At 67.5% G+C, this 225110-nt stretch carries 208 protein-coding genes, 4 tRNA genes and 2 pseudogenes (1 of these 214 running past the window's edge); 80 read left to right on the plus strand and 134 right to left on the minus strand.

Going from position 1 to position 225110, the window contains the following annotated elements; genetic code table 11:
- Window positions 1-453: 453 nt before the first annotated feature.
- From ACIA49_RS00005 to ACIA49_RS00020, 4 genes are all read right to left on the minus strand, one after another.
- Window positions 454-3321 (minus strand): DUF222 domain-containing protein, encoded by a 2868-nt coding sequence (locus ACIA49_RS00005; protein WP_396374831.1) that lies wholly within the window; start codon window positions 3319-3321, stop codon window positions 454-456.
- A 115-nt stretch (window positions 3322-3436) separates the two neighbouring features.
- The gene (locus ACIA49_RS00010) at window positions 3437-5881 is read right to left on the minus strand and encodes a ComEC/Rec2 family competence protein (protein ID WP_396374832.1); all 2445 of its coding nucleotides are present in this window, start codon (window positions 5879-5881) and stop codon (window positions 3437-3439) included.
- Complete coding sequence (locus ACIA49_RS00015; RefSeq protein ID WP_396374833.1) at window positions 5868-6515, minus strand: helix-hairpin-helix domain-containing protein; 648 nt, start codon at window positions 6513-6515, stop codon at window positions 5868-5870. The genes ACIA49_RS00010 and ACIA49_RS00015 overlap by 14 nt, the downstream gene beginning before the upstream one ends.
- A 120-nt stretch (window positions 6516-6635) precedes the next feature.
- Window positions 6636-7478: a DegV family protein gene (locus ACIA49_RS00020; RefSeq protein WP_396374834.1), complete on the minus strand. Its 843-nt coding sequence runs from the start codon at window positions 7476-7478 to the stop codon at window positions 6636-6638.
- Between the two features lie 53 nt (window positions 7479-7531).
- Here ACIA49_RS00020 and ACIA49_RS00025 point away from each other — a divergent pair, with 53 nt between their 5' ends.
- Entirely contained in the window at window positions 7532-8071 is a 540-nt protein-coding gene (locus ACIA49_RS00025) for a pyridoxamine 5'-phosphate oxidase family protein (protein WP_396374835.1), read from the plus strand.
- A gap of 582 nt (window positions 8072-8653) precedes the next feature.
- On the opposite strand, the gene ACIA49_RS00030 is transcribed toward ACIA49_RS00025, so the two are convergent.
- The 4 genes from ACIA49_RS00030 to leuS form a co-directional block, all read right to left on the minus strand.
- Window positions 8654-11209 (minus strand): ATP-binding protein, encoded by a 2556-nt coding sequence (locus ACIA49_RS00030; protein ID WP_396374836.1) that lies wholly within the window; start codon window positions 11207-11209, stop codon window positions 8654-8656.
- 139 nt (window positions 11210-11348) lie between these two features.
- Window positions 11349-11537 (minus strand): hypothetical protein, encoded by a 189-nt coding sequence (locus tag ACIA49_RS00035; protein WP_396374837.1) that lies wholly within the window; start codon window positions 11535-11537, stop codon window positions 11349-11351.
- 71 nt (window positions 11538-11608) lie between these two features.
- Window positions 11609-12013, minus strand: a complete 405-nt coding sequence (locus ACIA49_RS00040) for a YjbQ family protein (protein ID WP_396374838.1) — start codon at window positions 12011-12013, stop codon at window positions 11609-11611.
- Window positions 12013-14493 carry a leucine--tRNA ligase gene (gene leuS / locus ACIA49_RS00045; protein ID WP_396374839.1) on the minus strand — a complete coding sequence of 827 codons (2481 nt, stop codon included), beginning with the start codon at window positions 14491-14493 and terminating at the stop codon, window positions 12013-12015. Before leuS ends, ACIA49_RS00040 begins: the two co-directional genes overlap by 1 nt.
- Before the next feature lie 281 nt (window positions 14494-14774).
- Between leuS and ACIA49_RS00050 the strand changes: the two genes are divergently transcribed.
- Window positions 14775-14972: a DUF3574 domain-containing protein gene (locus ACIA49_RS00050; protein WP_396374840.1), complete on the plus strand. Its 198-nt coding sequence runs from the start codon at window positions 14775-14777 to the stop codon at window positions 14970-14972.
- On the opposite strand, the gene ACIA49_RS00055 is transcribed toward ACIA49_RS00050, so the two are convergent.
- The 6 genes from ACIA49_RS00055 to ACIA49_RS00080 all read right to left on the minus strand — a co-directional run bounded on the left by ACIA49_RS00055 (window position 14969) and on the right by ACIA49_RS00080 (window position 21421).
- Window positions 14969-15859: a helix-turn-helix domain-containing protein gene (locus ACIA49_RS00055; RefSeq protein ID WP_396374841.1), complete on the minus strand. Its 891-nt coding sequence runs from the start codon at window positions 15857-15859 to the stop codon at window positions 14969-14971. The genes ACIA49_RS00050 and ACIA49_RS00055 overlap by 4 nt on opposite strands.
- The gene (locus tag ACIA49_RS00060; RefSeq protein ID WP_396374842.1) at window positions 15856-16623 is read right to left on the minus strand and encodes a phytanoyl-CoA dioxygenase family protein; all 768 of its coding nucleotides are present in this window, start codon (window positions 16621-16623) and stop codon (window positions 15856-15858) included. The genes ACIA49_RS00055 and ACIA49_RS00060 overlap by 4 nt, the downstream gene beginning before the upstream one ends.
- Window positions 16624-16721: 98 nt before the next feature.
- Window positions 16722-18497 (minus strand): GMC family oxidoreductase N-terminal domain-containing protein, encoded by a 1776-nt coding sequence (locus ACIA49_RS00065; protein ID WP_396374843.1) that lies wholly within the window; start codon window positions 18495-18497, stop codon window positions 16722-16724.
- On the minus strand, window positions 18497-19390 hold the full coding sequence (locus tag ACIA49_RS00070) for a hypothetical protein (protein ID WP_396374844.1): 894 nt from the start codon (window positions 19388-19390) through the stop codon (window positions 18497-18499). Before ACIA49_RS00070 ends, ACIA49_RS00065 begins: the two co-directional genes overlap by 1 nt.
- A gap of 95 nt (window positions 19391-19485) precedes the next feature.
- Window positions 19486-19725, minus strand: a complete 240-nt coding sequence (locus ACIA49_RS00075) for a hypothetical protein (RefSeq protein ID WP_396374845.1) — start codon at window positions 19723-19725, stop codon at window positions 19486-19488.
- 16 nt (window positions 19726-19741) lie between these two features.
- Window positions 19742-21421 (minus strand): sodium:solute symporter family protein, encoded by a 1680-nt coding sequence (locus ACIA49_RS00080; protein WP_396376019.1) that lies wholly within the window; start codon window positions 21419-21421, stop codon window positions 19742-19744.
- A 157-nt stretch (window positions 21422-21578) separates the two neighbouring features.
- Here ACIA49_RS00080 and ACIA49_RS00085 point away from each other — a divergent pair, with 157 nt between their 5' ends.
- Genes ACIA49_RS00085 through ACIA49_RS00095 form a run of 3 tightly spaced genes read left to right on the plus strand, consistent with a single transcriptional unit; the run spans window position 21579 to window position 23816 of the window.
- Window positions 21579-22064, plus strand: coding sequence for a hypothetical protein (locus tag ACIA49_RS00085; RefSeq protein ID WP_396374846.1), 486 nt, complete (start codon window positions 21579-21581; stop codon window positions 22062-22064).
- A complete protein-coding gene (locus ACIA49_RS00090) occupies window positions 22061-23182 on the plus strand; it encodes a sensor histidine kinase (protein ID WP_396374847.1) in 1122 nt (373 codons plus the stop codon). Before ACIA49_RS00085 ends, ACIA49_RS00090 begins: the two co-directional genes overlap by 4 nt.
- The gene (locus ACIA49_RS00095) at window positions 23175-23816 is read left to right on the plus strand and encodes a response regulator (protein ID WP_396374848.1); all 642 of its coding nucleotides are present in this window, start codon (window positions 23175-23177) and stop codon (window positions 23814-23816) included. Before ACIA49_RS00090 ends, ACIA49_RS00095 begins: the two co-directional genes overlap by 8 nt.
- Here the strand turns inward: ACIA49_RS00095 and ACIA49_RS00100 are convergent.
- Complete coding sequence (locus ACIA49_RS00100; RefSeq protein ID WP_396374849.1) at window positions 23805-24800, minus strand: endonuclease/exonuclease/phosphatase family protein; 996 nt, start codon at window positions 24798-24800, stop codon at window positions 23805-23807. The two genes, ACIA49_RS00095 and ACIA49_RS00100, sit on opposite strands and share 12 nt — an antisense overlap.
- 152 nt (window positions 24801-24952) lie before the next feature.
- Between ACIA49_RS00100 and ACIA49_RS00105 the strand changes: the two genes are divergently transcribed.
- The gene (locus ACIA49_RS00105; RefSeq protein WP_396374850.1) at window positions 24953-25564 is read left to right on the plus strand and encodes a hypothetical protein; all 612 of its coding nucleotides are present in this window, start codon (window positions 24953-24955) and stop codon (window positions 25562-25564) included.
- 9 nt (window positions 25565-25573) lie between these two features.
- Window positions 25574-25993: a carboxymuconolactone decarboxylase family protein gene (locus tag ACIA49_RS00110; RefSeq protein WP_396374851.1), complete on the plus strand. Its 420-nt coding sequence runs from the start codon at window positions 25574-25576 to the stop codon at window positions 25991-25993.
- Window positions 25994-26097: 104 nt separating this feature from the next.
- On the opposite strand, the gene ACIA49_RS00115 is transcribed toward ACIA49_RS00110, so the two are convergent.
- Genes ACIA49_RS00115 through ACIA49_RS00135 form a run of 5 tightly spaced genes read right to left on the minus strand, consistent with a single transcriptional unit; the run spans window position 26098 to window position 33057 of the window.
- A complete protein-coding gene (locus tag ACIA49_RS00115; RefSeq protein ID WP_396374852.1) occupies window positions 26098-27111 on the minus strand; it encodes an ABC transporter substrate-binding protein in 1014 nt (337 codons plus the stop codon).
- A 32-nt stretch (window positions 27112-27143) separates the two neighbouring features.
- On the minus strand, window positions 27144-29405 hold the full coding sequence (locus ACIA49_RS00120; RefSeq protein WP_396374853.1) for a glycosyl hydrolase family 95 catalytic domain-containing protein: 2262 nt from the start codon (window positions 29403-29405) through the stop codon (window positions 27144-27146).
- Window positions 29406-29410: 5 nt separating this feature from the next.
- A complete protein-coding gene (locus ACIA49_RS00125; RefSeq protein ID WP_396374854.1) occupies window positions 29411-31078 on the minus strand; it encodes an ABC transporter substrate-binding protein in 1668 nt (555 codons plus the stop codon).
- 27 nt (window positions 31079-31105) lie between these two features.
- Window positions 31106-32050, minus strand: coding sequence for a carbohydrate ABC transporter permease (locus ACIA49_RS00130; protein WP_396374855.1), 945 nt, complete (start codon window positions 32048-32050; stop codon window positions 31106-31108).
- The gene (locus ACIA49_RS00135; protein WP_396374856.1) at window positions 32047-33057 is read right to left on the minus strand and encodes an ABC transporter permease; all 1011 of its coding nucleotides are present in this window, start codon (window positions 33055-33057) and stop codon (window positions 32047-32049) included. The genes ACIA49_RS00130 and ACIA49_RS00135 overlap by 4 nt, the downstream gene beginning before the upstream one ends.
- A gap of 894 nt (window positions 33058-33951) precedes the next feature.
- On the opposite strand from ACIA49_RS00135, the gene ACIA49_RS00140 reads away from it, so the two are divergent.
- Window positions 33952-35196: an MFS transporter gene (locus ACIA49_RS00140; protein ID WP_396374857.1), complete on the plus strand. Its 1245-nt coding sequence runs from the start codon at window positions 33952-33954 to the stop codon at window positions 35194-35196.
- A gap of 185 nt (window positions 35197-35381) precedes the next feature.
- Here the strand turns inward: ACIA49_RS00140 and ACIA49_RS00145 are convergent, their stop codons facing one another.
- Entirely contained in the window at window positions 35382-36368 is a 987-nt protein-coding gene (locus ACIA49_RS00145; protein WP_396374858.1) for a TerC/Alx family metal homeostasis membrane protein, read from the minus strand.
- 290 nt (window positions 36369-36658) lie between these two features.
- Between ACIA49_RS00145 and ACIA49_RS00150 the strand changes: the two genes are divergently transcribed.
- Window positions 36659-37276, plus strand: coding sequence for a hypothetical protein (locus ACIA49_RS00150; protein ID WP_396374859.1), 618 nt, complete (start codon window positions 36659-36661; stop codon window positions 37274-37276).
- Between the two features lie 44 nt (window positions 37277-37320).
- The gene (locus ACIA49_RS00155) at window positions 37321-37764 is read left to right on the plus strand and encodes a MarR family winged helix-turn-helix transcriptional regulator (RefSeq protein ID WP_396374860.1); all 444 of its coding nucleotides are present in this window, start codon (window positions 37321-37323) and stop codon (window positions 37762-37764) included.
- Here the strand turns inward: ACIA49_RS00155 and ACIA49_RS00160 are convergent.
- The 4 genes and pseudogenes from ACIA49_RS00160 to ACIA49_RS00175 form a co-directional block, all read right to left on the minus strand.
- Entirely contained in the window at window positions 37761-38261 is a 501-nt protein-coding gene (locus ACIA49_RS00160; protein ID WP_396374861.1) for a hypothetical protein, read from the minus strand. The genes ACIA49_RS00155 and ACIA49_RS00160 overlap by 4 nt on opposite strands.
- 76 nt (window positions 38262-38337) lie before the next feature.
- The gene (locus tag ACIA49_RS00165; protein WP_396376020.1) at window positions 38338-38589 is read right to left on the minus strand and encodes a hypothetical protein; all 252 of its coding nucleotides are present in this window, start codon (window positions 38587-38589) and stop codon (window positions 38338-38340) included.
- 30 nt (window positions 38590-38619) lie between these two features.
- Window positions 38620-38955 (minus strand): annotated as a pseudogene (locus tag ACIA49_RS00170) (hypothetical protein); the annotation flags it as partial.
- A gap of 310 nt (window positions 38956-39265) precedes the next feature.
- Complete coding sequence (locus ACIA49_RS00175; RefSeq protein ID WP_396374862.1) at window positions 39266-39526, minus strand: hypothetical protein; 261 nt, start codon at window positions 39524-39526, stop codon at window positions 39266-39268.
- A gap of 24 nt (window positions 39527-39550) precedes the next feature.
- Between ACIA49_RS00175 and ACIA49_RS00180 the strand changes: the two genes are divergently transcribed.
- The 3 genes from ACIA49_RS00180 (at window position 39551) to ACIA49_RS00190 (ending at window position 43257) form a co-directional block, all read left to right on the plus strand.
- Entirely contained in the window at window positions 39551-40153 is a 603-nt protein-coding gene (locus tag ACIA49_RS00180) for a cell wall protein (RefSeq protein WP_396374863.1), read from the plus strand.
- A 13-nt stretch (window positions 40154-40166) separates the two neighbouring features.
- Window positions 40167-40991, plus strand: a complete 825-nt coding sequence (locus ACIA49_RS00185; RefSeq protein WP_396374864.1) for a MauE/DoxX family redox-associated membrane protein — start codon at window positions 40167-40169, stop codon at window positions 40989-40991.
- A 202-nt stretch (window positions 40992-41193) separates the two neighbouring features.
- The gene (locus ACIA49_RS00190; RefSeq protein ID WP_396374865.1) at window positions 41194-43257 is read left to right on the plus strand and encodes a PQQ-dependent sugar dehydrogenase; all 2064 of its coding nucleotides are present in this window, start codon (window positions 41194-41196) and stop codon (window positions 43255-43257) included.
- A 73-nt stretch (window positions 43258-43330) separates the two neighbouring features.
- Here the strand turns inward: ACIA49_RS00190 and ACIA49_RS00195 are convergent, their stop codons facing one another.
- Window positions 43331-44281: a zinc-binding dehydrogenase gene (locus ACIA49_RS00195; RefSeq protein WP_396374866.1), complete on the minus strand. Its 951-nt coding sequence runs from the start codon at window positions 44279-44281 to the stop codon at window positions 43331-43333.
- A gap of 58 nt (window positions 44282-44339) precedes the next feature.
- The gene (locus ACIA49_RS00200; RefSeq protein ID WP_396374867.1) at window positions 44340-44852 is read right to left on the minus strand and encodes an NUDIX domain-containing protein; all 513 of its coding nucleotides are present in this window, start codon (window positions 44850-44852) and stop codon (window positions 44340-44342) included.
- Between the two features lie 125 nt (window positions 44853-44977).
- On the opposite strand from ACIA49_RS00200, the gene ACIA49_RS00205 reads away from it, so the two are divergent.
- Together ACIA49_RS00205 and ACIA49_RS00210 are read left to right on the plus strand one after the other, a co-directional pair.
- Window positions 44978-46084, plus strand: coding sequence for an NAD(P)/FAD-dependent oxidoreductase (locus ACIA49_RS00205; protein ID WP_396374868.1), 1107 nt, complete (start codon window positions 44978-44980; stop codon window positions 46082-46084).
- Window positions 46085-46280: 196 nt separating this feature from the next.
- Window positions 46281-47144 (plus strand): alpha/beta fold hydrolase, encoded by an 864-nt coding sequence (locus ACIA49_RS00210; RefSeq protein WP_396374869.1) that lies wholly within the window; start codon window positions 46281-46283, stop codon window positions 47142-47144.
- Here ACIA49_RS00210 and ACIA49_RS00215 read toward each other — a convergent pair.
- Entirely contained in the window at window positions 47123-47671 is a 549-nt protein-coding gene (locus ACIA49_RS00215; RefSeq protein ID WP_396374870.1) for an ester cyclase, read from the minus strand. The two genes, ACIA49_RS00210 and ACIA49_RS00215, sit on opposite strands and share 22 nt — an antisense overlap.
- A 28-nt stretch (window positions 47672-47699) precedes the next feature.
- Window positions 47700-48710 carry a medium chain dehydrogenase/reductase family protein gene (locus tag ACIA49_RS00220; protein WP_396374871.1) on the minus strand — a complete coding sequence of 337 codons (1011 nt, stop codon included), beginning with the start codon at window positions 48708-48710 and terminating at the stop codon, window positions 47700-47702.
- A 135-nt stretch (window positions 48711-48845) separates the two neighbouring features.
- On the opposite strand from ACIA49_RS00220, the gene ACIA49_RS00225 reads away from it, so the two are divergent.
- The 4 genes from ACIA49_RS00225 (at window position 48846) to ACIA49_RS00240 (ending at window position 60593) form a co-directional block, all read left to right on the plus strand.
- Entirely contained in the window at window positions 48846-51500 is a 2655-nt protein-coding gene (locus tag ACIA49_RS00225) for an AAA family ATPase (protein WP_396374872.1), read from the plus strand.
- A gap of 77 nt (window positions 51501-51577) precedes the next feature.
- On the plus strand, window positions 51578-52870 hold the full coding sequence (locus tag ACIA49_RS00230; RefSeq protein WP_396374873.1) for an acyltransferase domain-containing protein: 1293 nt from the start codon (window positions 51578-51580) through the stop codon (window positions 52868-52870).
- Window positions 52871-52971: 101 nt separating this feature from the next.
- The gene (locus tag ACIA49_RS00235) at window positions 52972-57468 is read left to right on the plus strand and encodes a glycoside hydrolase family 2 TIM barrel-domain containing protein (RefSeq protein WP_396374874.1); all 4497 of its coding nucleotides are present in this window, start codon (window positions 52972-52974) and stop codon (window positions 57466-57468) included.
- A 47-nt stretch (window positions 57469-57515) separates the two neighbouring features.
- Window positions 57516-60593 carry a BTAD domain-containing putative transcriptional regulator gene (locus ACIA49_RS00240; RefSeq protein WP_396374875.1) on the plus strand — a complete coding sequence of 1026 codons (3078 nt, stop codon included), beginning with the start codon at window positions 57516-57518 and terminating at the stop codon, window positions 60591-60593.
- On the opposite strand, the gene ACIA49_RS00245 is transcribed toward ACIA49_RS00240, so the two are convergent.
- The 6 genes from ACIA49_RS00245 to ACIA49_RS00270 all read right to left on the minus strand — a co-directional run bounded on the left by ACIA49_RS00245 (window position 60577) and on the right by ACIA49_RS00270 (window position 65628).
- Window positions 60577-61317 (minus strand): ABC transporter permease, encoded by a 741-nt coding sequence (locus tag ACIA49_RS00245; protein ID WP_396374876.1) that lies wholly within the window; start codon window positions 61315-61317, stop codon window positions 60577-60579. The genes ACIA49_RS00240 and ACIA49_RS00245 overlap by 17 nt on opposite strands.
- The gene (locus tag ACIA49_RS00250) at window positions 61314-62246 is read right to left on the minus strand and encodes an ATP-binding cassette domain-containing protein (protein WP_396374877.1); all 933 of its coding nucleotides are present in this window, start codon (window positions 62244-62246) and stop codon (window positions 61314-61316) included. The genes ACIA49_RS00245 and ACIA49_RS00250 overlap by 4 nt, the downstream gene beginning before the upstream one ends.
- A 64-nt stretch (window positions 62247-62310) precedes the next feature.
- Window positions 62311-62970: an SGNH/GDSL hydrolase family protein gene (locus tag ACIA49_RS00255; protein WP_396374878.1), complete on the minus strand. Its 660-nt coding sequence runs from the start codon at window positions 62968-62970 to the stop codon at window positions 62311-62313.
- Window positions 62967-64436, minus strand: coding sequence for an FAD-dependent monooxygenase (locus ACIA49_RS00260; RefSeq protein WP_396374879.1), 1470 nt, complete (start codon window positions 64434-64436; stop codon window positions 62967-62969). Before ACIA49_RS00260 ends, ACIA49_RS00255 begins: the two co-directional genes overlap by 4 nt.
- A 478-nt stretch (window positions 64437-64914) precedes the next feature.
- Window positions 64915-65280 carry a YciI family protein gene (locus ACIA49_RS00265; RefSeq protein WP_396374880.1) on the minus strand — a complete coding sequence of 122 codons (366 nt, stop codon included), beginning with the start codon at window positions 65278-65280 and terminating at the stop codon, window positions 64915-64917.
- A gap of 78 nt (window positions 65281-65358) precedes the next feature.
- The gene (locus ACIA49_RS00270; RefSeq protein WP_396374881.1) at window positions 65359-65628 is read right to left on the minus strand and encodes a hypothetical protein; all 270 of its coding nucleotides are present in this window, start codon (window positions 65626-65628) and stop codon (window positions 65359-65361) included.
- A gap of 109 nt (window positions 65629-65737) precedes the next feature.
- Here ACIA49_RS00270 and ACIA49_RS00275 point away from each other — a divergent pair, with 109 nt between their 5' ends.
- Window positions 65738-66340, plus strand: coding sequence for an NAD(P)-dependent oxidoreductase (locus ACIA49_RS00275; protein ID WP_396374882.1), 603 nt, complete (start codon window positions 65738-65740; stop codon window positions 66338-66340).
- Window positions 66341-66346: 6 nt separating this feature from the next.
- Here ACIA49_RS00275 and ACIA49_RS00280 read toward each other — a convergent pair whose 3' ends face one another.
- Complete coding sequence (locus ACIA49_RS00280; RefSeq protein ID WP_396374883.1) at window positions 66347-66715, minus strand: hypothetical protein; 369 nt, start codon at window positions 66713-66715, stop codon at window positions 66347-66349.
- Between the two features lie 123 nt (window positions 66716-66838).
- A complete protein-coding gene (locus ACIA49_RS00285; protein WP_396374884.1) occupies window positions 66839-67426 on the minus strand; it encodes a GNAT family N-acetyltransferase in 588 nt (195 codons plus the stop codon).
- An 84-nt stretch (window positions 67427-67510) separates the two neighbouring features.
- Between ACIA49_RS00285 and ACIA49_RS00290 the strand changes: the two genes are divergently transcribed.
- Together ACIA49_RS00290 and ACIA49_RS00295 are read left to right on the plus strand one after the other, a co-directional pair.
- Window positions 67511-68068, plus strand: a complete 558-nt coding sequence (locus tag ACIA49_RS00290) for a dihydrofolate reductase family protein (protein ID WP_396374885.1) — start codon at window positions 67511-67513, stop codon at window positions 68066-68068.
- A gap of 498 nt (window positions 68069-68566) precedes the next feature.
- On the plus strand, window positions 68567-69328 hold the full coding sequence (locus tag ACIA49_RS00295) for a hypothetical protein (RefSeq protein ID WP_396374886.1): 762 nt from the start codon (window positions 68567-68569) through the stop codon (window positions 69326-69328).
- A 69-nt stretch (window positions 69329-69397) separates the two neighbouring features.
- Here the strand turns inward: ACIA49_RS00295 and ACIA49_RS00300 are convergent, their stop codons facing one another.
- Both ACIA49_RS00300 and ACIA49_RS00305 read right to left on the minus strand, forming a co-directional pair.
- Entirely contained in the window at window positions 69398-69973 is a 576-nt protein-coding gene (locus ACIA49_RS00300; protein ID WP_396374887.1) for a hypothetical protein, read from the minus strand.
- Complete coding sequence (locus ACIA49_RS00305) at window positions 69966-71543, minus strand: hypothetical protein (RefSeq protein WP_396374888.1); 1578 nt, start codon at window positions 71541-71543, stop codon at window positions 69966-69968. Before ACIA49_RS00305 ends, ACIA49_RS00300 begins: the two co-directional genes overlap by 8 nt.
- Before the next feature lie 864 nt (window positions 71544-72407).
- Here ACIA49_RS00305 and ACIA49_RS00310 point away from each other — a divergent pair.
- The 3 genes from ACIA49_RS00310 (at window position 72408) to ACIA49_RS00320 (ending at window position 75779) form a co-directional block, all read left to right on the plus strand.
- Window positions 72408-72737: a tyrosine-type recombinase/integrase gene (locus tag ACIA49_RS00310; RefSeq protein WP_396374889.1), complete on the plus strand. Its 330-nt coding sequence runs from the start codon at window positions 72408-72410 to the stop codon at window positions 72735-72737.
- 539 nt (window positions 72738-73276) lie between these two features.
- Window positions 73277-74548 (plus strand): hypothetical protein, encoded by a 1272-nt coding sequence (locus ACIA49_RS00315; protein WP_396374890.1) that lies wholly within the window; start codon window positions 73277-73279, stop codon window positions 74546-74548.
- Between the two features lie 403 nt (window positions 74549-74951).
- Entirely contained in the window at window positions 74952-75779 is an 828-nt protein-coding gene (locus ACIA49_RS00320) for a hypothetical protein (RefSeq protein ID WP_396374891.1), read from the plus strand.
- Window positions 75780-75796: 17 nt separating this feature from the next.
- On the opposite strand, the gene ACIA49_RS00325 is transcribed toward ACIA49_RS00320, so the two are convergent.
- The 6 genes from ACIA49_RS00325 to ACIA49_RS00350 form a co-directional block, all read right to left on the minus strand.
- Window positions 75797-75869, minus strand: a tRNA-Ala gene (locus tag ACIA49_RS00325).
- Between the two features lie 600 nt (window positions 75870-76469).
- Window positions 76470-77120: a histidine phosphatase family protein gene (locus tag ACIA49_RS00330; RefSeq protein ID WP_396374892.1), complete on the minus strand. Its 651-nt coding sequence runs from the start codon at window positions 77118-77120 to the stop codon at window positions 76470-76472.
- Window positions 77117-77503: a ribosome silencing factor gene (rsfS, locus tag ACIA49_RS00335; RefSeq protein WP_391542755.1), complete on the minus strand. Its 387-nt coding sequence runs from the start codon at window positions 77501-77503 to the stop codon at window positions 77117-77119. Before rsfS ends, ACIA49_RS00330 begins: the two co-directional genes overlap by 4 nt.
- A 7-nt stretch (window positions 77504-77510) precedes the next feature.
- Complete coding sequence (gene nadD, locus ACIA49_RS00340) at window positions 77511-78122, minus strand: nicotinate-nucleotide adenylyltransferase (protein WP_396374893.1); 612 nt, start codon at window positions 78120-78122, stop codon at window positions 77511-77513.
- A gap of 1 nt (window position 78123) precedes the next feature.
- A complete protein-coding gene (locus tag ACIA49_RS00345) occupies window positions 78124-78279 on the minus strand; it encodes a hypothetical protein (RefSeq protein WP_396374894.1) in 156 nt (51 codons plus the stop codon).
- Window positions 78280-78359: 80 nt separating this feature from the next.
- Entirely contained in the window at window positions 78360-78488 is a 129-nt protein-coding gene (locus tag ACIA49_RS00350; RefSeq protein WP_396374895.1) for a hypothetical protein, read from the minus strand.
- A 148-nt stretch (window positions 78489-78636) separates the two neighbouring features.
- On the opposite strand from ACIA49_RS00350, the gene ACIA49_RS00355 reads away from it, so the two are divergent.
- Window positions 78637-79089: an Lrp/AsnC family transcriptional regulator gene (locus tag ACIA49_RS00355; RefSeq protein ID WP_396374896.1), complete on the plus strand. Its 453-nt coding sequence runs from the start codon at window positions 78637-78639 to the stop codon at window positions 79087-79089.
- Here the strand turns inward: ACIA49_RS00355 and ACIA49_RS00360 are convergent.
- Window positions 79019-80215 carry an MFS transporter gene (locus ACIA49_RS00360; protein ID WP_396374897.1) on the minus strand — a complete coding sequence of 399 codons (1197 nt, stop codon included), beginning with the start codon at window positions 80213-80215 and terminating at the stop codon, window positions 79019-79021. The two genes, ACIA49_RS00355 and ACIA49_RS00360, sit on opposite strands and share 71 nt — an antisense overlap.
- 85 nt (window positions 80216-80300) lie before the next feature.
- On the opposite strand from ACIA49_RS00360, the gene ACIA49_RS00365 reads away from it, so the two are divergent.
- Window positions 80301-81164, plus strand: coding sequence for a winged helix-turn-helix transcriptional regulator (locus ACIA49_RS00365; protein ID WP_396374898.1), 864 nt, complete (start codon window positions 80301-80303; stop codon window positions 81162-81164).
- Complete coding sequence (locus tag ACIA49_RS00370) at window positions 81161-81829, plus strand: 4'-phosphopantetheinyl transferase family protein (protein ID WP_396374899.1); 669 nt, start codon at window positions 81161-81163, stop codon at window positions 81827-81829. The genes ACIA49_RS00365 and ACIA49_RS00370 overlap by 4 nt, the downstream gene beginning before the upstream one ends.
- Here ACIA49_RS00370 and ACIA49_RS00375 read toward each other — a convergent pair.
- The 10 genes from ACIA49_RS00375 to ACIA49_RS00420 form a co-directional block, all read right to left on the minus strand.
- Window positions 81814-83058, minus strand: a complete 1245-nt coding sequence (locus tag ACIA49_RS00375) for a glutamate-5-semialdehyde dehydrogenase (protein WP_396374900.1) — start codon at window positions 83056-83058, stop codon at window positions 81814-81816. The two genes, ACIA49_RS00370 and ACIA49_RS00375, sit on opposite strands and share 16 nt — an antisense overlap.
- Window positions 83055-83648 carry an HXXEE domain-containing protein gene (locus tag ACIA49_RS00380; RefSeq protein ID WP_396374901.1) on the minus strand — a complete coding sequence of 198 codons (594 nt, stop codon included), beginning with the start codon at window positions 83646-83648 and terminating at the stop codon, window positions 83055-83057. Before ACIA49_RS00380 ends, ACIA49_RS00375 begins: the two co-directional genes overlap by 4 nt.
- Window positions 83645-84757 (minus strand): glutamate 5-kinase, encoded by a 1113-nt coding sequence (gene proB / locus ACIA49_RS00385; protein WP_396374902.1) that lies wholly within the window; start codon window positions 84755-84757, stop codon window positions 83645-83647. Before proB ends, ACIA49_RS00380 begins: the two co-directional genes overlap by 4 nt.
- Before the next feature lie 6 nt (window positions 84758-84763).
- Entirely contained in the window at window positions 84764-86347 is a 1584-nt protein-coding gene (obgE, locus tag ACIA49_RS00390; RefSeq protein WP_396374903.1) for a GTPase ObgE, read from the minus strand.
- 108 nt (window positions 86348-86455) lie between these two features.
- A complete protein-coding gene (gene rpmA, locus ACIA49_RS00395) occupies window positions 86456-86716 on the minus strand; it encodes a 50S ribosomal protein L27 (protein WP_132405181.1) in 261 nt (86 codons plus the stop codon).
- Window positions 86717-86728: 12 nt separating this feature from the next.
- The gene (gene rplU / locus ACIA49_RS00400) at window positions 86729-87043 is read right to left on the minus strand and encodes a 50S ribosomal protein L21 (protein ID WP_355465582.1); all 315 of its coding nucleotides are present in this window, start codon (window positions 87041-87043) and stop codon (window positions 86729-86731) included.
- A gap of 179 nt (window positions 87044-87222) precedes the next feature.
- On the minus strand, window positions 87223-90642 hold the full coding sequence (locus ACIA49_RS00405) for an Rne/Rng family ribonuclease (protein ID WP_396374904.1): 3420 nt from the start codon (window positions 90640-90642) through the stop codon (window positions 87223-87225).
- Window positions 90643-90798: 156 nt separating this feature from the next.
- The gene (locus ACIA49_RS00410) at window positions 90799-91626 is read right to left on the minus strand and encodes a TIGR03936 family radical SAM-associated protein (RefSeq protein WP_396374905.1); all 828 of its coding nucleotides are present in this window, start codon (window positions 91624-91626) and stop codon (window positions 90799-90801) included.
- A 39-nt stretch (window positions 91627-91665) separates the two neighbouring features.
- Window positions 91666-92166, minus strand: coding sequence for a DUF1772 domain-containing protein (locus ACIA49_RS00415; RefSeq protein ID WP_396374906.1), 501 nt, complete (start codon window positions 92164-92166; stop codon window positions 91666-91668).
- Between the two features lie 102 nt (window positions 92167-92268).
- On the minus strand, window positions 92269-94530 hold the full coding sequence (locus ACIA49_RS00420) for a M64 family metallopeptidase (protein WP_396374907.1): 2262 nt from the start codon (window positions 94528-94530) through the stop codon (window positions 92269-92271).
- 89 nt (window positions 94531-94619) lie between these two features.
- Between ACIA49_RS00420 and ACIA49_RS00425 the strand changes: the two genes are divergently transcribed.
- The 3 genes from ACIA49_RS00425 to ACIA49_RS00435 all read left to right on the plus strand — a co-directional run bounded on the left by ACIA49_RS00425 (window position 94620) and on the right by ACIA49_RS00435 (window position 96896).
- Window positions 94620-95114 carry a hypothetical protein gene (locus ACIA49_RS00425; RefSeq protein ID WP_396374908.1) on the plus strand — a complete coding sequence of 165 codons (495 nt, stop codon included), beginning with the start codon at window positions 94620-94622 and terminating at the stop codon, window positions 95112-95114.
- Window positions 95115-95175: 61 nt separating this feature from the next.
- Entirely contained in the window at window positions 95176-95979 is an 804-nt protein-coding gene (locus tag ACIA49_RS00430) for a lysophospholipid acyltransferase family protein (protein ID WP_396374909.1), read from the plus strand.
- Window positions 95980-96017: 38 nt separating this feature from the next.
- Complete coding sequence (locus tag ACIA49_RS00435; RefSeq protein WP_396374910.1) at window positions 96018-96896, plus strand: prephenate dehydratase; 879 nt, start codon at window positions 96018-96020, stop codon at window positions 96894-96896.
- On the opposite strand, the gene ACIA49_RS00440 is transcribed toward ACIA49_RS00435, so the two are convergent.
- Window positions 96893-97789 carry an NADP-dependent oxidoreductase gene (locus ACIA49_RS00440; RefSeq protein ID WP_396374911.1) on the minus strand — a complete coding sequence of 299 codons (897 nt, stop codon included), beginning with the start codon at window positions 97787-97789 and terminating at the stop codon, window positions 96893-96895. The genes ACIA49_RS00435 and ACIA49_RS00440 overlap by 4 nt on opposite strands.
- An 85-nt stretch (window positions 97790-97874) precedes the next feature.
- Between ACIA49_RS00440 and ACIA49_RS00445 the strand changes: the two genes are divergently transcribed.
- The 3 genes from ACIA49_RS00445 to ACIA49_RS00455 are packed head-to-tail and all read left to right on the plus strand — an operon-like array spanning window position 97875 to window position 100406.
- Complete coding sequence (locus ACIA49_RS00445) at window positions 97875-98465, plus strand: HD domain-containing protein (RefSeq protein WP_396374912.1); 591 nt, start codon at window positions 97875-97877, stop codon at window positions 98463-98465.
- A 44-nt stretch (window positions 98466-98509) separates the two neighbouring features.
- The gene (locus ACIA49_RS00450) at window positions 98510-99430 is read left to right on the plus strand and encodes an aminoglycoside phosphotransferase family protein (RefSeq protein ID WP_396374913.1); all 921 of its coding nucleotides are present in this window, start codon (window positions 98510-98512) and stop codon (window positions 99428-99430) included.
- A gap of 1 nt (window position 99431) precedes the next feature.
- Entirely contained in the window at window positions 99432-100406 is a 975-nt protein-coding gene (locus ACIA49_RS00455) for a GNAT family N-acetyltransferase (protein ID WP_396374914.1), read from the plus strand.
- Here the strand turns inward: ACIA49_RS00455 and ACIA49_RS00460 are convergent.
- A complete protein-coding gene (locus tag ACIA49_RS00460) occupies window positions 100403-100936 on the minus strand; it encodes a hypothetical protein (protein ID WP_396374915.1) in 534 nt (177 codons plus the stop codon). The genes ACIA49_RS00455 and ACIA49_RS00460 overlap by 4 nt on opposite strands.
- A gap of 22 nt (window positions 100937-100958) precedes the next feature.
- Here ACIA49_RS00460 and ACIA49_RS00465 point away from each other — a divergent pair, with 22 nt between their 5' ends.
- The 7 genes from ACIA49_RS00465 (at window position 100959) to ACIA49_RS00495 (ending at window position 107690) form a co-directional block, all read left to right on the plus strand.
- Entirely contained in the window at window positions 100959-101159 is a 201-nt protein-coding gene (locus ACIA49_RS00465; RefSeq protein WP_396374916.1) for a tyrosine-protein phosphatase, read from the plus strand.
- Between the two features lie 61 nt (window positions 101160-101220).
- Window positions 101221-101598, plus strand: coding sequence for a hypothetical protein (locus ACIA49_RS00470; protein WP_396374917.1), 378 nt, complete (start codon window positions 101221-101223; stop codon window positions 101596-101598).
- A gap of 103 nt (window positions 101599-101701) precedes the next feature.
- Complete coding sequence (locus tag ACIA49_RS00475) at window positions 101702-102826, plus strand: hypothetical protein (protein ID WP_396374918.1); 1125 nt, start codon at window positions 101702-101704, stop codon at window positions 102824-102826.
- Window positions 102823-103848 (plus strand): serine/threonine-protein kinase, encoded by a 1026-nt coding sequence (locus tag ACIA49_RS00480; protein WP_396374919.1) that lies wholly within the window; start codon window positions 102823-102825, stop codon window positions 103846-103848. The genes ACIA49_RS00475 and ACIA49_RS00480 overlap by 4 nt, the downstream gene beginning before the upstream one ends.
- Window positions 103845-104363, plus strand: coding sequence for a hypothetical protein (locus ACIA49_RS00485; RefSeq protein ID WP_396374920.1), 519 nt, complete (start codon window positions 103845-103847; stop codon window positions 104361-104363). The genes ACIA49_RS00480 and ACIA49_RS00485 overlap by 4 nt, the downstream gene beginning before the upstream one ends.
- A complete protein-coding gene (locus tag ACIA49_RS00490; protein ID WP_396374921.1) occupies window positions 104356-106839 on the plus strand; it encodes an Hsp70 family protein in 2484 nt (827 codons plus the stop codon). Before ACIA49_RS00485 ends, ACIA49_RS00490 begins: the two co-directional genes overlap by 8 nt.
- Window positions 106836-107690: a hypothetical protein gene (locus ACIA49_RS00495; RefSeq protein ID WP_396374922.1), complete on the plus strand. Its 855-nt coding sequence runs from the start codon at window positions 106836-106838 to the stop codon at window positions 107688-107690. Before ACIA49_RS00490 ends, ACIA49_RS00495 begins: the two co-directional genes overlap by 4 nt.
- 499 nt (window positions 107691-108189) lie before the next feature.
- Here the strand turns inward: ACIA49_RS00495 and ACIA49_RS00500 are convergent, their stop codons facing one another.
- The 12 genes from ACIA49_RS00500 to ACIA49_RS00555 all read right to left on the minus strand — a co-directional run bounded on the left by ACIA49_RS00500 (window position 108190) and on the right by ACIA49_RS00555 (window position 120977).
- Entirely contained in the window at window positions 108190-110121 is a 1932-nt protein-coding gene (locus tag ACIA49_RS00500) for a TIGR03960 family B12-binding radical SAM protein (protein ID WP_396374923.1), read from the minus strand.
- A 382-nt stretch (window positions 110122-110503) separates the two neighbouring features.
- Window positions 110504-110665 carry a hypothetical protein gene (locus ACIA49_RS00505; protein WP_396374924.1) on the minus strand — a complete coding sequence of 54 codons (162 nt, stop codon included), beginning with the start codon at window positions 110663-110665 and terminating at the stop codon, window positions 110504-110506.
- A 670-nt stretch (window positions 110666-111335) separates the two neighbouring features.
- Window positions 111336-111776 carry a carboxymuconolactone decarboxylase family protein gene (locus tag ACIA49_RS00510; RefSeq protein WP_396374925.1) on the minus strand — a complete coding sequence of 147 codons (441 nt, stop codon included), beginning with the start codon at window positions 111774-111776 and terminating at the stop codon, window positions 111336-111338.
- Between the two features lie 54 nt (window positions 111777-111830).
- Window positions 111831-112577: a hypothetical protein gene (locus tag ACIA49_RS00515; RefSeq protein ID WP_396374926.1), complete on the minus strand. Its 747-nt coding sequence runs from the start codon at window positions 112575-112577 to the stop codon at window positions 111831-111833.
- Between the two features lie 79 nt (window positions 112578-112656).
- Window positions 112657-113823 (minus strand): rod shape-determining protein RodA, encoded by a 1167-nt coding sequence (gene rodA / locus ACIA49_RS00520; RefSeq protein ID WP_396374927.1) that lies wholly within the window; start codon window positions 113821-113823, stop codon window positions 112657-112659.
- Window positions 113823-115874: a penicillin-binding protein 2 gene (mrdA, locus tag ACIA49_RS00525; protein ID WP_396374928.1), complete on the minus strand. Its 2052-nt coding sequence runs from the start codon at window positions 115872-115874 to the stop codon at window positions 113823-113825. Before mrdA ends, rodA begins: the two co-directional genes overlap by 1 nt.
- Before the next feature lie 70 nt (window positions 115875-115944).
- Window positions 115945-116478 (minus strand): rod shape-determining protein MreD, encoded by a 534-nt coding sequence (mreD, locus tag ACIA49_RS00530; protein WP_396374929.1) that lies wholly within the window; start codon window positions 116476-116478, stop codon window positions 115945-115947.
- 1 nt (window position 116479) lies between these two features.
- Window positions 116480-117412 carry a rod shape-determining protein MreC gene (mreC, locus tag ACIA49_RS00535; RefSeq protein WP_396374930.1) on the minus strand — a complete coding sequence of 311 codons (933 nt, stop codon included), beginning with the start codon at window positions 117410-117412 and terminating at the stop codon, window positions 116480-116482.
- Between the two features lie 2 nt (window positions 117413-117414).
- On the minus strand, window positions 117415-118443 hold the full coding sequence (locus tag ACIA49_RS00540; protein WP_132413477.1) for a rod shape-determining protein: 1029 nt from the start codon (window positions 118441-118443) through the stop codon (window positions 117415-117417).
- Window positions 118444-118812: 369 nt separating this feature from the next.
- Complete coding sequence (gene ndk / locus ACIA49_RS00545; RefSeq protein ID WP_391542791.1) at window positions 118813-119223, minus strand: nucleoside-diphosphate kinase; 411 nt, start codon at window positions 119221-119223, stop codon at window positions 118813-118815.
- 3 nt (window positions 119224-119226) lie between these two features.
- On the minus strand, window positions 119227-119586 hold the full coding sequence (locus ACIA49_RS00550; protein WP_396374931.1) for a DUF4233 domain-containing protein: 360 nt from the start codon (window positions 119584-119586) through the stop codon (window positions 119227-119229).
- A complete protein-coding gene (locus ACIA49_RS00555) occupies window positions 119583-120977 on the minus strand; it encodes a bifunctional folylpolyglutamate synthase/dihydrofolate synthase (protein WP_396374932.1) in 1395 nt (464 codons plus the stop codon). Before ACIA49_RS00555 ends, ACIA49_RS00550 begins: the two co-directional genes overlap by 4 nt.
- Before the next feature lie 72 nt (window positions 120978-121049).
- Between ACIA49_RS00555 and valS the strand changes: the two genes are divergently transcribed.
- Together valS and ACIA49_RS00565 are read left to right on the plus strand one after the other, a co-directional pair.
- The gene (gene valS, locus ACIA49_RS00560) at window positions 121050-123602 is read left to right on the plus strand and encodes a valine--tRNA ligase (RefSeq protein WP_396374933.1); all 2553 of its coding nucleotides are present in this window, start codon (window positions 121050-121052) and stop codon (window positions 123600-123602) included.
- A gap of 138 nt (window positions 123603-123740) precedes the next feature.
- Window positions 123741-124682 (plus strand): hypothetical protein, encoded by a 942-nt coding sequence (locus ACIA49_RS00565; protein WP_396374934.1) that lies wholly within the window; start codon window positions 123741-123743, stop codon window positions 124680-124682.
- A 105-nt stretch (window positions 124683-124787) separates the two neighbouring features.
- Here ACIA49_RS00565 and ACIA49_RS00570 read toward each other — a convergent pair whose 3' ends face one another.
- Entirely contained in the window at window positions 124788-125714 is a 927-nt protein-coding gene (locus tag ACIA49_RS00570) for an AEC family transporter (protein ID WP_396374935.1), read from the minus strand.
- A gap of 178 nt (window positions 125715-125892) precedes the next feature.
- Between ACIA49_RS00570 and ACIA49_RS00575 the strand changes: the two genes are divergently transcribed.
- Complete coding sequence (locus ACIA49_RS00575; RefSeq protein WP_396374936.1) at window positions 125893-127254, plus strand: phosphodiester glycosidase family protein; 1362 nt, start codon at window positions 125893-125895, stop codon at window positions 127252-127254.
- 69 nt (window positions 127255-127323) lie between these two features.
- Complete coding sequence (locus tag ACIA49_RS00580) at window positions 127324-128637, plus strand: phosphodiester glycosidase family protein (protein ID WP_396374937.1); 1314 nt, start codon at window positions 127324-127326, stop codon at window positions 128635-128637.
- A gap of 57 nt (window positions 128638-128694) precedes the next feature.
- Here ACIA49_RS00580 and ACIA49_RS00585 read toward each other — a convergent pair whose 3' ends face one another.
- Both ACIA49_RS00585 and ACIA49_RS00590 read right to left on the minus strand, forming a co-directional pair.
- The gene (locus ACIA49_RS00585; RefSeq protein ID WP_396374938.1) at window positions 128695-130350 is read right to left on the minus strand and encodes a glutamate--tRNA ligase; all 1656 of its coding nucleotides are present in this window, start codon (window positions 130348-130350) and stop codon (window positions 128695-128697) included.
- Window positions 130351-130422: 72 nt separating this feature from the next.
- Window positions 130423-130782 carry a MerR family transcriptional regulator gene (locus tag ACIA49_RS00590; protein ID WP_396374939.1) on the minus strand — a complete coding sequence of 120 codons (360 nt, stop codon included), beginning with the start codon at window positions 130780-130782 and terminating at the stop codon, window positions 130423-130425.
- A 62-nt stretch (window positions 130783-130844) separates the two neighbouring features.
- Between ACIA49_RS00590 and ACIA49_RS00595 the strand changes: the two genes are divergently transcribed.
- The gene (locus ACIA49_RS00595; RefSeq protein ID WP_396374940.1) at window positions 130845-131927 is read left to right on the plus strand and encodes an alkene reductase; all 1083 of its coding nucleotides are present in this window, start codon (window positions 130845-130847) and stop codon (window positions 131925-131927) included.
- Here ACIA49_RS00595 and ACIA49_RS00600 read toward each other — a convergent pair.
- The 5 genes from ACIA49_RS00600 to ACIA49_RS00620 form a co-directional block, all read right to left on the minus strand.
- Complete coding sequence (locus ACIA49_RS00600) at window positions 131924-132460, minus strand: GNAT family N-acetyltransferase (RefSeq protein WP_396374941.1); 537 nt, start codon at window positions 132458-132460, stop codon at window positions 131924-131926. The genes ACIA49_RS00595 and ACIA49_RS00600 overlap by 4 nt on opposite strands.
- A gap of 81 nt (window positions 132461-132541) precedes the next feature.
- Window positions 132542-133798: a hypothetical protein gene (locus tag ACIA49_RS00605; protein ID WP_396374942.1), complete on the minus strand. Its 1257-nt coding sequence runs from the start codon at window positions 133796-133798 to the stop codon at window positions 132542-132544.
- A gap of 2 nt (window positions 133799-133800) precedes the next feature.
- Complete coding sequence (locus tag ACIA49_RS00610; RefSeq protein WP_396374943.1) at window positions 133801-135339, minus strand: alkaline phosphatase D family protein; 1539 nt, start codon at window positions 135337-135339, stop codon at window positions 133801-133803.
- A gap of 148 nt (window positions 135340-135487) precedes the next feature.
- A complete protein-coding gene (locus ACIA49_RS00615) occupies window positions 135488-135859 on the minus strand; it encodes a DUF1304 family protein (protein WP_396374944.1) in 372 nt (123 codons plus the stop codon).
- A complete protein-coding gene (locus ACIA49_RS00620; protein ID WP_396374945.1) occupies window positions 135856-136191 on the minus strand; it encodes a cupin domain-containing protein in 336 nt (111 codons plus the stop codon). Before ACIA49_RS00620 ends, ACIA49_RS00615 begins: the two co-directional genes overlap by 4 nt.
- 123 nt (window positions 136192-136314) lie before the next feature.
- On the opposite strand from ACIA49_RS00620, the gene ACIA49_RS00625 reads away from it, so the two are divergent.
- The gene (locus ACIA49_RS00625; RefSeq protein WP_396374946.1) at window positions 136315-137367 is read left to right on the plus strand and encodes a helix-turn-helix transcriptional regulator; all 1053 of its coding nucleotides are present in this window, start codon (window positions 136315-136317) and stop codon (window positions 137365-137367) included.
- Here the strand turns inward: ACIA49_RS00625 and ACIA49_RS00630 are convergent.
- The 9 genes and pseudogenes from ACIA49_RS00630 to ACIA49_RS00670 form a co-directional block, all read right to left on the minus strand.
- Window positions 137364-138785, minus strand: a complete 1422-nt coding sequence (locus ACIA49_RS00630; RefSeq protein ID WP_396374947.1) for a glycoside hydrolase family 6 protein — start codon at window positions 138783-138785, stop codon at window positions 137364-137366. The genes ACIA49_RS00625 and ACIA49_RS00630 overlap by 4 nt on opposite strands.
- 94 nt (window positions 138786-138879) lie before the next feature.
- Complete coding sequence (locus ACIA49_RS00635) at window positions 138880-140472, minus strand: alpha/beta hydrolase (protein WP_396374948.1); 1593 nt, start codon at window positions 140470-140472, stop codon at window positions 138880-138882.
- 106 nt (window positions 140473-140578) lie between these two features.
- The gene (clpX, locus tag ACIA49_RS00640; protein ID WP_396374949.1) at window positions 140579-141874 is read right to left on the minus strand and encodes an ATP-dependent Clp protease ATP-binding subunit ClpX; all 1296 of its coding nucleotides are present in this window, start codon (window positions 141872-141874) and stop codon (window positions 140579-140581) included.
- Window positions 141875-142025: 151 nt separating this feature from the next.
- A pseudogene (locus tag ACIA49_RS00645) lies at window positions 142026-142640 on the minus strand (ATP-dependent Clp protease proteolytic subunit); the annotation flags it as partial.
- 27 nt (window positions 142641-142667) lie between these two features.
- Window positions 142668-143291 (minus strand): ClpP family protease, encoded by a 624-nt coding sequence (locus ACIA49_RS00650; RefSeq protein ID WP_391542810.1) that lies wholly within the window; start codon window positions 143289-143291, stop codon window positions 142668-142670.
- A 57-nt stretch (window positions 143292-143348) separates the two neighbouring features.
- Window positions 143349-144635: a hypothetical protein gene (locus tag ACIA49_RS00655; protein WP_396374950.1), complete on the minus strand. Its 1287-nt coding sequence runs from the start codon at window positions 144633-144635 to the stop codon at window positions 143349-143351.
- Window positions 144632-145666 carry a hypothetical protein gene (locus ACIA49_RS00660; RefSeq protein WP_396374951.1) on the minus strand — a complete coding sequence of 345 codons (1035 nt, stop codon included), beginning with the start codon at window positions 145664-145666 and terminating at the stop codon, window positions 144632-144634. The genes ACIA49_RS00655 and ACIA49_RS00660 overlap by 4 nt, the downstream gene beginning before the upstream one ends.
- A 92-nt stretch (window positions 145667-145758) precedes the next feature.
- A complete protein-coding gene (gene tig, locus ACIA49_RS00665) occupies window positions 145759-147141 on the minus strand; it encodes a trigger factor (RefSeq protein WP_396374953.1) in 1383 nt (460 codons plus the stop codon).
- 78 nt (window positions 147142-147219) lie between these two features.
- Window positions 147220-147292, minus strand: a tRNA-Pro gene (locus ACIA49_RS00670).
- 125 nt (window positions 147293-147417) lie between these two features.
- Here ACIA49_RS00670 and ACIA49_RS00675 point away from each other — a divergent pair.
- The 7 genes from ACIA49_RS00675 (at window position 147418) to ACIA49_RS00705 (ending at window position 152975) form a co-directional block, all read left to right on the plus strand.
- A tRNA-Gly gene (locus tag ACIA49_RS00675) sits at window positions 147418-147488 on the plus strand.
- 232 nt (window positions 147489-147720) lie between these two features.
- A complete protein-coding gene (locus tag ACIA49_RS00680) occupies window positions 147721-148230 on the plus strand; it encodes a DinB family protein (protein ID WP_396374954.1) in 510 nt (169 codons plus the stop codon).
- 19 nt (window positions 148231-148249) lie between these two features.
- Window positions 148250-148882, plus strand: coding sequence for a nucleotidyltransferase domain-containing protein (locus ACIA49_RS00685; protein WP_396374955.1), 633 nt, complete (start codon window positions 148250-148252; stop codon window positions 148880-148882).
- Window positions 148883-149011: 129 nt separating this feature from the next.
- Window positions 149012-150001 carry an ATP-binding protein gene (locus tag ACIA49_RS00690; RefSeq protein ID WP_396374956.1) on the plus strand — a complete coding sequence of 330 codons (990 nt, stop codon included), beginning with the start codon at window positions 149012-149014 and terminating at the stop codon, window positions 149999-150001.
- Between the two features lie 85 nt (window positions 150002-150086).
- A complete protein-coding gene (locus tag ACIA49_RS00695) occupies window positions 150087-151778 on the plus strand; it encodes a hypothetical protein (RefSeq protein WP_396374957.1) in 1692 nt (563 codons plus the stop codon).
- A 9-nt stretch (window positions 151779-151787) separates the two neighbouring features.
- Window positions 151788-152402, plus strand: a complete 615-nt coding sequence (locus tag ACIA49_RS00700; RefSeq protein ID WP_396374958.1) for a chloramphenicol phosphotransferase CPT family protein — start codon at window positions 151788-151790, stop codon at window positions 152400-152402.
- 9 nt (window positions 152403-152411) lie between these two features.
- The gene (locus ACIA49_RS00705; protein WP_396374959.1) at window positions 152412-152975 is read left to right on the plus strand and encodes a kinase; all 564 of its coding nucleotides are present in this window, start codon (window positions 152412-152414) and stop codon (window positions 152973-152975) included.
- 199 nt (window positions 152976-153174) lie between these two features.
- Here the strand turns inward: ACIA49_RS00705 and ACIA49_RS00710 are convergent, their stop codons facing one another.
- The 3 genes from ACIA49_RS00710 to ACIA49_RS00720 all read right to left on the minus strand — a co-directional run bounded on the left by ACIA49_RS00710 (window position 153175) and on the right by ACIA49_RS00720 (window position 155486).
- A complete protein-coding gene (locus tag ACIA49_RS00710) occupies window positions 153175-153642 on the minus strand; it encodes a DinB family protein (protein WP_396374960.1) in 468 nt (155 codons plus the stop codon).
- Window positions 153632-154147 (minus strand): AAA family ATPase, encoded by a 516-nt coding sequence (locus ACIA49_RS00715; RefSeq protein WP_396374961.1) that lies wholly within the window; start codon window positions 154145-154147, stop codon window positions 153632-153634. The genes ACIA49_RS00710 and ACIA49_RS00715 overlap by 11 nt, the downstream gene beginning before the upstream one ends.
- Window positions 154148-154214: 67 nt before the next feature.
- A complete protein-coding gene (locus ACIA49_RS00720; RefSeq protein WP_396374962.1) occupies window positions 154215-155486 on the minus strand; it encodes an MFS transporter in 1272 nt (423 codons plus the stop codon).
- A 465-nt stretch (window positions 155487-155951) separates the two neighbouring features.
- Between ACIA49_RS00720 and ACIA49_RS00725 the strand changes: the two genes are divergently transcribed.
- The 4 genes from ACIA49_RS00725 to ACIA49_RS00740 all read left to right on the plus strand — a co-directional run bounded on the left by ACIA49_RS00725 (window position 155952) and on the right by ACIA49_RS00740 (window position 161436).
- Entirely contained in the window at window positions 155952-157616 is a 1665-nt protein-coding gene (locus tag ACIA49_RS00725; protein WP_396374963.1) for an ABC transporter ATP-binding protein, read from the plus strand.
- Window positions 157613-159487, plus strand: a complete 1875-nt coding sequence (locus ACIA49_RS00730) for an ABC transporter ATP-binding protein (protein ID WP_396374964.1) — start codon at window positions 157613-157615, stop codon at window positions 159485-159487. Before ACIA49_RS00725 ends, ACIA49_RS00730 begins: the two co-directional genes overlap by 4 nt.
- 357 nt (window positions 159488-159844) lie before the next feature.
- On the plus strand, window positions 159845-160291 hold the full coding sequence (locus ACIA49_RS00735) for a hypothetical protein (protein ID WP_396374965.1): 447 nt from the start codon (window positions 159845-159847) through the stop codon (window positions 160289-160291).
- A complete protein-coding gene (locus tag ACIA49_RS00740) occupies window positions 160285-161436 on the plus strand; it encodes an AAA family ATPase (protein WP_396374966.1) in 1152 nt (383 codons plus the stop codon). Before ACIA49_RS00735 ends, ACIA49_RS00740 begins: the two co-directional genes overlap by 7 nt.
- A 16-nt stretch (window positions 161437-161452) precedes the next feature.
- On the opposite strand, the gene ACIA49_RS00745 is transcribed toward ACIA49_RS00740, so the two are convergent.
- From ACIA49_RS00745 to ACIA49_RS00775, 7 genes are all read right to left on the minus strand, one after another.
- Complete coding sequence (locus ACIA49_RS00745; protein WP_396374967.1) at window positions 161453-162025, minus strand: dihydrofolate reductase family protein; 573 nt, start codon at window positions 162023-162025, stop codon at window positions 161453-161455.
- A gap of 96 nt (window positions 162026-162121) precedes the next feature.
- On the minus strand, window positions 162122-162955 hold the full coding sequence (locus ACIA49_RS00750; protein WP_396374968.1) for a hypothetical protein: 834 nt from the start codon (window positions 162953-162955) through the stop codon (window positions 162122-162124).
- Between the two features lies 1 nt (window position 162956).
- Window positions 162957-163685, minus strand: a complete 729-nt coding sequence (locus tag ACIA49_RS00755; RefSeq protein ID WP_391542829.1) for a CDP-alcohol phosphatidyltransferase family protein — start codon at window positions 163683-163685, stop codon at window positions 162957-162959.
- A gap of 185 nt (window positions 163686-163870) precedes the next feature.
- On the minus strand, window positions 163871-164308 hold the full coding sequence (locus ACIA49_RS00760; RefSeq protein WP_396374969.1) for a nitroreductase family deazaflavin-dependent oxidoreductase: 438 nt from the start codon (window positions 164306-164308) through the stop codon (window positions 163871-163873).
- A 50-nt stretch (window positions 164309-164358) separates the two neighbouring features.
- Complete coding sequence (locus ACIA49_RS00765) at window positions 164359-164790, minus strand: hypothetical protein (RefSeq protein WP_396376021.1); 432 nt, start codon at window positions 164788-164790, stop codon at window positions 164359-164361.
- A gap of 30 nt (window positions 164791-164820) precedes the next feature.
- On the minus strand, window positions 164821-165915 hold the full coding sequence (locus ACIA49_RS00770; protein WP_396374970.1) for a PP2C family protein-serine/threonine phosphatase: 1095 nt from the start codon (window positions 165913-165915) through the stop codon (window positions 164821-164823).
- 63 nt (window positions 165916-165978) lie between these two features.
- Window positions 165979-166803: an Fpg/Nei family DNA glycosylase gene (locus tag ACIA49_RS00775; RefSeq protein ID WP_396374971.1), complete on the minus strand. Its 825-nt coding sequence runs from the start codon at window positions 166801-166803 to the stop codon at window positions 165979-165981.
- Between the two features lie 10 nt (window positions 166804-166813).
- On the opposite strand from ACIA49_RS00775, the gene ACIA49_RS00780 reads away from it, so the two are divergent.
- Window positions 166814-167002 (plus strand): hypothetical protein, encoded by a 189-nt coding sequence (locus ACIA49_RS00780; RefSeq protein ID WP_396374972.1) that lies wholly within the window; start codon window positions 166814-166816, stop codon window positions 167000-167002.
- On the opposite strand, the gene ACIA49_RS00785 is transcribed toward ACIA49_RS00780, so the two are convergent.
- The 3 genes from ACIA49_RS00785 to ACIA49_RS00795 all read right to left on the minus strand — a co-directional run bounded on the left by ACIA49_RS00785 (window position 166966) and on the right by ACIA49_RS00795 (window position 169189).
- Window positions 166966-167433 carry a ribose-5-phosphate isomerase gene (locus ACIA49_RS00785; protein WP_396374973.1) on the minus strand — a complete coding sequence of 156 codons (468 nt, stop codon included), beginning with the start codon at window positions 167431-167433 and terminating at the stop codon, window positions 166966-166968. The genes ACIA49_RS00780 and ACIA49_RS00785 overlap by 37 nt on opposite strands.
- Before the next feature lie 10 nt (window positions 167434-167443).
- A complete protein-coding gene (locus ACIA49_RS00790) occupies window positions 167444-168478 on the minus strand; it encodes a hypothetical protein (protein WP_396374974.1) in 1035 nt (344 codons plus the stop codon).
- A 114-nt stretch (window positions 168479-168592) separates the two neighbouring features.
- A complete protein-coding gene (locus ACIA49_RS00795; RefSeq protein WP_396374975.1) occupies window positions 168593-169189 on the minus strand; it encodes a DsbA family protein in 597 nt (198 codons plus the stop codon).
- A 122-nt stretch (window positions 169190-169311) separates the two neighbouring features.
- Here ACIA49_RS00795 and pepN point away from each other — a divergent pair, with 122 nt between their 5' ends.
- The 3 genes from pepN to ACIA49_RS00810 all read left to right on the plus strand — a co-directional run bounded on the left by pepN (window position 169312) and on the right by ACIA49_RS00810 (window position 173243).
- Complete coding sequence (pepN, locus tag ACIA49_RS00800) at window positions 169312-171882, plus strand: aminopeptidase N (RefSeq protein ID WP_396374976.1); 2571 nt, start codon at window positions 169312-169314, stop codon at window positions 171880-171882.
- A 40-nt stretch (window positions 171883-171922) separates the two neighbouring features.
- A complete protein-coding gene (locus ACIA49_RS00805; RefSeq protein WP_396374977.1) occupies window positions 171923-172453 on the plus strand; it encodes a hypothetical protein in 531 nt (176 codons plus the stop codon).
- A gap of 181 nt (window positions 172454-172634) precedes the next feature.
- Complete coding sequence (locus ACIA49_RS00810) at window positions 172635-173243, plus strand: hypothetical protein (protein WP_396374978.1); 609 nt, start codon at window positions 172635-172637, stop codon at window positions 173241-173243.
- On the opposite strand, the gene ACIA49_RS00815 is transcribed toward ACIA49_RS00810, so the two are convergent.
- The 7 genes from ACIA49_RS00815 to ACIA49_RS00845 all read right to left on the minus strand — a co-directional run bounded on the left by ACIA49_RS00815 (window position 173225) and on the right by ACIA49_RS00845 (window position 179011).
- A complete protein-coding gene (locus ACIA49_RS00815) occupies window positions 173225-173800 on the minus strand; it encodes a GNAT family N-acetyltransferase (RefSeq protein WP_396374979.1) in 576 nt (191 codons plus the stop codon). The two genes, ACIA49_RS00810 and ACIA49_RS00815, sit on opposite strands and share 19 nt — an antisense overlap.
- Window positions 173797-174195 (minus strand): DUF5130 family protein, encoded by a 399-nt coding sequence (locus ACIA49_RS00820; protein WP_396374980.1) that lies wholly within the window; start codon window positions 174193-174195, stop codon window positions 173797-173799. Before ACIA49_RS00820 ends, ACIA49_RS00815 begins: the two co-directional genes overlap by 4 nt.
- A complete protein-coding gene (locus ACIA49_RS00825) occupies window positions 174182-174463 on the minus strand; it encodes a hypothetical protein (RefSeq protein ID WP_391542844.1) in 282 nt (93 codons plus the stop codon). The genes ACIA49_RS00820 and ACIA49_RS00825 overlap by 14 nt, the downstream gene beginning before the upstream one ends.
- Window positions 174464-174538: 75 nt before the next feature.
- Complete coding sequence (locus ACIA49_RS00830) at window positions 174539-175027, minus strand: hypothetical protein (protein ID WP_396374981.1); 489 nt, start codon at window positions 175025-175027, stop codon at window positions 174539-174541.
- A gap of 80 nt (window positions 175028-175107) precedes the next feature.
- Complete coding sequence (locus ACIA49_RS00835) at window positions 175108-175713, minus strand: lytic polysaccharide monooxygenase (RefSeq protein WP_396374982.1); 606 nt, start codon at window positions 175711-175713, stop codon at window positions 175108-175110.
- A gap of 128 nt (window positions 175714-175841) precedes the next feature.
- A complete protein-coding gene (gene malQ / locus ACIA49_RS00840; protein WP_396374983.1) occupies window positions 175842-177959 on the minus strand; it encodes a 4-alpha-glucanotransferase in 2118 nt (705 codons plus the stop codon).
- A gap of 50 nt (window positions 177960-178009) precedes the next feature.
- Complete coding sequence (locus ACIA49_RS00845; protein ID WP_396374984.1) at window positions 178010-179011, minus strand: hypothetical protein; 1002 nt, start codon at window positions 179009-179011, stop codon at window positions 178010-178012.
- Between the two features lie 43 nt (window positions 179012-179054).
- Between ACIA49_RS00845 and ACIA49_RS00850 the strand changes: the two genes are divergently transcribed.
- The 3 genes from ACIA49_RS00850 to ACIA49_RS00860 all read left to right on the plus strand — a co-directional run bounded on the left by ACIA49_RS00850 (window position 179055) and on the right by ACIA49_RS00860 (window position 186782).
- The gene (locus ACIA49_RS00850) at window positions 179055-179804 is read left to right on the plus strand and encodes a mechanosensitive ion channel family protein (RefSeq protein ID WP_396374985.1); all 750 of its coding nucleotides are present in this window, start codon (window positions 179055-179057) and stop codon (window positions 179802-179804) included.
- Window positions 179805-179915: 111 nt separating this feature from the next.
- Window positions 179916-185726 (plus strand): glycoside hydrolase family 88 protein, encoded by a 5811-nt coding sequence (locus tag ACIA49_RS00855; protein WP_396374986.1) that lies wholly within the window; start codon window positions 179916-179918, stop codon window positions 185724-185726.
- A gap of 60 nt (window positions 185727-185786) precedes the next feature.
- The gene (locus ACIA49_RS00860) at window positions 185787-186782 is read left to right on the plus strand and encodes a chitinase (protein ID WP_396374987.1); all 996 of its coding nucleotides are present in this window, start codon (window positions 185787-185789) and stop codon (window positions 186780-186782) included.
- A gap of 118 nt (window positions 186783-186900) precedes the next feature.
- Here ACIA49_RS00860 and ACIA49_RS00865 read toward each other — a convergent pair whose 3' ends face one another.
- The 4 genes from ACIA49_RS00865 to ACIA49_RS00880 are packed head-to-tail and all read right to left on the minus strand — an operon-like array spanning window position 186901 to window position 188573.
- Window positions 186901-187329: an OsmC family peroxiredoxin gene (locus ACIA49_RS00865; protein WP_396374988.1), complete on the minus strand. Its 429-nt coding sequence runs from the start codon at window positions 187327-187329 to the stop codon at window positions 186901-186903.
- A 21-nt stretch (window positions 187330-187350) separates the two neighbouring features.
- Window positions 187351-187770, minus strand: a complete 420-nt coding sequence (locus tag ACIA49_RS00870; RefSeq protein WP_396374989.1) for a globin — start codon at window positions 187768-187770, stop codon at window positions 187351-187353.
- 15 nt (window positions 187771-187785) lie between these two features.
- The gene (locus ACIA49_RS00875) at window positions 187786-188202 is read right to left on the minus strand and encodes an acyl-CoA thioesterase (protein WP_396374990.1); all 417 of its coding nucleotides are present in this window, start codon (window positions 188200-188202) and stop codon (window positions 187786-187788) included.
- Complete coding sequence (locus ACIA49_RS00880) at window positions 188199-188573, minus strand: acyl-CoA thioesterase (protein ID WP_396374991.1); 375 nt, start codon at window positions 188571-188573, stop codon at window positions 188199-188201. The genes ACIA49_RS00875 and ACIA49_RS00880 overlap by 4 nt, the downstream gene beginning before the upstream one ends.
- 174 nt (window positions 188574-188747) lie before the next feature.
- On the opposite strand from ACIA49_RS00880, the gene ACIA49_RS00885 reads away from it, so the two are divergent.
- Both ACIA49_RS00885 and ACIA49_RS00890 read left to right on the plus strand, forming a co-directional pair.
- Entirely contained in the window at window positions 188748-189503 is a 756-nt protein-coding gene (locus ACIA49_RS00885; protein WP_396374992.1) for an SDR family oxidoreductase, read from the plus strand.
- Between the two features lie 22 nt (window positions 189504-189525).
- Window positions 189526-189981, plus strand: coding sequence for a MaoC family dehydratase (locus ACIA49_RS00890; RefSeq protein WP_396374993.1), 456 nt, complete (start codon window positions 189526-189528; stop codon window positions 189979-189981).
- Here the strand turns inward: ACIA49_RS00890 and ACIA49_RS00895 are convergent.
- The 3 genes from ACIA49_RS00895 to ACIA49_RS00905 all read right to left on the minus strand — a co-directional run bounded on the left by ACIA49_RS00895 (window position 189978) and on the right by ACIA49_RS00905 (window position 192740).
- A complete protein-coding gene (locus tag ACIA49_RS00895) occupies window positions 189978-190862 on the minus strand; it encodes a GNAT family N-acetyltransferase (protein ID WP_396374994.1) in 885 nt (294 codons plus the stop codon). The two genes, ACIA49_RS00890 and ACIA49_RS00895, sit on opposite strands and share 4 nt — an antisense overlap.
- Window positions 190863-190931: 69 nt before the next feature.
- The gene (locus ACIA49_RS00900) at window positions 190932-191834 is read right to left on the minus strand and encodes a GNAT family N-acetyltransferase (protein WP_396374995.1); all 903 of its coding nucleotides are present in this window, start codon (window positions 191832-191834) and stop codon (window positions 190932-190934) included.
- Window positions 191835-191837: 3 nt separating this feature from the next.
- Entirely contained in the window at window positions 191838-192740 is a 903-nt protein-coding gene (locus tag ACIA49_RS00905) for a GNAT family N-acetyltransferase (protein ID WP_396374996.1), read from the minus strand.
- Between the two features lie 255 nt (window positions 192741-192995).
- On the opposite strand from ACIA49_RS00905, the gene ACIA49_RS00910 reads away from it, so the two are divergent.
- Window positions 192996-193526 carry a hypothetical protein gene (locus ACIA49_RS00910; RefSeq protein ID WP_396374997.1) on the plus strand — a complete coding sequence of 177 codons (531 nt, stop codon included), beginning with the start codon at window positions 192996-192998 and terminating at the stop codon, window positions 193524-193526.
- On the opposite strand, the gene ACIA49_RS00915 is transcribed toward ACIA49_RS00910, so the two are convergent.
- Window positions 193517-194494 carry a helix-turn-helix transcriptional regulator gene (locus ACIA49_RS00915; protein ID WP_396374998.1) on the minus strand — a complete coding sequence of 326 codons (978 nt, stop codon included), beginning with the start codon at window positions 194492-194494 and terminating at the stop codon, window positions 193517-193519. The genes ACIA49_RS00910 and ACIA49_RS00915 overlap by 10 nt on opposite strands.
- 53 nt (window positions 194495-194547) lie before the next feature.
- Here ACIA49_RS00915 and ACIA49_RS00920 point away from each other — a divergent pair, with 53 nt between their 5' ends.
- Window positions 194548-195114: a TIGR03086 family metal-binding protein gene (locus ACIA49_RS00920; RefSeq protein WP_396374999.1), complete on the plus strand. Its 567-nt coding sequence runs from the start codon at window positions 194548-194550 to the stop codon at window positions 195112-195114.
- Here the strand turns inward: ACIA49_RS00920 and ACIA49_RS00925 are convergent.
- The 3 genes from ACIA49_RS00925 to ACIA49_RS00935 are packed head-to-tail and all read right to left on the minus strand — an operon-like array spanning window position 195111 to window position 198247.
- On the minus strand, window positions 195111-195866 hold the full coding sequence (locus ACIA49_RS00925; RefSeq protein WP_396375000.1) for an SDR family oxidoreductase: 756 nt from the start codon (window positions 195864-195866) through the stop codon (window positions 195111-195113). The genes ACIA49_RS00920 and ACIA49_RS00925 overlap by 4 nt on opposite strands.
- The gene (locus tag ACIA49_RS00930) at window positions 195866-197086 is read right to left on the minus strand and encodes an acetyl-CoA C-acetyltransferase (protein ID WP_396375001.1); all 1221 of its coding nucleotides are present in this window, start codon (window positions 197084-197086) and stop codon (window positions 195866-195868) included. Before ACIA49_RS00930 ends, ACIA49_RS00925 begins: the two co-directional genes overlap by 1 nt.
- A gap of 15 nt (window positions 197087-197101) precedes the next feature.
- Entirely contained in the window at window positions 197102-198247 is a 1146-nt protein-coding gene (locus ACIA49_RS00935) for an acyl-CoA dehydrogenase family protein (RefSeq protein ID WP_396375002.1), read from the minus strand.
- 75 nt (window positions 198248-198322) lie between these two features.
- On the opposite strand from ACIA49_RS00935, the gene ACIA49_RS00940 reads away from it, so the two are divergent.
- Window positions 198323-198922: a TetR/AcrR family transcriptional regulator gene (locus ACIA49_RS00940; protein WP_396375003.1), complete on the plus strand. Its 600-nt coding sequence runs from the start codon at window positions 198323-198325 to the stop codon at window positions 198920-198922.
- A 43-nt stretch (window positions 198923-198965) separates the two neighbouring features.
- Here ACIA49_RS00940 and ACIA49_RS00945 read toward each other — a convergent pair whose 3' ends face one another.
- Window positions 198966-199532: a YceI family protein gene (locus ACIA49_RS00945; protein ID WP_396375004.1), complete on the minus strand. Its 567-nt coding sequence runs from the start codon at window positions 199530-199532 to the stop codon at window positions 198966-198968.
- 136 nt (window positions 199533-199668) lie between these two features.
- Between ACIA49_RS00945 and ACIA49_RS00950 the strand changes: the two genes are divergently transcribed.
- Window positions 199669-200133, plus strand: coding sequence for a MarR family winged helix-turn-helix transcriptional regulator (locus tag ACIA49_RS00950; RefSeq protein WP_396375005.1), 465 nt, complete (start codon window positions 199669-199671; stop codon window positions 200131-200133).
- Here the strand turns inward: ACIA49_RS00950 and ACIA49_RS00955 are convergent, their stop codons facing one another.
- Window positions 200134-201480, minus strand: coding sequence for an FAD-dependent oxidoreductase (locus tag ACIA49_RS00955; protein ID WP_396375006.1), 1347 nt, complete (start codon window positions 201478-201480; stop codon window positions 200134-200136).
- A gap of 96 nt (window positions 201481-201576) precedes the next feature.
- On the opposite strand from ACIA49_RS00955, the gene ACIA49_RS00960 reads away from it, so the two are divergent.
- Window positions 201577-202011 (plus strand): MarR family winged helix-turn-helix transcriptional regulator, encoded by a 435-nt coding sequence (locus ACIA49_RS00960; RefSeq protein WP_396375007.1) that lies wholly within the window; start codon window positions 201577-201579, stop codon window positions 202009-202011.
- Window positions 202012-202052: 41 nt separating this feature from the next.
- On the plus strand, window positions 202053-202919 hold the full coding sequence (locus ACIA49_RS00965) for an aminoglycoside phosphotransferase family protein (RefSeq protein ID WP_396375008.1): 867 nt from the start codon (window positions 202053-202055) through the stop codon (window positions 202917-202919).
- Here ACIA49_RS00965 and ACIA49_RS00970 read toward each other — a convergent pair.
- The 4 genes from ACIA49_RS00970 to ettA form a co-directional block, all read right to left on the minus strand.
- On the minus strand, window positions 202903-203523 hold the full coding sequence (locus ACIA49_RS00970; RefSeq protein WP_396375009.1) for a dihydrofolate reductase family protein: 621 nt from the start codon (window positions 203521-203523) through the stop codon (window positions 202903-202905). The two genes, ACIA49_RS00965 and ACIA49_RS00970, sit on opposite strands and share 17 nt — an antisense overlap.
- Window positions 203520-203990, minus strand: a complete 471-nt coding sequence (locus ACIA49_RS00975; protein ID WP_396375010.1) for an SRPBCC domain-containing protein — start codon at window positions 203988-203990, stop codon at window positions 203520-203522. The genes ACIA49_RS00970 and ACIA49_RS00975 overlap by 4 nt, the downstream gene beginning before the upstream one ends.
- Entirely contained in the window at window positions 203987-204325 is a 339-nt protein-coding gene (locus ACIA49_RS00980) for an ArsR/SmtB family transcription factor (protein ID WP_396375011.1), read from the minus strand. Before ACIA49_RS00980 ends, ACIA49_RS00975 begins: the two co-directional genes overlap by 4 nt.
- Window positions 204326-204433: 108 nt before the next feature.
- Window positions 204434-206116, minus strand: a complete 1683-nt coding sequence (gene ettA / locus ACIA49_RS00985) for an energy-dependent translational throttle protein EttA (RefSeq protein ID WP_396375012.1) — start codon at window positions 206114-206116, stop codon at window positions 204434-204436.
- A 132-nt stretch (window positions 206117-206248) separates the two neighbouring features.
- Here ettA and ACIA49_RS00990 point away from each other — a divergent pair, with 132 nt between their 5' ends.
- Window positions 206249-206785 carry a single-stranded DNA-binding protein gene (locus ACIA49_RS00990; RefSeq protein ID WP_396375013.1) on the plus strand — a complete coding sequence of 179 codons (537 nt, stop codon included), beginning with the start codon at window positions 206249-206251 and terminating at the stop codon, window positions 206783-206785.
- Between the two features lie 48 nt (window positions 206786-206833).
- The gene (locus ACIA49_RS00995) at window positions 206834-207451 is read left to right on the plus strand and encodes an SRPBCC family protein (protein ID WP_396375015.1); all 618 of its coding nucleotides are present in this window, start codon (window positions 206834-206836) and stop codon (window positions 207449-207451) included.
- Between the two features lie 44 nt (window positions 207452-207495).
- On the opposite strand, the gene ACIA49_RS01000 is transcribed toward ACIA49_RS00995, so the two are convergent.
- From ACIA49_RS01000 to ACIA49_RS01010, 3 genes are all read right to left on the minus strand, one after another.
- A complete protein-coding gene (locus ACIA49_RS01000) occupies window positions 207496-209175 on the minus strand; it encodes an ABC transporter (protein ID WP_396375016.1) in 1680 nt (559 codons plus the stop codon).
- Window positions 209172-212372 (minus strand): AAA family ATPase, encoded by a 3201-nt coding sequence (locus ACIA49_RS01005; protein WP_396375017.1) that lies wholly within the window; start codon window positions 212370-212372, stop codon window positions 209172-209174. The genes ACIA49_RS01000 and ACIA49_RS01005 overlap by 4 nt, the downstream gene beginning before the upstream one ends.
- A gap of 90 nt (window positions 212373-212462) precedes the next feature.
- Entirely contained in the window at window positions 212463-214049 is a 1587-nt protein-coding gene (locus tag ACIA49_RS01010; protein ID WP_396375018.1) for a PrsW family glutamic-type intramembrane protease, read from the minus strand.
- A gap of 146 nt (window positions 214050-214195) precedes the next feature.
- Here ACIA49_RS01010 and ACIA49_RS01015 point away from each other — a divergent pair.
- A tRNA-Arg gene (locus tag ACIA49_RS01015) sits at window positions 214196-214269 on the plus strand.
- Window positions 214270-214415: 146 nt separating this feature from the next.
- Window positions 214416-215210 (plus strand): MBL fold metallo-hydrolase, encoded by a 795-nt coding sequence (locus ACIA49_RS01020; protein WP_396375020.1) that lies wholly within the window; start codon window positions 214416-214418, stop codon window positions 215208-215210.
- A 33-nt stretch (window positions 215211-215243) separates the two neighbouring features.
- On the opposite strand, the gene ACIA49_RS01025 is transcribed toward ACIA49_RS01020, so the two are convergent.
- On the minus strand, window positions 215244-215831 hold the full coding sequence (locus ACIA49_RS01025) for a hypothetical protein (RefSeq protein WP_396375021.1): 588 nt from the start codon (window positions 215829-215831) through the stop codon (window positions 215244-215246).
- Between the two features lie 39 nt (window positions 215832-215870).
- The gene (locus ACIA49_RS01030) at window positions 215871-216488 is read right to left on the minus strand and encodes a dihydrofolate reductase family protein (protein WP_396375022.1); all 618 of its coding nucleotides are present in this window, start codon (window positions 216486-216488) and stop codon (window positions 215871-215873) included.
- A 130-nt stretch (window positions 216489-216618) separates the two neighbouring features.
- Between ACIA49_RS01030 and ACIA49_RS01035 the strand changes: the two genes are divergently transcribed.
- Window positions 216619-217524: a LysR family transcriptional regulator gene (locus ACIA49_RS01035; RefSeq protein ID WP_396375023.1), complete on the plus strand. Its 906-nt coding sequence runs from the start codon at window positions 216619-216621 to the stop codon at window positions 217522-217524.
- 22 nt (window positions 217525-217546) lie between these two features.
- Here the strand turns inward: ACIA49_RS01035 and ACIA49_RS01040 are convergent, their stop codons facing one another.
- Both ACIA49_RS01040 and ACIA49_RS01045 read right to left on the minus strand, forming a co-directional pair.
- A complete protein-coding gene (locus ACIA49_RS01040; RefSeq protein WP_396375024.1) occupies window positions 217547-220444 on the minus strand; it encodes an AfsR/SARP family transcriptional regulator in 2898 nt (965 codons plus the stop codon).
- Window positions 220445-220661: 217 nt separating this feature from the next.
- Window positions 220662-221078, minus strand: coding sequence for a MerR family transcriptional regulator (locus ACIA49_RS01045; protein ID WP_396375025.1), 417 nt, complete (start codon window positions 221076-221078; stop codon window positions 220662-220664).
- 51 nt (window positions 221079-221129) lie between these two features.
- Between ACIA49_RS01045 and ACIA49_RS01050 the strand changes: the two genes are divergently transcribed.
- Window positions 221130-221963 carry an alpha/beta fold hydrolase gene (locus ACIA49_RS01050; protein ID WP_396375026.1) on the plus strand — a complete coding sequence of 278 codons (834 nt, stop codon included), beginning with the start codon at window positions 221130-221132 and terminating at the stop codon, window positions 221961-221963.
- Here ACIA49_RS01050 and ACIA49_RS01055 read toward each other — a convergent pair.
- From ACIA49_RS01055 to ACIA49_RS01065, 3 genes are read right to left on the minus strand one after another with little or no spacing between them, the layout of a single operon-like run.
- Window positions 221950-222612 (minus strand): TetR/AcrR family transcriptional regulator, encoded by a 663-nt coding sequence (locus ACIA49_RS01055; RefSeq protein WP_396375027.1) that lies wholly within the window; start codon window positions 222610-222612, stop codon window positions 221950-221952. The two genes, ACIA49_RS01050 and ACIA49_RS01055, sit on opposite strands and share 14 nt — an antisense overlap.
- A gap of 25 nt (window positions 222613-222637) precedes the next feature.
- Window positions 222638-223792 (minus strand): FAD-dependent oxidoreductase, encoded by a 1155-nt coding sequence (locus tag ACIA49_RS01060; protein WP_396375028.1) that lies wholly within the window; start codon window positions 223790-223792, stop codon window positions 222638-222640.
- 40 nt (window positions 223793-223832) lie between these two features.
- Window positions 223833-224462, minus strand: coding sequence for a class I SAM-dependent methyltransferase family protein (locus ACIA49_RS01065; protein ID WP_396375029.1), 630 nt, complete (start codon window positions 224460-224462; stop codon window positions 223833-223835).
- 120 nt (window positions 224463-224582) lie between these two features.
- Between ACIA49_RS01065 and ACIA49_RS01070 the strand changes: the two genes are divergently transcribed.
- A protein-coding gene (locus ACIA49_RS01070) for an AAA family ATPase (RefSeq protein WP_396375030.1) crosses the window boundary here: on the plus strand, window positions 224583-225110 show its 5' portion. Its footprint extends 48 nt past the window's final position; the window shows 528 of its 576 coding nt (coding positions 1-528); its start codon is at window positions 224583-224585; its stop codon lies beyond the right edge, outside the window.

A 225110-nucleotide genomic window follows, 5' to 3' on the forward strand; every position in this document is an offset into this window, starting at 1 on the left:
CGGCCGAAGCCGAAGCTGACTACTATTCACAAACCCGCGACGACCGACCAGTCGTCCACACATAACCGAGGGTGCATCAAACCCGGGACGGTTCATCCACCCCGCCGACGCACCTATCGCACGTCGGCTGGCAGGTGCACGGGTCCTCGCCTGCAGCGACCACACAGCTGACGACCACCTTCGCACTGACGCAACTCAACACCTGCCCGCACATCACCCCCACTTACTGACCTCCGCACCCACCACTCCGCCGGAACTAGAAGTGCCAACCGTGGGCGGGGCGACAGGTGCGAGTCCTCGTGCGCGAGGAACGGAGAGGCGACTGGCACGTTGGGACTGATGCAATTGGCAGTCAGCGTGCACGTGACCTACCCGCCTGCTCGCTTCTTACCTAGGGTGTTTGGCCGCATGCCGGTCTTTTAGCAAGCCGTCTGCGACGCTCATGGCGTCGGATCACCGGGGCACGCACGGCGGCGATGCAGACTCCTCATCCGCCTCACCCCACGGATCGAAGTCAGGCGTCTCGCTCAGCGTGAGGCGCCTGGGCGGATCTGGTGGCAGATCCTCTCCCCAGATAGCGCGCGTCGCCGCACGAATATCCGTTGCCGCCAGCACCGAACCCTCACCATCACCACCACCCTCGCCACTCCCAGCCCGGCTCCAACCGCTGCCGTCAGCCGCGCCCACTCCATTCACTCCACACTCATCCACGCCACGTTGATTCACGCCAGGCTGACTCACGCCGAGCTGCTGCATACCGGACCGATCCGTCCCGAGCTGATCTGTCCCGAGCTGATCCATGCTGGACCGATCCGTGCTGGGTTGACTGGAGCCGAGCTGAGCCGTGGTGGGCTGATCAGTGCTGGGTTGACTGGTGCCGAGCTGAGCCGTGGTGGGCTGATCGGTGCCGGGTCGAACCGTGCTGGACCGATCGGGGCTGAGGCGATGTGCGCTGGGCTGACCGGTGTTGGAGTCGCGTGTGGGGAGATCGTTGGTGCCAGACGCGCAGGCTGCGGCATCGGCACGTGCGGCGGCGGAGGGCGACCTGGGCGCGAACCCTGCAGATATTTGGCGTCGACGCGACGGTGCTTCCGCCCAGCTTGGTCTCGCAACCTGGGCTTGGCCGTTGGTGATGGTGACGGTCCATTTGCCGGCGTGGAGGTCTACGTGGTGGATGCGGCAGAGCAGGACGAGGTTGCTGACGGCTGTGATACCGCCGTCGATCCAGGAGATGAGGTGGCGTGCGTCGCACATGACCGGTGGAGCGCCACAGACGACACATCCACGGTCTCGGGTGTTCAGGGCGTGGCGCATTCCCTTGGTGACAAGGCGTTCGCATCGTCCTACGTCCAGCGGTTCGGATTGGGATCCGAGTACGACTGGGATGATCTTGGCGTCACAGGCCAGCATCCGCGCGGTCGAGGCTGACAGTCCTGCACCGAAGACAGTGTCGGCGATGGAGTTCGCGGTGGGGTTCTTCAGGTCTTGCCAGTCGATGGTCACCACCAGCGTGGCCTTCGCTCCGAAGCCAGGTACCCAGTTGTTCGCCATCACCGGCCCGACGGTGGACGTCGCGGCGACGGTCGCGCAACGCTCAGCTTGCACCGCAGCACCGCCACCGGTTTCAGAGCTCAAGCCGGTGTCCGCGTTGCAGCCAGTGATTGTGTCGAAGGCGGTGTCTGCGTCGAACAGGGCGCCGCCGTTGAACGGGGTGTCTGCGGGCAGGTCTTCACCCGGCGACGGTGCGGTGTGCGCGTGGGCCTCAGCCGTGTCCGCGTCCACGTCGGCGCGCGCGTTGGCGTCGGGCTTGCTAGCTGAACCGGCCGAGTCGGGCGGTAGTGCGGCCGGGTCCGACGTAGCAGTGGCACCGGTACGGGTCGTCATATCCGGCGTGGCCGATGTAGTCCCTGTGTCCGCCGCAGGCGATGCGGTCTGCGCATTCGGCGCGGCCGATGCAATCCTCGCGTCCAGCGCGGTTGGCGCGTCCAGCGCGGTCTGCACGTCCGGCGCGGCCGACGTCCTCGTGTCCGGTGCGGTCTGCACGTCCGGGGCTGCCCCTGCTGCAGTTCTCGTGTCCGCCGCAGCCGATGCGGTCTGCACATTCGGCGCGGCCGATGCAATCCTCGCGTCCGGCGCGGTTGGCGCGGCCGAGGTAGTCCTCGTGCCCGGTGCGGTCGATGCGGTCTGCACGTCCGGGGCCGCCGCTCCAGTCCTCGCGTCCGCCGCAGTCGGCGAGGTCGGTGCGGCCGATGCAATCCTCGCGTCCGGCGCGGTTGGCGCAGCCGATGTAGTCCTCGTGTCCGGTGCGGTCGATGCGGCCTGCACGTCCGGGGCCGCCACTGCAGTCCTCGCGTCCGGCTCAGTCGGCGAGGTCGGCGCGGCCGATTTAGTCCTCGCGTCTGCCGCGGTCGGCGAGGTCGATGTGGTCCTCGCGTCCGGAGCGGGCGATGCGTCCGGGGTGGTGGTGGCGTTTGGCGTGGGCGTTTCGTTGCGGGTGGTTGGTGTTGTTGTCGGTTGTGGTGCGGGTTTCGCGGTGGTGGTGGTCGGGTTGGGGGTGGGGTGGAGGGCGGCGGCGTCGGTGGTTGTGGTGGCTATGCGGACGGTGGTGGAGAGGGCGTCTGCTCGGCGTTTTTCGGCGGAGCGGGGGTCTCGTTGGCCGTCGGGGGTGCGGTGGGGGCGGGCGAGGGTGTGGATGGTGGAGGTGAGTAGTTCGGCGTTGTCGTTGGCTAGGTAGCCGTAGATGCGGACGCCGTGGTCGTCGGGGATGAGGGTGAGGCGTTCGCGGGCGTAGGCTTTTTGTTCGGCGGGTTCGGGGCCGTCTTGGTCGAGGATGTCGCGGGCGCGATGGGCGGCTTTGCGTAGTTCGGCGGGTGCCATGTCGCGGCCGATCTTCACGAGTTGTTGTTCGGCGACGCGCAGGTTGTCGAGCGGGACGGTGTCGGGGACTTTTTCGAGCATGGACACGATGACGGCGGCGCGCTCGGGTGAGAGTGGTACTTCGGGTGGGAGGGTGCCGTCGGGGATGGGCACGGGAGTGCTGGGGTTGGGTAAGGCGTCGAGGACGGCTGCGTATTTGGGGAGGGCGCGGGCGAAGCGGACCAGGCCGTGGGCTTTGTGGGGGTCCATGCGGTATCGGAGGGTGAGGAGTTCGGCGGTGGTGCGGGCGCCGAGTTCTTCGGCGTGGCCGGTCTCGTCGACTCGTGCGATGCGCGTTACGCGGGCGGTCTCCAGGCGGGCGATCTCGGCGTCGATCGAGTCGATGTCGGCCAGCGCTTCGCTGCCGCTCATCGACCAGGCCGGTCGCGCACCGAGAAGGTCCATACCGACAACTCTAGACACCGCCTCCGACAGTTTTCAAAGCCGGAACCCCTTATTTTCAAGGAAAATAGTTATCCACAGATCTACAACGTCGCACTAGTTGCCGGTAGCAATGACTCTAGTTGGGTGGGCGGGAGGTGAGTGAGAGATGGTTGTCGGGGTTGGTGAGGGCTAGGGCGCCGGCGGTGTTGGTGGTGGCGGTGCGGGTGGTTTGGTGGGCCAGGAGGTCGAGAGTTCTGGGAGCGGGGTGGCCGTAGTCGTTGTCGCGACCGGCGGAGATGAGGGCCAGGCGGGCTTGGGTGGCGGCGATGAAGGCCGGGTCTTGCTGGGCGGAACCGTGGTGCGGGACTTTGAGTACGTCGGCGCGGAGGTCGGCGCCGGTGGCGAGGATGGCCCGTTGAGACTCGGGTTCGAGGTCGCCAGTGAGCAGGAGCCGGAGGCCGGACACCTCGACCATCATGGCGATGCTTGCGTTGTTCTCCGGAGAGCCTTCGTCTGTTGGGGTTGCGGAGGATGTGCCAGGTGGCGGCAAGGCCGGGACGCGCGCGGGCCAGAGGGTTGTCCAGGTGAGCTGACCGACGACTCGATTCTCTTGGTAGGTGACGGTTCGGACTGGGACACGATGCTGGGCTGCCAGGTCGGTCACTCGGCGATACTCCGCGGGCGGGGAGTAGTACGGCGTCACCTCCACTTCGTCGACGCGACGATCACTCAGTACGCCGGCCAGCCCGCCGACGTGATCGGCATGGAAGTGCGTGAGCACGATGACAGGGATGTAATCGATCCTGAGGTCGCGGAGACAACGGTTCATCGCGGTCGGGTCGGGTCCGGTATCGATGACGACTGCGCTTCGCTCGCCGGCTCGCAGCACGAGGCCGTCGCCTTGGCCGACATCGCACATCACGAAGATCCAGTCCCGCGGTGGCCAACCGAATGAGCCGACAGGGCGCAGTACGGCGAGGGCCAGCACCAGTACGGCGAGCAGCATCGCGAGTGGACGGGCGAGGATGCGATGGAGGCTGAAGACGAGCGCAATGCAGAGCACCGTTAGTACGGCGACGCCTACTGCGGTGGCGGGCCAGGGATTGGCGGCGCCGGGGAGGTTGGCGCCTTGGCGGGCGATCAGGAGGATCCAGCGGGCGGGCCATCCTGCTGACCAGCCGATGAGTTGGGCGAGGTCGGTACTGATCAGGGCGACGCCGGCTGCGGCGAAGCCGAGGATCGTGGCTGGGCCGACGGCCGGTCCGGCGAGGAGATTGGCGCCTACGGCAACTAGTGATACCTCACCCGAGAGCCAGGCGACTACCGGCGTACAGGCGAGTTGGGCGGCTAGTGGGCAGGCGATGGCTTCGGCGAGCCAGGTGGGGAGCCAGTTGGCGAGAGCGTCACGCCAGCCGGGACCGAGTAGGACGATGCCGGCGGTGGCCAGGACCGAGAGGGCGAAGCCTGCGGATCGGGCTAGTGAGGTATCGATGAGGAGCAGGACGATGACCGCGACCGAGAGGCTGCGGACCGCCCGGCGACGGCCGCCGCCGCTGGTCATGGCGGCCAAGGCGATCAGGCCCATCGCGGCTGCGCGGAGGACGCTGGGTTGTGGGCGGGCGAGGATCACGAAGACGACGACGGTCATGACGCCGACCGCTGTCAGGCCGCGGGCGCGGACTCCAATCAGACGGGCGCAGGGCAGGACGAAGGCGAGAAGCAGGGTGAGATTCGTGCCGGAGACTGCTGAGAGGTGGGTGAGGCCAGTGGTTTTGAAGTCTTCGGTGAGTTCGTCGGACAGGGTGGACTCGTCGCCCATCACGAGAGCTGGGACCAGACCGCGGACGTCGGGTGGTTCGTCGGCGACTGCCGCGCGGAGGCCGGCGCGAACTCGCTCGGCGGCGCGGAGCCACCAGGCTGGTTCTGCCAACGGACGAGGTGGGGTGCGGATGGAGAGTGAGGCTGCTACGTCGTCGCCGTCCTGCACAGCGTCGAGACGACCCGTCGCTGCGATCCGCTGTCCGTAACGGACGTCGCGCCAACTCTCGCTCGCGATGACGAGCACGGGTGTCCGGACACGCGTGCGCTGGGTGCTGTTGTTGGGAGGGAGCTGGTCGCCTGGTCGGGAGTTGGCTGCGGGTGTCTTGGGACGGGAACGGACTTCTTCGACGGTTGCGTGCAGGACGACGTACGGCGGGCGGTGGGTGCCGGGGCTGCGGCGGACGATGGGATCGCTGTCCAGCTTGAGGTGTACGTCGACGGTGGTGGAGTGCGCCGCGAGCGCGCGGATCGGGCCGGTGCGGAGGCTGTGTGTCTGAAGCGCTGCCGCCATCGCCATGCCGGTCACCACCACGAGCACCCCAAGGAGCGCCCACCCACGCCGCGCGACCGGGGACATCAGACGGATTCGGACAGCGGTTAGGACGGCGAGGGTGAGGGTTATGGCGGCGGTGAGGAGGCTGATGGTGGGGCTGTGGGCGACTAGGAGGACGGCTGTTAGCCAGCCTGCTGCGGCTGGGGCGAGAAGGCGGGCGTCGAGCTGGATGTCCGAACCGGTGGGATCGGGGTCAGATGCGGACATGGGGTTTGAGGGAGTCGAACTTCTTGGGGCCCACGCCGGGGACTTCTTGGAGTTGGTCGACGGTGGTGAAGGGGCCGTTCTCGGTGCGGTAGTCGAGGATGCGTTGGGCCAGGACAGGGCCGACGCCGGGGAGGGCGTCCAGTTGGGCCGCGGTGGCGGTGTTGAGGTTGAGAGGTGAGTTGGCGGCTGAGGTGCCGGGTGAGGTGGCGGCTGGGGTGGTTGGTTGGGCGGGGAGGCCGACGAGGATCTGCTCGCCGTCGGTGAGTTGGCGGGCGAGGTTGAGGGAGCTGAGGTCGACGCCGCGGAGTGGGCCGCCGGCGAGGGTGAGCGCGTCAGCGACTCGGGAGCCGGTGGGCGCGCGGACGAGGCCCGGGCGGCGGACCTTGCCTGCGACATGAACCACGAGAGTGGTCTTGCTGGAGGGCGTGCCCGAAGCTGAGGGCTGGGCGACGGGTGAGCCAGAGCTGACTGCCGTGGGTGGACGGGCGTCGGGAATGGGACTTGGGCGGGCGCGGACCACCGAGCAGGCGGCCCAACCGAGGCCGATCAGGAGGACAGCGGCGAGGACCAGGACGTGGCGGGCAGAGAGTCTCCAGCGGGTGGAGCGGATGGTTTCGGGGATCCAGCCGGGCATCGGGCGTCACTCTCCTCCGGTCGAGGCGCCGCGGGGACGGCGTTGTCGACAGAGAAAGTACGAGTTTCCGCAACTGCCGGAACCAGCAATCAACCGCCTGTGGAAAACCCGGAGCCGGCGTTAGACCGGTGAGACCACCACAGCGAGCATTCCGGGGCCGACATGCGCGCCGATGACGGCACCTACTTCGCGGAGGACGATGTCGCCGGCCAGCGGAAGGCGGTCGGTGAGGCCGTCGGCGAGGGTGTGCGCCTTCTCGAGGCTGGCCAGGTGATGGACCGCGAGGTCGACGGCGGTTTCGCCCGCCCGCTGGACGGCGATGTCGGCCAGGCGAGCGATCGCGCGGCTCGACGTACGGACCTTCTCGAGCGGCACGATGCGACCGCCCTTGATGGTCAGCAACGGCTTCACGGCGAGCGCCGTACCGAGGAGGGCTTGGGCGGCGCCGATCCGGCCACCGCGGCGGAGGTATTCGAGCGTGTCGACGTAGAAGTACGACGAGATCGTCGCCATCCGGGCCCGCGCGGCGGCCTCGACCGCAGCCTGGTCCTCCCCCGCGGCTGCCGCGGCTGCGGCGGCGAGGACTGGGAAGCCGAGGCCCATGCCGAGCGAGCGCGAGTCGACCACGCGTACCGGGATCGGTGACTCCTTGGCGCCGATCATGGCCGCCTCGAAGGTGCCGGACATGTCGCCGGACAGATGGATCGACACGACTGACTCGGCCCCGGCCGCGGCACAGGCGGCGTACGTGTCGGCGAACGTCTGGGGCGCCGGCCGGCTGGTCGAGACCGGCGTGAAGGTCTTGAGCGCTTCCGCGACCGCGTCGGCCGAGGTGGCGCCGTCGTCGTACGACGTCCCGCCGATCACCACCTGGAGCGGTACGACGGTCAGCCCGTGCCGGATCACCTCGTGGGTCGACAGCCCGGCCGTGGAGTCGGTGACGACGTGCACGCGGGCTGACATGTGGCGAGGTTACCGGACAGTTTTTGTCGGCGCGCGGTGTCAGACTCGGGAAGATGAAGGAAACAACGGAGGAAGTCAGCGGGTTGCAGGCGCTTCTCGATGCCTCGATCGGGCGGTCGACACAGCACCTGCGCAACATCATCACGCCTGAGCGAGAGCTCAACGCCGAGGAGCTCATCCAGGTCCTGACCGGCATGTGCACGCTCAATCTGGCGACGGTCACCAAGAGCGGTGAGCCGCGGATCAGCGCTGTCGACGGACATTTCCTGCACGCGCGGTGGGTGTTCACCACGGCTGGGTCGGCGGCCAAGGCCAGACATCTGAAGGCCAGACCGGCGGCCAGTCTCGCGTACGTCGACGGCGAGCGGCTCGGCGTGTTCAGCCACGGTCAGGTGGAGTTCCTGACCGGCGAGCACCCCGACTTCGACGAGATCGAGGCACACCTGGTCGCGCATTACGACAGCTCACCGTCGAGCTGGGCACCCGACATCGTCTACGCGAGACTTCAGCCCACCTGGATGGTCGGGTACGCGTTCGACAAGGCGGCCGTCACAGACAAAGTCACAGACCAAGCGGCGTCACAGACCAAGTGAGGTGAAGGCCGACCCCTCCGGCGGCCTCCACCCCACTCTGTGCTGACTCCCCCTGGATGTCAGCCAAGTCCGTGCCTCGCCGGGCTACTCCCCGTGCCGGTTCCGAAGAACCGGATCGACCGCGAGCCCGTCGAGGTCCCGGGAGGCCCCAGCGGCCAACCCGCCGGCGGGTGACCAGACCCACCGGCTTCCCCGTGTCGACCGGACCGGCACTCGTCCCCTGTGTCGTGTGCCCGTCCGTTGCTGGGACCTCGCCCCGGGTGCGGTGCCCTGACGGTGCACGGCAACCGGTTCGAGCAGGACAGATCCGCACTCGTCAGCACTCCGGAGCTCTCGACAGCCGGTCGGCGCCCCCACCAACCGGCCACCGGATGCCCTCCGCGTCGCCTTCTCCGAACTCGACGGCAACCCGGCGTTCGTCCGTGGCCTCACACGGATCACCCGCCTTTCGCTGCCCTGTGCCGCTCGGTGTCGGACTCTGCTTCGTGGAACCTGCCCTACGGCTGTAATCCTCGTCCGGGCAGCTATGTTCGGACGAGGCAGAAAACCCGGCAGTTACCCGGCAGCTTTAGCGGTTCAGCGTCACGAAAGTGAAGCGAGTACGTCCGCGGCCAACTCCTGTACGGCGGCCGCGGGATCGGGCTTCGGCCACCCGGACGCCTGGGTGGCGCGCTCACAGGACTCCTGCAGGACCGCCCAGGCGGTCGGCAGCATCGGCGGGTCCATCGTGCGCTGCCAGGCCAGCAGCTGCCCGCACAGAGCGTCGCCGGCCTCGTTCCTACCGAGTGCATGCAGGACAGCGACCGCTTCCGGCAGGACCTGCAGCAGGTAGACGACCCGCCCCTCGGCCAGCAGCCGGCTGACCGCGTCCCGGATGCAGAGCCGGGCCTGCTCGGCCTCCCCCGCCGCACGGGCCAGCCTGCTGCGGTAGAGCATCACCAGGTAGTCGAAGTACCCACGGTGGCCACGGATGTCCGCGTCGGCCTGGTCGAGCAGCCGCCGCGCCTCGTCGTACCGGCCGTCGTGGAACTCGACCATGGCCAGGCAACCTGCCACCTTGGTTCGTTCCGGGTCATCTGAGGCTTGGACGGATCGGGCGAGCTCCGCCCAGCGCCGCGCCTCGGTCACGTTCCCCAGCTCGAGCTCGACCCGGCTGAGCGCCATGTAGGCGATCTCGTCCGGATAGACCCCCGGGTTGACCAGTGCGGCCTCCCACGCGAGCAGCAGCTCCTTGGCCTCGGGCAGACGCCCCCAGCGCAGCAGAGCGAGCCCGCAGATGGCCTGCACGGTCGCCGACCGCTGTACGTCGCCGTGCTTGCGGGCGTCTTCGACCAGCGCGGGGATCTCGGCCAGGCTCTGCGTGTCCAGCAGATGCGAGCCGGACGACACCCAGCCACCGCGGGCCACCAGGCCCATCTCCGTCTCGCCCGGGATCAGCTGCCGCGCCTCACCGTAGTGCCGCCGGGCCTCGTGCACGTCGCCGGTCAGGTTGGACAGCCGCCCGGCGATCGCCCGCAGCATGCCGCCGACTTCCTTGTCCGTGACGTTGTCCGCGCAGACAGTGGCCCAGCGGATCCCGCTCTCGGCCACACTCGCCTGGTACTGCCAGGCGATCCGGAACCCGAGCACGATCCGCGCCGCGACATCCCACTGCCCAAGCGCGGCCGCACGCTCGAGCGCCACCTCGAACAGCGCCGAGTTCGCGTTCGCCGCGCGATAGCGCCGGTCGCGATCGGGCGAGGACCAAGCACCCTCGAGCCCCGCGACGTACGTCGTACACCACTCAACAGCGCGGTCCTGGAACTCGGTCAGGTCGTCGCCCTGCGAGGACAGCCCGGCGTACGCGTGCTCCCGGATCGTCTCCAGCATCTTGTACCGAGCACCGTACAGCTGCTCGAACTCATGCACCGGCTGCAGCAGCGACTTGTCCACCAGTTCGGCCAACAGCATCGGTACGTCGGCCGCGTCGATCGGGAAGCCCGTGCACACCCCGACCACCGCGTCGAGCGTGAACGGCGACCCGAGCACCGAAGCGCGGTACAGCAACTGGCGAGCCGCATCCGAAAGCGCGTCGACGCTCCATGCGATCGTGTCGGCCAGCGTGCGCTGATGCGGCGCCCCGAACCGGCGCGGCCCCGACAGCAGCCGGAACCGGTCGTCCAGCGCCGCCAAGATCGTCTCCACCGACAGAGACCCGGCGCGGGCCGCTGCCAGCTCGAGCGCGAGGGGCAAGCCGTCCAGCCGCCGGCACAACCGCGCCACAGTCCGCGCATTCGCTGGAGTCAGCCGGAAGTCCGGCCGCACCCGCGCCACCCGGCGGCTGAACATCTCCACCGCCGGACTGGCCGCGATCTCGGCGAAGTCCTCGTCGTTCGACGGTACGCCGAGCACCTGTACTCGCCGGACCACCTCGTCGGGCAGCCCGAGCGGGATCCGCGACGTCACCAGCACACCGACACCCGGGAAGCTCCGAACCATCCGGTTCGCGACCGTGGCGACTCCGTCGAGCACATGCTCGGCGTTGTCCTCGACGATCACCAGGTCCCCCGGCTGCCGGCCGGACAGTACGTCGTCCAGGTCCGACGTACCCGGCGCAGTCCCGAACGCGTCCAGGATCGCGGAGGTGACAGCGGCGTCGCGCTGGACCGTGGTCAGGTCGACGACCACCACTGTCGTGTCGGCCCCGGAGAACCGGTCAGCCGCAGCAAGGGCCAGCTCGGTCTTGCCGACGCCGCCCGGGCCGACCAGAGTCACCAGCCGGTTCTGCTTCAGCAGCGTCTCCAGCTCCAGCAGCTCATCCTCGCGGCCGACGAGGCCGTCCGGGATCGGGCGCGTGCCGCGCCAGCGCAGACCGGTCGGAGCGGGGTCAGCAACCGAGACGACCGCTCGAGGTGCCGAGCCGCGCCCGGCAGCAGCCAGGAAGCGCTCCGCATCCTTCGCACCCAGGCCGAGACCTGCGCTGAGCAGCCGGACGGAGTCCTTGCGGGGGCGAGCCACCCGACCGGCCTCCAGCTCGCGGATCGTCCGCACACTCAGCCCCGCGCGCTCGGCCAGCTCCTCCTGCGACAGCCCCGCCTGAACCCGCAAGTCGAGCAAGAGGTCGGCAAAGCTCCGCCCTCGGCCATCCGTGTCCGACAAAGCCCGTCACCCCCAAACGTTCCCGACACAACATAGCTTGAGCGGGACGTTCGCGTCGGGCCGACCGGCGTGCGGGACGGCGACCTGGATCACACCAAGTCGTTGCGCCCAGCAACCATCTGCAAGAGAAAAGCGATCTTCAGGCGGAGGCGCGTGCCGGTACGTCGTCGGTCGCGTAGAGGGCGAACACGCTGTCCCAGTCGTCACGCCGGGCCAGCGCCTCGGCATGGCCGAGCTCGGCGTTCAGCCGGCTACCCCTGCAGATGCCCTGGGTCGCGCGGTTCAGAAGTTCGGCGCAGTGATCACGCAGGGTATCGAGGGCTGCCATGGCATTAGTGAAGCGGAGCCGTGTTTCGCCTACGTAACGGTGCGGGCAACGCCACGATAAGTCACTAAGTATTAACCTGCGAGGAAAGACAACCGCACCTGGCGCTCCGGGTTGTCGACGTTGGTGTCGACCAGACAGATCGACTGCCAGGTGCCCAAAGTCAGCTGTCCACCAAGCACCGGGACGGTCGCGTACGGCGGAATGATTGCCGGCAGCACGTGGTCGCGCCCATGGCCCGGCGTACCGTGCCGATGCCGCCACGCGAAGTCCCGGGGCAGCAACTCCTCGAGGACGCGGAGCAGGTCGGTGTCGCTGCCCGCGCCGGTTTCCAGGATCGCCACTCCGGCCGTCGCGTGCGGCACGAAGACGTGCAGCAACCCGTCGCCACGACCGGAGACGAACTCCTCGCACCGGCTCGTGAGGTCGAGGACGACCTCACGAGTTCCGGTCCGGACCGCAATCAGTTCAGAATCCATCAGGCAGGAACGATGTTGACCAGCTTGGGTGCCCGCACGATCACCTTGCGGGTCCCGCGGCCGTCCAGCGCCTTCTGCACCGCGTCCGAGGCCAGGGCCAGCTGCTCCAGCTCGGCATCGGTGATGTCCGGGGCGACCTCCAGCCGGTCCTTGACCTTGCCGGCGATCTGGACGACACACGTGACGGTGTCCTCGACCAGCAGCGCCGGGTCGACCTTCGGCCAGCCCGCCTTCGCGACGGTCGGCTCGTGGCCCAGCTCCTCCCACATCTCCTCGGCCGTGTACGGCGCCACCAGGCTCAGCAGGATCGCGGTCGTCTCGACCGCCTCCCGCACCGCCGGGTCGGCCGCACCGGGGCCGGAGTCGATCGCCTTGCGGGTCGCGTTCACCAGCTCCATGACGCGGGCGACCACGACGTTGAAGCGCATCGAGTCGATCAGCTCGGCCGCGTCCGCCACCGTCTTGTGGGTGACCCGGCGCAGCGCCACATCACCCGTCGACGGGTCGGTGCCCACGGGCGACTCGACCGCACCGGCCAGTCGCCAGGCCCGCTGCAGGAACTTCAGCGCGCCACCCGGCGACATGTCCGCCCAGTCGATGTCGTCGGCCGGCGGACCGGCGAACACCATCGTCAGCCGGACCGCGTCCACGCCGAACTCGTCCAGCTGGTCGCCCAGGTTGACACCGTTGCCCAGCGACTTGCTCATCGCCTTGCCCTGGTTGACGACCTGGCCCTGGTTCAGCAGCCGGGTGAACGGCTCGGTGACCTTCAGCAGGCCCATGTCGTGCAGCGCCTTGACGAAGAACCGCGCGTACAGCAGGTGCAGTACGGCGTGCTCCTTGCCGCCGACGTACTGGTAGACCGACATCCAGCGGTCGGCCATGCCCGGGTCGAACGGTCCCTCGGTGTACTCCGGCGACAGGTAGCGCAGGAAGTACCAGGAGGAGTCGACGAACGTGTCCATCGTGTCCGTGTCCCGCTCGGCCGCACCACCGCACTTCGGGCAGGCCACTTCCACCCAGTCGCGGGCAGCGGCCAGCGGGGAGACGCCCTTCGGCGACAGGTCCGCACCGCGCAGGTCGGGCAGCTCCACCGGCAGCTGGTCGTCCGGCACCGGCACCTCGCCACAGGCCGGGCAGTGAATGATCGGGATCGGCGCACCCCAGAAGCGCTGCCGGCTCAGCAGCCAGTCGCGCAGCCGGTAGTTGATCGTCCGCTCGCCCAGACCCTTGCTCTCCAGCCAGTCGATGGTCCGCGACTTGGCCTCGGCGACCTCCAGCCCGTCCAGGTTCAGCTCGGCGTTCGAGCTGTTGATGGCCGGTCCGTCACCGGTGAAGGCCTTGCCGTCGAAGTCCGCGGACGGCTGGACGGTCCGGATGATCGGCAGGTCGAACTTCTCGGCGAACTCCCAGTCCCGGCTGTCCTGACCGGGCACGGCCATGATCGCGCCGGTGCCGTAGTCGGCCAGCACGTAGTCGGCCGCCCAGATCGGGATCCGCTGCCCGGTGACCGGGTTGACGGCGTACGAGCCCAGGAAGACACCGGTCTTGTCCCGGTCGGTGCTCAGCCGCTCGATCTCGGTGGTGGCCTTGACCGCACGCAGGTACTCGTCGAAGGCGCCCTGCTGATCCGGAGTGACCAGCTCGGCGGCCAGGTGGGCGTCCGGCGCGACCACCAGGAAGGTGGCGCCGAACAGCGTGTCCGGACGGGTGGTGAAGACCCGAATCGGCTCGTCGCGCCCCTCCACCTGGAACTCGGCGAACGCACCCTCGGAGCGGCCGATCCAGTTGCGCTGCTGCAGCAGGATCTCTTCGGGCCACTGCAGCTGGTCCATGTCGTCCAGCAGCCGCTGCGCGTAGTCGGTGGTCTTGAAGTACCACTGGGTCAGCTCGCGCTTGGTGACCTCGAAGCCACAGCGCTCACACCGCCCCTGCACGACCTGCTCGTTGGCCAGCACGGTCTGGTCGTTCGGGCACCAGTTCACGTACGACGCCTTGCGGTACGCCAGCCCACGCTCGTAGAACCGGGTGAACAGCCACTGCGTCCACCGGTAGTACTCCGGGTCGGACGTGTGCAGCCGCTTGGACCAGTCGAAGCTCATCGCGTAGCGACGGATCGACTCGGCCTGCGTCTCGATGTTGGCGTAGGTGTAGGTCGCCGGGTGCTCGTTGCGCTTGATGGCCGCGTTCTCGGCCGGCAGCCCGAAGGAGTCCCAGCCGATCGGGTTCAGCACGTCGTAGCCCTGCTGGAACCAGTAGCGCGACAGCACGTCGTGCAGCGCGAACACCTCGGCGTGACCCATGTGCAGGTCGCCGGAGGGGTAGGAGAACATCGTGAGCGCGTAGCGCCGCTCGGCCGAGCCGTCGTCCTTCGCCTTGAAGGGGTCCAGCTTCTCCCACACCGGACGCCACTTGGCCTGCATCGCGTTGAAGTCGTAGCCACCCCGGTCGATGGGGGTGTCGTCCACCTGCTCGCTCACGGTCTTACTCTCCCGCTCGTGTCTGTGTTGAGCCCTATAAATGCAAAAACCCCTCGCTCAGGAGGGGACGCCGTACGGGCCGGCGCATGAAGCGCCTGAATGCCGGTACGGCTAACTAAGGAGCAGGCTCACTCGCATGGGACCACGATAGCACCACCGGCAGTGCCTATCGGGCACTCCGTACCGGACCCCCGGGCACAAGCATCAGGAGAACCGCCCAGATCGCCCGGAAGCGTGATTAGCGTCGAGCCAATCGCAACGACGTAGGGGGAACGCACCACATGAAGCACCTGGGCAAGACAGCCGCGACCGCCGCGCTCGTGCTGACCGCGCTGGCCACTCCGGCCGCGGTGGCACTGCAGGCCGACGGCGCCGAGGACAGCAGCAAGAAGATCGAGGAGATCCGGGGCCTCTACGAGAAGAAGTTCCAGCAGGAGTCCGTCCTCCGGGCCGACAGCACGGAGCACGTCTCGTTCTAGATGAACTCGGTTCCGCCTGAGCGCCGGTGCTCACCCGGTGTGCGGCCGTAGTGGCGTTTGAAGGCAGTGGAGAACGGACGGACGTCCGAATACCCACAGGCCCGAGCTACCTCGGTGACGGTGAGCGCCGGGTCCAGCAACAGCTGAGCGGCCAACTCGAGACGGAGCCGCCAGAGCGTGGACATGATCGACGCACCGGTCTGCTGCGTGAACAGCCGCTCCGCATGCCGCTCAGACAGATGTACGACGGCCGCTACGTCCCGGACCATGATCGGCCGGGACAGGTTGTCGCGCAGATGCCGCTGCATCGCCTCCACCACCAGCAGACCGCGGTCCCGCCGTACCGGCTCGACTGCCAAGTCATCGTCCAGTGCGAAGGCGCGGGCAGTCTCAAGCACCAGAGTGGAGCCAAGAGCGCTCAGAACAGCTGGATACCCAGAGACGGGCGCAGCGGCCTCCGAGGCGAGTGCTGTGATCAGAGCGGGCAGAGTGCCGACCCGCTGTGACAGCACCGGTCCGTCAGCGCGTGTGAGCCCCGACCACCAACCAGGTTCGTCAGAACCCGGGCGGAAGGTGAAGCCCCAGAAGGCGATGCCCAGTGGCTCACTGTGGCTCGACTCGATCTCATGGACGTCACCGGGCCGGGCGAGGAACAGCGACCCCGCCGCGACGTCGTACTGGACGGAGCCGTTGTTGAACCGGCCGGAGCCGGAGTAGGCCAGGCACACCTCGTGAAACGAGTGGCTGTGCCAGTAGTTGCGCCAGTACTCCGGCCGGTAGAACCCCCAGCTCAGGAAGTCCGCACGGAACCCGTCGACCTCGCAGGACTCCAGTAGTCCACCGAGGTCGACGAAACGGTCCGCATCAGCGACGTCCGCGAGGGTCAAACATTGCTCCTGCCGGTCGGGTCCACCCCACGCAGCATCATGCCCTGCCCGAGCGACCACTCGTGCGTCTTGACCGTCGGCGGGTCGGCCGGGTCGCGGTACTGGATCAGCCAGGTGGTGCGTGGCTGGTCGCTGACGTTCACCCCGGAGCCGTGCACGGTCAGGTAGGTGAAGAACAGCACGTCCCCCGCCTCGGCCGGCTGCGGCGTCGCGTCGTCGAACGGCACATCGGTGAGGTGGAACGAGCCCTCCGGGTCGTGCTCACGCGGACCGGACTTGTGACTGCCCGGGATGATCCGCACGCACCCCTTCTCGACCGGTGCGTCGTCGAAGTGGAAGATCGCCGCGCCGACCCGGTGGTACTGGTGCGGGAAGAACGGGTGGTCCTGGTGCAGCGGGAACGGCGAGCCGTTCTCCGGCGGCTTCACGAACAGCTTGGTGTGGTGCAGTTGGACGTTGTCCACGCCCATCACCGCAGCGGCCACGTCGGTGAACCGCGGGTCCACCAGCAGCTTCGCGAACTCCGCGTCGTAGAACTGTGCGTCGTGCAGGTGCTGCAGCCGGGTCGCGCCGTCGGCCAGTCCCATCGCGGACTGCCAGGTCGGGTCGTCCTTGCGGTTCAGCTGCGCCAGCAGGTCGTGGCTGCGGCCGCGATAGTACGCCGCTTCCTCCTTGCTGAGCAGGCCTTTCACCAGCACGAACCCCTGATCGGCGTACTGCGTCGCCAGGCTCGCCAACTCCGGCCTGGCCGGCGTGATCGTCATCTCGAAGCTCCTCGGTCTCGGGTACTTCGAGCGTAGAAAAACCGGCGCCCGGCCGGGAGGACCCGACCGGACGCCGATGTTCGTCAAACGGACACGGTTTACAAGCCGAGCTGCCCCAGCCGGACCGAGATCCGCGGGTCGGTGGAGATCACCGGAGCGCTCGTCCGCACCCACGGGTCGCCGCCGAAGTACGTCTTGAAGATGTTCTCGGCCGTCCGGGTGGCCAGCGCCTGCGACGTCAGGGTCGGGTTGGGCCCACCCAGACCGTTCGACAGCGCAGAGTTGTCGGCCACGAAGAGACCCTTCACCGCTCGGGTCTCGCCGGTCGGGTCCAGCACCGAGTTGTGCTCCGACGCCCCCATCCGCATCGACGACTGCACATGCAGGATGAGCGGCGCCCAGTCGATCCGATACACCTTGCGAGCACCGGCGCCCCGCAGCAGCTCGGCCGCCTTCCGCGCCATGAACTCGCGGTTCTTCAGCGTCCGCTTGGTCCGCTTGCGCTGCTGGAAGGTGACCTTCGGGATCGGCCCGTTCTCGTCGGCCGGCAGCGCCGAGGTGGTGACCCGGTTCTGCGCCTCGACGTCGTCGTCGGTGATCACCAGCACGGTCAGCAGCTTGTCGATGCCTCCGGCAAGGACCTCCTTGAGCTCCGGCCCCATCAACCGCCCGGCCGGCCCGTCCCACGGCCCGGTCTGGCCGCGCCCGTTCTTGTACTGCCCACGGATCCCGCTGTCCGACAGCGTGCCCGCGAACGCGTTCAGCGCCGGCGGCAGCCCGACGTTCTCCAGACCCCCGTACGGCGGGTAGTCCAGCCGCGCGCTTGACCCAACGCCCTTGGGGTTACCGGTGTAGTCGTCGAACGAACCGATCATCCAGTCGAAGAAGTGGTCGGTGTACCCACGCCCGACCCAGCCGTTCGGGTTCGGCAGTCCGCTGTTGAACCACAGCCGCGGGTTCTCGGTGCAACCACCCGACATCACCACAACACGGGCGTCCTCACGGTGCTCGTCACCGGTCACGTTGTCCCGCCACGTGACACCAGACGCAGTCAGTACGCCGTGCCGCGTCTCAGTGTGAATCCGCGTCACATATGCGTCGGCGATCAGCTCGGCCGGCTTGCCGTCGCGAGACCACACCTCGGCCGTCAGCGCCATCGGCACATAGCTGTTGTCCGTCGAGCGCTTCGCGAACTGGTTGCGCGGGGCCCCCTTCGGACGCATGCACCCTTGGAAGCAGTAACCACAGAACGTGCAGCCGGTCGCCTGCGGATAGTTCAGCAGGTTCTTGTCCGACGTCTTGCCCGCTGTCCCGCCGGGCTGCAGGATCGCGTTCTCCTGCGGCCGGTACGCCGGCCGATGGGTCGTCTTGGTGGTCTGCACCGGGAGCCCCATCGTCTCGGCGCCCTTGAAGAACATCTGCTCCTTGTGACCCATCGCCGCCGTCTGGACCGGCATCAGCGCCTCGACCCATTCGAAGTACGGAACCAGCTCCGAGTACGTGAACGGGAACCGGTGGTTCACGTCGTACTCGTTGCGGTCGGCACCTTCATAGCCGGCGAAGACCCCGGGATAAGCGCGCGGGTAGTTCCCGTAGAAGTGCTGCGTCGTCCCGCCCACGCCCGACAACTGCCAGACGAACGAGTTCTGCGGCCACTCCCGGTACCACGCCGGCTTGGAGCGGTCCGTCGGGCCGAGCCGGAAGTATCCGGTCAGCGGGTTGTTCGCGTCCTCCTCGAACGTCGACCACTCCTCGCGCGGCCTCGCATGCCGCGGTCCGGCCTCGAGCAGCAGGACATCCAGACCCTTGGCGGCCAACTCCTTGGCGACGACCGGTCCACCACCGCCGGCCCCGATCACGATCACGTCACGCATCAGTCGTGCACCTCCTTGCGTCCCTGGTAGTAACCGATGAAGTCGTCCCAGCCCTCGACCGGACCGTCCGGCTGATAACCGGTGAGCGTCCAGCCGACCGGTCGCTTCCGCAGCTTCTTCGCGTCGCGATCCAGTACGCCGTACTCGCTGTAGGCGCCGAAGGTGGCGAACTCGATCAGTGCGCCGCCGACGAACTTCAGCAGCCCCGACACCGATGCCTTCAACGGCTCGGGGAACTGCACGTCCAGCAACGCGACCAGGTCCGAGTCGGTCTTCTCGATCAGCTCGAAGGCGGAAGCCTTCTCGGCGTACGTCAGGCGCGCGAACGGCGACAGGTGCGGGCCGTTGACGGCGGCCGGGTTCACCTGGGTCGCCATCAGGTTCAGCAGGCCGGCGATCGGGAACGACAGCGGAATCGCCTCGTCGCTCTGCAGGAGCGCCGCGAACGCGTGGTCCAGATTGCGCAGCTCGGCCGGGAGCACCTCGAGCCCCGGCAGGTTGATACCGGTATCGGCCAGTCCCGTCACCAAGGCGGCACTGATCGGCTGGGCGAGCGCATCGGGGAACGGGACGAAGTTGTCCAGCGCGCTGATCATGAAGTCGGTCGCGCCGGCCTCCATCGCGCCGGGAGTCCGGCTGCTGGCGCGTTGCGTCCGGGAGTACTGGTCCGGGCCGGGTAGCGCGAAGGCGGTCAGACCGTTGAGAGTGTCGCGGGCGAGCGCCGCGAGGACGGGGCGGACGAGGTCCACCGCGGGCGGGAGAAGGGGGTTCGTGGCGGCGTCAGCGGGATTGAGCAGACTGCGTGTCAGCAGCCCGCCCCCTCCCAGCGCCGCGCCCAGAACCCCGATCCGGGCGAGGAACGCCCTTCGGGCAAGAGGAACTGCTGTAGGCATACGGGTCCTTCGGCAGATGGGGGCCACGCCGGAGTTCCCGCAGGGGTGGAACCACCGGCACCACTGGTCCTACAACGACCAGTGGTGCCGGGAGGTCACTCGTCCGCTGTGACCGGTACGGCGATCGGCCGCACCCGCGCCCAGAGCACGAACAGGGCGGCGAAGACCAGCATCCCGATCCCGCCCCACAGGTTGATGTTCACGCCGTCGGCTTTGGACACCTCGGCCGGGTCCGCGATCGCCCCGAGGATCGTCAGCACGATGCCGTAGATCCCGATCAGCGCTGCGATCACCACCCGGATGTCGAACGCTCCGGACTTCTTCTTCTCTGCCATCTCGAGCCTCTCCCGGTCAGCCGAAGACGATGTTCAGGACGATGACCATCGCCAGCGAGATCCCCGCCAGCACAGTCGGCTTGCGGTACCAGCCGTGATCGCCTTCCTGGGCGGTCTCGGTCCGGTCCTCCTTGGGCGTCAGCGAATACACCAGGCCCTTGAGCTCCTCGTCGGACTTGGCCTTGGTCCCCATGCTGACCAGGACACTGACCAGGATGTCGACCACGAAGGCCGCGCCGGCCCCGACGAAGCTCGCACCCTGACCCGGCAGGTTGATCACCCCGGTCTCGGACAGGATGAACACCAGGATGGCTGTCGACGTACCGGAGACCAGACCGACCCAGCCGGCCGCCGCGGTCATCCGCTTCCAGAACATACCGAGGATGAACGTGGCGAACAGCGGCGCGTTGAAGAACGAGAACAGCTGCTGCAGGTAGTCCATCAGGTTGCTGTAGCCGGACGCGATCGCCGCCGTACCGATCGCGACGATCGTGCCGCCGACGGTGAGCCAGCGCCCGGTCCGCAGGTAGAACGCGTCGTCGCGGTCCTTGATGATGTACCGCTCGATCAGGTCGTAGGTGACGACGGTGTTGAACGAGCTCAGGTTCGCCGCCATACCGGCCATGAACGAGGCCAGCAGACCGGTGATCGCCAGCCCCAGCATGCCGTTCGGCAGCAGGTCGCGCATCAGCAGCAGCAACGCGTCGTTGTAGGTCACCGAGCCGTTGCCGGTCGACTTCAGCTGCTGCAACTCCGGTACGGCGACCGCCGCGATGATGCCCGGGATGATCACGATGAACGGGATGAACATCTTCGGGAACGACCCGATGATCGGGGTCCGCCGGGCCGCGGACATGTTCTTCGACGCCAGCGCCCGTTGCACCTCGACGAAGTTCGTCGTCCAGTAGCCGAAGGACAGCACGAAGCCGAGTCCGAACACGAGCCCGATCACCGACAGGATGTCCGAGTTGAAACCGCTCAGCTCGGTGCCCGGCCAGGCGTGCAGCTGCTGCGCGCCGCCCTTCGGGGCCGCGGTGACCTTGTCGACCAGACCCTGCCAGCCGCCGACCTTGTGCAGCCCGATGATTGTCAACGGCAACAGTGCGGCCACGATCACGAAGAACTGCAGGACCTCGTTGTAGATCGCGGCGGACAGCCCGCCGAGCGTGATGTAGCTGAGCACGATCGCGGCGGCGATGATCAGCGACAGCCAGATCGGCCAGCCGAGCAGCACGTTGACGATGGTCGCCAGCAGGAACAGGTTCACGCCCGCGATCAGCACCTGCGCCACGGCGAAGCTGATCGCGTTCACCAGGTGCGCGGGTTTGCCGAACCGGCGCAGCATGAACTCGGGAACACTGCGGACCTTGGAGCCGTAGTAGAACGGCATCATCACGACGCCGAGGAACAGCATCGCGGGGATCGCGCCGATCCAGAAGTAGTGCACGGTCGGCATCCCGTACTGGGCGCCGTTCGCGGACATCCCCATGATCTCGATCGCGCCGAGGTTGGCCGAGATGAAGGCCAGGCCGGTCACCCAGGCGGGCAGCGAGCGGCCGGACAGGAAGAAGTCCAGACTGCTCGAGACCGCGCGTTTGGCCAGGTAGCCGATGCCCAGCACGAAGGCGAAGTACGTCGCGATGATGACGTAGTCGACGGCGTTCGCGTCGAGTCTCAGGACGGAGTCAAGTGGCAGCATCGGCCCTCCGGGTCGCTATCTAACGCATCGTGTTGTTACCGATTGGGAACGTTACTCCTACTTTCAACGACCAGCTTCGGCGACCCGCGTCTCCACCCGGATCTCCACCCGTGGACGGTCCTGCGAGACGACAGTGCCCATTTAGCGTCGGAGCATGTCCTTCGGAACCCTTCCCAACGCACTCGTCATGATCGCGATCGTGGTCGCGGTCCTCGTCCGCCGGCTGTCCTGGTCGGAACTCAAGAACTCCGACGCCGACGCCTGGCGCGGTCCGCTGATCATGTGCGGCGTCGGCGTCTACCAGCTCTACGGCAACCACCAGTACGGCGTCATCGACGTCACGCTCCTGGTCATCGGAGCCGTGGTCGCCCTGGTCGCCGGCTACGCCTCCGGCATGGTCGCGCAGGTCGAGCGGCGCGCCGGGAAGGTGTTCTACCGGCTCGGCCTCCCCGGACTCGGCATCATGGTGGCCTACCTGGTCATCCGCCTCGGGCTGGCCGGCGTCGGTCACCTGCTCGGCGCCGCCTCCACGATCGGTGGCGGTGCACTGATCCTGAGCCTGGGAGCGAACCTGCTCACCCAGTCGCTGGTGATCCAGGGCAAGGCACACCGCGAGGCAGAGGAGTACAGCGTCCGTTGAGGTCAAGACTCCCGGCTGGGATGCACGGCGACAGCGGCTGGCTCGGCCGGATCATGACCGCGGCCGTCGCCGTCGGCGTCCTGGCCACGGCGCGACCGGCCGACCACTGGGTCTGGTACGTCGTCGGTACCGGGCTGGCCGTCTTCCTGGCCGGCACCGTGCTGATGACGGTCCGCCCTCGCCTGGCGCTCGCACTGCTCGCGGCGGTCACGATCGGCACCTCGCTGGTCGCCGGCGTACCCAACTCCAACGCCTTGGTCCTGGTCCTGGTCTCGCTCACCACGATCGTGGTGGTCGACCTGACCCGCTCCGGGACCTGGCCGATCGTTGCCGTCGGCATCGGTGCCGCGCTCGGCCTCGCCGTCTCGGCCTGGTGGTTCGACCGCACCGACACCTGGTACCTGAGCCAGCTGATGTGGGAAGCGATCCTGATCGCCTTCGGCGTGAACCGCCGGCAGTACGAGATCCAGGTCAGGCAGACGCGCGAGCTGCTCGTCCAGACCCGCCGGGCGCAGGACGAGCAGGCGCGCGCCGCGACTCTCGAGGAACGCGGCCGCATCGCGCGCGACCTGCATGACGTCCTCGCGCACTCGCTCGGCGCCCTGAGCGTGCAGCTGGAAGTGGCCGAAGCCCTGCTCGATGAGCGCCGCGATGTGGACGGAGCCTTGGAGCGGGTACGACGCTCGCGCCGGCTGGCCGTCCAAGGCCTGGCTGAGGCCAGGAACGCGGTCGCGGCGCTCCGCGCGGACGACGTACCGGATCTTCCGCAGGCGCTGGCCGCGCTTGCCGAGCAGCACGAGACAGATCACGCCGTACAGATGCACTTTGCCGTCAGCGGGACGCCCAGCAAGCTCGACTCCGGAGTCACCGTTGCGTTGCTCAACGCGGCCCGGGAAGCTTTCACGAACGCCGCTAAGCATGCGCCTGGGCAACCGATCGACCTCGAGGTCCGGTACGACGCCGGCGTGCGGATCGTGGTTCGCAACGCGGGCGCGACGAGCGGCGAGGGATTCGGGCTGACCGGGATGCGGGAGCGACTGGCCCTGGTCGGTGGCACGCTGACCGCAGGCCCGGACGGGGACGACTGGCTCGTGATCGCGGAGGTGACGAATGACTGACAGCATCCGGGTGATCGTGGCCGACGACCAGCAGGTCGTCCGGGAAGGCCTGGTCGCGTTACTCGAACTGCTTGACGGGATCGAGGTCACCGGTGCCGCGGCGAACGGCGCCGAGGCGGTCGACCTCGTTGCTCAGGGCAACGTCGATGTCGTGCTGATGGATCTGCGGATGCCGGTCCTCGACGGAGTCGGTGCGACGGCCCGGATCACGGCCGAGTACCCGGAGGTCGCCGTACTGGTGCTGACGACGTACGCGGACGACGAGTCGATCGCCGGTGCACTCAGGGCCGGGGCGCGTGGATATCTGACCAAGGACGCCGGCCGCACCGAGATCGGGGCGGCCCTGCGATCGACCGCAGCCGGTCAATCCACCTTCGACCCTGAGGTGTCCAAACGGCTCATCGCGGGGCTCGCCCCCGAGCCGTCGACCAACGACGGTCTCACCACCCGCGAGACCGAGGTGCTGCGGCTGATCGCGCGCGGGCTGAGCAATCCGGAGATCGCCGCGCAACTGTTCATCAGTGAGGCGACCGTGAAGACGCACATCAACAACACGTTCGCCAAGATCGGCGCCCGGCACCGCGCGGAGGCGGTCCGGTACGCCTATCGCCAGGGACTCGTGTCAGATCTTTAGCTCGGCGACGACCGGGCGGTGATCACTGCCGGTCGGGTCCATCACCCATGCCTTGGTCGGCTGCACGCCGCGCACCAGGATGTGGTCGATCCGCGCCATCGGGAACGCCGACGGCCAGGTGAAACCGAACCCGTGGCCGGCCGCGCCCTGCGCCGAGCGCAGACCGGCGGTCAACGGCGCCAGGCTGCGGTCGGTCGCCGTACCGTTGAAGTCGCCCATCACGATCACGCCGGCCAGCCGCTCGTCGGCGATCTGCCGACCGAGCGCGCGGATCGTCTTGTTGCGCTGGTCGGAGGTGAAGCCGCTGGTCCCGACCCGGACCGAGGCCAGGTGCGCGACGTACACGGCGACCTTGCCCTCCGGGGTGTCGACCTCGGCCCGCAGCGCCCGGGTCCAGGCGAAGCCGACGTCGACCGACTCACTCTCCTCGACCGGGTACTTCGACCAGAGCGCGACGGTGTCCCGCGTTACCTGATGCGGATACTTCTTGGCGAAGGCAGCCTTGTAGACCTTGAGATCGGCCGCGGTCAGCTCCTCCAGCGCGACGACATCCGCATCGGCCGCGAGCAGGTCCCGCGCCGTCCGCTCCGGATCCGGATTGGCCGCGTCCACGTTGTGCGACAGCACGCGCAGGTCGTAGGCGCCACCGGACGACTTCGGGATCAGCTGGTTGCCGAACATCCCACCCCACACGAGTGCGGGCAGCAGCAACGCGACCCCGGCGATCGCGGAACGCCGTACCAGCGCGGCAACGGCCAGGATCGGTACGGCGAGGCCCACCCAGGGCAGGAACGTGTCGAGCAGACTGCCCAGATTGCCGATCGAGTTCGGCACCCAGCGGTGGAACAGCAGCGGCAGTGCGGACAGCACCGCAAGCACCGCGATGAACCAGCCACGACGCCACTTGCCGTTCTTCCGCGCACGACGGGGGTTGGCCCGCTGTGGCGGCCGTTTGGTCGCGAGGGTCGCAGTGGTGTTGGACATGAGGCGATTGTTGCGGACTCTCCGGCTCTGCCAAAGTCCACGCAGGGTTCTATACGTCGATTTCATCCTTGCGGACGACCGATCAGGCCGAAGGGATTAGACACGTGTGAGAGCACTGGTGCGTTCGGCGGATAACGCTGACAATGCGGGGTATGCCGCCTGATCAAAGTGTGGAGCCTTTCGTCGTCAAGCGACATGGGCTGGGCACCACCAAGACGATGCTGCTGTTCTGTGCGCTGCTGGTCGGCGCCGAGGTGTTGGTCACGGTGCTGGCCGTGGTGATCGCGCGCGCTCAGGGCAACTCCGTCCGTGACGGGCTGGAGACGATCTGGCTGTCCTGGGGCGGCAGCCCGCTGATCTTCGCGCTGGGGATGCCGTTCCTGTTGCTGATCGGCGCGATCACCGCGCTGGAGGAACGGCAGCAGGCCGACGAGGACGACGTACTGCTGTCCATCGACGCCGTCGGCGTCCACCTCGGCGGCGCGCAACCGCGCACGGTCGGCTGGGCCGAGGTCCGCGGCATCTGCCGGATCGAACGACCGTTGGGCAACCCCGAGGACGAGGAGTGGGAACCCTACCTGGTCGTCCTGCTGCACACCGACGAGGCACTCCCCCGCAGCTCCAAGGCCTGGGGACCGTCGCGGCCGTGGCCCGGCTCCCACGAGGTCATCGGACGTGCCATGCCGTACGACGATCTCGTGGCGGCCGTTGCCCGCTACGCCCCTGAGATCCCGGTCACGGATCGCGGGCACGTTCCGGACTAGCCTCGAGGCATGACAGTTGCCGATCTGAACAGCCCCGAGGAACAGGCCCGCTACGACCGCGGCCTCGCCGTACTGAATGCCGTCGACGGCGGCTCGGCGCCCGCTGTGATGGAGAGCCTGGGTGACATCGCTCCCGCGCTCGCCCACCACATCGTCGCCTTCGGCTTCGGCGACATCTACGCACGCCCTGGCCTCGACCCGAAGCAGCGCCAACTCGTCACGCTGGGCATCCTGACCGCCCTCGGCGGCTGCGAGCCCCAACTGGAGGTCCACATCAAGACCTCCCTCAACGTCGGACTCACCCCCACCGAGATCGTCGAAACCTTCACCCACGCTGCCGGCTACGCCGGCTTCCCCCGCGCCCTCAACGCCATCACCGTCGCCAAAAAAGTCTTCGCCGACCGCGGTCTCCTCCCCGTCACCCCCTAACGTCCGAACGATCGGAGGGCCCCTCTCCGGTTTTTCGGACGTCGCGAACGCCGCTCCCACAACGTCCGAAGGATCGGTGGGCGTGGTCTGCGGTTTTTCGGACGTTAGCTTTTGGTGGTGAGAAGGGTTTCGAGGTCGGTGAGGGTGGCCATGGCGCCGAGGGGGCCGAGGCCGAGGAACCAGACCTCGTCGTCGACGCGCTTGGCGTGGCCGGCCTTGACGGCCGGGAGTGCCTTCCAGAGGTTGCCGTTGACAACCTGTGTCTCCTTGGTACCGGTGATCGGGCCGAAGCTGGAGTAGAAGATCCAGTCGCCGTCGGCCTGGCCGATGTTCTCCTCGGAGACCTCGACCGCGAGGTCCTGGACGTCCTGCACCTTGGGCCGCGGCAGGCCGATGTCCTTCAGGATCACGCCGATGAAGGACAGGTTGCCGTAGAGCCGGATCTCCGCCGGGCGGAACCGGACCAGGGAGATCGTCGGCGAACCCTGGACCTTGCCCTTCACCTCGTCGGCGCGCTTCTGGTAGTCGTTCAGGATCTGGGTGGCCTTGTCCTCCGCGCCGACCGCGTCCGCGACCAGCAGGAAGTTCTCCTTCCAGGGGAACCCGGGCCGGATGCTCATCACCGTCGGCGCGATCGCGTTCAGCTTGCTGTACAGGGTGGCGGCGCGCAGCTTGCTGCCCAGGATCAGGTCGGGCTTGAGCGCCGCGATCGCCTCGAGGTTCAGCTCGCTGACCCCGCCGACCGTTTTGATCCCCTGCGCCTTGTCCGCCAGGTACGACGGTACGCCGTTCTGGCCGGTGTTGGTCGCCATGCCGACCGGGGTGATGCCGAGCGCGAGCACGTCGTCCAGCTCACCGCTGTCCAGCACGACAACGCGCTCGGGCCTCTTGTCCAGCTTGGCCTCGCCGAGCGCGTGCTTGACGGTGCGCGGGAACACTCCCGGCCGCGCGTCCGAGCCGAGCTTGGCCGTCTCCGCGTCGGCGGTCTTGAACAGCCGCCCACCGGTGGCGACTTCGGTGTCCCCCGCGCCGGTGTTCGCACTCTTGGTGTCGTTCCCACCACAGCCGGCGAACGCGAGGACGGCGGTCGCGGCGACGATTCCGATCAGTCTCTTCACGAACGTTGAGACTACAACAAGTTTGGCTAGGCTTACCTCACCAAGTCCACCGATTGACCGGCCTGGAGCTCGACCACGAGTTCCCTTCCCGGCAAGGCGATCCGGTGCAGTCCGGTGCGCGAGGCAACCACCGACGCCTTGGTCAGCTGCCCACCCTGCCAGCTGACGTCGAACGTCAGCCCGCCGCGAGCCCGCAGACCACGGAAATACCCGTCCGGCCACGCTTTCGGCAGCGCCGGCAGCAGCCGAATCACGTCGGTATGACTCTGGATCAGCAGCTCCGGAATGCAGCCCGTCATGCCGAAGTTCGCGTCGATCTGGAAGATACCGCCGTCGCGGTGCAGCAGATTGTCCGAGACCAGTCGCGCCAGATAGTCCTGGATGACCTCGGATGCCCGTTCAGGCTCGAACAACCGCGCCCACAGGGCAACCAACCAGGCCGCAGTCCAGCCACCGTTCGTTGCACCATCGGTCCTTACCTGCAGTGATCTCCGCGCCGCCTCGGCCCACTCCGGCGTACGGGCCGGGTCGATCTCCGCGCCAGGGTGCAGACCGTAGAGGTGCGACTGGTGCCGGTGGTTGATCTCGGAGGGCGTCCAGTCGGTCGGCCACTCGTGGAGCCGCCCGTCGGGCGTGATCCGGATCTCCGGCAACCGCTCCCGCGCTTTCTGGGCCTGCTCATTGAGGTCTGAGGTCAATCCCAGCGCGGTCTCGGCCTCGGCGAGGTTGGCGAACAGCTCACGGATCAGCCAGATGTCGTACGTCGACGTCAGGTCGACCGAGGCCCTCTCCCCCGACGGCAGCACGAAATGATGTTCCGGCGCGGTCGACGGGACGAACTGCAACCGCCCCTCGCCGTCCTCGACCAGCATCGCCAGCACGAACTCGGCCGCACCAGCGATCAACGGATAAGAGCGCTCACGCAGCAACTTCAGGTCCTGGCCGAATCGGTAGTGCTCCATGAGATGCGCCGTCAGCCAGACTCCACACGTCGCGCACATCGCCCAGACGGGATCATCACCACCTTCGCCAACTGGCCAGGTCGCGGCCCAGATGTCCGAGTTGTGGTGCGACACCCAGCCGGGAGCGTCGTACAGGATCTTTGCTGTGGTGGCGCCGGAGGCTGCCAGGGCCTCCAGGTTGTCGATGAGTGGTTCGAAGCACTCGCTCAGCCCGGTGACGTCGGCCGGCCAGTAGTTCATCTGGGTGTTGATGTTGTTGGTCCAGTCGCTGGCCCACATCGGCCGGCGGTCCTGGTTCCAGATGCCTTGCAGGTTCGCCGCCTGCGTGCCCGGTCGCGAGGACGCGATCAGCAGATAACGGCCGAAGTTGAACATCAGCGCGACCAGGTCCGGATCGTCGGTCCCGATCCGCTCATCGGTCGGCAGGTCAACCGCCGTACCCAACTGAAGCTCCGCACGCCCGTACAACGCCTGATGATCCTCGACATGCCGCTCACGCAGCTTGTCGAGCTCAACAGCAGCCAGTACGTCGGTTGCCGCGCGCAACGCGGTGAGCGGATCACGCCCGGGTGGTACCGACCACCCTTGGAACGTACTCGCCGCGGCCAGCAACACCGTCACACTGTCAGCACCACGAACGGTCACGCCGTCCGCGGACGTGATGACCTCACCACTCGCAGCGTGGACCTGCAGCGCGATCCCGAACCCGATCCCGTGACCGTCGCGGTACTGGATCGGATCCGGGCTCTCGCGATACTCGATCGTCAACTCCGACGGAGCGTGGCCGACAGCGTTGTAGATGCCCTCGGCAACATTCGTTTGCACCGGGTGCTGACTCTCCAGGCTGAGGTCCAGATCGATCGCACCGGCCTGGTCGGCCGTGATCGTCCAGACCAGCACCTGGTCCGGCGCGGAGACATATGTCTCGCGCCGGAACCGCGTCCCCTCCACTGTGTAGTCGACGCCGACCACGCCGGTCTGCAGGTCGAGGCTCCGGCGGTAGTCGCCGGCCTCCCCCGCCGTGCGGATCAGCAGATCGGCGAGCGGCTGGTACGACTCGACCAGCGGACCCTGCAAGGCCCGCGTCCGCTCGGTCGCCGCCAACCGATCACCGTCGGCCAGTAACAACCGCCGTACGTCGGCCAACGTCTCCGGACCGCCCGTCACCTCCAGCTCGCGCGGCCCGTCGCCGGACCACACGTCGTCGAGGTTCAGGGCGATCCGTTCCGTACCGACCCGGCCGAACACCTTCGCTCCGAGGTGCCCGTTGCCCACCGGCAACGCCTCGACCCAGTCCGGCGCGGGAGTACGGAACCACAGTTCGTGGGACATGAGTGCTACTTGCTCCCGGACTTGTACTTGTCGTACGCCTGCTGGTTGATCTCCAGGTACCGCGGCATGCCGGTGCTGTCGAGACCCTTCACATACGCGTCCCACTCCGTGTCGATGTTCTTCGACCCGGTGATGAACGCGAGCTGGTTCTGGTTCACATACGTGCTCAGGTTCGTCTGGAGGGTGGCCAGTTCACCACTGAGGCTGGGGTCCGGCCAGACCGAGGTCTGCGGGAACCACAGCGACTTGTCCTCGTGACCGACGTACTTCTTGGTCGTCTCCTGGTAGAGCCGCCGCTCGAGACCCGCGGCCGAGTAGACGTCCGCCGGCACGGCCTGCTCGTTGCGGTAGGCAAGCGTCACGTTGTACTGCGCCATCGCGTCCCAGGAGATGTTCTTCTTGTGCTCGTCCTCACCGAAGCGGTAGTAGCCGACCTTGGTCTTGTCGTCGAGCGCGATGTCACCAGGACGCGGCGCGGACCAGCCGACCCCTTCCGGACCCATGATGGCGATCTTGCGGCCCTCGTCGCTGTAGATGTAGTCGAGCATCTTGATCGCGGCGACCTGTGCCTCCTTGCTGGCCTTGTTGGTCAGCATGAAGGTGTAGCCGGTCGAGCTCGGGTAGTTGTACCCGGTGTAGCTCTTGCCGTCCGGACCCGTCAGCGGCGGCACCGCGTCGTACTGCTTGTCGCGACCGTCCTTCGAACCGAGCTGGACGAAGATGCCCGGCCAGAGCACCGGCACGGATCCGACCACGACCGCCTTCGGGTTGTTGCCCTGCGCCTGCAGCGCCTGCGCGTTCTGGGTGAACGCGGTCTGGTCGATCAGGCCTTCCTTGTACAGCGAGTTGATGTACTTCAGGCCCGCCTTCCACGCGTCGGTGTTGACCGGCGTGGCGACCTTGTCACCGTTCAGCTCGAGCAGCGACCGGTTGCCGTTGTTGGCGCCGACCGGGTTATAGGCGAACGCGCTCATCAGGTAGCCCATCAGGCTGCTGTCCTGAACGTCGGTGGTCAGGGGGATCTCGTCCGCCTTGCCGTTACCGTTCGGGTCCTGGGTCTTGAACGCCTGCAGGACCTTGCGCAGGTCCTCGGTGGTCTTCGGCACCTGGAGGTTGAGCTTCTTCAGCCAGGCGCTGTTCATCCACAGCTTGTCCGGGTAGGTGCAGTGCACACAGTCCGACCACTGCGGCAGCGCGTAGATGTGACCGTCGGGTGCGGTCGACATCTCCTTCAGGGTCTTGTTGGCGTCGAGCTCCTTCTGGATGTTCGGCGCGTTGTCCTTGATCAGCTGCTCGAGCGGCTGCGCGACCCCCTGGGTGCCGAGCTTGAGCACCTCGGCCTGCGAGAAGCCGTCCACCCACGGGATCAGCATGAACAGGTCGGGGTAGTCGCCACTGGCCAGCGCGATCTGCCGCTTCTCCTTGGCCGCGCCGGCGTCGTACGTCGTGGTCTGCCAGCGGAACTGGATCTTGAACTTGTCGCTCATGATCTTGCTGACCGGGTTGCTGTCCCAGTTGTCGTCCGGACCCTGCGGGCCGAACGTGTCGATGATGACCTTGCCGTCGGCAGAGGTCTCGTTCGCCGCCCCGTCGGTCTTGTCCGAGCTGCACGCCGCGAGGGCGAGCAGGGCGGCCGCGGACAGGGCCGCGACCTTGCTCACGGATGAGCGCATTGCTGTGTTCCTTTCTCAGGGGGCCTTTCAGCCCTTGACCGCGCCGACCATCACGCCCTTGGTGAAGTGGCGGGCGACGAACGGGTAAATGATCAGTACGGGCAGTGTCGAGACGACGATCAGCGCGTACTTCAGGACGTTCGCGAGTTGCTGACGTTCGAGGTTCTGGGCGATGTCGGCCGCAGACCCGGTGGTGGAGTTCAGGATCAGGATGTTGCGCAGGATGATCTGCAACGGGTACAGCCCCGGGTCCTTGAGGTAGATCAGGGCGTCGAAGTAGCTGTTCCACTGGAAGATCACGTACATCAGCGCGATCACCGCGATCACCGGCTTGGACAGCGGCAGCACGACCGACCACAGGAACCGCAGGTCGCTCGCCCCGTCGATGGTGGCCGCCTCGTGCAGCTCGTCCGGGATGGTCGAGCGGAAGAACGTGCGCGCGATGATCACCTGCCAGACCCCGATCGCGCTCGGGATCACCATCGCCCACCGGGTGTTGAGCATGCCCAGGTCCTGCACCACCAGGTAGGTCGGAATCAGGCCACCCGAGAACAGCATGGTGAAGATCAGCAGACTCATGATCACGTTGCGGCCGTAGAAGGTGCGCCGCGACAGTGGATAGGCGATCGCGATCGTCAGCGTGACGCTGATCAGCGTGCCGCCGATCGCATAGATGAACGAGTTCAGGTATCCGCGCATGATCTGCGGATCGGCGAAGACCGTCTTGTACGCCTTCAGTCCCGGCTCGATCGGCCAGAGCAGCACCCGGCCGCCACTGACCGCGGCCGGACTGCTGAACGAGTTCGCCACGATGTAGATCAGCGGGACAGCGACCACGATCAGCGCCAGCCAGAGCATGATCCGGACGCCGACCAGGAAGATCTTGTCGCCGCGTGTCTCCTCGATCGAGGTCCGCTTCGACGCCTCCGGAGCCTTCACCGTACGGCGGAATCCCTGCAACGTAACGCTCATGACCAGAGTCCGTTCCCGGTGATCCGCTTGGCGACGAAGTTCACGACGACGAGCAGGATGAGGTTGACGACGGAGTTGAACAGCCCGATGGCGGTCGCCATGCTGAAGTCGGCGTTCAGCAGGCCGGTCTTGTACACGTAGGTGGCGATGATTTCGGACTGTGCGGTGTTGAGCGGGTTCTGCAGGAGGAACGCCTTCTCGAACCCGATCGACATGATGTTGCCGACGCCGAGAATGAGGATGATCACCGCGGTCGGCATGATGCCTGGCAGGTCGACGTTCCGGATCCGCTGCAGCCGGCTCGCACCGTCGATCCGCGCGGACTCGTGCAGCGCCGGATCGATACCGGACAGCGCCGCCAGGTAGATGACCGCCGAGTACCCGGTCGTCTGCCAGACGTCGGACCACACGTAGATGTGCCGGAAGTAGTCCGGCTTGCCGAGGAAGTCGACCGCCGGCACCCCGAACAGCCCGATCGCGTCGTTGACGAACCCGAGCCGCGGCGACAGCACCAGGATCGTCATCGACACCACGACCACGGTCGAGATGAAGTACGGCGCGTACGTCACCAGCTGCACCGTCTTCTTGAACACCCCGGTCCGGATCTCGTTCAGCGCGATCGCCAGGATGATCGGGATCGGGAAGCTCGCCAGCACCGTGTAGCCGGCCAGAAGGAACGTGTTCTTCACCAGGGACGTGAACACGGGGTTCTGGAACAGCAACTCGAAGTTGTGGAAGCCCACCCACGGACTGCCCCACGGACCCTTGATCGGGCTGTAGTCCTTGAACGCGATCACGGCGTTGCTGATCGGGATGTACTTGAAGATCACGAAGTACGCCAGCGGCACGACGATCAGCAGGTACAGCTGCCAGTGCCGGCGCAGACTCCGGCGGGCCTGCGTCCACTGACCCGGCCGCGCCGGCCGGGTGGACTTCACCGCCTTCGCCGCGGCCGGCGCGGGCGGCGCCGCCCCCGACTTGTCCCGCACCTCGTACGTTGCACTCACTCCGCATCCTTTCCGTCACCGATCGGAGTGAAACCGATATCCGATAGGATCTCGGGTTCACTCACCGGGAGGATGACACAGAACTCCGGCCGGCGGAAGACTCCCGCAACCTGTCGATACCCGACCTTGACCGAAATCACCTCGCGCCTTGCAGGCAAGGGAAATCAGGCGTTGCCAAAGGCAACTATCCGGGAAACGCAGAATGGCCCGGTGACTATCCCACCGGACCGGGGTGCTACTCGGCGCCACCCCGGAGTCGCTCTGAGCCACCGACTCTGGATTGCACCAGTATTTTATTACCTCCGTGAACTATCTCGCAGTCAACCGCCCCACCGAACCCATGTCAAGACCTGGCCAGGGCAAGCTCCTGGGACAGTCCGGGCGTGGAGCAGGGCATCGCGAACGACTACCCCGACCACCGGTTGTGGACACTCGCGTGGGTTCGCGACCGGCTCGCTGGTTGGGTGGTCAGCGGTCAGGACGGTAGGCCGTGGGTCGGCGTACCGTCCGTCGTCGCTGTGGACGGTCGCGGAGAACCCGACCGGGAGCGTGGCGCTCTACGAATCGCTCGGCTACCGGGTCGTCGAACGGCAGCCCCGCTAACGGAAGGCCTTCTAGACAAGACCTGACCCGACCATCACGGGGGAACGGCCGGGCCAGGCACTTTCGATACTACTCCGGTTCGGTGTGCGCGTCCGGGTAAATGAGAGGCAGACGCGCCGGAAATACCTCTACTCTCGTCGCATGCAAAACCGCTCCTGAAAGCGCACCACCGCCGCCACGGCGTGACCGGTCCGATCCGGCCCGTCGCCAGGCTGCCGTTGTGCGTCACGCCGCGATCGGCCCAGTCCCGGGCCGCGCTTCGTCATGCACGCTTTCAGGAGCAATCTCGCCATGCCTATGACTGATCGTTCGGCCGATCCGGTCCGGACCTATCGCACCTACAAGACCGTCTGGGCGTTCTGTGCCGCGCTCTGCTTCACGCTCAGCGCGGTGTACTACGTCCGCGAGGCGGGCCTCAGCCCGCTGCAGCTCGTCCTGGTCGGGACGACGCTCGAACTCGCCTGCTTCCTGTTCGAGATCCCGACCGGCATCGTCGCCGACCTCTACAGCCGGCGGTTGTCCGTCGTCATCGGAGTAGCACTGATCGGCTCCGGGTTCCTGCTCCAGGGCCTGTCGCCGACGTTCCTCGCGATCCTCGGCGCCCAGGTGCTCTGGGGAGTCGGGTACACGTTCACCTCCGGCGCCGATCAGGCCTGGCTGGCCGACGAGATCGGCGCCGACCAGGTGGCCGGCGTACTGGTTCGCAGTCAGCAGTTCAGCCTCGGTGGGACGATCCTCGGTACCGTCGCCGCCGGAGGACTCGGCCTGCTTGATCTTTCGCTGCCGATCAAGCTGTCCGGCATCGGGATGATCGTGCTGGCCGTGCTACTCGCCGTGTTCATGCGGGAGGTCAACTTCCACCGAACGCCTGCGGGTGAGCGGGAGACGGTCAAGCACATGGCCGACACCTTCAAGCACGGCCTCGCGGTCGCCCGAAAGCGTCCGGTCGTCCGCACGCTGGTGCTGATCAGCCTGGTGTCGGGGTTGTCCAGCGAGGCGTTCGACCGGTTGTGGCAGGTGAAGATCCTGACCTTCGAGTTCCAGACAGTGTTCGGTACGTCGGACCCCGCGTTCTGGTTCACGGTGCTCGGGCTGATCGGCACACTGCTCACACTGATCAGCTCGCTCATCCTGAACAAGCTTTCACCCGAACGCTTGACTGCCACCCACCCGAACGGCGTACTGGCGTTGCTCGCGTTCCTTCAGGTCGTCGGCGTTCTCGCCTTCGCTCTGCTGGGCAACCTCTGGCTCGCGCTGGCCGCAGTGTGGTTGCGCAGCATCGCGGATGCGTTGTCCTGGCCGATCGAATCCGCGTGGCTGAACCGGAACGTCGAGTCGCGCTCACGCGCCACGGTGATCTCGTTCGTCTCCCAGGCGAACGCGATCGGCCAGGTCGCCGGCGGTCCCCCGCTCGGCGCGCTGGCCGGCCGTGCCGGTCTCCGGACAGCCCTGGTCGCCTCGGGCCTACTCCTCACACCCATCCCCGCCCTCTACACCCGGCTCCGCGCCCCGTCCCGGGAACTCGACGCCGTTTAGCGGCACCTAACGTCCGAACGATCGGAGGCGGGCCCTCCGGTCCTTCGGACGTTATGGATGGCGCTCCGCCAACGTCCGAAGGAATCGCAGCGGTGGTCTCCGGTTCTTCGGACGTTATGGGTGGCGCTGGGCTAACGTCCGAAGGAATCGCAGCGGTGGTCTCCGGTTCTTCGGACGTTGACGGGTCAGTCCTCGGTGCGGACCTTGACCGGGACGCGGCGGGCGTCGCGGGACGACTTGACCAGGCTGGCGACCGTGGTCACGAACAGGGTCGCGGCGATGAAGCTCAGTGAGGTGACGATGCCGATGTGCGGGAGGTGGATCGCGCCGATGTCGTCGATGTGCGAACCGTGCAGCGCCTCCACGATCAGCTTCACACCGATGAACGCGAGGATCACCGACAGGCCGACGTTCAGGTAGACGATCCGTTCCAGCAGGCCGCCGATCAGGAAGTACAGCTGACGCAGTCCCATCAGCGCGAACGCGTTGGCGGTGAGCACGATGTACGCGTCCTGGGTGAGCCCGAAGATCGCCGGGATCGAGTCCAGCGCGAAGATCACGTTCGCCATCCCGATCGCCGAGATCACGATCACCAGCGGCGTCACCATCCGCTTGCCGTCGATCCGGGTGGCGAGCTTCGCGCCGTCGTAGTCGTGCGAGATCGGCAGGATCCGGCGCATGCCGCGCAGTACGGCGTTCTCCTGGAAGTCCGCTTCGTCGTTCTCACCCTCGATCGCCAGCCGGACCGCGGTGTAGACCAGGAACGCGCCGAAGATGTAGAACACCCAGCTGGCCGCGGAGATCGCGGCCGCACCGGCCAGGATGAAGACGGCCCGCAGCAGCATCGACACCACGATGCCGATGTACAGGACCTTGTCCTGGGCCAGGCTCGGCACGCTGAACCGCGCCATGATGATCACGAAGACGAAGAGGTTGTCGACACTCAGGCTGTATTCGGTGATGTAGCCGGCGACGAACTCACCGCCGGTTTTCCCACCGCTGAACAGGAACAGCCCGATCGCGAAGAGCGCGGCCAGCCCGACGTAGAACAGCACCCACCGGGTCGCGTCCTTGATCGTCACGGTGTGGTTCCGGCGCGCGATCACGATCAGGTCGAACGCGACGATCGCGAGCAGGCCGGCGATCGTGAGCACCCAGACCAACGGGGGCATGACAGAAACCATGTGTGAACCTCCGGACGCGTGACACTACCTTGGTCCGGAGGTCTCTTCCGCCTGGATCGCTCCAGGCCGGCAGCACCGGTTCGGCCGTCCAGGCCTCCCGTGATGACGACGCTGCCGTTGAGGAATACTCCCCTCCACAACACACCGACTCTATCCGGTACCGATGCATACCACCGTGCACCAGGTCACATTCGGCGTGCTTCGCCTGATCGTATACCGCATACAGTCGCCCGCGCCAGCTCTGGTTTCCGGAGATTTAGTCACCTATATTGACTGTCATGAACTTTGACCATCAGCAGATCATCGTGCAGGCGTGGAGCGCTCCCGAGACCACGTCGGTCGAGCTACCGCCCGTGCGGGTGAACGAGGTGCTCACTGCCCGGTACGACGTCCAGCCGCCGTACCGGTATTCCGGAGCCGACCTGTGGGACATGGAGACGCGCAAGGCGGCGGCCCCGGACATCTACATCCCGACCGTGGTGCGGGCCGGCAGCGCGGAGAAGTTCCCCAGCACGCATCGCGGCCAGCTCGAGGAATTCACCCGCGTCTCCGAACAGCGCCTCTGGGCCGATCCGGGGCAGTTCGTCGCGGTGATCGAGCATGTCCGCCTGGATCACGCCAACCGGCGAGCGTTCTTCGTCGGGGCCGAGCGGTTCGAGACGCCGGACGGGCGGATCATCACGGCCGGTCAGGAGCAGCCGATCTTTCACGTCGAGCACTCGGTGGCCGGGCCGGAGGACGATCCGCTCAACCTGTGGCGCATCGTCCATCTGACCGACGCGCCCGATGAACAACTGGCGACCGCGTTCGAGGATCTGGCGAAGGATCCCCATCTGCGCGTTTTCGTCGAGGTGCACCTGCGTCAGGTCCTTGGACGCGAGTTCACCCGTCGCTGAGTTCCGGTCTTGTAGGGTTCGATTTCAGACTGGAGGGAGGCGCGTTGGAGCGCAGGGATGCGTCGACCGACCTAGGCGTTCTCGCCGGCCGGCTGTTGTTCTCGGTGCAGGGCGAGCTGTTCCGGCGCCTGCACGCCGAGGGCTTCGACGACATCTCCCCACGGCACGGCGCGGTCCTCGCCTACCTACGCGCCGACGGCATCCGCGCCACCGAACTCGCCCGGCTCTCCGGTCAGCACAAGCAAGTGATCGGCAAGAGCCTCGACGAACTGGAAGCGTTCGGGTACCTGGAACGCCGCCCAGACCCTGACGACCGGCGCGCGAAACTCATCGTGCCAACCAGCCGCGGCCTTGCCGAGATGCGAACGGCCGACGCACTCATGGCCGAGATCGGCGAACGCCACCGTCAGTCCCTCGGCCCCAAGGCCTACGACCGCTTCCTCGCCGACTTCCGCTTCGTCGTCGAAGCCCAGCGCACAACCACCTAGCCGGCGATGAGGTTGTAGCGCACCGCGACCCAGAAGCCTCCAGGCCGAACGGCACCCTGGAACTCCAGGAGATGTCCTCCGGCGGCGAGGCCGGGGTGATAGGACCACAGGCCCCACATCCGGACCTTCACGCGAGGGAACCGCTTCCCAGCTACCACAGGGATCTTGATCTGCTCCGTGTTGTGCACGGTCCAGGTCGGCAGCTTCTCGCCGTTCAACTGCGCCTCGCCGGTCGCCTCCGGGCACACCACATCCGCGGCCTCGACCCGTCCCCACATGTTGAACAACGGGAAGAACAAGGGCCGATCCACCGGTACGGCGGCACGGCGGTCGGCTGAACCCCCAGATGTCCCCGCCAAGAACCAGACGTCATCGGGTTGGTTCACTGCCGCGTGCCCTCCGTCCGGGTCCGAGATCGGACTGCTCTCGGACGGCATGGAATGAGCCCACTGCAGCCAGCGAGCCGCGAGCGCCCGCGCCTGGTTGTCATCGATCACGCCCGGAAGCATAAGGCTTGCCACCCGCCGATCCCGAGAAATTGCAGCAAGTAGCAACGCGCCTCGACCGGGCGAGCTAGGTTCGCGTGCGGGTCAGCACATACACGGTTGGCGTGGCACCGCCGTACCGGAGTAGTCGTTCGCGGACGATCTTCAGCCCGCGAACCCCAGCCACCGCATCCTGCAGCAATCGTTTGTCCTCGGTCATCAGGACGGCTCGCCCGTCGTTCGTCAGCACGCGCGCGATCTCGCCGAGGGCGGCCGGGTAGAGGCGCTGGTTGTCTCGATGGCTGCCGACCCGTTTGCCGAACGGGAGATTCGCGATCACGCGATGCTCGTGAGCCTGGCGACTCGCGGCGACCAGTAAGGTGCCTGATCCGCAGAACGGATCCAAGACCCGTTGCCCGGCACGGATCTTTGCCAACCGCACCAATACCTCGGCAACGACCGCATTAGTAGCCCATGGCAACCGTTCCAGCCGCTCGAACCGTTGTGTCCAATGTAATTCCCCGAGCTCGGCGACCCATCCTTCGACAGAATCGGTCACATTGACCGCGCACGTGGCGTAACGGATGAGATGTGGGTGAGTTCGGCGGCGAGGAGGTCGGCCGCACCTTCCATACAACGAAAAGTCAGCTGCACAGGTGACTCCTGGAGTCGCGTCGATGAAGTTCGATCGATGCCTCACCAGCATAAGCGGTCTAGACCCGTGGCTGGTGGAGCGTGCCTTTTCCGAGCCGGGCGGGTGCCGTTAGGCAAAAAGTTTCCGTTTCTGTCGAGGTCTGGGAGATTTCTCATCTGAGGAGTACAAAGAGTTTCTGTAGGTCTTACCGCCCCTAGACCTGGAGGTACTTCATGGATGTGATGTTCGGACTTGTCGGCGAAGCATCGTGGTTCTGTTGCGGCAACGCATGGGGACCTTGTGCTAGCACCGGGACCGGTGCTTGCGGGACGTGTCAGTCGGGGAATCTCCAGCATGCCTGGACGAACACCTCGGATGCCTGCTACTCGATCACGCGGCCGGACAACTGCGGCGTGACCGGGGTCGCGCGGCGGACCTGTGGGTTCCGGCACGCGACGACGAATCGCTGCAACGGTTCGCGTGTGGTCACGTCGATCGCGGACTGTGGGCCGCGGACGCGGTCGTTCTGCGGTGAGCGCGCTTGCTGTGGAGGGACCTGTGCGTCGAACCGGGTGCTCGACCTGACCCCGGCGGCGTTCAGCCGGATCGCGGGCCTGAGTGCCGGGCTGATTCCAGCCGGCATCGATGTGGGATGAGGTGAGCTGAGATGACTTCAACGATGGATCGTCGTGCTCTGCTCACCAGGGCCGCGCTCGGCGCGACCGGGCTCGTGGCCGCCAGCGCGCTGGGGTCGCTGGCACCGGAGGCCGCGTTCGCCGCGTCGGCCCAGGTACCGGATCCGGGTGCCCCGGATCCGAACTTCGCGGAAGGTCTGATCACCGGCCGCAACCAGGATCTCCTGCAGGTACAGGGATCTGACGGCCGGCTGCACAAGATCCAGCTGACCGGCGTCACCAGCGTCTGGAAGCTCCGGCCGACCACGATCGACCAGGCGATGATCGGCGACGGCCTGTACGCACGCGGCGTGAAGATGCCGAACGGCGTACTGGCGGCGGAGTCGGTGTGGATCAACATCGTCAACCTGGACGTGATGATCAACTCGATCAGCCGGACCGGGCTGAACCTCGATCACTTCGGCCAGAAGATCTTCGGCCACGTCCAGGAAGGGATCACGGCCGCCGCCTACAACGGCACGCCGGCGATCTCGGACCTGTCGATGCTGAAGGTCGGCCGGCATGTCCAGGTGATCGGCGCCTGGCGGCCCGGGACGAGCGAGATCGACATCGCGACGATCTACGCGGCGAACTGACCGGGAGGCCGCGATGTTCACACAGCAGGTGGCGGCCGCCCAGCCGCTGCTGATCGGATTGCTTCTCCTCTGGTCGTCGTACGGCAAGCTGACCAGCCCGGACGAAGCAGAGAAGACCGCCCTACCGAAGCTCGTCGGCGAGAACCGGGCCAAGCCCGCATATCGCGCCGTCGGCGTCATCGAAGCGGTCCTTGCCCTGGCACTGCTGAGTCCGCCCGCCTGGACTGCAGAAGTGCTGGCGGCAGTCGTCCTCGGTGTTGGGTTCACCGGATATCTCAGCTACGCCAAGATCGTCGTACCCGAGGCGTCCTGCGGTTGCGCCGGCAAGTCGGCCAAACCCGTGGGCTACCGATCGATCGGGCGCGCATTGTTGCTGCTGACAACAGCAGCGGCAGCGTTGACGACATCCCAAGGATGGTGGACGGCCGGACCGGCCGCGCTCGTCCTGATCGCAGAGGCGGCAGCGTTCGTCGCACTGTCGCCCGAGCTCGACCGTTACTGGCTCCTCCCCCTGAGGAGGCTGCGCGTCCGGCTCAGTCATCCGCTGGCCCGCACCGCGAGCAACGCCGTACCGCTCGCCGCCACGGAACGCCGCCTGATCCACAGCCCTGCCTACCGCGCGATGACCGGACTGCTCAGGTCCGACATCCGTGACTACTGGGACGAGGACGACTGGCGGTTCGTCAGCTACACCGCCCGGTACGACGGCCGCCCGGCCACCGTGGTCTTCGCCGTACCGCACACCGACTCCACCCCGGAGTCGGTCCGGGTCGCCGTCGTCGACGAGACGTCGGGCCAGACCCTGTATCGCCCGGCCCTGCTGAGCGTGCCGGGCTGAGAAAGGTTCGACCAATCCAGCCCCCGCGGAGCCGCTGAACGGCTTCGCGGGGGCTGACCGCTGTCCGGAGCGGAAAGCGCATGCCAGACTCGCGCTCACCGGTTGACACCACTTGCTCACGGGTGGTGTCATGCCGAATATCGTTAGGAAAGTTTCCTAATAAGAGTGACTCCCCTCCGCCCCGGAACACCAGGAGACCTCGATGACACCTCGCACGCTCCGGCGCAGGCTCGTGTCGAGCGCGGCCGCCCTCGCCGCCGCGCTCGCCCTGACCTCCGCTCCCCCGACCGCCACCGCGGCCCCGACCGATTACCAGGCCGAGTCCGCGACCATCTCCCAAGGCGTGGTCGAGTCCAACCACGCCGGCTACACCGGCACCGGATTCGTGAACTACGACAACCTCGTCGGCAGCTACGTCGAATGGACCGTGACCGCCCCGGCGGGCCCGGCCGACGTGACACTGCGCTTCGCCAACGGTACGACGGCCACCCGGCCGATGGACTGGACCGTCAACGGCGTCTCCGGCGCGGTCGGGATCACCTATCCCGGCACCGGTGACTGGACGGTCTGGCAGACCAAGACCGTCCGCCTCCAACTCGTCGCCGGCACCAACAAGATCCGCGCCCGCGCCACCACCGCCGACGGCGGACCGAACGCGGACAAGCTCACCGTCAACCCGACCAGCGACGACGCCACCCCGCCGTCCGCACCGAGCAACCTTGCCGTCAGCAACATCAAGTCGAACGCCGCCACCTTCACCTGGTCCGCGGCCACCGACAACGTCGGCGTGGTCCGGTACGAGATCAACCGCGGCGGCAACGTCCTCAAGGTCGTCGACGCCAACACCCTCTCGGCGACTGTCGACACGCTGACCGCCAACACGTCGTACGACGTCTCGGTCGGTGCGTTCGATGCCGCGGGCAACGCTTCCCAGCAGAGCAACGTGGTCACGTTCACCACGCCGGGCAGCGGCGACACCCAGCCGCCGACCACCCCGGGCAATCTGCGGTCGACCGGCGCGACGGCGAACAGTGTGTCACTCGCGTGGAACGCCTCCACCGACAACAGCGGCAGCATCGCCGGGTACGACGTCTACCAGGGCGCGACCAAGGTGGCGACGACCGGTTCACTGACCACGACCGTGACCGGGCTGACCCCGAACACCAGCTACACGTTCACCGTCAAGGCCCGTGACCCTGACGGCAACGCCTCCGCGGCGAGCAACGCCGTGACCGTCCGTACGTCGGCCACGGGGGCCGGCGGAATTCCGGCGTACGACAAGGACATCGCGAAGGTCGACCTCGGCTGGAGCGTCGCCTTCCTGCCGGACGGGTCCGGGACGGCGCTGGTAACCGAACGGGACCGGTTCGAGGTGCTGCGAGTGACCGCGTCGGGCCAGAAAACCACGCTGGGCAAGGTTCCTGGCGCGGTGACGACCACTGGTGAAGGCGGTCTGCTGGGTCTGGCGATCTCGCCGAACTTCACCACCGACCACTGGGTGTACTTCTACCACACGGCCGCCAACGACAACCGGATCGTGCGGATGAAGTACGAGAACGGCGTACTGGGCACGACCTCCGAGCCGGTGCTGACCGGACTGGCCAAGAACCGGTACCACAACGGCGGCCGGATCGCGTTCGGTCCGGACGGCAAGCTGTACGCGACGGTCGGCGACGCGAAGAACTCTGGCAACGCGCAGAACAACGGTTCGCTGAACGGCAAGATCCTGCGGCTGAACGCCGACGGGACGCCGCCCAGCGACAACCCGTTCTTCAGCACCGGCGGCAACGCCCGCTACGTGTGGAGCCGCGGCCACCGCAACCCGCAGGGTCTCGCGTGGGACTCGCGCGGTCAGCTGTGGGCGGCCGAGTTCGGTGAGAACAGCCAGGACGAGCTGAACCTGATCCAGAAGGGCGGCAACTACGGCTGGCCCGCCTGTGAAGGAACCATCGGCGACTGCGGCGGCTACATCGCGCCGAAGCGCACCTGGTCCACCTCGCAGGCCGGACCGAGCGGCATCGAAATCGTCAACGACTGGATCTACATCGCCGGCGTCACCGGCGAGCAGTTGTGGGTCACCCAGATCAACTCCGCCGGCACCGGCGTCGGCACCCCGCAAGCGGTCTTCTCCGGCCGCTGGGGCCGCCTGCGCAGCGTCACCAAAACCCCCGACGGCGGTCTCTGGCTGACCTCCACCAACGACGACAAGAACGGCGGCACCCCGAGCGGCATCGACAACGTCATCGTCCGCCTCAAGTTCGGGTAGCCAAGAACACTTAGTACCTGCTGAAAATCGCCCGGCCGCTCACTCGCTGAGCGCGCCGGGCGACTGTCCTTCACTACCGAACCAGCAGCGTCTTGCCGACCGTGGTCCTCGCCTCGATGGCGGCATGAGCCGCTGCGGCCTCGGCCAGTGGGAAGGTTTGGCCGATCGCTGGGTCCAGGCGCCGGTCGGCCAGGAGCTGGAGGGCGCGGCGCGGGAGGTCACGCCAGGCGACCGGGTCCGGCTGGTAGATGCCGACCACGGTGACGTCGTCGCGATGATCCGCGCCGGCGAAGTCTCCGCTGGCCGCGCCGTAGCCGAGGAAGCGACCGCCCGGGCGGGTGATCGCGTACGCCGCCCGACCGATCTCACCACCGGCGCCGTCGAACACGACATCCACACCCTGCAGCCCGCCGGTCCAGCCGGGAGCTGAATAGTCCACGACCTCGTGCGCGCCGAGCTCGCGCACACGGTCGAGCTTGGCCGACCCTCTCGCGGCGCCGACGACGGTCACACCAGTTGCCGAGAGCAACGGAATGAGCCAACTGCCGAGACTGCCCGCGGCCGCGGTAATCAGCACTCGCTGACCGGGCGACACCGCTGCCAGGTCCAGCTGCGACAACGCGGTGGCTCCGTCGTGCAACGCCGCCAACGCCGTTCTCAACTCCAGCCCGTTCGGCACCGGAAACACTTCGGTCGCCGGTACGACGCTCTGTTCGGCGTACCCGCCGCCGTTGTACGTCCCGACCCCACCGGTGCCCGCGATCACACGCCGCCCGACCAGCACGGCATCAACGCCGGGCCCGACCGACCGCACCACGCCGGCCACTCCCGCGCCCAGCACGGTCGGCAACTCGAGCTTGAAGTACTCCTGTCCCCACCCGGCCCGAAGCTGCGTGTCCAGGAACAACACCTCGGCCGCCTCAACCTCGATCACCACCTCGCCCGGTCCCGCCACAGGCTCCGGCAGCTCAACCAGCTCCAGCACCTCAGGACCACCGAACCGCGCAATGCGAACTACCCGCACCGTGAACCTCCTCAACTCGTCCAGGCGCTCGACACTAAAACCTGAAGCAATGTTGAGGTCAAACAATGCGGCCGAAATCCGAGTACTGCGGGATGCCTGACGCCAAGGCTTGGACGGCGAGCGTGAGGCGGCGATGCATCGAGGGTCGGAGCCGCGATTGCGCCTCGTCGAGGGTCAGGAACGCCACCGCACCCACCTCGCCGGGTTGCATCACCAGCTCCTCGTCACCGTTGAGCACGCCGCCGTCGAAGACGAACGCGATGGCGTCGTGCCAAACGCCGCGGGCCGGATCCCAGTCGACGACGAGCAACGGTCCGATGGTCAACTCGAGCCCGACCTCTTCCAGCACCTCACGCCGGCAGGCGTCGTACGGGGACTCGTTGGCCTCCGCGATGCCGCCGGGGATGTCGAGGAACGGCTTGTACGTCGGCTCGATGAACAGGATCCGTCCGTCCCGATCGCGGATCAGCGCTCCCCCGGCCACCCGCTTGCGCGGCATGCGCTCCGCGATCCCCGGGTGAAACTCCGCCTCGGGCTCGCCCTCGGCGATCAGATCGTCCTGTCGGCTCATGCCGTCAGTCTCGCTCAGACGTCGCGGCGCAAGAACGCGGCGGTCGCGCCGCCGCGCGTGTGACGGGCGTCATGTCACGGCGGGCGGGTGGGGCGTGTCCTCAGGGTTGTCGAAAGGGGACAGAGATGAAACCGCACATTGTCGTGCTGGGAGCCGGGTACTCCGGGATGATCGCGGCCAAGCTGGCAGCTCGTCGTACTGATGGACACGTGACGCTGGTGAACGCGCGGGACACGTTCGTGGAGCGGGTCCGGATGCATGAGCTCGCGTCGGGGAAGACGCTGCCGGAGCGGCCGATCGCCGAGCTGATCAAGGGGACGGGGATCGAGTTTGTCGTCGATCGGGTCGTGCACATCGATGCCGAGCGGCGGGTGGTGGCGCTGAGCGGGCGGGAGGTTGCGTACGACGTACTGATCTATGCGTTGGGGAGCCGGGCGGATCTGGATTCGGTGCCTGGGGTTGGTGAGCACGCGTATACGGTCGCGGATGTCGTGAGTGCTGGGCGGCTGCGGGATCGGCTGCGGAGCGAGGGGTCGATCGCGGTGGTCGGTGGCGGGTTGACCGGGCTCGAGGCGGTGACCGAGATTGCGGAGTCGTATCCCGGGCGGAAGGTCCAGCTCGTGACCGCGGGCGCGCTGGGTGGCGCGTTGTCGCAGCGCGGTCGACGGCATCTGCACAAGGTGTTCGACCGGCTGGGGATCGTGAAGGTCGAGCAGGCACGGGTGGTCGCGGTCGACGCCGGGGGTCTGCAGTTGGCTGATGGCGGGCGGGTCGACGCGGACGTGGTGGTGTGGACGACCGGGTTCGAGGTGTCGGAGATCGCGCGGAAGGCTGGGTTCGCGGTCGACGACAACGGGCGGATGCTGGTCGATACGACACTGCGATCGGTGTCGCATCCGGAGGTGACCGCGATCGGTGACTCGGCCGTCGTCCGGCCCGAGGGTCAGGACGAGCTGCGGATGGCTTGTGCGACGGGGATTCCGATGGCCGGCCATGCGGTTCGGGCGCTGACGGATCGGCTGAACGGGCGGGAGCCGCGCGGACTGAAGTTCCGCTACTTCAACCAGTGCATCAGTCTTGGCCGCCGTGATGGGGTGATCCAGTTTGTCCGGGCCGACGATTCACCGGTCGAGGCAGTTCTGACCGGGCGGCTGGCGGCGAAGTACAAGGCGAGCATCGTGTCCGGCGCGTTCTACACCATGCGGAACCCGCTGCTCGCGGACTTCAGCTAGTGCCCGAGAAGCGGACCGCCAACACTCACCAACCTGCGCGGCACCTGGTCCGGCACGCTCGAGCGGAGGCGGAAACTGCCGCCGGAGGACACTTGGTGAGTGGGGGCGGTCCGCCTACGTTGCTCGACCGGAGCGAAAGTCCGTTGACCGGGTGGGATGGGTGGGCGTTGATTGCCTGGTGACTACAGATCGAGCCGTGGGTGCCCTCTCCGCTTTGGTTGGTACGCCGGTTGAGCGTGGGGGTGTTGACCGGGGTGGGCGGAGGCTCAGCTGGGTTGCGGGTGGGAGCGGGCCGACCGTCATTTTCGAGGCGGGAGCGGCGTCTCCGGTGATCGGGTTCGCGGCGGTGTTCAAGGCGTTGGTGGCTGATCACCGGGTGATTGCCTACGACCGGGCCGGGTACGGCGCCAGCGAGGGAGCACCGTTGAGTCTCGAGGGGCAACTGGGTGATCTGATGGCCGTGCTCGAGAGTGCGGGATCCGGGGTGCTGGTCGGGCACAGCTGGGGCGGGCTGCTAGTTCAGCTCGCCGCCTGGGAACGCCCAGATCTCGTGGACGGTCTTGTGCTGCTGGATCCTTCGCACGAGGCGTTCTGGTCGACACCGCCGGCGCTTCCGAGTGATGACGTCCGGCGGGAGGAACAACTGGAGTCCGCCCGCGAGCAGGCCGCGACCACCGCTCGCGTCGCCGCCACCACCCCGGAGATCGAGCAACTGCTGGAGTCAGCCTGCCTCTCCTACCTGGAGACCCCCGAGCAGATGGCGGTCCACCTCGCCGAACTGCCGATGATCCTCGACCACCTTCCCGAGCTGGCCAAACGCCGTACCGAGGCTGTTTGGCCGCAGATCCCGGTCGTCATCCTCACCGCCATGAAGGGCCGCCCCGAGGCGTTCGTCCGCCCCGTCCTCGACCTGCAGAACGCACTGGCCGCCACCACCAACGCCAGGCACACAGTCGTCCCCGACTCCGGCCACTACCTCCACCTCGACCGCCCCGACCTGGTCACCGACGCCATCCGCGAAGTCACCGGCGGAGCTTTTCAGGCGGTGGGTGGGGTGTAGGCGCCGGCGGGGAGGCCTAGTTGGCGGAGGAGGTCGGCGAGGTTGTAGTAGTCGTCGACGGTGCGGATCTTGCCGTGGTGCAGGGTGATGATCGAGGTGGCGGGGACGGCGAAGGACTTGCCTGCGGCGGAGTAGGGCGGGGTGAAGGGTGAGTTCTCGGTGAAGGTGCCGCTGAAGGTCCAGGTGACGGCGATGCGGTCGCCTTGGACGATGGTGTCGTGGACGGTGACCTTGGCCGGGTTGATGCTGTCGGCGGTGAGCTCGACCCATGTCTTGGCGCCGGCGGGGCCGGTAAAGGAGGCCTGGAAGGCGTGGTCGGTGTAGACGCCGTTCCGGTCGAAGAGCTTGCTCATGGCAACGGGGTTCAGCGTGGTCCAGGCAGTCGCCCATTGCTGGACGATGCGCGGGGCGTGCTGCGCCACACCAATTGAGGTGACGGTCGAGGGAGCTGCAGTGGCTGGTACGGCGGCGACCGCGATCCCGGCGGTGAGGGCGGCAGCGGCGATGAGGCGCGTGGTGCGAGACATGAGGAGATTTCCTTTCTAGGGAAAGATTTCAGGGGACGATGACGACCTTGCCGGCGGCTGAGCCGGACTCGGCGTACCGGACGGCGTCGGCGACGTCGGACAGCGGGAAGGCACGGGCGATCCGGGCGGTGATGTCACCGGCGGCGAGCTGCCCGAAGACGGCTTCGAGGTCGGTACGCATCTCGGCCTGGTGCTTGGCCAGCCGGCGGCGTCCGGCCCAGAGGTTGAAGAACGTGGCGGACTTTCCGTTCGGCAGCAGGTTCCACAGCAGGAGCCGGCCGATCAGCGCGAGGACGGGAAGCCGGGCGTTACCGTCCTGGTCGCGCGTGGCCGCCGTACCGTAGGAAACGAGCGAACCGCCGTGGCCGAGCATCGACCAGGACTTCCGGATCTCCGGCCCGCCGACGTGATCGAAGACAGCCTGTACGCCGTTCGGCGCGATCGCTCGTACTGCACTCAGAACGTCCACCGAGCGGTCGACCGGATTCGCGCCGAGCTCGCGGACGTACGGGAAGTGCCGCTTGGACACGACGCCGATCACCTGTGCTCCGGCGTGCCGGGCGAGCTGGACGAGCAGCGATCCGACGCCGCCGTTCGCACCCAGTACGACGATGGTGTCACCGCGGCGGACCTTGGCGATCGCGAGCATCCGCCGAGCGGTCACGCCGTTCACGATCACGGCCTCGGTCTCTTCGGCGCCCACCCCGTCAGGTACCAGCGCGAGGTCCGCGGTGTCGAGCACCAGCCGGTCCGCCCAGCCGCCAGTCTTGGTCACCGCGGCGACCCGCTGGCCGACCGTGAAGCCGGAATCACCTGACCCGAGGGACTCGATCACCCCGACCACGTCGTACCCGGGAACGAAGGGGAACGGCGGCTGGTCGTAGTACTTGCCGCGCCGCATCTGCTGCTCCGCGAACGACACCCCGGTCGCCTCCATCCGGACCAGCGCCTGGCCGGGCCCGACCTCCGGGGTCTCCCGCCGGCGCAGCTGCAGCCCGTCCGCCTCCACGATTCCGGGCAGTTCAACCTCGGTGATCATCCTTTTGCCTCCTCCAGAGCGTCCTGCTGACAAGGTCAACAGTGCCGCCGGAGCCGCCGCCCGCGCGTCGGCGAGAACTACGTAGATTGCGTACGTACACCATCCGTCCCTCGATCACGCAGGAGAGCCGAGCAGATGCAGTTCGTAGCCCGCCAGCAGGAACTGCAGGCGATCGAGGCGCTCACGCAGGGCGCGGCCGCCGGTCACGGCGGAGCGGTGGTCGTGCTCGGCGAGGCCGGGATCGGCAAGTCGACACTGATCGAGACCGTCACCGAACGGCTCGACGGCTGGCTGGTGCTGCGGGCCGACGGCACCGAGTTCGAACGCGACCTCCCGTACGCCGCTCTGCACCAACTGTGCTCCCCCGTCATCGAGGCGCGGACCGGGCTACCGGATGTCCAGCGGCAGGCCCTCGAGTCGGTCTTCGGACTGGCCGCCGGTACGACGCCAAGCCCGCTGATGGTTGGACTCGCCGTACTCGGCCTGCTCAACGAACTCCAGCAACCGCTGTGTTGTGTGGTCGACGACGTCCAGTGGATCGACGCCGGTACACGCCAGGCCCTCGCCTTCGTTGCCCGGCGCATCTCGTCGGAGGGGATCGCGCTGATCCTGGCCGGTCGCCCGGACGGCGCCGGCTTCTCCGATCTACCGCAGCTGCCGCTGACCGGGCTGGATGAGAAGGAGGCTCAGGCGCTGCTGCGTTCAACCGGGCGGGCAGGTCTCGACAGCGACGTACTGGATCGGATCTTGGCCGAGGCGCACGGCAATCCGCTGGCCCTGCTGGAGTTCGACGGTGCTTCGGGCGGTCAACGTCGAGGTGTTGTGGAGGAGCTGGAGGCGGAGTTCACGCGCCGGGTACGACGGTTGCCGGAGGCAACTCAGTTGCTGCTGAGCCTCGCCGCGGCTGAGCCGGTTGGTGACCTCGGTCTGTTGCGCCGGGCCGCGAAGCGACTCGACCTGACGCTGGCTGCCGCCGCCGAGGCTGAGGACGAGGAGCTGGTCATGCTCGGGCCGCGGTTGCGGTTCCGTCATCCGCTCGTGCGGTCGGCGGCGTACCAGTCGGCGACGCCTGGTGTTCGGCGCCGCCTGCACGCCGCGCTGGCGGACGCGACTGATGTCGAGACCGACCCGGATCGCCGTGCCTGGCACCGGGCGCACGCGGTGATCGACACGGACGAGGAGGTCGCCACTGAGCTGACCCAGGCGGCTGAGCGCACCCAGCTCCGTGGTGATTTCGCGTCTGCCGCGGCCTTCCTCGAACGCGCGGCGCAACTCAGCCCGGAGCCCGTCGAACAGGCCGCGCGACTACTCGCCGCGGCCGGCCTGCGGCTGAAGCTCGGTACGTTCAGCGAGGCTGGTGAGCTGCTCACCCAGGCCGAACGGCGTCCGCTCGACGCGGCGCAGCGGGCGCAGGTGAAGTTGCAGCGGGCAACGATCGACGTGTACGTCACGCGCAGTCCGGAGGCGACCGCCGCGCTGGTCAGCGCCGCGCCCGATCTCGGCCCCGAGGACGCGACGGGCACGTACATCGAGGCGTTCTCGTCCGCGATGTTCATCGACCGGATGCCTGGCCGCCTGCGGCAGCTCGGGGCGCGGATCCGCGCGCAGGTTCCGCCGTGCGAGAACCCGCGACCGGCCGACCTGTTGCTGACCGCGCTTCTCGACCAGGCGATGTTGCCGGTGGACGAGGCCGTGCCGGCCATGTGCCGAGCCGTCGACTCCTTCCGTACGGCGGAGCTCGCGGACCCGTGGTGGATGGAGCTGGCGTGCATGATGGCACTCGATCTGCGGGATTCCGAGGCGACGGACGAGATCTCGGCGCACCAGGTAGAGCTGGCGCGGCGGCAGTCCGCGCTGGCGATTCTTCCGCAGGCACTGAAGTTCCAGGCGGTCACCAAGACGATGTTCGGCCGGTTCGACGAAGCGGAGGCGGAGCTGGCCGAGGCGGCGGCGATCGACGAAGCGGCGGGGAGTCTCAGTCTCGCGTTCGCCGACGTCATCCTCGCTGCCTGGCGTGGCAACACCGAGGAGTTCGACGAGGTGCGGGCGTCGATCCAGAACCGCGTCGAGCGCGACGAGCTGGTGGCGGAGCTCTATGCGGCCGCGGTCCTTCGCAACGGGCTCGGCGACTACACCGCAGCCCTCGAGGCCGGACTGACCGCCTATGCGGAACGTGAGCTCGGCTCGTACGTCATCTGGCCGTTCGACTCCGAACTCGTCGAAGCCGCCGCGCGAGCTGGCCAACCCGAGGCCGCCGCCCCGGCACTCGATCAGCTCGCGCGCCTGGCGCGCACGAACCCCACCCCTTGGGCTGTCGCACATCACCTGCTCGCACAGGCGCTGCTCGACCCGACATCGCCGGACACGGACAGTCGGTTCCAGGAGGCGATCGACCTGCTGGCGCAGACCGACGTACGGGCTCAGCATGCGCGGGCGCGGCTCGCGTACGGCGAGTGGTTGCGTCGTGAAGGGCGTCGGGCGGAGGCGCGGGTCGAACTCCAGGCAGCGCATGAATCGTTGTCCGCGATGGGTGCTGCCGCGTTTGCCGAGCGTGCGGCTCGTGAGTTGTCGGCGACGGGTCAACGGCCGCGGCGGGACGGTACGAATCCGTTGGACAACCTCACCGCGCAGGAGCGACTCATCGCGACCAAGGTCGCCGGTGGGGCAACGTCGAAGGAGGTCGCGGCCACGCTCTTCCTCAGCCCGCGCACGATCGACACCCACTTGCGCAATATCTTCCGCAAACTCGACATCACCTCTCGCCGCCAGCTCCGCGATCTCTCATTGTGAGGTAGGTCACACAAGTCGTGCATTGGACGCGGCCCTCGTGGTGTGGTCGGAACTCACCGGCTGAAGGGGTGCACACGATGGACGCGAGGACGGCGGCACAACGGCTCGGCTTCCCGCCCGAGGCCTGCACACGGTTCGCGGCGATGGACGCCGCCCGCAGTGCCGAAACCGCACGCCTGCCGGAAGCAGCCCATGGGCAAGAAGCAGCGGACGTAGTGGAATCGGCCCGCATGGTGGAGCCGTCGCACCTGGCTGAACAGGTCTACGTGGAGGAATCGGGCCACAGAGGCGGATCGGCGCGCATGGTGGGCACCGCCGACCTGGCAAAGCCGGCCGACGTGGTGAACCCGGCTCACGGGGCAGGGCCGGGCCAGGTAGGCGAGCCGGGACAGGCGGACGGGGTGGGGGCAGGGCTCGAGGGCGACGCGGTGGGCGGGGTTGGAGAGGCGGGGGGTGGGGTGCGGTTGCCTGCGGACGCGGGCGAGTTATTGGACTACTGCGGGGTGGCGGAGCGGGATCGGGTCGAGATGTTGGCGGCTCGGCCGGATGCGGAGCGGGATCCGGAGTGGTGGGCGCTCATCTCCGCGCTGGCTGGCAGTTTGGAGCGGGAGATGGAGGCGCCGCTGCCGTCGACTGGGCACACCGCTTGGCCGGTGGTGCCGGAATCGTCAACCGCGGTTGGGATGTGGGCGTGGGCCTGGGCGTTGCTGGCCAACGTGCCTCGCCTACTGGAGGTGCATCGGCGGCGCGGTGTGCCGGAGACGGTCAGCCGAGCGACGGTCGGCGCACTTGGTGGGGTGATGGGGAGTCATCGCCAGATCTATGGGCGGTCCGGCGTCGGGCTGATGCCGTTATGGGGACCACCGCTTCGGTTCCGGGGCGCGGATTACGAGATCGGGCGGCACTCGTTCACTCGCACTCATCTCGGCCTCGGGGATGGCGTTGCAGGGCACCTGCTGATGGTGCATGTGCCGCCGATCGGACCGCTCGACCCCGTGGTCTCCGAGCAGTCGATCGCTGCGGCAGCCCGGCTCTTCCCGCAGTGGTATCCCGACGAACCCCTCTTCGGATTCGTCTGCCCGTCGTGGCTGCTCGATCCGCAGCTGGCCGAGTACCTTCCGGCGGACTCCAACATCCTCACCTTCCAACGCCGCTTCACGATTCTCCCGTTGCTGCCGCCCAGTACGCCGTACGAAGGTGATCACGAACTCATGCGCCTCGCTCTCCACCTCGACCCACCGCAAGGCGCGCTCACGGCCGAGGACCTGGACCGCATCCCGCAGGACACCACCCTGCAGCGAGCCTTCGTCAGCCACCTCCGGGACGGCCGGCACTTCCACCTCCGCATCGGTCTGCGCCAACTCGCTTAACACAGACAGAAACGTTTCCAAAGCCTTGAGTAATTCGGTCGCATAGTGTTCGATTCTGGGTGAGCTGACCCGATTCATCCGCCCATGTCTTGAGGTCGACCATGTCGCTGCGCCGTGCCGTTTTATGGACCATCGCCGCCCTTCCGATGATCGCCATGCTTCCGGCGACACCCGCGCCGGCTGCCGCTCCCCCACCGGATGTCTATCAATACCTGGAGAATCCGGAGCTGACCGGCGAGGGGCAGCAGGCACCGCACGCGGAACTCCGCCCGTACGGCGATACGCGGGAGGCGGTTCGGGCCGGCAAGAACAGCCGATGGACTCGATCGCTGGACGGCAAGTGGCGGATCCGGATGGCCGACCGGCCGGAGGACGTGCCGGCCGGCTTCCAGGCTGACGGGTACGACACCAGCGATTGGCAGGTGGCCGACGTACCGCATACCTGGCAGACCGACGGTCTGGATCACCCGATCTTCCGCAACATCCCGACCGAGATGTGGCCGGATGCTCCGCCGAAGGTTCCCCACGATGTGAACCCGACAGCGGCGTACGTGCGGAACTTCGACGTACCGCGGGACTGGCGTGATCGCCGGACGGTGCTGCGCTTCGAAGGCGTGACGAGTGCGTACTTCGTGTGGGTCAACGGCAAGTACGCCGGTTACGACCAAGGCGGTTATCTGCCGGCCGAGTTAGATGTGACCCCGCTACTGAAGGCCGGTCGCAACACGGTCGCCCTGCAGGTGCATCGCTGGTCCGCGGGCTCGCATCTGGAGGACTACGACCAATGGCGTTTCGCGGGGATCTTCCGCTCGGTGTGGATGTACTCGACACCCGCCACCCACGTGCAAGACGTCACGCTCAGGCCCAAACTCGACCCGCAGTACGGCGACGCCACCTTGAACGCCGAGATCGAATTGGCCGGGCCGACCGCCGGCTATTCGGTCCGCGCCACCCTGCACGATCCATCCGGCCGCAAGGTCGTGAGCACGACCGGGAACACGATCGTCAACGGCAAGTTGCAGCTCAGCGCGCCGGTGCAGGCACCGGCCAAGTGGAGCGACGAGACGCCGAACGTCTACCGCGTCGTGGTCGAGCTCATCGACCCAGCCGGCCGGGTCACACACATCACCAGCCAGCCAACGGGATTCCGCACGATCGGGATCAAGGACAAGCAGCTACTGGTCAACGGCAAGCGGATCCTGATCAAGGGCACCAACCGCGCCGAGACCGACCCCGCGACCGGCCGGCACGCCACCACCGGGCGGATGCTCGAGGACGTCTCGCTGATGAAGCAGCTCAACATCAACGCGGTCCGTACGTCGCATTACCCGAGTGACCCGTATTTCTACGACCTGGCCGACACCCGGGGTCTCTGGATCGCCGACGAGGTGGACATCGAGACCCATCACCACGACGGCTGCCCGGACAACTGCCTGGCTGAACGACCCGAGTGGCAGAAGGCGTTCCTCGACCGTTTCATCGGCATGGTCGAACGGGACAAGAACCACCCGAGCGTGTTCATGTGGGACACCGGCAACGAGGCCGGACTCGGCAAGGCGCACTTCTCGATGGCCGAGTATGCGAAGGCCAACGACCCGAGCCGTCCGCTCTACCACCAGTCCAACGGCCCGGACGGCGATGCGCCGTTCGCCAACGTGTGGGGTCCGCGCTATCCCTCGCCGGAGGGCCTGGAGGGGATGGCGAAGACCACCCAGAAGCCGATCATCATGGGCGAGTACGCCCATGCCAGTGGCAACGGATTCGGAAACTTCAACGAGTTCTGGAACGTCGTCCGGCGGTATCCGCAGGTCCAAGGTGGCTTCATCTGGGACTGGGCCGAGCAGAACCTCTATCAGCCTCTCCGGACCACACCCGATGCCTCCGGCAACAACATCATGGCCTGGCTGACCGGCCTGCCCGAGCAGGTCGACGGGAAGCAGGGCAAGGGGCTGTATCTGTCCAGCCTGGACGACTGGGTCGAGGTGTATCGCGATCCGAAGTTCGATGAGGTGTCCACCGGGCTGACGCTCGACCTGTGGGTGAAACCCGACACCTGGACGGGCGACTTCACGATGGTGGCGAAGGGCAACCGGCAGTACGCGCTCAAGATGGCGAACCCGAACACACTGGAGTTCTTCGTCTACGGCGACGGCACCTGGCACACCGTGCAGGCCGCCGTACCAACTGACTGGCGTGGCAACTGGCACCGGGTCACGGGCACCTTCGACGGCCACATCCTGCGGTTGCTGCTGGACGGCAAGGAGATCGGGCGGACCGCCTGGACCGGCACGATCGCCCGTTCCTACGACCCCCTCAACATCGGCCGCAACCCGGACTCCCAGGAGAACCCCACGACCCGGCCGGCGCACGGCACCTTCGACAACGTGCGGATCTACCACCGCGCTCTGACCGAGCCCGAACTCGCCACCGACCCGAAGACGACCGCCGTACTGGCTCTCGACTTCGACAAGCTTGAGGACAAGGGCCGCTACGAGACATACGGCGCCGGCCCGGGCGGCGTGGATGGTCTGGTCAACGCCGATCGCACACTGCAACCCGAGACCCGTGAGCTCGCGCTGGTCCACGCACCGGTCCGCTTCGCCGACTACAAAGACGGCCGCGTGACCGTCACCAACGAGCGCGCGTTCACCGGCACGGACGACGTACAGCTGCGCTGGTCAGTCAAGGAAGGCAAGCGCACGCTGGCGAGCGGGAGGCAGCCGCTGGACGTTGCCGCCGGTACGACAAAATCCGTGCCGCTGCCGAAGTTGCCCGCGAACCCGGGCGGCCTGGAGCGCTGGCTCGACGTACAGGCTGTGCTGACGAAGGCGACCTCGTGGGCGTCGGCCGGACATGTGGTGTCGCTCGGCCAGTTCGCGGTCGGCGGCAAGCAGCTTCGCGGCGTCACCTCGCCGGAACCGACCGGCAGCCTCAAGGTGCGTCAGACCGGTCCGGACACGATCGTGTCCGGACGCGACTTCAGCTATACCTTCAACAAGACGGCGGGCGCGCTGACCTCGATGAACGTCCGCGGCCAGGAGCTGCTGAACCGTGGACCGAAGCTCGATGCCTGGCGAGCGCCGCTGGTCAACGAAATGGGCAGCGAGGCCGCCTCCTGGCGCGCCGCCGGGCTGGATCGGCTCGCGACCACGGTCGCCGACTTCACTGTCAACCAGGCAGACGACGCCGTCATCGTGACCGCTCGCAGTACCGCAGCCGCGCCTGGTGTGACCGACGCGTCGTTCCGCCAGACGATGGTCTACACCGTGTCGGGCAACGGCGAGGTCCGCGTTTACCACCGTGCCGACCCGCAAGGAAAAGCGCGCACGGTCCCGTATCTGCCGCGTGTCGGTTTCTCGCTCAAGGTGCCGGATGCGTTCAAGCAGTTCACGTACTACGGCCGCGGTCCCGTCGAGAACTACAGCGACCGCAAGGACGCGACCCCGGTCGGTGTCTACTCGTCCACCGTGGCCGAGCAGTACTTCAACTACGTCCAGCCGCAAGAGCAGGGCAACCACGGCGACGTCCGCTGGGCGACCCTCACCGACGGCAAGTCCGGCGGGCTGCTCGTTGCCGGCGATCTGAACGTTGGCGTGGATCAGTACGACGACGCCGACCGGGCGGTCTATCCCCATGCGTTGCAGCGCAACAAGGACGGTACGACGCTGCACGTCAGCACCGCGGTGACCGGCGTGAGCGAGACGTTCCACGAGCAACTGCCGCAGTACCAGGTGGAGGGCGATCGCGAATTCGCCTACTCGGTCCTTCTCCGACCGCTGAGCCGCGCAGAGGTCCGCGCCAACGGCCAACCGCACGACCAAGTGGCCTGTACGCCGAATGCAGCGCTCACGCCGAGCAAGCAGACCGTCGAACCCGGCGAGACCATCGACGCGACGCTCACCGTCACCAACCCCTGCCGCGAAGAACTCGCAGCAGTCTCCGCCGTACTGCGGGCCGCGGAGGGCTGGACGGTCACGCCAGGAACAGCCGATCTTGGCACCATCGCAGCCGGCAAGGCGGCGTCCACGGTTGTGAAGATCAGCCGCAGCTCTGAATCACCACGCGGTATCCGCCCGGTGACCGCCGAGGTCTCAGCCCGCAACGCCCAGACAGTCCTCGCCTCCGCCGAAATCGCGGGCGCACCCGAGCCACCTCGCGGGGACACAGCGGTCAGCACGCTTGACTTCCTGTCGGAGCAGAACGGCTGGGGCCCGATAGAACGCAACCGGAGCAACGGCGAACAAGGCGACTCCGACGGACTACCGATCACGCTCGGCGGTACGACGTACCCGTCCGGCCTCGGCGTGCACGCGGAGTCCACGGTCGAGCTCTACCTCGGCGGGCACTGCTCGTCCTTCACCGCCGACGTCGGGGTGGACGACGAGGTCGGCAGCGCGGGCAGCGTCTCGTTCGAGGTCTACGCCGACGGCACTCGCCGCTACGCCAGCCCCACCCTGACCGGCGACGACCCCGCCACCCCCGTCACCGTCGACACCACCGGCGTCACCACTCTCCGCCTGAAGGTCACCGCCGCAGCCGACGGCAACGCCCACGACCACGCCGACTGGGCCGCCCCCACCCTCCACTGCACGCCCTGACAACCTCGCTTTGTCACCAGAACCCGGTCTGATGGCAAGATCTGCGTGTGCAGATCGGGATGCTGGGGCCGTTCGAGGTTCGTGGGGACGACGGTGTCCTCGTCGACGTTCCGGGCGCCCGGTTGCGGGGTGTGCTGGTAGCGCTCGCGCTCGACGCCGGTCAGGTCGTGCCCAAGGCGCGGCTGGTCGACTGGGTCTGGGGCGAGCAGCCGCCGGCCGAGGCGGTGAACGCCTTGCAGCGCTTGGTTTCCCGGCTGCGCAAGGTCCTGCCCGGAGCGGCGATCGACGGTACGACGGACGGGTACCGGCTCATGGTCGCGTCGGAAGCCGTCGACGCGCTGTACTTCGAACGCCTCGTCGGACAGGGACGCCTGCGTGAAGGACTCGACCTTTGGCGTGGTTCCGCACTCCAGGACATCGGTCTACAAGACAGTACGGCGTTCGACGCGGCCGTCACCCGGTTGGAGGGCCTGCGGCTGACCGCGGCCGAGGACTGGTTCGACGCCGAGATCGACCGCGGTCGCGGCGCGCAGTACGTCACGGAGCTGACCGATCTGGTCACCGCGCATCCGGTGCGCGAGCGGCTGGTCGGTGCGCTGATGCGGGCCCTGGCCTCGAGCGGTCGTGACTCAGAGGCACTGCTCGTGTACGAGCGCACCCGGGAGGCCCTCGCCGACATCCTCGGAGTCGATCCGTCACCGGAGCTGTCCGCCGTACATCTGGGTCTGTTGCGCGGTGAGCGCACGGTTCAGAAACGTGAAACCAATCTGCGGGCCGAACTGACCAGCTTCGTCGGCAAGGACGGCGATATCGCCACCGTCCGCGAACTCGTCGCCGCGCACCGGCTCACCACGCTGATCGGACCCGGCGGCGCGGGCAAGACCCGGCTGGCGACCGAGACCGCGCGCACGATGGTCGGCGACCTCCCGGACGGCGTCTGGCTGATCGAACTCGCACCGATCGGCGGCGAAGCTGAGGTCGCCCAGACCGCGATCGCCGCGCTCGGACTGCGGGACGCACTGCTCGGCGACGGGTCGGAGACCGATCCGACCGAACGTGTGATCGCCGCCTTCCGGGAGCGCGAGGCTCTGCTGATCCTGGACAACTGCGAGCACGTGATCGACTCCGCGGCCCGGTTCGCCGAGCGAGTGCTCGGGCAATGCCATCGAGTCCGGATCGTCGCCACCAGTCGGGAGGCGCTCGGCATCACCGGCGAGGCGCTGTGGCGGGTCATTCCGCTCGCGCTGCCGACAACCGATGCTGAGGCGGCCTCCTCCCCGGCCGTTCAACTGTTGCGGGAGCGGGCGAGCGCCGTACGGGAGGATCTCGGAACCGACGCGCAGACCCTGGCGACCATGGCTCGGGTCTGCCGCGCGCTGGACGGGATGCCGCTGGCGATCGAGCTCGCCGCGGCCCGGCTGCGCACGATGTCGCTCGATCAGTTGGCTGACCGGCTCGACGACGTGTTCCGCCTGCTCACCGGCGGCAGCCGGACCGCGCTCCCCCGGCAACGGACGCTGCGCGCGGTGATCGACTGGAGCTGGCAGCTGCTGAGTGACGTGGAGCGAGAGGTGCTGCGGAACCTCTCTGTCTTTGCCGGCGGCGCGACCCTGGCCGCGGCCGAGAAGGTCTGCGGCACGGACGACGTACTGGAACTCCTGACTGCGTTGACGGAGAAGTCACTGGTCGTTGCCGATAGCAACACCACACCGCGATATCGGATGCTCGGGACGATCAAGGAGTACGCCGCGCAACGGCTCACCGAGTCCGGTACGGCGGAACTGACCCGGCAGGCGCATCTCGACTACTTCACCGACCTCGCGGCGACCGCCGATCCGCATCTGCGTCGGGCCGAACAACTGGAATGGCTCGCGATCGTCACCGCCGATCACGACAACCTCAGCGCTGCGATGCGCGGCGCGATCGCCGCCGGCGATGCTGCGGCGGCGATGCAGCTGGCCGCGGCGGCCGGTTGGTACTGGTGGCTCAGCGGACACAAGGCCGAGGGCAACGACCTGATCCGGGCGGCCATCGCCGTACCGGGTGAAGTGGCCGACGAGACCCGGGCCATCGTCTACGCCTTGCTCATCCTGTTCCTGAACTCCGGGCCCGGCGACGAGCAGGTGGCCCGGGAGTGGATCCACGAGATCCATCGGATCAGCGAACGTAGTCAGCTCGTCAACCCGATGCTGCAGCTGGTCGACCCACTCGAACGGATGCTGCAGGCACCGGGTGACTTCCTGCCGGCCTGGGAACCGTTGCTCGACAGCGAGGACGCGTGGGTGCGCGCGCTGGCGCAGCTGCAGCTCGGCAAGATGCGGATCGTGCTCGGCCACGCCGGGTACGAGGCGGACACCTATCTCGAGGCCGCTGTCGTCGAGTTCGAGTCGCTCGGTGAGCGGTTCGGCATCACGTTCGCGCTCTCGGAGCTGTCCGACCGGATCGCTACCCGCGGCGAGTTCGCCGCCGCGTGCGCTCACTACGAGCACGCGATCGAGGTGATCGCGGAGATCGGCGGCACCGACGACCTCATCCGGATGCGGTCGCGGCAGGGTGAGCTCTACTGGCTGCTGGACGACCCGGAACGTAGTGCGACGGCGATGGCTGAAGCCCAGCGGCTGGCTGAGCAGGTCAATTGGCCGGGTGCGCTGGCCCATCTCGCCCTGTCGAAGGCGACGCTCGCCCGGTGGCGCGGTGACGGCGACGACGTGGCCGCACAGCTGACCGCGATCACCTCACTGCTGGGCGAAGAGGCAGAGCAGCCGAACATCCGGACCATGACCTCCACCCTGCGCGCTGCGATTGCTGAGGATCTCGACGAGGCCCGGGCGCATTGGGCGGACGCCTGCGAGTCCGCGGCCCAGACCGGCCACGCGAATATGATCGCGGGCGTCGTCGCCGGAGTGGCCGGTTATGCGGTACGGCGGGAGCGGTACGCCGAGGCCATTCGGTTGCTGGCGGCAAGTAACGCCGTACGGGGTCTGGAAGATCTGGCGAACCCGGAGATCCCACGGATCGAGCAGGCAGCGCGAAGCCGCCTCGGCGACGTGGAGTACGCCGAGGCGGCTGCGGAAGGTGCTGACGCGGACTGGAATCAACTGGTCGCGGTCACGCTCGCTTCTTGAACGTGGCCGACGCCCAGAAGTAGCCGACCAGCGCGATGCCGATGCACCAGGCAACGGCCTGGACCACGTCAGAGGTCTGCGGGGCGCCGTTCAGGAAACCGCGCAGGGACTCGATGATCGGCGTGAAGGGCTGGTACTCCGCGAACTGCCGGACACCCGGACCCATCTTCTCCGCGGGCACGATCGCGCTGCTGAAGAACGGCAGCATGATGAGCGGGATGGCTGCCATCCCCGCGGTCTCGGGCGACTTCGCCGCCAGGCCGAGGGCGACGGTGAGCCAGCCGGTCGCGACCCCGAGCAGGACGACGATGCCGAGCACGGCCACCCAGTCCCCGAGACCCGCCGACGGGCGGAAGCCGAGCGCGAACGCGACGCCGATCAGCGCGACGACCGAGATCAGGTTGATCGCCACACTCGCGACGACCTTGCCGGTCAGGACAGCGGACCGCGGGACGTCCATCACCTTGAACCGGTTGATGATTCCCTTGGTCATGTCCGCGTTCGCGGCGATCGCCGTACCGCCGAGGCCGTAGCAGACGGCGAGCAGGATCATCCCCGGTGTCGCGTAGTCGACATAGTCGACGCCGACGTTGAAGGCGTCGCCGAGCAGATAGACGAACATGAACAGCATCACGACGGGCATCAGCACCGCGTTGAAGATCGTGGTGGGGTTCCTGGTCAGATGCTTGACGTCGCGGCGCAGCATGACGGTTGTGGTGCTCATTTCGCGGCTACCTCCGTGGCGTGGCCCGTCAGGGCGAGGAAAACGTCATCGAGATCAGGGGTGTGCACCGAGAACTCGTCGGCGCTGAGGGCGTACTCGTCGAGCCGGTCGAGCACTGTGCGGAGCGAACTCGTCCCGCCGTCGCTGGGGACCTTCAGGGTCAGCGTCTCGTCGTCGCGAGTCGCCTCGGCGAAGACCTGCGCGGCTGCGTCGAGCTGAGCGGTGTCCGCGAAGCGCAGCCGGACATGCGTGCCGGGGATCTGCCGCTTGAGCTCGTCCGGGGTGCCCTGGGCAACCAACTTGCCCTGGTCCAGTACGGCGACCTGGTCGGCGAGCTGGTCGGCCTCGTCGAGGTACTGGGTGGTGAGGAAGATGGTCACGCCGTCCGCGACCAACTCCCGGATGATCGTCCACATCGTCCGCCGGCTGCGCGGGTCCAGCCCGGTGGTCGGCTCGTCCAGGAAGATGATCCGCGGGTTGCCGACCAGCGTCATCGCCAGGTCGAGCTTGCGGCGCATCCCGCCCGAGTACGTCGACGCCGGCTTCGGCGCGGACTCGGTCAGATCGAACCGCTCGAGCAGGCCGGCGATCACGCTCCGGTCGGCGCCAGGGCTCAGGTCGACCATCAGCTCGAGGTTCTCCTGGCCGGTGAGCAGCTCGTCGACCGCCGCGAACTGGCCGGTCACGCCGATCACCTTGCGGACCGCCTTCGCGTCCGTGGCGACGTCGTACCCGGCGATCTCGACCGTGCCGGCGTCGGCGCCGAGCAGGGTGGTCAGCACGTTCACCGTGGTGGTCTTGCCCGCCCCGTTGGGCCCGAGCAGCGAGAAGACCGTCCCCGCGGGGACCTCGAAGTCGATGCCGTCGAGGACGATCTTGTCCTTGAATGTTTTGCGCAGTCCCGAGACTGCGATCGCCGTATCTCTCATGCCTTCAGCATCGGCGGCCGCGCAGACACGCCCCTGACACGTGCCTGACACGGCCGCTCGGACCCTAGCCGACCAAGCGAAGCCACGCTTCGGTCAGGGCGGCATGACCGGCCGGGGTCGGGTGGACGGCGTCGTCGGCCCAGTGCTCGGGGTCGGCCTTGGTACTGAGGTCGGCGAACATCCGGTCGGCTTCGAGCAGCTGAGCGCCGTACTCGCGGGCCAGGTCATGGACAACCTCGATCGCCGGGTCGAGGTCAGCGCGCCAGAGCTTGCGGATCTCCTCGTCGAAGCGCAGATCCTCGTGCTCGATGACGCCGCGGATCGGCAGCAGGAACGGTTCGATCAGGATCAGCTCGGTGCCTGCCAGCGGTTCCAGCAGGCGCCGGTAGCCGGCCCGGTACTCCTCGGGCGAGAACGGGCGGCCGTTCACCGGGTCGAACGTGTGCCAGGCGACGTCGTTCATGCCGACCAGGATCGACAGGACGTCCGGCTTCGCGTCCAGTACGTCGGCCTGCCACCGGGCTTCGAGATCCTGAACCTTGTCACCCCGCCACCCGGTGTTCAGCCACTTGAGCGGGCGGTCCGGGTGCCGGAACCCCCATTCGCCCGCGACCCGGGTCGGGTAGCCGGACCCGAGTCCATCCGGGCTCTCCACTCGGAACCAGTCGGTGATCGAGTCACCGGTGAACATCACGGTGCTGCCGGACTTTAGGGTGATCGTCATGCGAAGCACCTCCTGGCCGCCTGCTCGAAGGCGTTCCGGTCTGCGTCGCCCGCCCAACCGACGATTCCGTCCGGCCTGACCAGCACGGCCTCGAATCCGAGGTCGTTGCGGGCTGGGCCGGCGGCGTACCGGAAGTGGCTGCCCAGCCCGATACCCTCAAGGGCGCCGGTGAAGTCGAGGAGGACGCCGCAGCCGCCGTCCATCAGGTCCGCGAGGCGGGTACCGTCCTCCAGCCGGAACTCGGGCGCGGGCCGGCCGACCAGCGGGCACTCGCTCCCCAGGTCGTAGCGGTTCAGCATCCCGGAGATCTTTCCGTAGATGTACGCCGTTCCGTCCGCTGTCTCGAGCAGGTCGCGGATGACCGCTTGCAGAGCCTGGCCGTGCGGCCCGGGCTGCATGGTGGTCACCTGCGCGCGGGTCCAATCGGTCACCCACTCGCCGATCGGATGCCGTTCGGTGGTGTAACTGTCGAGCAGCCCGTCGGCGGCGTCGCCTTGGATGGTCGCGGCGAGCTTCCAGCCCAGGTTCAGCGCGTCGCCGATGCCGGTGTTCAGGCCCTGCCCGCCGAGCGGTGAGTGGATGTGCGCGGCGTCGCCGGCCAGCAGCACGCGGCCCTTCCGGTACGTCGTCGCCTGCATGGCGCGATCCGTATAGGTGGAGGCGTGCACGACATTGGAGATCGTCACGTCCGTGCCGGAGATTCGGCGCAGCACCTCCTGCAAATGCTCCAGCGTCGGTACCTGGCTCCGGTCGTACGCACCACCGTCGAAATCCATCATGCCGATGTGGCCGTTGATGCGCATGGTCAGGTACAGGCCGTTCGGCGTCAGGTTGAAGCCGTGCTTGAGCTTGTCCGGATCGGCGAACTCAGCCTGCACGACGTACCCCGTGAAGTACGGCTCCGTGCCCACGAACTCGAAGCCCGCCAACCGCCGTACCGCGCTCCGGCCGCCATCGGTACCGACCACCCACCGCGCGGCGTACTCGTCGTCACCCGCCTGGACGACGACGTGATCGTCGTACTGCGTCAGTCCGGTCACCGCTGCGCCGCGCCGGATCTCCACGCCGTACTTGACCGCGCGCTCGGCGAGGATCCCCTCGACATGGTCGAGGGTCGTCATCATCGCCTCCGGCGCCGGGCTCGGCAGGCGGTACTGCAGCGACTCCACCTTCAGCCTGGCCGGGTCGATCATCATGCCGGCGAAGTGCCCGACCCCCTGTGGCTCGGACGGCTCGTCCACGTCCGGGACCTCGTCGAGACCGAGCAACTCCCCCAGCAACCCGCGGCGGTAGAACGCCCCGAGCGACGCCGCCATCAACCCCCGCATCCCGAGCGGCTCCACCCGGTACGCCGACCCCGGCTCCGCCTCGCGCTCGAGCACCACCACCGAAACACCCTGCAACCCCAGCTCACACGCCAGGAACAAACCGACCGGGCCGGCGCCGACTATCGCTACGTCATACATGAGATTCTCCCTGTCATCGTCGTACAGGAAGAGCCTCGCCCCACCCCCTGGCAAGGGACGGGCGTTGAGCTGGCACGCGGCTGTCACAGCCTGCCGCACGACGCCAGCCCAGTCCGCGGCGCCAGCGCTCAAGGCACGAGGTTGAGGAGGGGCAATGGTGCTGATCGATTGCCATCACAATCCGCCGGCCGCAGTCACCCCCATGACACGCCCACCCGCAGCCGCGTCGCGAGGGCGCGGACACCTCGCGGGGCCTGTGAACAGGTCATACCTTGTCCGCACCCACCACTTCCTGTTCACGCCCCCAGCGCCTGGTCCGCCGCCCAGGGTTTGCCCACCCAGCCAGAGGGTTGCCCCTTGAGCTAGAGGGTTGCCCATCGAAAATGTCAGCGGGCAACCCTCCAGTTGAGGGGATATCTCTCGAGCTAGAGGGGTTCGGCGGCCGCATCGCGATCGGGAGGCGCGAGCCTCAGCGGGTTCAGAGCTCGGGGTCGTGCATGAACATGCGGACATCCTGCGCACAACGGCAGGCCTTCGCGACCTTGGCCGCCCACTGGAGAGCTTCGTCGCGGGTGGGGACGTCGACGACGAAGACCCCACCGATGAGCTCCTTGCTCTCCGGGTAGGGGCCGTCGGTGATCAGCCCGTCGGTGTCGACCACGGCCGGGTTGGCCGCGAGCAGCTCGTCCTCGGTGCTGTAGTGAATGCCGCCGGTGAAGATCAGTACGCCGGCCTCCTTGGCCTCGCGGCAGACCGCGTGCGCGTCCTCGCCGACCTGGGGGAAGTCCTCGGCAGGGATGTGATCCATCGCGCCGCGGTCGAACGAGATCAAGTACTTCGCCATCTCACCACTCCACTCCGGCGACCACCCGCGGGCCGCCTCTCACCCCTGCAACGAACGCCAACCACCTGATTCGACAGCTCACCCAGACTTTTCTTCGGCCCGGGCGAGACGCTCCTCCAGGACCCGGATGCGGTCGTAGAGGTCGACCAGAGTCGCGCCGTCGGCGACCACACCGGCGCGGCCCGCGTTCCGCCGTACAAATTCTTCGCGGGTCTCCCCCGGCGCCTGCTGGAGGCCTGCCTGCGCCCCCGGCGCGCCACGGCGCTGTGCCCTCATCACCAGCATCGGACCGATCACGAACAGGAGGGCGATGGGGATCAGGATCAGCAGCAAATAGTTCGGGTTCATGAAGTCCTCAACGGGAGACGTCCGGGTAGACGACCCTAGCTGCAAAGGACCCACGATTCCTGACGTACACTGTTCGTTGGACGAACACTGTTCGACAGAGGTGGAGATGATGAAAGTTCTAATTCTGGGCGCCAACGGCCGGACCGGCCGCGTACTGGTCTCCGAGGCGGTCGCCGCGGGCCACGAGGTAACCGCAGCCATGCGCACGCCGCAGGCGGTGCCGGGCGTCGAGGTGGTCACCGCCGACCTGCGAGATCCCACCTCGATCGAGACCGCCGCCAAGGGTCAGGACGTCGTGATCTCCGCGATCGGTCCCTCCGGCCGCAAAGCCTCTGGCCTGTACTCCGACGCCGCGCGAACCCTGGTCTCCGCCCTCACCGATACGCGCCTGATCGCCATCACCTCAGCGGGCGTCCGCCACGACGACCCCAACTTCAAGCGCGTCTACCGCTTGCTGGCCGGCACCTTGATGAAGGAGGCGTACGACGACATGCGCCTGATGGAATCGACTATCCGCGCGAGCTCGCTCGACTGGACCTTCGTCCGCCCCTCGCGGCTGCAGGACGAGCCCGCCACCGGCACCTACCGCGTCGAAGACAGCCAAACCCCGGTAGGCGGTTGGCAGGTGACGCGCACTGACGTGGCCCGCTTCATCGTTCAGGAGCTCGGCGCCGGCGAGTGGTCCCGCCGCTGCCCGACCCTCGCCGAATAGCCGCGCTCAGGCGCTGGATTCGCTTGCCTGTCTCGCGATCAGCATGACGCCGGCCACCAGCAGAACGCCGAGGAGAACGACGAAGCCAAGTTGCAGGCCGGCCTCACTCCAACTCGCCCACTCACCAAACGGCCCTCCGCTGACGACCTTGTCGCACAGGACACTGCCGCTCGGCGGCCGCCCGAGGACGCCGGGTTCAACCCGGACCTTGATGCCTGCCTGCGGGCACATGTAGGCCTTCGCCGGCTGATCGTTGTAGTACAGCGATGCCACGACTCCGGCCAACAAGCCAAGAATCCCGCCGCTCCCCGCCCCTTTGGCGGCCAGGTCGACCAACCCCTTGGCCGACTCACCTGCCCACTCCTCAGCACCCATCTGCCTGATCCCCCCGGATCTGCGTGAAGTCTCCGCTTCGGTGGCCGTCGTACCTGCTGCACCCCGAAGGTCACCGTGCGCTTCCACTCGAAGCTACGGATCCCTGACGTCCTTGGGAACAGTTCAGGTGCGCGGACTCGGCGCGACCTCGCGCACCATGACGCAGTTGCCCAGCCCTTTGGGCCGGTCGTAGGTGAAGCCCTCGCGCTCGTACATCGCGCGGGTACCGTTGTAGAGGAACGACGAGTTCTTCTTCCGAACCCCGCCGGTGTCGTGTGGGTAGCCCTCGACCAGACCGCCACCCGCCTGCGCGATCAACTCCACAGCTCCACGCAAGGCGATCGCCGCCAGGCCGTGACCGCGACGGTCGCGCTCGACCAGGATGCAGGTAACCCGATAGTCGGGCAGTCGCTCAGCAGTAGCGACGTACTCCTTGCGGTGCTGGATATTCGGCAACTCCTCGGGTGATCCGTACTCCGCCCAGGCGACAGCCCGGTCGCCGTCGTACACGAGTGCCGCGTGCGCGATCCCGTCGTACACCAGACGCTGTTTGAGCGCCCGGTTCCCCTCGGCAGTCTGGCCCTTCTCCGCGCAGTCAGGATGAAAGTGCGTGCACCAGCAACTGGCGAACATCCCCTTGTTCCGCTCGACCAGAGCGGCGAAGTCATCAAACGTCGCCGGCGTGAGCGCCTTGATCGTGAAGTCGGCCATGCCGCCAACGTACGCTCGATTCCGGACGTTCCGCGTCCGCTGACCCATCGGCGTCCTGCCGTCCCGACGCTAAACTCGCCGCCCATGGGACTCCTCACCTTCAGCATCAACCTCACCCTGGACGGCTGCGTCGACCACCAGGAGGGAATCGCCGACGACGAGACACACGCCCACTTCACCCGGCTCATGGACGAAGCCGGCGCCATGCTGTGGGGCCGCACCACCTACGAAATGATGGAGACCTACTGGCCCGCCGTAACCCGCGGCGACGTAGAAGCCCCACCGGCCATCCGCGAGTGGGCCGTCAAACTCGACGCCAAACCCAAGTACGTCGTCTCCTCCACCCGCACCGACTTCCCCTGGACCAACAGCCACCACCTAACCGGCGACCTACCCGAAACCATCGAAACCCTCAAGGACGCCACCCCCGCCGGCATCCTCCTAGGCAGCGGCAAACTAGCCACCGCCCTAGACCGCCTCAACCTGATCGACGACTACAAACTCCTCATCCACCCCAGAATCGCCGGCCACGGCCCCACCCTCTACGCCCCCGGCCTCCCCACCACCCGCAACCTCGAACTCCTCTCAACCAAGCCCCTCACCAACGGCGTCCTAGCCCTCCACTACCGCCGCACCCCGTAGCTCTGCCCCAGCGAGGCCGGGACGTGGCGGAGAACCAGACCCACCAGAGGCACTCGATGGATTGGCCAACGAGCACATCGTGCTGGTCTCCGTTGCCAGTGCAAACGTCTCCGGTCTTCAACATCATCGACCGCCGGCCTGCTCACGCGCTCGATACGACCGCGCCTGCCGCAGCGCGGCGAGGCAACCGGCCTTATCGGCAAACCGGGCTAGCAACTTTCGCAAGTCCTAGAGCGGCTGCTCCGAGCACTCTACCGTCGTCACCATGAGCCGCAGTTGCCCCGCGGAGGAAGCCCGGCGGCATCTCGGCGGGCGTCTTGCTGTTGTCTGGCGCAGCAGCACCCGCGGCAACCCTCGCCGTTCGAGTCGTACTAGCGCTGATCAGGGCAACCTAACGGCTGCCTAAACGGAGCCAACCGCATCGCACGCCATGGGCGAGCATGGCGGCCCGGTGTCGGTTGGCTCCGCACCCGCGACATGGATCATGGGCGAGCCGCGATGACGCCCCACGAAGATCTGACAACCGATCTTGAGCAACAACTACAGTTCGGAGGCATGGGGCGGATCCGAGGGCACTACGAATGGGACGACGACAGGCTCACTCCTGGGCAGAAGAAGGAGGGAGGCCTCCACCAGAACCTCTTTGACGGTAACGGCAAGCTGAGGGGCAACGCGCGCTTCGTCCCGGACGACGAGGAAGAGGACGAGCCTCTCATCGTCACGGAGACGACCTACGTCCCCACCGAGCAGCGACGCCGAACTCAGGAACAAGAGGAGTTCGAGCGGGCGATCGCTCAGATTGTGGTCCACATCGTCGAGATTGGGATCAGTAAGGCCAAGCCCCTGGCGCAGCAGTGGTGGCGCGAGACCGCGCGGCCGGCCATCGCGGCTGGTCGAGCCAAGATGCCCGTGCCTCGCTTTCTCCAAGGGACACGGACGACTGCCGCAGATGATGAGACCTCACAAGAGGTCGCTGCCACACCCGAGGTGGCCCAACCCACCATGTCGAGCGCAGAGGCGCAGGCGCGCTACCTCGCAGCCGCCGCCGCGCAGGCCTACAGCGACGAGCAGATGAGACTCGTCACCAACGCCAGGATCGTCGAGGGCGGTGGCCTGGAGGAGCTGAGGCAAACACTAGCGGAGCTGCCGCCCGACCAGGTCAAGCATCTGATTGCGGCGATGGCAACCAACCCGGCGTTGCTCAGCGAGGAAACGCTAGCGGAACTGGCAAGTATTCTCGGGCGTCGAGCCCTGCCCTAGACAGCCAACCATTCAAGGCAATCTGTCCGAATCGACATCACCGCATGCCAGCTCAACATCCAGCTACGCCTACCAGCTCGGCAGCGAGTTAATCCAAGGATGGCCCGGGGGTAGGCCAATGCGCTCCTGCTCGGCGTACCCGCGCACCCAGGATGGAAACAGCACCGGCACCTTAGACGTATCCGTGCCAAGCAAGTCCCATCGGTCCTCGTAGCCAGCCCACACCACATCGCTCACACGAGCACTCTTGATCGGAGTGTTCCGCTTGCCGGCGGGCACCTCAGGATTCGTGAGCCACTCCTGATGAATCATCCAGCGAGCGGCCACTACGTGATCACGCGGCACCACGAACCCCCGCGGCGGGCTCTTGAGCCGCTTCGGCAGCATGACGAAGACGAACCACTCGTGCTGAGACGACGCCAGCGATCCGGCGTTGCCGAGAAGCCAAGTGGTTCGGCCGTTCCCGGCGGTCGCCGCCTTGACCTGGATCTCCACAGCCGGCCGATCCTCAAGGTGGGTTGCAACCGCGAGGATGTCGGTGCGCGCGAGTCCGTCGCGGGTAAGAGCTGGCGCCCATCCGTGCCGCGCGAGCATGGCGCACGCCCAGTGCTCCCCTGCCGACTTGGTCATCTTGTTGTCAGGCATTGGCCGCCCCTTTGATTCCAGCGCTCGCACGATCATCCGACAGCCCTCGTCGCCACAGCTGCGCACTCTGGTTGTGTCCGACAAGAGCGACGACGAAGCCACATGTGACAACCGTGGCGAGTACCGACGAAGTCATCACGAGTCCATCCGTCGACAGCAGGTTCGCCAGTCCGCCAGCAATACCAAGCACCGCGAGTGCCCCCGCGCTGACGGCATCGCGCTTCATGCGGACTCTGTAAGCATCGACCGTCTGACGGATATCAGCGGCATAAGCACCACTCACGAAGTATCTCGATGCCCGCAGTACCGCGGTGGCTGCCATGAGGCCAAAGATGCCAAGCAGGAAGAACCAGACGACGACAACCGAGCGTCGCGAATCGAACCCAATGATCTGGGACACCAACACCCCGAACATCAGGACCTCGACCACCGCCAGGAGGGTAGGGATGAGCAGATCCGAAACCGTTGGAATTCTTGCGGGAAGACCAATCGCACCTGTCATCGTGCCCGCATACACGGTTGCGACCGCGAGCAAGCTCGCGAGCCACATAGTCCAGTGCGCGTAGGCCCAGCCATGAAGGCTATCGGTGCTGGCGAGCAGGCCAGCGGCGGAGAGCCCTCCAACCCCGAGCGCAACGCTGACGACCGTCACGTGTAGGTCAAGGTAGTGGGCAGTCAGGTAGCCGCTGTAGCGCGAGGCAAGCTCACTCCTGCCGATTTCGGCGGTCGACGGCGCGAGCGTTCCATCCGGAGCGCCACTCGGCGAAGGTTCTGGCGCAGGTGGAGATCTCGTACCGCTGGGCGCCGGCGGATGACAACTCCACATGGTGAGTATCGAGACGATGGAAACCATGACGAAGACAACGGAGATCCCAACGCGAAGGATCCAGTCCGACAATACGTAGGTCGAGGGAAAGCTATCTAGTACCACCACGCCTAGCACTGCCACAACAGCCGTACCGAACACGACACACGAAATGACCGTTGGGATCCAAACCGGCCTATGAGCGGGCGGACGTCTGAAGCGGAAGCACAGCACAATGGACACTGCCAACCCAAGTGCCGTCAACCATACGCCCAGGCCAAACGGCTCAGCGGGCGATAGTTGTGCCACGTCGTCACATTTGTTCGGGATTTCGTTGAACTTGCAGTAGAAGTGGTAGATGTCGAGGACGGCCGTCGCGATCAAGAGCATGGCTATCGCCGGACCAACCACACCCATCAAGATCCGGACTGCCGTCAGCATGGGTCCCATGTGGGAGTACTGCGACGCCGCCAGGCCGATGGCGTAGAACATGCCAAGGATCGCGAGGCTGAATGCTGGGCCATCGATGAAGACGATCGAGAACGAGCTACCCGAGGCTGGTAGCCCTCCTGCCAAGATCCCATACAGGATCGCGCTGATGATCAGCGCGGTTATCGTGCTGAAGAGCACGACCGATACCGAGCTCAGCGTGTAATCCGCGGTTGGTCCGTCCTCACCATCCTCCTCGCTGGCACCATGTCGCAGGAACCCCAGGAGAGCGGTGAACGCGAACCCGGCCAGAACGCCGGCAATCTGGGAGTACATCTGAGCGGTGCTAGTTATGTCAACGAACGGCTCATTGGCTATCACGTAGTTCCCCCCACGTGTTGGACAATGCGTCCTACAACAGATCACGCACCGTAGCGTCTGGACCGTAAGTCAGCAATGACTGACAGTAATTAACCCCGAGTAAGTGTCGAGTCGGAGCTACCTGGCGGGAGCGCTGCAGGCAGGTTCGTCCACCACCGCATCCGTCATCGTCTGCGCCGATACTCCAACAAAGGCATCGACGAGTGATCGGACGATCGAGGCCCCGCGGATCCGACGCGGCCAACCCATCGAGGATGCCCTCGACCTCATCTGCGTTCGCCGTCAGCCCATCCAACTACTGCTGGAAGTTGCTTGCCGCTGCACCCGCAAGGTGACTTACCCAGCTGCGATCAGCGTCCTCGGCTCTGCGCCTTCAGGCCCGTAGCGTTGCGACCGTCAACGTGGATGCCTCTGGATGCTCGATCGTCATGGCGTGCCCTGGCAGAGCAGAAGCACAGTGCCGAAGCTGTCACGGGTCGACGCCCGCACTCGTGCGTCGTGGCGCTGATGAGTGCCGTCGGTGCTGCGGATCGGAATCAGGACTGCATTGGCCGGCGCCTGACGCTCGACCTATCGAACGATCGGCTGGTCGCACGTAGGCCAATAACACCGGCCGTGCATGATTCGCCGGAGGACAGTCGTCACTGCGAGGTCTCGGACGAACTCTTCATCAGTTGCGACGGACATTGAGACTCCGTCCCTGCGAGTGGGTAACTCACCCTCAACGAAGTGCCGGCGTGGGGTTGGCGGGCGAGGCTCTTTCGACGACGTGCTCAGTTCGCGGCCTCAACCGAGCACACGCAGCAACAGGAGGTTGCAATGGCCATTGCTGGCGATCGGTGGAGGCATCACAACTTGGTGTTCTGCACATCGGTTGGTACGGAGCTTGACGCCGCCAACGTCCGACGCGACTTCCGCCGGGTAGTGAACCGAACCCCCGGCTTGAACGCTGCCGACTGGACGCCTCTGGAGCTGCGGCACAGCTTCGTATCCTTGCTCAGCGCGCAGTGCGTGAGCATCGAACAGATCTCGCAGTTGGTCGGCCACAAGAGCACTCAGGTGACCGAGACGGTCTACCGGCACGAGCTCCGGCCGGTCCTGACCGAGGGCGCGGAGGCGATGGACGGAATCCTGCCCCGGAAGCGGTAGTCACTCAGTTAGTCACTCAGGTCATGCAAGAGGCCGGTCTCCCGAGTGGGAAACCGGCCTCTGACCTGCGGTGGAGCTTAGGGGATTCGAACCCCTGACCTCTTCCATGCCATGGGCGGGGGTCATCTTCAGCACCACCGGCGCCTATGTCGCATCCGCTTGCCTGCAAGCCGGTTGCGGGCTCCGCGTTCGCACGGGTTCGGTGCGTTTTCGTACCGTTGATGCAGGTGCCAGTCTCCCAAATTTGTCCCAGTGGACGGGGCGCCCCGCTCCCACTCATCGTGACTCAGATCAAACCTTCCAACGGCGCGATGTGACCGGGCGATGGCCGGTCGAATTGTCCACTGCGACCTGTTGACACGTAGGAGTCAACACCGGCAGTCTCCGGAGATCGAGGCGACTGAGTGATGACGATCGGCATGTCAATAAATGGGGGTAGTTAAGTGGCAGATGATCTTAGTAGTTCCCGTTCAGACGGTAGCGACGGATCTATCGTCGCGACCGTTATACCCGACTCGATTGCGCCAACGGACGCACGGGTGGCTCTATGCGATCGCAGCGATGAGTGGGGTGCAGAGTGGGATTGGCTGCGTCGAACATACGGCACGGGAAAGCGCTTTGAATGGTACCTTCGCCTGATATTCAAGGCGGGCAGAGACAAGGTCCGCGTGATTATCACTGAAGAGCAGGCTACTGACATGCTCTCCCTCGGCCCCTGGCTAGTCTCAGCGCTGTCTCATTATCGAGGCTACATCTTCGATGAAGAGGTTATTGAAGCGGCAATTGTCAGTCCAGGCGTGCTACCTACGCCGATCTATTCATTGCTCCGAAATCGAGCCTGGATGCAAACCGAAGGTCTCGAATACTCCAAGTCACAGCTTCGAGACTTCGCTCTTTACCCTCCTCCGTGGCTTGTGGGGATTAGCAACCCCTCAAGCGGCGCCAAGGTTGAGATCGGGTCGGCAAGTGCGAGATTCTCGGCTTTGAGTTCTTCGCTTTCGAATGCTGAAACGATAAGAATCTCAGGAATTCCAGTTCATGGCCACGACCAGGCACTTAAAGTACTTGAGGAGATCAGAAACGACATAGCATTCGAATTTGACTTACGCTACGGCGCAGGGTTCGAGTTGCTTCGGCGACCCACCGGTCGAGCTAGTTCACGGACTGGTCAGATTGGCCACGATCTGCAGCAACCAACTTGGCCACAGAACAGATACTCTACCGACGCGCTGTCACTGTATTGGTACGCCCGATCCGCCATCAATCTCCCGCTACTTGAATTCTTGGCTTACTATCAGGTCCTTGAGTTTTATTTTTCCCATCATATCCGGCGTCAGTCAATTATCGCCTTACGCGAAGAGCTGAAGGATCCGAGGTTCAGATCAGACAGCGATGACGACCTTTCACGGATTTTGCGCATTGCATCGAATGATTCCGGCACCCGCAATAATGAGGAGGAGCAACTTCAGGCTGCGCTACGAGGAACAGTCAGCAAAGAAAACCTACTCAGCTTTATCAGCTCACAGGACTCCATATTAGACAGCTTGACAGGAAAGAGGATTCTGGATGGCGTGCCTCAGTTGAACCTTCAGGACAAAGGGAGCGATGTCCGAGATCAACTTGCACGGCGGATATACGCCATCCGCTGCCGGGTAGTGCATTCTAAGGCCGACGGAGGGGCCAGACGGTCGGTTCCGCTACTACCATTCTCTCAGGAGGCGGGCCGACTGGATGGCGATATTCAAGTCCTCCGTTTTCTGGCCCAGAAGGCGATCATCGCGGGGAGCACCCCTCGCCCACGAACTGAGTGAAATCCCGTGCCTCCGCATCGCCCCGATAGTTGCCGACCTTAGGTTCGGTTCGGTGGGGGTCAAGGGTCGAGCTTGCTCGATCGCGTAGCGACGCCGTAGGCGCTCTTGAGGCGTGCCGGATCGGACCGTCTCTTCCATTGTTGCTAGCGGGGCGATGCGGGAGCCAACCGGTAGACGGCTGACTGCGGGGAACCACGGGCGGCGGTTGCCGGCCTTTTCTGACAGCGCCAGATCACAGGGTGCCGAGTAGTGGATGGCGAGTTCTGCTGTCTTCGACCCGGCACCCCTGCTGCACGTGCGCGCCAGGCCAAGGGACGCGCCCAGAACGGAGCGCTAGCGCAGTGGAGGGCAGGCGGCCCGACCTTCGGTGGCGGCGCGCATTCGGGCCCTGAAGGGGCCCGTCTTGACTCTTCTTGACGCCTACACCGGAGGAAGGTGGGGCGAGTTGGCCGGCCAAACCGCGGAAGAGTACGACGCGCTTCGGCGAGCAATCGGCGTCTTCAAACCGCTGAAGGAAGTTGAGGGCAGACTATTCAAGGGAGGCGTTGATGTCACCGAATTGGGCAGCGTAACCGAGATGTCCACACCGGGCTCGCGTCGTCGGCGCACGAAGAGAAGCGCGCGCACCAAGTCTCCCGCCGGTGAACGTTGGGTCCAACTGCCGCCGAGCATCGCTTCGATCTATGAGTTGTTGCTGGCCACGTCCTCTCGGGAGAACTCGTTCGCATTCCTCTCCCTGCGTGGTGCCCCCTGGTATCGCTCGAACTTTCGCCAGCGATTCTGGCGACCGGCTTGGGATGGAGTTGATGTCCAGAACCCGGGCTCAGATCGCTACAAGCCAGCGATCCTCGACGGCTTCCGGTTTCACGAGGGAAGGCACACTCACGCCACCTGGCTCACGAGCGACGGCATCTCTGAAGTCGGACGGCGGGCGCGGCTCGGTCAGAAAATGAAGGGCATGGCGCGGGTCTACGACCACGTCACGCCGGAGATGGAACAGCAGATCCTCGACGTCCTGGAGGCGCGCTTCGTGGCGTCCGTGTTGGAGCTGACACCGGACGAGCGTCACAAGCTCCTGAGCTGGGTGCCTGTTATCGAACCGATGCTCAAGAAGGCCGTTCAGGAGGCCGAGCAGCTAGCCGCCAAGGTGGTGAGAGCCGAGCGGTTCTCCCAAATCTCTCCCACTGGACCCTCTAACGAAAACAGGCCAGGGGGCGAAAGTGCCCTCTGACCTGCTGTTTCCTGCGGTGGAGCTTAGGGGATTCGAACCCCTGACCTCTTCCATGCCATGGAAGCGCGCTACCAACTGCGCCAAAGCCCCGCGGTGTCGTAGTTCCTTGCGACTCCGAAAGCTTAGCGGATGGGGGGCGGAGAAGAAAAATCGGATACCTGGCTGAGGGCGGTGAGGTAAATGACACGCTCCGCAGGGGTGTCGAGCTTGCGTTGTCGGCGTGGGAGTCGGTGCTGTACGGCGGTTTGTGGCGTGCCGACCGTTTGTGGGTGCTCCACGCGGAGTGAGATGGCGATCAGCGGGGATTTACTGCCACCTGGAGGCAGCAAGTCCCCGCAAAGCCCACTGTGACCAGGGACCGGCCTTGTACGGAGCCGCGGTGTGCACTGATCGACCGGCAATGGGGAACGACGACCCAGGCTGTCGCCGGAGGGGTCTGGTGCGGCCCAGTCGTCCACCGCACGCCTGCGGTTGGCCCGCTGGGTGCCGGCGTGAAGGCGGCGGGCCCGGGCGTCGCCGAAGGCGACCAAAGGACTGTCGCCGCGAAGCGGTGTCCTTTTGGGGTTAACCGTCGCTGCCGGCGGCGGTTGGCGGGCTGGGGTGGGAGTGGCCGCGGCGGGCCCGGGCGTCGCCGGAGGCGACTGAAGGGGTGCGGCCGCGGAGCGGTGTCCTTTGAAGGCTGGAGGCGTATCAGCGTTGGGGGTCGTCGGACATTACTGGTTCGGGGAGGGAGCCGGCGTTCCATTCTTCGATGCGCCAGCGAGTGGTGCGGGTGCTGGGGAGGAGGGAGACCCAGTTGCAGTTGGAGAGGCCGCCGAAGGCGGGCCAGTGGGGGTCGGGGATGCCTAGGAAGCGGCAGATGCCTACGCGGGCGGCCAGGCCGTGGGTGGCGATGACGGTGGTGTCGGCGGCGGTGCCTTGGACGGAGATGCGGGTGAGGGCTTCGGCGAAGCGGTCGGCTACTTCTTCGACGGTTTCGCCGGCGGTGCCGCGGCGCTGGGATTCGCCGGCTTTGATGCGGGCGGCGGCCTCGGGGTTCTGGGCGGCCAGTTCGGCCTGGGTGAGGCCGGCCCAGTCGTCGACGTCGATTTCGCGCAGCGCCTCGTCGTACTCGATCTTGAGGCCGGTCAGGACGGCCAGCTCGCCGGCGGTGGCGGCGGCACGCTGGAGGTCGCTGGCGAACAGGCGGGTGGGGGCCAGGGTGGCCAGGCGGGCCGCCGCGGTGCGGGCCTGGGCGATGCCGACCTCGTCGAGGGGGATGTCGGCCTGGCCCTGGATCTTGTCCTGCAGGTTCCACTCTGTCCGGCCGTGCCGCCAGACGATCAGCCGTCCAGCGGTCATTCGGCCGTGCCCGCGCCGGGGACGGCCGACGGGAGCTTGATGATCGGGCAGTCGCGCCACAGCCGCTCGAGGGAGTAGAAGTTGCGCTCCTCGTCGTGCTGGACGTGGATCACGATCTCCAGGTAGTCGAGCAGCACCCACCGGCCTTCGCGGGCGCCCTCACGCCGTACCGGCTTGGCGTCGAAGTCGACCCGGAGCTTCTCCTCGACGGCGTCGACGATGGCGCGCACCTGGCGGTCGTTGGAGGCGGACGCGACCAGGAAGGCGTCGGTGATGGCGAGCTGCTCGGAGACGTCGAAGGCGAGGACGTTCTCGGCCTTCTTGTCGTGGGCCGCCTCGGCGGCCGCAGTGAGCAGCTCGATGGCGCGTTCTGAGGCTGGCATAAAGTTCCTAACGGTTGGTGTAGAGCTCGCGCTTGGCGATGTACTGGACGATGCCGTCCGGGACGAGGTACCAGGTCGGGTTCCCCTTGGCGACCCGGGCCCGGCATTCGGTCGACGAGATCGCCAGCGCCGGGACCTCCAGCAAGGTGATCCGATCCATCGGCAGCTTGTCCAGGGGCAGCTCGAGACTTTCGGTCCCCGGCCGCGTACAGCCGACGAACTGCGCGAGTTTGAACATCTCGTCGACGTCGCGCCAGGTGAGGATCTGGGCCAGCGCGTCGGCACCGGTGATGAAGAACAGCTCCGCGTCCGGGTAGAGCGCGGACAGGTCGCGCAGCGTGTCGATCGTGTACGTCGGCCCCGGCCGGTCGATGTCGACCCGACTGACCGAGAAGCGCGGGTTCGAGGCGGTCGCGATGACCGTCATCAGGTACCGGTCCTCGGCCTGCGACACGTCGCGATCGAGCTTCTGCCAGGGCTGGCCGGTCGGGACGAAGATGACCTCGTCCAGATCGAAGTACGCCTGGACCTCGCTGGCGGCGACCAGGTGGCCGTGGTGGATCGGGTCGAACGTGCCACCCATCACGCCCAGCCGGCGGACCCGCTCGACGGCAGCCATATCAGCTGTGCGGCCGGCCCTTGCCCATGATCACCGTGACGAGCAGCAGCAGGGACAGGACGACGAGGGTGAACCCGCCGTACCACCACGGCGAGATGTGTGAGGCCTCAACGGCCTCCTCGAGGGCCGCGAGCTGCGGCACGACAAGGTTCAGCATGGTCAGAGCCTATCTCGTGGCCGGACACAAGAGCGCGACCGGTGGCACTCGTGGCCATCCGGTCGCGCGGGAGGTCGGCGTCAGCTGTGGCGGATGTGACGGGTCAGCAGCCGGCGCCAGAGGGACGGGACGGCGGACGCGCGCTGGTGCTGCGCGGCGACACGGTGCATCTCGTCGATGTGGGCACGGGCGACATCGGGGGTGATCATGATTCCTTCACTGGGTTGTTGACGGGATCGGAGCGGACCGGCTCCGACACCTCAAATTGTACGACAATCAGTCAGTTCACACAAACGAATTGAAGGCAGATCGGGCGAAGTGCCTACGAATCTGCGGTAAACAGGAGGTTCATCCCGTATGGACGTGATCGATCGGCAGCTGATCGAGGCGCTGAGGCTGAACGGCCGCTCGAGCTGGGCGGAGCTCGGCCGGGTGGTCGGGCTGTCCGGCCCGAGCGTCCAGGAGCGGGTCCGGCGGCTGGAGGAGCGCGGCGTGCTGCTCGGCTATCGCGCGATCGTCGCGCCGAGCGAGGTCGGCCTCGGGACCAGCGCGCTGATCGGGCTGTTCCAGAAGGACGACGTGGAGACCGACGACATCGTCGACCAGGTCCGCGAGATCGCGGCGGTCGAGGACTGCTGGTTCGTCGCCGGCGACCAGGAGCTGGTGGTGAAGATCCGGGTCGCGGACGTCAGCCAGCTCGAGGCCGTGGTCGGCTCGCTGCGGCGCGTGAACGGCGTCGTCAGGACCCGGACGACCGTCGTACTGTCGACCCGCTGGGAAGGCCGTCCGGCGCCGCTGCCGGAGGAGTGAGAGCCAGTACGACGCCTGCCGCGACCGCGAGTCCGCCCGCGATCGGGAAGAGCAGCCGCGGCAGGTGCTCATAGGTGATGCCGCCAAGGGCCGGCGCGAGGAACATCCCGCTGACCGAGGCGGCGGCGTACAGGCTGGAGTAGCGGCCGACCATGCCGTCGGGTGCCACGTCGGCGACATGGGCGGTCGCGGTCGGCTTGTAGAGCATCTCCCCCGCGGTGATCACCACGATCGCCACCGCCGCACCGGCGAGCGCGGGCCAAACCCCGAGCGCCGCAAGGCCGATACCAACCAGGACGCTTCCGGTCGCGATCACGCGAAGCGCGCGATGACCACGGAGGCGGATCGCGAGCGGCGCTTCGAAGCAGACGATCACGATGGAGTTCACCGCGATCAGTACGCCGTACGCGACCGGAGGCGAACCGGCGTCGCGGAGCAGCAGCGGCATGGTCACGTAGATCTGCCGGCAGGCCGTGTCGACGACCACGATCATCGCGAGCAGGACGAGCAGCGAGCGGTCCCGCAGCAGTGCGCCACCCAGGCCCGGAGCCTTGGGAGCCCGGCGCGCGGCCGGAACCCAGCGCCAGATGACGAACGCGAGTACCAGACTGGTCACGGCGTCGAACACGAAGACCAACGAGAAGTCGTACGCCGCCACGAGCCCGCCGAGCGGTGGACCGATGGCGAACCCCGCGTTGCTGGCGGTCCGGGAGAGCGCGATCCCCTCGCGACGCCGGTCAGCAGGCAGTGCGATCGCGACCAGCGCGCTGAGGTTCGGACGGGTCGCTCCCCCACAGAGTCCGGCGAGAGCACCGAGAACCGCCAGCCACGCATTCGGCGCGAGCGGCATCGCGGCACAGGTGATCGCCCAGCTCACCTGGCTGACCACCGCGGCGGTTCGCAGGCCGAAGCGGTCGCCGAACCACCCTCCCCCGAGATTGCCGCCGACGAGACCGACGCCGTACGACGCGGCCGCGAAGCCCGCCTCCTGTGCCGACATCCCGCGGTCCTGGACCAGGTAGAGCGTGAGGTAGAGCCAGGCGAGCGAGCCCGCCGAGCTGACCAGTTGACCGAGCATGACGGCCCGGATCCAGCGCGGTAGTTCGGCGATCCGGCGCCAGTACATGCGACTCCTCCAGCTAGAGTAAGTTCCCAATGGGAACTTACGACGCCGGATAGCGTGGTGACAACCGGATTCGGGAGGTTCGACCGTGCGACGGAGCACCTTCTCGCCCGAGGCCGACTGTGCGATCGCGCAGTCCCTCGGCGTGATCGGCGACGGGTGGGAGCTGCTGATCGTCCGCGACCTCGCGCGCGGTCTCGACCGCTTCGACCAGTTGGCCGACTCGCTGCAGATCTCTCGCAAGGTGCTGACCGAGCGGCTCGGCGGTCTGATCGACTCGGAGGTCGTCGAGCGAACGCCGTACCAGGAACGGCCGACGCGCTACGCGTACGGGCTGACCCCGCGCGGACGAGCCCTCCTGCCGGTGCTGGTCGCCCTACAGGACTGGGGCGACCGCTGGGTACTCGGCGACGGCGAGCTGACGGGCACCAACGCCGCCGGCGAAGCGCCGGCCCAACGCGTGCATGAGCTGGTCGGCCAACGCGTCCCGAACGTCGCACTGCCGTCAACAGCTGGTACGACGCTCGACGTGGTGGACGCGGAGGCGCGATCGACCGTCCTCTTCGGCTACCCGGCCACCGGCCGGCCGACGCCGCTACCGGAGGGCTGGACGGACATCGCCGGTACGGCGGGCTGCACGCTGGAGAACCGTTTGTTCGCAGCGAAGTACGACGAGTTCGTGGCGCGCCGCATCACGGTCCGCGGCGTGAGCACGCAACGCCCGGACGAGCAGCAGGCCTTCGCCGCCGCCGAGGAGATCCCGCAAACCCTGCTCTCGGACGTGGAGCTCCAACTCGCCGCAGCACTCCGGCTGCCGACGTTCCGGGCCGGCGGCTACGAACGACTCAAACGAGTCGTCCTCGTGGTCGGCGCGGGTCGCGTGGTGAATGCAGTCAAATACCCAGTGACCGATATCGCGGAGGCAGTTGAGTGGGCGCTGGAGACGGCATGAACCAGGTCGAGGTGTGGTGGGCGAGGGTCGAGCAGGCCCGGCCTGAGTTCTTGGCGGATCTGAACGCAATCGAGCAGGAACGGTACACGCGGTATCGCCGGGAGGCGGACAAGGCGCGGTTCCTGCTCGGGGTGACGATGACGCGGCGGTTGGTTGGGGCCCGGAGGTCGGTGGCGCCGGCTGACGTCGTACTGGATCGGACGTGCCGGGATTGCGGGAAGGCGCATGGGAAGGTGCGAGCCGAGGGCGTTGAGTTGTCGGTGTCGCACTCGGGTGAGTGGGTCGGGTTGGCGATCGGTACGGCGCCGGTCGGGCTCGATGTGGAGCGGGTCGACTCCGCGCAGGATGTCGATGGGGTCGCGGGGATGAGCCTGGCACCCGAGGAACTGCAGGTGCTCAAGCAGTACGACGGAGCCGCGAAGGCACGGGCGTTCACGCGGTACTGGACGCGCAAGGAGGCCCTGCTCAAGGCAACCGGAGACGGGATCTCAGCGGGGCTGTGGACCGTTGTGGTGAGCGCCCCGGATCAGCCGGCCGGCGTGGTGCGCTGGGACAGCGGGCCGGCGCAGCTGCACGATCTGGAGATCGACAACGACCACCTGGCGGCTCTGGCCGTACTATCCGCCGAGCCGCCTGTCGTCACACAAGATCAGTTCCGGATCTGACCTTCGCCGGTGACGACGTACTTGGTGGACGTCATCTCGGGCAGGCCCATCGGGCCGCGGGCGTGCAGCTTCTGGGTGGAGATGCCGATCTCGGCGCCGAAGCCGAACTCGCCACCGTCGGTGAAGCGGGTGCTCGCGTTGACCACGACCGCGGCCGAGTCGACGGCCTGGACGAAACGGCGGGCGGCGGCCTGCGAGCGGGTGATGATCGCGTCGGTGTGACCGGAGCTGTAGCGACGGATGTGCTGTACGGCGCTCTCCAGCGAATCGACCACCGCGGCCGACAGGTCGAGTGAGTTGTACTCGGTCCCGAAGTCCTCGTCGGTCGCCTCGACAATGTCCTTGCCTGCAGCAACAACCTTCGGATCGCCGTGGACCGTCACGCCCGCAGAAGCCAGTGCAGGAAGGGCAATCGCCAGGAAGTCATCAGCCACGGAGGCGTGCACGAGCAGGGACTCGGCTGCGTTGCACACGCTCGGTCGCTGCGTCTTCGAGTTCAGCAGGATCTCCAGCGCCAGACCGAGATCGGCGTCAGCATCGACGTACACATGGCAGTTTCCGACGCCGGTTTCGATCACCGGCACGGTCGACTCGCTGACCACGGTCTGGATCAGCCCGGCACCACCGCGCGGAATCAGTACGTCGACCAGCCCGCGCGCCTGCATGAGCTCCTTGACCGCGGCCCGGTCCGTCGGCACACCCTGTACGACGTCCGCCGGCAACCCGACCGAGGTCGCGGCCTCCCGCAGTACATCGATGATCGCGACATTGGAAGCGGCCGCGGACGAGGAACCGCGCAGCAGAACGGCGTTGCCCGACTTGAGGCAGATGCCGGCCGCGTCGGCCGTCACGTTCGGCCGGGCCTCGTAGATGATCCCGACGACGCCGAAAGGCACTCGCACCTGACGAAGCTCGAGACCGTTCGGCAGCGTGTAGCCGCGGACGACCTCGCCGACCGGGTCGGTCAGACCCGCCAACTGCTCCAGCCCCGCTGCCATCCCATCGACCCGACCGGCGTCCAGCGCCAGCCGATCGACCGTGGACTCCGGCGTACCGGCCTCGCGTGCGGCCGCGACGTCCTGGGCATTCGCCGCGACGATCGCGTCGGTGTTGGCGCGCAGCGCTGCCGCCATCGCATGCAGTGCCGCGTCCTTGGTCGCCCGCGAGGCTTCCGCCAACGCGTACGACGCCTCTCGCGCCCGCTGGGCCAGTTCGATGATCTCGCTCACGTGTTCATCGTAGGACGCACCCCACCCTCTCTGCCGCGGCGTCTCAACCGCGGCAACCGTGCGATCGCATGCGACAACGGCACCACCGCCGCCAGCGCCAGATTCAGTCGCCGATCCGAAGGCGCAATCGGTACGCCGGAACGCTTCAGCTCACGCCAGGCCCAGACCGAGAACGGGATGACCACGAGTGGTGTCGTCACCAGCCCAGGTGTGTACCGGCGCAGAGCAACAGACTGCGCGATGTGCGTGCCCGCATGCAGCCCGAGGCCCATCAGCGAGGCCTGGAAGAACTTGCTCCGCCCGCCGGAAACAGCACCGGCGGCAGAGGCCGCGGCCATCGCCAGCCCGGTGATCCCAATCGCGGTCGCCGCCTCAGCTGTGGACATCGGCAGCACCTTCTCGGCGGTCGTGACCACGCGCGGGGCGAGGGTGACGGCGACGCGGGAGGGCAGCACGTCGGCGACGCGGGTCGGGATGGCGTCGGCGAGCTGTTCCGGCGCCTGCCGCGACCAGCGCTGCATCGTCAGGAGCTCCTCCAGATCATGAATGATCCACGCGCCCAGCAATCCCCACGCCAACTTCTTGTTCACAGCAGCACCAGGTCGTCGCGGTGGACTACTTCGCGTTCGTACGCCGCTCCTAGTTCGCGCGCCAGGTCGTGGGTCGAGCGACCCAGCAGACCAGGGAGCTCGGCCGCGTCGTAGTTGACCAGGCCGCGGGCGACGACGACGCCGGTCGGCGACACCAGATCGACGGGATCCCCTGCGGAGAAAGTGCCTTCGACGCCGATGATCCCGGCCGGCAGCAGCGACTTACGTCGTACCGTCACGGCTTGGACCGCGCCCTCGTCCAGCCGCAGGATGCCGACACCCGAGGTGGCATGCGCGAGCCAGAGCATGCGGGTCTTCTGGCGACGGCCGGTGGGATGGAAGAGGGTGCCAACTCGCTTGCCCTGCAAGGCTTCCGCGACCAGCGCGGCCGACGTCAGTACGACAGGAATCCCGGCCTCGGTGGCGATCGCGGCCGCCTCGACCTTGGTCTGCATTCCGCCGGTACCGACGCCGGACGAACCGGTCTTGCCGATCGCGAGCGGCTCCAGATCGGCGGCACCCCGGACCTCGGTGACCATCGTCGTCCCGGGTTTGCGCGGATCGCCGTCGTACAGACCGTCGACGTCCGACAGCAGCAGCAACAGGTCGGCGTGCACGAGGTGGCTGGTCAGCGCGGCCAGCCGGTCGTTGTCGCCGAAGCGGATCTCGGTGGTGGCGACCGTGTCGTTCTCGTTCACGATCGGTACGACGCCCAGCTCCAGCAACCGTGCGAACGTCCGGAACGCGTTGCGGTAGTGGCTGCGCCGGGTCACGTCGTCCACCGTCAGCAGCACCTGGCCGACCCGCAGGTCGTGTGCAGCGAACGCGTCGCTGTACCGAGCCATCAGCTCGCCCTGGCCCACCGACGCGGCCGCCTGCTGGGTGGCGAGGTCACGCGGTCGCGAACGCAACCCCATCGGCGCCAGCCCGGCCGCGATCGCCCCCGAGGAGACGAGCACGACCTCGGTCCCCTGCGCCCGCCGCGCCGCGATGGCGTCGACGAGCGGCCGGAGCCGGTCCAGATCGATCCGGCCGCGCTGCGTCAGCGACGACGAGCCGACCTTCACGACGATTCGCGTGGCCTCGACGGCCTCCGCGCGTTGGTCCATCAGGTATCAACCGTTCTGGTCGAGTTCCTTCTGCAGAGCCAGCTCGCGTGCTTCCTTGCGCGCGAGCTTCTCCGCCTTCTCCGCTGCCCGCTTGGCCTCGGCCGGGGACAGGTCGACCTCGTCCTCGATCCAGCCGGCGCCGTACTCCGAGAGGTCGGACTTGGCCTCGCCCGACCGGAGCGCGTGGTACTCCTCGTCCTTGGACAGCCGTCGCTGCGCCGCGGGACGCTTCTCCTCGAGCCGCTGGTCCTCACCACGCCGCGACAGCAGCTCGGCGCCGGCCTGGACCTCGGGAGCGAAGTCGAAGACGATCGCGTTCGGGCCGTCGCCGATGACGACCCCGTCGCCGGCCATCGCGCCGCGCTCCAGCAGCTCCTTCTCCACGCCCAGCCGGTTCAGCCGGTCGGCGAGGTAGCCGACGGCCTCCGGGTTGGTGAAGTCGGTCTGCTTGACCCAGCGCTCGGGCTTGTCGCCCTGCACCAGCCAGCCACCGTCCTCGGGCAGCTTCTTGACCTTGAACTCCGGTCCACCCTGGGCCTGCGGCCGGATGATGATCCGGGTGTTGTCGGGCTTCTCCTGCTCCGCACGCTGCTTGACCACGATCTCGGCCATCGCGAACTTCAGGGCCTCCAGGCCCTCGTGCGAAGCGGTCGAGATCGGGAACACCCGCAGCCCGCGCTGCTCCAGCTCGGCCTGCACCATCTCGGCGATCTCACGCGCGTCCGGTACGTCGATCTTGTTCAGGGCAACGAGTCGCGGCCGGTCCTCGAGCCCGCCGTGCGCCTTCAGCTCGGCCTCGATCGTGTCGAGGTCGCTGAGCGGGTCACGGCCCGGCTCGTACGTCGCGCAGTCGATGACGTGGACGAGTGCCGCACATCGCTCCACGTGCCGCAGGAAGTCGTGCCCGAGCCCGCGGCCCTCGCTCGCACCCTCGATCAGACCCGGTACGTCGGCCGTGGTGAAGGTGGTCTCACCGGCGACGACGACGCCGAGGTTCGGGATCAGGGTGGTGAAGGGGTAGTCGGCGATCTTCGGCCGAGCGCGGCTGATCGATGCGACCAGCGACGACTTGCCCGCGCTCGGGAAACCGACCAGCCCGATGTCGGCGACGACCTTCAGCTCGAGGACGAGGTGACGCTCTTCGCCTTCCTCACCGAGCAGGGCGAAGCCAGGCGCCTTGCGGGCGCTGCTGGCGAGCGCCGCGTTGCCCAGACCACCTTTGCCGCCACGGGCGGCGACGAACTCAGCACCGGGCCCAACGAGGTCAGCGAGGATCTCGCCGTCCGCCGTGCTGACCAGCGTGCCGTCAGGGACCGGCAGGACGATGCTCTCGCCGTTGCTGCCGGCCTGATGGTCACCCTTGCCCTGGGCACCATTCGTGCCGCTGCGGTGGCTGGAGCGGTGGTAGTCGACGAGCGTGGTCGTGTCCGGGTCGACGCGCAGGATCACGCTTCCGCCGTCACCGCCGTTGCCGCCGTCCGGACCGCCGAGGGGCCGGAACTTCTCCCGGTGCACCGAGGCACATCCGTGTCCGCCGCGGCCCGCGGTGACGTGCACCGTCACGCGGTCGACAAAGCTGGGGATCGCCATCGGTGGTTCTCAACTTCCTGTAGGTAACGCTTAACACAGCAAAAGGACGGGTTCGCGGTATTCCGCGACCCGCCCTTTGCAGAGCTACTGAACGTCCGGGTGGCGGTGTTACTCCGCCGGGGCCGGGACGATGTTGACGACGCGGCGCCCGCGACGGGTGCCGAACTCCACCTTGCCCTCGGCCAGCGCGAACAGCGTGTCGTCGCCGCCGCGGCCAACCAGGTTGCCCGGGTGGAAGTGCGTGCCGCGCTGCCGGACGATGATCTCGCCGGCGTTGACCAGCTGGCCGCCGTACCGCTTCACGCCGAGGCGCTGCGCGTTGGAGTCACGACCGTTGCGGGTCGAGGCCGCTCCCTTTTTGTGTGCCATGAGTTAATCAGCTCACTTCTTCGCGTCGATCGCGGTGACCTTGACCTGGGTGTAGTGCTGACGGTGCCCCTGGCGCTTGCGGTAACCGGTCTTGTTCTTGTACTTCAGGATGTGGATCTTGGGTCCCTTGGTGCGGCCGAGAACCTCAGCCGACACGGCAACCTTGGCCAGCGCCGCTGCATCGGTCGTCACGGTGTCGCCATCGACGACCAGGACCGCCGGCAGCGCGACGGTGTCGCCCACCGCGTCCGTCAGGCTGTCGATCTCGATGACATCGCCGACGGCGACCTTCTGCTGGGTGCCGCCACTGCGCACGATCGCGTACACCGTGGATCTCACTCTCTGCTGGATCGGAAGTTCTGTACAAAGTGTGCTGGTCTGAGGCGCGAAGACTTCCTCACACTCTCACAGTCACAACACACTGCTCTTGCTACACACAAATCGGCGCGCCTCGGGCGCACCGAAAGACCAGGATACTACGCGAGCGCAGTATCCCGGAAATCGGGTTAGTGACCGGCCGACACGAGCTCCACCGGCGTCTCCGCCGCCTCGCCGGCCGCCTTGCCACGGCCCCGGCTGCTACGCCGGCGCCGCGTGCTCTTGGTGCCGTTCTGACCGGCGTCCGCGGACTCAGCACCATCAGCCGGTACGTCGGCCGACGGGAAGCCGGTGGCCTCCGGGCTGACCGCTTCGTCCGCCTCGGCGGAGACCGGGTACCCCGTGGGTTCCGGCGTACCGTTCTCGGCGTCCTTCTTGGCCGAGGCCGCGGCGATCTGAGCCAGGCGCTGAGCGGCGTCCGCGTGGTGCTGTGCGGTCTCCGTCTCGGTGCCCTCCTCGTCGGAGCGTCCCTTGCCCCGGCGGCGACGGGAGCTCTTGCGGCCCGTCTCCTCCGCCTGCGCGGCCGGCTTGGACTGGTCGGGACCATTCCCGCTCCCGTTGCTGGCAGCCCCGTTGCCGGCGGCGTTGTTGCCACCGGCGTTGCGGCCACCGTCGCGGCGACGGGACTCCTTGGGCTCGTCGTGCAGGATCAGCCCGCGGCCACCGCAGTGGTCGCAGTTCTCGCTGAACGCCTCGAGCAGGCCGGTACCGATCCGCTTGCGGGTCATCTGGACCAGGCCGAGCGAGGTGACCTCGGCCACCTGGTGCTTGGTCCGGTCCCGGCCCAGGCACTCGACCAGGCGACGCAGCACCAGATCGCGGTTCGACTCGAGCACCATGTCGATGAAGTCGATCACGATGATGCCGCCGATGTCGCGCAACCGGAGCTGGCGGACGATCTCCTCGGCCGCCTCCAGGTTGTTCTTGGTGACGGTCTCCTCGAGGTTTCCGCCGGAGCCGGTGAACTTGCCGGTGTTGACGTCGACGACGGTCATCGCCTCGGTGCGGTCGATGACCAGCGAGCCACCCGACGGCAGCCAGACCTTGCGGTCCAGCGCCTTCTTGATCTGCTCGTCGATCCGGTAGTTCGCGAACACGTCGCCGGAGGTGGCGGCGTTCCAGTGCTCGACCCGGTCGGCCAGGTGCGGCGCGACTCCCGCGACGTACTCCTTGACCTGCTCGTAGGCGTCGTCACCGGAGATGACCAGCTTGGCGAAGTCCTCGGTGAACAGGTCGCGCACGACCCGGATCAGCAGGTCGGGCTCACCGTGCAGCAGCGCGGGCGCCTGGCCGGACTTCGACTTCTTGTCGATCTCCGTCCAGTACGACTGCAGGCGGCTGACGTCCGAGGTCAGCTCCTCCTCGGACGCACCCTCGGCCGCGGTCCGGACGATCACGCCGGCCTCGTCGGGAATGATGTCCTTGAGGATCGTCTTCAGGCGGTTCCGCTCGGTGTCCGGCAGCTTGCGGCTGATGCCGCCGTTGCCGCCGCGCGGGACGTACACGACGTACCGGCCGGGCAGGCTGATCTGGTTCGTCAGCCGGGCGCCCTTGTGGCCGATCGGGTCCTTGGTCACCTGGACCAGGACCGCCTGACCGGACTTCAGCACCTGCTCGATCTTGCGCGGGCCGTTCGAGCCACCGAGAGTGGCCCAGTCGACCTCACCGGCGTACAGGACCGCGTTACGGCCCTTGCCGATGTCGATGAACGCCGCCTCCATGCTGGGCAGCACGTTCTGCACGCGACCGAGGTACACGTTGCCGATCAGCGAGCTCTGGTCCGCGGTGGTCACGTAGTGCTCGACCAGGACGTTGTCCTCGGAGACCGCGATCTGGGTCAGGTCCTCGCGGGACCGGATCACCATCGTCCGCTCGACCGACTCGCGGCGGGCCAGGAACTCGGCCTCGGTCACGATCGGCGCGCGGCGGCGACCGGCGGCGCGACCCTCACGGCGGCGCTGCTTCTTCGCCTCCAGCCGGGTCGAGCCCTCGATCGCGGTGACCTCGTTGGCCGTGTTCTTGCTGCGCGGCTCACGGACCCGGACGACGGTCTCGTCGGGGTCGTCGGCCGCGCCGTTGCCCTCTTCGCCCTTGCGGCGACGACGACGCCGGCGGCGACGCGACGAGCTGCCGCCGTCCTCACCGTCATCCGCGGAGCCGTCCTGCTCGTCGTCCGCGGAGGCTTCCGCGTCGTCGGAGTCCTGGTCGGCGCTCTCGTCGTGCTCGTCGGAGCTGTCCTCGGCGTCACCGGTCTTGCGGCGGCGACGGCCACCGCGGCGGCGACGGCGGCGACGGGTGCCCTCGGCGGACTCGTCGTCGTCCCCGTCTTCAGCCTGTACGTCGTCCGCCTGGTCGTCCGTAGCCTCGTCGGCCTCGGTCTCGGCGGTCTCGTCCTCTTCGTCGTCCTCGAGCTCTTCGACGATCGGCTCGACGACCTCTTCGCGCGCCTCGGCGTCGCGGCCGCGACGGCTCCGGCGGCGGCGCGACGTGGTCGACTGCTCGTCGTCGGCCGGCGCAGCGTCGGCCGACTCGGCGACCGGTGCGGCCTCTACGGTTGGCTCGGCCTGAGCGGTCTTGGCGCCCCGACGGCTGCGCGAGCTGCGCGTGGTCGGAGCCGGATCGGTCGCCTCGACCGGGCTGGTCGCCGCGGCCTCGGCCGGAGCGTTGCTCGGCACGGTCGGCGCCTGGAACAGCACGGCGGCAGCAGCCGGCGCCCGGCGACGGGAGCGGCGCGTGCCGGTGGTGGCCTCATCGGCGACCGGTGCATCCGCCTCGGCGGGCGTCGCGTCGGCCGTCGGGAAGAGCGGGGTTGCCTCAGCTGCGGGCGCGTCGGCGGCAGACTGACCGCCGCGGCGCCGCGAAGTGCGCTTGGTGGCGGTCCGGCCGGAGTCCGCGGTGGCCGCGGCGGAGTCACCGGTCGCGGCGGAGTCGGTGGTAGCGGCGGGGGCGTCGGAGCTGCTCACGACGCGGGAGGTGCCGGTGAAGGTGGTCGGCCGGGCGGGAGCCGGCGCGGTCTCGACGGGCGCGGCCTCTGCGGTCGGCTCGGCGCCGCGGCGGGAGCGGGTACGGCGAGCCGGGGCCTGCTCGGCGTCAGCGACCGGGCCGTCGGTGAGCGGGGAGTCGGTCGCGACCAGGGTGGCGGCGGCCTTCTTGGTGGTGCGCTTGCGCGCGGTCGTCTTCTTCGCCGGGGCCGGGGTCTCGGTGACCGGGCCGGCGTCGACGACGGAGGTCTCGACCGGCTCGGCGGCCTTCTTCGCGGCGCGCTTGACCGGGGTCGCGGCCTTCTTGGCCGGCGCCTTCTTCGCGGCGGCCTTCTTGGCGACGGCCTTCTTCGCGGTCCGGGGGGCCGGGTCGGCAGTCACGTCGTCGGACTGCGTCGGCACCTCCGCGGCGGCCGTCTTGGCGACGCGCTTGCGGGGGGCGGCGGTCTTCTTGACCGTCGTCTTCTTCGCCACGGTCTTCTTGGCGGCCGTCTTCTTGGCCGCTCGAGACGTGGACTGGGCGGTGGCAGTCTCGGCTGCCTCGGTGGTCGGCTCGTTGTCGAGCATGTGGTGCGGTCTCCTCAAGCCCGGCGGCGCACCCTGCGACCCCTGTCACGGGTCCGGTCGCTGCTGCCTGGCGGTCACGGTTCGCCGCTCCTGCACAACGTGGTGCCGGGGCGACGGAAGCCTGCGGGGGTCCGCTCCACCCGGGCTCAGAGACTCTCAGGGCACAGAGGGAGCGGCGGCGTCGCCCTCCGCTGTATGCGTCTGGTGGGGACCTGCCTGGCCGGTCGCGGTCGCCTGGTTGGCGTCGCGGTCACGAGCGAGCGGGTCGTCCACTGTGCCGGTTGCCGCGAGGTGCGGGCCCTGGGCGAGCCTGGTCAGAAGAGCCGGGCCCGTCACCGGGAGCGTCGCTACTTCGAGCAAGCCGGCGAGAACGTCGTCGGGTCTCACGGCCGGGGTTCCGTGCCGTAACACCACTTGCAGTATCGCACACGTCTCAACCGACGCCGGTTCACTCCCGACGGTGAGTCGGAGAACGGCATCTCGACAGTCGAACGAGCGAAGCCCCCGCTTGGTCATGCGCTCGACCATGATTTCGGTCCGGGCGAGGAAAGCCTCGACCGCCGCGGCGGCCGGTTCCGGATCCACGCCGGGCAGCGCGATCAGCCACTCACTGGCCTCCAGCTGGTCGGCCAGCGAGCCCGGCCCGGCGACGACCACCTCGAGGACGTCCAGACCCGGCGGCAGCGCCTCGTCCAGCGCCGCCCGGACCTGGTCAGGGTCGCGCTCGTGTGTGAGCGAGATCTCCAAGTACTCGGCTTCCGAGGCTGCTCCGGTCGGCGCGGCCCCGGCGTACGAGATCTTCGGGTGCGGGCTGAAACCGTGCGAGAAGGCCACCGGGAGCTCCGCACGCCGGACAGCGCGCTCGAACGCGCGCTGGAAGTCGCGGTGTGAGGTGAATCGCAGCCGCCCGCGCTTGGCGAACCGGATCCGCAGTTTCTGGACGGCCGGGAGCTGCGACGACGGCGGAGCTTGAACTGGTGCCACCCCCGCATTGTGTCAGCAACTCGCCCGAGCCCCTGAAGCTCAGGGCTGGGCGGCGGATTTGCCGGTGAGGTAGAGGGCCCAGCCGAGGAGGCCGAAGGCGAGCAGGTCGAGGACGGTGCGGAGGGTGTTGAAGGTGGTCCAGCGGGCCTCGTCGAAGGCGGCCCGGGCGGCGGCGACGTCGATCGAGGCCGGATCACCGGCGGCCTTCAGGGCGTCGTTGAGCGGGACGTTGACGGCGACCGTGACGATCATCGTGATCAGGTAGAGCACGAAGGCGACCGCGATCCACGGCAGCGCCTTCTGCTTGAGGCTGAGCAGCCCGGCGAGTCCGGTCAGCAGCAGGGTCCCGACGAAGCCGATGCCGAGGAAGACCGGGTTCACGATCGCCCGGTCGGCCGCCTGGAACGCCCCGACGAAGGTCTTGTCGTCGACCTTCGCCAGCCCGGGCATGAAGGCCATCCCGTACGCCCAGTAGACCCCCGCCATCAGGCCCGTCGTGATCGTGGCCGCCATCAGCGCCGCCACCCGCAGTCCGTTCATCTCACTCCTCCAGTACGGCGGGCCGTTCCCGCACTGATGAAGTTAGGCGCCCGGACCCTTCACCCGACATGTCACGAAAACTCACCTTCATGTCTGGTCGGCTCAAAGGGTGGTGCACTGTCCCGATCGCGGTCCGGAGACCTGGTTCGGGGCCTGCAGGTTGGTCGGGGCGACCGCGTTTCCGGAGCAGGACAGCGGACCGTTGATCGTGTTCCCGGCCAGGGCGACCGGCTCGGTGGTGGTCGCCGTACCGATCGAGACCGGACCGCTGATCGTGCTGCCGACGAGGACCGCGCTGCGGGTGATTCCGGCGAGCGAGACCGGACCGCTCACCGTGGTCCGGAGCAGCTGGAGGTCGGCTGCCTTGGCGGCGTTGACCGGTCCGGCGATGCGGGAATCAGTGGCGACGAGCGAGGCGCCGGCGGCGACCTGGATCGGTCCGTTGACAGTTGCCCCGGACAAGCACGTCACCCCGGATCGCAAGGCCAGTGGGCCGTTCCTGGTCCCGGTGATCGTCGTCGTACAGGTCGGGGCCGGGCGCAACAACGTGACCGCGAACCGGCGCGGGGTACCGATGTTGCCGGAGGCATCGATCGCGCGGTACTCGACCTGGTGCCGGCCGTACCCGGGCGGTACGTCGTCCCACGGGACCACTCGCGGTACGCCGAGCTTGCCGTAGACGAGCGAGTCGATCGTCGTCCCTTCCGCGGTGAACTTGTACGGCGCGGACGCATCCGTCGGCCAGCCGAAGTAGTTGAACCACCCGTCCCCGTCGACGCGGAACTCCGGTACGACGTACCCGGTGCTGTCGTCGGTCGCAGCCAGCTTCATCGTGAACGCGTCGTTGTAGATGTACTCCGGGCCAGCCGGCTTCTGGACGGTCAGCAGCGGTTGGGACATCGTCGAGGTGACGTTCGGCTCGACGCCGTCGACCTGCCAGGTCAGGGTCTGCGTGCCGACCGTCGCGCTTAGCGTGTGCCGACCGGTCAGATGCAGCGGTCCGAGGTCGAAGTCGCGGTCATTGCCGGGGTTGTCCGCCGGCTGGCCGTCCAGCGTCCAGGCGATCGCGGGCTGATCGGTGTTCGACTGCGTCGTCTCGGCGTACACGACCTCGTCCGCGCTGACCGGGTGATCGGTGGCGGTCGATCCGGTGAACGCGACCGCGCCCGTCGTGGGCTCAGCGGTCAGTGTGGTGTTGACCGTCCAGGTCCGGGACGCGGTCGGCCGTACGGCGGGGTCGCGGATGAAGTCGGTCGGGTCGACGACCTTCGCCGTGAGCGTGTGCAGACCGGGTGCGATGTCGAGAGTGGCGAGGTCCACCGCGCGCCGGTTGGCGGTCGGGAGGGCTCGGCCGTCGAGGGTCCAGGAGACGTCGAGTTCGTGGCTGCTCGGGTGCAGGGTCTGCAGCCAGACGACCTGGTCCGCGGCCACCTGGCCGGTCGGCGTACTCGCCTGGAAGAGGTTTGCGCGGGACGAGATCCGTTGCGTCATCCGCTCCCGGGAGATCTGGTCGAAGTAATACCCGAGGGTCTTCATCATCGAGTGCCGACTCGGCCGCCAGACCCCCGAACCGGCGTACATGCCGCCCTCGTAGCGCCCGATCGGGCCGCCGGATTCGGACGGCTCCCCCAGCCAGCGGAACCACTTCTGCTGCTGGTCCCGCATCTGCTGTTCGGTGAGCAGCGTGTGGTGGATCGACGACGGCTCAGTGCCCTCGTACGGCGCTCCTCGGTCGCCGCGGGCGTAGTAGTCGTACTCGTCCTGGAGCCCGCCGAGGGAATGGCCGAGCTCGTGCGGGGTGATCAGGGCGGACAACGCGTTGCCGCCGGAGGCGGTCGCGTACGTTCCACCGGCCCCGCCGTACGTGTCACTGTTGCCGATGGCAAGGATCTGACGGTTGCCCGACGTCGTGCCCGGGACGAGGTCGGCGTACTGGATGGCGGCAGTGGAACTGACGGTCAGCAGGCGCTGGACGCTCGACGGGTTGCAGCCGCCCCAGAAGCCCATCTGGAGCGGGGTGTCGATCTTGGGCGAGGTGAGGTTCGGATCGCAGTCGACGCCGCTCTGGGGTGAGGCGATCTCGACGGCGTACACGTTGATGTAGTTGCGGTACGACTTGAAGGGCTCGATGCTCCAGAGCACGTTCAGGTGCTTGTCGACCTGCTCGCGGAACTTCGGCAGCTCGGCCGCCGTGTAGCCGTCGCCCATCACGACCAGGTTGAAGCGGGACGCGGCCGGCCCGGTCACCTGGAGCGGGACCACCTTGGCGTCGGGAGCAGCCTCCTCGGCCTGCGCCGTCGTACCGGTGCCGATGAGTGCTGCGACGAGTACGCCGGCCACCGCTGTCAATCGCGTGATCCTCACGGCAGCAGCTTACGAACGCGAGCCGGAGTGCGTCAGGCGCTGCCGCGTGGCGGGGCGGGATGGCCCTGTGCCGGTCCTAATTTGTATCCATGACCAATCCAGTTGACGACCCCACGGCGGCCGAGCGGGAGCGCGTGATGCAGCCGGTGATCCGGTTGGTGATGATCTACCTCGGGCTGAGCATCCTGATCGCGATCCTGGTCACGGTCTTCCACAACAGCGTCCTGGACTACCAGTTCCTGCACGCCGCCAACCACGACTCCCCCGACCCCGCCGTCCGGGACACCGTCCGCGCGAGTCTGTCGTGGTCGCTGTGGTCCCGGCCGATCTCGGCGCTGATCATCCTGTTCGTCTACCTGCGGATCATCAAAGGACTGCGGAACGGGAAGCGCTCGTCGTACCGGCGGATCCGGATCGTCGCGATCGTGGTCACCGTGCTGAACCTCTACTACATCTTCACCGGGCAGAACCCGGTCTGGATGAGCATCGGCCAGGGACTGCAGATCGTTGTGCTGATCGCCACGTTCGTCCTCGCCACCCGCCCGCACGTCAAGGCACACTTCCACCCCGCGCCCGAGGTGTGACCCCACGCCCGGGCTTCATGCGGCATCATGAGGGCTCGGGGAACGTGAGGAGAGGACATCGATGACGGAACCGGCGCAGTCGCCACGGCCCGAACGCAGGGTGGATCCGGTGGTGGACGCGGCGGCTGACGGAGACGGCCGGGGCATCTACTGGGTGCTCAAGAACGTCGTGGTCGGTCCGCCCGTCAAGCGGCTCTTCCGGCCGATCGTGGAGGGCGCCGAGAACGTTCCGGCCGAGGGCGCGGCGATCATCGCCAGCAACCACCTCTCGTACGCCGACTGGATCTTCATGCCGCTGGTCCTGCGGCGCCGGGTGACCTTCGTCGCGAAGTCCGACTACTTCACCGGGGCCGGGATCAAGGGCCGGTTCCAGCGCGGGTTCTTCAAGGGCACCGGCCAGGTGCCGATCGACCGCTCCGGCGGATCGGCCTCCGAGGGCGCGATGCGGGCCGGGATGAAGGTGCTCGAGCGGGGTGACCTGTTCGGCATCTACCCCGAGGGCACGCGCTCGCACGACGGCCGGCTGTACAAGGGCCGGACCGGCGTGGCCCGGCTGGCGCTGGAGGCGAAGGTGCCGGTGATCCCGTGCGGGGTGATCGGGACCGATGTGGTCGCACCGCCCGGCAAGGTGGTGGCGTCGTTCGCGTCCCCGACGGTCAAGTTCGGTGAGCCGCTGGACTTCTCGCGCTACGAGGGGATGGAGTCCGACCGGCTCATCCTGCGCGCGGTGACCGACGAGATCATGTACAAGATCATGGAGCTGTCGGGCCAGGAGTACATCGACATGTACGCCACCAAGGCCAAGGCGCTGGACGGCCGGGCCACCACGGGAGCTCCCAAGAAGGTCCGTAAGTCGGACACCTGATCCGCTGGTTGAGATGACGCGGGGCTACTCTGGTGCTCGTGGACGGACCGATCGCGTACCAGGGTGAGCCCGGAGCCAACTCGGCGATGGCGTGCACCGACATGTTTCCGGATCGCGAGCAACTGCCCTGTACGACGTTCGAGGACGCCCTCGAGGCGGTGAGCAGCGGCCGCGCCGGGCTGGCGATGATCCCGATCGACAACTCGATCGCCGGGCGGGTGGCGGACATCCACCACCTGCTGCCGGAGTCCGGGCTGCACATCATCGGCGAGTACTTCCTGCCGATCCACTTCCAGCTGATGGCCGTTCCCGGGACGACGATCGACCAGATCCGGACCGTCCGCAGCCACGTGCACGCGCTCGGCCAGTGCCGCAAGATCATCCGTGAACACGGCTGGTCGACCGTTGTCGCCGACGACACGGCCGGTGCCGCTCGTGAGGTCTCCGAGCTCGCCGATCCTTCCGTGGCGGCGCTGTCACCGAAGGCCGCGGCCGGTCTCTACGGGCTGGAGACGCTGGCCGAGGACGTCGAGGACGCTCACCACAACACGACCCGATTCCTCGTGCTGGCCCGCGAACCCGTCGTACCGGCGGTGGGCTCCGGGCCGACCGTCACCAGCTTCGTCTACCGCGTCCGGAACGTCTCGGCCGCGCTCTACAAGGCACTCGGCGGGTTCGCGACCAACAGCGTCAACATGACCAAGCTGGAGTCGTACCAACTGGGCGGCACCTTCTTCGCCACCCAGTTCTATGCCGACATCGAGGGCCACCCGGAGGACCCGAACGTGGCTCTAGCCATGGAAGAGCTGGCCTTCTTCTCGGTCGAGGTCCGCCTCCTGGGCGTCTATCCGGCGCACCCGTTCCGGGCCCAGATCGCCGAACCCGAGGCCAACCGGGCCCTCCGCCCGCACCACTAGGCGTCCAGCACCTGGATGATCGTCCGGCCGCGGGCGGTGAAGGCATCGATGGCCTCCGCCAGTGGACGCACCGTGGTGACCAGGGGTTTGAGGGTGCCGCGACGGACCCGGTCGGCCAGCTCGACGAGCTGCCCGCGGTCGGGCTCCACGACGAAGAAGACGGAGTGACCGTCCTTGGGGTGAGTCGTGGGCGGGTCGGGGATGGTGACGAGGGTTCCGCCGGCGCGGACGAGGGCAGTTGAGCGGTCGCGGACCTCGCCGCCGATGACATCCAGTACGACGTCCACCTGGCCGATGTTCTCCAGGTCCTCCAGCGTGGTGAACTCGTGGACGCCGAGCTCGGTAGCGAAGGCGCGGTCGGTCTCGCGGCCGAGGCCGATGACGTGGGCGCCGAGCTCGCGCGCCAGTTGCGCCGCTACGGAACCGACTGCACCGCCGACGCCGTCGATGAGGACGGTCTGCCCTGCTTGTAGATGGGCGTGGTCGACCAGCCCCTGCCAGGCGGTGAGGCCGGAGATAGGCAGGGCGGCTGCGGTGACGTGGTCGATATCGGCGGGGAGCGGGGCCAGGTTGCGGGCTTCGACGGCCACGTAGTCGGCGAGGGTGCCGTTGCGGGCCCAGTCGGTGAGGCCGAAGACCCGCTGGCCGATGGTCAGGCCGGTGGTTCCGTAGCCGAGTTCGGCGACGACGCCGGAGACCTCATGACCGGGGACGCTCGGAGTGCGGTCGCGGCCGGCGCGATCCGTCCAGGTACCCGGCCATTCGAGCTCGCCGCGCGTGAACCCCGCGGCGTGGACCTCGACGATGACGTCGTTCTCCGCGGCGTGCGGCCGCGGCAGGTCGGTCAGCGCGAGGTTCGGCGCCTCGCGGTCGGAGACAGTGATGGCTCGCATGACACTCCTTGGTCGATGATTGGCCCATGAACCCAGCACCGGAATGGACCACCGGAGCAGGCCCCTCTCACCATACAGTTGAATTATGAATCATCTCGTGATTCCAGAAACTCCCGCCGCGACAGCCGCTCTGGAGATCGCCGCGAGCTACCTCTCGCCTGCTCTGGAGAGCCACTCGCGCCGCGTCTACCTGTGGGCGACTGCGCTCGCCGAGCAGGAGAACCTCCAGTACGACGCCGAACTGCTGTTCGTCGCCTCCATGTTCCACGACATCGGCCTGGTCCCGGTGTTCGACAGCCACACCGTCTCCTTCGAGGAGGCCGCCGGCCACGTCGCCCGGGTCTTCGCGGCCGGCGCCGGATGGTCGCACGAACGCCGGGAGCGGCTCGGCGAGGTCATCGTCCGGCACATGTGGCCCGATGTGAGCGTGGCCGACGATCCCGAGGGTCACCTGATCTCCCGGGCGGCCGCACTCGACATCGTCGGGAAGAACTTCGACGAACTCGGCTCCGGCTTCCGCTCCGCCGTACTCGAGCAGTTCCCGCGGCTCGGGCTCACCGACGAGTTCCTGGCCTGCTTCCAGGCACAGGCTGAGCGCAAGCCGGACAGCTCCCCCGCCCGGGCGATCAAGGCCGACCTCAGCACCCGGATCGCCGCTAACCCCCTCGACGCCTGAAAGTCGATTGACCCTCAGCAGCGTCGGTGTGAGGCTCGCTGACTATGTCGAGCGTCGCGAAGCTGCACGATGACGAAGTGGAGATCGACGCGTCCCTGGTGGCGCGCCTTCTCACCGAGCAGTTCCCGCACTGGGCCGGTACGCCGATCGAGGTCGTCACGTCGTCGGGTACGGATCACGTGGCCTTCCGGGTCGGCACCGACCTGGTGGCGCGGCTGCCCCGGACCGAGCGGATGCAGGGTCAGACCGAGAAGGACCTCACCTGGCTCCCCCGCCTGGCACCACAGCTGCCGCTAGCGATCCCCGAGCCGCTGGCGCTCGGCGTACCGGGTGCTGGTTATCCCTGCACCTGGGGTGTCTACCGCTGGCTCGATGGTGAGACCTTCGACGCCGATCGGCTGACCGATCCGTCGGCCGCTGCCCGCCAGCTCGCCGAGTTCATCCACCGCCTGCAAGCGATCGACATCACCGACGCACCGCGACCGCCGGCCGGTGACCCGTTCAGTCGCGGTACGCCGTTGGCCCCGCGTGATGCACTCTTCCGCGAAGCCCTCGACCAGCTCGGCGATGAACTCGACACCAAGCGCGTCCTGGCCGCCTGGGAAGACGCTCTCGCCGCCGACACGTACACCGGCCCACCTGTCTGGATGCACGGCGACCTCATGCCCGGCAACGTACTCGTTGCCAATGGCAACCTCTCGGCCGTGATCGACTTCGGTACCGCCAGAGTGGCCGATCCCGCTGCCGACCTGCTGGCCGCCTGGTGGCTCTTCGAAGGCGACTCCCGCCAAGCCTTCCGCGACGCCCTGAACGTCGACCGCACCACGTGGATGCGCGCCCGCGGTTGGATCATGTCGCTCGTCATCATCGCTATCCCTTACTACCGGAACCGCCGTCCCAACCCCACCCCGGGCGAGCATCCCTTCATCGCCGAGCTCCTCACCGAATTCGAAGCGGACCGCTGAGATGGAGATCGTGGCGGTCGATGGGCGGGATGCCGAGGTGTTCCGGCGGTTCTACGAGGTGAAGTACGGCGTACGGCTGGAGCTGGAGTTCCCGGTGGGGATGGGGGCCGAGGAGGCGCGCGTGCTGATGGCCGGCGAGCATGCCGAGGTTCGCGCCGATGGTGTGGGACTCGTCGACCACGGCGTCTGGATGGGCGTCGCATGGTTCGACTGGTGGTTGGTCGGCGGCACGGACACGGTCGACGTCGAGATCGCCGTCGCCCGCGAGTGGCGCCGATGCGGCGTGGGATCTCGGCTGCTCGAGATTGCCGTGCAGCGCGCCCGGGGTGAAGGACGACGCGTGCTGTCGGGATCCGATCTGAACGGTGATCCGGTGACGGGCAACAGCGCCGGTACGGCGTTCGCCGCCGCGCGCGGGTTCGTCCGCAAGCACGCGGAACTGCACCAGGTGCTCGATCTCCCAGCAGCCATCACCGAGAAACCCGTTGCTGGGTACGAGATTGTCCAGTGGCGCGAGCACACACCGGACGAGTGGATCGAGCAGTTCGCCGACCTGCAGACCGGGATGAGCGAAGACGTACCGGTCGGTGAACGGGCCGACCATCATGTCCGTTGGACGCCCGAACTGATCCGCGACGCCGAGGCCCGCCGCATTGCTCAAGGACGCTTCACCTACGCCACGGCAGCTGTCCACACCGCGAGTGGCGAGCTGGCGGCGTACACGCAGATGGGCGGTACGCCGGAGACACCCGGCCGATTGCTTCAGTACGACACGTACGTCCGGCGATCCCATCGTGGCAACGGACTTGGCATCGCGGTGAAGGCGCCGAACCTTCGTGCGCTCCAAGCCGGCGTCGCGCGGCCCGCCGTACTGCACACGTGGAACGCACCTGAGAATGCACCGATGATCGCGGTGAACACCAAGCTCGGGTTCCGCCCGGTCGCGCAGCGCACGGCCTGGGAACGCGAGGTCTAGCTGAAGGTCCAGGTCGGGTGACCGGCCTCCAACAGCGCACGATGGCCGGCCCAATCCCGAGCGGCCAACGCTGTCACGTCGAGCAGATCGGGCCGGCCGGACCGCAGCTCATAACCCCAGGAGAACGCGGCGATCGGCTCGACGACCTGTGAGTGAACGACATCCGGTACGACGGTCAGGATGGTGTCGGCGCGCCAAGGCCCATCCGGGTGATCAGGGTTGGCCGGGGCGTCGAAGAAGGTGGGCAGGTAGCCGTAGCTGTAGAACGGATCGACGCCGGACAGGTTCGGGACCAGGTCGATCGTGACCCCGTTGATCACCTGGATCCAGCCCATGATCGCCTCGATCCCCTGCCCGTGGTACCGCAGGCCCGCCGTACAGATCGGGAAGCCGCGGAACGCCTCGGCGTCCAGATCCGGGACGACGAGTTGGTGCCCCGAGGCCCACGGATCGTCGTTCGGGACGACGCGCACGGAGATCAGCCCACGGTGCCCGCGGGTCTCGAACGGGAGGGACAACTCTCTGCGCATACCCCAACCGTAGGCTGCGGGTGTGTGGAACCGATGCCTGAATGCTCGCGACCTCGGTGGATTCCCGACCCGGTACGGCGTCCCGACCGCCTCCGGACGCCTGTTCCGGACCGACACACCCGAACTCCTGGACGCGGACGGGCGCACCGAGTTCGTCGCCCTCGCCGAAGTGGTCCTATCAGCCGGGTCGAAAGGGTCGACCTTGCGTAACCCAGTGACTTAATCTGCTGCTCTTCTGTGAATTGCTAACCGACTTCGGTCGATTGCTGATGAAGGGACTGGGGATGAAGAAGCTTCTGGGAGCGGTGGCGGCGATGGCGGCGGCCACGGCCGGCCTGGCTGTCGCCACACCGGCGCAGGCCACCACCGACGGAACGCAGGCGTGTGACCTGTACATCGCGAAGGGCGTCTACACGAGCGCCGAGATGCTGTACGTCGCCGTCTCGCTGGACGGCTGTTCGACCAGCGTGACGGAGGTCCGGGTCGAGCTGTTCCGCGGCGACAGCAAGACCGGTCCGTTCACCAAGTTCGACGAGACCTACGCGTACTCGGGCGGCGGCGCATGGTTCGGCCCCGGCACCGACTGCGGTTGGTGGAAGGGCGTGGCGCACTGGCAGGACCAGACCGAGACCACCCGGGACGTCCTGTACGCCTGCAGCTAGGTGACCTGTAGCTAGTCGATCCGGGGCCCGTTGTCCCGCGGGCCCCGTGTCCTCTTGAGGTCACTCACCGCCACGAACGTCGTGCGGACGTGACGATTCGGGGGTGACCGATGCCGTCGTGACCGCGTTGCGGGAGATCGCCAACCGCGATCTCTATCAACGCAACGCCTTCCACGTCACCGCTCTGCCCACGAACGCGGACCGCCGTACGACGCGACGCCGCCAGCAGCACGTGATCGCCGTACTGGAGGCCGGGGCCGATCTGGAGACCACCGGATCCCGCGATCCCGACGAACTGCGGATCGCGTTCGACCGGCTGCTCGGTGATCCGCGCCGGCGCATGGTCGACGAGGTCTTCGGTGAGTGGGGGCGGCCGAACGGCGACTGTGGTTGTGACGTCCCCACTCACCGGGCGCACGACGAAGCGGTCTACGCCCACGCGACTGCGGTCGAGATGCTGATCGCACCGGCTCCGCCGTCGGAGTACGAGGACATGTGGCGCAGAGCCTGCGAACGCTGGACCGCGGCGATGCACGACCCACAGTTCTGGCAGCACCTGCGCAACCGCGTGCTCACACTCGACGACTGGCAACTGGCCGCTGCTGCCGTCGACCAGATCCGCGGGGAGCTGCCGAGGACTCTCACCGGCCCGCTGCTGGACCTGGCGGCCAACGGGCAGCATCCGGAGCGCACCTCAGAGGCGCTGGAGCACTGGGAGATCCCAGGGCACCGGACCGAGCAGTGGCTGCTCGACACCCTTCGTCCGCAGTACGAGCGGAACGAGGACGCCGTACTGCGGCTCCTGCGCCGGCAACAGGGCAAGCCCGACCTGGTGGACGAGGTGGTCGCCGAACTGGAGCAGAGCGTGCTTCCCGGTTACCGGCGGCTGCAGGTGCTGCTGCCGTCGGCCGAGCACCAGCGCACCCGGACCCTGCGGGACGACATCGCACTCGTCTACCACAACGGTGCCGTCGAGCTGGTGAACCATCTCGGGGTGAGTCCGCGGGTCGGCCCGTTGCTGATGGAGGCCAAGGAGTTCGCCGTTGGTCCGGAGATGCAGGCCAAGGTGGAGGAAGCCTTGCGGATCGTCGTCCAGCTGGCCTTCCAGGAGAGTGCTCGACCGCTGTCTCAGCCGGGTGACCCCGATGCCAGTGGCTGCGGAGCGACCATCGTCGCGTTCGTGATCATCGCCGCGCTCATTTTCCTGCTCGTCAAGGTGTTCGGATGATGGCGTTGCTGGCGCCCGGGGATCGGGTCGGCGAGGCGCTGGTCGTGGACCGGCAGCTCGGCGCGGGTGCGTTCGGCGAGGTGTACCGGGTGCGGCACGAACATCTTGGCCTGCAGGCGATGAAGGTGTTCCGGGAGGTGACGTCGCTCGAAGGGACTGACGAGCTGCTGGCGGAAGCGCGGCTGCTGTCGACGCTCGGTCATCCCAACATCGTTCGCCTGTACGACGCCGGCGTCGTACCGACCAACGAGGGTCAGCGCGGGTACTTCACGATGGAGTACGTCTCCGGCGGGACCTTGCAGCAGCTGGCCGACGGGTACCGCCCGGCGTTGCCGATCGAGCTCGCCGTCCAGGTGATCGAGCAGCTCGCGGCCGGTCTCGCTGCGGCGCACGAGCGGACGCCGCCGATCGTGCATCGCGATCTGACGCTGGCCAATGTCATGTACGGGTACGACGGTCAGCGGATCCGCGTCCGGATCTCCGACTTCGGTCTGGCCAAGAGTGCGAATCCGGTCACGTTGCTGGCGAGTGCCCAAGGGACGTACGCGTTCATGGCTCCGGAGGTCCTGCGCGATTTCGGCTACTCGATGGCATCGGACGTGTGGTCCATCGGTGTGATCGGTTACCTGCTGCTGACCGGCGTTCTTCCCTATGACGACGGCAGCGACATCACCCTGTGGTCGGCGACCCGCTACGAACGGCGTCCCCATCCGCCGAGCGCCTTCGACCCGCAGATCGACGAGGCCCTGGACCGCATCCTCATGCAGACCCTTGAGCCGATTCCGCGGGACCGCACCGCGTCCGCGGTTGTGTTGGCCGAACAGCTCGCTGAATGGCGTCGTACGACGAAAACGCCGTCGGAACGTGCGCAAGGACTGGCCGATGAGGCCACTGCGCTGGCTGCGGTGGGAGAGCTGGAGCGAGCGGTGGAGTTGATGGAAGAGGCGTTCGTGCTGTCGCCGGATCTGCGTCTGCAGTACTGGCTGGACGTCGCCCGGTGGCGAAGAGGAGTGATCTGGTGAGGGCCTGGTTTCGGCAGTGGCGGCAGCATCGGGAGATCCGAATCGCTTCGCCGACGTTCACCGAGGAGCAGTGCCGGGAGCTGGCCGAGCTGGTCAGCCTGCTCGACCGCGTCCCTGCCGAGGCGCCCGCTCCCGAAGCTGACACCAACGCATCGGCTGCAGCTGACACCAAAGCTTTGGCTGAAGCGGCGACGAGTCTGTGGCGGGCCCAGCGGAAGCTGACGCAGGCCGGGCGCTCGGCCGAGAACCGGCAGACCGGCCGCTATCTGCGCGCCTGCGCGGAGGCCCTGGCCGCGGCCGGGCTGGCCGTGCAGGAACACGACGGTACGGCGTTCAACGCGGGCCGGGCGCTCGATGTCCTTGTGTACCAAGACGATCCGGGGGTCTCCGAGGAGACGATCGTCGAGACCGTTCGCCCCTCGGTCTACTACCACGACCAGCAGATCCAGCGCGGCGAAGTGATCGTCGCCCGCCCCGTCACCGAGTTCACGAAGGAGAGCGAAGAATATGCGTGACACGATCGACTTCGGGATCGACCTGGGGACGACGAACAGCGCGCTGGCGGTCGCCGGCGACGACGACGTACGGATCCTGAAGAACAACGACGACCAGTCCGACATCACGCCGTCCGCGGTCTGGCTGCCGAAGGCCGACACAGTCTGGGTCGGCCGCCGCGCGCGGCACCGCGCCGAGACGGATCCGGAGAACGTCGCGATCGAGTTCAAACTCGAGATGGGGCTCGCGGATGCGAGCCGGACGTTCGGGAAGGCCGGGGTGACGCTCAGCGCGCCGCAACTGTCGGCCGAGGTCCTCAAGACGCTGCGCGCCGACGCCGCCCGGTACGCCGGTGCAGCGCCGGACTCGGTGGTGATCACCGTCCCGGCGGCGTTCGCGCTGAACCAGAACAAGGCCACGCTGGAGGCCGCCCGGCTGGCCGGATTCACCGGGTCGGTGCCGTTGCTGCAAGAGCCGACCGCGGCCGCCTTCGCGTACGGATTCGAGGATGCGGACGAGCGCGCGTACTGGATGGTGTTCGACTTCGGCGGCGGGACGTTCGACGCGGCCGTGGTGAGCAAGCGGGACGGCGATCTGCGGGTCCTGAATCACGCCGGTGATCCGTACCTGGGCGGCAAGCTGATCGACTGGGCGGTGGTCGAACGCCTGCTGGCGCCGGCGGCCGCGCGGGATCTCGGGCTCACCGACTTCCGCCGCGACAATCCCACCTGGCGAGGGAACTTCGGCCGGCTGAAACAGGCCGCGGAGCAGGCCAAGATTCAGCTCTCTGGACGTGATCGCGCAGACCTGTTGCTGGAGTTGGTGGTGAACGGGTCCGAGGAGACATTCGAGTTCACCCTGACGAAAGAGGCACTGGACGGCGTCGCGATGCCGTACTACGCACGCGCGGTCAACCTGTGTCGCGAGGCGCTGACCGACAGCGGGCTCGGCGCCGACAAGATCGACCGGCTGCTGCTGGTCGGCGGAGCCACGCTGGCGCCCGGCCTGCGCGAGATGCTGAGCGACCCGGTGCACGGCCTGCAGATGGAGCTCGACACCCGGATCGACCCAACCACTGTCGTCGCTCGGGGCGCGGCGATCTTCGCCGGCACGATGCGGCGGCCGGCCTCGGAGTCGGTGGTGCGAGCAGTTGGTGAGTACGGCGTTGAGCTCGCCTACGAACCGAGTTCGACGACGACCCGGCCGACGGTGGCCGGTCGTTTGAGTGGGCCGGCCGGCGACGTGGACTGGTCGGGGCACAGCGTCGTGATCTCGAACCCCGAAGGCCGACCGCCGTTTCGCACCGGACGAGTCACGGTGAACCGGGTGGGCGCGTTCGCCGCTGAGGTCGAGCTCGACGAGCACCGCACATCGCGATTCGTCCTCGAGCTGCTCGACGGGAACGGCGCACCGCTTCCGCTGGCCGGTGGGACCTTCGGGATCACGCATCGCGAGGTGGAGTTCGGTGGGGCCCGGCTGACGCACTCGCTCGGGATCTCGCTGGCGGATCAGAAGTTCTCACCGCTGGTCCGGAAGGGTACGGCGGTACCGACCCGAGTGCGGGAGGTGTTCCGCACCTCGCACGCGTTCAACCGGTCGGATCCCGAGGCGATGGTCAGAATCCCTGTGGTGCAAGGCGAACGGGCGCGGGCCGACCGGAACCGGCAGGTCGGCATGCTGCAGATCCGCCCGGTCGACATCCGCATCGATCTGCCGGCTGGAACGGAGGTCGAGGTGACGTTCGAGGTCGACGAGTCGAACCTCGTCACGGTGGTGGCCGACGTACCGCTGATCCAGGCGCAGTTCGAGGCCGAGATCGATCTGGACGATGTCCGGACGCCGGATGCCGACGTACTGGCTGATGAGTTGGCCGAGGTGGAACAGCGGATCGCGGATGCGCAGCGTTCCGCGGCGACGAGTCCGGAGGTCGAGCAACGGCTGGCTCGGCTGCAGGAGGAGGGCACGCTGGCGACGGCGCGTGAGCAGGTCCGGGCCGCGTCATCGGACGCCGGGGCCGCGGTGACGGCCGAGGATCGGCTGCGTGAAGTACAGGCGCAGCTGGACGACATCGACGAGGCAGCGCAACGACCGGCCAAGGAACGCGAGCTGCGCGACCTCCTTGCCGAGGCGGAGGAGCTCGTAGAGCGGTTCGGCCGTACCGGCGACCGCGCCGAGCTGGCCGACCTGCGTACGCGGGCTCTGGACGCGATCGACCGGAAGGACATCCGTTCGATCGAGCGCGAGACCGAGCAGCTCGAGATCTTCGCCATCGGACTGGAGCGACGCCAGCCGGGCTTCGTGATCCGCGTCTTCAACCAACTGGCCCTCGACACGTCCTCGATGCGCCCCGCGTCCGAAGCACGCCGCCTCCTCGCCGCCGGCCGATCCGCGGCCGCCCGCGGCGACGAACGCGAACTGATGGTCATCTGCCAGCAGCTCGTCCGCCTCCTCCCCCAGTCCGAACAAGCCACCGTCGTCGGCCTGGTCCGCTCATGAACGCCGAACAGTTGACCGTAGCCCAAGCCGCCCACACAGCTCGCCGTGGCGACCTCGCCGATGCCCTGCAGCTCCTGGACGGCCTGGAGTCGCCCGAGGCAGTAGACCTCCGGGCGCGTGTCCTGGCCCAGCTGGGTCGCTGGCAAGAGGCCGACCAGGCCTGGGCTGCCCTCCCCTCGACCTCCCACCTCCATTCCGGGACGGGGGTGGGGGTGGGAGCCACAGCGGGCCGAGCACTGGCTCAGAAGGTGCTGGCAGGTCGCGTGTGCCAGCGCCCCGTCGTACGGCCCCTTGCGGCGGCTGCCGTCGCCGTACTGGCTGTTGGTGGCATCGCCTTCGGAACCGCAGCGGCCGTCAGCCGACCCGAACCGGTCGCTGCAGCCCCTCAGGTCCAGCCCTCCGCCGCCCCGCAGACCGTCACGGTGACAGCGACGCCCACTGCGCAGCCGGACGACACCGCCCAACTGGATGCGATCGCCGCCGCGGTCGCCATGCCAGGCGTGTCAGTACGACGCGAGCCAGGCGCCGTACGGGTGGTGTTCAACCAGGGCCTGTTCAGCTCCGGTACGACGTTCGCTCACGGCAGCGCGGACGTGCTGGACCGGCTGGCGCCGAAGCTCCGCCGCGTCCCCGGGATCACGGTCGTCGGCCAATCGGTCGCCGTACCGGGTGGTGAAGCCAGCGGTGGCTCCGGTACGGCGCTCGCCCGGGCGCGCGTGGTCGCCCAGCGGCTCGCCCACACCGGCCACCTACCGCTCACCCGCCTCACCCTCGCCTCCGGCGACCAGGCCCACCCCCTGTTCCCCGGTGCGACCCGCAACCGCACCGTCAGCCTCCTCCTAACCCCCTAACGTCCGAAAAACCGGACGCCCGCTCTCCGATCCTTCGGACGCTAGAGCCTCGTCCCCCTAACGTCCGAAGACCCCGCTGGCGTGGTCGGCGTGTTTTCGGACGTTAGGCGCCACAGATCGACCTTCGAGCTCACCGCGTTCGAGATTCTCCCCAAACCGGTTTGGGGAGGGTGCCGATCGGCGCTGAGCGGGATTGGGGCGGATCCGGGACGGATTCGGGAGGTGGATCCTCCCCAGATCGCGCTACGACGCGCGACTGAACCCACTGTGCCCGCGAACAGGGCGTGGCGACCCGCCACCGCGACCTCCGTCCGGCCGCACGCACCTGATCCGGCTCCCCGCTCGCGCTTCAACCAGCAGCGTCACCTTGAGGGGGTATCCGTGGAGCTTGACGGTTCTCCCCTCAAAATTTGTGGGGAGAACCAGCACTTTGAGGGGATATCCGGTCAAATGCCGGGCGGGAGGGAGGGGCGCCAGGGAGAGGCGGCGGGTGGAGGGGCTAGACGACGGAGAGGGGGAGGAGCTTCTTGCCGGTGGGGCCGATCTGGATCTCGGTGTTCATCTGTGGGCAGACGCCACAGTCGAAGCACGGGGTCCAGCGGCAGTCCTCGACCTCGAGACCGCCGTCCTCCTCGAGGGAGTCCTGCCAGTCCTCCCACAGCCAGTCGCGGTCCAGTCCCGAGTCCAGGTGATCCCAGGGCAGGACTTCGGCGTACTCGCGCTCGCGGGTGGTGTACCAGGCGAGGTCGACCGGCTCGTCGGCCAGTGCCTTGTCGGTGCAGCCGATCCAGCGGTCGTAGGAGAAGTGCTCGCTCCAGCCGTCGAAGCGGCCGCCGTCACGCCAGACCGCCTCGATGACCCGGCCGACCCGGCGGTCGCCGCGGGACAGCAGGCCTTCAATGATGCCGGGCTTGCCGTCGTGGTACCGGAAGCCGATCGCCTTCGCGTACTTCTTGTCCGAACGGATCGCGGAGTTCAGCTTGGCCAGCCGGGCGTCCGTCTCCTCGACACCCAACTGTGCGGCCCACTGGAACGGCGTGTGCGGCTTCGGGACGAACCCACCGATCGACACCGTGCAGCGGATGTCGTTGCGGCCGGAGGCCTCGCGGCCGGTCTGGATGACCTTCTTCGCGAGGTCGGCGATCGCCAGCACGTCCTCGTCGGTCTCGGTCGGCAGGCCGCACATGAAGTACAGCTTCACCTGCCGCCAGCCGTGGCTGTAGGCCGCGGCGACCGTCCGGATCAGGTCTTCCTCGGTGACCATCTTGTTGATCACCTTGCGCATCCGGTCCGACCCGCCCTCGGGCGCGAAGGTCAGACCGCTGCGCCGGCCGTTGCGGGAGAACTCGTTGGCCAGCGTGATGTTGAACGCGTCGACCCGGGTCGACGGCAGCGACAGCGAGACGTTGCTGCCCTCGTAGCGGTCTCCCAGCCCCTTGGCGACGTCCGCGATCTCGGTGTGGTCGGCGCTCGACAGGCTGAGCAGGCCCACCTCTTCGAACCCGGTCTTCTTCAGGCCGTTCTCGACCATGTCGCCGATCGTGGTGATGCTGCGCTCCCGGACCGGGCGGGTGATCATCCCGGCCTGGCAGAACCGGCAGCCGCGGGTACAGCCACGGAAGATCTCGACCGAGAACCGCTCGTGCACGGTCTCGGCCAGCGGCACCAGCGGCTTCTTCGGGTACGGCCAGGCGTCCAGGTCCATCACCGTGTGCTTCGCCGTCCGGAACGGGACGCCGGGACGGTTCGGGACGACGCGCTGGATCCGGCCGTCGGCCAGGTACTCGACGGTGAAGAACTTCGGGATGTAGACGCCGCCGGACTTCGCCAGCCGCATCAGCACCTCGTCGCGGCCGCCCGGGCTGCCCTCTTCCTTCCACTCCTGGATGACGTCGGAGATCTTGAGCACGATCTCCTCGCCGTCACCGAGCACCGCCGCGTCGATGAAGTCCGCGATCGGCTCCGGGTTGAACGCCGCGTGCCCACCCGCCAGCACGATCGGGTCCTCGTCGGTCCGGTCGACGGCGTACAGCGGGATGCCGGCCAGGTCGAGCGCGGTCAGCATGTTCGTGTAGCCCAGCTCGGTCGAGAACGACAGCCCGAAGACGTCGAACGCGCGGACCGGCCGGTGGCTGTCCAGCGTGAACTGCGGGATGTCGTGCTCCCGCATCACTGCTTCCATGTCCGGCCAGACCGAGTAGGTCCGCTCGGCGAGCAGGTGCTCACGCTCGTTCAGCACTTCGTACAGGATCTGGACGCCCTGGTTCGGCAGGCCCACCTCGTACGCGTCCGGGTACATCAGCGCCCAGCGGACGCTGGCCGCGTCCCAGTCCTTGCTGACCGAGTTGAGCTCACCTCCGACGTACTGGATCGGCTTCTGCACGCTCGGCAGCAGCGCCTCCAGGCGCGGGAACAGCGATTCGACAGTCATCAGAACTTCCCGGTCGGCAGTGGAGCGCCTACCAGATTAGCCCCGGACACCCGCAACGCCGGAATCGGACGGCTTCCCGATCCCGGCGTTCCGCGCGATCAGCAGTATCAGCGAGTCAGCTCATTGCACTTTTCTGACCCGGACATCGACATCGGCCAGCAGTCGCAGGATTGCCTCCAGCATGTTCTTGCTGGTCGCCCGCGTACGTCGCCTCACAACAACTTCCCCTCACTCGATCCACACCACAAACCGCCTGCGGGCAGCGGGGCGGGGCTGTCGATCGAGGCGGCAGGACGAGCCTATCCCGCGCCGGGTTCGCGCTGGGCACCAGGATCAGCGGCTGGACAACACTGCAGCTTCCTGCAGTCCTTGCCTCCGGCAACTACCAGGTGCAGGCGGCGATCAGGCCGCGACTCTCGCCGGTCTTCGGTACGTCGACCATCGGCTGCTCGCGGCGTGGAGAGGTGCCTGGCGACGGCCGCACGGCGACCCGGCGCAGGTCGGTCGGGCACAGGTGGCTGACCGCGTGTTCGGTACACCGCACGGTGGTCTCTCCCCTTTCCTCGGCCGACCCCGAGAGCTTACTGGTACAGACCGGTATAAGTCGACCGTAGAACTACGCATTCGGCGTGCCCCACCATAACTGTGAAACCATTGAACAGTTTAGCGGTCCGCGGGCCGGGCGGAGTAGGCAAGGCCGGCTGGCCGCGTTCAGGGACGCGGACGCCGATGCCGAGTCGGTTGCGGTCGCCGTACTGGGTGCAGACACCTTCGCGGAGACCTTCAGCGCCGTCCAAGCGCTCGGGTACGACGACATCGCCGCGCTGGTGTCGAACCAGGAGCCGCCCGGGCCCGGTCCGCAGGGTGCCGGCCGGGCGCGGCCCTGGAACGACCTGACCGCTACCGAGCAGGAGGTCGCCCGCTTGGCGGCTGAGGGACTCGGGGGGGGGGGGGGGGGGGGGGGGCGGGGCGGGGGGGGGGGGGGGGGGGGGGGGGGGGGGGGGGGGGGGGGGGGGCGGGGCGGGCGGCGCGGGCCCCCCGGCCCCGCCCCCGCCGTGGGGGGCCGGGGGGGGCGGGCGTGCGCGCGGGGCGCGGCGGGCCGCCCCCCCCCCCGAGTCTGTTCGGTGCGGACGGTCGAGAAGCATTTGGAGAACGTCCGCCGCAAGCTCACCGTCGATTCCCGGCGCGGGATCGCCCGGTGGGGTCCCCGAGAGTTAGACCTTCGCCGGTTGGGCGCGGGTGCTGATCGCGAGGCGGTTCCAGAGGTTGATGGTGCCGATGGCGAGGACGACGTTCACCGCGCCCTCTTCACCGAAGTGCTTGACGGTGTCGGCCCACACGTCGTCCGGGACGCCGTGCTCGCCGAGCTTGGTGACGGCGTCGGTCAGGGCGAGGGCGGCCCGCTCGGTCTCGTCGTAGTACGACACCTCGCGCCAGGCCGCCAGACCGAACAGGCGCTGGGCGGTCTCGCCTTCCTTGAGGGCGTCCGTGGTGTGCATGTCGATGCAGAAACCACAGCCGTTGATCAGCGAGGCACGCACCTTGATCAGGTGCAGCACCGTGTGGTCCAGCACGCCCTGCACGTACATCTCGACGCCGTACACGGCCTTCACGCCGGCCGGGATTGCCTTCATCATGTCGCTGCGTTGATCCATACCTACTCGACAAGCAGAGCCGGTACGGCGTGACAGCGGGGCCGGTGACCTCGGTCACGTGGCGGGTTTGAGCACCGCCTGCGCCTTGGTCGCGGCCGCCTCGGCAGCGGCGTCCAGCACGGCCTCGTCGCCGGCCAGCACGCTGATCGACAGCATCACGTCGTTGACGCCGGTAATGAGCGCGGTGAACTCGAGACCGCGCTTGGGTCCGCTGACTCCCGTCAGCTTGAACGCGAACGGCGCCGTCCCGTACGCCGGTGCGGTCAGCTCGTCGACCTCCATCGTCGTACTGCCCTCACCCTCGACGCGCATGGTCACCTTCGGGCAGGAGGAGACCGCGTCGGCGTACTTCTCGCGCAGGCTGGCGACCTTCGGTACCGATCCCAGAGCATCGAAGCCGAAGTCGATGTAGGGACCCTCCTGACCGCCGGAGAACGAACGACTGACAGTTGCCTGGCTGCCCGGCGCCTCGCTGGCGTTCAGGTATTTGACCAGGGTCTTGCAGCGGCTGCTCGGCGTCGTGAACGGCTTCGAGCCGTCGTCTGCCGCGTCGTCCTCACGCGAGAAACCGGACGGCAGGTCGGTCAGTTCGAGCAGCCCCTTGGTCAGGTCCGCCTCGGAACGCGCGACCAGTCCCGTCGCCGGGTCGACTGTCGCGGTGACCGCTGTCAGGGTCGGCTTGGCGCTCGACGGCGGCGGAGTCTGCGGAGCGGAACCCTTGTCGTCTCCCCCGCCGCACGCGGTCAGCGTGAACGTGAGAGCGGCGGCGAGAGCAAGGGGGAACGACACGAACCTGGTCATGAGATTCCTCGGTGGCGGAGTCACACCGCCATGCGGGCAATGTGTCCACCGGCGGCCGAGCAGGCAGCAGCGTAGCGGATCAGAAGCTGTGTGAGCGCAGGTGGATGTTCTGCAGCAGGCCGACCGCGAGCAGGCCGGCGAACATCGACGAACCACCGTAGGAGACGAACGGCAACGGCAGTCCGGTGACCGGCATGATGCCGAGCGTCATCCCGATGTTCTCGAAGGCCTGGAACGCGAACCAGCACACGACTCCGGTCGCCACCAACCGGCCGAACGCGTCGCGGGCGTTGATGGCGATCCGCAATCCACGGAACAGGATCAGCGCGAACAGCACGATGATCGCGCCGGCGCCGATCAGGCCGAGCTCCTCACCGGCGACGGTGAAGACGAAGTCGGTGTGCTGCTCGGGGACGAACGCGTTCTGGGTCTGGCTGCCGTGCAGCAGGCCCTCGCCGAACACTCCCCCGTGCCCGATCGCGATCCGGGCCTGGTTCACGTTGTAGCCGGTGCCCTGCAGGTCGCCGGAGGGATTCGCGAACGCCACGAACCGCGCCAACTGGTACTGCTTCAGCACCTGGAGCTTGATCGCCAGCGCGGCGATCACCACGCCCGCCGTGACGAGCCCGAGCATCCAGCGTTTCGGAACGCCGGAGACCGCGATGATCCCGAAGACGATCGACCCGAGCACCATCACCGTGCCGAGGTCGGGCTGCAGCATCACCAGCAGGACCGGGATCGCGGCGACCGCGACCGCCTGCGCGACGTCGATCGTCCGGGCTGTCTCGTTCCGGTCGGTCTCGCCCTTCTCCGCGATCAGCAGCGCCATCCCGACGATCACCGCCAGCTTCGCGAACTCACTGGGCTGGATCGACATCCCGGGCAGCTGGATCCACGACCGCGAACCGTTGATGACCGCGCCCACACCGGGCACCAGAACGAGGATCAGTCCGACGATCGCACCGGCGTACAGAACCGGGGTGAGCAGGCGGAGCCGGCGGTGGTCGGTGACCGCGGCGCCGACGGCGAGGATCAGGCCGATCGCGAAGTTCATCGCGTGCCGGAGCAGGAAGAAGTGCGGGTTGCCCTCGGTCAGCGACTCGCGGTTGTGGGTCGCCGACCAGATCAGCAGCGCACCGATCGACGACAGCGCGACCACGCCGAGCACGAGGATCCAGTCCACCTGCCAGACGGTCGAGCGCCGGTCCACGCGAGGCCGGGTCCGGATCGGGTTCAGCAGCGCCATTACTGGGTCTTCTTCGGGTCGTCGGCGGCGGGCGGCTTGATGTCGTAGAGCGTCTCGTAGATGTGGCGGACGGCCTCACCACCGGCCCCCGACCCCGTACCCGACTGGCTGAGCATCATCACCACGGCATAGCGATCCGTGTACGACGCGAACCACGACGTGGTCTGCTTGCCGTAGACCTCCGCCGTACCGGTCTTCGCGCGGACCGGGACCTTGTCGAGCGGGAAGCCGGTGAACTTCCAGGCCGCCGTGCCGCTGCGGGCGGTCTCCTTGAGGCCCTTGTCGATGTAGCTCAAGTTGTTCGCCGACACCGGCAGCTTGGCCTTCACCGACGGCTTGATGATGTGGTTCTTGCCGTTGGCGCCCTTCCAGGACTCGACGACCCGCGGCTCGTAGAGCGTGCCCCCGTTGGACAGGGCGGAGTAGACGACCGCCAGCTGCAGCGGTGTGATCGTGGTGTCGCCCTGACCGATCGAGAAGTTGACCGCGTCACCCGCGCGGTACCGGTAGCCGTCGACACAGAACTCCCGGGAGAACTGCTTCAGGAACGCCGACGTCCCGGCCGGCGGATTCGCCGCGAGCTTGCAGTAGTAGTCCTTCTGGGAGTCGTAGTACTCCTTCTTCCACTTGCGGTCGGCGATCCGGCCGCTCACCTCACCGGGAAGGTCGATCCCGGTCGGCGTCCCGAGGCCGAACTTCTTGGCCATCTCGACCAGCGGGTCGCGCGCGGTGATGTCGCCGGAGTTGCCGCCCGAGCGGAGCCAGAGCGCATAGGCGATCCGGTAGAAGAAGGTGTCGCACGAGATCGCCAGCGCGCGGTCGAAGCCGATCATCCCGTAGGAGGCGGACTCGTAGTTCTTGAAGCGGCGGTCGCCGACCTCGAGGAACGACGAGCAGTCCAGCCGGGTCTTCGAGCTGTACCCGGCGCCGAGCGCGGCGGCGGTGGTGATCGGCTTGAACGTCGAACCGGGCGCGAGCTGGGCCTGCAGCGCTCGCGACACCAGCGGCGTCCCGGACTTCGGTGAGTACAGGGCGTCGAGCTCGCGCTGGCTGATCCCGCCGACCCAGACGCCCGGGTCGTACTCGGGGTAGCTGGCCATCGCGACGACCCGGCCGGTCTTGGTGTCCATCACGACGGCGGCGCCGGAGTCGGCGACGTAGTTCCGCTTGGTGATCTTGTCGTACTGCTTACGGGCGTTCAGCAGCGCGGCCTTCAGTTGCGCCTCGACCGTCGCCTGGATCCGCGCGTCGATCGAGCTCACGACGGTCGCGCCCGGCGTCGGTGCGGTCTGCTTCTCGACACCGGTCGTGTACCCGACGGCGTCGACGATGACGTCCTTCACCCCGGGTGCGCCGCGCAGCATCGCGTCGTACGTGCGCTCGACGCCCGCGCGGCCGACCAGGTCCGAGCGGTGCGGGACCGAGTCCTGCCCGGCCTTGTCGAGCTTCTCCAGCTCTTCGGTGGTGATCGGCGAGAGATAACCGAGCAGGTGCGCCGCGTTCACGTGGTACGGCGCCGGGTACGCGCGGAGAGTCTGCGAGTCGGCCCCGACACCCGGGAAGTCCTCGCGACGCTCCATCACCTCGATCGCGACCTGCTCGCTGACGTCCTTGGCAACCGGGATCGGCTGGTACGGCGTCCCGTTCCAGCAGCGCGGTGGTTTGGAGGCACCGGGCTCACCGCAGAGCATCGTGCGGTCCTTCAGCTCCTTCGGCGTCTGACCGAGCACCTTGGCGAGCCGGGCGATCACCTGGGTCTGCTCTTTGTCGGAGAGCTTCGCCAGCACCGACCGGTCGACGGTGATCACCAGCGACACCCGGTTGCCGACCAGCGTGCGGCCCTTCGCGTCCACGATCGTGCCGCGGGGTGCAGGGACCAGCACCTGGCGCGTGTGGTTCTGCGTGGCGGCCTGGCTGTAGTCGGCACTGGACATCACCTGCATGTACCAGAGTCGGGCGAACAGCGTGCAGAACAAGGAGAAAACCAGCACCCCGATCACGAACAACCGCAACCGGGCCTTCAACGGCGTCTCGAAGAAGTCGAAGCTCATTCACGTCCTCGCTTCGCTCCGGGCGCAAATGAGAGCTCGCTGTATTGAATGGTGAACTCGCTTCGCTCCTTCACGATGTGACCCGCCTGCGCTCACGGGCTGCCGTGAAGCGGGACATCACCCACATCACGAGCGGGATGACCACGATCGCGCCGACCACGTCGTACCCGGCGGCGATCCCGATGCGGACGCCGAACTGTCCCCAGTCGACCGATGGGTCGTGGAGCAGTGCGCCGGTGGCCGAGTAGATCAGCAGTGACAACCCCGAGCCGAAGACGACCGTCAGCGCGACACCCAGCGGTCCCACCGGACCGGCTGAGGTCTCCCGCCGGATCAGACCGGCCACGTAGCCCGCGATCGCCAGTGCGAGCGCCCAGCGACCGGCGGTGTGATCGGCGGGCGGTACGACGTCGAGCAACAGACCGCCCACGAACCCGGTGATCGCACCCCACTCCGGACCACGCGACAACGCCAGCGCGAGCACCACGATCAGCACCAGGTCACAGGTGACGCCGGCGACCGCGATGTTGGTCAGCACGGATGTCTGGATGGTGACCGCCAGCATCAGCAGCAGGGCGGCCAACCCGATTCGTAGTGCTATCACGTCAACTCCCCTTCGCTGCTGTTGTTGTCGGTTTCAGTTGGGGTCGCGGCGGGCGAGCCGGCGGACCGGTCACCACGCCCACGGTGTCGATCTGGGTGGGATCGACGTACGGCTTGATCGTTGCTGTTGTCCCGAGCGCACCCGCCGTCGCCGACACCGAGGTGACGACGCCGATCGGCACCCCAGGCACGTACGGCGCGTTGCCGGTCGACCCCCAGGTGACGATCCGGTCCCCTACCCGGGGCTTGGCCTTCAGGTCGACGAGTTTGTAGTCCAGCGTCCCGGCGAGCTCGCCGCGACCGGACACGAACCCGAGCGCCAACGTCGAGTTCAACCGGCCACCGACCGTCGAGTTACGGTCGCCGATCAGGAGCACGGTCGCGGTCGACTGCGTGGTCCGCACCACGCGGCCGACCAGGCCACTGCCGTTGACCACGGTCATGTCGGCGCGGACGCCGTCCGCCGAACCGGCATCGATCGTGACGGTGTGGTTGAAGCTCTGCAGGCTGCCGATCCCGATCACCCGGGCCGGTGTCATGGTGAACTTCGGGGCGAGCCGGAGCAGGTTGTCCAGCTCGCCGGCCCGGTTGCGGGCGTAGTCGGTGGTGTTGAGCTCCTGGCGGAGTCTGTCGTTCTCCTGTTGCAGTTTTTCGTTGTCTGCCTTCAACCTATCCGTTTCCGCGAAGCGGTCCCGGAGGTTGTCCACAGGCTCCCGGGCCGAGCTCGCGGTCGACTCCAGCGGACCGAAGACGGCCGCGGCGCCGACCCGCAACGGCTCCACCGGCGAACCGGCCGAGCGGCGGGCGTCGAGCACGATCAGCGTGAAACACGCCAGGATGATCAGGACCAGAATGGTCCGGCGGCGCCGGATCTCCCGCGGTACCCCGGCCGCCCGGACCAGGCCTCGCGCGGGGGTGCCGAGGTCTTTGAGCATGGTCAGCGCCGGTTGTCGGTGACGAGAATCCGGTTCAGCGTCTCGATGTTGTCGACACACTTGCCGGCGCCCAGGACGACGGCGTCCAGCGGGTTGTCGGCGACATGGATCGGGATCCCGGTCTCGTGCCGCAGCCGCTCGTCCATCCCCTTCAGCAGCGCGCCGCCACCGGTCAGCACGATGCCGCGGTCGACGATGTCACCGGCCAGCTCCGGCGGGGTCTTGTCCAGCGTCGCCTTGACCGCGTCGACGATCGCGGTGATCGGCTCCTCGATCGCCTGTCGGATGTTCGCCGAGGAGACCTTCACGGTGCGCGGCAGACCGGAGATCATGTCGCGGCCGCGGATCTCGCTGTCCGGCCCGTCGGTGGTCGGGAACGCCGACCCGATCGTCATCTTGATCTGCTCCGAGGTCGCCTCGCCGAGCAGCAGCGAGTACTCCTTCTTGCAGTAGTTCACGACCGCCTTGTCGATGGCGTCACCGGCGACCCGGATCGACTGGCTGGTGACGATGCCGCCGAACGAGATGACCGCGACCTCCGTCGTCCCGCCGCCGATGTCGACGACCATGTTGCCGGTCGCGTCGCGGACCTCGAGGTTCGAACCGAGGGCGGCCGCCATCGGCTCCTCGATGATGTAGACCTTGCGCGCGCCGGCCATGTACCCGGCGTCGCGCACCGCGCGCTGCTCGACCGCGGTGATCCCGGACGGGACGCAGACCACGATCCGCGGTTTCGCGAAGTACCGGCGCCGGTGCACCCGCTGGATGAAGTAGCGCAGCATCTGCTCGGCGGCGTCGAAGTCGGCGATCACGCCGTCCTTGAGCGGCCGGATCGCGGTGATGTTGCCGGGCGTCCGGCCGATCATCTTCTTCGCCTCGTGACCGAACGCGACCGCCTCACGCGGTTCGTCCGTCCGGGTCGCGACCACGGACGGTTCGTTCAGGACGACTCCACGCCCTCGCACGTAGACGAGGGTGTTGGCCGTTCCGAGGTCGACCGCCATGTCGCGGCCGAGCATGCTGTTCGCCATCTCGGGGGCCCTCCACCTGCTCGGGTCCGGGATTCTCAGGCTAAGCGCGGACCCAGCGCCATCCGGGGACCGACACGACCCGTCCGTCCAGCACGCATCGTATCTGTTCCCTCACTCCCCGATCGCCACCGGGTCGCATCACTTCGTCGCCATCGCCAGGTGGTCACGGAGCGCGATTCCGGCACCGCCCTGCTCGTGCACAACCGCCGTACCAGCCCTCTCGCTCGAAGGGCAATTTGAGGGGATATCCCCTGGAATTGTCGCTTCTCCCCTCAAAATCTGACCGGAGAAGGGGCAACTTGAGGGGATCTCCGTCCAAATTGCCCCAGGGGGCGGGCGACGGGTGAGGGACAGCGGTGCGGCAGGGGACTACGGGAGGTCGGGGAACCAGATCTTGGTCTCGCGGTCGGCGGACTCCGGGGAGTCGGAGCCGTGCACGAGGTTCTCGCGGTTGGACAGGGAGAAGTCGCCGCGGATGGTGCCGGGGGCGGCCTTGCGGCCGTCGGTGGCGCCGTTCAGGGCGCGGACGACCTCGATCGCCTCGTCGCCCTCGAGGACCAGGGCGACGAGCGGGCCGCTGGTGACGAAGTCGCGCAGCGGCGGGTAGAAGTCGCGCTCGACGTGCTCGGCGTAGTGCTGGTCGGCCATCTCACCGTCGATGGTGCGGAACTCCATCGCGACGATCGACAGCCCCTTGGCCTCGAACCGGCCGAGGACCTCGCCAACCAGCCCACGGCGTACCGTGTCGGGCTTCAGCAGGACCAGGGTGCGCTGCGACATCTGTCAACTCTCTCTCGAAGTAGTCGGGGCGGCAGAGCCTACCTGCTGGGCTGCTTTCGCTTCCTCGATGCGGCGGCCGAGCACGATGGCCGCGACCCAGAAGGCGGCGAAGGCGATGCCGAGCAGGAACATGACGGGTACGACGAAGCCGAGGCCGACGGCGCCGACCTGGACGATGGAACCGAGGATGTAGCCGGTGCGGTTGCGCAGCAGGCCGGCCGAAAGGATCGCCAGTACGGCGAGGCCGAGGCAGACCGGGAGTGCGACGGCGGGGCGGACGTCGGCGACCGAGATCATCACCGGGGTGACCAGCGCGAGCAGCAGCGCCTCGAAGCCGAGGACGATGGACGCCAGTGACCTCACTCGGCGTCGCCGATCTGGGTGTAACCAGGCATCGGGTCGGCCTCTTTGGGCTTGCGAACCAGCAGGGTGCGGGCCTCGCCTGCAGTGACGACCGAACCGGTGACCAGTACGCCGCCGCTACCCATCGCGATCGCGCCCTCCTCGGCCAGCCGGATCGCGTCGTCGATGGCGTCGATCAGGTGTGAGCGGACCAGCACCCGGTCCTCGCCGAAGATCTCCATCGCCAGCTCACCGAGCTCCTCGGCCGGCATCGACCGCTCGGTGAAGCTGTTGCGGGTGCAGATGACGGTTTCCATGATCGGCTCGTAGGCCTCGAGGACGCCGTACACGTCCTTGTCCTTCATACAGCCCAGTACGCCGATCAGCGGCTGGAAGGCGAAGGCCTCGGACACCGTCGCCGCGGTCGCCTGCGCGCCGTGCGGGTTGTGGGCGGCGTCGACGATGATCGTCGGGCTGGTCCGGACGACCTCCATCCGGCCCGGGCTGGTGACCTCGGCGAACCCGGCCTGCAGCAGTTCGGTGGTGACGCGGTCCCCGGACTCTTCGCTGGCTCCGAAGAGCGCCTCGACGGCCGCGACCGCGGTGGCGGCGTTGTGCGCCTGGTACTCACCGTGGAGCGGCAGGAAGATGTCGTCGTACTCGCCGCCGATGCCCTTGAGCGACATCAGCTGGCCGCCGACGGCGACCGAGCGGCTGACCACGCCGAACTCGAGGCCCTCGCGGAGGATCGACGCACCGACCTGAGCGGCCCGGCCCATCAGCACCTCGAGGACGTCCATGCTCTGCTGCGAGACGACCGCCGTACCGCCGGTCTTGATGATGCCGGACTTGTCGCGGGCGATCGTGACCGGATCCGCGCCCAGGATGTGCGCGTGGTCCACGGCGACCGGGGTGATCACGGAGACGGTTCCGTCGGCGACGTTTGTCGAGTCCCAGGTGCCGCCGAGGCCGACCTCGATGATCGCCACGTCTACCGGGGCGTCGGCGAACGCGGCGAACGCCATCCCGGTGATGACCTCGAAAAACGAGAGCGGGTGCTCCTGCTCGGAGTCGACCACGTCGAGGTAGGGCTCGATCTCGACGTACGTCTCGACGAAGCGCTCCTCGCTGATCGGCTCACCGTTCAGCGTGATCCGCTCCCGGACGGACTCCAGGTGCGGGCTGGTGAAGCGTCCGGTCCGCAGGCCGGCCTCACGCAGCAGCGCGTCGATCATCCGGGCGGTGGACGTCTTGCCGTTGGTCCCGGTCAGGTGCACGACCGGGTACGACTTCTGCGGATCGCCGAGCAAGTCGACGAGCCGCTGGACCCGGTCCAGCGTGGGGTCGATCTTCTGCTCCGGCCAGCGGGCCTGGAGCCGTGCCGATACCTCGGCGTAGGAGAGGTCACTCATCAGGGGGCCAGTCTAGTGAGCCTGTGGATAAAGCGTTCGGAGCACCCCTTGACAACCACTAGGATTGTGAGCATGAGTCAGACGTCCCGCGTTCCAGACAAGCCCAGCCTCGACGGCCTCGAGGAGAAGTGGGCTGCCGTATGGAAGGAGCAGCAGACCTACGCCTTCGATCGGACCGCGGAGCGCGCCGATGTCTACTCCATCGACACACCGCCGCCGACGGTCTCGGGGTCGCTGCACGTCGGGCACATCTTCAGCTACACCCACACCGATCTGATCGCGCGCTTCCAGCGGATGCGCGGCAAGTCGGTCTTCTACCCGATCGGGTGGGACGACAACGGCCTGCCGACCGAGCGCCGCGTCCAGAACTACTACGGCGTCAAGTGCGACCCGTCGCTGCCCTACGACCCTGACTTCACCCCGCCGGAGAAGCCGGACCCGAAGAAGCAGGTCCCGATCTCACGGCAGAACTTCGTCGAGCTGTGCGGTGAGCTCACCCACATCGACGAGCAGGCGTTCGAGGCGATGTGGCGGCGAGTCGGCCTGAGCGTCGACTGGAGCCACCTCTACACGACGATCTCCGAGGACTCCCGGCGGACGTCGCAGCGGGCGTTCCTGCGCAACTTCGCTCGTGGCGAGGCTTATCTGTCCGAAGCGCCGACACTGTGGGACGTCACGTTCCAGACGGCCGTCGCGCAGGCCGAGCTCGAGCCCCGGCCGTATCCGGGTGCCTACCACCGGATCTCGTTCCACGGCGCCGGCGGCCCGGTCTACATCGAGACGACGCGACCGGAGCTGCTGCCGGCGTGTGTCGCGCTGATCGCGCACCCGGACGACGACCGCTACAAGGACCTCTTCGGTACGACGGTCCGCTCGCCGCTGTTCGACGTCGAGATCCCGGTCCTCGCGCACCCGGCGGCCGAGATGGACAAGGGCGCCGGTATCGCGATGTGCTGCACGTTCGGCGACCAGACCGACATCACCTGGTGGCGCGAGCTGCAGTTGCCGGTCCGGACAGTCATCGGTCGGGACGGGCGCATCCTGCGCGATACCCCGGAGTGGCTGACGGGCTCGGAGCCGGCGGCGGCGCTGTATGCCGAGCTGGCCGGCAAGACGACGTTCAGCGCCCGCGAGCTGATCGTCCAGAAGCTGCGCGACAGCGGCGACCTGGACGGCGAGCCGAAGAAGACCGAGCGGATGGCGAACTTCTTCGAGAAGGGCGACAAGCCGCTCGAGATCGTCTCCACCCGCCAGTGGTACATCACCAACGGTGGCCGCAGCGCCGACCTCAAGGCCGAGTTCCTCGAGCGCGGTAACGAGCTGGGCTGGGTCCCCGAGCACATGAAGCACCGGTACATGAACTGGGTCGAAGGGCTGAACGGTGACTGGCTGGTCTCCCGGCAGCGCTTCTTCGGTGTCCCCTTCCCGGTCTGGTACCCGGTCGACGCCGACGGCGAGGTCGACTACGACCACCCGCTGATGCCGGCCGAGGCCGAGCTGCCGATCGACCCGACCTCCCAGGCCCCGCGCGGGTACGACGAGTCCCAGCGGGGCAAGCCGGGTGGTTTCGAGGCGGACCCGGATGTGATGGACACTTGGGCGACCTCGTCCCTCACCCCGCACATCGCGTGCGGCTGGGAGCGGGACGACGACCTGTTCCAGCGGACCTTCCCGATGGATCTGAACACGCACGCGCACGAGATCATCCGTACCTGGCTGTTCTCCCGCGTCGTCCGGTCCGTCTTCGAGAACGGCACGCTGCCGTGGGCGCGCTCGATGATCTCCGGATTCGTCGTCGACCCGGACCGCAAGAAGATGTCCAAGTCCAAGGGCAACGCGATCATCCCCTCGGAGATTCTGGACAAGTTCGGCACCGACGCGGTCCGCTGGCGCGCGGCGATGGCCCGGCCCGGCATGGACTCGCCGTTCGACGAGTCGCAGATGAAGGTCGGCCGGCGGCTGGCGATCAAGGTTCTGAACGCGTCGAAGTTCGTGCTGTCGTTCGGTGCGACCACGGTCGATGCGGCCGCGGTCACCGAGCCGGTCGACCTCGCGATGCTGCAGCGGCTGCGGACGGTCGTCGCGGATGCGACGGCTGCGTTCGAGCGGTACGACTACACCGGTGCGCTCGAGGTTTCGGAGCGGTTCTTCTGGACCTTCTGCGACGACTACGTCGAGCTGGTCAAGGAGCGCGCGTACGGCGGTCAGGGTGAGGCCGCGGCAACCTCCGCCAAGGCGGCTCTCGCGGTCGCGCTGTCGGTCCAGCTGCGGCTGCTCGCGCCGTACCTGCCGTTCGCGACCGAAGAGGTCTGGTCGTGGTGGCAGGAGGGTTCGATTCACAACTCGGCGTGGCCGACGGCCGAGGCTGACCTGGCTGTCGCTCCGCAGGAGGCCGAGGTCCTGGACGCGGTGTCCGAGGTCCTGGCCGGGATCCGGGGTGCGAAGTCCGCGGCGCAGGTCTCGATGAAGACCGAGGTCAGCAAGGTCGAGGTCAGTGGACCGGCAGCTCGCTTGGCGCTGGCCGAGCGTGCCGAGCCCGACCTGCGCGCAGCCGGCCGGATCACCGGCGAGATCGTCTGGAATGCCGAAGAGACCGACGCCGTCAGCGTCGTCGCCACTCTCTGACCTGACGCCAGGTAGTGCCCGTCGCCCCGGTCGGGGAGGCGGGCACTACGCGTTTGAATCGAACGACTACGCTGCGGAACCAGGTTGTCCGATGTGGAACCATCGGCCTCGACCCCGTGTCAGCATCAAGGAGCCCCCATGAGCGATCCCACCACCCCGAGCGACCCCGCCAAGCCGACGGCGTCCCCGGAGTCCGGTGCGGAGACCGCTCCCCCCGCGCCGGCCCCCACTCCCGGCGCGGAGAACACCGCTCCGCCCGCGCCCGCCGTACCGGCAACCACCCCGCCGGCCTTCACTCCCGGCGCGGAGAAGACCGCCCCCACCACGCCCGCGCCCGCCGTACCGCCATCCACTCCGCTGGCCCCTACTGCCGGCGCGGAGAAGACCGGCCCCATGACGGACAAGCCCGGGGCGACGGGCGACGCATCCGCTGCGGACAAGTCCGCCGGAGCACCTGCCGCGGGCGCGTCCGCCGCGGACAAGCCGGCCGGAGCACCTGGCGCGGAGGGGGCGGCTGCTGATCCTGCTGAAGGTAAGGACGGGGAGAAGAAGTTTCGGTTCTGGCGGCGGGGGCCGTTTGTGACGGTGGCCGGGGCCGTTGTGGTGCTGGTGGTGCTTGGGCTGCTGGGGTATGTGTGGGGACTCGGACCGTTGAACCGGCTGAACACGAATCGCGGGATCACGCCGCCGGCGAAGCTGGCGGGGCTCGACCGGATCACGGATCCCGACATTCGCGGGCAGCTGCAGCTCGACCAGACCAAGCAGGCGTTGAGCCGGATCAACAACGGGAAGCAGGCGACGGTCGAGGCGTACGGGAACCTCGACGGGGACCGGTTGTTCGTGGTGATCGCGTTGCGCGGGAAGGTCGACATCGCGAAGACGGTCGCGGACTCGGGTGCCGCACCGGACAAGGTGAAGAAGATCGGTCAGGCCACTTGTGTGGAGACCACCGGCAACTTGCCGACCCAGTGCTACCGCGGTTCCAACACGCTCACCGTCATCGCCCAGTCGGCCAACGAAGGCATCACCGTCGACCAGGTGGCCCCGGTCGCCGTCGAAGCCTTCCACGCAATGAAGTAACGCGGACCGCCATCACCCACCAACCTCACCGGGGTCGCGCGGCTCACGCTCAGCACCACCCGGGCAGCCGCCCGCAACGAGGGTTACTGGGTGATGCAGGTCCGCTCAGGCGAGCAGACCCGCGATTGCGGTCATCAGCGGGATCGACACCAGCGTGCTGATCAGCACCGCGCTCCGGGCGAGGGTGCGCGACGTTCGGTAGTGCACGGCGTACACGTAGACGTTCTGCGCCGTTGGTAGCGCGGCGAGGAGCGTGGGCGCGAGCAACGCGGTCCCGTGCAGATCGAGCACCCACCGGGCGACGGTGTACGCGATCAGTGGTTGCGCGACCGTCTTCAGAACCACAGCCAGTACGACGTCCCGCTGCACACTGATCGAATCCTTCGCCCCCGCACTCAGGCTGAGCCCGTAGGCGATCAACGCGACCGGCACCGCGGCCGCCGCCAGCAGATCGATCGGCCGCATCAGAATCGTCGGCAACGGTACGTCGAAGGCGGCCGCAACCAACCCGAGCAATGACGCCACCGTCAACGGATTCCGCAGCGGTCGCGTCAGCAGCGACTTCAGCTGCACCCGCCGCCCACTCCCCTGCCGATCGCCGTCCAGAATCGCGAACGCCACCGGTGCAAAGACGAGCAACTGGAACAGCACAATCGGTGCGACCAACGCGCCGTTCCCCAGTACGTACGCCGCGATCGGTACGCCGAGATTGCCCGCGTTCACGTACGACGACGCCAGTACGCCGACCGTCGCCTCGGAACGCGACCGCCGCCAGAGCAGCACGGCCACCAGCAGGAAGATCACCTGTACGACGAGCAGGCTGGCCAGGTTCGTCACCAGCACGACCGAGAAGATCGAGTGCAGGTCCGCCCGCGCGACCGTGGTGAACAACAGCGCCGGCGTCGCCACGAAAAACGCCAGCCGGGACAGCACGAGCTCGTCCTCGGAACGCAGTACACCCGCCAGACCGACGAGGTACCCGAGCACTGCGACCGCCACCAGCGCGACGAACGCACCCACGACGGCGGACACCGGCGTCAACTCCTCAACGGCTCGGCAACCTCAGGATCCTATCGGGAACGGCATCTCCGCACCTTCGGGCAGCCATTCTCCGGACACTCCAGCAAACCGGCCCCGGAGCGTAATCTGGCACATACTGACAGTACTGTGCATCGCCGCGGAAAGATTCCGCCCTGGGGGAAGGATGCCCATGTCCGCTCACCTCACCCGAGGACTCGCCGTCGCGGTCCTGCTCACCGTCGTCGCAGTCCCGGCCACCGCGGCGCCCGGCGGCGACCCGGGCTCCTCCGGCTACACCTCCGATCCGGCGTCATCCGGCTACCGAAACACCCCGGGCAAGTCGGCCGACCCGAAGCCATCCGCGCCACGAGCCGACGGGGGCTTGCCACTCGGCGACGCCGATCTGATCGAGATGCGGACGACGGGAGACCTCGCGCCCGGTGTCACGCTGACCAAGATCACCCGCGGCCTCGAGCCGGCCGACCCCGACGAGATCCCGACGACCACGCGCGGCCCGTGGATCATCAACGTGGTGACCATCGACCCGGCACTCGCTGCGGGACGGGTCCAAACGACGTACGGGCCGGACCTGGCGCGCACCGAGAAGACGTCGGCGTTGGTGAAGAGCGCCGGTGCGGTCGTCGGGACCAACGCGTCGTTCTTCACCTTCGACACGAATCCGGCCTACCCGGGCGATCCGGTCGGGCTGGGCATCTCCAACGGCCAACTGATCAGCGAACCGACCACCAGCCCGACCGAGATGAACCTCCTGATCGATGCCAACAGCAACCAAATGACAGTGCAGAAGGTGCGCTGGACCGGCCAGATCCGGAACCGCGACACCGCCGCGACGCTACCGCTCGAGTTCATCAACCATCCGCCGGTGGTACCGGCAGCTTGCGCGAACGTCGTCGACCAGACCACCTGCACCGCGGCGGGCGACGTCGCACTCTTCACGCCGCACTTCGCCTCCAAAACGCCTTCAGGGTATGGGATCGAGATCGTTTTCGACCGGCTGGGATGTGTGGTGCGGACGTCGACCACGCGCGGCAGTTCGATCACGACCAGCCAGTTCACCCTGCAGGCCACCGGCAAGGACACCAACGCGCTGCTCGCCCTGACCGCGGCCGGCGGATGCGTCGACCGGAACCACACACTCACCAACGACCAGGGCACGCCGATCCCCTTGCACAGCGGCCTGTACGGCGTCGTCGGGCGCTACCGCCTCACCCAGGGCGGCGCGGTCGTCGTACCGCCTGGTTCCAGCGGCTTCTTCGCCCGCAACCCACGCGCGATCGCCGGTACGACGGCCGACGGGCAGCTCCTGCTCGCGACGATCGACGGGCGGCAGACCACGAGCGTCGGTACGACGCTGGCCGAGACCGGCGCGGTCGCGCAGGCGCTCGGGATGGTCGAATCGGTCAACCTCGACGGCGGCGGGTCGACCACGATGGCGCGCGCGGACGGCACGCTGATCAACCACCCGAGCGGCACGAACGGCGCGGAGCGGTACGTCGGCGACGCGCTCGTCTACTACCCCACCCGCTCGTAACCTGGTAGATGCTGACGAGTCAGCGGCGGGACCGGTAAAATTCCACCCATCCGGGGAAGGATGGCCGGTATGACTCCTTCCGCCCGCCGTGGACTCGCTGCCGCCGCGCTGCTGACCGTCGCAGCCACCCTCACCGCCGTCGCCCCCGCAACCGCCGTACCGGCTGGAGGCCCGTCGACCGGGCTGGCCGGGGAGTCCGGGGCGCCGCTCCCCGAGGCGACTGGGTTTGCGACGCCCGTATCGACTACAGGACCCTCTGGTGTGCTCCCGCTAGGGGACGCAGATCTCGTCGAGACGCGGGCCAGTGAGAGCCTGGCGCGGGGCGTGACGCTGACGCGGATCGTCCGCGGTACCGAGCCGGCGCCGGCCGACCAGATCAACACGACACCGCGCGGGCCGTGGGTGGTGAGCGTGCTGACCATCGACCCGCGACGCGCCCGCGGGCACCTGCAGGCGACGTACGGCGCTGACCTCGCGCGGGTGGAGAAGACCTCGGAGCTGGTTCGTTCCGCCGGTGCGGTGGCCGGTGTGAACGCATCGTTCTTCACGTTCACGGCGAATCCGACGTACCCGGGTGAGCAGGTGGGGCTCGGGCTCTTCGACGGCAAGCTGCTGAGTGAGCCGCTGACCGACCCGGCCGAGGCGAACCTGTTGATCGATGCCAAGAGCAACAAAGTGCTCACCGGTCACCTGAGCTGGACCGGTGCGGTACGCAACCGTCAGACCGGCGCCGAACTGCCGCTCGAGTACATCAACCATCCGCCGGCAAGCGCGGATGACGTTGTGCTGTTCACGCCTGAGTTCGGTGCCGCGACGCCGTCCGGTACGGGTGCGGAGGTTGTCTTCGACCGGCGCGGTTGTGTCGTCCGGACCGCGACCACGCGCGGGACGACGCTCACCGCGAGCCAGTTCGCCGTACAGGCAACTGGGTCAGACGCGGACACACTCCTCGCCCTCACCACCCGCGGTTGCGTCGACCGGCGGATCGCCCTTGCCGACCAGCGAGGCCGGAAGGTTCAACTACACAAGGGCTTGTACGGCGTGACCGGTCGCTACCAGCTCACGTCGGACGGCGCTGTCGTCGTACCGCCTGGTTCCGGCAGCTTCTTCGACCGCAACCCGCGCACGATCGCCGGTACCACCCGCGACAGCAAGATCGTCCTCGCCACCATCGACGGCCGCCAGACCACCAGCGTCGGCACCACGATGAACGAAACGGCCGCCGTCGCGAAGTCCCTGGGCCTGCACGACTCCATCAACCTCGACGGCGGCGGCTCCACCACGATGGCCCTCGCCGACGGAACCCTCGTCAACCACCCCAGCGGGACGGGCGGAGCCGAACGCGCCGTCGGCGACGCCGTCGTCTTCATCCCCCGCCACTAAATAGCTAACGTCCGAAGACTCGCTGACGAGCGCCCGCGAGTCTTCGGACGTTAGGGGTTAGGAACCGGCGAGGGCCTGGAGGCGGCGGAGGGTTTCTTCGGCGCCCAGGGCCTGGGTGGTGGCGTGGAGGTCGGGGCTCTTGGTGGCGCCGGTGATGGCGACCCGGACGAGCTGCGAGGCCTCGCGGATGGAGCCGGGGTAGGCGTCCGGGTCCTTCTTGTATTCCTTGGCGTTGGCGGCAAAGCCGTGCTTGGCGGCGAGGTCGCGGATCTGGTTGAACCACTCCGACGCGTCGTCGCGGTGCTCGTAGTTGGCGACCAGGTCCTGGGCGAACGCGGTGACGACCTCGGGCGCGACGCCGAGAGCGGCGATGCGCTCGTCGGTCGGTCCACTCGCCAGCTCGAACAGCGCGGGGAAGAAGAAGGCGTAGGCGGAGCGGAAGTCGGACCACTTGCGGAGGTCCTTGCGCGGGTTCTCGACGCCGTCGCGCTCGACGGCGAGCGCGCGCAATGCGAGCTCCGGCTCGGCATCCAGCACGGGGACGAGCTCCGCGTCGTACTCGCGAGCCCAGGCGCGGACCGCGTCGAGGATCTGCTGACCGCTGAGCGTGGCGATGTGGTCGGCGCTGATGTCCTCGAGCTTCACGAGGTCGACGAGCGGACCGGCGACACCGCACTGGTCGAGCTGGATCGGCGCGGCGAGCGCCTCGGCCAGCGGGACCTCGGCCAGGCGGCCGTTGGCGAGACCGCGCAGGTAGTAGAGGACCGCATCGGCCGGGAAGCCCGCACCGATGTAGAAGTCGACGCCGGCCTCGGGGTCCTTACGCTTGGACAGCTTCCGCTTGCCGCCGGGGATCTGCTTCATCAGCGGCGCGATGTGCGCGTACTGGATCGGCTCGAACTCCAGTGCCGCGAACAGCTGCTGGTGCAGCGGCACGGAGGAGATCCACTCGTCGCCGCGGATCACCAGGTTCACGCGCATCAGGTGATCGTCGACGGCGTGCGCGAAGTGGTACGTCGGGAGCCGCGGCGACTGGTCGGACGCCTTCAGGATCACCGCGTCGTTGCGGTTCGCCTCGTGCTCGAGCTCACCGCGGATCGCGTCGGTGAACCGGGCCCGGGCGCCATCGGCGTCATCCGGTGCACGGAAACGCACGACGTACGGCGTCCCCTCGGCCAGCTTGGCGGCCACATCGGAGGCGTCGGCGTCACGCCAGATCGCCCACTTGCCGTAGTACCCGGTCGGAACCTTGTTGGCCTGCTGGCGTCCGGTGATGTCGGCCAGCTCCTCCTTGGTGGCGAAGCACAGGTAGGCCTTGCCCTGGCGGAGCAGGTGCCGCACGTAGGTGAGGTAGATCTGCTCACGCTGCGACTGCATGTACGGCCCGTAGGCGCCCTTGGTGACGTCTTCGTCGGAGGCGATGTGGAAGTAGTCGAACCCGCGCGCGAACTGCTCGAGCGCGCCCTCGACCTCCCGCGACTGGTCGGTGTCCTCGATGCGGACGAGGTAGACGCCCCCGGTGTTCGTCGAAACGTCGCGGTCGAGCATCCCGGCGTAGATCCCGCCGATGTGGATGAATCCGGTCGGCGACGGGCCGAGCCGGGTCACCTTCGCACCCTCGGCGAGTTCACGCTGCGGGTACTTCTCCTCCCAGGACTCCGGCTCGGGGAGATCGGCAGGGAACAGGCCATCGATGACCGCGCGGTCGAGCATTTTGAGGTACGTCTCACTTCCAGGTCGGTGCCAACCTGTCGAGCCTAGCAACTGCGGGTGAAAGAACCGCGCTCAGAGCGTCGCGCGGTGGGCGCGGTTGATCTTGATCAGCTCGTCGAGGGTGTCGCGGGTCCGGAGCAGTTCGTCGATGTGGTGCGTGAGCCGGTCGCGTTCCTCGGCCATCCGGTCGGCGGCGGCGTCCGAGGTCTGCTCGCTCGGGGCGTAGCTGCAGGGCAGCACATCGGCGATGGTCTTGCTCGACAGACCGGCGGTGTAGAGCAGCTGGATGAACGCGACCCGCTCGACCGCCGCCTCGTCGTAGTGCCGCTGGCCGCTCGGGCTCCGGGTGCTCGCGAGCAGCCCCTGCTCTTCGTAGTACCGCAGCGAGCGCACACTGACGCCGGTTCGCGAGGCCAGCTCGCCGATGCGCATTGATGTGACCTGAACCACGATTCTTTGCCTCTCACATGGATGTGAGCTTTTAGCGTACCCGTATGACTTCCCTCTTCGACAACCACCAGCTCGGCCCGACAGCACTCCCCAACCGCGTCGTGATGGCTCCGATGACCCGGGTCCGCGCCGCGGCCGGCGGCCTCGCGACTCCCGCGATGGCGACCTACTACGCGCAGCGCGCGACCGCCGGACTGATCGTCTCCGAAGGCGTGCAACCGAGTCTGATCGGACAATCCAACCCCGGTACGCCGGGACTCCACACCGCCGAGCAGGTGGACTCGTGGCGGCAGGTAACCACCGCCGTCCACGCGAACGGCGGTCGCATCTTCGCCCAGATCATGCACGGCGGCCGAGTCTCGCACCCATCGACGAACGGCCTTCAGCCAGCCGGCCCATCGGCCGTCCCCGCGGTCGGAGAGGTCTTCACCCCGACCGGGCGACAGACCGCCCCGATGCCGCGCGCGATGACGACCGCCGAAGTACCAGAACATGCGCAGTCGTACGCCGATGCCGCGCGACTCGGGGTCGAGGCCGGATTCGACGGCGCCGAACTGCACGGCGCCAACGGCTATCTCATCTCGCAGTTCCTTGCGGACAACGCGAATCTCCGCACCGACCGGTACGGCGGTTCGATCGCGAACCGGATCCGGTTCGCCGTCGAGGCGGTCGGGCAGACGGTCGACGCCATCGGCGCTTCGCGCACCGCCATCAGACTCTCCCCCGGCGCGACGATCTGGGGCGTGCGCGAGGACGACGTACCGGCGCTCTACACGGCACTGGTGAAGGAGCTCGCGCAGTTCGACCTCGCGTACCTCCACCTGGAGGTCACCACCGACGAGCCGACCCTCGCCACCCTCCGCAAGCTGTGGCCAGTCACGCTGATGATCAACCCGGGTCCGCCGGTTGGTCCCGGGCAGACCACACCGGCCGATGCCGACTACTGGCTTCGCCAAGGCGCCGACCTGATCAGCTTCGGTCGCGCGTTCATCTCCAATCCGGACCTGGTCGAGCGCCTGCGCAACAACCTCCCACTGACACCCGCCGACGAGGCGACGTTCTTCCAGGGTGGCAACGACGGCTACCTGACCTACCCGCCGTACCAGTACGACGCAGTCGCCGCCTAAGCCAGTACGGCGACATCCGGCCAGGCGATCCGCAGAACGGCCGGGCTCCCGTTGAGCCGGCTCGGATCGCCACCGGGCGGTGCTACCGGGGCGATCTCGACGGTCTCGCCGCCGTTGGCGCGGTAGAAGCCTTGTGCTGCGGTGTTCTGCTCGAGCACCCACAAATACATGGCGCTGCTCGCTGCCCGCCGTACGACGGCATCCGCCGCCTGCCGTAACAACCGACCGCCGATCCCGGACCCACGCACCGCGTTCCGCACGTGCAGGTTGTCGACGAGGCTCCCCCATCGCGGATCCGCGTCCAGCATCACGTGCACGAACCCGACGAGTCGCCCGTCGTCCTCGGCCAGAATCGTCTCGGTGTGACCGGGTACGGCGAGTCGCTCGGCCCACGTCGTACGGCGCTCGGTCTCGATATCGCCGTCCAGGAACGAATCCGCGAAGGCGCCCCGGTAGTGCAGGCGCCAACTGTCTGCGTGGAGCAACCCGATCTGCTCGGCATCCTCAGGGCTCGCCACTCGAAAGTCACTCACCAGCCAAACCTAATGCGTCAAGCCACCTGACCTGCACACCGGACGGAACCGCCATGCGAGGCATGGCGGTTCCGAGGTGATTCACCAGCTGTTGTTGGAGATGTCCAGGCCGAGGACTACCTGGTCGTAGGTGTTGCCGTCGTTGTCGTCGGTGTAGGCGACGGCGACTTCGGAGTAGGGCGATACGGCTACGGTCATTTGTTCTTGGCGGCCGGCGGTGGCGGAGCTCAGTTGCTGGGCGGAGAGGCGGCCGGTGTCGGTGCCGGCTGCGTCGAAGCCGCGGACCCAGACGTCGGCGTCGGTGGCTTGGGCCGTCCAGCCGACGACTGTCTGCTTGACGTCATCGATGCCGACCGAGGGCGCCTTGCCGCCGGCCGCGACCTGTACGTCGGCGAAGCGGGCGGTGCCGTTGGCGTCGAACGTGCGGGTCCAGGCGCCCGCCGTACCGGTGTGGTTGGACTCCCAGGCGACGGCGAAGTCACCGTTGAAGTTGGCGTCGACTGTTGCGTGCGTCTGCTCTCCGCCGGTGTTGGAGTTCGCCACGCGACGCGTGAGGTTCACCGCGCCGTTTGTGCGAGCGAGACGAACCAGACCGACGTTGTACGACGCGTTGGCGTCGCCGTCCTCGTCCCACACGACCACCGCGTCACCCGAGGCCGAGACCGCCACGTCGGGGATGTGATGCTGACCGGTCGTCTGCGAGGCCGTGACCTCCCAAGCCCGGGTGGTCGGTCCGGTGTACCCAGCCGCCTTGATGGTGGCCGGCGTACCGGTCTGGATGTCTTCCCACACTGCAGTGAACGCGACAGCTCCACCGGAAGGTGCACCGTCTGGGTCCACCGACACGCGTGGGTTGATCTGCTGGCCAGTGGCGCTGCTGTTGGCGTTGCCGGAGGCCGTGACGGTACCGGCGGTGTTCACCACCCGGTAGGGGATGTTGTAGTAGCCGTTGCCGTCCGGGTCGTCCTGCCAGACCACTACGGCGTTGCCCTTATCGTCCAGCCCGACGTCCGGGTGCAGGTGCCGCCAGTTGGTCACACCGGAGTCCCCACCGGCCGACAGCTTCTTCTCGTAGACAGCGGTCCCGTTGTGGAACAGCCGCAACCAGATGTCACTGTGCACGGGGTCAGTCGCGTTGTCCGTATCGCGATCGTCCTCCCACACCACAGCGACGTACCCGTTCCGGTTGATCGCGACAGAGGGCGCGTCCTGGTCGCCGGTGGAGGTGCTGTTCGCAGTCACCCAGGTCGGCGTGGCAACATGCGCGGATGCCGTCGGCGCCAGCAGCCCGACAGCAGTAACGGCAACACTCGCAATGGCCAGTGATCGCTTGAGCATCATCACACCGCCTGCAATCCGGGCTGACCCTCTTGAATGACGAACGACTTCGCAGTTGTCGCCGGCAGACCGTGCTCCGACACCTTGGCGATGGCGCGGAAGTCTGCCCGCATCTCGGTCGGAGTGATCGTCGTCCGCACGTAACCGCGCCGGTTGTTGAAGAACTTCAGCCACGGGTTGGTCCCGACATCAGGGATCGTCGTGGCGCCGTCTCCATCACCACTGGAGGTGACCGACGTACAGACGAGCTCACTGCCGATGGTGGCCGAGTTCGCGTTGTTGTAGTCAGCCTTGAGGTCACTGGCCCACGCGCGGTGCACGTCACCAGTCAGTACGACGGGGTTGCGCACACTGCGGTCGACCCAACCCTGCTGGATCCGGGCCCGCGAAGCGCGGTAGCCGTCCCACGAGTCCATGCTGGCGCCGGTGGAGTTGAACCGGCGAGCGAAGAACACCTGCTGTCCGATGATGTCCCAGGTCGCGGCGTGCTGGTTCAGACCGTTCAGCAGCCACGTCTCCTGGGCGTTGCCCGGCAGGCTGCGCGTGGCGAGGTCCGCGTCGGAGCAGATCTTCCAACCGTCCCCACACGCCTGGTCGTTGCGGTACTGCCGGGTGTCGAGCATGTGGAACGACGCCAGGCTCCCCCACTGCAGACGGCGGTACAGCTGGATCGCAGCGCCGTTGTTCACCTGCGCCGGGCGCAGCGGCATGTTCTCGTAGTACGCCTGGTACGCCGCTGCCTGCCGGGCAGTCCACTGAGCCGCAGTGAGCGCAGGGGTGTTGTTCTCCCGGATGTTCCCCGCCCGGTTGTTCTCGATCTCGTGGTCATCCGGTACGACGACCCAGGGCGCGACCGCGTGCGCAGCCTGCAGGTCCGGGTCGCTCTTGTACTGCGCGTACCGGCGACGGTAGTCCGCCAGCGACACGATCTCCGCCGTACCGGCGTGCAACCGCGTCCGGCCCTCGGTAGCGCCGTACTCGTAGATGTAGTCACCCAGGTGCAGGATCAGTCCGGGGTTGTCCTCGGCCATCCGGCGATAGGCGGTGAAGTAGCCCTCCTCGTAGTGCGAGCAGGAGACGAACGCCATCACGAGGTCCCGGCCGTTGGTGCCGAGTGCCGGTGTGGTCCGGGTGCGGCCGACCGGTGAGAGGTGGCCCTGCGCGCGGAACCGGTAGTAGTAGTCGAAGTCGGGGTTGAGCCCGCCTGCGATGACATGCACCGAGTGAGCAGACGCGGACTTCGCGACAACGGAGCCGGAGGCGACGAGCGTGGCGAAGGTATCGGTGGTGGACACCTGCCAGTCGACGGTCACGTCGGCGGTCCCCATCCCGCCCAGACCATCGGCGTTGAGCGGGGACGGCGCCAGCCGGGTCCAGAGGACCACGCTGTTCGCGTCGGGATCACCCGAGGCGATGCCGAGCTGGAACGGGTACGGGACTGCCGCGGTGGCCGCGATCACGGCCGAACGGACCGGGAGTGCGCTGACGCCGGCCGCGGCGAGTCCACCGAGGACAAGGGTTCTGCGACTGATTGGGCTCATGAGGCCTCACCTTCACGGGTACTCAGGGCGGGGGTCTCCCGGACGGGTGACGTGGACGCTGACATCCGGGAAACCTTTGAGCATGCGTGGTGCGGTGGCCATCTTTGCGTAATTCCCGTAACTTTCCTACCTTTTGGTCTGGTTCTGCTCAGATCGCCAAGATGAGCAACGCCAGCGCCGGGATCCCCTCCATCAGGGTGTTCAGCCAGAGCCTCCGTTCGACCACGAGCAGCACGCCCGAGAGGAACAGGTGCTGGGCCGCCGTGAACACGATCAGCGCGTGTCCGCCGTCGAGATGTCCGTTGTGTACAAGGACAACACCGGCCAGAAGTGCTATGGCGGTGGTCAGGTTGTAGAAGCCGAGGTTGACGGTCCACAGCCGGACGGCATCGAGGTCCGCGGGCTTGGTCAGGAACAACGGGTACAGCCGCGGGTGCCGGTAAAGGAACGACTCCATCACCCAGACGACGGCCAGCACGACCGCGATGACCACGGCCACCACCTGCGCCGCCGTACTCATGATTGGACCACTGTGACGCGAAAGGTGAGCAACTTCGCCGTCGGCGTCAGCACCGAGAAGGTGTTCGCCGTACCGGCCGGGATGCTGATCGACGACCCCGGTCCGAGGTCGTAGCCGTCGTCACCGGCCTGGACCAGGACCCGCCCCTGCAACACGTAGTAGGCCTTGCTCCACGGCTCGGTCTCCGGCGGCCCGCCCGGACCTCGTGGTGCGTCGATCTCCAGCAGTTCGTACTCGGTGCCGGTGTGCTCGGCGCCGATCTTCACGGTCACGGTGGCCTCCGGTACGACGTACTCCTGCCCGGTGCCCGCAGAACTCAGATGGACTGTCATACCGGGCGACGGTAGGAAGCCACCGCCGTCCCGGCCATCCCCGGCGAACAGGCTTCGTGGACGGACCAGGATCCCCACAATTCGGGGATAGGCGGCCGGTCGGCCGCGGCGCATACTGAGCGCATGTGGGAGGGACGGGCGCGGTCCGCGCGCCGGGACATCGCGGCGCTGGCGACATCCGGGCTGGGCGTCGAGGCGCTGCACACCGCAGCGATCGAGGTGGTTGACGCGGTCGTCGCCAGCGACTTCACCTGCTGGGCCTCCCTCGACCCGAGCACACTCGTGATGAGCTCGATGACCGGCGGCCGGGACCGGATCCCGACCGAGTACGAGCCGCTGCTGGCCGAGACCGAGTACGTTGGCGACGTACCGAACTCGTTCGCCGCGATGGCTCGCCGCGCACAAGGGGTGGCCAGGCTGTCCGACCTGCCGCATCGCGACGTCGTCGGGCACCGCCGCCTGAACGAGATCTGGCGTCCCCTCGGCCTCGACCACGAAGCCCGTACGACGTTCCTCGTCGACGGCGACTGTTGGGGCGCGGCCGGGTTCGTCCGGGCCGGCACTGACTTCACCGATCGCGAACTGGAGTTCCTGACCGCGATCGCACCGGTGATCGGCGCGGCCACCCGGGTCGCGATCCGGACCGACGCGCACGGGTACCGCGGCGGAGCCGGTCCGTCGATCATCGTCACCGGCCCGAACGGCGAACCGCGTGCGGTCACCGCGGCCGCCCGGTCCTGGCAGGACGAACTCGACCAGATCGCGCCCGGCCGGTTCGCCGTACTGCTGCAGGCCGTGGTGACCGGCACTCGAGCAGCGGCGAGCGGCACCTTCCTGGCCCGCGTGCAAACAACCTCAGGTGGCTGGGTCCTGATGCAGGGCAGCCGATTGATCAGTGACGACGACCAATCCGAGGTCGTCGTCACCATCGAGCCGGCCTCGGGTCAGCATCTGGTCGGCCTGCTGCTGGCGGCGTACGGGCTGACCACGCGTGAACGCGAGATCTGCCTCGAGGTGATCTCCGGGCACAGCACGGCCGAGATCGCCGGCCGGCTGTCGATCTCACCGCACACCATCCAGGACCACCTGAAGGCAGCGTTCGCCAAGGTCGGCGTCCGCAGTCGTGGCGAACTCGTCGCCACGCTGCGGCCCGACGATCTCACCCCGTCGCGTTAGGTCTGCGGGTTGTTGATCAGTTGCAGGGCGAGCTTCGGGTCGAAGGTGCCGGCCTGCTCACCGGACTCCCCGCACGGGCCGTCGGAGTCACCGGGGACCTTCACCCAGAGGAGCATTTCGGCGCCGCCGCCTTGCTGGGCGACCGAGCCGAGCTTGCGGCCTGCCGGGTTGCACCAGTTCGCGCCACCGGCCGAACCGTTGGCGTTGCGGCTGGTGTCGATGACGAACGGCTTCGGTGTCGACAAGTGGCTGTTGAGCTCGTTCATGAACGTGATCGTCTCGGCGGTCCGGTAGTAGTTCGAGACGTTCACGGCCAGACCGTGCGCGTTCGCGACGCCGATGCTGGTCAGGCGCGACGCGAGCTCACCGGTGCCGATGCCGGAACCCCAGCCCTTGTTGGTGGCGTCGGCATAGGTCCAGGTGTTGGGAGCGAAGTCCTTGAACGCCTGCAGGGCGAAGGCGAGCATCCGGATCCGGGCCTCCTTCTCCTTGACGTCGGTGATGCACTGGAAGTCACCGATCGAGTCCGGCTCCAGCACCACCAGTGCCGGGCGGGTCCCGATCGCGGCCGCGAACGTCTGGATCCATTCCTGGTACGCCGCCTCGCCGGCCGCGCCGCCACCGGAGTGACCACCACACGCGTCCCGGCCAGGGACGTTGTACGCGACCAGCACCGGCAATTTGTCGGCCGCGTCCGCGGGACCGACGTAGTTGTTGATGTCGTCGGCGAGGTTCGTGTTCCAGCCACCGAACCAGCGCGCCATCGGCTTGCTCGCGATCGCGTTGTTGATGGTGGTCGCCGCACCGCCCGGGTTCTTCCCGACCCAGACCTTCGGGTTCGAGTTCGGGTCGACGTAGAACCCGCTGGTCAGCTGGACCGGATTCCCGGCCGGCGTGCCGGTCACGTCGATCAGCGAGACGTTGTCCAGCCAGAACGTGAACCCACCACCGGGCTGTCCGCCGAGCTGGAAGGTGAGCTCGGCCTGGGTGGTCTCCTGCGCTCCGGTGAAGGCCATGGCGATCCGCCGCATCGTCGTACCGACGGTGAACGCCTTGCTCAGCGAGGGTGTGAAGGGATCGACGTTGAGCTGGACCGTCGTCCGCAATGACCGGGCGGCCGAGGCGCGGGCATCGAAGGCCAGGATGTACTTGTGCCCTTGATGGACAGTCAAGGCCGGGACCTTCTGACCGAGCATGGCATCCCACGGGTTCGCGGTTGCCCCCGGTACGACGGCCTTCAGCTGCCCGGCATCCGGGCTGATCGGGGTATTACCGGATCCCCACCAGTTCGCCGTACCGGTGGTGAAGGCGCCGTTCGTGAGGAGTTCGGTCGCAGCGCTCGCTGTGGAAGCGCTGCCAGGAACGACAACACCAAGAGCAAGGGCAGCCGTGACCAGGCCGCGGGCAATCCAACGCATGTACTGCTCCTTCGGGGCGAAAGGGGCGGGCAAGACAAAGCCGGGAGCGCTCCCAGTCTGCCTGGTTACGCTCCCGGCTGTCACTAGTTGCCAGTCACCGAATCAAACTCGCCACCGATTTACCGGTCGGCAGCGGGTCGAACGGCTTGCGGTCCTGCTGACAGGTCGAGTTGTCGGCCGGCGCCGCCAGCGTGGTCAGGTACTTGGTGAGCATCTGGTCCGCACACTTGCTCCCGCCGAGGCTGGTGGCGTGCCCCCAGCCCTCGATCGTGACCATCCGTGCGTCCGGCCACAGGTTCGCAAACGGACGGGTCGCCTGGTACGGCGTGGCCGGATCATGCCGCGTGCCGAACACCAGGACCGGCTGCTTGACCTTGTTCTGCCACGGGCCGAGGAAAGCGTCGGTGTCCTTCAGCCCGAGGAACTCGCACTGGATCCCGATCCACGAGCGATAGCGGCCGAAGTGCGGTGCCCGCTGATCGGCGGCATCGGCGAACGCCGGGTAGGCCAGCGGACGACCGGACTGCTTGGCCTCGACACACGGCTGCAGTGCATTGCCGATCGAGGCATAGTCCTCCTTGCGACGATTCCACTCGACGAACGCGGGCGCGGCCTTGGCGCGGGCGGCGGTCGGCCACTGCGCCAACTCGGTCAGCGTCGTGGCCATGTCCGGGAAGGCGGCCGACGAGTAGAGGTGCTCGAACATGAACGCGACCACGGCCGGGTAGTCGATCGTCACCGACGTACCGTCCGGCTGTGGAACGACGATCGGTTTGGTCTTCAGTCGCTCGAGCGTGTTCTCGACGACCGTCTTCGGGTCGCCGACCGCGTTCAGCGCGCAGGCCGCGGCAGCCTTCTTGCACTCCAGCAAAAACTGCTGGTAGGTGTCCGATGCGCCCTCCCCTTGCCGGAGCCGGACGCCGAGCGACTGACGCTCACCGTTTCCGCCGGTGTACCAGTCAGGGAGCAGCGTGCCGTCCATGACGAGCGCACGGACGTTGTTCGGGAACAGCTTCGCGTAGGTGGCGCCGAGGTAGGTGCCGTACGAGTAGCCGATGTAGTTCAGCTTCTTGTCGCCGACCGCCTGCCGGAGAAGATCCATGTCCCGGGCCACATTGGCGGTCGAGTAGTGCTGGAGCCGGTCCGGCGACACGCTGCGGCACTGTGCCGCGAGCTTCGCCGCGTCGACGATGTACTTGCGCTCCTCCTTGGCGGTCACCGGGAACGCCTTCAGGTTTGCCAGCGCAGCGGCCTCCTCGGCCGCCGTCGGGTAACAGGTCACCGGATCCGACTGGCCGACGCCGCGTGGATCGAAGCCCAGGATGTCGAACCGGGCCCGCAGCTCCGGCGAGTACGCCACCTGGGCGATCTGCTGGATGAACGGCACTCCCGGTCCACCCGGGCCACCGGGGTTCGTGAACAGGGTCCCGATCCTCTTGGCCGGGTCGCTGGCGGGCAACCGGGTCAAGGCGATCGTGGTGGTCGGTCCACGCGGGTGGTCATAGTCAGTGGGTACCTCGACCGACGCACACTGGAACGGCTTCAGCTCCGGCGCGGTCCCACAGCTCCCCCAAGCGATCTTCGGTACGGCGGTCTGCGGTGCGGCCGCGGATGCGGTGACGGGCACGACCAGCGCGAGTGCGGTCGCGGTGACGGTCACACTTCGAACGATTCTTCGTTGCCTCATGTGACCGACCGTAGGCAACGCCGTACTCGGCTCGCGTCCACCACGAGAAGGAGGCCGGGCACCCGCCGTACGGCGGACCCGGCCTCCCCCTGGAGAGTGGTGTTGCTCAGGCGGTCTTGTCGCGCCGCTCGCGCTTGCGCTCGACCTGGTCGCGCGGGATCAGCGTGGGGTTCACGTTCTCCAGCACGACACCGCGGTTGACGACGACCTTCGCGACGTCCTCACGGCTGGGCACCTCGTACATCACGTTGAGGAGCACCTCCTCCATGATCGCGCGCAGACCACGGGCGCCGGTGCCGCGCAGCAGCGCCTGGTCCGCGATCGCGTCGACCGCGTCGTCGGTGAACTCCAGTTCGACGTTGTCGATCTCGAACAGCCGCCGGTACTGCTTGACCAGCGCGTTCTTCGGCTCCGAGAGGATCTTGATCAGCGCATCGCGGTCCAGCGGGGAGACCGTGGTGATGACCGGGAGGCGGCCGATGAACTCGGGGATCAGCCCGAACTTCAGCAGGTCCTCGGGCATCACATCGGCGTACCCACCGACCTCACGCGGCTTCTCCTGCTCGCGGGAGGCGTTGAAGCCGAGCGTCTTCTTGCCGACCCGCTGCTCCACCATGTGGTCCAGGCCGGCGAACGCGCCGCCGACGATGAACAGCACGTTGGTGGTGTCGATCTGGATGAACTCCTGGTGCGGGTGCTTGCGGCCGCCCTGCGGCGGCACGCTGGCCGTGGTCCCTTCCAGGATCTTCAGCAGCGCCTGCTGAACACCCTCGCCGGAGACATCGCGGGTGATCGACGGGTTCTCGCTCTTGCGGGCGATCTTGTCGACCTCGTCGATGTAGATGATCCCGGTCTCGGCCTTCTTGACGTCGTAGTCGGCCGCCTGGATCAGCTTCAGCAGGATGTTCTCGACGTCCTCGCCGACGTAGCCGGCCTCGGTCAGCGCCGTCGCGTCCGCGATCGCGAACGGGACGTTCAGCATCCGGGCCAGGGTCTGCGCGAGGTAGGTCTTGCCGCAGCCGGTCGGGCCGATCAGCAGGATGTTCGACTTGGCCAGCTCGACGGCCTCGTCCTTCGCGTGCCGGCCGGCGCTCGAGGAGCCCTGACCGTCGCGGACCCGCTTGTAGTGGTTGTACACCGCCACCGCGAGCGCCTTCTTCGCCACGTCCTGTCCGACGACGTAGGCATTGAGGAAGTCGTAGATCTCCCGCGGCTTCGGGAGCTCGGTGAGACCGACCTCGGAGCCCTCGTTCAGCTCCTCCTCGATGATCTCGTTGCAGAGATCGATGCACTCGTCGCAGATGTAAACGCCGGGACCGGCGATGAGCTTCTTGACCTGCTTCTGGCTCTTACCGCAGAACGAGCATTTGAGCAGGTCGCCGCCGTCACCTATGCGTGCCACCGGGACAGATCCCTTCTCTGAGCAGTCGAACCATTTTGACGGTACCCCGTCAGGAGCCGAAACGCTGCGCTCTGTACCCGGTTGTGTCTACGCCGGTGGCGAACGCGGCAGGAAAAGACGGTGAGCCCCGCCGGGGCTCACCGTCTCGTGATCAGACTCCGGCCGGAACCGGCTTGAGCGTCTGCAGGACGTCGTCGATCAGGCCGTACTCGATCGCCTGCTCGGCGGTCAGGAACTTGTCCCGCTCGATGTCGCGGGAGACCTCTTCGTGCGACTTGCCGCTGGCGTCGGCGAGCATCTTCTCCAGCAGCGCGCGCAGGCGGAGGATCTCGTTCGCCTGGATCTCGATGTCGCTGGACTGGCCGTAGGTGCCCTCGGTGGCCGGCTGGTGGATGATGATCCGGCTGTTCGGCAGCGCCAGCCGCTTACCCGGCGTACCGGCGGCCAGCAGCACGGCGGCGGCCGAGGCGGCCTGGCCCAGGCAGACGGTCTGGACGTCCGGCTTGATGTAGCGCACGGTGTCGTAGATCGCGGTCAGCGCGGTGAACGAACCACCCGGCGAGTTGATGTAGATGCTGATGTCACGCTCGGAGTCCATCGACTGCAGGCAGAGCAGCTGCGCCATCACCGCGTTCGCGATCTCGTCGGTGATCGGCGTGCCGAGGAAGATGATCCGGTCCTCGAACAGCTTCGTGTAGGGGTCGATGCGGCGCATGCCGTACGACGTGCGCTCCTCCCACTGCGGGATGAAGTAGTTCATGTTTGCGTCCTTAGTCTTACCGGTGGGGAGCGATCAGGAGTTCGGGCTGCCGGAGCTGAGCTGGGCCGCGCTGGTGACCACGTGGTCGATGAAGCCGTACTCCTTGGCCTTGTCCGCGGTGAACCAGCGGTCGCGGTCCGCGTCGCTCTCGACCTGCTCGAGCGGCTGGCCGGTGTGCTCGGCGATCAGCTTGAACAGCAGTGCCTTCAGGTGCAGCGACTGCTCGGCCTGGATCTTGATGTCGGACGCCGTTCCCCCCATACCGCCGGAGGGCTGGTGCATCATGATCCGGGCGTGCGGCAGTGCGTAGCGCTTGTTCTTCGCGCCCGCGCAGAGCAGGAACTGGCCCATCGAGGCGGCCAGGCCCATCCCCACCGTGGCGACGTCGTTGGAGATCCACTGCATGGTGTCGTAGATCGCCATGCCGGAGTCCACCGAGCCACCCGGCGAGTTGATGTACAGCCAGATGTCCGCGTTCGGATCCTGGGCGTTCAGCAGAAGCATCTGCGCGCAGATCGCGTTCGCGTTGTCGTCGCGAACCTCGGACCCCAGGAAGATGATCCGGTTCTTCCGCAACTCCCGATAGATGTCGTCGTCGTGTCCGCCGGATCCGTTACCGCCCGCGGCGGTGGGGCTGGCTGCAAATGTCTCGTTCACGAAGCCGACATTACTGGGCGGGAGCGACAGACCTAAGGCTGGGCCACAGGTGTTCGCTCACGGCGCACCGGTGAGGCGGAACAACCGGCCCGAACCGGGAGCGATCGTGAACCGGAACGGGCCGGCCGGGAGCGCCTGGTAGGTCCCTGAAACGGGCAGGAACTCCTCGACCGTGCCCACGGCCACCTCGGGCGTGATCGTCACGTTCGCGCTCTGAGCGGCGCCGTACCGGCGATTGGCGGCGAACAGCCACCGCCGTCCGTCGTCGGCGGCGGCCCGGAACTGGCCGAGCACGACCGGATCACCAGCAACAGAGCGCAGCCGAGTCGAAGGTGTGAACGCGGTCGCCCCCAGCGGCAGCGGGCTCTCGTTCGCGTGCACCACCGACTCGCTCACCAGGTGCTTCAGCTGCCGGCCGACCGGCTGCAACCAGGTCGTGTTGATGGTCTTGGCCCAGTCGTACTTCGCGGTCGGCGCGCCGTTCGCATCGATCAGCGCCGGACCGAACCTGAAGTCGGGTCTGCCGACCGGAGTCCAGTAGGTGAAGTACTGGATGCCTTTGCAGCCGTACGCCAGGCTCATCGAGATCTGCCATTGGAGTTCCTCCCGCGTGGGCGACTTCATGTTTCCGTGCTGCAGCGTCTGGATGTAGGTCCAGGTCGGGAGGCCGGCGTCCAGTCCGGCCCGGCGGATCAGCGCCCAGTTGTGGAAGTACGTGGGCCGGAGCGTGTTGTCGGTCAGCAGCGGGTAGTGGTCGAAGGAGATGAACGTGGGCGCCATCTGGTCGACGTACCGGGCCAGGAAGTCCTGGTACGCCGCTGCGTCGCCCGGGTCGTAGAACGGCACCAGGTTCACGTGGGTCAGGTCCGTGGGACCCGCTTGCCTGAGTACGTCGGCGATCATCCGCAGCCGCGGGTACAGGCGGGGCGCCGGCTCGTCGATCAGGCGGAATCCGCCGAACGCGGGCGAGGCAGCGGCGTACTGGTCACGGACTCGTTTGATGCCGTCCTGCCAGCCGGGGCAGATGGTTGCCTGGCCGATGCGGTCGTCGGACGGCAACGCGGTCAGGCCGACGTCCGCGCAGCGCTGCATCATCGGGAGGCTGTTGGTCCAGTTGTTCACGTCGTTGCCGGAGTTCACGAAGGTGAAGCCGGCGTCGGCGATCTGCTGGTAGCGCTTGAGCGTCGTCTCGGTGGAGGGCGGCGGCCAGAAGAAGCCGATCGGGTACGTGTCGTCAGCCAGCACTGTCGGTACGGCGGTCAGACGCGCCTGGGCCGTGGTGAGCAGGCTCGGGAGCGCGATGGAGGCCGCACCGAGCTTCAGGAAGGTCCTGCGTGTCGTCACTGGTTCACCTGCCGGGTCCAGGAAGCCGCTGCTGGCCCTGACGTGAACTGCTCGTCTCCCATCGGCGCCCAGGCGCTCCAGACGCCGGGATGCTCCGTGAGGTAGCGCTGCCACATGCGGTTGTCAGTGCCGAGGGCAAACAGGTTCAGCCGGCCCGGTGCGTAGGAGACGGCGGCGGGGGCCGCTTTGAAGGTCGGAGTGCCGTCCAAGAGGTACCAGGTGGTCCAGGCCTTGGCGGTGAAGTCGTACCAGGTGTGCCAGACCTTGCTGTCCTCCCCGAGCGCGAAGACCTCCAGGTGGGTCGGGCCCCAAGAGACGGCACCGGGTGAGGAGGTGAACACCTTGTCGCCCATCGGGACCCAGCCGCTCCAGACGCCGGGCTGCTCCGTGAGGTAGCGCTGGTACATGCTGTTGTCGGCACCGCGGGCGAAAACGTGCAGCCGGTCCTTGGCGTACGCGGCTGCAGCCGGGGCGCCCTGCAGCTCCATGGTGTCGTTGGCCCAGCCGTACCAGCCGCTCCAGCCCTGACCGTTGAACCGGAACCAGTTGTGCTGGAGGTGGTGGTTCTGGTCGACCGCGAACACCTCTAGGTGACCTGTGCCCCAGGAGGCGGTGGCTGGGGCGGCGGTGAAGGTCTCACTGCCCAGGTCGCTCCAGAGACTCCAGCCACCGCGGAGCATCTGGTTGTTGACGTAGGAGCGGTCTTTGATCCGGCCGTCGGGGCCTAGCGCGTCCAGATGGACGATCTGGTCGTCGTGGGACGCGGCAGCGGGAGCGGAGGCCAGATCACCGCGCAGGCTCTGCCAGCAGGTCCACGGGCTGCCGAGATCCCAGTAGCGCTGCCAGAGCGCGTTGTCGGTGCCACGCGCGAACAGGTCGATGCGCCCTGCTGTCTCGGCCGCGGGTGCCACGGCGGCCGCCGTACAGGCTGCTTGGGCTTGATCGGGCAGCGGGCCGCCGGCAGCGAGGGCAGTCAGTACGACGACAGCCAGCACCCGGGCGGACCTCCCGAGGGGACGGGTGGAGGTCATGCGACGACGCTAGGCGGGACCGCTGTCAGATCGCTGTCAACGCGAAACGGCCCGGAACCCCGCTCGGGGTCCGGGCCGTTACGACGGACAGATCAGGCCTTTGCGGGCTCCTCGACCGGGGCCTCGGCCTCAGCCTCGGTGACCTCGGCGTAGGTGCCGTCGGGCTGCAGGGTCTTCAGCTCGACCGGGTTGCCGGAGGCGTCCTTGACGACGGCGTGCTCGACCAGGTGGGCCAGCGCCTTGCCGCGGACGACCTCGGAGACCAGGCTCGGGACCAGGTTGTTCTCGACCGCGTGCTGGGCGAACTGGTCCGGGCTGACGCCGGAACGCTGCGCGTGCCGGACGATGTGCTCGGTGAGCTCCTGGTCGTTGACGCTCAGCTCCTGCTGCTCGGCGACCAGGTCGAGCACGAACTGCGCCTTGATGGCGTCCTCGGAGCGCTTCTTCAGGTCCTCGTCGAACTCTTCCTGGGTCTGCTCCTCGCCCTCCAGGAACTGCTCGAACGACATCCCGGAGTACCCGAGCTGCTGCTCCAGGTTCTCCTTGCGGGCGGCCAGCTCGTCGGTCAGCAGACCGTCGGGGACCGGCACGTCGACCAGGGTCAGGATCTTCTCCAGGACGGCGTCGCGGGCCTCGCCGGCCTGCTCGAGCCGCTTGCCGCGCTCCAGCCGGGCCGCGACATCGGCCTTCAGCTCGTCGGCGGTGTCGAACTCGGACGCGGTCTGCGCGAAGTCGTCGTCGAAGGCCGGGAGCTCCTGCTCCTTGACCGCCGTGACGGTCACCGTCACGTCGACGTCGTCACCCTTGAGCGAGCCACCGACCAGCTGCGTGACGAAGGTCTTGCTCTCGCCCGCGCTCAGCCCGGTGACCGCCTCGTCGAGGCCGTCCAGCAGCTGACCGCTGCCGACCTGGTAGGACAGGCCGGTGGCCTGCGCCTCCTCGACCTTCTCGCCGTCCTTGCTGGCGGACAGGTCGATGGTGATGTAGTCCTTGTCGGCCACCGCGCGCTCGACCGGGTTCAGCGAGCCGAACCGCTGCCGCAGCGCCTCGATCTGCTCGTCCACCTCGGTGTCGGCGATCGCGATGTCCTCGACCTCGGCCTGCAGACCCTCCAGGTCCGGCAGCGTGATCTCCGGGCGCACCTCGACCTCGGCGGAGAACTGCAGGCTCTCCCTGTCGTTGAACTCGGTGACGTCCACCTCAGGGCGGCCGATGGCCTTCACCTGGTTGTCCTGGACCGCCTGCGAGTACAGCTTCGGCAGCGCGTCGTTGATGGCCTCTTCGAGCACCGGACCACGGCCGACCCGCTGGTCGATCACCTGCGGCGGGATCTTGCCCTTGCGGAAGCCAGGCACCTGGATCTGCTGGGCAATGCTCTGGTACGCCGCGTCGAGGCTCGGCTTGAGCTCCTCGAACGGCACCTCGACGATGAGCTTGACCTTGGTCGGGCTCAAGGACTCGACGGTGCTCTTCACGGTGGCGGTTCTCCTTGATCTGATGACTTTGCCGGTGCGGCGGACAGCCCGCACCGCAGCGGTGCTGCAGGGGGTTTGTCGGGGCGACAGGACTCGAACCTGCGGTCTCCTGCTCCCAAAGCAGGCGCGCTAGCCACTACGCTACGCCCCGCAGTGACCGCGCAAGTCTAGTCGACGCCGAGGGGTGCTCGCGCCACCACCCCCACCGGATATCCGGTTTGAGCCTCGCCCCGGTGATGTGGAATCATGTCTGCGTGCTCACCTGGTGGGCACAACGCGGGTGTAGCTCAATGGTAGAGCCCCAGTCTTCCAAACTGACTACGCGAGTTCGATTCTCGTCACCCGCTCGATCGAGGGCGACCTGTGCTGACGGAAAGCGTCAGCCTGGTCGCTCTCGCCATTTCACGGCTCGCTCCGCTCGCGCGGGGGCTCCGCCCCCGTGCCCCCGGCCTTCGCTTCGCTCGGCGGGTTGTGGCTGGGGCGGGCGGTCCGGCTCGCGGGTTGTGGCTGGGGCAGGCGGTCGGGGTTTGCTGTCGCTTGGCTGGGCTGTTTGACATCTTTGTCGGGTTGACTGGGTGCGTGGACGTGAATGCGGAGCAGGCTACGAAGCGCGCACTGGTCGAGTGGCTCGAGGGGCGGCGGAGGCATGTTGTCGAGCAGGTGTTGGCGATGCCGGCTGAGGCTCGCCGTCGCTCGCAGGTTCCTTCGGGCTGGACGCCCCGAGGTGTGATCAGGCATCTGACTCTGGACGTTGAGCGCGTGTGGCTTCGCGCTGTGATGGCGGGCGAGGACGTGGACATACCGCAGGGGTACGACGGCTGGACCGCGCCCGACCACCAGAGCGACGAGGAGCTGCTCGAGCAGTACGTCGAGGAGTGCCGGCTGGGCACTGCGGCTGTTGCCGAGTTGCCGCTGGACGCTCCGGTGGTCTGGTGGTTCGAGGACGGTGGCGACCCGCCGTACACGTCGCTGCGCGATGTCCTGTTGCACGTGATCGTCGAGACGGCCACTCATGCGGGACACCTGGACATCTGCCGTGAGCTGGTCGACGGCGGACAGCGCCTCGTCCTTGACGAGCCGACGACCTGACGGACGTCACACTGGGTGGATGGGTGATGCGGTAGCGGAGGCGGCTGAGGCGGCTTACTGGGCTCGGTTGTACGGCCGGTGGGAGCCGATGGACCTGGCCGGGGTGGTCGGGTTCATGCGGGGGTTCGAGCGGCCTTGGTGGGTGGTCGGCGGGTGGGCGATCGACGCCTTCACCGGGCTGGGGCGCGAGCACTCGGATGTGGACGTGTCGATCTTCGCGTCCGACGTACCGGCTCTCCGGGCGCATGTGGGTGAGCGGTGGCACCTGTGGAGTCTGGCTGGGGGTGACATGCGGCCGCTGACGGACAAGCACCCGGACGTGTTCGGGCCGGACAGTCAGGTGTGGGTGCGCGAGCACGGGGATGCGCCGTGGGTGATCGACCTGCCGCTGACGCCGGACCGCGACGGGCTGTGGACCAACAAGTACTTCCCCGAGCACACCGGCCGCCTCGACGAGGTGACGTGGGTGGCCGATGACGGTGTTCGCTACCTCAACCCCGAGCTCGTGCTGCTGTTCAAAGCACGCCTCCACCGCACCAAGGACCAGCACGACCTGGAGCGCACCTGGCCCCTGCTCTCAGAGTCCAAGCAGGACTGGCTCCGCGAGTCAGTACGGCGCCACTACCCGGACTGCCCGTGGAAATTCGTGTGACAGGGATGGGCGTTGCGAGGACCCTAGGGAGTTCGGGGGACTTGACGAGAGGGATGGATGCAGGCGGGGATTTCGGTTTCGGCGGCTGAGCTGCCGGAGGTTTTGCTGCATGTGGCTGTGGTGCGGCCGGTGTTTCTGTGGGGGGCACCCGGGATCGGGAAGAGCAGCCTGGTCAAGGCGTTCGCGGATTCGCTGGGGCTGGAGTGCGTGACGCTGCTCGGGACTCAGCTCGCGCCCGAGGACCTGATCGGCGTACCGCAGATCGTGGACGGGCGGAGCCGGTTCGCGCCGCCGGTGGCGATTGCCCGGGACGAGCCGTACTGCCTGTTCCTGGACGAGCTGAACGCGTCGTCGGCCGAGGTACAGAAAGCGTTCTACTCACTCATCCTGGATCGGCGGATCGGTGAGTACGAGCTGCCAGAGGGCTCAGTGGTGATCGGAGCCGGCAACCGGGCCACGGACAACGCTCTGGCGCGGCCGATGGCCAGTGCGCTGATCAACCGGCTGGTGCACGTCCACCTGCGTGCTTCGGCGAGTGACTGGCTGCAGTGGGCCGGTACGGCGGGGATTCACCCGCTGGTACTCGACTATCTGCGCAACCGGCCGGACCACCTCTGGACTGCACCGCCGAAGACCGAGGAGCCGTTCTCGACGCCGCGGAGCTGGCACATGCTGTCGGACGCCCTGCACTCGTACGGCGATGGCGTCACCGACGAGACGCTCCGAGTGCTTGCCTTCGGCACCTTGTCGGCCGCGCACGCTTCGGCCTTCCGCGCGTTCGTGAAGACGGTGCGGAACGCGTTCGGCCTGGAGGCGGTGCTGAAGGGTGAAACCGGCTGGCCGTCCGCCCCGGAGGACCGCGACCTGCTGTACTTCCTGGCCGAGACCTTCCGTGCCCGGCTGGTCAAGGAACTGCCCGCCGACAAGAACTCCGGCAGCCCGGCCGCGCGTCAGCTCGCGCACCGCGGCAAGGCCCTGCTGGTGGAGCTGGCCGAGATCTCTCTCGAGGTCGCCCAGCTGGTGATCGCTTCCGACGACGACGGCCGACCGGTGCTGCCGACCTGGTTCCTGGTCGAGGTCAGCCGCGACCTGCCGCGGCTGGTCGCCGTCCGTGCCTGACCGCCGCAAGACCCGCAAAGACCCAGCCCTGGAAGCGATCCGGGCCGGTTGGAAGGTCGTGGCACGCCATCCACTCTTCGCTCCCATGGCAGACCGGGTTCGGGATCCGGAGCGCAGCAGCTCGGTGCAACGTGACGGCTGGGCCACTATCGACTCGAACGGCCAGCTCCTCGCGCACTCGACCCGCCGAGCCACTCCGACTGAGTGGACCTGGGTTTTCGCGCATCTGCTCATCCACCTCGGTCTAGGCCACGCCGAGCGCGACAGGCCGGCTCCGGACCAGGCTGCGAGTGCAGCGTGCGACACCGCGGTCAATCACTTCCTTCACTCGCTCAAACTCGGTACCCCGGTGGTGGAGCTCCCTTCCGAGTTCCCCTCGGTCGACGAGGATGTGCTGGCTCGGCGGTGGCGGCGCACCGGCGTACCGGGTGAGTACGCGGGACTGGGCGTCGCGGGCGGGCAGACCGACGTACTGATCGAACGGTGGACTGGTTGGGGCAAGCCGCCGAACTGGAGTGAGCTGTTCGCTGCTGGTCTGTCGGATGCGGCCGCGGCTGCGGTGGATGTCGCTGGTGGAGCGCGGTCGTCGCTGAGTGGTCGGGGTGCGGTCCGGAACGAGTGGGATCTCGCGCTGCGCTGGTTCGTCTCGTCGTACCCGCTGCTGGGCGCCATAGCGTCCACCATGACTGTGGTGGCCGAGGCTGAGCTCGCCCGTGGGTGGGACATCCATGTAGCGGCCGTGAACGCCTCAGTGGGCGAGATCTACGTCAACCCGCTCTGTGGACTGACGCAGAACGAGTGGCGCTTCGTGATGGCGCACGAGATGCTCCACGCGGCACTCCGGCACGGCGAACGTGTCGGCGGTCGCGATCCGTACCTGTGGAACATCGCGGCCGACCTGGTCATCAACGGCTGGCTCCTGGAGATGGGCGTCGGCACCATGCCCGACGGTGCTCTCCACGACCCCGTCCTGAAAGGCATGTCCGCCGAAGAGGTCTACGACCGCGTCGCCACCGACCTACGCCGCTACCGCAAGCTCGCGACTCTGCGCGGGACCGGACTGGGCGACGTACTGGGCCATCCCCTCCCGCACACCGGCGAGGCTGCACGCGCAGCCGGCCTGGACGACATCTACCGCCGCGCCCTGAGCACCGGCCTCGCCTACCACGACTCCTCCCGCGGACTGCTCCCAGCGGGTCTCGTCGAGGAGATCCGCGCACTCGAGCACCCACCTCTGAGCTGGGACGCTCAACTCGCCCGCTGGTTCGAAGAGCACGTCCCCGCCGCAGAACGCACCCGCACCTACGCCCGCGCCTCGCGCCGCCAGTCCGGTACGCCGGACATCCCCCGCCCCGGCTGGATCCGCCCAGTAGAGCTGGAACGCCTCCCGACGTACGGGGTCGTGCTGGACACCTCCGGCTCGATGGACCGCCTACTGCTGGGCAAAGCGCTCGGCGCGATCGCGTCGTACTCCCGAGCGCGCGACGTCCCCGCCGCCCGCGTCATCTACTGCGACGCCGCCCCGTACGACGCCGGCTACGTCCCCGTCGACGACATCGCCGGCCGAGTCCAGGTCCGCGGCCGCGGCGGCACCCGCCTCCAGCCCGGCATCGACCTCCTCGAACGAGCCGACGACTTCCCCAGCACCGGCCCCATACTCCTCATCACCGACGGCCACTGCGACGTACTCCGCCTCCGCCGCCCCCACGCCTACCTCCTCCCCCGAGGCGCCACCCTCCCCTTCACCCCCCGCGGCCCCATCTTCCGCGTTGAATAAGGTCGGCAGGTGAAACCAGGGCGCATCGTGATCTTGAACGGTCCGCCGCGTGCCGGTAAGTCGAGCATCGCCAGCGCCGTGCAGGAGACGTTTGACGGGGTGTGGATGAACCTGGGCGTGGACAGCTATCAGCAACTGACTCCCGAGCGGTTGCGGCCCGGCATCGGGCTCCGGCCGGGTGGTGAGCGACCGGATCTCGAGCCGCTGATCGTGACTTGGTACGCCGCTCTGTACGACGCGATCGCCGCCCACAGCCGGCTCGGGCTCAACGTGGTGGTCGACGCGGTGCACCACGACTCCTACTCCGTTCCACTCGGCATTCTGCCCGCCTGTGCTCGCCGGCTCGCGGGACTGCCGGTGTGGTTCGTGGGTGTGCACTGCCCGATTGACGTCGTACTGGAACGGCGTCGGACGACGTGGGGCGGCGTCGGCTACAACCAGGACGGGACTGTCGCTGATCCGGTTTCCCTGTGGCACAGGGCGGTTCACACGCCTGGTGTGTACGACGTCGAGGTCGACACGTCGGTGTTGAGTGCCGACGAGTGTGCGGCTGTCATCCGGCAGCACCTGGAGAGTGGTCCCGCGCCGACGGCGTTCCAGCGGTTGGGGTCCGGGCTGGCTTAGGGTCTTTGGGTGACTGGGACTGGGGATGGGACTACTCGGCTTGTTGTGGTGCGGGGCAACTCGGGGTCGGGGAAGAGCAGCACGGCGCAGGAGATACGGCGGCGCCTCGGGTACGGCGTTGCGTGGGTCGAGCAGGACTATGTACGACGCACTCTGCTGCGGGAGCACGATCGCTTCGGCCAACCGAATGTGGGGCTGATCGAACTGCTCGTGCGGTATGCGCTCGACCACGGGTATCACGTAGTACTGGAAGGGATCTTGAACAACCGCACCTACGGCGACATGCTTCGGCAGCTCATTGCGGACCACGCCGGCGTGACGGGCGTGTACTACTTCCAGCTGCCGTTCGAGGAGACCATTCGCCGGCACTCGACCCGTGAGCTGTCGAAGGTGGTCACGGCCGAGCAGATGCGCGACTGGTACCGAGACGTCGACCTCCTCGGCGTACCCGGTGAGCAGGTGATCGGAATCGACAGCACCCTGGACCAAACCGTCGACCGCATCCTCACCGACCTCACCTGGACCACCGGCGGCACAGTCAACGCCCCCATAGCGGACGCCCATCAGTCCTGAGGCCGCTTTCATCCCCTAACGTCCGAAGGACCCGCACACGTGGTCGGCGTGTTTTCGGACGTTGTGACACCGAAGCGGAGTTCTCGCTTGGGCCGGGGAGCGGAACCGACCTGTATCGACAGGCAGACGTCCCCAGCGCCGTGACGACCGGCACTAACGTCCGAAGAAACGCCGACCACGCCAGCGCGTCCTTCGGACGTTAGGGCCGGGAGTTGACGAGGTGGCGGAGGGCTGTGGCGTGGCCGGCGTGGTGGGCGGTTTCGGCGACCATGGTGAAGAGCAGGACGCCCATGGTGGTCTCGTGATTCGACCAGTGCGGTACGTACGCCGGGCTGTCCAGGTCGAGTGAGAGGATCACCTGGTCGGCGTGAGCTGACAGCTCTCGATAGACGCCAGTGATGTAGTCGGTCGACTCGTCTGGCGTCGCCCACAGGTCCTGCTCGTCGTACGGGTTGTCACGGAACCAGGTCGGCCTCAGCGCGGGTGTGCGACCGAGTGACTCCCCCAGGTACCCGTGTTCCTCGCCGGCCAGGTGCTTCACCAGCCCGAGCAGGTTGGTCCCGCTAGCCACCATCGGCCGCCGCCGGTCGTACTCCGACACTCCCTCAACCGCAGCCAGCACCTCCGCCCGGCTACGCCGCAAACTCTCCAACAACTCAAGCTTCACTGGCCACCTCAAGCACCTCGTCGACAACAGCTACCAGCGGTCGACCAGCGTCGACGAGAGTGGCTCCGAAGCGGGCGTTGTCCGCGTCGATAGTGGCGTGCCAGGTGAGGATCCGTTGCAACTCCTCCGCAGTGGAGCCGAAGCCGTCAGGCCGTTGCGCGAGCCGCCGTCGTACCGTCTCCGCGTCGACGCTGAGACTGATCACGTGTGCGAAGAGGTCCCAGATCTCCCCCTCGTTGCCCACCGTCCCGCAGACGAACCCCACCGCCTCCCCCACCTCCGCAGCCAGCCGCCGAACGATCGCGGGCGGCAGCGTGTAAGTGTGGTTGGCAAACCAAGCGTCATCCCGAGCGTCCGGCATCGGCACCACGTTCCCCGCCCGGTCCAGCCAGACTGCCAGCCCGTCCGCATCCACGTCGTACGACGGGTGACCGCGCCGCGCCAGCTCCGCGCAGACCGTCGACTTGCCGGCTCCGGAGGCGCCGGCCACGTAGAACAAGGGCATGAGCGCAGTCTGCCTGATACTGATTGCTATGGCAGTCGAAAAAGCGGTGGCGTTCGCTTAACTCGGACTAGTTGTTTCGGCGATACGGCGGGGGTTCTGGGACGCCGCCCGGTGGACCTTCGGCTTCGTCGGGAACTACTTCCCCCTCTGACACTCCTCTCAGAGTCCGAAGTGGTGAGAGGGCGGCGATCAGTACGCCGATGAGCATGCCGGCGCTGGAGACCAGCAGGGTTGGACGGAGGCCGAGGGCCGTGCCGAGTACGCCGGCCAGGGCGGCGCCCAGCGCTTGGCCGCCGATGACGACGGTGCGCCAGGTGGCGGTGGCTTGGCCTAGGTGGTGTGCAGGGATGCGGGACTGACGCAGGGTGCGTTGCGGGATGCCGAAGAGGGCCAGGCCGAATCCGGAGACCACTTGGCCGACATAGATGATCGGTGCGAGCCCGGTCGCCAGTGCGGCGCCAGAAACAACGCTCAAGAACTGCCCGGACAGATAGGTGCGGCCGATGCCGACACGGTTGCACCAGGCGGTCGCGGCCAGGGTGCCGACCACGGCTGCGGCGCCCGACGCCGTGACCGCGACCCCGACGTACGCCGGGGACCAGTGCAGCTCACGTACCAGGTACAGCACCACCAGCGGCCCCTGCATGGCCCCGAACAGCGACCCGACCGTGGCCGACAGGGTGAGCGGTCCCAGCACACGATCGGCGAACAGCACCCGCAGACCGGTCGACAGCCGCACTGGTGTCCGCTCCGGCGGCGCAACACGCTCCGGTTCCCGGATCAACCACATCATCACGGCCGACACCACGAACGACAGCGCATCAACCAGGATCGCGAACGGCGCACTCACCGCCTGCACCAGGAAGCCGGCCGCCGACGGCCCAGTCGTCGTCGCCAGGTTCGTGGTGAGCAGCGACGCACTGTTCGCCCGCATGAGCTCCGCACGCGGTACCAACGCAGGCATCAATGTCAGAGCCGACGTATCCGCGAGCAACGACAACACACCAGCCAGTACGGCGACGCCGTACAGCTGGCCCATCTGCAACACCCCCATAGCCGCCGCAGCCGGAATAGACCCGAGCAGTACGGCGCGCCCGACGTCCGCCGACACCAGAAGCCGTCGCAGCGACACCCGGTCGACCACCATCCCCGCAGGTAGCCCGAACACCAGATGCGGCAGGACAGTCAGCGCAGACAGCAGTCCCATCTGGAGCGGTGACGCCTGCAGCGTCAGAACCGCCACCAGTGGCAAGGCGACCGTGGTGATCGAGCTACCCGCCGCGGACACCAACTGTCCGAGCCACAGCTTCCGAACCTCACCACGCACCAGCCACGCCATGTCTGGCAATCTCTCACTCCCAGCGACCAAAGCACTACACCTGTTCGCCCCGAGCGGAGCATGTGCACTCCACGTCCCAGCCTGCCGCAGGAACACGCGCGGCGTCCGGCAGATTGCAGGAAGTTGCAATCCGAACCGGCGACCTATCGCGATTCGTAATGACTGTGACGGCGGTCACCGCCTGGGTCGAGGGTGGCCTATTGCAACCGGCTGTAATTCATCAACAGGGAATGGAATTGACAGGACAAGCGCTTACCCACTGAGCGATACTGGAAAGTGCGCCGTCTTCCGGTCGCGAACCCACCTGCCTAGAAGATGTTGGGAAGTGCGCCCGTCCAGATGCCCTCCGAGCACACTGTCAAAGCTCCCTCGATCGCAGCCCCTTCTCCCCGAACCCCCGAACGCAGCCGCAACCTCTGGCGACTCCGGCCCTATCTGCGGCCCCACCGCTGGCGGCTGGTGCTGATGTTCTCGACGGCCATGCTGGGCGTCGGCGTCAGCCTCTCGATCCCCCTGGTCACCCGGTCCATCATCGACGGCCCGGTCACCCGCCACGAGCTGGACCTGCTCGTCCCGCTGGCGTTCCTGGCCCTCGGGCTGAGCCTCGCCGAGGTCATCCTGGTCTGGATCCGCCGGATGGCCCAGTCCCGCACCGTCTCCGACCTGGAGGCGTCGCTCCGGCACGACCTGTACGTCCGTCTGCAGTCCCTGCCGATGGAGTTCCACACCCGCTGGCAGAGCGGTCAGCTGCTGTCCCGGGTCACCACCGACCTGTCCACCATCCGGCGGTTCATGGGCTTCGGCCTGCTGTTCCTGGTGATGAACATCCTGCAGCTGGGCGTCGTCACGATCCTGCTGCTGCGGCTCTACTGGCCGCTCGGCGTCGTCGTCCTGGCGGCCGCCGTACCGATCGTCATGGTCTCGCTGAAGTTCGAGAAGAAGTACCTGCGGATCTCCCGCAAGGTGCAGGACCAGCAGGGCGACCTGGCCACCCGGATCGAGGAGTCGGCGCTCGGCTTCCGGGTGGTGAAGGCGTTCGGCCGCCGGCAGCACGTGCAGCGGCAGTTCGACGACGAGGCGATCACGCTCTACACCACCGAGGTCGAGAAGGTCCGGCTCGCGTCCCGGTTCTGGAGCTTCCTCGGCGTCATCCCGAACCTGACGCTGGTGATCGTGCTGCTGCTCGGCGCGCTCGCGGTGGGCCGGGAGGCGATCACTCTCGGCACCCTGGTCGCGTTCATCACGCTGATGCTGTCGCTGGTCTGGCCGGTCACGTCGCTCGGCGCGATCCTCGCGATGGCGCAGGAGGCGATGACCGCGGCGGACCGGATCAGCGAGATCCTCGACACCCACTCGGTGATCACGTCCGGTCCGGTCGAGCTGACCGGGTCGCGGGGTCACCTGCGGTTCGAGCACGTCGGGTTCCGGTTCTCCGACGACTCCACCGAGATCCTGCACGACATCAACCTCGACCTCACCCCCGGTACGACGCTCGCGCTGGTCGGGGCCACCGGGTCGGGCAAGACCACGCTCACCGCGCTGGTCCCCCGTCTGTACGACGTGACCGCCGGCCGGATCACCATCGACGGCCACGACATCCGGGACCTCACCCTGAACTCGCTGCGGACGGCGGTCGCCTCGGCGTTCGACGACCCGACGCTGTTCTCGATGAGCGTCCGGGAGAACCTGTCCCTCGGTCGCCCGGACGCCACCGACGCCGAGATCCAGGAGGCGCTCCAGGTAGCCCAGGCCGAGTTCGCCAACGACCTCCCGTGGGGTCTGGAGACCCGGGTCGGTGAGCAGGGCATGTCGCTGTCGGGCGGCCAACGTCAGCGGCTCGCGCTGGCCCGCGCAGTGCTCGCCCGGCCGTCGATTCTGGTGCTGGACGACACCCTGTCCGCACTGGACGTCCACACCGAGGCTCTGGTCGAGGAGGCGCTGCGCAGAGTGCTGGCCGACACCACCGGCATCGTGGTGGCGCACCGCGCGTCCACGGTGATGCTGGCCGACCAGGTGGCGCTGCTCCAGGGCGGCACCATCACCCATGTCGGTACCCACCAGGAGTTGCTCGCGACAGTACCGGCGTACCGGCATCTGCTCGCGGCAGAGGAAGAGGAGGTGCACGCATGACGACCACCGAACAGCAGACACCTCCTGCCGAAGAACAGAACGAGCACGACAAGCCGGAGCAGTCCTGGCGCGGGGTGTACGAGGACGAGGGCAGCAAGGAGTTGTCCAAGGCAACGACCGTGCGGCTGAAGGAGGACTCGCGCAAGCTGCTCGGGGAGCTGCTGCGGCCGTACAAGAAGCTGATCTGGATCCTGGTCGCGATCGTCGTGATCGAGAACGCGGCCCGGCTCGCGGTGCCGTACCTGGTCCACCTCGGCATCGACAACGGCATCCCGCCGATCCTCGCCGGTGACGGTCCGAAGGCACTGATCACCGTGGTGATCGCCGTGCTGGTGAGCGCGTTGCTGCAGGCCTTCACCCGGCAGATCTTCCTGATGCGGTCCGGCCGTCTCGGGCAGACGATCCTGCTCGGTCTGCGCCGGCGGGTGTTCGACCACTTCCAGCGGTTGAGCCCGGCGTTCCACGACAAGTACACGTCCGGCCGGGTGATCTCCCGGCTGACCTCCGACGTCAGCGTGATCGACGAGCTGCTGGCCAACGGGTTCGACGGTCTGGTGACCGCGGTGCTGACGCTGTTCGGCACGATGATCCTGTTGCTGGTGCTCGACCTGAAGCTCGGTCTGATCGCGTTGCTGTCGTTCCCGATCCTGCTGCTGCTGACGGCGTGGTTCCGGAAGCGGTCGGCGGTCGTCTACCGGCGCACGCGTGAGGCCGTCGTACTGGTGATCGTGCACTTTGTCGAGTCGATGACCGGCATCCGCGCGGTCCAGGCGTTCCGCCGGGAGCCGCGCAACGAGGAGATCTTCGCCGGCGTCAACGACCAGTACCGGGAGGCGAACTACGAGTCGTTCCGGCTGAACGCGGTCTTCATGCCGTCGATCAAGGGCGTCGGCAACGTGACCATCGTCGCGATCCTCGCGTACGGCGGTTACCAGGCGTACCACGGTCACGTCACGGTCGGCGTACTGACCGCGTTCCTGCTGTACCTGCGGCAGTTCTTCGAGCCGCTGCAGGACATCTCGCAGTTCTACAACACGTTCCTGTCCGCGAGTGCGGCGCTGGAGAAGCTGTCCGGCGTCCTCAACGAGGAGCCGGACGTACCCGAGCCCGTGCAGCCGGTCAAGCCTGGGGTGGCGCGTGGTCACCTCGAGCTGCGCGGAGTCCAGTTCCAGTACGTCGACGGCGTACCGGTGCTGCCGGGTCTCGACCTGGACGTGCCGGCCGGTCAGACCCTCGCCCTGGTCGGTACGACGGGCGCGGGCAAGACGACCATCGCCAAGCTGGTCTCACGCTTCTACGACCCGACCGGCGGCAGCGTGCTGCTCGACGGCCAGGACCTGCGTGACCTGACCGAGGACGACCTGCGCGAGCGGGTCGTGATGGTGACGCAGGAGAACTTCCTCTTCACCGGCTCGGTCGCCGACAACATCCGCTTCGGCAAACCGACCGCCACCATGAACGAGGTGGTCGAGGCCGCCAAGGTGATCGGTGCGCACGACTTCATCAGCGCACTGCCGAACGGCTACGAGACCCAGGTGGAGAAGCGCGGCAGCCGCCTGTCCGCCGGCCAGCGCCAGCTGGTCGCGTTCGCACGCGCCTTCCTCGCCGACCCCGCGGTACTGATCCTGGACGAGGCCACCTCCAGCCTGGACATCCCCAGTGAGCGCCTCATCCAGCGAGCCCTCCGCACCATCCTCGCGGACCGTACGGCGATCGTCATCGCCCACCGCCTCTCCACCGTCGAGACCGCCGACCGTGTCCTCGTCCTCGAGCACGGCCGCATCCTCGAAGACGGCGCCCCGGATCTGCTCATCACCACCGGCGGCAACTACGCCGGCCTCCACCAAGCCTGGGAAGACTCCCTGGCCTAACAGTCCGGTCGGCGCGTGCCTCACCCCCACGCGCCGACCGTGCACCACCCACCAACCCGCGCCCGAGCCGTTCCACCGCCACCCGCTGAGCGTGAACCCAGCAACTGCGACAGAGTTAGTGGGTGATGGCGGTCCACCGCGTGTGCTGTCCTGCCGTCACTCGGTCCAGTCGAGTTGTGGTTCGGGGATGGCGAGCGACCATGAGCCTGCGCCTCTGCCCGCGCGACCTGGTCTGCACGTGAGTAGCGGAAGGTCCGTTGCGGGAAGACGACGATGATCTCGTCATCGTTGCCTCCGATCGTCAGGTACGTACACGCTAGCGAAAAATGTCGGCAGGCTTCACTAGCATCCCGTCCCATGGCAGCGACAGCTTCTGGGGTGTTTCGGCGGACCGCGATGGAGCGGGCGGATCAGCGGGTCTCGTGGGAACGGACCGATCAGGCGTTCTTCGCGAGCGGAGCCTGCCACGTGTTGGCCTGGGTGTGCAGGGACTTCTATCCCGATCAGGAGATCGGCCTGGCGGCCATGTACCTGGGCGACTTCGAGCACCCGTTGCACGTGTACGCGCGATGGAACACGTGGGCGTTCGACGCGAACGGATGGAACCCCGAGTCCGAACTCATGCAGGCCAACAGCGACTTCGAAGGTCTCCCCGTCCGCGAGGTCGAGACCATCACCACCAACCTCCGCGAGTTCTGCGAGCAACACGTCCACCGCCAACCCCACCAATACTGGGCCGATCCAACAGACCGCGCCCGCACCTACGTAACCCGCTACACCCCACCCTGGCTGGCGGGATGTTGACGGCGTTGGCGGTGGAGAACTATCGGTCGTTGCGGCGGGTGGTGATGCCGTTGCGGGGGCTGAATGTGGTGACGGGGGCCAACGGGACTGGGAAGTCGAGTTTGTATCGGGCTTTGCGGTTGCTGGCTGATGCTTCGCGCAATGGTGCGGTGGCGGCGCTGGCGAAGGAGGGTGGGCTGGGGTCGACGTTGTGGGCGGGGCCGGAGTTCGTGCGGAAGGACCGGCCGGTGCAGGGGACGGTGCGGGGCGGGCCGGTGACGTTGCGGATGGGGTTCGCGTCGGAGGACTACGGGTATCTGATGGATCTCGGGCTGCCGTTGCCGTCCAGCTCGATGTTCGCGATGGATCCGGAGATCAAGCGGGAGGCGTTGTGGGCCGGGCCGTTCTTGCGGCCGGCTTCGTTGCTGGTTGAGCGGGGCAACGGTCAGGTGCGGATCCGGGCCGAGAGCGGCGGGTGGGAGCGCGGCGGTCCGGAGTTGCGGACGTTCGACAGCATGTTGAGTCAGTTCGCGGATCCGCAGCGGGCGCCGGAGTTGTTGCAGGTGCGGGAGCGGATGCGGTCGTGGCGGTTCTACGACCATCTGCGGACGGATGCGGACGCGCCGGCGCGGCAGGCGCAGATCGGGACGCGGACGCCGGTGCTCGGGCCGGACGGTGCGGACCTGGCGGCGGCCTTGCAGACGATCAAGGAGATCGGGTCGGCCTCGGCGATGAACGAGGCGGTGGACCAGGCGTTTCCGGGGAGCAGCGTCGAGATCCACGACAACGCGGGGCGGTTCGAGCTCGCCTTCCGGCAGTTCGGGTTGCTGCGGCCGCTCCAAGGGGCTGAGCTGTCCGACGGGACGCTCAGATACCTCTTGTGGGTGGCGGCGTTGCTCACTCCCCGACCGCCGGAGTTGCTGGTGCTCAACGAGCCCGAGACCAGCCTGCACCCAGATCTCTTGCCTGCCTTGGCGAATCTCGTCGTCGCGGCGGCCAAGGAGACCCAGGTGATCGTGGTGACGCACTCGCGGCCGTTCGTGGCGTCGATCGCGGCGCTGGCCGACGACCTGCACACGATCGAGCTGGTCAAGGACCGTGGTGCCACGACGATCGCCGGGCAGGGTCCGCTCGACGAGCCGCCGTGGAAGTGGCCGTCACGGTGACGGCCACATCCCAGGTTCAGCGGACGACGTCGTACACGAGCTTCTGGATGCCGTTGGAGTAGGACGCCTGGTCGACGAGCTTGAGGCTCTGCTTGTCCTTGTCGCTCTCGCTGAACAGGCGTTTGCCGGCCCCGAGCAGGACCGGGAAGACCAGCAGGCTGTACTGGTCGATCAGGCCGGCATCGGCGAGGTTGCGGTTCAGCGTCGCGCTGCCGTGGATCGAGATCGGCCCGCCGTCGGTCTCCTTCAGCGCCGCGACGTCGTCCAGCGACCGCAGGATGGTGATGTCGCCCCAGCCCGTGACGAGGTCGGATTCCTTCAGGCTGGTCGAGACGACGTACTTCGGCATCGCGTTGTACCTCGGGAAGTCCGGGATCGTCGGCCACACCGGCGCGAACGCCTCGTAGCTGACCCGGCCCATCATCATCGCGGCAGCCTCTTCCTGCTCCCGCCCCTTCAGCTCGTACGCCGCCTCGTCCATCGGGATGTCCTTGAACGTCCAGCCGGCGTTGCGGTACCCGGGCTCGCCACCCGGAGCCTCGACGACGCCGTCCAGGGAAACGAATGCGGTGGTGATCAGGGTGCGCATCTCAACTGCTCCTTCAGGTATGTGTTGCTGACATCACTGCGTCGACCAGCCCGCACCGAACTAGACAGCACGATGATGTGACCCCGGTCACACGGTCTACTTCACGGACTCGAAGCGGACCAGGACGACCGAGCCGGCCGCTGACAGCAGGAAGCCGAGGAGGGCGAGGGGCCACCAGCCGGCGCGAACGGCATCGGACAGTACGACGACGCCGACGACGGCCGGGGTGATGGTCTGCAACGCGATCATCGGGGTGGTGGCGAGAGTGACCGAGCCGCGCTGGAGAGCCAGCGAGTAGAGGATGAAGGCCAGCGCGCCACTGAGAGGCAGCGTGTACGCCGTCGGGCTCCGAAGGAGCTCACCCAGCGAACCGTCTTGGAGCAGGCGAGCCGAGATCGCGACACCGGCATAGCCGAGCCCCGAGAGCATGCCCAGCAACGCGGTGGAGATGCCGTGCTTCGAGCGACTGGCCAGCGCGCCGAGGACGGCGATCGTGACCAGCCCGACGATCACACCGATGGTCAGACCGTGATGCTGAACGTTCGGCCCGGCATCACCGGCGGACACAGCCAGCAAGCCAAGGCCGACGACGACGCCGAGCACCGCGGCCCACTCGATCGGACTCAGGTGGTCCGACATCAACCGAGTGGCAAGCAACGCGGTGACGACGAGGCTGACCGCGATCCCAGCCTGGGCCAGGTAGAGCGGCAGCAACCGGAGCGCCACGAAGTGCAGGCCGAAGCCGGCCAACTGCAGGCCCAGCGCACCGAGGAACGTGGGCTGGCGCAGGAGTGCGACGACGAACGCGCCGAAGCGCCGCGGATCGAATTCGGACTCGGTCGGCACCTTGCGGGAACCGACGGCCTGCAGGATCGAGGCGATACCGAACAGCACAGCGGCGCCGAGCGCCGCACCGAGGCCGAGGATCAAGTCAGCCGACCTTGCGGCGCGGCACCCAGAACGTCAGATACAGACTGAGCGTCCCGTAGTACACGAGGTAGGCCAGCGAGATCGCGACCACGATCGCGTTCGGGTTCGGCATCTGGGCCAGCAGGACGGCGTACGACGCCATCCAGATCGCGGTCGTGAGCAGGTTCAGCGACCGGAACACCTTGGTCCGGGACGGGTAGACGTACTTGACCGGGACGAAGACCAGGATCGAGCAGATGACCAGGATCAGGCCGGTGGTGGTCGGGCTGAGGCCGAGGATCACCACGTAGAAGGCGACCACGTTCCAGTAGCTGGGGAAGCCGAGGAAGAAGTGGTCGTCGGTCTTCGCGTCGGTGCGGCAGAACTGGTAGCTCGAGGCCAGCAGCGGCAACGCGGCGAGCACCGCACCCCAGCCGCCGCCGGGCAGGTAGTGCCCGGTCCACAGCAGCACGATCGGCGCGAACGCGTAGGTCAGGTAGTCGACGATGTTGTCGAGCATCGCGCCGTCGAACCACGGGATCGTCTCCTTGACTCGCAGCCGGCGCGCGAGCATCCCGTCGGTGCCGTCGATGAAGAGCGCGGCCAGCCCCAGCCAGAGGGCCCGGACGGCGTCGCCGTCGATGGCGGCGATGACGATCAGCAGCGCGAGCACGGTTCCGCTCGCGGTATAGGCGTGCAGCGCGAATCCGGCCAGACGCAACCGCGTCGACCCGACGAACGGCTCCCGCACCGCGTCGTGTGTGGTCAGGACGACTCCCAGAACTCAGACAGCCCAGAAACAGGCGCAGCGCGCCGGACCGGGTCGACACGACCCGGCCGCCGCCAGCGTCTCACAGAGCAGGTCCTGACCTTGTCACCGGCTGTGCGCACACGCCGGATCGGTGTGCGCACCCCAGCGGCTGAACAGCTGATGAACTACTTGACCGGCTCGAGCAGGAAGAGCGGGATCTTCCGGTCGGTCTTGGTCTGGTACTCCTCGTACGGCGGGTAGGCGGCGACCGAGCGCACCCACCACTCGTCGTACTCGGCGCCCTCGATCTCGCGCGCGACGAGGTCGAACGACTGGTCACCGTCCTGCACGGTCACCTTCGGGTCGGCCTTCAGGTTGTAGTACCAGACCGGGTTCTTCGGGGCGCCGCCGAGCGAGGCGACCGCGGCGTACACGCCGTCCTTCTCGACCCGCATCACCGGGGTCTTGCGGATCTTGCCGGACTTGGCGCCGGTCATCGTCAGCACGATGATCTTGAGGCCCATCACGTCGGCGACGTCGGTGGTACCGGCCTCGAGGATCTGGTCCACGTGACCGCGCGCGAAGTCTGAGGTGCTCGGGACGTACTCGTCATTGGTGGTCATGACGGCCATCGTAATGGTGACGCATCAACATCCACAATCACAGTCCGGCGTCAGGGCGCGCACGACTGTAGTTGGGTGGCGGTGGCGATCGTGGCCTCGATCCAGCGCCGGCGCAGGAAGTGCGCCTTCAGCAGCCGGTGTACGCCGTCGAGCACGACCAGCCGGCCGCGGTACGCGACCAGGTTGATCGGGAAGTCCAGGTCGGCGTCCATCACCCGCTGGTAGTGCGGGCGGTAGTTCATCGGCGTCTCGGCGACCTGGTTCGGCGTGACCTTGAAGCGTTCGCCGTCCAGTTGCCACAGCGGCAGCTCGAACATCCAGACCAGGTCCGCGACCTCGACCGGCTCCACCTTGAGGTCGAGCGCCCACAGCTTCTCCAGCTGCCACCTGGTCGGCGGGAAGACCTCGCGCAGCTCGGCCGGCATCATCGCGATCAGCTCCGCGAACGAGACGTCCGGGGCACTCCGATCAGCAGCATCCATCACGACGTCGCAGGCTACGCCATCACGAGCTCAGGAATGGGCAAGCCGGTGGATGATGACGATCGCCGAGTCGTCGCCCGGTCCGCCGGCCGCGGCGACCAGCATCGCCGCGCCGCCCTGGAATCCCTGTGCCACCAGGCGTTCGGCGTGTCCGGCGAGCCGGTCCGTCCCGCGACCGATGTCGCGCCGCGGCGTCTCGACCATGCCGTCGCTGTAGAGGAACAGCGCGTCGCCCGGCTTCAGCAGGCCGTGGTTCGGCGTGAAGTCCGGCGCCTCCATCAGCCCGAGCAACGGCCCGTCCGCGTCCCGGGTCCCCCACCGCCCCGACCAGGCGTCGAACTGGATCGCCGGCGGATGCCCGGCCGTCCGCACGCAGAATCCCCCGGTCCGCAGGTCGACCGCGACATGGACGACGGTGGCGAAGTCGTCCTCCCAGCCCTGGCGGCGCAGATACCGGTTGGCCGCCGGCAGGAAGTCCTCGACCGGTACGACGCCCAGCAGGCCACCGAATGCACCCGACAGCAGCAGTGCCCGCGTACCCGCGTCGACACCCTTGCCCGAGACATCGACCAGCGCGACCTCCAGGGTGTTGTCGCGTTCGGTCGAGACCACGAAGTCGCCGGAGAACTTCGACTTACCGGCCGACTGGATCGCGACCTCGGCCCGCCACCCAGTCGGCAGCGGAGGCAACTCCCCCTGCGCGGTCAGGGTGTCCCGCAGCTCCATCAGCATCGACTCACCGCGAGTGCCGGGCACACCGAGCTGGTTGCGCACCTTCGCGCCCGCGATGATGATCCAGCCGATCGCACCGAGCACCAGCACGAAGCCCGTCGTCGGTGCCGGCTGCGCTCGCGAGACCAGCACGAACGAGGCGATCGCCATCGTCAGCAGCGTCAGGACAACCAGTTGCCGGAAGCCCAGAACCAGGCCGGCCAGCACCAACGGAACGACCAGCGCGGCGGCCGGAACGTGGCGCGGCCACTCCGCACTGGCTGCCGCGAACACCACCGTCAGCGACAGCAAGGCGAAGAACGCCAAGGGGTGCAGCCGCCGAGCGCGTCTGACCACCGCGACGACCAAGCGGCCGACTCGTCGTACTACAGCGCGACCGCCACTTCTGATCATGGTGTGAAGAAGATAACGGCACCCCATGGTCCGCGCAGCAAAAATCTTGATAACTGTTCAGACTTACTTGCGCGTCAGCCCCGTGCGCTGGCATTTGGGGCACCAGAAAAGGTTGCGTCCGGCCAGGATCTCGGTCCGGATCACCGACTGGCAGACGAAGCAGCGCTGCCCCTGCCGGCGGTAGACGTAGACCTCGCCGCCGTGGTCGTCCTTGCGCGGATCGCGGCCCATCGCCTCGGGCGTGTGGTCGTCGGCCACCGTGTCGATCCGGCCGGTCTCGACGCCGTACTTCATCAGCTCGAGCAGGTCGTCCCACATGCCTTGCCACTCACGCTTCTTGACCAGGTGGCCCTGCGTCATCGGGTGCAGCTTGGCGCGGAAGAGCACCTCGGCCCGATAGACGTTGCCGACGCCACTCAGCACGTCCTGCTCCATCAGCAGCCGCCCGATCGGCAGCTTGCTGCGATGGATCCGCTTCCACGCGAGCTCAGGGTCGGCGTCGTCGCGCAGCGGGTCCGGACCGAGCCGCCCGATCAGCACTTCGCGTTCGCCGTCGGTCAGCACCTCACACACCGTCGCGCCGCGCAGATCGGCGTACGACGTCGCGTTCTGAAGCCGCAGGCGAACCTGTCCGACGGGCAGCGGGACCGGCGCCGTACCGAAGCTGACCTTGCCGATCAGACCGAGGTGGATGTGCAGCCAGCCCGCTCCCTCGAAGTCGGCCAGGAAGTGTTTGCCGTGGGCCTCTGTCTGCCGCAGCACGTGCCCGTCGAGCAGTGCGGCACCATCGACGAACCGGCCCTGCGGACTGGTCGCCCGGACCGGCCGGCCGCCGAACGCGTCCCAGACGTCGTTCGCCAGCCGGTGCAGAGTGTGGCCTTCAGGCATGATTCCTCTTATGGGGATTGCAGGTGGTACGCCGAAGGGCCGGTCCGGACCGGCCACACCGGCCGTGGTCGGCACCGGCCGCTCGATGCGGGCCCGCGACGTCTCCCGGCCACGGGAGCCGTTCAAGCGTCGCGGTGTACTCCCGCCGGAGGACGCAGTGGATCAGGAGACGGGCGGGAGCTCACCCGTCGACTCGTAGGCGGTCAGCATGTCGATCCGGCGGGTGTGCCGCTCCTCGCCGGAGTAGTCGGTGGCCAGAAACGTCTCCACGAAGCCGGTCGCCTCTTCGGCCGAGTGCATCCGCGCCCCGACGCTGATCACGTTGGCGTTGTTGTGCTCGCGGCCCAGCTTGGCGGTGTCGGTGCTCCAGGCCAGCACGGCCCGGACGCCCTTCACCTTGTTCGCCGCGATCTGCTCCCCGTTGCCGGAGCCCCCGATCACGACGCCCAGGCTGCCCGGGTCCGCCACCACTCCGGCACCGGTCGCCAGACAGTACGGCGGGTAGTCGTCCACCGCGTCGTACACGGCGGGACCGTGGTCGACGACGTCATGGCCTGCGGCCGTGAGGTGCTGGACGAGGTGGTTCTTGAGCTCGAAGCCGGCGTGGTCTGAGCCGATGTGCACTCGCATGGTCTGCAATCTACTGATACACCGGAACGCCTGGGAGCTTGGGTGCACCGGACCCGACGTACACGGTGGTCACGTAGCCGCCGTACTTGGGCAGGTAGGCCCACCAGTCGCTGGACCGCGGCGGGATCTCGATGAGCTCGCCCTGCTTCTGTCCGCTGACCAGAACCTCCACTCCGGCCGGCAGCATGCCCAGGATCCCGCAGGACGTGTTCGGCGCGGTCCGGACCCGCACACCCTCCCCAGTGGTAGCCAGCCAGCTCCCACTGGTCCGCACTCCGCCCGGGACGATCAGTGCCCGGGTCAGCCGGGTCACGTCGGTGTACGCCTTCCCGTACTGCGTCCCACGCGGATGCAGCGTGTAGACGGAGACGATGCACCGGTCGTCCTTCCCGACGGTCCCGGTGGTGTGCAGCGCGTCGCTGACCAGATCGAGGGTGTCGACGGGCTTGGAACGGTCGCTTCCGTAGCCGCTCGAGCCGAAGAATCCGGACCAGCCCTGCTTGATGCTGAAATCAGGATCGAATACCGAAGCGATGCCGAAGTACTGGTCGAAGCCGTCGGTGCCGTACCGCGTCGGCTCGTGCAACAGGTCCATCACCGTACGCCGGACCGGCGCCGGAGCGTGGTCGAGGATGTATCGATAGATCCGGACCGTGTCCGCGGCGGTGATCGCGACATAGCCCCAGAAGCCCGGATGGGTGGCCGGCGGGCCGTCGGTGTGCGTCAGGCCGAGCCGGCGCACCATCCGCTCGACGATGGCCGCGCCACCCATGTGGTCCCAGTAGTAACTCGCCGCGTCGTCGTCGCTACTGCGCAGCATCACTTCGAGCCTGGCCCGGTCCGCGGGCTCGACGCTGTACGTCGGTCCGCGGTCCCAGAGCAGGTCGAGAACGATCAGCAGTTTCACCACCGAGGCGGAGCGAAACCGATGATCGGCGTTGGACTGCTGCACGAACTGCTCGGTCTGGCGGTCGAAGACGGCGATACCGGCGGTCACACCGGCGGGGACGACCTCGAGCTCTGAGCGCTCGTCGCGTAACGTCATGTGATACCTACTCACCACTTGGAGAATTCCCGTTGGTGAGCAACCTTCACCGGCACGGGGTGCTCAGTTCAAGCCCTGAACCACAGACCGAATCTTTCTGCGGGCCTCAGATCGTCACTCGAAGATCGGCTCGCGGTCGCGACTGCGCTTGATCTCGAAGAAGCCGTCGGTCCCGGCGACCAGCCGCACACCGTCCCACAACTTGCCGGCCGCCTCACCCTTCGGCGCCGGTGTGACCACCGGTCCGAAGAAGGCACTGCCCTCGACCGAGATGACCGGCGTACCGACCTCCATGCCGACCAGATCCATGCCGGCGTGATGCGATTTGCGCAGCGCCTCGTCGTACCGGGCGTCGCCGGCGGCCTCGATCAGCGAGGCCGGCAGCCCGACCTCGGCCAGCGCCTCGGGCAGCACGGTGTCGTCGTTGCCGCCGCGGCCCTCGGTGTGGATCCGGCGGCCGAGCGCGGTGTAGAGCGGCAGCAGCACCTCGTTGCCGTGCGCCTGCTCGGCGGCGATCAGCACCCGGACCCGGCCGAGTTTGCGCAGCCAGTTCTCGTTGTGTTCGTCACGTTCTTCGTTCAGGACGGCCAGGCTCATCACGTGCCAGGTCGTCGTCACATCCCGGACCTGCTCGACCTCGAGCATCCAGCGGGACGTCATCCAGGCCCAGGGGCAGGCCGGGTCGAACCAGAAATCGGCGGAGGCAGTCATGTTCTCGATCATACAAAGTTGAAAGAATCGCCGGGGGCAGCAGATACCGGCTTGGTATCCATCGATGGATGTCGCGGGGAAACCCGCATCCAAGCCGCTGGTCAGGTGCATAGGATGCCGATATGCCTGGAACCAACCTGACGCGCGATGAGGCGCGGACCCGTGCGGGTGTGGTCAGCGATGTCAGCTACGCCATCGAGCTCGACCTGACCACCGCCCCGAGTGGCGCACCGACGTTCCCGTCCGTGACCACGATCACCTTCACCGCGACCGACGGCGCGAGTACGTTCGCCGATCTGATTGCGGACAAGGTCCGTGAGATCACGCTGAACGGCGCCGCTCTCGATCCCGACACGGTGTACGACGGCGCCCGCATCCAGCTGGACGGGCTGGCCGCCAGCAACGTTCTGCGTGTGGTCGCGGACTGCCTGTACTCGCGGACCGGGGAAGGCCTGCACCGCTCGGTCGACCCGGCCGACAAGGAGACCTACCTCTACACCCAGTTCGAGGTGCCGGACGCCCGCCGCGTTTTCACCACCTTCGAACAGCCGAACCTCAAGGCCCCCTTCACCTTCACCGTCTCCGCCCCGGCCCGCTGGGTCGTCATCTCGAACTCCCCCACCCCCGAGCCGACCACCTACGCCGGTCCGAGCGGCGAGGAGCTGGCCCGCTGGGAGTTCCCGCCGACCGAGCGGATGTCGACGTACATCACCGCTGTGGTCGCCGGTCCGTACCACGTGGTGACGGACTCCTACGAGGGACCGAACGGGACCTACCCGCTCTCGCTGCTCTGCCGCCCGTCGCTCAAGGACGCACTGGACGCCGACGACCTGTTCGAGGTGACCAAGCAGGGCTTCGAGCTGTTCGAGAAGGCGTTCGGCGTTCCGTACCCGTTCCACAAGTACGACCAGGCCTTCGTGCCGGAGTACAACATGGGCGCGATGGAGAACGCCGGCTGTGTGACGATCCGGGACGAGTACATCTACCGCAGCCGCACCACGCACGCCGAGCTCGAGAGCCGCGCGAACACCGTGCTGCACGAGCTGGCGCACATGTGGTTCGGCGACCTGGTCACGATGACCTGGTGGGACGACCTGTGGCTGAACGAGTCCTTCGCCGAGTGGGCCTCGCACTGGGCGCAGGCGACGGCCACGACCAAGTACGCCGGTGCCTGGACGACGTTCTGCAACGCCCGCAAGAACTGGGCGTACCGCCAGGACCAGCTGCCCTCGACGCACCCGATCGCCGCGGACATGGTCGACTTCCACGCGGTCGAGGTGAACTTCGACGGCATCACCTACGCCAAGGGCGCTTCGACCCTGCGGCAGCTGGTGGCGTTCGTCGGTGAGGACACCTTCATCACCGCGCTGAAGGAGTACTTCGCCGATCACGCGTTCGGCAACACCGAGCTGACCGACCTGCTCAAGCCGCTCGAGAAGGCCTCCGGCCGCGACCTCGACGACTGGACCGAGCGCTGGCTGCGGACGGCCGGGGTGAACACGCTGCGCGCCGACTTCGAGGTCGACGCCGACGGGAAGTTCACCTCGTTCGCGATCGACCAGACCGCGATCGAGGCCTTCCCGGTACTGCGTCCGCACCGGCTGGCCGTCGGTCTGTACCGGCGGACCGACGAGGGCCTGGTCCGCACCGAGCGGTTCGAGGTCGACATCGACGGTCCGCGCACCGAGCTGTCCGAGCTCGTCGGCGCCACGCAGCCGGACCTCGTGCTGCTGAACGACGACGACCTCACCTACGCCAAGATCCGGCTGGACGAGCGTTCCCGGGCCACTCTGGTCGAGTCGATCGACCAGCTGTCCGAGTCGCTGCCCCGGGCGCTGGCCTGGGGTGCTGCCTGGGACATGACCCGCGACGCCGAGATGCCGGCCAGCCAGTACGTCGGCATCGTGCTGCGCGGCATCCGGGCCGAGAGCGATCTGACCGGTGTGCGCTCACTCCTCTCGCAGGTCACGAGCGCCATCAACCTGTACTCCGCTCCGGAGAACCGGGACGCACTGCGGACCCAGTACGAGGAGACCCTCGCCGAGCTCGTCGACGGCGCTGAAGCCGGTAGCGACCACCAGCTCGCGTTTGTCCGCGCCTACGCCAGCGCGGTCTTCTCCGCAGCCGGTGCGGACCGGCTGGCCGCTTGGCTGGACGGACGCGACCTGCCTGCCGGTCTGGTCGTCGACACCGACCTGCGCTGGACGCTGATCGTCGCGCTGTCCCGGCTGGGCCGGATCGGTGCGGACGAGATCGAGGACGAGCTCACACGCGACACCACCATCACCGGTGGCGAGCGAGCCGCCCAGGCCCGCGCTGCGCGGCCGACGGCAGAGGCCAAGGAAGAGGCGTGGCGGATCGCGGTCGAGTCCGGGGACACCCCGAACGAGACGCAGTTCCGGACCATCCTCGGCTTCCAGCAGCCCGGCCAGGAGGACCTGCTGCGTCCGTACGTCGGCAAGTACCTGACCGCGGCCAAGGACGTCTACACCCGGCTCGGCTCGTCGATGGGCGAGAACGTGCTCGTCTACCTGTCGCCGCGCAACCTGGCCGAGCAGCCGACGCTGGACGCACTGAGCGACTGGCTGGCCGCGGAGTCGGCCACGGTCGACGCTCCGACCAAGCGCTACGTCTCTGAGGCTCAGGCCGACCTGACGCGCGCCATGGCCGCCCAGGTCCGCGACGCGAGCTGAAACAAGACAGCCTGCACCCGGCCGGGGTAGAACAGAGCAGATGCCTGCTTCTGACCCCGCCCTGGCCGGTGCAGCCGCTGTAGCGCTGACTGGACTCGCTGAGGCGTACCGCCCACGCCCTGTCACTCCCCTCCTCCCCTGGCGCGATGCGCACCGGCTGGTGAAGCCGTACATCGTGACCGCACGCGGCCGCCAGTGGGACGACCAGATGGTCGAGCTGGCGCGTGCTACGGCGAGCAAGCAACTCGACTTCGACGACGCGATGGGCTCCGTGGGCCTGGCCGTCGTCGTACTGCACCTGGGTGACGACGGCGCCTACCTGATCGTCCAGAGCTGGACGAAGGACTTCCAGTCCCGGCTGAGCATGTTCAGCGGTCTGGACGTGGACGACCTGCGTCCGATGCCGACCGGCGTCGCACCGTGCGTGTGGGAGCTCGAGGTGCTCAGCCACGAGCGGACGGCGTACGTCACGCACATCCTGAGTGGTGGCGTGGACGTGGACGCGTGGCTGGAAGACGCCCTCGACACTCGCCCGCAGCCGAACCCCGAGGGAATCCCCAGCGGCACCTGAAGTCGCGGGCCGACCGCAGCCTGTAGCCATCAAACGATTGCTCGTCGACACCCGGTGAACACGCGGACACAGACCGCGAATCCCTTGTCCAGAAGGAGATTCTCCCCACCTGAAGAACGCTCACTTCCGCCCCGGATCGGTTTAAGCTCACGCGGAGAGACCTGGGGAGGGGTCCAATCCCGTGACATCACATCGCCGGAAGAAGCGTCAGCCGCAGCGTTCGCGCGCCGCGGTCGGGGCCGCGATCGTAGCCACGGCTGCCATCGCGACCGTGTCCGCGTTCATCCTGACCCGGGGCGGGTCCGAGCAGCCGACCGACACCACGATCCGGGCGGCCGCCGTACCGGACAGTGCTGCCTCGACGCCGACCCCTAGGGCACATCCGTCGGTCGCTTCGAAGGCCGACCGCAAGCCGCCTGCTAGCCGTAGTGCCGTCGAGGTGACCACGACTGCGCCGGCCAACACCGGGCCGACCTCGCCGCGCTTCAAGAGCGGGCAGTGGATCGCAGTACTCGACAAGTACACGTCCGACTCCGGGCTGGACGCCGCTGACCTCGCGAAGGAGACCGCCGCCAAGATCATCGCGGCCGGCGTCCCCGCCAAGGCCATGCTGGTCGACGGCCAGTACCCGGGCTTCGCCAACAGCACAGGTGTGCCGGTGCTCGGCACCTGGGTCGTTTATCTCGGTCCCGGTACGTCGTCCGCTCAGATGCTCAATCTGTGTTCGGCACCGAAGACGCAGCGCGCCTACAGCAGCCCCGCCTGCCCCACCTACGAACCGGCAGGCTGATCCGTCGCGAGGCGAGCATGCAGGTGTGAGTCGTGCCGCTCGCCACTCACCTCGACGTAGTAATCCCGCATGACGCCTTCCAACTGAAAGCCAGCCCGTACGGCGACCCGGCAGGAACCCTCATTGACCAGCGCATGGTCGAGTGAGATCCGGTGGAGCCCCAGACCGCTCGGGGCGAAGGCCCAGCGGGCCGCTGCATCCAGCGCACGGGCCGCAAGCGCTCGGCCGCGAGCAGCCGGGCTGATCCAGTAGGCAGCAACTGCCTGGTCCGGCACCCGGTGAACATCCCGCAGTGCGACATTGCCGAGCACTCGATCGGTGGTGCGGTCAGCTACGGCGAACACTGCGTTGCCGAGCGACCAGGCGTCCAGGCGCGGCTGCAGCCAGCGCCAGGCTCGCTGGGCCGCAGGGGTGCGGATCACCGCAGTCCCCGCGGTCCAGCGCAGTACTTCAGGGTCCCGCAGCGCTTCAGCCACCGCCTCCTCGTCGGAGGGCACGAACGGACGCAGTACGACGTCGTCCAGCTCGATGCGGTGCGGCTGCAGGGCTGGGGTCACTGCTTGTGGGGCTCGTTGGCGTGCAGCAGGGGCGCCTGGTGCGCGTTGGTCCCCAACTGCTGCACACCGGTCACCAGACCGCCAGTGAGGTCACCAGTGGCGAACGACGTCTGCATCGTCAGCGCAGCCAGACCGGCGGCGGTATCCGACAGCTGCCGCTTCGCCTCGGCGCCGGTGACGATCTCCAGGCGACGGCCAGCCGGGTCGACGTACACCAGGACCGAGCGGTCCGGGTCGTCGAGCTCGTTCAGCAGCTCCTGGGCGAACGGACGCGTCTCCGAGTCGGCGCCACCGACGTACACGGAGAAGTGCAGGCCGGACGCCTCCTCGGCGTTCCGGACCGCGCGCTCGATGTCGTAGAGCTGGTCGGGCGTGAATGCGTCACCAACTGGCACTTGCGCCTCCGGTCGAACGGGCGACGCCGGCACCGGCGGTCGCGAGGGTTCCCGGCGCGGCGGGCAGCTCGGGCAGGCTGGCGGGGTCGGGCTTCGTCGCGGTCGGACCGTTGATCCAGACCGGCGGCGCCCACCAGGACAACCCCGGCCGGTAGCGCGGCCCGCTCGCGATCGAGGACGCGAACACCAGCAGCGCCAGTACCGCGACCACCAGGGCAGGTATGCCGACGAACACCAGCAAGGTGTGGCCGGACAGCTCAGCAATCACGGCCTCAGCCTAGTACTCCGCAAGCCGTGCCCGTCCCAGGGCCTCACCCAGGACGGGCACGAGCTCGGCGGCGGGTCAGCAGCCGCCGCAGTTGTAGTAGGTCACGTCCCAGTGGTTGCCCTCGTTGGCGTAGATGTTGCCGGAGGCCGCACGCCACTGCGGGTAGCCGTCGCCACGGTCCGCGATCCGGGTGAAGTTGTTGTGCACGTAGTTCGTGACGCACGTCGTGATCGCGATGTCGACCTTGTAGCCGTTGCGGTGGCTGTAGGTGCCGCTGGCGTGGCCGGTCTCGGTGCCACCGGTGATCCGGATCGCGCACCCACTGGCCTGCTTCAGCGTGCGGACGCCGTACACGGTGCTGTCGTTGATGTTGGTGAACGACGTGCAGCTCGAGTTGTTCCAGTCCGAGCAGTTGCCACTGGACGACCAGGTGATGCCGGCCGCGGTGAAGATCGAGGCCGCCTGGGCATGCGTCAGCTTGGTCAGCGCGGACGCCTCGAGAGTCGGCAGCAGGCCGCCGACGACAACGGCCGCGGCGACCAGAACACGGAGGACAACCTTCATGGGGACACTCCTTGAAATAGGGGCGGTTATTTCAAGGAGTGCAATGCCCAGGAAAGTTATTTACCAAACCTCGATATGAATTAGAAACGAACATCCGAGCACTGGTAGAAGGCATTCGCCGTGTCGGCGATGGTCCAGACCGCCAGGATCATGTGCGGTCCGGAGCGGCTCGGCAGGCGGCCCGAGTGCGACAGCGAGCTCGGCGGCCGCTGATTGTTGTAGGGGACCGTCAGGAACGGCGTCAGGTCGAGGTCGGCCCGGGTGAGCGCGTGCGTCCCGTTCCAGCCCGCCTTGGTCATGTAGTACTTGAAGTCAGTGGTCGCGTGCGACGCCGTGAAGGTCCAACTGAAGGTGAAGTTGGCGCCCATCGTCAGCTGGGTCGACGGCCAGGCCTGACCGTTCGGCTGCTTGGGCGCGTTCAGCTGGTCGAACTGCTGCAGCCCTGCCGAACAGAGCTTTCCGTCCGCCGGGCCGGCGTTCGGGAACCCCTTCGGGCCTTCGACGCTCTGCGGCTCCCACTGGATCTGGCCGCAGTTCTGGACGACGCCGCTCTGGCAGTTCTTCGCGCGACTGATCGGGGACGTCGTGTAGCCGTGGCCGTAGGCCACCGGAACCATCGTGGTGCAGGTCAGGGCCAGGGCGCCAACGGCGATCCCGGCCATGCTGACTTTGCGTGATCGCAGCATGCAATAACTCCTTCAACTGTGGGGGCGGTGACAGTGAAGGAAGGCGCCTTCGTGTTGCCAATAGAAAACAACCGTTCAAATCTATTGTCAACAACTCGTGAGCGGATAACTACGGAAAGGAAGAAATTTCAGATGGTCAGGGCACCGATCAAACGCCTGAGTCGGAGATTGTTGGGCAGGTCCTCGACGAGAACCGGTTCGCCCCGCGGCCCGCCGAGCGGAATGCGCCAGTTCGGATATTCGTCCGTCGTCCCCGGCTGGTTCTGGGTACGGCGTTCGCCCACGGCGTCGGTGAGCGCGACACCGACCAGCTTCGACGGGGTGTGCGCGACGTACTGGTGCAGGGCTTCGACGATGCGCTCGACATCACCGTCGGTGTAGCGGAGCAGGTGGCGTTCACGCAGTGCATCCAGCCACGCATCGCGATCCGCCTCGTCCAGGGCCAGCTCTTCGGCCACCGGACGGGTCAGGAGGCCGAGCCGGTTGCGCAGTTCGACGTGGTCGCCGGCCAGGTAGCCCGCGGTCGGCGGCAGGTCATGAGTGGTGACCGTGGCGAGGCAAAGCTCGCGCCAACGCTCCGGGGCGAGCGGCTTGCCGTCCGCATCCCGCTCGAACCACAGCACCGACGTACCGAGGACGCCGCGCTCAGTCAGGTAGTCACGGACCCATGGCTCGACTGTGCCGAGGTCCTCCCCCACCACCGTCACGCCGGCCCGGGTGGCCTCCAGCACGAGGATGCCGATCAGCGCTTCGTGGTCGTAGCGCACGTAGGTGCCCTCGGTCGGCCGCTCCGGCGACGTGACCCACCACAGCCGGAACATGCCGAGGATGTGGTCGATCCGCAGTCCACCGCCGTGGCGCATCACTGCGCGGACCAGGTCCCGCCAAGCGGCGTAGCCGGTCTCGGCCAGTGCATCCGGCCGCCAAGGCGGCTGCGACCAGTCCTGTCCCTGCTGGTTGAACGCGTCCGGCGGCGCTCCGACGTGGATGCCCTGCGCCAGCACATGCTGCAGCGCCCATGCGTCCGCACCGTCCGGGTGCACACCGACTGCTAGGTCATGGACGACGCCGAGCGACATCCCGGCCGTCTTGGCTCTGGCCTGCGTCCGGGCGAGCTGGTCATCCATCTGCCACTGCAGCCAGCAGTGGAACTCCACAGCGTCGGGGTTCTCGTTGCGGAACGCGACCACGGCGGGGCTGGTCGGGCTCTGCAGTTCCTCGGGCCACTTGCTCCACTCCGGCCCGCGGACATCGGAGATCGCCGCCCAGGTCGCGAAGTCGACCAGTCCCTGGTTCTCACGATCGCAGTACGCGCCGTACTCAGCGATACGCCCTATCGACGGCCTGACACCGAACAGCAACTGCAGGGCTTCACGCTTGAACGCCCAGACCGTGTCGCGATCCAGTGCGTTCGCATCCTCGCTCAGAGCCCGTGCTTGCAGGCTGAGCGTCCGGACGCGATCACGCTCGGCAGGCGCCAGGTCGCCGTACTCGTCGATGTCTTCGATGCGCAGGTAGATCGGGTTGCCGAACCGTCGCGAGGCCGGCAGATACGGCGAGGGCTCCATCCGCCCGGCCAGCTCTGCAGCGTGCAGCGGGTTGATCAGGACGAACCCGGCACCCAGGTCGTTGGCAGACCAGGCGGCCAGGTCGGCGAGGTCGTGCAGGTCGCCGATCCCCCACGAGCGTCGCGAGCGAACGGAGTACAGCTGCAGCACCCAGCCCCAGGTGCGGTCCAGCTTCTCCGGCTCCAGCTTGCTCGGCGTGACGATCAGAGTGCCGACCGAGATCTCCGGATTGCCGCCGATCCGCGCGCACAACCGGTGGTAGCCGATCGGCAGGTCACCCGGCAGCTGGTAGGTCGCCTCACCGATCTGTACGCCGTCGACAAACTCCGGCTCGACCCAGTGCTCCTGCTGCGGGATGTCCCGGCGCTGACCGCCGTCCTCCAGATCGACCCACACCTCGGCGGTGGACCCATGCGGCAGGTGTACGGCGAACCAAGGCGTCCAGCCCGCGCGCATCACCACAGTGGCCGGCAGCGTCCGCCGCCAGCGCGCCTGCTGATGGTCGTCCAAGGCCTCAGCAGCCTTTTCCGGGGTAGAGGCATCCACCCCCAGTGCCGCGAGCACAGTGGAGACAACCTCACTGGAGACGACCACATGCTCGCCTTGCCAGTTCCAGTACTCCGTCGCCACACCATGGGCAACCGCTAGCTCGACAAGGGCCGGGGTGGGAGCAGTCACCCCAGCGAGTCTGCCGTATCGAGGCGGTCAGTGCGTAACGCAGCGCCGTGTCAGTCCGCTGCCCGTCGGCGACTTAACAGAAGCACTGCAAAGAGGAGGGCACCACTGGCCACAACCAGTCCGATAGCTACGCCGGCGACGTTGTCGGTCAGCTGGTAGAGCGCGGTCGGCCAGATGACCAGCAGGATCGAGCATCCGACCACCGCGTACGCCGATGCGCGCTGCCGCCCGTAGGCGACCAGCAGCGCGGCCGGACCGGCGGTTCCGACCGCCAGCGCCATGATCTCGCCACGGTCCTGGATCAGCCAGCAGATGGACGAGCTGAACATCGCCGCCCCGGCCAGCGACCAGGCGGTCGGCTGGTCGCGGACCAGCCCGAGCATCCCCAGCACGAACGCGACCAGGATGAATCCCGTCCCGGCGATCCCGGCGGAGTTCGACGCCGATCCGTCGCTCGGCGTCAGCACGTCGGCGGTGATCACCAGCACCCCGACGGCCAGGATGCCGAACGTTGCCACCAGCAACGACGATCCGGCCAGCCACCACAGCCCGAGGCAGGCCAGTGCGAGCGCGACGGCGACCCCGATAACCCGACCCGCCTCGCCCTCGATCGCGACGTACGTGGCGAAACCGGCCACACAACAGCCGAGCGAGGCCAGCGCCGAGGCGAGCTGGTCCCGTCGCCGGAAGAGCTTCAGCAGCACCGCAGAGCCGAGGAGAACGACCGCTGCGACGCTCCCGGTGCTGATCCGGGCCGCCCGGCCCATCTCGCCCCAGTTGGCGAGCGTGAGCAACGCCACGGCGCCGAGCAGGAGCGCGCCACCGACGTACCCGAGAACCTCGACCAGAGCGTTCGAGTGCGGTGCGACCGGCGGCGTCCGTGGTGGTTTCGGCGGCGGAGGCGCGGCCGGCTCGGGCCGGTTGCGCGCGGCGGCAGCCACCGCTGCGTCCACCTCGGCATCGGCCGCGTCCCGGAGCGACTCAGCCTGGTACTGGCGCAGCACGCCCGCGCTCACGAGCCGGAGCAGCTCGTCGTCCAAGCGGCTGGGCATGCGATCGTCTCTCCCTTGTGAAGGTCACTATGATCGGGCGGCGATGATGCCTATTCTGACCAGCTACCTTGTGTCCGCGTTCAGTCACCCCCTGTTTGCCCGTGCTTTCGAGCTCCCAACCTTCTTCCGGTGGGGCAACGACGGCAAGCTCGAGGTGACCGACGAGATCATCATGGTCCCCGCCCGGATCCTCGCCCTGACCATCGGTTTCTTCGTGCTGCGCTGGGTGCTGCACAAGGTGATCCGGCGGTTCGCCCGGCGGACCGGCAACGGCGCCGTGGCCGGGGTGCTGTCGAAATCGAAGCTCGGCCAGGACTTCGTCGAGAACAACCTGGCCACCGAGCGCCGGACCCAGCGCGCCGAAACGATCGCTTCACTGCTGTGCAGCGTGGTGACGATCGTGCTCACCGCAGTCCTGGTGGTGATGGTGCTGGCGGAGCTCGGCTTCGACATCCTGCCGGTGATCACCGCGACGAGCATCATCGGCGTCGCGCTCGGTTTCGGCGCCCAGACGCTGGTCAAGGACTTCCTGGCCGGCATCTTCATGATCTTCGAGGACCAGTACGGCGTCGGCGACCTGATCGACATGGAGAAGGCGACCGGCACCGTGATCGGGGTCGGCCTGCGGATCACCACGCTGCGCGGCGAGGACGGCACCACCTGGTACGTCCGCAACGGCGAGGTGATGCGGATCGGCAACCTGTCCACCCGCGACCCGGGGTCGTCGGCGCCGTCCGGGGTCGGCAGCGCCACCGAGAAGGCCGAGGGCGACGCTCACCTTCCGACGGAATAGAACAAAATTCGCCATCACGCATCTTGACCGCGCCAGCACCGAGGGTCATCATCGCTAGTGATTAGGAAACCTTCCTAACCAAATCCGACGCCCCCGGTTTTGGAGCTAGCGATGCGCGTACCCGCCCTCCGCCGCGCCCTGGCGGCACTCCTTTCCATCCCCCTCCTCGCCACCTCCCTGGTCAGTCTTCCGACGACCGCGCACGCCGAGGTGCAGCATCCCCGGCAGCAGTTCCTCCGCGACTCGGTCGGCGGACTGTTCCTGCACTGGGGGATGCGAACCTCCCCCGGCTACACCAGTTGCAGCGCCTGGGAGAGCGCCGTGAAATCCGGCGGCTGGGACCCCGCCTACTGGGTCCGCGAGGCCCAGAAGCTGCACACGCAGTACCTGGTCCTGGCCACCTTCCACAGCCGGCTCGGCTACGCACGGCCGTGGCCGAGCGCCATCCCGGGCAGCTGCCACACCGGCCGCGACCTCGTCCAGGAGACAATCGACGCCGCGTCCGCGAAGGGCCTGAAGGTCATCCTCTACATGACCGACGACCCGCAGTGGCACGCCGAAGGCCTGCCAGCAGGCAAGGATTGGCTCGATTCCGCGGCCTACTCGAAGTACAAGGGCCACTCGGTCGACCTGACCACGCGCGACGGGTTCGGCGAGTTCAGCTACGACAACTTCGTCGAGGTGATGCAGCGCTACCCGAATCTCGGCGGCTTCTGGATCGACAACGACAACGCCTACTGGGAACGTCACGGCCTGTACGAGCGGATCCGGCGCGAGCGCCCGTCGTACACGCTGAGCAACAACAACGAGGACACGCCGATCATGGACATGATCAGCAACGAGCAGAAGACCGGCATGTCCCCGGACTACGACTATCCGCAGGCTGTCTACACCGCGGGGCCGCGGCTGATCGAGGCCGACTTCAAGCTCCCGTCGACCGGCGCCTGGTGGTACGGCGGCTCCGACCCGGCCGTGGACCCCAAGCTCACGATCGGCCGGCTCGTCAGCAACGCCGGTTCGTCGATCAAGGCACTGATGGCCGAGACTGCGATGGTCAACGGCCGCTTCCCGTCCAAGCAAGAGAGTTTTAACAACCTCCTTGACAAATATCTGCAGCCCATCTGGCCGTCGCTCAACGGCACCGAAGGCGGCGGCTACCTGTACGGCGGTCTGCAACCGGGGTTCTGGAACGACGGAGCCCATGGGGTCACCACGGTCAGCCGCAGCAACCCGGACGAGCACTACATCCACGTCCTGACCCGGCCGTCCACGAGCACCCTGCGGATCCGCGACAACGGCTACCGGGTCGACCGGGTCACCGACCTGCGCACCGGCAAGGTCATTGCGCACTCCCAGGCGAACGGCGTACTCACTCTGACCGGTGTTAGCACCTGGGACCCGTACGACACCGTCTTCAAGGTCGAGACCGCCGGGCGCGAAGGCATCCTGCACGCCACGACGAGCGCACCCGCCGCTTCTGACGGCAGCTATCTGACCTTCTGGGACACCAACAAGACCACTCCTGCCTCGCTGCGCTACGACCTCGGCTCAGCCAAGCCAGTCCGGTACCTCGGGATCAACCAGCGCGAGGACTCCGTCGCGTACGCGCGGTCGGCGACCGAACAGTCCGCACGCATCAAGGACTACCGCGTCTACGCCAGCACCGACGGAACGACCTGGGGCTCACCCATCAAGACCGGCACCCTCCCGAGCCGCCGCGGCGTCGCCTTCATCGACCTCCCGGCGACAACCACCCGCTACCTCCGGCTGGAAGTGGTGAACACCCACGCGGCCTCCAGCGACACCACCCGCTACAAGCGCCTGCGCATCGACGAGACCTGGGTCGGTACGGCGTACCCCCGGTCGACTCAGTTGGCAGCCGCTGCCGAGTTCAGTGTGAAGGCCTACGGTGCCAAGGGTGATGGCAAGGCGAACGACACCGCTGCGATCAACAAGGCGATCACTGCGGCAGCCAACGCCGGCGGCGGCACAGTCCGGTTTCCGTCCGGCACCTACAAGAGCGCCAACACGATCCATCTGAAGAGCAAGATCATCTACCAGCTCGACTCCGGTGCGACGATCCTTGGCGCCGCCGACGACAAGTACGACGCGGCCGAGGCCAACCCCAACGACAAATACCAGGACTACGGCCACAGCCACTTCCACGACGCGATGCTGTGGGGCGACCAGCTCACCGACATCGCTTTCACCGGGACCGGCACGATCGACGGCGGCGACCACCTGATCACCGGCAACCCCAAGGCCGGTCAGGCGGACAAGATCATCTCGTTGACCCGCTGCTCCGGACTGCGGGTGGACGGGATCCGGCTGCGTCGCGGCGGCCACTTCGCGATGCTCACCAACGGCTGCGACAACATCAGCTCGGACAACCTGCGGATCGAGACCGCCGACGACCGCGACGGCTGGAATGTGATCAACGCGAAGAACGTGACGGTCAACCACGCGAAGATCGCCGCGAACGACGACGCGCTCGTCTTCAAGAGCGACTGGGCACTCGGCCGCACCATCGACAACGGCCACGTCCGGGTCTCCGACTCCCAACTGTCGGCCGACTGCTGCAACGCTCTGATGTTCGGCTCGGAGACCTGCGGTGATTTCACCGACTACGCCTTCGACCGGATCAAGATCACCGGTGCGAGCAAGTCCGGCCTCGGACTGGTCTCGATGGACGGCAGCAACATCTCCGACGTGCACTACCGCGACATCACGATGACCGGCACCCGCGGGCACATCATGCAGAAGATCGGCACCCGGAGACGCTGTGGGGACAACCCCGGCGTCGGATCGATCAGCAACATCACCTACCAGAACGTCACCGGCACGTACGACGGTTCCCGGGGTACGGCGTACAGCCCGACGCTGTGGGGTGAGTCGGGCCACCGGATCCACGACATCAGCTTCGACAACGTCCACCTGACCGTTCCGGGCGGCAACGGGACGATGAGCACCGGCGTACCGAGCAACGACCCCACCAACTACAACCCGAACAGCATCGGGACCAGGCCGTCGTACGGGTGGTACGCACGGCAGGTGGAGGGCGTTCACTTCACCAACAGCTCACTGCACTTCAGCAAGAACGACGGCCGGCCCGCAGTGATCGCCAACAACTCAGCTGACGTCGGGCTGACCGGCTTCACCGCCCAGCGCGGTACGGCGAGCCCCTTCGACCTCGGCTTCCAGACAGTCGCGGGCTACTGCGCTACTGGTGACCTGCGAGTCAAAGCGACGGACTCCTCGCAGAACTGCCCGAGGCCCTTGCTGGACAACGGTCTCGCACTGGCCAATGGATTGGCTTTGACTCCACCGATGGGTTTCAACAACTGGAACTCGACCAAGTGCTCCAGCACCTTCAACGAGGCGATGATCAAGAGCATCGCGGATCTGTTCGTCAGCCGCGGCCTCAAGGACGCCGGGTACCAGTACGTCAACATCGACGACTGCTGGGCGCTCCCGCAGCGCGACGCCCAGGGCAACCTGGTCCCGGACCCGGCGCGCTTCCCCAACGGCATCAAGAGCCTTGCCGACTACGTGCACGGCAAGGGACTCAAGTTCGGCATCTACACCAGTGCCGGCACCAAGACCTGCAACACCGCAGGCTTCCCCGGCGGCCTCGGTCACGAGCAGCAGGACGCCAACCTGTTCGCCTCTTGGGGTGTCGACTACCTCAAGTACGACAACTGCAACAACCAAGGCGTGGACGCCCAGCAGCGCTACAAGGCGATGCGGGACGCACTGCTCAACACCGGTCGTCCCATCACCTACTCGATCTGCGAGTGGGGGCGTACCGGCCCGCCGCCGGTGTGGCAGTGGGGCAAGGACGTCGGCAATCTGTGGCGCACCACCGGCGACATCAGCGACAACTGGGGCAGCATGATCGGCAAGGCCCAGGCCAACCGGGTCCTTGCCCAGTACGCCGGACCTGGGCACTGGAATGACCCGGACATGCTCGAGGTCGGCAACGGCGGAATGACCGCGACCGAGTACCGCACGCACCTGAGCCTGTGGGCGATGATGTCCGCTCCCCTGCTCATCGGCACCGACCTGCGCAAGGCGTCCGCCGAGACGTTCGACATCCTCACCAACCACGACGTGATCGCGATCGATCAGGACAAGCTCGGCCGCCAGGGCACTGTGGTCAGCTCTTCGGGCGGATTGGTTGTCTACGGCAAGACTCTGGCCAACGGTGATCGCGCAGTGGCCCTCTCCAACGAGACCCCCACCGCTGCCACCATCTCCACGACAGCAGCCGCGCTGGGGCTCGGCGGAGCATCGTCGTACACGCTGAAAGACCTGTGGAGTAAGGCGAGCCGGACCACGAGTGGTGCGATCAGTGCGTCGGTCCCAAGCCACGGCACCGTCCTGTACCGCGTCTCTCGAGCCGGTACGACGACGCGCCTCGAAGCGGAGTCGGCAACCAGCTCCAGCGGCAGCACTGTCGACACCGACCACTCCGGCTTCTCCGGCAGCGGCTTCGTCAACACACCCAACGCGGTCGGCGGCTACGTGCAGTGGACCATCAACAGCGCGCAGGCCGGCCGGGCCACGCTCACCTTCGACCACGCCAACGGCACTACCGCCAACCGGGGCGTGGATATCTCGGTCAACGGGACCGTGGTCACCAAGAACGTCGCCGTACCGTCCACTGGCGCTTGGACCCTGTGGCGCACGCTAGTGACCACTGCGAACCTCAAGGCCGGTACGAACACCATCCGGGTGACAGCAACGACTGCCGACGGCGCTCCCAACCTGGACTACCTCGACGTCACAACCCCAGCCACCCAAGCGATCGCAGCGCCGGACTGGTCGGTGGCGATGGTCAACTCGACTATGGCGCGCTACAAGCCGACCACGATCGGCGGCTGGTCCTATCCGGTCGGTCTGTACCTCTACGGGCAGTACCTGGTCTACGAACGCACGCATGACCCCAAGTACCTGGCCTACATCAAGGCGTGGGTCGACAGGTTCGTCGACTCGTCCGGAAACCTCAACAACAGCTTCAACAACCTCGACAGCATGCTCTCCGGCCGGCTGCTCGTCCTGCTGCACCATGAGACCGGCGACAACCGCTACAAGATCGCTGCGACCAAGATCCGCACCAGACTCGACACCTACCCGCGCACTGCCGACGGCGGCTTCTGGCACGCCACCAGCCGGCAGCACCAGCTCTGGGGTGACGGGGTGTTCATGGTCGATCCCTTCCTCGCGGAGTACGGTCGCGAGTTCGGCGACTCGTCCTACACCAGCAAGGAGACCGTCAACCAACTGCTCACGTACGCGAGCCACCTGCAGCAGCCCAACGGACTACTACGGCACGCGTACGACGAAGCTCGCGCCCAGAGCTGGGCGGATCCCAAGACCGGGCTGTCGCCGGAGGTCTGGTGCCGCGCCGAGGGTTGGTACGGGATGGCGGTCATCGACGTCCTCGAAGCGGTTCCGACGGACCAGCCCCGGCGGGCCGAGCTGATCGACGTACTGCGGAAGCTGGTCGCGGCGTACGCGCATTATCAGGATCCGAAGACCGGACGGTGGTTCCAGGTCGTCGACAAGGGCAGCCGGAGCGACAACTGGACCGAGACGTCCTGCTCGTCGATGTACACCTTCGTCATCTCCCGGGCCGTGCAGCGTGGGTACGTCGCCTCGTCGTACCAAGCAGTCGCTGATCACGGATACCAAGGAGTGCTGGCGAAAGTCTCGCTCGGCAGCGACGGGCGGACGAACCTGAAGGACATCAGCATCGGGACCAACGTCGGCGACTACGCGTACTACGCCGGCCGGGAGCGGGCGACCAACGACTTCCACGGACTCGGGGCGTTCCTGATCATGAACGAGCAGCTAAAAACATCCGGCACGGATATTGACCGCGGGCAGACAGCGAGTCATGATCGTCCGGGAAATGAATAGGAAACTTTCCTAACTTAGTGTGAGACCCAAGTCCTTTCGCCCCCAGGATTGAGGTTCGCGATGCGCTTACGCACGCTCAGAATGGCCGCCGCCGCTCTTGCGGCAGGTTCCCTGGCCCTCGGCGCGGCAGCCGCCGCCCAGGCCGCACCCAGCGCCGTCCAGGCCGACCCCGCCAGCATCGGCGCGGCGCCGTACCTGTACCTCGGCTGGGGTAGTCCGCAGAAGGCGACCGACATCATGAAGGCCGCCGGCAACCAGTGGTTCACGATGGCCTTCGTACTGGCCGACGGCAGTTGCAACCCGAAGTGGGACGGCAACCGCAGTCTCACCGGCGGCAACGACCAGTCCGTCATCAACAGCATCCGCGGCGCCGGCGGCGACGTCATCCCGTCGTTCGGTGGCTGGGACGGCGACAAGCTCGGCGTCCGGTGTACGTCGGCCTCCGCCCTGGCCGGTGCGTACCAGAAGGTGATCAACGCCTTCGGCCTGAAGGCGATCGACATCGACATCGAGAACACCGAATTCCAGAACAACACCGTCCAGCAGCGCGTCGTGGACGCCCTGAAGACCGTCCGGGCCAACAACTCCGGGCTGAAGATCTACATCACCATGGGCACCGAGAAGACCGGCCCGGACAGCTGGGGCAGCGGCCTGATCACCAAGGCCAAGAACTCCGGCTTCACCCCGGACGGCTGGGTGCTGATGCCGTTCGACTTCGGTGGCGGCTCGGCCAACATGGCGACGCTGACCCAGCAGGCCGAGGAAGGCCTGAAGGGCAAGCTCAAGACCGCCTACGGCTGGAGCGACGACACGGCGTACCGGCACATGGGCATCTCGTCGATGAACGGCAAGACCGACGACGGTGAGACCGTCACGGTCGCGAACTACCAGGCGATGCTCAGCTACGCGCAGCAGCACCACCTGGCGCGGTTCACCTACTGGGCCATCAACCGGGACCGGCAGTGTGGCGGCGGCGGTGACGCGGGCTCCGACTGCAGTGGGATCTCGCAGAGCGCCTACGCCTTCACGAAGATCGCAGCACAGTTCCACGGCTAATCCACCCCGCTCAGTCCCATTTGGTGGGTGCACCCCCCAAATAGGAGGTTCCCCCACCGAAAACCGGTGGGGGAACCTCGCGTTTGGTGGGGGAACCCACCAAACGCGGACTGGGCGCTCAGGCGGTGAAGGTGACGTCCAGCGTGATCGTCGTACCGGCCAGCGCCTTGGAGACCGGGCAGTTCTCCTTCGCGCCCTGCGCGAACTCCGCGAACTCGTCGGCGGTCAGGCCCGGCACCTTGCCGTTGACCGACAGCACGATCCCGGTGATGCCCTCACCCGGCTGGAAGGTGACGTCGGCCTTGGTGTCCAGCGCCTCCGGCGCGTTGCCGCCCTCGGTCAGCGCGTGCGACAGCGCCATCGAGAAGCACGCCGAGTGCGCGGCCGCGATCAGCTCTTCCGGGCTGGTCTTGCCGTTGGCGTCGTTGGCGCGCGAGGCCCACGAGACGTCGAAGGTGCCGACGCCGGAGGACTCCAGGGCGACCTGCCCGGCGCCCTCGATCAGCGAGCCTTCCCAGTGCGTCTTGGCCGTACGAACGGTTGCCATGGTTCTCCTTGCGAAAAGGTCTTAGTTGCCGGACACGTCGATCGCGCCGGGGTAGTTCGGTTCGTCGGTGTTCACCATGCTCTGCGCGGCCATCACCATGTACCGCCAGATCTCCTCGTCCCGTTCCGGGCTGAGGGCGATCTCGTCCAGTGCGGCCCGCATGTGACGGAGCCAGTTGTCCCGCTGCCGCGGAGTGACCGCGAACGGCATGTGCCGCATCCGCAGCCGCGGATGCCCCCGCTCCTCGGAGTAGGTGCGCGGCCCACCCCAGTACTGCTCCAGGAACATCCGGAACCGCACCTCGGCCGGACCGAGGTCCTGCTCCGGGTACATCGGCCGTAGCTCGGGGTCGGTGGCGACACCGCGGTAGAACGCCGCCACCAGCCGGTGGAAGGTGTCCGCCCCACCGACGGCGTCGTAGAAGCTCTCTGCGTCACTCATGTCGAGACCAGTGTCTCAAGTCGTCCTAAGCTGCTGTTCGAGGGCTGCCCGTTCGGGGGCGAGCAGCTCGCGTTTGGCGTGGGTGACGCCGTCCACGGCCACCAGCACCGACGTGGCCTTCGCGTAGACGTCCTCGGTCTCCCCGCTGCGGTCGACGATGCGTGAGCCCATCGTGTACGACGTCGTACCGACTGACTCGATCCACACGTCCACGTCGTACGGCGGGTGCCGGAGCAGGATCGGCCGCAGGTAGTCGACCGTCTGACTGACCAGGACCACCGGGTACTCGGCGAAGTAGTCGCGCGAGTCCACGAGATGGCTCAGGAAGGCGATGCGCGCTTCCTGGAGGTAGTCGAAGTACCGGACGTTGTTGACGTGGTCGTACGAATCGATGTCCGACCACCGCACCAGGACCGGGTGGGTGAAGGTCATGAGCCAACCAGCCTCTCCAGTACGACGCGCTCCTCCGGAGCGATCCGGCGCAGGCGGTTGGCCTTGAAGTCGAAGGGGACGAGCTTGGTCCGGGCCTCGACGTAGGTCTTCCTGGTCGGCTCCAGGTCGAGGATCTCGTAGTCGACGGTGAACTGGGCCGCCCTGATCTCACTGATCCACAGCTCGATCCGGACCGGCTCGGCGCGGTGGTGCAGCGGCGCGCGGTACTGGACCTCGTGCCGGGCCACCAGCAGACCGGTCTCCAGCGTGTCCGCACCCAGCTCGGCCGCGGTCCGGAACAGGAAGTCGACGCGGGCGTCCTGGAGGTAGTCGACGTACTTGCCGTTGTTCACGTGGCCCAGCGCGTCCATGTCCCCCCAACGCAGCGGACAGTAATAGACATGTCTGTTGTTCATACTTTCCCCGCCCCACCGCCCCGAGCTGTGATGATCCACACGGCGATCATCGCATCCTGGGTGGTCCGGGTGTGACAGTGCGTGGGTAATGTCATCCTCGGCAGTAATACCTATCGGTAGGGAGCGGCGATGACGCAGCAGCGAGTGGCGATTGTGACCGGGGCAGCCCGGGGAATCGGCGCGGCCGTCGCGCTGCGACTCGCCAAGGACGGGAACGCGGTCGCGGTCCTCGACCTGGACGAGGGCGCCTGTGCGGGCACCGTCAAGACGATCACCGACGCCGGCGGCAAGGCCATCGCGATCGGCGCCGACGTGAGCAAGGCCGACCAGGTCGCCGCCGCGGTCGAGCGGGTGGTCGCCGAGCTGGGCGCCCCGACGATCCTGGTGAACAACGCCGGCGTCCTGCGCGACAATCTGCTCTTCAAGATGTCCGAGGACGACTGGGACACGGTCATGTCCGTGCACCTCAAGGGCAGCTTCCTGATGTCGAAGGCCGTCCAGGCGCACATGGTCGAGGCGGGCTACGGCCGGATGGTGTTCCTCTCCTCCACCTCGGCGCTGGGCAACCGCGGCCAGGCGAACTACGCCTCCGCGAAGGCCGGCCTCCAGGGCCTGGCCAAGACGCTGGCCTTCGAGCTGGGCAAGTTCGGCGTCACCGCGAACGCCATCGCCCCCGGGTTCATCGAGACCGACATGACCGCGGCCACCGCGGCCCGGGTCGGCGTGGACTTCGAGGAGTTCAAGAAGGCGACCGCGGCCTCGATCCCGGTGCAGCGCACCGGCAAGCCCGAGGACATCGCCGCCGCCGCCTCGTTCTTCTGCAGCGAGGAGTCCGGCTTCGTCTCCGGCCAGGTCCTGTACGTCGCCGGCGGACCTCGCAACTAGTCGCAGCACTGAGGAGCCAGTAATGCCAACGTCTTTCACCGGTGTCGACGAGGTCGTCAACGCCGTCGGCACCTCGCTCGGCGAGTCCGAGTGGCTCGAGATCACCCAGGAGCAGGTGAACCAGTTCGCCGAGGCGACCGGTGACCACCAGTGGATCCACGTCGACGTCGAGCGCGCCACCAAGGGCCCGTACGGCGGCACGATCGCGCACGGCTATCTCACCCTGAGCCTGATCGCGCGCTTCGGTGACGAACTGTTCTCCGTCTCTGGAGTGACCGCCAAGCTCAACTACGGCGTGAACAAGGTCCGCTTCCCCACGCCGGTCCCGGTCGGCTCCCGGGTCCGGGCCGGTGCCTCGATCGCCAACACCGCCGAGACCCCGGCCGGCATCCAGGTGTCGCTCAACTGGGTGATCGAGCTGGAGGGTTCCACCAAGCCGGCCTGCGTCGCGGAGACCGTCGTACTGCTCGTTCCTTAAAGAGGACAGACCAGTACAGAGTGAGTGGCGACGCGGTAGTAGCCGAGCCACTCGTTCACCGCGAGCATCGGAGCGTTGCCGTCGTAGTTGGCGGTGTAGCAGTTCTGCACCCCGGCCGCGGCGGCGCGCTGCAGGGCGGCAGCCTTGACCAGCTTCGCCAGCCCACGCCCGCGGTACTCCGGCATCGTCGAGGTCATCTTCGACCAGATCCGGGTCCGGTCACCGCGGCCGAGCGTGAACCCGATGACCTCGTCCTCGAGCATCGCGACCACGCTCAGGTCCAGCACCGACTCCGGTGAGGCCCAGACATCTTGCACCCATTCGTCGTACGGCTGCGATGCGATCTTGGCGTCGCCCGGTTTGGTGCGTTGGGCAACTTCGTTGGCGGCGTGGAGCTTGCGCGGGTCCACCTGGTTCATCGCGACCAGCTCGATGCCGGTCGGCAGGCCGGGAAGGTCAGGCGCCTTGCGGGGATCGATGCCCGCGTAGTGCACCTGCCGGGTCTGCGCGTAGCCCCAGCGCGCTGCCCAGGCCGCGGACGACGGCTCGGCGAACACCCGCGCACTGGTCGCACCGGCACGGCGCAGCTCCGCGTGCACGGCGTCGAGCAGTTGCGCACCCAGCCTCCGCCCGCGGACATCGGGCCGCACCAGGATCCGCACCTCACCAGCCAGCGGATCGGAGCCGGGCGTCAGCGCAGCGCTCCCCCAGCCCACGACCTCATCACCGTCCACGGCCGCGAACATCGCTTCTCCCGCGCTCGGCGGTGCCGCCAGCCGCCCGTTCAGATTGGTCCGGGTGACGACGAGGTACGGCGCGATCGTGTCGTGGAACGCGAGGGCGCTGTCGACATCCCTCGCCTCAGCAGCCCTGATCTCCATGGGAACTCCTTCACCGAAGTTCTCCGGAAGATAACCTGCCACCCCGGCCGGTGCGCAGGCATTGTCACGTTACAGGTCGGTATCACCACGCCAGGTAATCGTTGTCGCGCTCGCCGCCGGTTGGTAGCCGAACCAGGTGTTGACTGCCAGCATCGGTGCGTTCTCGGTGCTGTTGGCCGTGTAGGCCATCGTGCAGCCGTGCTCAGCCGCCCAGCTCAGCGAGAACCACTTGACCAGCCTGGACAAGCCGCGGCCGCGGTACTCCGGCGAGGTGACGGTCAGATTGGTCCACAGGCTGGTCCGATCCCGCACCACCAGCGTCACTGATCGCACGGTGCCGTCAACCAGCGCCGCGGCTCCCAGGTCACGACTGTTGCCGCTGGCCACATCCCAGATGCTGTTCAGGAAACCGTCGTACGAGATGTCGCCGTCCTCGAAGCCGGGAATCTCACGGACCGTTGCCGCGAACAACGGATGCACGTCCTGCGGATCCAGCTCGGTCAGCGGCACGATCGACGTACCAGCTGGCACGGCAGGCTGCTCCGGGAGGTTGTCGAGCCGGACCCCGGAGAGCCGGGTGACGTCGCCGGCAACGCCTCCCCTGGCCACTGCGAAGCCGACGCCTTCGGTGTCCGCCATCGCGTGGAGCTCGCGGACCGTCTGCGTGCCGAGGTGCTCCTTGATCAGGTCGGTCAGCGCGCTGCCGATGCCCTGCCGCCGGTACTCGGGACGGACGATCACCCCGGCCTGAAAGGTCTCCGGGGCATCCCGGAAGCGCGTCGGCGTCACCGTCCCCCAGCCGATCAGCTCGCCGTCGCTCTCAGCCACCCAGCCCGCACAGCGCGGATCGGCAAGGCTCTGCTCCAAGCGCCGGCGACGAAGTCCTGGTGGCGAGACGTTGTAGGGCCGCACGTCGTGCAGCATCGCATCGATCTGGTCAGCGTCGGCAAGCTCGATCGGGCGGATCACCATGGCTCAGAGCGTACGCAGCAGGCCCAGCTCGGTCTGCACGCGGCGATAACCGAGCCAGTTGTTGATGGCAAGCATCGGGCCGTTCTCGTCGTCGTTCGACGTGTAGGCGGAGGTGATGCCGGCAAGGGCACAACGACGCAGCGCCACCGACTTCACCAGCTTGGCCAGTCCACGTCCCCGGTACGCCGGGATCGTGCCGGTCGAGCCTGACCAGGCCCGATCGCCGTCGACCTCGACCGCGGTGTAGCAAACCACCTCGTCGCCGACCATCGCCGCGACACTGAGCGACTTGTCGAGACCGGGGGCGGTCCAGATCTCGTCCAGCCATTCGTCGTAGTCGGCCGCGTTCATCGGGATGTCACTGGGCTCGTCGAGTGAGGTGGCCGAGTCGGCGAGGAACACCTGGCGCGGATCCAACTGGTCCATCGTCACCAAGGTGATGTCCTCCGGAGTCGGCGGCTGCGGCGGCAGGTTGGCCGTCTCGACACCGGAGTAGTGCATCTGGCGCGTGCCGTCGTAGCCACGGTGGCGGGCGAACTCCAGCCCGTCCGGCTGCGCGAACGTGCGCACCGCGATCGCACCGACCTCAGTCAGGTGCTGGTGCAGCCGGTCGGCCAGCATGTTGCCGATGCCCTGCTTGCGGAAGTCCGGATGCACGTAGATCGAGATGTCGCTCTGACCCGCCTCAGCGGTCCAGTTGTTCAGTCCGGCCGAACCCCACCCGACCAACTGACCGTCTACCTCGGCCGCCAGCGCGAGGAACCGCTCAGCCGGCGAGAAGACCGTGATCATGTGATGCGCCGCCGCCGGCGACAAGATCTTGTACGCATAGACAGCCCGGCGCAGTGCCGCCACCGCCGTGGCATCGTCGCCAGTCACCGGCCGGATCCGCACCTGTGTCGTCATGCCCGGACCATAGCCAGCCGCACTCGCGCCACGCCACGGAATTACCTTCCGAACCGAACAGCAACGTGATCGCAACCAGCGCGTGCCGACTGTGATTCGGTCGTGCGCCCCCGAAGGATTAGAGTTAGCCGGTGCTGTCGGACTGAACGCCCCGACCGCCGGAAGTGCCATCGTGCTGGGACACGACGGGGTCACCGGCGGCGGGGAGTCCACAGACCTTGACAGGCGCTCAGCCGTCAGGTGTAGACAGGCCGGATGAATGTGACGGATGGCGCGGCCGCCGCGCGGGTGCTGGCCGGTCTGATGGTCTCCGACGCACCGCGGCCCGAGTTCGCCGAAGCGTTCCAGCCGTTCGCGCCGTTGATCGGCAGCTGGGACCTGGACGTCGCCTGGTACGACGAGCACGGCGACGTGACGCGGTCCACCCGTGGCGAGTGGCACTTCGCGTGGGCGCTCGACGGCCGTGCGGTCGCCGACATCTGGATCACCCCGAGCCGCGCTGCCCGGGCCACCGACGGCGACGGCGAGTGGGGGCTGTCCATCCGCATCCACGATCCCGAGCTGGCGGCGTTCCGATCCACCTGGATGGGCCCGAAGGCAGCGTTCGTGATGCCGTTCGTCGCGCACGCCGACGGCGAGACGATCACCCTGGAGTCCCAGACCGCCAGCACCCGCTGGGTTTTCAGCGACCTGACCGGGCAGTCGTTCCACTGGCGCAACGAAGATTTCGATGCCGACGGCAACATCACGCTGCGGCAGACCTTCGTCGCCACCCGTCAGGCGTAGGTAGCGACCGCGACCCGCGCCAGCTCCAGGATCTGGGCTCGCAGGTCGACTGGCTCGAGTACCTCCAGCTGAGGTCCGAGGCCGAGCAGCATGCCGCACGCAGCCTCCCGGACTCGGAAGTCCAGCAACAGATGTGTCCACGAATCATCGCTGGGCAGCTCCTGCGGGACTGCGCCTTTGGCCAGGAACGGTGAGACCACGCGGCGCACCATGTCGACCCGATCGGGATGCACCCGCACCTCAGCCTGGACACCGACCGGTCCGCCACCCGGCTGCTCCAGATTGGATCGCAGCCGCTCCCACTCGGCGCGCAGGTCCAGTCCGGCCGGTCTGTCCGCCGCCTCTTCCAGTACGTCGACCTGCTCGATCCGCGACACTCGATACATCCGCGGTGCGCCCCGATGCGCAGCCACGAGGTACCAGCGCCCGGCCTGTTCCACCAGGCCCCACGGATCGACGGTACGGCGTTGCAACCCGCTGCTCGCGGATGCGTAGCGCAGTCGGACTCGTCGCTCGGCCACCACGGCCTGACGTAGTACTGGCAAGGCACCGTGGTCCTCTGCCTCGGCGAACCAGCGCCGACGATCCACCACGATCGCACCGGACAACGCTGTGGCGTCACTCTGCAGTTCGGCGGGCAGGGTCGCCGACAGCTTGCCCATGGCTGACTTGAGACTCCCCCGCAGTCCCAGCTCATCGGACAGCTCGGACCGGCCCGACCACGCGAACAGTGCCTGTGCCTCGCGCGGTGTCAGTGCACTCACATCGGCGCGATAACCCGGCAGCAACACACAACCACCGTTGCGCCCGCGTTCGGCGTACACGGGGACGCCTGCTGCCGACAGCGCCTCCATGTCCCGCATCACCGTGCGCTTCGACACCTCGAGCCGCTCGGCCAGCTCCCGCGTACTCAACCGCGCATGCTGTTGCAGCAACAGGATGATCTGCAACAACCGGTCGGCTCGCATCTGCTCAGAATAGGCGACAACAGATGTCACCTATAGAGCGCGAGGGTGGAGTCATGACCACCACAGACCCACGCCCGCTGTTCGTCCGCGCACTCGACCAGACCCAGCACCTGATCAACAACACCGGCGCCGACGACCTCACGAAGCCGACACCCTGCCCGGAGTACGACGTCCGCACACTGCAGGGACATTTGCTGTCGGTCATCGCCCGCATCAGCCTCGCGCTGACCGGAGGCGATCCGCTGAGCCTCCCGAAGGTGACCGACAGCGAGGACACTGCGAGCACTTGGAAGGAGCACCGTACGGCGCTCGACGCGACGCTGGCCGATGACTCCATCCTAGGCCGGATGTGCAAGCTCCCGTTCGGCACGCTGCCCGGCGCAGCGGCCATCGGCGCCTACACCGGTGAACTCACCACGCACTCCTGGGATCTCGCGAAGGCGACCGGCCGCGTCGACCAGCTCGACGACGAGCTGGCGAACAGCGTGCTGCCGATGGTGCGACAGTTCCTGCCGGCCGAGCCACGCGGTGGCGAGATTCCGTTCGGCCCCGTCGTAGCGGTCGCCGACGACGCATCGCCGTACGACCGCTTGGCGGGCTGGCAGGGACGCCGGCCCTAGCCGACCATGCCGCCCTTGAGGGTGAGGCCGCCGTCGATGGTGATGGTCTGGCCGGTGATCCAGGACGCCTCGTCGGACAGCAGGAACCACACCAGCGAGGCGACATCCTCCGGGCGGCCGAGGCGGGCCATCGGGTACGTCCCGGCGACCTCTTCCTCGCGCCCTTCGTAGAGTGCTCCGGCGAACTTGGTCTTGACCACCGCCGGAGCCACGGCGTTGACCCGGATCTCCGGCGAGAGCTCCAGCGCGAGCTCTGCGGTGACCCGGGACAGCATCGCCTTGGTCGCGCCGTACCAGCCGATCCCCGGTGACGGGGACTGGCCGGCCAGCGAGGACACGTTCACCACCGCGCCGCCGTGGTTGCCCATCCAGGCGTCCCGGCAGGCCTTCACCCACAAGATCGTGGCCAGCACATTGGTGTCGACCATCTTCGCGGCGACACCGGCTTCGAGGTCGAGCAGGTCGCCGTAGATCGGGTTGATGCCGGTGTTGTTCACCAGCAGGTCAAGTGATCCGTACGTCGCCACCGCCGCCGCGACCGTGGACCCGCGGTGCGCGCCGTCGGCGGTGTTCCCGGCGATGCCCAGGGCGTGCTCGCGGCCACCGAGCAGCTTGACCGCCTCGTCCAGGGCTTCCTGCTTGCGGCCGGTGATGACGACGCGCGCGCCGTCCGCGACGAGTCGCTGGGCGATCGCCAGCCCGATCCCGCGGGAGGCTCCGGTGACGATCGCCGTACGGTTCTCCAGGGTCATCAGCTGAGGCGCTCCAGGACGATGGCCATGCCCTGACCGCCGCCGACGCACATGGTCTCCAGCCCGAACTGCTTGTCCTCGAACTGCAGGCCGTTCACCAGCGTGGTCATGATCCGCGCACCGGTCGAGCCGAACGGGTGGCCGAGCGCGATCGCGCCGCCGTGCACGTTCAGCCGGTCCTCGGCGATGCCGAGCTCGCGCGCCGAGCCGATCACCTGGACCGCGAAGGCCTCGTTGATCTCGACCAGGTCGATGTCGTTGATGCTCATGCCTGCACGGGCCAGCGCCTGCTTCGACGCCTCGACCGGACCGAGACCCATGATCTCCGGCGACAGTCCGCTGACACCGGTCGACACGATGCGTGCCAACGGAGTCAGACCGAGCTCACGCGCCTTGGTGTCGCTCATGATCACGACCGCGGCCGCGCCGTCGTTCAGCGGGCAGCAGTTGCCCGCGGTGACAGTGCCGTCGGGACGGAACACCGGCTTCAGGCCGCTCACACCCTCGAGCGTCGTACCGGCGCGCGGGCCGTCGTCCTTGCTGACCACCGTGCCGTCCGGCAGCGTCACCGGGACGATCTCGCGCTCGAAGAAGCCGTTGTTGATCGCCTTCTCGGCCAGGTTCTGCGAGCGGACGCCGAACGCGTCCTGGTCGGCGCGGGTGATGCCCTTGAGGGTCGCCACGTTCTCGGCGGTCTGGCCCATCGAGATGTAGATGTCCGGGAGGTAGCCGTCCGCGCGTGGGTCGTGCCAGGTCTCGTTGGTCTCCGCGTACTTCGCCGTCCGCGCGACCGCGTCGGTGAACTGCTCGTTGAACGAGGTCGGGTCACCGACCCCGGCGGAGCCGAAGTTCTTGTACCGCGAGACGCACTCGACCCCGGCGCTGACGAAGATGTCGCCCTCACCGGCCTTGATCGCGTGGAACGCCATCCGCGCGGTCTGGGTCGACGACGCGCAGAACCGGTTGACCGTGGTCGCCGGCGCGTTGTCCCAGCCCAGCTGGACGGCGACCCGGCGGGCCATGTTGCCACCGTGCTCGTCGTGCGGCTCCGCACAACCGAGCATCAGGTCCTCGATCTGGTCGCCGGTCAGGCCGATCTTCTCGGTCGCCGCCCGGATCATCTGGACGGCGAGGTCGTCCGGCCGGATCGTGGTCAGCGACCCCTTGTTCGCGCGGCCGATCGGCGAGCGGGCCGTGGAAACGATGACTGCTTCAGGCATTTCGGGGATCTCCTTCTACAGGCCCAGGTCGCGGCCGATGAGTTCCTTCATGATCTCGTTCGAACCCGCCCAGATCTTGGTGACGCGCGCATCGCGCCAGGCCCGGGCCACGCGGTACTCGTTCATGTAGCCGTAGCCGCCGTGCAGCTGCACGCAGGCGTCCAGCACCTCGTTCTGTACGTGCGCGCTCCACCACTTGGTCTTGGCGGCGTCGACAGCGGTCAGCCGGTCCTCGTCGTGCGCGACCACGCCGTTGTCGACGTACGCCTGGGTGACCTCGACCTTGGTGACCAGCTCGGCGATCAGGAACTTGTTGTACTGGAACGAGCCGACCGGCTGGCCGAAGGCCTTGCGCTGCTTCACGTACTCGATGGTCTCGTCGAGGATCTGCGCGGCGTGCGCGATGTTCGACACCGCGGCGCCGATCCGCTCCTGCGCGAGCCGCTCCATCATGTGGATGAAGCCGCGGTCGAGCTCGCCGAGAACGTTGTCATCGGCAACGAAGAGGTCCTCGAAGAAGAGCTCCGAGGTCCCGGACTCGGTCTGGCCGACCTTGTCCAGCTTGCGGCCGCGGGCGAAGCCCTCCATCCCCTCCTCGACGACGAACAGCGTGATGCCCTTCGCGCCCTTCTCGGGGTTGGTCCGGGCGGCCACGATGACGAGGTCGGCCATGTCGCCGTTGGTGATGAAGGTCTTGGACCCGTTCAGCACCCAGCCGCCGTCGGCCTTCTTCGCGGTCGTCTTCAGCGCGGCCAGGTCGGAGCCACCCGACGGCTCGGTCATCCCGATCGCGGCGACGTACTCGCCGGAGCAGAACTTGGGCAGCCAGCGCTGCTTCTGCTCCTCGGTACCGAGGTCGACGAAGTACGGCGCGGCGCAGTCGTAGTGGATGCCGAAGCAACTCGACAGCGAGGCGGAGACCTTGGAGACCTCCTCGGCGAACACCTGGTTGAACCGGTAGTCGCCGACGCTGGAGCCGCCGTACTCCTCGGGGACGTCGAGACCGAGGAAGCCCTGCTTGCCGGCCTCGAGCCAGGCGGCGCGCTCGATCGTCTTCTCCTCGAGGAACTGCTCCATCCGCGGCACCAGCGACCGGTCGCAGTACTCCTTCGCACTCCGGCGGAAGGCGTGGTGGTCCTCGTTGAAGATGACGCGGTCCATCGGGCAACCTCCGGCGTTTCGAGATTAGTGGCTAAGCGCTTGCTTAGCTTCACTCGTTTGGTGCAGGGTGTCAACGTGTCCGCAGTCACCGGTTCCCTTGAATGGGAGCATGTCGAGCCCGCAGCCGCCCGTCGGCTCCTTCGGGGCGCCATCGACGCGTTCGCGGAGCGTGGCTTCCAGGCCACGACCACCCGCGACATCGCCTCCCGCGCAGGGATGAGTCCGGCCGCGCTGTACGTGCACTACCCGTCCAAGGAGCGGCTGCTCTTCGAGATCAGCCTCTACGGCCACAACGCGGCTCTCGAGGTACTACGTTCCGCAGACCACGCCGGTACGCCGGCCGACCGGATCCGCGCGTTGGTCGCGGCCTTCACCGCATGGCACGCCCGCCACCACACCATCGCGCACGTGGTGCAGTACGAACTGAATGCGCTCTCCCCCGAGCATCTGGCCGAGGTGGCGACGATCCGCCGGGCCATTTCCACCCAGATCGAGCAGGTGCTGGCAGACGGCGTACAGGATGGTTCTTTCGCCGTACCGGACCTGCCTGGTACGACGCTCGCCGTACTGTCACTGGCGATCGACGTGGCGCGGTGGTACACGCCGCATCGCGGCGATCCGGACACCCTCGGCAAGCTGTACGCCGACCTCGCGCACCGGATGGTCCAGGCATGACAGAACCCCGCATCCCACCTGGATGCGGGGTTTCGTCGGTGGCTCAGGCCTGCAGTGCGGCCTGGACGTCGAGGCGGATGTCCACCTTGTCGCCGATGAGGAGCTTGCCGCCCTCGAGCGGGATGTTGAAGTCGATGCCCCACTCCTTGCGGCTGATCGACGCGGAGGCCTCGAAGCCGAGGATGGTCTGGCCGTAGGCGTTCTGGTCGACCCCGAGGAACTCGAACGCGAGCTCGATCGGCTTGGTGACGTCCTTGATGGTGAGGTCGCCGGCCAGGATGTAGTCCTCACCCTCGGCCTTCAGCGCCTTGCTCACGAACGTCATCTTCGGGGTGTTCTCGGCGTCGAAGAAGTCACCGGAGCGCAGGTGGCCGTCGCGCTGGTCGTTGCGGGTGTGCACCGAGGCGAGCTCGACGGTGACGTTCGCGGTCGAGTCCTCGAGGGTGTCCTTGACGACGATCTCGCCACTGAACTCCTGGAAGGTGCCACGGACCTTGGTCATCAGGTGCCGGACGGTGAAACCGATCTCGGTGTGCGCGGCGTCCAGGGCGTAGGTCCCGGAAACCAGGCCGGGGATCGTGGTGGTGGGGGTGGTGACGGTCTCGGTCATGAGGTCCTCTCAGCGAAGTACAGGGGGTGTGTCCGGGGGTGTCTGGTCTGACTCAGGTTGTTGTGTCAACCTGATGACCACGACGCTACGGATTAACGGTTTAAAAGTCAATTACATTCCCGGTACACTGGTGCACGTGACGACGACGACTGAGACTCGCTGGCTGAACGCAGAGCAGCAGGTGGCGTGGCGCGCGTACCTCCTGGGCACGGCGCGCCTGATGGCGAAGCTGGACGACGAGCTCCGCCGCTTCGGCATCGGAATCAACGACTACGAGATCCTGGTCCGGCTGTCCGAGTCACCGGACCGCCGACTGCGGATGGCCGACCTGGCCGACCGCCTGCACCAGAGCCGCTCCCGGCTGACGCACACCATCGGCCGGCTCGAGGCAGCCGAGCTGGTACGGCGTACGTCGTGCACGAGCGACAAGCGTGGCGTCTGGGCCGAGCTGACCGAGGCCGGCCACAGCCTGCTGGTGGAGGCGGCGCCGACCCACGTGGAGAGCGTCCGGGAGAACCTGGTCGACCTGGCGAGCCCCGAGGACTTCGCCGCGATCGGACGGGTCTTCGACGCTGTCGCCGAGCATGTGGGCCAGCACTAGTCAGAGCTTCAGCTCAAGTTCCTCGCGGTCGGCGCCGCGGTAGGCGAGCATCGACTCCCGCATCTTGCGCTTCAGCGCCGGCACGTTGTTGACGGTTCGCATCGCCGTCCGCATCCCCGCGAGTGCGAGCCGGCCGATCACCGGCTTGTGCACGGGGTCGGCCGAGGTCATCTGCGCCCGTGACTTCACGACGGCGTCGAAGCCGTAGTCGATCATCTTCGCCTCGTACTCACGCACGGCCGGCAGGAGTTCACTGCGGCCGTCGCGAACCGCGACCAGTTGACGGCACAGGTTGACCGCATCGCGGAGCGCCGTGTTCGCACCCACTCCACGACCCGGCGTCATGGTGTGGATCGCATCGCCGATCAGCGTCACATTCGTGGTCTCCCACGGGTCGAGCGGCACCGAGGTGCGGATGTTCACCGGAAAACAGGTTCCGACGTCGGTCAGCTCGATCAGCTTGCGCAGGTTCGGGTGCCAGCTCGTCGTCAGGTCCAGCGCGACCTCGACCAGCTCGGCGCCACTCAGCTCCATGATGTTGGCGGGCAGCTTGTCCTTGGTCGCGGACAGGCCCCAGTTGATGTAGTCGCGGGTGTTGTCGAACTGCAGGCCCGGCCAGCGCTTGATCAGCTCCTCGGTGTTCCCACCGATGCCGCTCTTGACGTGACCGTCGCGGTCCCACTGGAACTCCATCACGTGCACGATGCAGGCCACGCCACGTGGCGCCTGGAGCAGCGTGATGCCCTCGAAGACCTTCGGCGGCACCAGCGCGGCACTCTCAGGAGTGATCGGCAGCTTGCCGGCGATCGCGATGATCCCGGTCTCCTCCATCTTCGCCTGCGGCAGGTACTGACGCCGTACCCGGGAACCGGCTCCGTCGGCCGCGACCAGGAGATCGCCGGTGGCCGCCGTACCGTCGGTGAAGTAGGCCGTCACCTCGTTGCCGTGCTGCTCGAAGCGGGTGAACTCCTTGCCGTACTGAACGACGTCGTCCAGACCGGTCAGCAGCACCTGCCGCATCGTCATCCGGCTGATCGACTTCTCACTCGCGATCGGGTCGGTGACGGGCGGGAGGTCCATCGACAGGACCTCCTTGAGGTCCTCGGTGAGCATGTTGAAGTACTTCGGGTCGCGCGCCTTGGTCGCCACGAACGTGTCGTACAGCTCCGGCGGCAGCAGCGCGTACAGCGCCCGGCTGCCATCCGGATCGATGCCGACCCGGTAGCCGTGCAGACCGTCGGTCCGCAGCGCGTCGCGCTCGAACACCGCCACCTCGATCCCGGCCCTGACCAACCCGTGGGCCAACGCGAGCCCGCCGGTTCCGCCCCCGATCACCAGCACCTTCATGACCTTCTCCCTATTATCTCGGATCTTCAAATATCTTGGTATTCCAAGTATCTTGGAGATCCGAGAGAAAAGCAAGCCACTATGCTGAGGCGGACCATGACCGATGCCAGAGAAGAGCTCGCCGCGGGGATCCAGCAGCAGATGATCCGGTTCATCGCGGACGTGATCCTGTTCAACCACTCCGTCTCCGCCAAGCTCGGACTCGGCGCCAGCGACTCGCAGTTCATGACACTGCTGCAGACGCACGGCCCACTCAGCCCGCGACAGCTCGCGGAGTTCAGCGGCCTGACCTCCGGCACGGTCACCGGGGTGATCGACCGGCTCGAGGCACACGGCTTCGTCACCCGGGCCGCCGATCCGTCCGACCGCCGCAAGGTGGTGGTGACACCGTCACTGGAGGCGATCCAGGAGACCTTCATGCCCCTGTACGCCGAACAGGGCTCGCGCATGCAGTCCGTGCTGGCGTCGCGCACCAACGACGAACTGCGGACGATCCTCGCATTCCTGTCCGACTCTTTAGCCGCGGACTAAACCGTTGGTCCGGGCTCGCCACCTTCCGCGAGACTCGAGCCATGACGAACCAGGACGGTCGCGCCGGGATCACGGCCGATCTTGTCCGGCGCTTGCTCGCCGACCAGTTCCCGCAGTGGGCCGAACTGCCGATCACCCCGGTCAAGGTCGACGGCTGGGACAACCGCACGTACCGGCTCGGCTCTGAGCTGACCGCTCGGCTGCCCACGGCCGCGGCGTATGTGGCGGCGATCGAGAAAGAGCATCAGTGGCTGCCGATCCTGGCGCCTGCTCTTCCGGTAGCCATCCCCGAAGCAGTCGCCAAGGGCGAACCCGGCCACGGTTATCCACACCCCTGGGCCGTCCGGCGATGGATCGACGGCTCCACCGCATCGGTGCAGACGGTCAGCGATCTCGATGCATTCGCCCGTGCGATCGCGGACTTCATCCTGGCGCTGCAGCAGTGCGACGCGACCGGCGGTCCGCTGGCCGGCGCGCACAGCTTCTACCGCGGCGCGCCGCCCGCGCACTACCACTCCGAGACCCTCGAAGCCCTTGCCACGTTGAAGGATCGAATCAACGCCGACCTGGCCCGCGAGGTCTGGGACTCCGCACTCGCCAGCTCATGGGACCGGCCGCCGGTCTGGTTCCACGGAGATATTGCCCACGGCAACCTGTTGGTCCAGGACGGCCGACTGTCGGCCGTCATCGACTTCGGCACCTCAGGCGTCGGCGATCCGGCCTGCGACCTCGTGATCGCGTACACCTTCTTCACCGGGTCGTCCCGCGAAACGTTCCGCGCGGCCGTTCAGCAGGACGCGGACACCTGGGCACGCGCCCGCGGCTGGGCACTGTGGAAGGCGCTCATCACTTCTGATTTCACGGTGATCGACCGCGTCCTCGACGACCACCTCACACGAACGCAGTAACGCCTTCGTACTCCGCCACGGGAGCGGCGCCGACGGTCTCGTACTCGAGCAGCAACAGACCGCTCGGCGTCGCCTCATGCTTGGTCAGCCTCAACCCGGCCGTGTCAGCCGGATGCTCGAACAGCCGCCGCCCAGCCCCGATCACCGTCGGCGCGACCACCAGCCGGACTAGATCCACCAGACCGGCCTGCAGGAGGGCATTGCCGAGTCGCGCACTGCCGTGGATCTGCAGCTCATTGCCCGGCTGCTTCTTCAGCTCTGCAACGCCTTCGAGGTCTTTGAGGACGGTCGTCGGATGCCAAGTTCCTTCGGTCAGCGTGCTGCTCACGGCGTACTTCGGGAGCGCGTTCATTCGCTCGGTGAACGGGTCATCGGGATCCGTGATCTGCGGCCAGTCGCGAGCGAATGCGTCGTACGTGCGCCGCCCGAGCAGTAGCCCGTCAGCCAACGCCAGCCACGCGACAGTCCGCCGTACAAACGCCTCATCGATGAACGGGACCAGCCAACCACCCCGGGAGAAGCCGTCGCCCGTGTCTTCCGACGGCGAGCCAGGACCCTGGCTGACGCCATCCAGCGTCACGAACTCCGTCAGTACGAGCTTCATCGCGCGCCCTCCACCAAGTCGGCGAGCTGCTTGGTCACGGTCCCCCAACCATCCGCGAACCCCAACGCCGCATGGAGTTTCCGCGAAGCCGGATCAGCATGCCGTACGACGGCGCGGTACGCCGTACCGTCGGCATGATCGGCCAACGTGATCTCGGCCGCCATCGTCACCGGCTCCGGATTCGCCGGCCGCCAGGCGCTGTCGATCGCATTGGTGAAGACGATCCGCTCGAGCTCCTCGACGACCAGGAAAGTCGCGTCGAGCTGCGGCACGAACTCCACGCCGTCCTCGCTCATCCGCGTCACCAGCGCACCACCGGACCGTGCTTCGAAGCGCTCGACCCGGCACACCATCGGCGCCGGAACCCACCACCGCACGAACTTCGCCGGCTCGGTCCACGCACTCCACACCACAGCGCGCGGCGCCCGGATGATCCGCTCCAGGGTGAGATCGAGATCGGGGTTCATTGCTGGTCCTCCTGCAGATCGGTGACGAAACGTTCGAGCCGGTCGGTGCGGTCGTCCCAGATCCGCCGCTGCTCATCCAGCCAGTTGTCGACCAACTGCAGCCGTTCCCGGTTCAGCACACAGGTCCGCACCCGGCCGGCCTTGACCGTCCGGATCAGCCCGTTCGACTCCAGTGTCCGGACATGCTTCATGAACGACGGCAGCGTCATCGGAAACTCCGCCGCCAGCTCCCCCACACTGGTCGGCCCGCGCCCGAGCCGCCGGATCACGTCCCGCCGCGTCGGATCCGCCAGCGCGACGAACACCCCGTCGACCTCGACCGAATACTGTGCCATGAGGCTAAGTATTAGCCGCCGTGAACACTTAGCGCAAGGGCTAAGTGTTCGACATGACAAAGGGCCCCGTCTCCGTGGTGGAGATGGGGCCCTTCGAGACAGCTTGGGTCAGTCGCGCGTGAGCTTGCGGTGGGTCACCCGGTGCGGGCGGGCGGCCTCGGGGCCGAGGCGCTCGATCTTGTTGGCCTCGTACGACGCGAAGTTGCCCTCGAACCAGAACCAGTTGGCCGGGTCGTCGTCGGTGCCTTCCCAGGCCAGGATGTGGGTCGCGACGCGGTCGAGGAACCACCGGTCGTGGGAGACGACCACGGCGCAACCGGGGAACTCGAGCAAGGCGTCTTCGAGGGACTGCAGGGTCTCGACGTCCAGGTCGTTGGTCGGCTCGTCGAGGAGCAGCAGGTTGCCGCCCATCTTCAGGGTCAGGGCCAGGTTCAGCCGGTTGCGCTCACCGCCGGACAGGACGCCAGTGGGCTTCTGCTGGTCCGGGCCCTTGAAGCCGAACGACGCGACATAGGCGCGGCTCGGCATCTCGAAGTTCGCGACCTTGATGTAGTCGAGCTCGTCGGAGACCTGCTGCCAGACCGTCTTCTTCGGGTCCAGGCCGCCGCGCGACTGGTCGACGTACGAGATCTTGACCGTCTCGCCGAGCTTGAGGCTGCCCGCGTCGGGCGTCTCCTCGCCGACGATCATCCGGAACAGGGTCGACTTGCCGACGCCGTTCGGGCCGACGATACCGACGATGCCGGCGCGCGGGAGGCTGAAGCTCAGGCCGTCGATCAGCTTGCGGTCGCCGAAGCCCTTCTCCAGCTTGGAGACCTCGAGGACGGTGCTGCCCAGCCGCGGACCGGCCGGGATGTTGATCTCGTCGATGTCCAGCTTCTTGGACCGCTCGGCCTCGGCCGCGAGCTCCTCGTAGCGGGCCAGCCGGGACTTGCTCTTGGTCTGCCGGGCCTTCGCGTTCGACCGGACCCACTCGAGCTCGCGCTCCAGGATCTTCTGCCGCTTCGCGTCCTTCTGGCCCTCGACCACGAGGCGCTGCTGCTTGGTCTCCAGGTACTTCGAGTAGTTGCCCTCGTACCCGTAGGTCTTGCCGCGGTCCATTTCCAGGATCCACTCGGCGACGTTGTCCAGGAAGTACCGGTCGTGGGTGATCGCCAGGACGGCGCCCGGGTACTTCTGCAGGTGCTGCTCCAGCCACAGCACGGACTCCGCGTCCAGGTGGTTGGTGGGCTCGTCGAGGAGCAGCAGGTCGGGCTGCTGCAGCAGCAGCTTGCAGAGCGCGACCCGGCGGCGCTCACCACCGGAGAGGTTGTCGACCAGTACGTCGGCCGGCGGGCACCGCAGAGCGTCCATCGCCTGCTCGAGCTGCGCGTCGACGTCCCAGGCGTTGCGGTGGTCGAGCTCGGTCTGCAGGTCGCCCATCTCGGCGAGCAGCGTGTCGTAGTCCGCGTCCGGGTCGGCCAGCTCGGCGGAGATCTCGTTGAAGCGATCGAGCTTCTGCTTGGTGTCGCCGACGCCTTCCTCGACGTTCTGCAGCACGGTCTTGCCCTCGGTCAGCGGCGGCTCCTGCAGCAGGATCCCCACCGTCGCGTCCTCGGCCAGCCGGGCCTCTCCGTTGGACGCCTGATCGAGCCCGGCCATGATCTTGAACAGCGAGGACTTGCCGGTGCCGTTCGGCCCGACCACGCCGATCTTCGCCCCGGTCAGGAAGTTCAGCGTGACGTCGTCGAGCACGACCTTGTCGCCGAACGCCTTCCGGACGTTGCGAAGGGTGTAGATGAATTCCGCCATACCCAGAGCCTATGCGCTCGGTACCGCCTGAGCCCAACCGGTTGTCCACAGGGCCGAGGTCGTCGCGGATTCCGGGCCCGGTCTCGTGCATCTTCTCCGGTGACATCACGAGCGAAAAGGACGGTGGCCAGGATGAATGAGACCTACGTGACAGTGCAGGGCTGGGTCGGCAGCAAACCGCAGTTCAAGGAGATCGGCGGGCGGACCCCGCAGGTGACCTTCCGGATCGGCTCGACACCCCGGCAGTTCCTCGGCGACCGCGGCTGGTCGGACCGGCCGACGACCTGGTTCAACGTCGAGTGCTGGCGTGCGCTCGCGCAGAACACCTTCGAATCCGTCCACCTCGGCCAGCCGGTCATCGTCACCGGCAAGCTCCTGACGAGGGAGTGGACCACCGAGGCCGGCGAGCGCCGGTCCCGCGTGATCCTGGACGCCCACTCCATCGGCCACGATCTGTCCAAAGGCACGACCAGCTTCACGAAATCCGCCCCTCGTGCCGAGGCGGCCTGGTCCGACACGCTCCGCCGCGACACCGCGGAGACCGTCCCGGCGGACGCCGGCACGCACTCACTCCCCGATCCCGACCTCGTCACGCCGTACCCGCCCGACGAGTTCCCGGCGCGTCCCCTGCCCCTGACCGCGACCACCCGGGAGGCCGAGGCCGCATGACTATCTCAGCCTTGACTTATATAAGCGACGCCCGGCATTCTGGGCTCCATGATCGATATTCTCGAGCACATCAACGCCGTTCAGCGGGAGGTCAGCCGGACCGGGGAGGACGCGACGGTGCTGATGCGCCGCGCCTACCGGGCCCTGCCGGAGGAGATCTGGGACGCCCTCACCGACCCGGAGCGGCTGAGCCGCTGGATGTGGCCGATGACCGGCGACTTCCGGGTCGGCGGCAGCTTCGCCTTGCAGGACATGGCCGGCGGCGACATCCTCGAGTGCGAGCCACCGAAGCGATTCAAAGTCACGTACGGCGGCGCGAACAGCCTGCTGGAGATTCGCCTGCACGCGGGAGCACAGGGCGTCACCGAGCTCGAACTGGAGCACGTGGTGACCGACGTTCCCGGCCCCGGCCTCGGTGGCGCCCTGTACGTCGGCCCTGGCTGGGACAGCGGATTGCTCGCCCTCGCTCTGTACGTCGAGGGTCACCTGCCGGCCGACTGGAGCCCGGTCAAGTTCCACGACTCCCCCGAGATGCTGCAGTTCAACGAGCAGTCGGTGCGGGCGTGGCTGGAGGTCGTTCGCCGCTCCGGCACGACGACCGAGGAAGACCTACTCGAGGCCGCCAAGGTCTCGATGGCGCAGTTCGCCCCCGGCGTCGAGCTCTAAGCCGAAGGATATCGGCCGGGATCACCCCGGCCGACTCCCCGATTTCAGCCGCGGGCGATCGCGAGTGCGTCGCGGCAGGTGCTGTAGGCCTCGAGCTCGGTCCGGGCCGGCGCCACGACGTGGCTCTCGGCAACCTTCTCAAGTTCACTGCGCAGGGCCTGCTCGGCCGCGCGAGCGCGCCGGGCTGCACCACTGACGGCAGCCAGCCGGCACAACACTGCGAGTCCGAGACCGAGGGCCGCGCCACCGACGAGCATGATCCAGGCGTAGGCGATGCCGCCCGCTCCCGGCAGCGGCACGTCACCGGCGTTGGCGATCCGCGCCACCAGGGCGGCGAGCAGCCAGGCCGCGCCACCGAGCGCCACCAGGAACAGCAACCACTGGACGAACTTCGCAACACCCCACCAACCCGGGCTGGTGGTGTTACCCAGGTCCGTGCGACCGACGGCCTGATCGAGTTCGTCGCCCAGGGACTCCTCGCGACGGCGGATCGCGGTCCGCACCGAGTCGGCCCACGGCCGCGACAGGCCGGCCGCGGCCCGGTCGGTGATGGTGCGCACGGCGCTGTCCATCCGGGCCCGCTGCACTGGCGTTGCCGCAGGCAACGAAATGCGCGCGCTGGCGACTTCGCTGGTCGCGGACTTGCGCAACTCCTTGCCCTGCTGGCGGGAGACGTCGTCGAGCTGCAGGCCACGGAGCGGATCCGGCCGGAACCGGCCGATCCACTTCGTCAACGGCCAACCGGTCGCGGCCTGAGCGCGCTGCAGGTAGGAGCGACGGACGGCGTCGACCACCACCGGCAGACCGCTCGCGTCCGAGAGCGCGTCGACCAGCTCGGTCACGTCGGCCTCGGCGATCTCCGGGGTCTTGGCGGTGCCGCACTGGCTCGCCATCCGGTCCGCGACGCGATCCACGTCGGCGGCGATCCGCTCCTTGGCCGAGCGCTTGTTGCTGACCCGCTTCACCAGCAGGCCACGGACCTCGTCCAGTCCGTCGCCACTGACCGCCGAGGTCGCGACGACCGTCGGTGTCTTGAGACCGTCGGTCTTCAGCAGCCGCTCGAGGTCGTTCAGGCAGCTCTTCCGCTGCTCCGGCGTCAGCTTGTCGACGTGGTTCAGCGCGAAGACCATCACGCCGGAGTGCGAGGCGTAGGGCTTGATGTAGCGATCGTGCAGCGCCGCATCGGCGTACTTCTGCGGGTCGACCACCCACACGAGCATGTCGACCAACTCGACCAGGCGGTCGACGATCAGCCGGTGCTCGACCTCGATCGAGTCGTGGTCCGGCAGGTCGAGCAGGATCAGACCGTCGAGGTCCTCCGACTGCGCGTCCTCCAGCGAGCTGCGGTGCTGCACCTGGTGCCGACGCGGGATGCCCAGCCAGTTCAGCACCTCACCGGCCGGCTCCTCGCCCCAGACACAGGCCAACGGCATCGAGCTGGTCGGACGGCGGGTCCCGATCGCGGCCAGGTCCAGGCCGGTCATCGCGTTGAACAGCGACGACTTCCCGGAGCCCGTGGCGCCGGCCAGCGCGACCACGGTCAGCTCGCCCGACATCCGCAGCCGCTGCCCGGCGCGGTCGACGATCTGGGTGGCCTCCGACAGCACCACCGGATCGAGCCGGCGCTGACCAGCGGTCGCAGCCTTCTCGAGAGCGTCGATCTTGGTCAGGACGTCGGTCGCGGCCCGCACCGGGCCCTTGACCGTCTCCGTCGTTTCCGTCACGTGCAGTCCTCCACCGCGCGCGCGGCCTCGGTCAGTTGCCTGGCAGCCTCGGGATCGACCGGATGCTGGTCGAGGACAGCCAGATACCGGGCGAATTCGGCATCCATCAAGGCATGAACCTTACCGTCAAGATCCGCGCGCGACGTCGACATCAGGGTCTGGACGGCCGCGTCGCCGAAGACCGCGGTCAGCAGCTTCTGCCCGACGACCGCGCTGCCGACCCCGATGCTGGCCTCGGCCCCGGTCGGAATCCCCGCGTTCTCCGCGAACAGGACCACCATCACCGACAACGACAGCCCGTTCACGCCGGCATCCAGGATGCGCGCCGCGAGCCGCTTCTCGGTCCCGACCTTGCGGACCAGCGCGAGAACGCCGGCCTGCCACTCCCGGACCGCGCGTTCCGCGTTCGCCGCGAACTCCGGCGACATCGCACCCAGCACGATCTCGGAGTCGGTCGCGGCCGACGCGTCCGTCTCGTCCTCACTGCCAGGTGCGGCCTTGGCCGCGGCGAGGAGCTGGCGTCCGGCCGGCGTTGCCTGCCAGATCTTCTCCGCGCGCTCGGCAGCGGCCGCGGCCTGCTCGATCAGCAACGACGACAGTCCGGACTCGATCGCGTCGTTCAGGTCGCGGGTCGGCGCCGGCGTGGCGGAACCGACCGACTTCTTGACCTTCTCGCGGACCTTGTTCGAGTTTCCCTGCAGCCCCTTCAGCAGCTCGCCGGTGCCGACGAACTCCTGCCACCGGGCAAGCACCTCACCACGCAGCAGCGAAGCGTCCTGCGTCGAGTTCGCGATGTCCTTGACCGCTTGGTCGTACGCCGCTTCGACACTCGACCGCAGTTCGATCGCGGTGTCACCCTGCGCCCGGACCGCCGCGGCGAACGGCGGCGTGGTCTTCACCATCGAGGTCACCGCACCATGCAGCGTCCGGCGTACGACCGCGCCCCGGGCCTCGGCGTCGGCCGCCAGGTCGACCAGCCAGTCCTTGATCGAGGCAACGGACTCGTCGGGCAACATTCCGTTGCCGTCGACAACCGTTTCCTTGATCGAGAACAGCGGCGAGTCGCCGAGCCCGCGCTCCAGCAGCATCTGGGCGAGGTGCCCGGTGATGTCGTCGATCGTCTCCGCCGGCGCCCGGTCGAGCACCACGGCGACCGCCGTACTGCGATCCGATGCGCTCTGCAGGAACTCCCACGGCACCGCGTCCGAGTAGCGCGCAGCAGTCGTGACGAACAGCCAGAGATCGGCGGCCGCGAGCAGCTGCGTGGCGAGGTCACGGTTGGCCTCGACGACCGAATCGATGTCCGGTGCGTCCAGTACGGCGAGTCCACGCGGAACCGTGTCGGACGCGACCAGCCGCAGCTGTCCCGGATCCTCCATGCCGCCCGGACTCTCCGCGGTCGTCCGCGCCATGCCCGGCAGGACCCGGTCTCCGATGAACCAGTCCGCATCGGCCGGGTGATGGATCAGCACCGGCGACCGCGTCGTCGGCCGCAGCACACCCGGCTCGCTGACGACCTTGCCGATCACCGAGTTCACCAACGTCGACTTGCCCGCGCCGGTCGATCCACCGACGACGGCCAGAATCGGCGCCTCGAGCTGCACCAGCCGCGGCAGGATGTAGTCGTCCAGCTGGTCCAGCATCGCCTTCTGCTGCTGCCGAGCCTCATCGGCCCCCACAACATCCAAAGGCAACCGGCTCCCCGCCAGCGCACCCCGCAACTTCATCAGAGCCGTGATCAAAGCCATCGCGGCCTGCTCAGCCGCCAACCGCTCAGCCAGCTCCTCCGCAGTCAGCTCAACCTCAGCCGGCTCCTCGACAACCTCATCGCCAGAACCCTCAGCCGCATCTTCCGAAGCCTGCTCAGCAGACTCGCCGGTCTCGTCGGAGGAGTCCTCGCCGGCAACCTCGGCCGACTCGTCGGCGTCAGCCGTCTCCTCAGCGACCGCAGCTTCCGGTTCCGCCTCCGGCTCGGCGTCGACTACCGCCTGCTCGGCCTCCGGCTCCGTCTCCTCGGCAGCTGCGTCCTCCGCAGTCTCCTCGGCGACAACCTCCGTGGCCTCAGCCTCGTCAGCTCCCGCTGCCTCGTCAGCTCCAGCAGCTTCGTTCTTCGCCGGCGCAGCCTCGTCAGCTTCCGCAGCCTCGTCCGTCGCCGGTTCAGCCTCGTCCGTCGCGGTCGCCGTCGCTGCCTCGTCCGTCTCCGGCGCAGCCACGTCAGCCCCAGCGGCTTCGTCCGTCTCCGGCGCAGCTTCGTCCGTCGCAGTCGCCGGCGCAGCCTCGTCCGTCTCCGGCTCAGCCTCGTCGGTGGCTACGGTCTCGGCGGGCTCGTCGGCGACGTCATCGCCGGGTGCCTCAGCCGTTGCTTCTTCGGTCTTCTCGGCGGCCGGAGTCTCAGGCTCGTCCTCGACCGCATCGTCCACGGGCTCGACGTCCATCGGCTCCACGCCGGCAGACTGCACAGCCCGGAGCTCTTCGGCGTACGCACGCGCTTCATCGATGTCGTCCGACGACGCATCACCCTGCTTGGGCAGCCCGACGATGATGTTCCCGTACTCCAGCGGGAACCCGTCCGGCGACTCGTCCGGCTCGTACACCACCCCGACAGTCGGCCGCGGCGGCTCCTCGGCCTCTTCCGTCTCCTCAGCCTCAACCGTGTCATCGGCCTTGGCCTCGTCGGCGGCCTTCGCTTCGTCGTCCACCTCGGGCTTCGCTGCCCCGGCTGCATCACCCTCAGCAGCCTCGGCCTCAGCAGAATCAGTCGCGTCGTCGCTCTCGGGCGCGTCAGCTTCGGCAGCAGCATCGGTAGGGGCTTCCGTTGCCGCGTCGACCGACTTCTCGGTCTCCTCAGCAGCAGGCTCAGCCACCTCGGCGGACTCAGCATCCTTCGACGACGTCGACTCACCACGCGCCGACTCATCACTTGCCGTCTCGGCAGCGCTCGCCGGCGCCTCGACCGCGGTCTCAGCGGCTTCCGGCGACTTGTCCTCGGCGGGCTTCGCGTCCGCCTCGGCCTCCACCGGCGAAGCCGCAACAGGCTCGGGGGTGGCGTTCTTGCGCCGGCGACGGCGCCAGAAGCCTTTGCCCTTGGCACCGGCCTCGGACTGCGCGATCAAGTTGGCCAGCTCCTGGGCAGGCTGGTCCCGGCCCGGAACCTGTGGCTCCGGACCTTCACCAGCTGCTGACTTGATGTCAGCCACGGCGTCCGTCCACGAGCACAGAGTGCCCGGTCGGACAGCACAGAAGCAAAGTCATCGTCATCCCCGTTTGGCGGCGTGGACGGGTGGCAGTCACTGCGATGGTGGATACGGACCGTATCCTCCCGGCGATCCTTGCGAACCAGGGGGTCCCGATGGGTAACCGGGCTGGCCCGCTGGGTAACCGGGTTGCCCCGAGGGATACCCCGGCTGAGGCGCTCCGTAACCACCGGCTCCAGGCCCACCCGGTACGCCGGTTCCCGGCCACTCGCCCTGCCCTCCAGCCCCCGGCTGCGGCGGACCGTAGCCACCAGGACCGGGCTGAGGCGCTCCGTAACCACCGGGGCCCGGCTGCGGACCGCCGTACCCGCCCGGGCCGTCCTGGACCCCAGGACCGCCTGGCCCCGGCATCCCGGGTCCGCCCGGAGGCATCGCCTGCGGGAAGGCCGGCATCGGCGGGAACGGGACGCTGGCCCGTCGGGCGCGCAGCTCGTCGAGCAACCGCTTCTCGTCCTGCAGAGCCTCCGGCCCGATCACCTGGCGGACGATCTTGTCCCGCAGGTAGGCCAGGTCGGTCGCGTTCTGCTGGAAGGCCTTCGCGGCCGCTTCGGCCTGACCGCCGTACCGGCGGGCGTTCTGGCGGAGCGCCTTGCGCCCGCGCATGGTCGCGATCAGTGGTACTTCGGGAGCGACCAGCCAGCCGAACCGCACGTAGTCGTAGAGCCGCGAGGCGATCATCTTGCCTTCGCGCGACCGCAGGATCAGCGCGAACACCACCATGCCGACGAAGATCGGCACCATCAGCAGGAAGTAGGCCAGCAGGAAGCCGGTGCCCTCGGCCCAGCTCGCGGAGGCGTTCCAGGCCGCGTGCGCGAGCACCGCCGCCAGGTAGCCGACCACCGGGGCCAGGTAGCGCACCGCCGTACTGCGATGCCGGACGGCGATCCCGATTCCGATCGCGGTAAAGGAGGTGAAGAGTGGATGCGCGAACGGCGACATCACGCCGCGCAGGATGAAGAGGACAAGCACACCGCGCAGACCCGCGTCGCTCCCGGCCTCGTGCGACAGCTCACTGAAGATGCGGCCGTAGTAGAGGATGTTCTCGGTGAAGGCGAAGCCGACACCGACCATCCCGGCGTACACGAGGCCGTCGATGATCCCGTCGAACTCCTTGCGGCGCACCAGCGCCAGCAGCAGGATGACGGACCCCTTGGCGAACTCCTCCACCGGCGGCGCGACGAAGATGGCCGACCGGTCGCCACCCGCGCCGGTCTCGGCCAGCTGCTTGGCGACCTCGGTGTTGATGAAGATCGCGACCAGCGTCGCGATGAACGCACCCCAGCAGAGCGCGAACAGAATGTACTTGGTCGGCTCCGGCTCGTAACGGTCCAGCCAGAGGTACAGCGCGATCACCGGGATGACCGGCACCATCGCGAACGCCATCCCCCAGGTGAACCCGCCGGCCCCGGTCGAATCCGCCACGATCGCGAAGATCGCCAGCCCGGCGATCGCCATCAGCACCACGACCACGATGCCGATCAGCAGACCGCGGTTGCGCCGCTGCCCGGGCACCGGATGGTTCCCGAGCACGTTCGGCTGCGGGTACTGTCCGCCGGGCGGGTACGCCGTCGCCGCCGCGGGCTGCGGCGACCCGGCCGGGCCAGGTGAGGGGTAACTCATGCCCGCAGCCTAGTTGGATCACCCACCCGACGGCAGAACCGCCCACGCGGCGTTACCGTGATGGAACGACAACCCTGTACTTCCACGCCACACCAGGTAACCCGGCAGCGCGATCACCCGCCCATCTGACAGACTCTTCCTGGCATGCGCCAGTAGCTCAGCTGGATAGAGCGTCGGACTTCTAATCCGTTGGTCGCAGGTTCGAGTCCTGCCTGGCGCGCTTGCTCTGACCAGGGCGTTCGTCTTCCCGGACGAGCGCCCTGGCCCTCGTTGGGAACACTTTGGGGAACAGGCACCTAGCTCGGCCCGAGTGGCTACCTTCACTGAGCCTCCTGGATTGGCCTGCCCCGGTCGTAGGTTGTGCCGATGGATGTCGAGGGCTGGTACGAGGTTGCCGATCAGGTCTGGTTTCGCCGCTATGACTACGGGGACGAGAACGTCGGCCTCATCGGCAGTGGGGCTGGTTTGCTGGTGGTCGACACCCGCGCGAGCGAGGTACACGCCGAGGAACTGATCGCCGACATCCGCCGCCTGTCGGATGAGCCGATTGCCGGAGTGATCAACACCCACGGTCACTGGGATCACGCCTTCGGGAACGCAGCATTCGGCGACGTACCCATCTGGGGCCATCGCTCCTGCCCCGACTTCATGGCGACGACAGCCGAGGCCATGCGGCACCGATTGATGACGACGGAGCCGTTCAATGTCATGCAGGCAGCGCTTCGTGCAGTGCGCATCACGCCACCCAATCGTCTGGTCGACGTGGCGGAAGTGATCTCGGTCGGTGGTCGAGAGATTCGTCTTCACCATCCCGGCCGGGGGCATACCGGTGGCGACCTGGTAGTCGAGGTTCCCGATTGCTCCGTCGTCTTCGTGGGCGACCTGGTGAAGGAGAACGGACCACCCGGCTACCGCGACGCGTATCCGCTGGAGTGGCCACAGACCATGCAGCACGTCATCGGCCTTGTCGATGGACCTGTCGTTCCGGGCCACGGTGACCTGATCGATCGATCATTCGTCCAGTCATTCACCGACCAGCTGGACGCGGTGGCCCAGCTCATTGTCGCGGTCATGAGCGAGCAACTCTCACCTGACCAAGCCGCGGAACAATCCCCGGTCCACCCCCGAGCCTTCCATCAGGCCCTGGGCCGGCTGAGGTGACGCGGGTGGGTGAACCGTAGTGAGGACCACCGGTTACTTGCGAGCCAGGGATGAGCTGTCTGCTGCTGGGGTGTCCCAGCCCGAGACGAACCATCGGACTGCGCCCGTCGCCGGGTCGTACAGTCGCCGTTCCATGGTGCCGATGTTGCCACCGTAGACGTGGATCCCGACGGCGGGCTCGGTGCCGACGGCTACGACAGCGTGGACGTCGTCGTCGGTCGTACAGCACACGGTGACTTGTCCGCGCTCCCATACGTGTTCGCCGGCCGGCGTGAGAGGGCTATCGGCGGCCGTGGGTTTGACGTAGCGGAGCTCGCGTTCGGCTCCCGCGTAGATGCCGGCGACGCCCCAGGTCTCATGACCGTGCACAGGCGTGCGTTGGCCTAGGTTCCAGACGACGCAGGCCAAGGACCAGCTGTCGTCGGCAGCGATGTACAGCGGATAGTTGACGTGGTGCTCGTCCGATCCGCGCAGGACCTCGGCCGGGAGGCGGTAGCCGCCGGCCAGGAGGGCGGACAACCGCTCCGCGACCCGCTTGGTGACCTCGTGCTCGTCGTCGGTGCTGCCGACCACGAGCTCCACGTCGCGGACGAAGGTCTGCAGGGCGTCCTCAGGTTTCATCGTGTTCTCCTCTGAGAGTGTTCGACGCTGCCGTCCGGGTCAGGGCAGCACGCGATAGATCAGGTGTGTCACCGAGTTCGCTGCTCGCGACTCCACCTGCTGCAGGTTCAGCGGCCCGACGCCGTCGAACAGTCGCGTGCCGGCGCCGAGCGTCAGCGGCACGATGTGCAGCCGCAGCTCGTCGATCCGGCCGGCGGCGAGGTACTGGTTGACGGTGGTCGCGCCGCCATGGATGGAGATGTCGCCGTCCCCGACCGCGTCGCGGGCGCGTTTCAGCGCGGATTCGATTCCGTCGGTGACGAAGTGGAACGTAGTGCCGCCATCCATCGGCTGCGGATCGCGCGGGTGGTGGGTGAGCACGAAGACCGGGCCGTGGTACGGCGGATTGTCGCCCCACCAGCCTTTCCACTGCCGGTCCCACTCACCCCGCACGGGTCCGAACATGTTGCGTCCCATGATGAACGCCTTGGCCGCGGTTCCCCGGTCGAGCTCTACCTGGTTCTCCTCGGCAGCGGCGTACCAGGCGTGCAGTTTGTCGCCCCAGCCGTCTCCGCCGTCGTCGCCGAACGGCCGTTGCTCGCTCTGGTTGAGCCCTGCCGAGTATCCGTCGACCGAGATCGTCAGATCGCAGGTCACCTTGCCCAGCCGTGTCGTCATGTGCGCTCTCCTCCTCGTGGCGACCTGCCGTCGCCGGTGCGGTGATGGTCCCGTCAGTTGCCAGCATGGCCGAGTTGTCACATGACGTCTAATGTCAATTCGGTCGGAAATACATTGATATCCTTGATCTATGCTCAGCCTGGTTCACCTCAAGGTTCTGGCCGCGGTGGCCCGACACGGCTCGGTCACCGAAGCAGCGGCCGAGTTGCACTACTCCCAGCCGTCGGTGAGCCACCATCTGGCCCGCCTGGAAGTGGCCACCGGCGCCAAACTCGTTCAGCGGATCGGCCGCGGGATCCGGCTGACGCCTGAAGGGCAGTTGCTGGCCAACCGGGCCGCCGAGATCCTGGGCCGGGTCGACGCGGCGACCAACGAGTTGGCCGCCCAGGTCGGCCTGCGGGCCGGGCGGGTCCGGCTGGCTGCCAACGCCTCCACGCTGAGCACGATCGTGCCCGCGGCAGCCGCAGCGTTGGCCGGGGCGCATCCAGGGCTCGAGCTGAGTCTGTTCGACCGCCATCCCGCCGAGTCGCTCGACATGCTGCGGCAGGGCGAGATCGACATCGCCCTCGTCTACCGCCACGCCGACGCCCCCGCCGAGGAGGAAGGGTTCCGCCTCGCGCACCTCCGCGACGATCCGGTCTACCTCATCAGCCAACGGCCCGGCGACAGCCTCGCCAACCACCGCCACTCCGCCTGGATCGGCGGTTGCGAGCATTGTCAGAACGAACTCGACGCCGCGTGTCGGCACGAGGGCTTCACTCCCCGCATCGCCTCACACAGCGACGACATGGTCGTCGTGCAGTCCCTCGTCGCCGCCGGCATCGGCGTCGCCATCCTGCCGGGCCTCGCTCTCCAAGCCCACCGCCGACCCGACATTCACGCCACCGAGCTCACCGGCCGCCACCGGCAGATCTACGCCGCCACCTACGGCAGCCCACCCGACCCGCCCGCTGCGACCGCCGTACTGGCCGCACTTGCTGACGCCGCCGCATCGTCAACCACACCCCGCCGCACAACCCGACGAAACGACGGATGACCAGCGACCGGCCGAGCTGTAGTCACCAGCCGGCGGGGCGGAGGTGCGGGAGCGATTGCGGGTGGTCGAGGTCGAGGCGGGCGGAGATTTCTGTGGCCGCCTGCTGGTGTTTTCGGGCTGCGTCAGGGTCGTCTGCGCTGAGGAGCTGGGCGAGTTCGTGGTGGGCCTGGGCTTGTTCGTGGAGGTGATCTCCCTGAACTGCGCTGGTGAGGGCGAGCTCGTAGTGCTCGACGGCCTCGGCTCTGCTTCCCAGTACGGCGAGGGTCCGGCCGAGTTCGATCCGGGCGTGGGCCTGGAGCCGGGCGTCGTCGTCGAGCATGGGCACAGCGGCGCGTAGTGGTGCCAGGGCGTCCTGGGCATGTCCTGCCGAGCGGTGTGCTGTGCCGATGAGAATCAGGGTCTCGGCTTCACCTTCTTGGTCACCGATCCGGTGCCGCAGGTCGCGGGCCTGGTGGAGGTGGCCGAGGGCTTCCTCGGTAGCGCCGAGCGCGATGAGGCAACGGGCCAGGGCGGTAAGCACGTGGTCGTTGGGACTGACCTGGCCCAGGGTTTCGCAGTCGGTGTACGCCGTTCGCAGGTAGCCGAGCGCAGCCTCGTGCTCGCCGTTCAGCCCCCGTACGACGCCGCGCGTCCAGAAGGTGATGACCTGGGCGTCGATGCCGAGTGGGGACAGCCGGTCGAGTTCGGTGAGTTCGTCGTACGCCGATTGCGCATCGTGTGCCGCCTGCGCGTGTGCACCGCGTTGCAGGTTCATCAGGCCGAGCAGGGCGAGTGTGTGTGCGTGAGACTCGGTGTTCTTCTGTTCCTTAGCCGAGGCGGTCAGCAGGTCGTAGGCACGCGAGGTATGGCCGGCTGACCAGTGGGCCAGCGCCAGCAGAGTGCTCACCAGTCCCGCGTCGCCCGTGCCCGTCTCCTCCGCCGCGGCCAGACCCTGCTCGAGCATCTCGATCGGATCGTCGGCGACGTTGCGCCCCAGGAGATGCCAGAAGGAGATGGCCAACTGCCAGGCGTTGTTGCTGTACCCCTCAGCCGCAGCACAGCGAGTCGCGGCCAACAGGTTGCCGCGTTCCGCAATCAGCCATGCGCGCGCTGCCTCGGCCTCCGGGCCGCTGCCCTCCTGCCGGGCGGTCGCATCCGTAATGGCTGTCAGGTAGTGGTCGAGCATCTTCTCGGTCATCTGGGGGTCGTCAGACAGACCGCGGGCGTACTGCCGCAGCAGGTCATGCTGGCGGTAGCGACCGGGCACGGGTTCGTCAGCCAGATGGACATCGACCAGCCGCTGCAGGGCGTCGTCAGCCCGTCCCAAGGGCAGGTCGGTCATGGCCGCGATGACTCCGGCGTCAGCATCGGCACCAGGGTGCCGGGCCAGGGCGTAGAAGACCTGCTGGTCGGCGGCCGGCAGGTGCTCATGGGACATCCGGAACGCCAGGGCGACCTCGCGGTCGGCGAACAGTTGCGGCAACCGTCCGCGCGCATTGGCCAGCTGCGCGGAAAGATGCGCAACCGGCCAAGCAGTGCGATGCGCCAGCCGCGCCCCGGACAGGCGCAGTGCGAGCGGCAGACCCGCACAGATGCGGACGATGTGTGCCACCGCCTCGGGCTCAGCGGCCACTCTGTCGGCGCCCACCTGGCGAGCGAAGAACGCCGTAGCCTCCTCCTCCGGCAGAACGACCAGCGACAGCGGCCGCGCCCCGGCGAGGTTCGGCAACCTGGCTCGACTCGTCACGATCACGAGGCTGGGACCGGCGGGCAGCAGCGGGGCCACCTGCGACTCGTCCACTGCGTTGTCGAAGATGACCAGGAGCCGCAGTGCCGCGGTCTTCGCCCGCCACTGCGCCTTGGCATCACCGGTCACAGCGATGGCGAGCTGCCCCAGCAGAACGCCCAGAGCCTCGTCTGTGGTCAGCGGCAGCTTGCCCGCGCTGTGGCCTTGCAGGTCGACGAAGAGCGCACCGTCGGGAAACCGATCGGCCAGCAGGTGGCCGGCGTGGACAGCAAAGGCGGTCTTGCCGACCCCTCCCATCCCGTCGATCGTGTAGACGGTGGCTCGGTCATCGGCGGATGCGGCCAGCCGGGCGAGTTCGCTGTCCCGCCCGGTGAAGTCCGGAAGGTCACGCGGAAGACAGTTGCGGGGCGCCACAACGATCGGGCTCTCCCCCGCGTCGATGGCCGGCGCCGCGGTCCGAGGGAGGTTGGCGGCGAGGATCTGCCGATGCAGGTCCTGGAGCTCAGCCCCAGGATCGGCACCCAGCTCTTCGACCAGCCACGTACGCACCTGCTGGTAGTGCCGCAGCGCTTCGGCGGCTCTTCCTGCTTGGTACAGCGCCAGCATGTACTGCCCCGCCACCCGTTCGTCCGACGGATGCTCACCGGCCCGCGCAGACAACGCGGCGAGGAGCTCTTCACCGTGCCCTGACCGCAGCCGGGCATCGACCAGATCGTGCTGTGCCGCCAGCCGCTCCTGCTCCAGCTGGTCGCGTTCGGTTTCGGCCCACCTGCCGTTCAACCCGGTCAGCGCATCTCCACGCCACCAGCTCAAGGCCTCAGTCAGCCATCGCACAGCCTGTACGTCGTCTTCGCGGCCGCGCGCAACCAGCGCACGGAATCGGTGCAGATCGACCACCTGCTGCGCTGCGGAGGTGACGAGTACGTAGCCGCCTGAGCGCCGCACGATGGACACGTCTGCCGCGCCCGACAAGGCCCCGCGTAGCCGAGAGATGTAGCTGTGCAGCGTCGCTCGCGCGCTCGGCGGCGCTTCCGCACCCCAGACCCGCGCGACCAGCCGATCCACCGGCACCACTCGGTCGGCCTCGACGGCGAGTGCCGCCAACATGCACCGCTGCATCGGCGGTCCCAGATCGACCGACCGCCCGTCGACCAGCGCGTCCACTTCACCCAGCAGACGTATTTCAGCCGTCACACCCAGCCCCCTGACGCAACGGTCGCTAACGACACGGTGAGAGGTCCTGTGCAGCGTAGTGCAGAAACCTGCAAGCAATTCACACGATCGCCCCGCCATCGTGAACGCCATTCCAGGGCGTTGCCGACCGGCGTCCGAAACCGTCGTGACAGGAGCAGGATCGTGGTGTCGAACAGCCGAGAAGCAGCCCAGGCGTTTCGTCGGTCATCTCGTCTGGTCACCGAGTCCTGGGACTGACGGCCCGACCATCTCGCCGCGGGCTTGCGTCGAGCGTGTCGGGGCAGTTGTGCGGATCCGGGTTCTGGGCCAGGTCGATCAGGACGTCCAGGCGGCGGCCGGCTTCTTCGAGGTCGGCGGTTCGTTGAGTGATGTTGGCGCGCTCGGAGATCAGGCACTGCATGAGCTCAGGGCCGATCACCTGCGCGTCGATGCTGGGGAGCAGGGGTTTGATAAGGCGGCTGCTGAGCCCTGCGGTGTAGAGCTGCTGGATGAGCAGGACCCGGTCGACGGCTGAGTCGGGGTAGACGCGCTGGCCGCTGAACGTGCGGTCGGACTCGAGCAAGCCCTGCTCTTCGTAGTAGCGGAGGGCACGCGTACTCACACCGGACTTGTGGGCCAGCTCACCGATACGCACAGCCGTTCCTCCTTGCCTTTGACGTCAACGTCAAGAAATAGCGTAGCGAGCATGAACATCACGCTTGCGAACGGTCTCAACCTCGAATACGAGTCCTACGGACCCGAGGACGGCGAATCCATCCTGCTCGTCATGGGTGTCGGCGGGCAGCTGACGCTCTGGCCCCTCGGCTTCGTAGACCTGCTGGTGCAGAAGGGCTTCCGCCTCATCCGGTACGACGCGCGCGACGTCGGCCTGTCCGACAAGCTCGACGGGGTGGCGGCGTACTCACTCGACGACCTGGCGGCCGATGCCGTCGGACTCCTGGACGCATTGGGGATCCGCGCGGCCCACATCGTCGGCGGTTCGATGGGCGGCATGGTCGCGCAGCTGATCGCGATCAATCACCCGGAGCACGTCCGCACCTTGACCTCGATCATGTCGAGCACGGGCAATCCCGACCTGCCCGGCCCCTCCCCCGAGCTGATCCAACAACTGCTGGCTCCGGCGCCTGACCCGCACGAAGATCTGGACGCCTTCCTCGACCACCAAGTCGCCAATGCGCAGCTCACCCAGTCCCCTGACTACCCCACCGATCCGCAGGAACTACGCGCTCAGTTCGCCAGCGACTTCAACCGCTCCCACTACCCGGACGGAGCACTACGCCATCAGACGGCGACCTTCGCGGCCACAGATCGCCGTACCGGCCTCAGAGCCGTCTCCGTTCCTACGCTGGTGATTCACGGCGAGGCTGACCCGCTCATCCCGGTAGCCGCCGGGCGCGACACCGCCGAGAGCATCCCGGGCGCCCGCCTGCTCCTCATCCCTGGCATGGGACATGACCTGGCACCTCAGCTCTTGAGCCAGTACGCCGACGCAATCGTCGAACTGGCTAGTGGGGCGTAGGGGTGGCGATGATGCCGTTGATCAGCATGTCGACGGCCCAGTGGCTGCGCTCCGACGGCGTACCGGACACCAGGCTCGCGGCTTGTTGGTGGAGGTGCGGGTAGTCGTCGGCTGGGGCGCTGGCGAGGGTGTCGCTGAGTTGTTGCCACTCAGCCTCCGAGTCGCGCTTGGTGTCGACGGCGTGTTCAGCAGCCGTTGCCGTAGCTGTCTGTAGCAGGTAGTCCACACCCCAGGCCGCTTGCCCAGCTGGTACTCGGCCAGCCGCCAGCAGGCCGAGCAAGGTGTCGATCAACGCCAGGTAGTTGGGCCCGTTGGGACGCAGGCTGAGCGCGGAGCGCGCCAAGCTGGGATGCGCGAACAGCAGGTCGGAATAGCTACGCAGAACCCGATGGAGGCCCGCGCGCCAATCGGTGGCGGGCGCTAGATCGACCTGTGCCAGCAGACGATCCAGGATTGCCGCATGCAGTTCGTAGGCATTGGCGACGTACACGTAGAGCGAGGCGGCGCCAGTGTCGAGCTCCTGCGCGAGCCGGCGCATGGTGACGCGCTGCAGACCCTCGCTGTCCATCAACCGCACCGCCGCGTCGACGATGCCCTCACGGGTCAGTGCAGGTTTGGCGGGACGCTCCCGCCGGCTCAGGCCAGGCATCGGACCACGCTACTGCAGCCCGGCCTCATCCCTCGCGTCCGTCGGGAATGGAGGTGAAGAACTCGGTGTAGCGCTCCAGAGCGTCCGGAGCGAACATGCTGTCCAGGTTCTCGGCGGATTCGGCGGCGCTGACTTCACTGCGCGGGAACAGTGCGTCCTCGTAGGCGGTCAGCGCGGCATCCAGATCACCCGGGTGCGCAGCGATCGCCTGGCCGAGCTCGGCCCCGTCGAAGATCGCCAGGTTGGCGCCCTCGCCGGCGAACGGCGACATCAGGTGGGCTGCGTCGCCCAACAGGGTCACACCGGCGGTGCGCTCCCAGCGGTGTCCGACCGGAAGCGCGTGGATGCGGCGTGGGACCAGCGGATTGTCGGCATCGGCGACCAGGGCCTGCAGGTCCTTGTCCCAGCCGTCGAAGTAGCTCAGGACAGCAGCCTTCGCAGCCTCCTGGTCGGTGAAGTCGATCGTGTCCAGCACGCCCTCGTCCACCTTGAGCGCGGTGTAGATGTGCAGGCTGCCGTCGGTCTCCCGGTGTCCGAGGAAGCCACGCTCGTCGCCCAGGCAGATGAACATCCCGTTCCCCACGATCGCGGCCTGGTTCGGGTGCTGTACGTCGGGATCCAGCAGATCGGATTCAACGAACGAGATCCCGGTGTACGTCGGTACGGCGTCCGACAGCAGCGGGCGGATCCGCGACCAGGCGCCGTCGGCCCCGATCAGGAGATCGGTGGTGATGGTGGACCCGTCCGCGAAGGTGACCTCGTGGCGGCCCCCGTCCAGCGAGCGCGCCCCGGTGACCTTCTTGCCCCAGTGGATCGAACCTTCGGACAGCGAGTCCAGCAGCAGCTTGCGCAGGTCGCCACGATCCACCTCGGGCCGGCCTCCGTCGCCGTCGTCCTCCTGCGCCACGTGGACGACGCCGTCCGAGCCGACCAGGCGCATCGCCTCGCCGCCCTCATGGATGATCGCGCGGAACTCGTCGTACAGGCCGGCCGCGCGCAGCGCCAGCTGCCCGTTCTCCTCGTGGATATCGAGCATGCCGCCCTGCACGCGGGTGTCCGCGGACGGCTCGAGCTCGAACAGCGCCGCCTCGATCCCGTTGACCTGCAGAACGCGCGCAGCCGTCAGGCCGCCGAGCCCGGCGCCGATGATCGCGATGGGGTAGTGCGTCGATGTGGTCATGTCCCCACCGTAACGAACATGTTCGTTACGAACAAGTTCGTTACCGAGCCGAGCCGAAACTGAAGAGCTGGTCGTCCACCACCAGCGGTTGCTCAGACCCCACATAACGGTGGACACCCACGCCGTAGCCCGCGTCAGGAGCCGACAGGTACAGCCGCTCGAAGCCCACAGCCTCGAACCACTCGCAGATGGCCGGCGCGAGGTCGGGCGCCTCGCGATGCCGTGTCCAGAGCAGGACAGCGCCCGGCTTGCAGAACTGCGGGCAGAAGGAGATCGTCCGCTCGATGTCCGCGTCGGAGATGTTCCCGAAGATCCCACACGCCAGTACGACGTCCGCCGGGACCAGACCGGCGTACTGATCGGTGAGCGACGCATCGCCCGTGACCACCTCGACCTGGCCGAGCCCAAGCTCCTCTACGGCAGCAGTCGCTACAGCGGTGTTGCGAGGGTCCAGCTCCACCAGCCGAGCCCGTACGTCGGTACGGCGCGGGTGATCCGCAAGCACCTCCAGCAGGTCACGTCCTTGCCCGGCACACAGGCTGATGACGTCCAGCGGACCAGGTCGTGCATCGGCTAGCGCAGTGCGGAGATGCCCCTGTACGTCGGCCAGTCGCCGGGCGAGCGGCGTACCGGGGCGGTCGTAGTCGTTGTGCCAGGCGGACCAGTCCACTTGTGTGTCCTCTCTCAGGGAACTCCTAAGGAGTTCTTAGTGCACCCATGGGGCAGAGCGCGGAACCCGCTCGTCTAACGAGTATTGGCGGGCTAAGGGAAGGGCACTGACGTGGTGGCGATGAACTTGGCGGTCGTCGAGGCCGAGGAGGAGATTCGGTACTCGGGCGACGCAATCGTCGTACTGGCTGGGATTCCGGGAGCTGGCAAGAGCACACTGCTGCGTCGGCTCTACCCGGAGGGCGCAGACCACGGCGGCGTGCAGGTCTTTGACTCTGAGCGGCTACGGGCGGGGTGGATGCGAGTGCTCGGCGTTGTGCCCTATTCCTACTGGCGTCCGCTACTGCACCTGACCTACCACGCCCAGGTGCTCACTGCGATGAAGAGCGGCCCGATGGTGATCCACGACTGCGCTACGCGGCCCTGGGTACGGCGTCTGCTCGGCTGGCGGGCTCAGCGCGCCGGGCTGCCGTTGCACCTGATCCTGATCGACGTGCCGGGTGAGGTGGCGCGCGACGGGCAGTGGGCACGCGGACGCGTCGTACGGACCGGCAGCATGGAGACGCACTGCCGTCGCTGGCCGCAACTGCTGGCCAAGGCCAGCGAGGACCCGGGCCAAGTCGTCCCGGGTGCGCGATCCGCGATCGTC

Origin of the sequence: Kribbella sp. NPDC051587, assembly GCF_044453945.1 — a bacterium.
Lineage (GTDB): Bacteria > Actinomycetota > Actinomycetes > Propionibacteriales > Kribbellaceae > Kribbella.

What these genes read in the sequence shown, in the direction of transcription:
- ACIA49_RS00180 (WP_396374863.1), top strand. Translation starts at nt 39,551, where the DNA reads ATGACTTCAACGATGGATCGTCGTGCTCTGCTCACCAGGGCCGCGCTC.
- ACIA49_RS00770 (WP_396374970.1), bottom strand. Translation starts at nt 165,915, where the DNA reads ATGATCAGAAGTGGCGGTCGCGCTGTAGTACGACGAGTCGGCCGCTTG.
- ACIA49_RS00450 (WP_396374913.1), top strand. Translation starts at nt 98,510, where the DNA reads ATGTCGAGCGTCGCGAAGCTGCACGATGACGAAGTGGAGATCGACGCG.
- ACIA49_RS00355 (WP_396374896.1), top strand. Translation starts at nt 78,637, where the DNA reads ATGGACGTGATCGATCGGCAGCTGATCGAGGCGCTGAGGCTGAACGGC.
- ACIA49_RS00010 (WP_396374832.1), bottom strand. Translation starts at nt 5,881, where the DNA reads ATGTCCGCATCTGACCCCGATCCCACCGGTTCGGACATCCAGCTCGAC.
- ACIA49_RS00185 (WP_396374864.1), top strand. Translation starts at nt 40,167, where the DNA reads ATGTTCACACAGCAGGTGGCGGCCGCCCAGCCGCTGCTGATCGGATTG.
- ACIA49_RS00635 (WP_396374948.1), bottom strand. Translation starts at nt 140,472, where the DNA reads ATGAGGCAACGAAGAATCGTTCGAAGTGTGACCGTCACCGCGACCGCA.
- ACIA49_RS00915 (WP_396374998.1), bottom strand. Translation starts at nt 194,494, where the DNA reads ATGCGAGCCGACCGGTTGTTGCAGATCATCCTGTTGCTGCAACAGCAT.
- ACIA49_RS00970 (WP_396375009.1), bottom strand. Translation starts at nt 203,523, where the DNA reads ATGAAGCTCGTACTGACGGAGTTCGTGACGCTGGATGGCGTCAGCCAG.
- ACIA49_RS00760 (WP_396374969.1), bottom strand. Translation starts at nt 164,308, where the DNA reads ATGACCACCAATGACGAGTACGTCCCGAGCACCTCAGACTTCGCGCGC.
- ACIA49_RS00630 (WP_396374947.1), bottom strand. Translation starts at nt 138,785, where the DNA reads ATGCGTTGGATTGCCCGCGGCCTGGTCACGGCTGCCCTTGCTCTTGGT.
- ACIA49_RS00590 (WP_396374939.1), bottom strand. Translation starts at nt 130,782, where the DNA reads ATGCGCATCGGCGAGCTGGCCTCGCGAACCGGCGTCAGTGTGCGCTCG.
- ACIA49_RS00685 (WP_396374955.1), top strand. Translation starts at nt 148,250, where the DNA reads ATGGGTGATGCGGTAGCGGAGGCGGCTGAGGCGGCTTACTGGGCTCGG.
- ACIA49_RS00740 (WP_396374966.1), top strand. Translation starts at nt 160,285, where the DNA reads ATGTTGACGGCGTTGGCGGTGGAGAACTATCGGTCGTTGCGGCGGGTG.
- ACIA49_RS00730 (WP_396374964.1), top strand. Translation starts at nt 157,613, where the DNA reads ATGACGACCACCGAACAGCAGACACCTCCTGCCGAAGAACAGAACGAG.
- ACIA49_RS00795 (WP_396374975.1), bottom strand. Translation starts at nt 169,189, where the DNA reads ATGACTGCCTCCGCCGATTTCTGGTTCGACCCGGCCTGCCCCTGGGCC.
- ACIA49_RS00720 (WP_396374962.1), bottom strand. Translation starts at nt 155,486, where the DNA reads ATGGCGTGGCTGGTGCGTGGTGAGGTTCGGAAGCTGTGGCTCGGACAG.
- ACIA49_RS00895 (WP_396374994.1), bottom strand. Translation starts at nt 190,862, where the DNA reads ATGGAGATCAGGGCTGCTGAGGCGAGGGATGTCGACAGCGCCCTCGCG.
- ACIA49_RS00275 (WP_396374882.1), top strand. Translation starts at nt 65,738, where the DNA reads ATGAAAGTTCTAATTCTGGGCGCCAACGGCCGGACCGGCCGCGTACTG.
- ACIA49_RS00085 (WP_396374846.1), top strand. Translation starts at nt 21,579, where the DNA reads ATGTCCTTCGGAACCCTTCCCAACGCACTCGTCATGATCGCGATCGTG.
- ACIA49_RS00790 (WP_396374974.1), bottom strand. Translation starts at nt 168,478, where the DNA reads ATGACGTTACGCGACGAGCGCTCAGAGCTCGAGGTCGTCCCCGCCGGT.
- ACIA49_RS00575 (WP_396374936.1), top strand. Translation starts at nt 125,893, where the DNA reads ATGTCCGCTCACCTCACCCGAGGACTCGCCGTCGCGGTCCTGCTCACC.
- ACIA49_RS00930 (WP_396375001.1), bottom strand. Translation starts at nt 197,086, where the DNA reads ATGCCTGAAGCAGTCATCGTTTCCACGGCCCGCTCGCCGATCGGCCGC.
- ACIA49_RS00850 (WP_396374985.1), top strand. Translation starts at nt 179,055, where the DNA reads ATGATGCCTATTCTGACCAGCTACCTTGTGTCCGCGTTCAGTCACCCC.
- ACIA49_RS01035 (WP_396375023.1), top strand. Translation starts at nt 216,619, where the DNA reads ATGCTCAGCCTGGTTCACCTCAAGGTTCTGGCCGCGGTGGCCCGACAC.
- ACIA49_RS00200 (WP_396374867.1), bottom strand. Translation starts at nt 44,852, where the DNA reads ATGAGCCGACAGGACGATCTGATCGCCGAGGGCGAGCCCGAGGCGGAG.
- ACIA49_RS00440 (WP_396374911.1), bottom strand. Translation starts at nt 97,789, where the DNA reads ATGCGAGCCATCACTGTCTCCGACCGCGAGGCGCCGAACCTCGCGCTG.
- ACIA49_RS00290 (WP_396374885.1), top strand. Translation starts at nt 67,511, where the DNA reads ATGGGACTCCTCACCTTCAGCATCAACCTCACCCTGGACGGCTGCGTC.
- ACIA49_RS00470 (WP_396374917.1), top strand. Translation starts at nt 101,221, where the DNA reads ATGAAGAAGCTTCTGGGAGCGGTGGCGGCGATGGCGGCGGCCACGGCC.
- ACIA49_RS00845 (WP_396374984.1), bottom strand. Translation starts at nt 179,011, where the DNA reads ATGCCCAGCCGCTTGGACGACGAGCTGCTCCGGCTCGTGAGCGCGGGC.
- ACIA49_RS00405 (WP_396374904.1), bottom strand. Translation starts at nt 90,642, where the DNA reads ATGCTCGACAACGAGCCGACCACCGAGGCAGCCGAGACTGCCACCGCC.
- ACIA49_RS00015 (WP_396374833.1), bottom strand. Translation starts at nt 6,515, where the DNA reads ATGCCCGGCTGGATCCCCGAAACCATCCGCTCCACCCGCTGGAGACTC.
- ACIA49_RS00095 (WP_396374848.1), top strand. Translation starts at nt 23,175, where the DNA reads ATGACTGACAGCATCCGGGTGATCGTGGCCGACGACCAGCAGGTCGTC.
- rodA (WP_396374927.1), bottom strand. Translation starts at nt 113,823, where the DNA reads ATGGCGCTGCTGAACCCGATCCGGACCCGGCCTCGCGTGGACCGGCGC.
- ACIA49_RS00130 (WP_396374855.1), bottom strand. Translation starts at nt 32,050, where the DNA reads ATGAGCGTTACGTTGCAGGGATTCCGCCGTACGGTGAAGGCTCCGGAG.
- ACIA49_RS01060 (WP_396375028.1), bottom strand. Translation starts at nt 223,792, where the DNA reads ATGACCACATCGACGCACTACCCCATCGCGATCATCGGCGCCGGGCTC.
- ACIA49_RS00460 (WP_396374915.1), bottom strand. Translation starts at nt 100,936, where the DNA reads ATGCGCAGAGAGTTGTCCCTCCCGTTCGAGACCCGCGGGCACCGTGGG.
- ACIA49_RS00735 (WP_396374965.1), top strand. Translation starts at nt 159,845, where the DNA reads ATGGCAGCGACAGCTTCTGGGGTGTTTCGGCGGACCGCGATGGAGCGG.
- ACIA49_RS00070 (WP_396374844.1), bottom strand. Translation starts at nt 19,390, where the DNA reads ATGCCTACAGCAGTTCCTCTTGCCCGAAGGGCGTTCCTCGCCCGGATC.
- ACIA49_RS00125 (WP_396374854.1), bottom strand. Translation starts at nt 31,078, where the DNA reads ATGCGCTCATCCGTGAGCAAGGTCGCGGCCCTGTCCGCGGCCGCCCTG.
- ACIA49_RS00040 (WP_396374838.1), bottom strand. Translation starts at nt 12,013, where the DNA reads ATGGATTCTGAACTGATTGCGGTCCGGACCGGAACTCGTGAGGTCGTC.
- ACIA49_RS00480 (WP_396374919.1), top strand. Translation starts at nt 102,823, where the DNA reads ATGATGGCGTTGCTGGCGCCCGGGGATCGGGTCGGCGAGGCGCTGGTC.
- ACIA49_RS00715 (WP_396374961.1), bottom strand. Translation starts at nt 154,147, where the DNA reads ATGCCCTTGTTCTACGTGGCCGGCGCCTCCGGAGCCGGCAAGTCGACG.
- ACIA49_RS00625 (WP_396374946.1), top strand. Translation starts at nt 136,315, where the DNA reads ATGTGGGAGGGACGGGCGCGGTCCGCGCGCCGGGACATCGCGGCGCTG.
- ACIA49_RS00925 (WP_396375000.1), bottom strand. Translation starts at nt 195,866, where the DNA reads ATGACCCTGGAGAACCGTACGGCGATCGTCACCGGAGCCTCCCGCGGG.
- rpmA (WP_132405181.1), bottom strand. Translation starts at nt 86,716, where the DNA reads ATGGCACACAAAAAGGGAGCGGCCTCGACCCGCAACGGTCGTGACTCC.
- ACIA49_RS00305 (WP_396374888.1), bottom strand. Translation starts at nt 71,543, where the DNA reads ATGTACTCCCAGATTGCCGGCGTTCTGGCCGGGTTCGCGTTCACCGCT.
- ACIA49_RS00445 (WP_396374912.1), top strand. Translation starts at nt 97,875, where the DNA reads ATGAATCATCTCGTGATTCCAGAAACTCCCGCCGCGACAGCCGCTCTG.
- ACIA49_RS00995 (WP_396375015.1), top strand. Translation starts at nt 206,834, where the DNA reads ATGATCGATATTCTCGAGCACATCAACGCCGTTCAGCGGGAGGTCAGC.
- ACIA49_RS00425 (WP_396374908.1), top strand. Translation starts at nt 94,620, where the DNA reads ATGACCAATCCAGTTGACGACCCCACGGCGGCCGAGCGGGAGCGCGTG.
- ACIA49_RS00515 (WP_396374926.1), bottom strand. Translation starts at nt 112,577, where the DNA reads ATGACCAGGTTCGTGTCGTTCCCCCTTGCTCTCGCCGCCGCTCTCACG.
- ACIA49_RS00060 (WP_396374842.1), bottom strand. Translation starts at nt 16,623, where the DNA reads ATGACGATCACGCCGGCCAGGCCGGAGTTGGCGAGCCTGGCGACGCAG.
- ACIA49_RS00265 (WP_396374880.1), bottom strand. Translation starts at nt 65,280, where the DNA reads ATGGCGAAGTACTTGATCTCGTTCGACCGCGGCGCGATGGATCACATC.
- ACIA49_RS00775 (WP_396374971.1), bottom strand. Translation starts at nt 166,803, where the DNA reads ATGCCTGAAGGCCACACTCTGCACCGGCTGGCGAACGACGTCTGGGAC.
- ACIA49_RS00615 (WP_396374944.1), bottom strand. Translation starts at nt 135,859, where the DNA reads ATGAGTACGGCGGCGCAGGTGGTGGCCGTGGTCATCGCGGTCGTGCTG.
- ACIA49_RS00900 (WP_396374995.1), bottom strand. Translation starts at nt 191,834, where the DNA reads ATGGTGATCCGCCCGATCGAGCTTGCCGACGCTGACCAGATCGATGCG.
- ACIA49_RS00835 (WP_396374982.1), bottom strand. Translation starts at nt 175,713, where the DNA reads ATGCTGCGATCACGCAAAGTCAGCATGGCCGGGATCGCCGTTGGCGCC.
- ACIA49_RS00120 (WP_396374853.1), bottom strand. Translation starts at nt 29,405, where the DNA reads ATGTCCCACGAACTGTGGTTCCGTACTCCCGCGCCGGACTGGGTCGAG.
- ACIA49_RS00260 (WP_396374879.1), bottom strand. Translation starts at nt 64,436, where the DNA reads ATGTATGACGTAGCGATAGTCGGCGCCGGCCCGGTCGGTTTGTTCCTG.
- ACIA49_RS00065 (WP_396374843.1), bottom strand. Translation starts at nt 18,497, where the DNA reads ATGCGTGACGTGATCGTGATCGGGGCCGGCGGTGGTGGACCGGTCGTC.
- ACIA49_RS00555 (WP_396374932.1), bottom strand. Translation starts at nt 120,977, where the DNA reads ATGAGTGACCTCTCCTACGCCGAGGTATCGGCACGGCTCCAGGCCCGC.
- ACIA49_RS01020 (WP_396375020.1), top strand. Translation starts at nt 214,416, where the DNA reads ATGGATGTCGAGGGCTGGTACGAGGTTGCCGATCAGGTCTGGTTTCGC.
- ACIA49_RS00285 (WP_396374884.1), bottom strand. Translation starts at nt 67,426, where the DNA reads ATGGCCGACTTCACGATCAAGGCGCTCACGCCGGCGACGTTTGATGAC.
- ACIA49_RS00580 (WP_396374937.1), top strand. Translation starts at nt 127,324, where the DNA reads ATGACTCCTTCCGCCCGCCGTGGACTCGCTGCCGCCGCGCTGCTGACC.
- ACIA49_RS00175 (WP_396374862.1), bottom strand. Translation starts at nt 39,526, where the DNA reads ATGCCGGCTGGAATCAGCCCGGCACTCAGGCCCGCGATCCGGCTGAAC.
- ACIA49_RS00230 (WP_396374873.1), top strand. Translation starts at nt 51,578, where the DNA reads ATGGACGCGAGGACGGCGGCACAACGGCTCGGCTTCCCGCCCGAGGCC.
- ACIA49_RS00980 (WP_396375011.1), bottom strand. Translation starts at nt 204,325, where the DNA reads ATGGCACAGTATTCGGTCGAGGTCGACGGGGTGTTCGTCGCGCTGGCG.
- ACIA49_RS00955 (WP_396375006.1), bottom strand. Translation starts at nt 201,480, where the DNA reads ATGAAGGTGCTGGTGATCGGGGGCGGAACCGGCGGGCTCGCGTTGGCC.
- ACIA49_RS00370 (WP_396374899.1), top strand. Translation starts at nt 81,161, where the DNA reads ATGAACCAGGTCGAGGTGTGGTGGGCGAGGGTCGAGCAGGCCCGGCCT.
- ACIA49_RS00100 (WP_396374849.1), bottom strand. Translation starts at nt 24,800, where the DNA reads ATGTCCAACACCACTGCGACCCTCGCGACCAAACGGCCGCCACAGCGG.
- ACIA49_RS00945 (WP_396375004.1), bottom strand. Translation starts at nt 199,532, where the DNA reads ATGACCGAGACCGTCACCACCCCCACCACCACGATCCCCGGCCTGGTT.
- ACIA49_RS00295 (WP_396374886.1), top strand. Translation starts at nt 68,567, where the DNA reads ATGACGCCCCACGAAGATCTGACAACCGATCTTGAGCAACAACTACAG.
- ACIA49_RS00020 (WP_396374834.1), bottom strand. Translation starts at nt 7,478, where the DNA reads ATGTCAGCCCGCGTGCACGTCGTCACCGACTCCACGGCCGGGCTGTCG.
- ACIA49_RS00190 (WP_396374865.1), top strand. Translation starts at nt 41,194, where the DNA reads ATGACACCTCGCACGCTCCGGCGCAGGCTCGTGTCGAGCGCGGCCGCC.
- mrdA (WP_396374928.1), bottom strand. Translation starts at nt 115,874, where the DNA reads ATGAGCTTCGACTTCTTCGAGACGCCGTTGAAGGCCCGGTTGCGGTTG.
- ACIA49_RS00140 (WP_396374857.1), top strand. Translation starts at nt 33,952, where the DNA reads ATGCCTATGACTGATCGTTCGGCCGATCCGGTCCGGACCTATCGCACC.
- ACIA49_RS00875 (WP_396374990.1), bottom strand. Translation starts at nt 188,202, where the DNA reads ATGACCTTCACCCACCCGGTCCTGGTGCGGTGGTCGGACATCGATTCG.
- ACIA49_RS00300 (WP_396374887.1), bottom strand. Translation starts at nt 69,973, where the DNA reads ATGCCTGACAACAAGATGACCAAGTCGGCAGGGGAGCACTGGGCGTGC.
- ACIA49_RS00490 (WP_396374921.1), top strand. Translation starts at nt 104,356, where the DNA reads ATGCGTGACACGATCGACTTCGGGATCGACCTGGGGACGACGAACAGC.
- ACIA49_RS00035 (WP_396374837.1), bottom strand. Translation starts at nt 11,537, where the DNA reads ATGGCAGCCCTCGATACCCTGCGTGATCACTGCGCCGAACTTCTGAAC.
- ACIA49_RS00610 (WP_396374943.1), bottom strand. Translation starts at nt 135,339, where the DNA reads ATGAGCCCAATCAGTCGCAGAACCCTTGTCCTCGGTGGACTCGCCGCG.
- ACIA49_RS00595 (WP_396374940.1), top strand. Translation starts at nt 130,845, where the DNA reads ATGACTTCCCTCTTCGACAACCACCAGCTCGGCCCGACAGCACTCCCC.
- ACIA49_RS00620 (WP_396374945.1), bottom strand. Translation starts at nt 136,191, where the DNA reads ATGACAGTCCATCTGAGTTCTGCGGGCACCGGGCAGGAGTACGTCGTA.
- ACIA49_RS00870 (WP_396374989.1), bottom strand. Translation starts at nt 187,770, where the DNA reads ATGAGTGACGCAGAGAGCTTCTACGACGCCGTCGGTGGGGCGGACACC.
- ACIA49_RS00430 (WP_396374909.1), top strand. Translation starts at nt 95,176, where the DNA reads ATGACGGAACCGGCGCAGTCGCCACGGCCCGAACGCAGGGTGGATCCG.
- ACIA49_RS00660 (WP_396374951.1), bottom strand. Translation starts at nt 145,666, where the DNA reads ATGACCTCCACCCGTCCCCTCGGGAGGTCCGCCCGGGTGCTGGCTGTC.
- ACIA49_RS01050 (WP_396375026.1), top strand. Translation starts at nt 221,130, where the DNA reads ATGAACATCACGCTTGCGAACGGTCTCAACCTCGAATACGAGTCCTAC.
- ACIA49_RS00885 (WP_396374992.1), top strand. Translation starts at nt 188,748, where the DNA reads ATGACGCAGCAGCGAGTGGCGATTGTGACCGGGGCAGCCCGGGGAATC.
- ACIA49_RS00745 (WP_396374967.1), bottom strand. Translation starts at nt 162,025, where the DNA reads ATGCGCACCCTGATCACCACCGCATTCGTTTCCCTGGACGGCGTCGTC.
- proB (WP_396374902.1), bottom strand. Translation starts at nt 84,757, where the DNA reads ATGGACCAACGCGCGGAGGCCGTCGAGGCCACGCGAATCGTCGTGAAG.
- ACIA49_RS01030 (WP_396375022.1), bottom strand. Translation starts at nt 216,488, where the DNA reads ATGACGACACGGCTGGGCAAGGTGACCTGCGATCTGACGATCTCGGTC.
- ACIA49_RS00245 (WP_396374876.1), bottom strand. Translation starts at nt 61,317, where the DNA reads ATGAGCACCACAACCGTCATGCTGCGCCGCGACGTCAAGCATCTGACC.
- ACIA49_RS00830 (WP_396374981.1), bottom strand. Translation starts at nt 175,027, where the DNA reads ATGAAGGTTGTCCTCCGTGTTCTGGTCGCCGCGGCCGTTGTCGTCGGC.
- ACIA49_RS00765 (WP_396376021.1), bottom strand. Translation starts at nt 164,790, where the DNA reads ATGGATGCTGCTGATCGGAGTGCCCCGGACGTCTCGTTCGCGGAGCTG.
- ACIA49_RS00005 (WP_396374831.1), bottom strand. Translation starts at nt 3,321, where the DNA reads ATGGACCTTCTCGGTGCGCGACCGGCCTGGTCGATGAGCGGCAGCGAA.
- ACIA49_RS00205 (WP_396374868.1), top strand. Translation starts at nt 44,978, where the DNA reads ATGAAACCGCACATTGTCGTGCTGGGAGCCGGGTACTCCGGGATGATC.
- ACIA49_RS00235 (WP_396374874.1), top strand. Translation starts at nt 52,972, where the DNA reads ATGTCGCTGCGCCGTGCCGTTTTATGGACCATCGCCGCCCTTCCGATG.
- ACIA49_RS00860 (WP_396374987.1), top strand. Translation starts at nt 185,787, where the DNA reads ATGCGCTTACGCACGCTCAGAATGGCCGCCGCCGCTCTTGCGGCAGGT.
- ettA (WP_396375012.1), bottom strand. Translation starts at nt 206,116, where the DNA reads ATGGCGGAATTCATCTACACCCTTCGCAACGTCCGGAAGGCGTTCGGC.
- ACIA49_RS00905 (WP_396374996.1), bottom strand. Translation starts at nt 192,740, where the DNA reads ATGACGACACAGGTGCGGATCCGGCCGGTGACTGGCGACGATGCCACG.
- ACIA49_RS00110 (WP_396374851.1), top strand. Translation starts at nt 25,574, where the DNA reads ATGACAGTTGCCGATCTGAACAGCCCCGAGGAACAGGCCCGCTACGAC.
- ACIA49_RS00250 (WP_396374877.1), bottom strand. Translation starts at nt 62,246, where the DNA reads ATGAGAGATACGGCGATCGCAGTCTCGGGACTGCGCAAAACATTCAAG.
- ACIA49_RS00105 (WP_396374850.1), top strand. Translation starts at nt 24,953, where the DNA reads ATGCCGCCTGATCAAAGTGTGGAGCCTTTCGTCGTCAAGCGACATGGG.
- ACIA49_RS00540 (WP_132413477.1), bottom strand. Translation starts at nt 118,443, where the DNA reads ATGGCGAACAGCATGCTCGGCCGCGACATGGCGGTCGACCTCGGAACG.
- ACIA49_RS00310 (WP_396374889.1), top strand. Translation starts at nt 72,408, where the DNA reads ATGGCCATTGCTGGCGATCGGTGGAGGCATCACAACTTGGTGTTCTGC.
- ACIA49_RS00865 (WP_396374988.1), bottom strand. Translation starts at nt 187,329, where the DNA reads ATGGCAACCGTTCGTACGGCCAAGACGCACTGGGAAGGCTCGCTGATC.
- ndk (WP_391542791.1), bottom strand. Translation starts at nt 119,223, where the DNA reads ATGTCGCAGCGCACCCTGGTCCTGCTGAAGCCCGACACGGTACGCCGT.
- obgE (WP_396374903.1), bottom strand. Translation starts at nt 86,347, where the DNA reads ATGGCGATCCCCAGCTTTGTCGACCGCGTGACGGTGCACGTCACCGCG.
- ACIA49_RS00145 (WP_396374858.1), bottom strand. Translation starts at nt 36,368, where the DNA reads ATGCCCCCGTTGGTCTGGGTGCTCACGATCGCCGGCCTGCTCGCGATC.
- mreC (WP_396374930.1), bottom strand. Translation starts at nt 117,412, where the DNA reads ATGCTCAAAGACCTCGGCACCCCCGCGCGAGGCCTGGTCCGGGCGGCC.
- ACIA49_RS00350 (WP_396374895.1), bottom strand. Translation starts at nt 78,488, where the DNA reads ATGATCACCCCCGATGTCGCCCGTGCCCACATCGACGAGATGCACCGT.
- ACIA49_RS00785 (WP_396374973.1), bottom strand. Translation starts at nt 167,433, where the DNA reads ATGCGAGTGCACATCGGCTCAGACCACGCCGGCTTCGAGCTCAAGAAC.
- ACIA49_RS00150 (WP_396374859.1), top strand. Translation starts at nt 36,659, where the DNA reads ATGAACTTTGACCATCAGCAGATCATCGTGCAGGCGTGGAGCGCTCCC.
- ACIA49_RS00780 (WP_396374972.1), top strand. Translation starts at nt 166,814, where the DNA reads ATGGGGATTGCAGGTGGTACGCCGAAGGGCCGGTCCGGACCGGCCACA.
- ACIA49_RS00025 (WP_396374835.1), top strand. Translation starts at nt 7,532, where the DNA reads ATGAAGGAAACAACGGAGGAAGTCAGCGGGTTGCAGGCGCTTCTCGAT.
- ACIA49_RS00965 (WP_396375008.1), top strand. Translation starts at nt 202,053, where the DNA reads ATGACGAACCAGGACGGTCGCGCCGGGATCACGGCCGATCTTGTCCGG.
- ACIA49_RS00075 (WP_396374845.1), bottom strand. Translation starts at nt 19,725, where the DNA reads ATGGCAGAGAAGAAGAAGTCCGGAGCGTTCGACATCCGGGTGGTGATC.
- ACIA49_RS00920 (WP_396374999.1), top strand. Translation starts at nt 194,548, where the DNA reads ATGACCACCACAGACCCACGCCCGCTGTTCGTCCGCGCACTCGACCAG.
- ACIA49_RS01055 (WP_396375027.1), bottom strand. Translation starts at nt 222,612, where the DNA reads ATGCCTGGCCTGAGCCGGCGGGAGCGTCCCGCCAAACCTGCACTGACC.
- nadD (WP_396374893.1), bottom strand. Translation starts at nt 78,122, where the DNA reads ATGGCTGCCGTCGAGCGGGTCCGCCGGCTGGGCGTGATGGGTGGCACG.
- ACIA49_RS00510 (WP_396374925.1), bottom strand. Translation starts at nt 111,776, where the DNA reads ATGGATCAACGCAGCGACATGATGAAGGCAATCCCGGCCGGCGTGAAG.
- ACIA49_RS00990 (WP_396375013.1), top strand. Translation starts at nt 206,249, where the DNA reads ATGAATGAGACCTACGTGACAGTGCAGGGCTGGGTCGGCAGCAAACCG.
- ACIA49_RS01010 (WP_396375018.1), bottom strand. Translation starts at nt 214,049, where the DNA reads ATGAGTTACCCCTCACCTGGCCCGGCCGGGTCGCCGCAGCCCGCGGCG.
- ACIA49_RS00585 (WP_396374938.1), bottom strand. Translation starts at nt 130,350, where the DNA reads ATGCTCGACCGCGCGGTCATCGATGGCCTGTTCCCTGCCGATCTCCCC.
- ACIA49_RS01025 (WP_396375021.1), bottom strand. Translation starts at nt 215,831, where the DNA reads ATGAAACCTGAGGACGCCCTGCAGACCTTCGTCCGCGACGTGGAGCTC.
- ACIA49_RS00500 (WP_396374923.1), bottom strand. Translation starts at nt 110,121, where the DNA reads ATGACTGTCGAATCGCTGTTCCCGCGCCTGGAGGCGCTGCTGCCGAGC.
- ACIA49_RS00975 (WP_396375010.1), bottom strand. Translation starts at nt 203,990, where the DNA reads ATGAACCCCGATCTCGATCTCACCCTGGAGCGGATCATCCGGGCGCCG.
- ACIA49_RS00725 (WP_396374963.1), top strand. Translation starts at nt 155,952, where the DNA reads ATGTTCTCGACGGCCATGCTGGGCGTCGGCGTCAGCCTCTCGATCCCC.
- ACIA49_RS00220 (WP_396374871.1), bottom strand. Translation starts at nt 48,710, where the DNA reads ATGATCACCGAGGTTGAACTGCCCGGAATCGTGGAGGCGGACGGGCTG.
- ACIA49_RS00215 (WP_396374870.1), bottom strand. Translation starts at nt 47,671, where the DNA reads ATGTCTCGCACCACGCGCCTCATCGCCGCTGCCGCCCTCACCGCCGGG.
- ACIA49_RS00605 (WP_396374942.1), bottom strand. Translation starts at nt 133,798, where the DNA reads ATGCTCAAGCGATCACTGGCCATTGCGAGTGTTGCCGTTACTGCTGTC.
- ACIA49_RS00910 (WP_396374997.1), top strand. Translation starts at nt 192,996, where the DNA reads ATGAATGTGACGGATGGCGCGGCCGCCGCGCGGGTGCTGGCCGGTCTG.
- ACIA49_RS00360 (WP_396374897.1), bottom strand. Translation starts at nt 80,215, where the DNA reads ATGTACTGGCGCCGGATCGCCGAACTACCGCGCTGGATCCGGGCCGTC.
- ACIA49_RS00225 (WP_396374872.1), top strand. Translation starts at nt 48,846, where the DNA reads ATGCAGTTCGTAGCCCGCCAGCAGGAACTGCAGGCGATCGAGGCGCTC.
- ACIA49_RS00960 (WP_396375007.1), top strand. Translation starts at nt 201,577, where the DNA reads ATGACCGATGCCAGAGAAGAGCTCGCCGCGGGGATCCAGCAGCAGATG.
- ACIA49_RS00280 (WP_396374883.1), bottom strand. Translation starts at nt 66,715, where the DNA reads ATGGGTGCTGAGGAGTGGGCAGGTGAGTCGGCCAAGGGGTTGGTCGAC.
- ACIA49_RS00890 (WP_396374993.1), top strand. Translation starts at nt 189,526, where the DNA reads ATGCCAACGTCTTTCACCGGTGTCGACGAGGTCGTCAACGCCGTCGGC.
- valS (WP_396374933.1), top strand. Translation starts at nt 121,050, where the DNA reads ATGAGTCAGACGTCCCGCGTTCCAGACAAGCCCAGCCTCGACGGCCTC.
- ACIA49_RS00255 (WP_396374878.1), bottom strand. Translation starts at nt 62,970, where the DNA reads ATGACGATCACCCTAAAGTCCGGCAGCACCGTGATGTTCACCGGTGAC.
- ACIA49_RS00695 (WP_396374957.1), top strand. Translation starts at nt 150,087, where the DNA reads ATGGCAGACCGGGTTCGGGATCCGGAGCGCAGCAGCTCGGTGCAACGT.
- ACIA49_RS00495 (WP_396374922.1), top strand. Translation starts at nt 106,836, where the DNA reads ATGAACGCCGAACAGTTGACCGTAGCCCAAGCCGCCCACACAGCTCGC.
- pepN (WP_396374976.1), top strand. Translation starts at nt 169,312, where the DNA reads ATGCCTGGAACCAACCTGACGCGCGATGAGGCGCGGACCCGTGCGGGT.
- ACIA49_RS00415 (WP_396374906.1), bottom strand. Translation starts at nt 92,166, where the DNA reads ATGAACGGACTGCGGGTGGCGGCGCTGATGGCGGCCACGATCACGACG.
- ACIA49_RS00330 (WP_396374892.1), bottom strand. Translation starts at nt 77,120, where the DNA reads ATGACCGCTGGACGGCTGATCGTCTGGCGGCACGGCCGGACAGAGTGG.
- ACIA49_RS00565 (WP_396374934.1), top strand. Translation starts at nt 123,741, where the DNA reads ATGAGCGATCCCACCACCCCGAGCGACCCCGCCAAGCCGACGGCGTCC.
- ACIA49_RS00050 (WP_396374840.1), top strand. Translation starts at nt 14,775, where the DNA reads ATGAAGCACCTGGGCAAGACAGCCGCGACCGCCGCGCTCGTGCTGACC.
- ACIA49_RS00935 (WP_396375002.1), bottom strand. Translation starts at nt 198,247, where the DNA reads ATGGACCGCGTCATCTTCAACGAGGACCACCACGCCTTCCGCCGGAGT.
- ACIA49_RS00880 (WP_396374991.1), bottom strand. Translation starts at nt 188,573, where the DNA reads ATGGACGCGCTGGGCCACGTGAACAACGGCAAGTACGTCGACTACCTC.
- ACIA49_RS00455 (WP_396374914.1), top strand. Translation starts at nt 99,432, where the DNA reads ATGGAGATCGTGGCGGTCGATGGGCGGGATGCCGAGGTGTTCCGGCGG.
- ACIA49_RS00345 (WP_396374894.1), bottom strand. Translation starts at nt 78,279, where the DNA reads ATGCTGAACCTTGTCGTGCCGCAGCTCGCGGCCCTCGAGGAGGCCGTT.
- ACIA49_RS00270 (WP_396374881.1), bottom strand. Translation starts at nt 65,628, where the DNA reads ATGAACCCGAACTATTTGCTGCTGATCCTGATCCCCATCGCCCTCCTG.
- ACIA49_RS00805 (WP_396374977.1), top strand. Translation starts at nt 171,923, where the DNA reads ATGCCTGCTTCTGACCCCGCCCTGGCCGGTGCAGCCGCTGTAGCGCTG.
- ACIA49_RS00855 (WP_396374986.1), top strand. Translation starts at nt 179,916, where the DNA reads ATGCGCGTACCCGCCCTCCGCCGCGCCCTGGCGGCACTCCTTTCCATC.
- rsfS (WP_391542755.1), bottom strand. Translation starts at nt 77,503, where the DNA reads ATGCCAGCCTCAGAACGCGCCATCGAGCTGCTCACTGCGGCCGCCGAG.